Genomic DNA, 230,686 nt, shown 5'->3' with positions numbered 1-230,686 from the left:
TCGATGGGCCCGTGGTCGAATCTCGGCAAAGCCCACGAGGCGGGCATCGCCGTCGGCGCCGACGTTGACCTGATGGATCAGGCCTGGTGGTCGCCGGGACTGACCCACCCGGACGGACGTTCGGCGTTCGCGCTGTGCTTCACGGGCGGCATCTTCGTCGACCAGGACGGTGCGCGGTTCACCAACGAGTACGCACCCTACGACCGTCTGGGCCGCGACGTCATCGCCCGCATGGAGCGCGGCGAGATGACGTTGCCGTTCTGGATGATCTACGACGACCGGAACGGTGAGGTCCCACCGGTCGGGGCGACGAATGTGCCGCTCGTCGAAACCGAGAAGTACGTCGACGCGGGACTGTGGAAGACCGCCGACACCCTCGAGGAACTCGCCGAGCAGATCGGTGTGCCAGCCGAATCCCTGAAGGCGACCGTCGCGCGGTGGAACGACCTGGCCGCGAAGGGAGTCGACGAGGACTTCGGCCGCGGGGACGAGCCCTACGATCTCGCCTTCACCGGCGGTGGGTCCGCGCTGGTCCCGATCGAACAGGGCCCCTTCCACGCGGCGCAGTTCGGCGTCTCCGACCTCGGCACCAAGGGCGGTCTGCGGACCGACACCGTCGGGCGGGTGCTCGACAGCGAGGGTGCTCCGATCCCCGGCCTGTACGCGGCGGGCAACACGATGGCCGCACCGAGCGGCACCGTCTACCCTGGCGGCGGCAATCCGATCGGCGCGAGCGCACTGTTCGCGCACCTGTCCGTGATGGACGCGGCGGGACGCTGACACACAGAGGCGGGACGCCGACGCACATACGAACCGGGCCCGGAGGATACGCAGGTATCCTCCGGGCCCGGTCCGTCGTCTCAGGGTCGGGTGACGGCGAAGTCCGCTGTCATGAACGGATATCCGTCCTCCACAGTGGTCGCGACCTCGAAGCCGTGCCGGTTGGCACCGCCGATGTGGGTGCCGTCGCCGTTCGCGGCGCCCGTGCCGTAGTTGTTGGCCATGAGCGCCACGGTCGCGTCGCCGGGCATCGTGTAGTCGATCTGGATGCCGAACCCGCGCCGGTCGGCGATGCTCGCCGAGACCGTCTCGGTGGAGCGGGCCGGCACCACGGTGGCCGGCTCGTCCACCCATGTTCCGTAAGGGTTCTCGGTCGACGCGAGCACCATCGGCGCATCGGTGTCGTTGCGGATCGTCAGCGTGATGGTGGGCCCGTCGGTGGGCAGGGAATCGGCGGCCGCAGTGGCGGGTGCGGTGATCGCCGCTGCAGCGGTCAGAACTGCCGCTGCGACAGCGCGGGTGCGGTACTTCATCGTGCTCCTGGCGGTTGACGACTCGTGGTTCTCAGCCGTGCCTGGCCGGCCGCTGAAGTGTACCCGCCGGTAGCCTGACGCGTAAGCCCTCGTCGATCAGGCCGGGACCAGGTCGCTGACCTGCGCAACAAGCTCCAGCGAACGCAACCACGCGTCGCGTCCGGGAGCCGACGACACGACGATCAACTCGTCGGCCTGCGCGCGCTCGGTGAACCGGTCGAGGTAGTCGCGCACCTCCTGCGGCGTACCCACGGCGGTGTACCGAAGCATCTCGAGCACCTGCATGCCGGCGGGGGAGTCGAGCAGCATGTCGATCTCCTCCTCGCTGAACGTGCGCCCTCGTCCGACCATCTGGACGACCCGCGCCCGCTTGGTCGCCTCGAACAGCGACTGCGCCTCCTCGGCGGTATCGGCGGCGATCACACCGACACCCGCGATGACGTACGGCTCCGAGTGGTCGGGGGAGGGCTGGAACTCGCGGCGGTACAGCCGCACCGCGTCCTCGAGGGCCTGCGGCGCGAAGTGCGACGCGAAGGCGTACGGAAGACCGAGCAGAGCAGCGAGTTTCGCGCCGAACAGCGACGAGCCCAGGATGTACAGCGGCACATCGGTGCCCTTACCGGGGATCGCGTCGACTCCAGGGATCCGCGACTCACCCTTCAGGTAGGCCTGCAGTTCGAGGACGTCCTGCGGAAAACTGTCGGCCGACGTCGGGTCGCGGCGCAGCGCCCGCATGGTCTTCTGGTCGCTGCCGGGGGCGCGGCCGAGACCGAGGTCGATGCGGCCGGGATGCAGCGTGGCGAGAGTTCCGAACTGTTCGGCGATGGTCAGCGGCGAGTGGTTCGGCAGCATGATGCCGCCGGCGCCGAGACGGATCGACGAGGTGTGCGCAGCGACGTGCGCGATGAGCACGCTCGTCGCCGACGAGGCGATCGTCGGCATGTTGTGGTGTTCGGCGTACCAGATGCGCCGGTAACCCCACTGCTCGGCGAGCTGGGCCATCTTCACGCTGGCGTCGAAGCTCTCACGGGCGGTCTCGCCCTTGCCGATGTGTGCGAGGTCGAGGATGGAGAGGGGAACGGTCACCGGTAATCCTTCGCGTCGGGGCCCGGTATCGGCCGCCGGGCACACTTTCGGAGCAACCTCGACCGGTGACCGTCTATTCCCTCACCTGTCGTTCGGCGTCACCGCCGTTCGAAACCGCCGTAGGTGCCCTGGAAGAACAGGAGCGGACCGCGGGAGTGCAGCGACGTCAGCCCCGTGACCCGTGCCAGCACGATCGTGTGGTCGCCGGCCTCGTACTCGGTCTCCACGGTTGCCTCGACCCGCGCCAGGGCTCCCTCGATCGCCGGAGCGCCGTTGTCGCCCGGCTCCCAGCGCACCCCGCGGAACTTGTTTCCGCCGCTCACCGCGAACGCACCGCACAGGGTGCGCTGGCTCTCGGCCAGGACGTTGACGGCCAGGGTGCCGACCTCCCGGATCTTCGGCCAGGTCGTCGACGTGCGGGCGGGACAGAACGAGATGAGCGGCGGGTCCAGCGAGACCGACACGAACGACTGACAGGCGAATCCCAGCGGTTCGTCGCCGTCGAGCGCGGTGATCACCGTGACACCCGTGCAGAAGTTGCCCATCACGTCGCGGATCCGTCGGGGATCCAGTACCGCGTGTTCCGCTGTCATCGAAACTCCAATCGATCGGCGTTCGTTCCAGTGTCCGTCACCGACGACACAGTGTGCGAACCCTGTCCCGCCGACCGGTCAGCGAACACGCATGTCGCTGGGAGCCCAGACCGCCCGCATGCTGGTGATGCGTCCCTCGTCGTCGAACGTCATGACGTCGATGGGCTCGATCTCGTAGGTCTGCTCGCCCGCCTTCGTGACCACACGGAAGTGGAAGGCCGCGGTCGACCCGGCGATCCGGAGCGTGAGCAACTCGGTGGTGTTCTCGGTGGCCTCGACACCCTTGTAGAACTCGGCGATCGCTGCCCGGCCCACGCGAGGCTCGCTTCCGGCAGGATCCTCGAGGGTGGCGTCGTCGGCGTAGAGGGCGGCGATGTCGGCGGCCACGCCTGCGGCCACTGCATCGAGATAGGCGTGCACGGTGGTGCGGATGCGCTGAGTGCGGGCGTCGGTGTCGGAAACGGTCATGTCAGCTCCTCTGACGGCATGGCAAGGGTGGTTCGGCCGACGTTATTCGTGCCGTAGTCGATATGGGGTCCTGCTCCCGCGCAGTGGGAGATTCGAGCCGCACGTCGTTCACCGGTATTGTTACGCTTTCGCAGTGTCAGAACACGGTGCCGATTCGTACCCCGCTCTTCCTGCCACGAGTTGGGCCGTCCTCGGCATGTTGTCGTTCGGCGAGGAACTCACCGGCAACGATCTGAAGAAGTGGGCCGACTGGAGTATCGGCTTCTTCTACTGGAGTCCGTCCGTCAGTCAGGTCTATGCGGAACTGAAGAAGCTCGAGAAGCTCGGCTTCGTGCGTTCCCGCGCCGTGAGCGAGCCGGGGGCGCGAGGTCGCCGGGTCTACGCGATCACCGAGTCCGGTATCGAGGCTGTGCGGACGTGGTCGCGTGAGGCACCGGTGGAAATCCCGGTGCTCAAACACGGTGTCATGCTTCGGATGTACATGGGGCATCTCAACGATCCGGAGCAGTTGAAGGCGATCGTGCGGGATCACATCTGCAACCTCGAAGACAAGTTGCGTCGTGCCGGTGAGCATGCCGAGCATTCAGACCGGGAGCCGGGCTGGGGGTTTTCGCAGATGAGCCTGCGATGGGCCGAGAGGTACTTCAAAGCCGAGATCGAGTTGTCGAATCTACTGCTCGACGATATCGACCGAGCTGCAGAACGATTCGCGCGAAGTGAGATCGACGAGTTCGGCATGCCCCGTCCCCGGAACCCGGGCAGCTGGAGAGGTCTCTCGAACGGAGATCCGTCCGACGAAGCCGGTTCTGAACGACAGTAATCGCGGTTCCGGGGCGAGGACGCTCGGTCAGACGTACTGATGTTCTCGGATGCTGGGCGCTGCGCGCAACGTGCGTCGATTCTGCAGGGTCGGGACGACGTGGTTGCGGTCGAGTTTGCGCCAGATGGCGGTGGACGTCATGCGGACGGGCGCGGTCAGGCGATGTTCGAAACGCAGATGGGGGAGGGGGCCGCACAGGGACACCGCTGCAACTGCGGAACCCACGGGACCGATTGGAACCGCGATACATCCGAATCCTGCCAGCGACTCCTCCTTTTCGAAGGCGATACCGTGCTCGCGGATGCGATCGTATGTGTCACCAGGGGCACCCTCGTACGCCAGGAGCGCCTTGCCGAGGGCGGTGCTGCGCGCAGGGCGGCGCCCTCCGATACGGGTAGGCACAGCGGTGGCGAGACGTCCGCCGATCTTCTCGAGATAGACGAGGTCGTCGCTGTCGAGGACGGCCAGGTGGACGACGAAGCCGGTGACACGATGGAGTTCCTGCAAGTGCGGTAGGGCGGTCGCGTGCAGTCTGTCCTGATGGACGGCGAGCGCGCCGAGTTCCATCAGGCGCAGCCCGAGGGTGTAGTCGCGGCCTTCCCGGTGCAACCACCGCATCGACACCAGGCGTTCGAGCATGCGATGGGCGGACGAGCGGGGGAGGCCGGTCCGACGCACGATCTGGGCAAGAGTGAGCCGTCCCGCCCCGTCGAACGCGTCGAGCACGAGGCCGACACGATCAAGAACCGCGCTGGGTGCCGTGTGGTCGGCTTCAGCCTGAATCATCATAATTGCTCCTACAACCGCGGCGCACTGAGCGCGAGGACGTGGGTATTTCGATTAGGAATAGTGCCACATCCCGACGCGGTTGTGAAGCGGATCACGAGAGCGCGGGTCAGTCCTCGGGCGTTCGGAAGGCGTCGCCGTACAGACTCACCAGAGTCTCGAGTTGCTCGCAATAGTGGTCGGCCGACTCGGCGACCACGCCGGCCCCGATGATCGTCGCCCCCGCCGCCACCGCGCGATCGAGTTTTCTCCTCGTCCCGTCCGGGTCGCCCAGCGGGTCGAGTCCGGCAGCCGGCAACACGACCTCGAATCCGGGCTGCGGCTGTCTCCTGCTCAACATCGCCTGCACGTCGTCGAACGACAACCCGAAAGGAACCCAGCCGTCGGCCAGCTCGCACGCCCGTCGCAAGGAGCGTGGTGTGCGCCCACCGATCCACAGCGGCACCCGCGGTTGTACGGCGTGCGGCTCCACGACCATGTCGGAGAACTCGAAATATTCTCCGCGATAGGAAGGTACGCGCTCGGAGAGTGCGGCACGAAGCGAAGCCAGGGAATCGTCCGCCCGTGCGCCGCGGTCGGTGAACGGCACGTCGAGCAGATCGAATTCTTCCTGCAACGTGCCGACGCCGAGTCCCAGGATCAGGCGACCCCCGCTGACCGCGTCGAGGGTGCCGTAACGCTTGGCGATCTCCAGCGGGTGGTGATAGCCGAGAACCAGAACCTGCGTGGCGAGCCGGATTCGTTCGGTGTGTGCCGCCAGGTAGCCGAGTGTGGCCAACGGATCCCAGTACGTCCCGCCACGAACTTCCGCGACGGGCACCGGCACGGCGACATGTTCGCTGCAGGTGAGGTGATGGAATCCCAGGCGGTCCGCGGTGACCGCGATCCGTGTCAGCTCGCCGATCCCGGCGGTTGCTTCCCACTCGCTGCACGCGCCCGGAAGTCGCGTGACGATCGGGCTGGTGATTCCGATTCGCACCTTCGGGTCTCGGCTCGGCACAGGCGCCATGACACTCCTTCGCAACGTCGTCTCCCGGAAGTCTGCGCGTGGTGGGCACGTGAAGCACGAAGTGTCCCGGTCTACGGGAGACCTCCAGGGCGCATTTCTCCGCCGTCGTCGACCTCGACCTCACCCGATACGACGAGCGGCGTGGGCACCCGCGATGCGGCCGAACACGAACGCGTCGGCAATATGGAAGCCGCCGTCCTTGGCCCAGCTGAACGTCGAGCTCACCGTGCCCGCGGCATAGAGCCCCTCGATGATCGTGCCGTCTGCGGTGAGGACGCGGGCATGTTCGTCGCGACGAGGCCCTCCATTGGTCCACGCCAGCATCGGTCCGCTGCGATAGGCGTAGAAGGGCGGTTCGAGGAGTGGCGCCAGCGTGGCAGCGGAACGCCCGAAACGCTCGTCCACTCCCGCCGCGCACGCAGCGTTGTACGCCGAGATGCTTTCTGCGAGAGCATCGGCGGGCAATCCTGTCGCCGCAGCGAGCTCCTCCAGGGTGTCACCACGCTGGATCCACCCCGCATCGATCTCCGTCAAGTTGTCGGCGCTCCACCGATAACCGTTCGTCAGCACGTTCCATCCGACGGGGAGAACATCGGCCGAACCGCTGATCGGACCGGCCGACCTGGTGTTCTCGTCGAATACGACCCACATGGGGCGATGCGGATGCAGAACGTACCGTCCGTCGATCAACGCCTGTCCGTGCCCGGACGGAACGAACTCGTCCACGAATCGCCGGCCTGTCTCGTCGACCCAGATCACTCCACGTGAATGGACGAACATCGCGAAGTAGCCGTGGCGGGAGGCCGGGTCGGTGATGCCGTTGACCGCCATCATGTTGTCCATGTGCCACAGATCCGCGCCGACCTCCTGTGCCATACGGAGGCCGTCGCCGGTTGCGGCGGTGCTTCCCCACACCGGTACGTCGTCGAGTCCGAGATGGGTGCGTACCAGTTCGGGATCGCCTTCGAAGCCGCCGGTGGCGAGCACGACGCCGCGCCTGGCGGTGATTCGTCCACCGCCGGCAGTGACGACGCCGGTCACGGAACCTGTCGCGGAGTCGGTTGTCAGACGTGTCGCGGGCGTTTCGTACCGCACATCGATTCCTCGATCGCGTAACGCCTTCTCCAGGACAGCGAAGAGTCGTCCGTGTCCCAGTATTCCTTCCACACAATGCAATCCGCCGTAGCAGTCGCTTCCCGGCAGCTCCGGATATTCCGCTCCGGCCGAGTTGTAGTGACCGTGCGGTCCTACATCGACACCGAGAGAGGACACCCACGCGGACACCTGACGGGTTCCGTGCGACCACGCCTCGACGACAGGTTCGGGGAGCGCCCGGTCACCGCACAGTGCGCGCAGATATACGGCGGCGCGTTCGGGATCGTCGTGATGGAACCATCCACCGCCCGACACTCGCGTATTCCCGCCGGCCTCTTCGGCTCCGGACTTCTCCAGTACGACCACCCGGGCGCCCGCATCGTGAGCGGTCAGTGCCGCGGCGCAGCCGGCGGCACCCATGCCGACGACCACCACGTCCACCTGCTCGACATCGGTCTGCGATTCGGGCTCTCGGAACATCGTCGCCTCCTGGGGCGTCTACGAGCGAGCCGGGTTGCGCCGCTCGCGGAAAAGCTACGAGGCAGTTTTGGATTCCCGCACGTCCATCGTCTGCTCACCGGGAGATAATCGAACTCGGGCGAGCTGAGCGAAACGTGCGGAGACCAAGGCGCCGACCTCCGTCATCGCCTCCCTGGCTCGTGCAAGTGCTTGGGTCTGCATGAAGAAGCCGTGCCCGACCCCTGGATACCGGATGACGGCCGTCGACACCCCCGCTTCCTGCAGGCGGCGTCCGTAATCCTCCACACCGTCCCGGAGGGGATCGGCGTAGCCACAGATCACCACGGCCGGAGGGAGCCCTCTCAGATCGGTCGCCAGCACCGGGGTTCCGTACTCGTCGTCCTTTTCCGGATCGTCGCCCAGATACAACGATTTCATCCAGTCGATGTCTTCGGCCCTGAGGAACGGACTGTCGCCGAAGCGGCGCATCGACGGCCGGTCGCACCGCCGTTCGAGGCCGGGATAGACCAGCACCTGCTGAGCGATCCGAGGGCCGCCGTCGTTGCGGGCCCGGAGAGCTGTGGCCGCGGCCAATCCACCGCCGGCACTGTCTCCGCCGACTCCGATACGGTCCGGATCCAGGCCCAGATCGTGAGCGTTGTCGTGTGCCCATCGGAGCGCCGCGTAGGCTTCGTCGTGGGCCACTGGGTATCGGTGCTCGGGGGCGAGCCGGTAACCGACATTGATCACCACGGCCCGCGCGGATTCCGAGACCTCGCGCGCAAGACGGTCGAACGAATCGAGAGTGCCCATGACCATGCCCCCACCGTGGAACCAGACCAGTGCGGGTGCATCTCGATCGGGCGTCGAGTGGGGGCGGTAGATGCGCACGGGAACGGTGCCGTGGGGGCCGGTGAAATCCCTGGTCTGCACAGAGCGCATGTCGGGGCCGGGGGGCCGGACGATCGACTCGAGGGAGTGGCGAGCTGCTTCGATCCCGGTGTCCTGCAAGGAACCGACGCGGCGTGCGCGGATCGCCTCGACCAGCTTCCTCACGTCGGGATCGTAGACGTCGTCGTCGGGTGCGGGCTCGGTACCGTGAGCGGCAATCATGGTGTCGCTTCCTCCAGATCTCCGGTCGCCGGCGATCGGTGACCGTCGGGTGTGGACTGCTCTTCATCCTCACGGCCCGGTCCGTTCGATCGAAGCCTCCGTCCCACTGAGCGTGACGGCATTTCGGTCGACCGCTGGCCGGGAGACCGGGTTCCGAATCAGTGGTTCGCGTACCTAGCGTGGCCCCACGCACCACACCGAGGAGACCCACATGTCATTGCATCCCGAAGTCGAGTCCATGTTGAAGGCCCTGGACGCGGGCTTTCCGGATGTCACCACGGTTCCGCCTCCGGAACTCCGTGACCTGATCCGCAGTCGTCGTGCACCTCTTCGACACCTGCCCGCCATGCGGGACGTGCACGACATCACGATCGAGGGACCCGGTGGAGACCTCGCGCTCCGTGTCTATCGACCCGAGCGTCCCGAGGACGAGATTCCGGTGGTGGTCTTCGCCCACGGCGGTGGTTTCGTGTTCTGCGATCTCGACAGTCATGACGAGTTCTGTCGTTCGATGGCAGAGGGAGTCGGGGTCGTCGTCGTGTCCGTCGACTACCGACTCGCACCGGAGCATCGCGCGCCGGCAGCGCACGAGGACATGTACGCGGCGCTCGAATGGGCGGCCGCCAACGTCCCGGCGTACGGCGGAGATCCCACGCGTATCGTGCTCGCAGGTGACAGTGCCGGGGGAAATCTCGCCTCGACCGTGGCCATCGCAGCTCGCGACGGCGGCGGGCCGGCAGTGTTCGGCCAAGCACTGTTCTATCCGGTCATCGACGACGATTTCGATACGGAGTCGTACCGGAAGTACGGTTCGGGGTACTACAACACCACGAAGGCGATGAAGTGGTACTGGGAGCAGTACGCGCCCCAAGATAGGGACGACCCCCGGGTGATCCCGACACGGACCGATTCGCTTGCAGGATTGCCGCAGGCTGTCGTAATCACGGCCGAACTCGATCCGCCCTGCTCGGCCGGTGACGACTATGCGCAACGACTCGCGGAAGCCGGGGTCGACGTTCGGCACCGACGATTCGACGGTCTCTTCCACGGCTTCCTGACGTTTCCGTCGCTGTCGTTGACGGAGCCTGCACGGCAGGAGATCTGGAAGATGATGCGCTCACTGTTCGAGTGAGGTCGCTCCACTGAGGACGAGCCCTCGGACCATCATCGATGGTCCGAGGGCTCGTCGTCGTTCGGCCGTGTCCTACTCGATCGCGATGTCGTCCACAGCGCAGAAGGTGTGGCACACCCGATCACGGACAACGAATTCAGGGCATTCCGGATCGAACCAGCGATCGACGATGCTCCAGTGAACCGGATGATTCAGGTACTGCCCCATGAGAGCGTCGTGATCGGTGAACTCCTGCTCCCACACGTGCGTCCATTCGGTGCGGCCCACCGAATCGGCTACCCGGCTCAGCCGCCATGCGACGATCGAGGGGATATATCCCGGCATCTTCAACAGGTCGCCTTCGAATTCCTCGACGGCTTCGGTGGGGCTGCCGGGATCGACCCGCACCAGTAACACCCGGTAGACCGTGCGAGGCTCGTCCGGGCGTGTGCGTGCCGGAGAAGCGGGATAGCCGACTCCGTCCACATATGCCGCGATCGGCGCACGGAGGGTGGCGTCGAAACGGCCGATGTCCCGAGCGGCGGTCTCGGCGGAGGGAAAGCGAAGGTGGACCAGGACATCGCCGCCGTTGATCACGCCGGGCAGGGTGGGAGCGACGAAGTGTCCGACGGTGTCGAGTTCCTTGGCGGCGATTCGAACGGTGTCGACGTATGCGGCGCGTTCCGACGTGCTTGCGGACTCGTCGAAATGCACGACTCTGACCACGTTATACATCGGCGAGTCCTTCGATGTCGGCGGCCTGGGCGGCCATCGTCCGCGAGCGCTCGGTGATGTACTCGTTCATATCCGACCACCACCGTCCGAGTTCGGGGTCTCGTCGTCCCTGTCGAGTCATGTTCCACCACGACGTCACGCCGTCGACCGACCACGTGATGGTGACTATGTTGGCTTCGTCGTCGGACCAGAGTGGAGGGCTGACGAGAATCCGGTCGAGCGTCATTCCTCGTCCACGTCCCCCCGGTACGTATTCGGCGACGTATCGGTCGACGAACGTACGTGCACATCCCGGCTTCGTGACCACACGGTCGACCACGAAGATCTTCTCGTCTGCCATACCGGAAACCCTACGGACGACCGGGCTTCTCGGCAGGGGTGCATCCCGCTTCGCGGGAGGGTTTTCCTGATAGAAACAAGCAGGCCCACACGTTTATCGTGTGGGCCTGCCATCAACTTCACAGGTTCGCGTCGACCTGGTCCGCGCTCGCTCGGGCGATGTTCTCCTCGACCTCTCGCTTCCAGCTCGACACAGCTCGATCCGTGTCGATCTCGAACTCGAAACGCCTGGTCATGTCTTCGGTGACGTCGTCGACATCGACGTAGAACTGCTTGTACCAGCGGCGGAGCTGATACACCGGGCCGTCCTCCTCCGACAACAGCGGATTGTCGATCGGCGCCTTGTTCTTCCAGATCTCGACGTCCTGCTCGAACCCGACCTCTACGCCCGCCGCGAACTGCGCAGCCATCTCATCTGCTTCGGCATCGCTCAGACCCGGCAGCTTCTTCACCATCGCGCCGTATTGCAGGACGAAGGAGTTGTTCGACACCGGGTAGTGGCAATTGATGAGAACGGTTTCGATCTTCTGGCCGCTCGATTCGTTCTCGAGCCAGTCGATCATGTACGAGGGTCCGAAATACGAGGCGTACGACTTGTTGGGGATATCCGGGTTTCCGTAGTTGGTCCCGAGTTCCATGTCCTGGCGGCCCTTCGAGTGCATGATCTGGGTCGCGACGTGGCCCTCGAAAATGTTCTTGAAGAACACGGGGAAGGCGTAATGGACGTAGAAGAAATGCGCCATGTCGACGACGTTGTCGACGATCTCACGACAATGGGATCCCTCGATGAGGATGGAATTCCATGTCCAGTCCGACCATTCGGACGAGCCGACACCCTGGATCTCGGGAATCGTCACGTCGGGCGGAGGAGGATTGCCCTGCGGATCGTGCCAGACGAACAGTTGGCCGTTGCGTTCGAGCGTGAGCCACGCCCGCGTCCTTGCCAGCGGCGGCACGCGGCGGGCGTAGGGAATGTCCGTACAACGGCCGTTGCTGCCCCATCGCCAGTCGTGGAACGGGCATGCGATGGAGTCACCCTTGACCGTTCCTTGGGCGAGATTACCGCCCATGTGCCGGCAGTAGGCATCGAGCACCGCGAGTTCTCCCTTGCCGGTCTCGAAAACGACCAGACTGGTGCCGAAGGCGTCCACTTGATGCGGCTTACCGTCCCGGAAGGTTCGTGCGAGTCCGAGGCAGTGCCACCCCCTGGCGAACCGAGCAGGCGGGGCCGCCGCCTCGATCTCGCGGATCTCGTCGTTTCTGTTCTCTGCTGTGCTGTGTGACATGTGTCCTCCGGACGGATCGAAATGTGGGACGGGCGCAGAGGTTGTCACCGTCTGCGTGGTGAACACGGTTCGCTTTCAGACTGTGGCGCCGGACATGTCGACACCGTCCTGGTCGCTGCTCACGGGCGAGTCGACAGCGTGCGCCTGCTGCGGCCGGCCGATGAACAAGCAGATCGCCGCCACGACCAGCGAGCACAGCACGAACCAGCCGACTGCCAGATCGAGCGACGCCGACGTCGGCATGGTCGTCCCCGGCACCGTCCACAGCGAGAGCATGACCGACACGATGGCAACGCTGATGGCGGAGAACGCCTGACGCGCGGTGGCCAGCACCCCGGTCGTGACGCTGGTGACGTCCTCCGGTACGGATTCGATGACGATCTTCGGGTAGCCGGTATAAGCGAATGCTGTTGCGACAGCAGCAACGACGAACACAGCGATCATGACCGGCAGCGACTTGTGGCCGACGAGAATCAAGAGGTTGGCCACGGCGAAGAGGACGGCTCCGATGAAGAACGCGGTCCGGCCGCCCCAGCGCCCCGCGACCAGTCCCGCTATCGGGGACGCTGCGAATCCGATGATCGCGCCGATGCCACCGATGAGACCCGCCACGGTTGCCGACATACCGAGTCCGACGGGCAGGGAGGCCGGAGCCTGGAGGATCATCGGAGTGACGATCTGGACGGCTCCGACAGGACCGAGAGCCAGAACTGCTACGCCGATCAGATTGAGGGTCATCTGCTTGTTCGCGAGTGCGCGGAGGTTGACGAGAGGTTCTGCCAGACGCAATTCCCATACGGTCCACACACTCAGGACGGCAAGACCTCCGATGATGAGGACAAGCACACCCACGCTGGTCCAACCCCATGTCGGCCCCTGCGTGATGCCGTAGAGCAGGGCTACCAGGCCCGGGGTCAGCAGGGCAGCACCCAGATAGTCGAACCGGGGGAGCTCCGTGCGTGTGTGACTGCCGGGCAGGGCGAACGCTGCGATCACGGACGCGACGACGGCGAGCACGGCGGCGAAGACGAAGATCATGTGCCAGTCGGCCACATCGAGAAGTACTCCCGCGACGAAATAGCCGCCCGACCCGGCCAGCAGGGCCGCGCCGCTGATGTATCCCACGGCGAGCGATACCTTGCCTGGCGGAAGTGTCTCTCGTGCGAGCCCGTAGCAGAGCGGCAGGATGGCGCCGGCGACGCCCTGCACGCCTCGACCGAGGATGATCGCACCCATCGAGTCGCCGAAGACGCTGATGACAGAGCCGAGTGTCGACGCCATCATCGCGATGATCAAGACCTTCTTGCGGCCGTACAGATCTCCGAGGCGCCCGCCGACCAGCGCGGTCGTCGCGGCGACGAGCATGAAGGCGGTCACCGCCCACCCGGTGGTCGAGGCCGGTGCATCGAAGATCTCGCCGAACCGGGGCAGGGCGATGAAGATCATCCCGGCCTCGAAGGCGCTCACACATTCCGCCAGGACCAGGGCAGCGATGATGAAGGTCGTGGATCTGGTCACCGCTGCACGATCGAGACGACCACCGGGCGGCGGGGTTGAGGGATCGGACATCCGTTGTCCTCCTGAGACGAGGCGAGGGTGGTTTCACCGCCCGCTGCGGCGAAACCTTCGTTCTCCGTCGGCTCACACCGATCGAACCGATTCGGGACGAGTGTCGGCGGTCACCATCGTGAGTGCCTCGCTCACGGACCACTGAGCGGGACAATCCATCCCTTTCCGGGTGGGAAGAGTGGGACGGTGCGGCCGATCCACCTTGTCGCTACCCCCGAGGAGGACGCGATGTCCGACGATTCCGTCCGTCCCGTATCCGAGTCCGAGATCTCGGCGTGGGATCTTTCCGCCGACGTCGTCGTCGCCGGCTACGGGATTGCCGGTGTCACTGCTGCTGTCGAAGCTGCGCGTGCCGGCGCCGACGTCCTCGTCCTCGAACGATCCGGTGGATGGGGCGGCGCAGCGTCCATGGCAGGTGGATTCATCTACCTCGGCGGCGGAACCCCGTTGCAGAAGGCGTGTGGCTTCGACGACACGGTCGAGAACATGAAGACCTTCATGAAAGCTGCACTCGGCCCCGCTGTGGACGACGCGAAGATCGACGCGTATTGCGAGGGTAGCGTCGACCACTACAACTGGCTGGTCGAAGCCGGGGTGCCGTTCAAGGAGGAGTTCTGGGGTGAGCCCGGTTGGGAGCCGGCGCACGACGAAGGGCTGATGTACTCCGGGGGAGAGAATGCCGCACCGTTCGCGGGTGTGATTCCTCCTGCGCCGCGGGGACATCTGCCGAAGATGGGCAATAAGAAGACCGGCGAACGCGGGGGCGGGTACATGCTGATGAAGCCCCTCGTCGAAACAGCCGAAAAGCTGGGTGTGAAAGCAGAATACGACATCCGGGTGCTGACCGTGGTCGTGAACGACGATGGCCGGGTCGTGGGCGTGGTCGCGCGCAGGTACGGCAGGACGATCGCCATCCGCGCCCACCGCGGTGTCGTGCTCGCGATGGGAAGTTTCGCATTCGACGAGGAGATGGTGCGCGACTACGTGCCGGCCCTCCTCGGACGTCCCGGATCGGCTGTCGACGCGCACGACGGCCGGGCGATCCGGATCGGCCAAGCACTCGGTGCTGCGACGGCCCATATGGACGCTGCGGAGGTCGCCGTCCACACTTCACCCCAGCTCATGATTCGTGGAATCCTCGTCAACGCGCACGGGCAGCGGTTCATCGCGGAAGACACCTATCCGGGCCGGATCGGGCAAGCGATCCTCTTCCATCAGAACAACGAAGCCTTCCTGATCCTCGATCACGACGCGTACGACGAAGCATTGCAATCGGGTTTTCCTCTCCCGCAGCCTGATTGGGTGTGCGAAAGCGCCGGCGAACTGGAACAGGAGATGGGACTGCCCACCGGCACGCTGACCTCGACCGTGGACGTCTACAACATGCACGCCGAGGGCGGATCGGACCCGTTGTTCTTCAAGAACGAGAAATGGGTGCGGCCGTTCGGAACGCCGATCGCAGGGTTCGACCTGCGCGGTATGACGAGCGGGTTTCCCCTGGGCGGCCTGAAGACCGACACGGACTCGCGCGTGCTGCATGTTTCGGGCGAGCCGATCGCGGGGCTCTTCGCAGCCGGTCGGTGCACGGCCGGGGTCTGCGCGGGTGGCTACGCCAGTGGTGCCAGCCTCGGAGACGGCAGTTTCTTCGGCCGGCGGGCAGGTGTCGGCGCCGCACGCGGATAGTCCGATCCTGCTGCGGATGGCCCTCGTCCTCGAAACAGCCCGCCGAGCGGGGACACATCCTTCCCCGCTCGATTGTGCCCTGGCTATCGTCAGGTCGAACTGCTGATTCGACCGCTGCAGCTGCTTGGGCATCGCGGCGGCGACCGTGGGCAGGTGAGCACGCTTCGGCTTCGACAATCAAACCCGGATGGCCTGGGCACTTTGTGCAGCGTGGTGGTTCCATTACGCCGAATGGGACGCCGAGGCGTTCGGAGGCATCGTGCTACGGGCCGTCGTACATGATCGACTACTTGTGGAACGACTCGCCGGCCGGCGAACTCGAAACGGTGTTGATCAACTGCGGCGCTGGTATGAGCAGTTCTATGTCGACGTCGAGGATGTTACGCCGGACTGACGGTGTTCCGCGAGGGCCGGCTCGGGCGATGATCCGGGCCGGCCCTCGGGCGATCGGTACGCCGTCAATCGAGTTGCGCGCGCACCCGATCGACACGTTCCTGCCAACGATCCAGCCACTCGGGTGATGGGAAGATGTGAGTCTTCTTGGCTGCCATGGCAGTAACGACGAGGTCGGCGACGTATTCGGTCGAAACCCCTTTCTCGATCGTGCTGTTCACCTGATTGCGTAGCTCTTCCAGCTCCGGATCGGCCTGTGATCTCGGGATGTGGCCGGCCGGAGCATTGCGCTCGTCGTTGCGGATGGAGGTTGCGGTGAATGCCGGGCAGAGGACCGCCACGCCCACGTGAGGGAACTCCGTCGCGAACTCGTGCGCCATACTTTCCGACATTGCGACCACAGCCGCCTTCGACGCCATGTACGGATGTAGCGGTGCAGTGGTCGTGAAGCCCGCCATCGACGCGGTGTTCACGATGTAAGCCTCGTCCTGAGCGGCCAGTAGTGGCAGGAAGATGTTGCAGCCGTTGATGACTCCCCAAAGATTGACACCGATCGTCCACTCCCAGGTAGCCAGGCTGGTGGCCGCGAATCGCTGCATCCCGCCGACTCCAGCGTTGTTGCAGAGAACGTGGACCGCGCCGAACCGCTCCACGGTGGCATCGGCGAGCGCACGGACCGAATAGGCATCGGCGACGTCGGTTCGCATGGGCAGGACTTCCCCGAGTGTGCCGAGCTCTGTGGCCGTCTTGGCGAGATCGGTTTCGTCGAGATCGGCGATGACGACCTTCATGCCTTCCTCGAGGAACCGGGTTGCGAGCCCGCGCCCGATTCCGTTTGCCCCGCCGGTTACGACGGCGACACGTCCTGCTAGTTCCTTCACAGTCCCTCTCATTCAGTGAAAAACGCGATTCGCGTCACCCGTCAACGACCGAAGTACGAACCACCGTTCAGGTGGACGGTCTGCCCGGTGACGAAGTCGCCGGCCGGCGAGCAGAGCCATAGGCATGCGGTTCCCACGTCCTCACCCGTGCCGAGGTGTTGCATGACGTTCCCGTCCCAGATGGCATCGATGACAGGCGAAGAACCCGATTCGATCGCTTCGCGCAGTTTCTCCATCAGGCCGAGCGCAAGAGTGTTGACGGTGACTCCGTGTGGCCCCACTTCCATGGCTATGTGGCGTACGGCGCCTTCGATTCCTGCCTTTCCGGCCCCGTACATCGAACCGCCGAGACCCCGGCTGGGCACCGAGCCGGAGCCGGAGGAGATCTGGACGACACGACCCCAACCTCGCTCGACCATCCCAGGAAGAACGGCGTGCATCATATTGAGTGAGCCGAAGATATTGATATCGATGTACGGACGCCATGTGTCCGGAGTCGAATCGAGGAACGGAAGCATCTGCCCACCGATCGGCAGGCCGGCGTTGTTGACAAGGATGTCGACGGGACCCACTTCCTTCTCGGCTGCCTGCACGCTCGTCGTGACCCGGTCGTAGTCGGTGATATCGAACGGCACTGCGAGCGCCGACCCGCCCGCATCCCGGATGTGGGCCGCACCGGCTTCGGCGCGGTCGGCCACTACGTCGTTGACGACAACTGTGGCACCGTACTCCGCGAGTATGCGTCCGATTCCCAGACCCGTGTTCTGTCCACCTCCGGTGACGAGCGCGACCTTGCCGTTCAGATCGAAGTGGGTGTTCATGCAGTACCTCCACGTTGATAGGTTCGAAAGTGTTTCGGCTACGCAGAGTTCAGCGGAAAGTGACACGCGGCGTAGTGAGATGGGCGAACCTCCCGCATCCGAGGTTCCTCCTCTGCGCAGAGGGCTTCCGCGCGAGGGCATCGGGTGCGGAACCGGCACCCGCTCGGCGGATCGATGGGCGAGGGCAGGTCACCGGACAGGGTGAGCTGTGTCGGCACGACTTCGGGATCGGGTTCGGGGATCGCCGACAGCAATGCCTCGGTGTACGGATGCAGCGGAGCTGCATAGAGCACGTCCGGTGACGCGACCTCGCAGATCTTGCCCAGGTACATCACCATCACCCGGTCGCTGACGTTCTTGACGACAGCGAGATCGTGAGCGATGAACAACAGCGTCAGCCCGTACCGTTCCTTCATGTCCTCGAGCAGATTGAGGATCTGGGCTTGGACCGATACGTCGAGAGCGGAGACGGGTTCATCGCAGATCACCAGCTCGGGCTCGACCACCACAGCGCGGGCTATCGAGATGCGTTGGCACTGCCCCCCCGAGAACTCGTGAGGTCGGCGGTCTCCCGCGACGGTCGGGTCGAGGCCGACCACCGAGAGAATGTCGTCGACCATGGCCTGCTTCTCCGCGCGACTGCGTCCGCCGGCGACGTCCAATCCTTCGGAGACGATGTGTCGAACCTTGCGCAAAGGATTGAGCGACGAGATGGGATCCTGGAAGATCATCTGGAAGGTCCTTCGCGCCGAGCGTAACTCGCGCGGGGACATTCCAGACAGATCGGCACCCTTGAACTTCACCTCGCCCGAGGTGGGCCGCGGCAATTGCATGACGGCCTTGGCGACTGTCGATTTTCCGCAGCCCGATTCACCTACCACACCGAGTGTTTCGCCGCGTGCGATATCGAAGCTGACGTCCGAGACCGCCTGCACCTTCCCGGCTCGTCCGGTGTCGTATTCGACGACCAGATTGCGGACGGTGAGCAACAGATCGTGACTGTCCGCTTCCCGCAGGTGGGCAGTTCCCGTACCGGCCATCTACAGCACGCTCCTCGAGTCCACAGGAAGACCGGCGGCGGTCCGTCCTTCATCCAGATTGGTGGTCCACGCGTCGTCCCCGGCAGGTGTACCGACGGGGAAGAAGCAGGCATGACGGTGGCGATCGCCGGTCGTTCCGTCTGTCGTCAGTACCGGTGTCTCGGCAAGACATCGCGGCCGTGCATGCGGGCAACGCGCAGCGAACGCACATCCCGGCGGTGGATCGACGACGGTGGGCGGTCGACCCGGAATCGCGCGCAGCCGGGTATGGCTGGGGTCGGAGATCCGTGGAATCGATCCCACCAGCGCACGGGTGTAGGGATGCCGCATTTCCTGGAACAGGACCTTGGTCGGTGCCTGCTCGACGACTCGCCCCGCGTACATGACTGCGATCTCGTCGGACCTTCCGGCAACGACGCCGAGGTCGTGCGTGATGAGAACCATCGCCATGCCCTGCTCGCGCTGCAGCCGCTCGAGCAGCGTGAGGATCTGGTGTTGCACCGTCACGTCCAGTGCCGTCGTCGGTTCGTCCGCAATCAGTAGTCGCGGTGAACATGCCAGCGCCAAGGCGATCACGACGCGCTGGCGCATGCCTCCGGACAGGTTGTGCGGGTACTGCTTCAAACGTTTGCGCGGTTCGGGGATGCCAACCCATTCGAGCAGTTCCTCGGCCCGGTCGAGAGCTTCGGACCTGCTCATCGGAAGGTGCCGGCGCAGGGTCTCGGTAAGCTGTGCGCCGATCGTGAGGACCGGAGTCAGCGAGGTCATCGGGTCCTGGAACACCATCGCCATCCGGGCACCCCACAGTTTGCGGGCTTCGTCCCGGCCGAGGGTGGCCGTGTCGCGACCTTCGAACTCGATCCTCGAACCACTGCGCATCACGGCGCTCGGTGCGAGGATGTTCATCACAGCTCTCGACAGCACGGACTTGCCGGATCCGGACTCGCCGACGATGCCGAGGGTTCGTCCCGGCGCGACGTCGAGTGTTACACCGTCGACCGCCCGGACCATGCCGCGGGGGGTATCGAACCAGACACGCAGATCCGTCACCGTGAGCGTAGGTGTCCGGGTGTCCTGCTGCAGAACGTCAGTCACAGCGTCGATGTCCTTTCCATTGACGGTCACAGCGACGACTCCCGGCCCACGCGTCCCCGTGCCCAGTCGCCGACCCGATTGAGTGAGAACACCGTGAGGAAGAAGAACACGCCCGGGACAAGCACCAACGACGGGTTTTCGTAAAGGCTCTCGCGTCCGGCGGCGATCATTCCGCCCCAACTCGGTGTCGGCGGCGGAACGCCCAGACCAAGGAAACTCAGAGAGCCCTCCGCGACGACGAGTGTGGCCGCGACGACGGTGGCGAACGACACCACCGGCAACAGCACGTTGGGAAGGATCTCGCGACGGAGTATGCGGATACTGTTCGAGCCCATCGACTTCGCCGCGACGACGAATTCGCGATCTGCGTAGGCGATGGTGTTGGCGCGGGCGATGCGCGCGAACGTCGGTGCTCCGACGACACCGAGTCCGATCGCAAGAGTCACCGCACTCGGTTCCCGCAGCGCGACCAACGCGATCAGGAGAATGAGCGGCGGGAACGCGAGGATCGTATTGGTCGACAAGTCGAAGACGACGTCGAACGCGCGACGGAAATAGCCCGCGACGAGACCGGTGGCGGTACCGATCACCATCGCGACCAGGGTGGCGCCGATTGCGACCGCCAAGGAGATTCGTGCACCGTGCAATGCCCGGCTGAGCTGGTCGCGGCCGAGTTGATCGGTGCCGAGGACGTGCTGGGTGTTCTGGAACGGGGGCAACGAATACAGGTCTCCCACAGCGTCCGGGGCCGGCAATGGCAGTAGGTCGACGAACACCGCGGCGAGGACGATCGCCACCAGCCAGCACCCGCCGAGAAATGCTCCGACGTCCCGTCGACGGCGACGGCGCCCGGTGGGTCTCACTTCGGCAGACGGTGAAGTCAGTTCGTCGACGGGAACGCTGCCGTCCTGCGGATCGAGGACAGGGAGCGGCTCCTCGGAGACGACCGACGTGGGTTTGTCGAGGCTGTGACTCACGAAGTCCTCACTCTCGGATCCAGAAGGGGATAGGTCAGATCGACGAGGGCGTTGAGCAAGACGTACGCGACTGCCACCACGAGGACGATGCCTTGCACCAGGAGGAAGTCCCTGCCGGTGATCGCGGTGATCACCAGCGTGCCCAAGCCGGGGAGTGAGAACAGCGTCTCGACGATCACGGTCCCTCCGATCAGTCGGCCGAGCGACACGCCCATCACCGTGAGTAGTGAAAACGCGGAGGGACGCAGTGCGTGGACCAGCAGGATCCGCGGTGTGGACAGTCCTCGGGCCCGGGCAGATAGGACGAAGTCCTGTTGCAGCGTCGCCACCATGTCGTTTCGGAGAAGGCGGATGAAACCCACAGTTTCGACTGCAGCGAGTGTCACGACCGGGAGAACAAGGCTACGTATGTGGGGTACGAGTCCTTCGGACAGTGGTGTCCATCCGGTGACCGGCAGGGCCGACAGCGTCACCGCGAAAACGAAGACGAGCAGCACGCCGAGCAGGAAGCTCGGGATCGAGAGGGTGATCGAGCACAGGAACGTCGCAATGCGGTCCACGAGGCCGCCTGGCCGATAGCCCGAATAGACACCGACAGGAATGGCGATGAGCAGTGCGAGGAGAATCGACAGAGTCGCGAGTTCGAGCGTGACCGGCAGACGCTCGAGAATCGAATCGGTTACAGGGACCTGTGACTGCATCGAGCGTCCGAGATCGCCTTGGAGTGCGCTACCGAGCCACGAAAGGAAGCGTTCGGGTAGTGATCCGTTCAGACCGAATCTCTCTTCGGCAGCGGCGCGCATCTCCGGAGTTGCACCCTCGGGCAGAACTGAGGCGAGACGATCACCCGGGATCGTTTCCAGAAGAAGGAAAGTCGTTACGCTCACCAGGGCGAGAACCGAGACGAGCTTTGCGGCATGCCGTGCTACGGCTCGGTACATCATTGCTGAATCCACACCAGGTCGGGACGGAACCAGAACTGGTACGCAACTTCGACTCCGTGCACGTTCGCCGGACTGATCAGGTCGGTGCGGGCGTGACGCCAGAAGCGATAGGCGTTGGTGGCCACCAACTCGTTGATCGCCGTCTTGTATGCGCTCTCCACCACTGCCGGGTCGTTCGATGTGTGAGTGAGATCGAGAGCCTCGTCCACGGTCGGGTTGGAATAGCCCGAGTTGTTGGACGACCCTCCTGTGCGGAAGACCTTGTAGAGATTGTCGGGGTGGGCGCCTCCGAGACCACTGACGATCAGATCGTAGTCGCCGGACGTCATTGCAGCCGCGAATGCCGCGCCTTCGAGTGGGACGATACGCACTCGGAGACCGTCGACTCGCTGCAGCTGGGATTGGATCAACTCGGCGGTTTGGCTCAATACCGGACTTCCGGCAGTGAGAACGTAGGCCAGTTCGATGTCACCACTACCGGTGCGAGACCGGTAGTCGTCGAGAAGCTGCTGCGCCCCTTGAACGTCCGGTTCGGGCCACGCCGACCCCGGATCGTAGAGCGGGCTGTCCTCGGGAGTGAAACCGGATGCGACGGGTTCGCCGGCATAGACGGCGTTCATGATCTGCTCGTTGTCGATGAGCTTCGCGATCGCGGTGCGCACATCGGGATCGGCGAGCGGGCCGCGATGGCTCAGCCGGAAGCCCGTGCCTCCGAGCATAGGCGCAGAGGTGACGTTCATACCTGCGCTTTCCGCTCGATCGGCGTACTTCCGCACGGTGACTGCCATGACGTCGACTTCGCCGGCTTGGAGGGCGTTGAAGCGCTGGTCGTCGGCAGGGATCGTCTTCAACACGAGTCGGTCGACATACGGGCGGGGCTGGTCCCAATAGGTCGGATTGCGGTCGAGGACCATCTCTGTGCCGCGTGCCCAGGAGGTGAGGGTGAACGGTCCGGCGCCCACGGGATTGTTACCGAAATCCGCGCCCAGCGCTTCGATCGCGGTGGGTGAAGCGATGTATGCGAGTGCCTCGGTGAGACCGAAATCGAGTTGGTAGTTGACTTCCTTCGATGTAACCGACAGGGTCGTCGGATCGACGACCTCCCAGTCGATGGTCTCGGCAACGGAAGCGCTCGGCGATAGAAGTGCCGGATCGAGTATGCGGCCCCAGTTGAACGCCACGGCAGCCGCGTCGAAGGGAGTGCCGTCGGAAAAGGTCAGACCAGGCCGCAGTTTCAGTGTCCAGGCCCTGCCATCCTCGGTGGTGAAGGACTCCGCCATGCCCGGATCGATCTCACCGGTCTCGAGATCGTAGTTGAGCAGCGCACCGTACACCGCTTGGCACGGACCGACGCCGATGCCGATAGCGCAGGTCGCAGGATCTACGGACTGCGCCTCAGTGTTGTACGAATACACCAGCGTTCCACCACGCACAGGGTCGCCTGCGGGTGACAGGGAGGAAGCTTCTCCGCTTCCGCACGCGGACCCGAGCAAGGCGACAACGGCCCCGATACAGGCGACCGCCGTCGAACGTGGACGAATTCTCACAGCACTTCTCCTCGACGAAGTCGGATCGGCAGGTACGGATAGAACCGAAACCAAAACGCAGTAGATGCATTAGGTCACAGGTCACAAGAGCAGCCGAACCGGTTGTTCCACTGAGTGGGTAATCGGATGGATCGGTTGTCGCACGAATAGCTTTGTGGATAAAGGTAATTGCCAAGTCCTGTTCGTAATCCGCGACTCAGCTCAGGTCGAGGGAGCAGAGAACGATGAAGGAGTGTGTGGTCGTGTCGCGGTCGTCACCGGTGGTGTACGGGGGATCGGGTCCGGGCCGGCGACCGGATTTCTCCAGAAGGGATGAAGGTTGTCGTCGTCGACCCCGGGTTGATCGACAGACGAGAAACCGTCTACAGCACACTCGAGCGGGAAGGTATTTCACCAGAGGACCTCACCGCCCTGGTCGTCGATGCCATCGCGGAGCGCAAGATACACATCTTCTCTCACCCCGAGTGGTTCGACGTCAGGCAGCAGCGGGTCGACAAGGTCCGCACTCGACTCTGATCGTTCTGCGCCCGGATCCGACCGGACTGTGCCCCCGGCTCCTCGAGGAGCCGGGGGCACAGCCCGTGTTCTACCGGAGGCAGCGCAGAGTTACCGGAACCAGGCCAGTTCCGGGCGGAACCAATACTGGTAGGCGGACCGCACGCCCTGGACATCGTCGGGGCTCAACAGGCTGACCGTCGCATGCCGCCAGAAGCGGTAGGTGGACGCCGACACTATCTGCTCGATCGCTGTCTTGTACGCACTTTCGACGACAGCCGGATCGCCGGAGGCGCGCGTGATGTCCAGTGCCTCGTCGACGGCCGGCTCCGACAGCCCCGCACCGTTGGAAGCGCCTTCCGTGTGGAAGACCTTGTAGAGATTCTCGGGATGGGCGCCACCGACGGAGGCGATGATGAGGTCGTAATTCCCGGAGTTCAGCGCCGCGGCATAAGCGCTTCCGTCGAGGGGCTCGATGTTCAGCTTCAGGCCGTCGACCTGTTGCAGTTGAGCCTGGAGCAGCTCGCCGACCTGGGTCAGGACCGGACTGCCGGCAGAGATGTTCAACGACAGTTCCACCTCCGCTCCGCCGTTCCGTGCGCGATATCCGTCGACGAGCACCTGAGCACCTTCGACGTCGCGGGCAGGCCACGCGGATCCCGGGCTGTGTAGAGGACTGTCCTCGGGGGTGAACCCGGTGGCGGTGGGCTCGCCCGGATAGACGGCGTTCATGATCTGCTCGTTGTCGACCAACTTGTCTATCGCCGTGCGCAGGTCGCGATCCGACAGCACACCGCGGCTGCTCATCCGGAAACCGGTCCCACCGAGCATGCTCGTCCGGACGGTCCGCATCCCCGCGCTCTCGGCGCGGTCCGCGTACTTGTCGAGGGTGACGGTCATGACGTCCACCTCCCCGGCCTGCAATGCATTGAATCGCTGATCGTCAGCGGGGATCGTCTTGATCACGAGCCGATCGACATAGGGACGGGGTTGATCCCAATAGCCGGGATTGCGGTCGAGGACCATCTCGGTCCCCCGCGCCCAGGAGGTGAGGGTGAACGGTCCTGCACCGACAGGAGCGCTGCCGTAGTCGGCGCCCTTCTGCTCGATGGCGGTAGGGGACCCGACGAATGCGAGGTCTTCAGTCAGGGCAAGAGGGAGCTGGTAGTTCACGTCCTCCGATACCACTCGAAGTGTCAGCGGGTCGACGACCTCCCATTGGAGGGCCCGTGCCACAGTGGCAGCGCGGGAGAGCTGGGCAGGATCGAGGATGCGATCCCAGTTGAACGCGACGGCTGTGGCGTCGAGGGCGGTACCGTCGGTGAAAGTCAGGTTCGGCCGAAGCGTCAGCGTCCATGTCCTTCCGTCGTCGGTGGTGAAGGATTCGGCCAGCCCCGGCTCGAACTCGCGACTTTCGGGGTCGTAGTACATCAACGCGCCGTAGATCGCCTGACACGGATGCATGCCCACCCCGATCGCGCACGTCGCCGGATCCACGGATTGCGCCTCTGTGTTGAAGGCATAGGTCAGGGTGCCCCCACGCTGGGGTTCCGCGGATGATGCGCCGGCGGGAGAAGAGGAGCCGGAACATCCGGTGGACAACACGGCCATGGCTACGGCCGTCCCGATCGCAGCAGCGACTCGTGGACGCATCTTCACATTCTTCTCCTCGGATACAGGTTGTCGATCGGCACTGTGCACCGGAATGCTCGTTTCTCCGACGATCAGGCCACAGAGGTACCGGTGCGACGAACCCGACGTTCCACCCACCGGGCGGATGCGACGAACACAGGGTGATGTCGACGGCAACTTCCCGCTCCGTGGAATCCGATCTGAACCGATGCGATCGGAAGTGCCTACTGTGACACGGATTGTCGTTCCGCCGGGCCGATGCCGCGGCAGAGAGGAGATCCCATGACTACCCTCCAGCGCCATCCGATGATTCCTGTGGCACCCCCTTCCCTGATCGAGAACTTCTATACACCGGAAGAGGTCGCGACGATCTTTTCCGTGATCCGGGAGAACGGACCGTGGCGCCTGATTCTTGCTCATCATTTCTCCTCGACCGAGGAGTATCTCGCGATCTCGGGTGGGAAAGACCGCAAAGCCGACGCGAAATTGTCGGACTTCGTCGCTCCGGTGTTCCGAGGGTTTCTCGGAAACGACGGTGTGGTCTTCTACCCCGAACTACACGACATTTACTTCGGGCGTAAGCTTCTCGACACAGCACGGTCGCTCCACGGAGCGAAGTACGGCATGGTGCACGACCTGCTCTTCAACCTGTGCGGGCCCTCGCACAGCTTCGATCCCGGCCATTTCGACACCGCGGTCTTCCGCGGCATGGGACTGTTCAACACGCCTATCTGGTTGTTGGCGATCATGTCGAAATCCGGGCTCTTCGATGCCTGGGAGGTCAAGACGGCCCAGGTTCTCACCTACTTCAACAGGTCCGACATCGACGGTGGTTTCACGTACTGGCCGGACGGACCGGACGAGGATCCCGCCCGGATCGCGGCTCCGTTCTGGAATACCGCTTTTCTCACGGACAATTCCCGGATGTATCACCGTCGGGAATCCAACGGAGCCAGGGACGAGCGGGACTATCCCGACTTGGACATGACGTCCCAACTGTATGCCGCAGCCGACGGTGAGTGGTCCGTTCGCAACGGCGACAAAGAGATTCGTCGATTCGGTGAGGCCGACATGCGGTTGCTCGTGCACTACACTGCCCTGTTGTTCGACGATGCCGACGATGTCCGGCGCTATCACAACCATACCGACGACCTGACTCCCGACAAAGTGTTCGAAATGTTGATCGACGACATGCGAGCGAAGGGGCATGCGATCGACGAACCGAGCGACCCGATGAACGACATGGGGTTCGTGGCGCGATTGACGGAGTTCTACAAGATGGCGCCCAGTCGCTATCCGGCGGAAGCCCCGCTCGAAGTGCGATGAGCGATCGCTCTTCCGTGCCCGGCTCGCGCCGGACACGGAAGAGCGGGTGCCGAAGGTATGTGCTGCGCGGGCAGGTCACCGTGCCGGCAGAGTCGGGCGCATCCGTATCCCGCCGTCGACTCGGATCGTCTCCGCGTTGAGATAGGAATTGTCGAGGCATGTCGTCGCCAGTGCCGCGACCTCGTCCGCCCGGCCCATGCGCCGGGGGAACAGGACGTCCTCGGCCAGTCGTGCCTTGTACGCGGTGGACGCATCGGACGCGCCGTAGATCGGAGTATCGACGAGCCCTGGCGCGATCGTGTTGACGCGTATGCCGTATTCCGCGAGATCGCGTGCCAAAGGCAAGGTCATACCGGCCAGCGCGGCTTTCGCTGCCGAATAGGCGACCTGGCCCGCCTGGCCGTCGAATGCCTCTACGCTCGAGACCATGAGAACGGATCCACGCTCACCGGTGTCGTCCGGTTTCTGAAGAGCCATCGCCGAGGCCGCACGCCGTATCACGGCGAACGTTCCCATAAGGTTGATCCGCAGTACGCGTTCGAATGCGGCGAGATCGTGCAGGAGTACGTCGCTGTCGTTCACCGCCACGACTCGTTCGGTGTGTCCGATGCCGGCGGACGTCACGACACGGCGCAGCGGTGCCAGGCCGATCGCGGTATCGACAAGTTCCGCGATTGCTTCGGGGTCACTCACGTCGCATCGTACGAACGTCCCCCCGACCTCCGATGCGACGCCCTCGCCTGCTTCGACGCAGATGTCGCCGACGACGACGTGGGCTCCGGATTCCGCCAGTTCACGTGCCACCGCGGCGCCGATACCCGACGCACCTCCGGTGACAACTGCGGTCGTTCCTGTCAGTGTGCGCATGTATCGCCCTTTCCTGTCTACAGATTCTGGGTGATCTCGATGAGATGTCCTTCGGGGTCCTTGACGAAAGCCACCGCGAACCCGATGCCGGGCATCTCCTCGATCGGTGTATCGACAGTCCCGCCTGCCTCTTCGACTGCACGCACGGTGGCGGCGATGTCGGTCACGTTGAATCCGAGCACCGATTCTCCTGCCGGGGGAGTGGGGCGCTCGACGTATCGCCACACGATCAGTGAGGAGTCGTCCCCCCGGCCACTGGTGAGGATGATCTCCTCCACGGCGTCGTTCCCTCGACCCACGGTGAGCCTGTTCTTCTCCTTCATGCCGAAAGCCGCGGCGTAGAAGTCGGCTTCGGCTTCGATGTCGTCGACGAATATTTTCGTGAAAGCGAAACGTGTACCCGTGTCCATGGATCTCCCTGCCGGATCGTCGTGTGATTCGAGGATGTTCGTGTGTATTTCGCCGGGGGGTGACTCCACGCGGCAAGTCGAAGTTCCACTGAGTGGTTCGTCGAGTATGCGACTCAGCATGTTTCGAGAATTCTCGTGGTCGGTAGGCCGACTGAAAGAGGAGACATGTCCGAGACGATGAGATTCGATGGTCGCGTTGCCGTTGTCACGGGAGCCGGTAACGGCCTGGGGCGCGCGTACGCTCTGTTGCTCGCCGAGCGTGGAGCCACAGTGCTCGTGAACGATCTCGGGGGCAGTATCCACGGCACGGGATCGGACCGGGGGCCGGCGTTGCGGACGGTCGCGGAGATCGTCGACGCAGGGGGCGTCGCCGAAGCCAACTTCGACTCCGTGGCAACCGGACCAGGTGGTGCCGCCATCGTTTCTCAGGCCCTCGAGACGTGGGGGCGAGTGGATATCGTCGTGAACAATGCCGGCTCGGTCATCTCTCGTGGACCGATCGACGAGAATACCGACGAGCAGTACCAGGCAGACCTGATGGTCGCGGCGGGCGGGACGTTCTTCGTCACCCGTGCGGTGTGGCGGCACATGTGGGATCGCGGTTACGGCCGCATCGTCAACGTCTCGTCGTCGGCGTTCCTCGGAATGCGGAGTTCGGCCGGATATCCCGCAGCAAAGGGCGCGACGTGGGGTCTGACGAGAAACCTGGCGTATCGTGCCGCAGCCGACCACAAGGACATCAAGGTCAACTGCGTGATGCCCACAGCGGCCGCGAGAATGACAGGGCTCATGGGGGACACCATCTCTGCGGGCATGGCGAAGTACTACCCGCCCGAATCGGCGGCACCCGCAGTCGCGTATCTGGCGCATGAGGACGTGGCCGTGTCGGGAGAGATGTTCGCCGTCGGCGGAGACCACATGCGCAGAGTATTCGTCGGAGTGACGCCAGGATTCCAGGCAGAGCCGGGAGAACTGTCTCTCGAGGCGATTCGCGACAATCTCGACGTGGTCATGAGCACCGAAAACCATATCGTCGCGCGGAATGCGCTGGACAAAGTCATGCTCGATCCGCGGGTCCCGTGGCAGGACGGAGTCGGTTCGGTGTTCTAGTGTCATGCGTCAGAAATGTCACAGATTGGTTGTTGATCTGTTGTAGAGGTGCTCGGGTTGATCTTGGCCAGGTGATCGGCGAGAGACTCGAGGATCTCGTCGGCGGTCTTGGTCCAGCAGAAGGGGCGCGGATTGTCGTTCCACTCGTCGATCCACGCGGTGATGTCCTTTTCGAGGGCTTGAACCGAGGTGTGGACACCGCGGCGGATGAATTCGTCGGTGAGCAGGCCGAACCAGCGTTCGACTTGATTCATTCAACTCGACCCGGTCGGGGTGAAGTGGCCGTGGAAGCGGGGATGCCGGGCCAGCGATGCCTTGACCTCGGGGGTGTTGTGGGTGGCGTAGTTGTCACACACCAGGTGCACCTCGAGTTCGCGGGGTACGGCCTTGTCGATGGTGGTCAGGAACTTGCGGAACTCGATGGCGCGATAGCGGCGGTGCAGCGCGCTGATGACCGTGCCATCGGCGATGTCGAAGGCCGCGTTCCGATCCGAACGCCTTCCCGCTCTGTGGGAGATTCAGGTCACACAGATGTCTTGAATTGACAAGCTGGATAGATGGCGACGACGCCCCCTGCCGCGTTTCGTCGGACCAGGAGGAAACAGTGGATTCCACGGAGACCGAACAGGTTCGTGCCTCGGACGTCATCAAGGCGCTGATGCTCCTGGTCTCTGGCGACGCTCGCTACATCACGGGAGTCACGTTGCCTGTCGATGCCCTCTCCGCGATTCGGTGACGCTGCCAATCGCGTCTCCATTGGAGATCTCGACCATTCGACTCAGGAAAGAAGAATGAACAGAGTCATCTATGCCCGCAGTGTGCACGGCGAGCGTGAGATCGAGGCCCGAGGTCCTGCACAGCGGACCGAGCGGGGCCTCTTGCGCACCTAGTACGCCGGGCGCACCCTTCGCGACCACATCGACGAGTCCTGACCGAGCCGCGCCTCGCGGCCACAATTGACGGCAAGGAGCCTTCTATGGCGGAGATCGACCGGTTGGAGCCGGTAGTCGGCTCGCACACCCCGCCACTTACAGAGCGTGTCGGGCAAATACGCCGCGTGGCGTTCTCCAGCTTGCTCGGCACCGTGATCGAGTACTACGACTTCCTCTTGTACAGCACGATGGCCGCCCTGGTCTTCGGTGAGTTGTTCTTCCCGAATTCCAACGGCGCAGTGTCGACGATCGCCGCATTCGGCACGCTCGCCGCGGGTTATCTCGCGCGACCGCTCGGCGGCGTTCTCTTCGGTCATTTCGGTGACCGGCTAGGCCGTAAATCGATGCTGATCCTGTCGATGTCGCTGATGGGCGGCGCCAGCTTCCTCATCGGAGTTCTCCCGACCTACCACACGATCGGCCTCGCCGCGCCGATCCTGTTGGTCGCACTTCGCGTGATGCAAGGCATCGCAGTAGGCGGAGAGTGGGGCGGCGCTGCGCTCATGGTCATCGAGCACGCCGAATCCGACAAGCGCGGCCGGTGGGCCGGCATCATGCAGATGGGCTCGCCGATCGGATCGCTTCTGTCCACCCTGGCGGTGATGGGAGTGACCCTCCTCCCGGACAGTAGCTTGATGTCGTGGGGGTGGCGTGTTCCGTTCCTGATCAGCGCACTGCTGCTTGCGATCGGGCTGTACGTGCGCCTCAGCGTTGTCGAAAGTCCCGTCTTCCAAAAGGCTGTCGACACCGCATCTGTGCAGAAGCGCGATCGAATCCCGGCACTGGAGATCCTGCGCCGCCCGCGGGCGTTGCTGCTGGCAACCGCAGTCGGTATCGGCCCATTCGTCCTCACCGCACTGATCAATTCCCACATCCTCGCGTATGCGCCGTCGATCGGATACGAGAAGGCCGACGTAGTTCGGACCCTGCTGTTCATGTCCTGCATTTCCTTGGTGTGCATTCCGCTGTTCTCGGCGCTGTCCGATCGCATCGGCAGACGGGTGGTGAGCCTGGGTGGTGCAGTAGGAGCGATCGTGTTCGCGTTCCCGCTGTACGCGATGGTCAACACCGGTTCGGTAGCCGTCATGACGATCGCGTTGATGGTCGCAATGGTCGCGCAGAACGCGCTCTACGCACCTCTGGCGCCCATGCTCTCGGAGATGTTCGGCACCGGCGTCCGCTATACCGGCATTTCGATGGGCTACCAGTTGGCGAGTCTCATCGGTGCCGGCTTCACCCCGATGGTCGCCGCATCATTGGTCGCGGCAGACAACAACTCGAGCCGGTCCTTGAGCCTTCTCATGATCGGTGGCGCAGCCATCACTGTCATCGGACTCGCGCGACTGACCGAGTCCAGAGGGCGCGACCTCACCGCGGATATCACCTCCTCGTCTGTGTAGCACCGTCACCACCGGGACCGAGAACCTTCCAGGCTGTCACAGCATGTCGATGTGTTTCCGGCCCAGTCGTCTCTCTCCGATCAAGAATGACCCCTATGCGTAACGATTTGCACCCTGACGAAGCGATCACGATCGGCGCGGTCCCACGCACCACGCTCGACACGGCATCGGCCGGATTCCGTGAAGACCCGTACACCTGCCTGGCCGAACTCCGTGCCTACGACGCCGTTCAATACGATGAGTCCGGCGTGTACATGGTATTCGGATACGACGACGTCAAGCAGGTGCTCGCGGACCGCGCGCTCAGCTCGTCAGAGGCCCCCGTCCTCGACGCGCCACGCAACCAGCGGATCAAGCTGGCCGGTGGAGACGACGACTACCTGCTCCGACCATCGATCAGCAAACTCGACCCTCCCGGCCACACTGCGTTGCGAAAGACACTGGCCGCCCCGTTCGCACCTCGGGCGTTGCGGCGGTACGAGTCCGACGCCGCCGAGATCACCGCGTCGTTGTTCGCAGGCTACGGACCGGGTGACCGGATCGAGATGATAGATGCTGTCGGACACCGCCTCCCGTATCAGCTGGTATGCCGGATCTTCGGCATCCCTGCCGAAGACGACTACTCACACGTGCTCGACTGGGCACGGCAGGGACTGGATCTGCTCAGTCCGTTCCGGACAGTCGAGGAGACCCGGACCGCGATGGCCTCGCAGGTCGAATTCGCGGAGTATCTGACTGAGATCGTGCGATGGAAACGAGACCACCTCGGCAACGACATCCTCTCCGCCTTCATCACCAACGATCGCATCGACTCGGCCGTCCCTCAGGACCGCATCGCCGCCACGATCCACACGCTCTTCCTCGCAGGCTTCCACACCACCGTCAACCAAATCGGCCTGAGCGTCCTCGCGCTGCTCCGCCACCCCGACCAATGGCAATGGCTGGTGCGGAATCCCGATTCGGTGGATCAGTCGGTGGAAGAGCTCTTGAGGTACGAGCCGACAGCTCAGTTCATGATCCGAGCGACCGTCGACGACTACCGGGTCGGCGGCGCCGTGATTCCGGCGGGTAGCCAGATCATCCCCTGGATCGCGTCGGCCAACCGAGACGAGGACATGTTCGGTCCGACCGCGGGAACCCTCGACCTTGAACGATCGGACGCCCGGAAGCATGTCGCGTTCGGCTACGGCATCCACAGCTGCCTCGGGGCGTCACTGGCGAGAATCGAGCTGGCCGCGGTACTCCGGGAGCTGGTCCGGTTGGCGCCCGATCTGGAGCCAGCCCATGGGGACCTCGAGTGGGTCAGCCCATTCATCCGAGGCGTTCGCGCGCTCGAGGTGACGCTGTGAGCGCCGACCGCAACACCGTCGTACGGGTACGCGCCGTCCCGGTCGGGATTCCGACCGAGGCCGACTTCGAGATCGCGGAAGAGCCGATGCCAGTGCTCGACTCCGACGGCACCGTCTTGTTCCGCGCCACCCACATGTCGCTCGATCCCGTAATGCGCCGCTACCTTCCGGCAACCGATACCGGCGCCGGACCGATCGGCGGAACCGCAGCCGTAGGCGACATCGCGATGGCCGCACCGCCTCCGCCGTATCACCCCATGGTCGGAGCTTTCGTCGGCGAGGTCCTCGAATCGCGGGACTCCCGTTTCCTGCCCGGCGACCGCATCCGCGGCGGGCACCTGTGGCAAACGCATCACGTGGTCCCGGGCGACTGCGTCCAGCCGGTCGAGCACGACAATCCTCTCGAAGAACTTGGCCTACTAGGCATGCCGGGAATGGTCGCCTGGTGCGGGATCCGGGTCGCCGATCTCCGGCCCGACGAGACCTTCGTGGTCTCCGCCGCCGGTGGTGCCATCGGCATGCTCGCCGGGCAGCTCGCGAAGGCCGCCGGCGCACGGGTGATCGGAATCGCCAGCGGCGAGAAGGCATCGTACGTCGTCGACTCGCTCGGGTTCGACGCTGCGATCGACCGCCGCGCCACCGACGTCGGCAGCGAATTGGACCGTCTGTGCCCGGACGGCATCGACGTCTACTTCGAGAACGTCGGCGGCGATGTCGGACGAGCAGTATTCGACCGACTGCGCGATCATGGCCGCTACATCGTCTGTGGAATGGCCGGAGAGTACAACGGACCCGAGCCGCAGGCCGGCCCACCGATGCGGCCCGTGCTGCGGAAGCGACTGCGCATCGAGGGCTTCGTGGTGTACGACCACTTCGACGATCTGCCCGAGTTCCGCTCACAGATTCGCGAGGTGCACCACTCCGGCGAGATCCACTACCGCTACGAAACTGTGAGCGGACTGGCCGCCGCACCATCCGCGCTGGGGCGTCTGCTTCGCGGCGAGAACCGCGGAAAGATCGTCGTCGAACTCGACTGAACTCGCTCATCATTCGACTGCGCGGCGTCCCGAACAGATCGGGCGCGCATCCCTATCGAGGCTGTGATGCTCGATTTCGCGGAGTTCCCCGCGGCGATGATGCCCACGATGTTCACCTGTGGACGCACCGCCGGCTGGGTGCGCAGGTCCCCGTCTGTTCCGTGAGGCGTTACGTCGCGGTCTCGGCCGCCCGTCGGCAGGAACGTCACCGAGGGCCTGCGGTAGCAGTTGTATGACTTGCGCCACGAACCCCTGTGGTCGCACAGAAGTGTCCGCTCAGTGGGCAGCCGGCGTGTCGGGCGGGTCTCGAACCGTCAGACTGACGAACTGGATGGAGGTTTGGAATGACAATGTCTGATCCGGTCGAGGTGGACTACACGAGAACCGAGTTGTTCATCGGCGGCACATGGAGGTCGCCCCGATCGACGGACCGGCATCCCGTGGTGGAGGCATCCTCCGGACGAACGCTCGGAACGGTCCCCCTCGCCGGCATCGAGGACGTGGACGCCGCGGTGGTGGCCGCCAGACATGCCTTCGATGTCGGACCGTGGGGATCAAGCACTCCTTCGGAACGTGCCACGTTCCTGCGTCGATTCGCGCAGGAACTGAGCGAGCGAGGTGACGGCACAGCCGAGTTGATCAGCCGGGAGAACGGGTCGCCGTTGGCGACGTCTTACGGTGCGAACGTCGGAGTGCCGGTGCAACTCCTGCACCAGTATGCCGATCTCGTCGAGACCGAAAGGCTGGAAGAGATCCGTCCGAGTGTACGTGGGGCATCCATCGTTCGCCGGATGCCGGTTGGCGTTGTCGCAGCGATTGTTCCGTGGAACTTTCCACATCTGATCGCGATGGCCAAGATTGCGCCCGCGCTGGCAGCGGGTTGCACCGTGGTCGTGAAGCCCTCACCAGAGACGGCGCTGGATGCGTACGTGCTGGCCGACGTCGCCGAAGCCGTCGGGTTGCCGCCGGGGGTGCTCAACGTGGTCCCCGCCGATCGGGACGTGAGCGCCGCCCTCGTGGCACACCCCGGAGTGGACAAGGTGTCGTTTACCGGCAGCACCGCAGCAGGACGTTCCATCGGCGAGATCTGTGGACGGCTGGTGCGCCCGGTCACATTGGAGTTGGGCGGCAAGTCGGCGTCGATCGTGCTCGACGACGCCGACCTCGACGTGTTCGAGTCGAATCTGCACGCGACGTCGTTCGTGAACAACGGGCAGGCGTGTGTGCTGCTCTCGCGGATTCTGGCGCCGTGGTCCCGCTACGAGGAGGTCGTCGACGCGGTGGTGCGGGTGGCGCGTGGATTGGTGGTCGGCGACCCGCTCGACCCGACCGTGACGTGCGGTCCCATGGCAAGTCGTGTGCACCGAGACAGAGTGCTCGGACATATCGAGACTGCGCGAAGGTCCGGAGCTCGTCTGGTTACTGGGGGCGGCGTGCCAGACGGGCTCACGAACGGTTGGTTCGTTGAACCCACGGTGTTCGCAGATGTCGACAACAGCAGCGCTCTCGCGCGCGAGGAGGTCTTCGGCCCCGTGATTGCCGTCATCGGCTATGGATCGGAGGACGAGGCGGTGGCTCTCGCGAACGACAGCGAGTACGGACTGGCGGGTGCGGTCTGGACGCGTGACGAGCAGCGGGGCGCCGACGTGGCCCGGCGAATTCGTACCGGCACCGTGGGCGTGAACTATTACCAGATGGACCTCGGTGCCCCGTTCGGTGGCACCAAGGCCAGTGGGCTCGGCAGAGAGTTCGGACCGGAGGGCCTCGATGGGTTCACCGAGTATCAAAGCATTTTCGTCAGCGCGGACTGGATGTCGGACGTGGACCGAGACGGCAACCAGACGGTGCCTGAGAAGGAGTTGAGTCAAGGATGAAGACACGCGCAGCGGTGCTGTGGGGGCCCGGCGAACCATGGTCGGTGGAAACGATCGAGCTCGACGACCCGCGCCAGGGGGAAGTCCTGGTTCGGCTCGTCGCTACGGGCCTGTGCCATTCGGACGAGCACATGCGCGACGGAACGAACATGATGCAGTATCCGTTCATCGGGGGTCACGAGGGTTCCGGCATCGTCGAGCGAGTGGGTCCCGGCGTGGATGATCTGGAACCTGGCGATCACGTGGTCTTCAGCTTCATTCCCTCCTGTGGGCGCTGCCGTTCCTGCTCCAGGGGAATGTCGAGCGTCTGCGATATGGGCGCACATATAGGCATCGGACTGCAAATCAGCGACGGTACCGCCCGGCACCGCGCCCGTGACAAGGATGCCCGTCTGATGTGTGTGACGGGAACTTTCGCCGAACACACCGTGGTGAACCGTGCCTCGTGCATCAAGATCACACCGGACGTCCCCTTGGACAAGGCGGCCCTCGTCGGGTGCGGCGTCACTACCGGGTGGGGTTCCTCGGTGTACGTGGGCGAAGTGACCGCTGGTGATTCGGTGGTGATCCTGGGCATGGGAGGTGTCGGTTGTGGCGCCGTCCAGGGAGCCGCGCAGGCTGGTGCCCGACACGTCGTGGTGGTCGATCCGTCAGAGTTCAAACGCTCGGAGGCCACCCGTTTCGGCGCCACCCATACTGCTGAAACCGCCTCCGAAGCACAGGAACTGCTGCGTCAACTGACATGGGGCGCCATGGCCGATGTCGTCGTCATCACCGTCGACAAGATGACGCGTCAGCACTTGGCGCCGGCAATGGCGCTCCTCGGCAAGGGTGGAATCTGCGTCCAGGTCGCGATCAGCGACCCCAAGGAGGCCAGCGCTGACATCAGCCTCATCGACCTCACCTCGATGCGAAAGTCGGTGCGTGGCTCGTGGTACGGCAACGCGAACCCGCATTCGGATGTCCCACTCCTCCTCCGGATGTACATGGAGGGGAAGATCCTTCTCGACGAGATGATCACCAAGACGTACACACTGGACGAGATCAACAACGGTTTCGAGGATATGCGGCGTGCGGAGATCATCCGCGGAATGGTCGTCTTCTGACCAGAATGAGGCGCGCTTCCGCACCGTCGCGCAGTTCGAACACCGCCGGATGCCCGCGCAACCGCCGATAGAGACGGGTGGCTTCGCTGGTGTTCGGAGGCGGGATCGGGTCCGTCGTGGCCAGTGCTGTTCATGCAAGTGTGTTCCGACCGCCACTCCGTCCGGTGCCAGGCGGTGTCGGGTGATGGTGATCGGGGAGGCGGCGACGATGTCGATGACCTCTGATCCGAGCACCGGGCGACGGTGGTCTGCGCCGGCACCAACTCCGGTGGCGACGAGTAGCGTTGGACGCGACAGGTTTTCCTTAGAAACGTAAGCGCGCCAGTCCTCCACCGAACCAGTACAGGTGCGGACCGCGACCTCGGTTCAGCGGAGAGCGATCCGGATGGTCGGGGACTTGGAGGAGAAACAAGCATCCGCTGAGCGGGAGGTCCGGGTCCGACTCGGGACCGCGGACGTCATCCTTGAGGCTAGGCGCTGAGCGTGGCGTCAAAGCGGTACTTCGAGAATGGGGTTCATTCGAATGGCGCATCTTCAGCGTTACGACGGTCGGCGCGTCCTGATCACCGGCGGAGGCTCTGGTATCGGTCAGGCAAGCGTGTTGCGCATCCTCGGTGAGGGTGGAACCGTCGTTGCAGCCGATATCAGCGAAGAGGGCTTGCGGGACACTACGGCTAAGGCTTCCGATTTCGGACGTCGGCTGAGTACCATCGTGCTGGATGTCGGAGATGAGGAATCGGTCCGTAGCGGTGTCGCTGAAGCGATAGAGCGCCTCGGTGGCCTCGACACCCTGGTCAACGCAGCCGGTGTGCTGCGTTCGTCTCATTTCGAGCAGACGACACTTGCCGAGTTCGAGCAGATTCTTCGGATCAATCTCGCGGGAACCTTCCTGGTCACACGGGAGTCGATCGCAGCGTTGAAGAAGGGGACAGGTCCAGCCGTGGTCAACTTCAGCTCGACGTCTGCGATGTTCGCCCATCCGTACATGTCTGCCTATGCCGCGTCCAAGGGTGGCATCCAGGCGATGACCCACGCTCTGGCTATGGAATTCAGCAAACAGGGCATTCGCTTCAATGCGGTACAGCCGGGTTCGATCTCGTCGGGTATGACCGATGGCAGCGGTGAAGCCGGGCAGAGTGCAGGGCCCGGGCTGCCTGCAGACGCGGACTTCAATCTCTTCACCAAAATTTCACCGGCTGTGCCGTTAGCGGACGGCGCAATCTTCGCCGGCCCGGATTCGGTGGCCTCTGTCGTGGCGATGCTCGGCTCTCCCGACGCGTATTTCATTACCGGAACCGAAGTCCGCATCGACGGCGGATCACATATGTGAGCACGAATGAGGCACGGGTGGTTCCCCATGTGCATACTCGAGAGTGTTGCCGTGACAGCTCTCGGACTTCGAGTGTCCCCATAATTCAACCGGGTTCGTCAGTTTTCCTGACGGATAGGGGATCACCGGCGTTGTGATCTGGCGGCATTCTCGAATCTGAACGACATTACAGGACGTGTTCCTGTGCCGACCGATGATGTCGGGTCACTGCGTCCGCCTGTGTCGGTGCGTGGGGGCGGTGAGTTCTGTCCGTATGTGGCTGCTGATTCTGTGCCCGGATCGGTTTTCTGTCAGGAGGTGTCATGGTTCGTTCCACTCGACGTAAATCAGTCGGTTCGCCGGCTGAGGAGGTGACCGCGCGTGATCTTGCGATGGTGGTTCTAGCGTTGACCGGAATCACGGCCGACGTCGACGATGTCGATGCGGTCGAGCCGGCAGCGCGGTCCCGGCGTGGAGACGCGCGACTTGATCGTCTCGGACAGGCTGACACCTTGGACGAGAGACGTCGCCGCGCACACCGCTGAAGATCTGGTCGGCCAGGCACGGTCGAGAGTACTGCACGATCGGGTGACAGATTGACCTGCCCTACTACTCGGTATCCACTGTGGGTGATGAGTCTCAGGCAGGGATGAGGTTCTTCTCGGAGGATGGCATGAGTCCGGCAGCACGGATCTCGTCGCCGAAAGCCTATGAGGTGAACTGAACTCCATGATCGGCATGCACGATTCCGCCTGGCTCCGGATGTCGGTTCCGGATAGCCATGTCGAGCGCGGATGACGACGACACCCGCCTCCCTCGGCATCCGATTCTGATCGAATCCGTGCAGCGGCAGGTTCGACAGGCCGGTGTCCTGCGCGACCCGGATGCGGTCTTCACACCGGGCCCGGCGACGATGCCGCAGTTCGAGATCCTGAACCTGACCCCGAATGCTGTTGGTGACAAACGCCGTCAACCGGAGACCGTCGGTGTCGGTGAGACCGAATCCGATGGAGTACGACACCCGTTGCGTGTGCAGGTAGTTCAAAGATTCGCGGCTTGCCCCGGCGCCGTCGGTACGAATCAACAGTCTTGTGCCGGGTCTGTATCCGGTGGCGAACAGTAACTGTGCCAATGTTTTACCGGTGATCTCGATGTGACCCGATGCGGTATTCGATCCGGCATTGCCGGGGCAGAGCAACGCTGCGACGGGCTCACCGGTTCCGTCGCGTCCGTTGTCGACGAACGCCACCAACGGATGGAATCCGAATCGTCGCTTGTATGTGGCGGCTGAGTCTCGATCTCTTCTGTTCACCTGTGTCCGATGGGAATGCTCTACCGAAGGGTCTCCGACTCGTCGAGATGTCGTGCCCATCCGTCGGGCAGGTGCAGTCGACGGGGACGTTCCGTCATCCGCGTGGGAGTATCGTGTTCCACTTCGACGAGAAGTTCCGGAGGGAAATACACGGACGCAGTGATACCGGCGTTCGAATCGAAATCGAAGGTGGGCCGTAGTCGCACGCTCATACCGTTGCGTGCAGCGAGGCGCCCCACGACGTACAGGCCCATTCGACGAGGAGCGGACACGTCGGCATCGCCACCAGCAGTGAGGCGAGCGTTGATCTCGCTGAGTGCGTCCGGCGGTATCCCGACACCGGAATCCGCGATCTCGAGCAGAAGGCCCCCACCGACGGCGGCCGAGAACTCGAAGTTCACCGATGACGGGGCTTCCGATGCGCGTAGTGCGTTGTCGACGAGTTCGGTGAGCAGATGAACCACGTCGGTGACCGCGGCACCGACGAGATAGCCGCTCGGTGTCCTGCCGATGCGGACACGCTGGTAGTCCTCGACCTGGGAGACGGCGCCGCGAAGGATGTCGCCGAGGGGAGTGGGTGCCGCACGAGTCTGCGGGCGCGAGTCGGAAAGTACGAGCAGGGAGTCACCGGTCCGGCGAATTCGTGCCGCGAGATGGTCGAGCGAGAACAGGCTCTGCAACCTCGCGGGGTCCTTTTCCTGGTATTCCAAGGACTCGATCAATGACAGTTGCTGGTCTACAAGTGTTCTGTTCCTTCGAGCCAATGTCTCGAACATGATCGCCACCTGACGCCGAAGATGTGCTTGCTCGCCGGCCAGGCGTAGCGCTTCGGAGTTCATCGAATCGACGGCCCGAGCAACCTCGCCGATTTCCTCGCTCGTATGCACGTCGATCGGATGGAGCCGCACGGTGTCGACGTCGGCGCCGTTCTTGACCGCTTCGATGGCAGCGGGGAGTTCGTGGTGTGCGGACGCGAGAGTGCCGTCGCGCAATCGTCTGAGTGGCACGGACAGGGCACGGGCCACGGCAAGAGCGACGACGAGCGCGATCGTGAGGATGGCGGCGACGACAGCCGCGTCCCTGATGGCTACCGCGCGGGAGTTCGACGTCAGCCGGTCCAGCGTCGACGTGATCTGCTCGACTGCACGGTTGTTCATCTCCTTGTAAGGAGTGAATGCCGCCAGCATCGTCCCCTCGAGTTCCGTCTCGGGATTCCCATCGGACACCATCCCGGCGAGCTGCCTCTGCCTGAGGGACAGGTTCTCGAACAACTCGTCGATTCGTCCGTTGTCGAGAGAAGTTCCTCGAAGAAGTCCCAGGGTCGATTCCTCGACATGCATGGCGCTCTGAGCAGTGATGAGTGCGGCCTCCGGGTTGGCGGCGAGAAGCCCCAGCGCGTTCGTCTGGTCGAGGAGCGTCCGTTGAGCGGTCCATGCATTGAGCATGTCGGTTCCGGCGGTCAGCACCTCGGTGTTCTCGGCGAGGTCGAGCACCGCGCGATACACCCCTTCGCATCGGGTCAAAAAATCGACCGTGAGGCGCTCGAGTTCTTTTGTGGAGACACTGCGACCGAGTGCGGATTCGTGGAGTGCGCGTCCGTCGTCGACGAGTCGCGCGATGCTCCCGGCAATCGCAGCTCCGAGGACTTCCGGATCCGCATGGAGTTCGAGGTTCCGGGTCGACTCGACGATCTGCTCCTGATCGGCGATGGTGGGTAATCCGAGACTGATCGAGGTGGAGGCAGCGATGACGACATAGGAGAAGTCGAAGAGAGCAGGGATCGCTGCGATCTGTTCCGACAGCGCGTCGAAGCGTCGGGCTTCGTCGAGCTTCGCTCCGGCACGTAACGCGCCGAGTGCGGCAGCGGCGAGCAGGGGTATCAGGAGCAGAACAGCGAGTTTGTGTACCAGCCTCCAGTTCGAGAGTCGCGAGGGCCTCGGTAGTCGTCGTCTTCGCTGTCGATTCATCGTTTTCCTATGTCATCCGGCACGTGAACCCGCGGTGGTTCACGCCCGGGCAGAGTGCTCCTACGATTCGCAGTGGCTTGATCGCGAGGTCTCGTATACGTTCCACGGCTCCGGATCTCGGCCCGAACGGCGCCGACGTGGAGGATGACGCCCGGACTCGGAGAAATGAACCCCGAGTTCCCGCTGAGCGGACCGTCGGAACAGGTTGCCTACGCCGATGCGTTGCAGCACGACCGCAACGGTGCCGGTCGCGGTGGCCGCCCATGCGGCCCGAGGCGTGTCCGGCAAAGGTCGAGTCCGCACTTCGGCCGAGTTCACGTTCGCTCGGAGCGGCATCCCGTTGAACGGGAGGTCACCGTCCATCGGTCCCGGGCGTACACACATAATTCAGCGCCCACGTTGAGGGTGATTCAGATCACTTGGTGGGAAATATGTGTCCGGCATCTCGCCCGGTCGGACCTCACCATCGTTTGAAGGAGTCCGCGTTATGAATTCGAGCGGTCGGAATCGACAGTTCCGGACGGTTGCGGGAGTGAGCGCATTGATGCTCGCCGGAATGTTCGGCACCGCAGCATGTGCAAGTGACGAAACGCAAGATGATGCAGCGGCGGCAGTTTCGTCCACCTCCGCCTTGCCGAGCGACCCGGCGAGCGGCGAGCCGGTGAAGATCGGGTTCGTCTCGACGGAGGGCGGTGCAGCGGTATCACTGCCGGAGATGCGTGAGGGGGCCGAGGCTGCGGTCGAGTACCTGAACAACAACGGTGGCGGACTCGCGGGCCGTCCCGTCGAACTCGTCGCCTGCAAGCAACAGGAGGAACCCACCTCGGCGACAGCCTGTGCGAATCAGTTCGTCGAGCAGAAGGTGGCAGCCGTGCTGTCGCCCGGCACATCCATGGGGCCCGCGATCGTTCCGATCGTCATCGGGGCCGGCATCCCGTACGTCACGCTCAACGGGGTCGCGCCGATCGAGCTGACGTCGCCCGATGTCGCATCGCTCTCCGCCGGTCTGCCCGGAACCCTCACAGCAGCCGCGACGGCGGCGCAGCGAGAAGGCATGTCGTCGTTCACCATGTTCGCCAGTGACGGCGGCGGAATCGCGGCGATGATCGACCAGATGGGCAAGCCGATCTTCGAAGGCTTCGGAGTTCGACTCGACGTGGTTCCGGTCGCTCTGGGCATCCCGGATCCGACCCCTGTCGTCACCTCGGGGCTGGCGAACAACCCCGAAGGCGTCAGCTTCATCGGTGATGCCGCCACCTGCACTTCGGTGCTGAAAGCGGTGCAAACGACAGCGCCGACCGTGAAGAAGGTGCTGATCCCCACCTGTCTGGACGAGAACGTGGTCAAGGCCATCGGCATCGACAACGTTAAGGGCAATATCGGCATCACCGCGACCGACGCGCTGTCGGATCGGCCGGACACCGTGTTGTTCCGGTCGATTCTCGCGGAGTACGCCCCCGATCTTTCCCCCACGGGATACGGCTCGACCGGCTACCAGACGGTGATGGCTCTTGCCGGCGCAACCGACGGCATCACCGGTGAGGTCGACGCGGCATCCATCCGTGAGGCACTTCGGACCAGTGAGAACGTCGAGATGCCTGCAGGCGGTGGAATCACCTTCACCTGCAACGGAACCGCATTCCCGATGATGCCGTCGATCTGCTCGTCGCAGATGCTGATCGGTGAGATCGACGATCAGGGTGTTCCCGTCGATCTCACGGTCACGGGCTGACGGACCGGCTGAATCCTACAAGGACACGACATGACCGACCATCTCGCCTATCTCGTACTGGGTCTCGGCAACGGAGCCGTGTACGCAGCCGTCGGGCTGGCACTCGTGATGACGTTCAAGAGTTCCGGCGTCGTCAACTTCGCCACCGGTGCCGTGGCCCTCTATACCGCCTACACCTACGCGTTGTTGCGTACGGGTGAGCTGATGGTCCCGATCCCGGGGCTGCCCCGAACGGTCGACCTCGGTGGACCGCTCGGGGTCGCCCCGGCGATGGCCCTGTCGCTCGCGATTGCGGCGCTGCTCGGCCTGGTCTTCTATGCACTGATCTTCCGGCCGCTTCGTGACGCACCGGTGATCGCCAAGGCCGTGGCGTCCATCGGTCTGATGATCGTGCTGCAGGCATTGATCGCCCTGCGTGTGGGAACCGAGATCGTAGCTGTGGAACCCATCTTCGCTCTCGACAGCATCGCCATCGGCGCCCGGCAGGCGCCGACCGATCGGATCTGGTTGGCTGCCACGATCATCGCGATAGCTCTGGTGGCCACACTGGTGTTCCGGTTCAGTCGCTTCGGAATCGCGACGGAGGCGGCGGCCGAGTCGGAGAAGGGTGCCTACCTGACGGGTCTTTCACCGGATCGGATCGCGTTCAGCAACTGGGCGCTCTCGTCCGTGGTGGCCGGCCTCGGTGGCATCCTCATAGCGCCGATCGTGGCCCTGAATCCTGTTGCGTACTCGATGTTCATCGTTCCCGCCCTCGCGGCGACCCTCGTCGGGAACTTCCGGTCGATCTGGCTGACCGTGGTTGCGGGAATCGTGATCGGGGCGCTGCAAGCGGAGACCACGAACCTGCAGTCGACCTTCGATCGGTTCCCGCGAGCAGGTGCGGCGGAGGCCATCCCGCTGTTGCTGATCCTCGTCTTCCTCGTCTTCAAAGGACGGCCACTGCCCGATCGCGGCAGTATCGTCCGCCAAAGACTCGGTCACGCGCCTCGTCCCGAGCGGATCCTCGCTCCCGCGCTGGTGGCCGTCGCGATCGCCGTCGTAGCGCTGCTCGTCACCGGAGGCAGTTATCGCGCCGCGATCATCAGCAGCATCATCTTCGCCGTGATCGCACTGTCCCAGGTGGTGGTCACCGGCTATACGGGGCAGGTGTCGCTGGCGCAACTCACGCTCGCGGGAGTGGGTGCCTACTCGATCAGTGTCCTCAACACGCATCTCGGGATCCCGTTCCCGTTCGCGCCGCTGATCGGTGCGCTGTTCGCAATGGTGATCGGCATCGTGATCGGGCTGCCGGCTCTCCGAGTGCGCGGTCTGCCCCTCACGGTGGTCACGCTGGCGCTGGCGGTCTTCCTGGAAGCATTCTGGTTCCGGAACCCGCAACTCAACGGCGGTGTCGCGGGAGCCCCCGTCGACAGCCCGCGGTTGTTCGGAATCGATCTGGGGATCGGTGCGGGGGAGGGCTATCCACGACTCGCCTTCGCCCTGATGTGTCTCGCGGTGCTCGTCGCAGCGGCGCTCGGGGTGGCGTGGCTGCGACGCAGTCGCCTGGGGACCGACATGCTCGCGGTCCGAGCGAACGAGCGATCCGCCGCGGCATCCGGAATCGACGTCCCCCGAACGAAGTTGGCGGCATTCGCCATCGGCGCCTTTCTTGCCGGACTCGCCGGATCGCTCATGGCGTATCAACAGACGCTGGCGACCCCGGAACCGTTCACCGTATTCCTCGGAATCACTCTGTTCGCGATCATGTACATCGCCGGCATCACGTCGATCACGGGTGCAGTGCTGGCCGGGATCATAGCGCCGGGCGGACTGTTGTTCCTGCTCGTCGACCGATTCCTGCACATCGGTGACTACTACGCCGTGATCAGCGGAATTCTGCTCATCGTCACGATCATGGTCAATCCGGACGGTATCGCCGGGAAGCTGCCACGGATCCCCTGGCCGTCGAGACGGAAGACGTCCCTCGACGGAACAGCGGACACCCGCGAAGTCGAACGGGTGGCTGCGCAGGGGCCGACGTCGAAGACGGGTCGCCCGCTCCTGTCGGTGCAGAACCTCGATGTGAAATATGGCGCGGTGCACGCGGTGTCCGGGGTTTCCTTCGATGTCCGCGCCGGAGAGATCGTCGGGCTCATCGGCCCGAACGGTGCGGGAAAGACCACCGTCATCGACGCCGTCACCGGATTCGCTCCGGCGACCGGTGCCATCGTCCTGGACGGAGAGGACGTCAGCGACCTGCGGCCCTACCGTCTCAGCCGGAGAGGACTCGGCCGCAGTTTCCAGGATGTCGAACTGTACGACGACCTGTCGGTCGCCGAGAACGTGACCGTAGGTGCGGCGAGGGGACACGAGTCCTCCGCGGTAGCGGTCTCGGATCGGGTGCGCACGGTCCTCGACACGGTGGGTCTCGGGGACGTCGCGGATGCGGAGGTGTCGACCCTGTCCCAGGGCAGGCGCCAGTTGGTGTCGGTGGCGCGCGTGCTGGTTTCGTCGCCGAAAGTGGCATTGCTCGACGAACCGGCCGCAGGCCTCGACAGCTCCGAGAGCCGCTGGCTCGGTGACCGGCTTCGCGCCGCTCGCGACGCCGGTACGTCGATCCTGCTCGTCGATCACGATATGGAACTCGTCCTCACGATCTGCGACCGCGTCGTCGTCCTGGATCTGGGGCAGGTGATTGCGTGCGGTACACCGGAGGAAGTTCGAGCCGACGAAGCTGTGATCAGCGCGTATCTCGGCCTCACCCCGGATCCGGCGGCTCCCGGGCACGACGCGATTCCCGAGTCGGCAGCCGCACCGACCCATGATCCCCAGGAGGCGCTCTCGTGAGCGGACTGACGATTCGGAATCTCTCGACGGGTTACCTGCCGCAGCGTCCCTGTGTCCGGGACGTCGACCTGCGAGTGGAGAAGGGGACGATCACCTGCCTGCTCGGACCGAACGGGGCCGGCAAGACCACGTTGTTGCTCTCCCTCGCCGGGTTGATATCCCGGTTCAGCGGCGACGTGGTCGTGGACCGACTCGATGTGGTTCAGGGCCGGCCACGTGACGCCGTGCGTTCGGGAATGGTGCTCGTCCCCGACGACCGGGCACTCTTCCGGGAACTGAGCACGACCGACAATGTCCGGCTCGCAGTACACGATCGCCGTCGCCGTTCCGGCGCCGTCGACGAGATGCTCGAGTACTTTCCCGCGTTGAAAAAGCGGCTCCGTGTGGCCGCGGGTCGCCTGTCGGGTGGCGAGCAGCAAATGCTGGCCATCGCCCGGGCGATTCTCCAGCAACCCAAGGTTCTGTTGATCGACGAACTGAGTATGGGCCTCGCACCCGTGATCGTCGACGAGATCCTTTCGGTGCTAAGGAGGTTGGTGCAGGATCGGGAGATGTCTGTGCTTCTCGTCGAACAGCACGTGCGCCTTGCGCTCGACGTCGCCGACCGTGCCGCCGTACTGGTGCACGGGTCGGTGGTGCTGTCGGAGGCAGCAGCGACTCTCGCGGCGGATCCCGGCCGGATCGAACATGCCTACCTGGGGTCCGTGCAGCACAACGGCTCCGAGCATCCGAGGACGACTGGCCGGTAGACGAAGTAATGGGTGGTGTCGCGGGGTGCGCCACCGGACAGGGAAAGGCGTCGCATGCGGTTGGAGGGGAAGGTCGTCGTCGTCACGGGAGCCGGCAACGGTATCGGACGACAGACAGCGTTGACGTTGCTCGAGCGGGGAGCCAGGGTCGCGCTCGTCGATCTGAAAGGGGAGTGGTTGCGCGAAACGCAGGTGCTCGCCGGTGACCGGGGCGCACAGGTCTCGCTGCACGTCGTGGACGTCACGGATCGGGTGGCGGTGGATGCGTTGCCCGCAGCCGTCCTCGCCGAACACGGACGGATCGACGGACTCGTCAACATTGCCGGCGTCATCCATCGGTTCGTCCCGGTTCTCGAGCTCGAACGGAGCGAGATCGAACGTGTTCTGCAGGTCAATCTCTGGGGTGTCGTCAACATGTGCCTGGCGTTCGTGCCCGAGCTCCGGCAGCGACCGGAGGCCTCGCTGGTGAACATCGCCAGCCTGTCCGGTCTCGTCCCGTTCGCCGGACAGACGGTTTACAGCGCCTCCAAGGGGGCGGTCAAACAGTTCAGCGAGGGCCTGTACCAGGAACTCTCTGATACCGGTGTGGTGGTCACGACGGTTTTCCCGGGCAACATCAGTACGAATCTCAGCGGCAACTCGGGCGTGAAGATGGTCGACGCGGGTGGTCGTAAGGTGCGTGCGACGACGCCCGAGCGGACGGCGGAGCTGATCGTCTCCGGGATGGAGAAGGGTAGCTTCCGCGTGGTCATCGGCCAGGACGCGAACGTCCTCGATCGACTCGCCCGTCTCGTGCCTCGGTGGACGACGAATCTCGTCGCCAGGCAGATGAAGAGTGTGCTCCGGACGCACCCGGAAGGAAGCTGACCGCTCAGCGGGATGCACCCCGTACAGGCGGTTTTCCGGGACCTAGGGTCCCTCATGAACGCAGTTGTGACGTAGTTCACGGCCCTGTGGGTCGTTCTCGTCACGTTGGCAGAACCACCGTGGACACCTTGCGCCCGGTCCCTCACTGGAAGGCACGACATGACCAACGTAGTTGCCGACACCGCCGCCGCTGTCGCAGAGGCGAAGGCGCGCATCGTCGAACCCCGCAAGATCGCGAGCGGGTTCTCGTGGCCCGAGTGCCCGCGCTGGCACGACGGCGCCCTGTGGTTCACCGACATGTACACCTCGACACTGAAAACCCTCGACGCTGACGGCAACGCGACGGTCGTCGTGGACGCTTCGGGCCGTCGTGCAGGGACCGACGTGCCGATCCACCTCGGCGGTTTCGGATGGCTCCCGGACGGCCGGCTGATCGTCACCTCCATGCGTGAGAAGCTCGTCCTCGTCCACGGCGGGAAGGGACCCGACGACCTCGAGGTACTCGCCGATGTCTCCGCACTCGCGCCGGCCCCCATTAACGACATGGTCGTCGATGCGGAGGGCCGCGCGTACGTCACCCAACTCGGATTCGACCTCTTCGCCGGTGCCGAACCGGTGGCGTCCCCGATCATCGTCGTCGAACCCGACGGCACCGCACACACGGCTGATGAGGTCGGCCCCCTGTTGTGCGCCAACGGTATTACCATCAGCGCGGACGGAACGAAGGTCTTCACTGCCGAGGTGACGGCGCAGAGGCTGACGGTCATCGATCGTGCGGCCGACGGCTCACTGTCCAATCCTCGTCCGTTCGCCGCCTGCCCGTTCCTTCCCGACGGGATCGGGCTCGACGCCGAAGGCGGCGTGTGGGCGGCGATGCCCGGCAGCGGTTACGTGGCCCGCTTCACCGAGGACGGCATGACGGACGCCGTTCCGGTCCCGCTCGAGAACGGCGTCGCTTCTGCGTGCCTGCTCGGTGGTCCCGACCGCACCACGCTCTACATGACCGTCGGTGTCGAGGTTTTCGACTTCGAGAAGTCCGCACGAGAAGCACTGGGAACCATCTGGGTTGCAGACGTTTCCGTGAGCGGCGGCGAAACCCGTCCCTGACCCCGATCACTTCCCACCATATTCGAGGACAAGTCATGACATTGGATTTCAACGACCGCGTGGTCGTCATCACCGGAGCAGGTCGTGGAATCGGCCGCGCTCACGCCGAACTGCTGGCCGCGCGTGGTGCCGCCGTGGTCGTCGGTGATCTCGGTGCCACGATCGACGGCTCCGGGATCGACGGAGACGACCCGGCAGCGGAGGTCGTCGCGGCGATCACCGCGGCGGGTGGACGTGCCGTCGCGTGTGCCGCCGACGTCGCGACGGAGGAGGGCGCCCACGCCCTCGTCGACATCGCCCTGGCGGAATTCGGCCGACTCGACGCCGTCATCAACAACGCGGGCATCGTGCGCACGGCGCCGTTCGACGAGGTTCCGTACGAGGAGTACCAGCGACATCTCGACGTGCACTACTTCGGTGCGCTCCGGCTGTGCCGTGCGGCATGGCCGCACCTGCTGAAGTCACCGGCCGGCCGCGTGGTCAACACCATTTCCCAGGCAATGCTCGGTAATCCCGACATGGCGCACTACGGCGGATCGAAGGGCGCGCTGTTCGGCCTGACCCGCAACCTGGCGGTGGAAGGGCTGGCATCGGGAGTGAAGGTCAACGCCATCGCGCCCGGTGCGGGTACCCGGATGGCCGAGGCGTCTGCGGACACTCTCTCGCCCGAAGTGATGGAGTACATGCGCACGCAGTTGCGTCCCGAGCACGTCGCTCCGGTCGCTGCGTACCTGGTCCATCCGGACTGCACCGTCACCGGTGAGGTGTTCAACGTCGCCGGCGGCATCGTCAATCGTCTCGCCCTGGTCAACACGGTAGGCATCCACGACCCCGATCTGACGGTCGACACGGTCGCCGAGCGGATCGAGGACATCATGGCGATCACCGCCGACGCTGTGCCGCAGATCGTCGCCCCCCTCGAGGATCCCGTCTCGTCCTGAGCGGAATATCCCGACATCGGTTCAGCACCAGGAGAATTACAGTGAGCTCAACGGAAACCTCCACGACTCCCACCGATCAGGTGGTCGACACCTCCTACCCGTTCGCGGCCGTCCCCCCGCAGGACGCCGTCCAGCGCTACGTCGCCATCTCGGCCGAGCGGCCCATGACCAAGATGACGATGCCGATCGGCGGCGACGTCTGGGTCATCCACCGGAACGCCGCAGCCCGCGACATGCTCAGCGATCCTCGCTTCGTCCGGAAGCCCTTCCGGACCGGCGAGCGGGCCGTGCCCTACTTCGTGGAGTTCCCGGACTTCCTGAAGTCCACGATCCAGTTCGAGGATCCGCCGCACCACACCAAGCTCCGCAAGCTCGTACAGAAGTCGATCTCCCCGAAGCGTGTGCGCGCCATGCGGGAATCGGCGGTCGAGTTCGCGAACGAGCTCATCGACGCCATGGTGGCCAAGGGTAACTCGGCGAATCTGGTGAACGACTACGCCGTTGCGTTGCCGATCCAGATGCTGTCCAACCTGCTGGGCGTTCCGCCGGAGGACCGACCGAAGTTCCAGAAGTGGAGTGCCGCCACGCTCGCGGTGGCGAACATGCCCGAGGACGAGGTCGTGCAGAACATGACCGAGCTCTTCATGTATCTGACCGCGCTGATCGATGACCGGCGCAAGAATCCCCGGGAGGATCTCCTCAGCGATCTGGCCAACGCGCCGGACAAGGACGATTCGCTCACCGACGGCGAGATCCTGCCCATCGCGATGATCCTGATCGTGGCAGGATTCGACAACACGGCGAACTTCATCTGTTCCGGGGTCCTGTCGCTCCTGAAGAACCCCGACCAGTTGGCGGTTCTTCTCGAGGATGTCGACGCCGTGGCACCTACCGCAGTCGAGGAGATCCTTCGCAACGGCCGGATGGCTATCTACGACACGGTAGCGGGAGGCGGTGGGCTGGTTCCGTTCGTGGCCACCGAGGACGTGGAGATCGACGGCCAGGTCATCGCCGAGGGCGAAGCGGTGCTCGTGGATCCCGCTTCGGTCAATCACGACGCGGTGGCGGTCGCAGACCCCGGTACCTTCGACGTGCGCCGGAAGGACAATCCGCATCTCACGCTGAGTTACGGTTTGCATCACTGCCTCGGAGCGCCACTGGCACGAATGGAGATGCAGGTCGCGATCAGCGAACTGTTCAAGAGATTGCCGGATCTCAGGCTCGCGGGTGAGGCTGTGGTGGACGACGACAACCTCACACAGCCCATCACCGTTCTTCCGGTCACCTGGTAGGGATTCGACATGCCCAAAGTCTTCTATGTCCAGCCCGACGGAACTGAACGCGTGATCGACGGTGTGGCCGGCGATTCCGTGATGTCGACTGCCGTCCGTAACGGTGTGGCCGGAATCGTGGGGCAGTGCGGTGGGTCGCTCTCGTGCGCGACCTGCCATGTCTACCTCGCTGTGGAGGACCAACAGCATTTCGATGCTCCTTCGGAAGACGAGGACGACATGCTGGACTGCACCGCCAGCGATCGCGAGGACTCGTCGCGGCTGTCGTGCCAGCTGATTCTCAGCGAGGGTGTCGATCTGCACGTGACGATTCCGGATGAGCAGGCGTGAGATGACCGGACACGGGGAAGGCGCCGACGGACTGCCACGCAGTGTGGTGGTCGTCGGCGCCTCGCACGCGGCGGTGCAACTGGCCGATCGGCTCAGGCTCGGCGGTTACACCGGGCCCCTGACGTTGATCGGCGACGAGACGCACCCGCCCTACCACAGGCCGCCGCTGTCGAAGGCGTGGCTGAAGGGGGAGGTGACGCCGGACCAGCTGGTGCTGCGTGCCGCGGAACATTACTCGGACAACGAGATCGAAATGCTCCTGGGGGCGACGGTACAGCGGGTCGAGCGTGACGGCGACGGTGTCGCACTGCATCTCCAGCGATCCGATGGGTCCGTCGAGACGCGCACGTTCGATCGACTCGTGCTCGCCACCGGCGCTCGGGCGCGGCGATCGGACATTCCGGGTTCCGATCATCCGGATGTCCTGGTGCTGCGTGAACTCGACCATGCGCAGCGGCTGGCGGACCGTGTTGCCGCCGGGCCGGTGGTGGTCATCGGAGGTGGTTTCGTCGGTCTCGAGGTCGCCGCCACACTCCGGGGACTGGATGTCGCTGTCACGGTCGTGGAGGCGGGCCGGCAGTTGATGGGCCGTGCGGTCGGAGCAGGAACGGCCGAGTTCCTGCTCGCGGCGCACCGCGAGATGGGTGTGGACGTCATCCTCGATGCGAAACCCGTCGCGATCACACTCGACGGCGACCGGGTACGTGCGGTCCGTCTCGACGACGGCCGCGAGATCGCCGCAGCGACAGTGCTCGTGGGTATCGGTGCGGAGCCACGCACCGAACTCGCCGAGCAGCTCGGACTCGCCTGTGACCGTGGCATCGTGGTGGACGAACGTTGTGCGACCTCGGACGGGCACATCCTCGCCATCGGTGACTGCACCGTGCAGGAGACGGGCGGGGGAGCGCGGGTGCGTCTGGAATCCGTCGACAGCGCGGGCACGCAGGCCGACACGGCGGCCGCCACGCTGCTCGGACGGGAGGTGCCCGTCCGGCCGGTGCCGTGGTTCTGGTCCGACCAGGGATCGTGGAAGATCCAGATCGCCGGGAGGATCGATGGGCACACGGAGGTGGTGGTCCGTACCGATCCGAGCAAACCGCGTCGCCGCGTCACGCTCTACTTCGAGGACGACCAATTGCTCGCCGCCGAGTGCGTCAATGCGCCCGCCGACTTCGTCGCATTGCGGTCGGCGCTCGCGCGCGGGTACCGCCCGTCCCGAGAATTGTTCGCGGACGAGACGGTTCCGTTGAAGAAGCTGTTGGGCGCCGTCCGTTCGTCATGAGGTGACCGACGAGCCGGCCCGGTGAGCATACGCGCCGGGCCGGTTGTCATGTGTGGAAGGCGCGAGTTACGAGCCCTCGCGAGTGGTGTTCCGCAGCAGCATGTTCGTCCCCGCTTCGCCACCGCGCCGATGCTCGTTCATCAACGCGATCAGGCGCTCGTTGTCGTGATGGGCAAGCGCGTCGATCATGGCATCGTGTTCTGCTATCACGCGTCGTCGTACCTCGGCATCGAAGAGATAGGCCGCGTGATACGGCATCGCGAGGCGCCACAATCGGCGGATCTCCGACACGACCAGACGCAGCGGGGAACGGTCGAACATCGCGAAGTGGAAGTCCTGGTTCGCCAGGCGCATCTCGAGCAGATCCCCGCGTTCCGCCGCCTCCGCGACGCGCTCGCCCAGCATACGGATCTCGGCGAGCGTGTCGGCGTCGAACACGGGAAGGGACGCCAGTACCTCCCGCTCGAGCGCATGGCGCATCAGATAGATCTGGTCGAACTCGGACTGTTCGAGCCGGACGACCGTGTACCCGACGTTGCGACGGTGTTCGACGAGACCTTGCGAGGCGAGCTGGCGGAGTCCTTCCCGGATCGGGAGTCGGCTGACTCCCAGACGTTCGGCCATCAGTTCCTGCCGGACCGGCTGGCCGGGCAGCAGGTCGCCGGTGACGATCAGCCGCTCGATCTCGGTTGCGACCCATTCGGCGCCGCGAACGGCCGGGGAAGGACCGGTTCCGGCGCTGTCACCTGCCCGCGTCGATCGTCGGCTCACCTCGTTCCTTCCTGCAGTCTCGCTCCGAGTCGTTTACGGCCGGCCCGGTCGTGAACGCCCCAACGTGCCCGCGGCGCGCAGCGCGTCGACGGCCTCCATGCTGTACCCCATCGAGTGGAGCACCGCCGCGGTGTCCGTTCCGAGAGGAACTGCAGTCCGGGGTGTGCGTGTCGCGGTTCGTCCGAGCTTTATCGGCACACCCAGGCCACGATAGTCGACGGTGTCGATGAAGAGCCCACGGTGAACGGTCTGGGGAGCGGTCAGGGCCTGGTCGACGGTGTTGACCGGGCTGGCGGCGACACCGGCGCGTTCGAGTTCGGCCGCGAGGTCGTCGCGTTTCCATCCGGCGACGAGTCCACCGAGCACGTTCGCGAGTTCGTCGCGATTGTGCGAACGCACGCCGTTGGAGACGAATCGCGGATCGTCGGCGAGATCCGGCCTGCCCAGGACGGTCACCAAGGAGCGGAACTGCCGGTCGTTGGCGGCGCTGATGAAGAAGTCGCCGTCGAGGGCGGCAAAGACCTGATACGGCACGACCGTCGGGTGATAATCGCCCGTGCGCTGCGGCACCTTCCCGCTCGAAACCCAGTTCGAGGCGTGGGGGTGCAGAAGCGAGATGACCGAGTCGAGAAGGGTGATGTCCACGAGTTGCCCGTGCCCGCTGCTGTCCCGTTCCCTGAGCGCGAGCAGAATACCGCTGACCGCCATGTGGGACGCCACGATGTCGACGATCGGAACTCCGACGCGCAAGGGATTGCCGTCGGGATAACCGTTGACGCTCATCAAGCCACCGAAGGATTGCAGAACCGCGTCGTATCCGGGTAGGCCGCCCATCGGACCGTCGACTCCGAAGCCGGTCACCCTGCAGTACACCAGGCGGGGGTTCTCCTCGGCCAGCACGGTCTCGTAGTCGAATCCCCAACGAGCCATCGTGCCGGCTTTGAAGTTCTCGATCACCACGTCGGCGCCGCGCAGCAGGTGCGAGAGCACCTCACGGCCCGCATCCGTCCGGAGGTCGAGACAGATGTTGTCCTTGCTGTGATTGAGGCCGGCGTAGTATGCGCTGCTCTCGCCCGAATCGTCGAAAGGCGGTCCCCAGCCGCGGGTTTCGTCGCCCGACGGTGCTTCCACCTTGATCACCTCGGCGCCGTGGTCGGCGAGAGTCTGGGCGGTATACGGCCCGGCGAGGACCCTGCTGAGATCGAGTACGCGGAGTCCGGCGAGCGCGCCGATTCCGGTGTTCCGATCGGCCGCCCGCCACGCGGCGCGACCGTCGATCACCGAACTGCCGTCGACGGTCGTCGCTGCGGACGTGTGGCCTGGGGAAGTGGAGACGTTCATGCCGGGCTCCTGTGCGTTGTCGGTGCGGTGTCGTGCTCTGATCGTGTTCCGGTGACGACATCCCACACGTCGATGCCGTCGTCGAGGATGCGGCTCGCCAGGTCTTCTGCCCAGAACTGTTCGGAGCCGAATCGGTCGCGCCAGCTCCACAACGCGGTGGTGAAACGGCCGAGGCTGTGTTCGGAGGTCGTGCCGATGGCACCGTGGATCTGATGGCCGGCAGCAGCGACGGAGTGCGCGGACATCGCGGTCACCACCTTCGCGGCTGCTGTCGTGAGCCGGCCGATCTCCGGGTCGGCGTACGTGGCGATCGCGGAGTCGACGGCGATCTCCATCATCGTGGTCCGGGCGGCGAGCTGCGCGAGTTGCTGCTGAACGGCTTGGAATTTCGCGAGCGGACGTCCGAATTGGGTGCGCTCGGACGCGTAGCGGACGGTGTGATCCTGTACCGCGGCGGCCGCAGCCGCCGTGGAGGCCGCGTAGGCCAGAGCGCCACGGTGCAGGAATCCGGTGAGGGAAACCGGTGAACTCCCGTGGAATGCGACGGGTGCATCCCGGAAAACGATGTCGGCGTAGGACACACCGGTCAGGTCGGTTTCGGCCGAGATCTCGGCGTCGCTCCCGGACATGGCCACGACGGCGACCGAGGAACCGTCCGCGCCGGGTTCCGGGGGGAGGATCACGACGAGGGTGTCGGCGTCGGCCGCATAGGGCACCCCTGTCACGGCGCCGTCGAACAGCAGGGTGTCGCCGTGACGGTGGATCGAACAGTGCGCATCACCTTCTGCCACGGTCGCGATCTCGGAGGTCAGCACGTGTCCCGCTGTGGCAGCGAGCCAGGCTGCGAGGATGCCGTGCTCGACGAGGGGCACCAGTGCGCCGTGCCGCGCTGCAGTCGTCACGACTGCGAGTGCGTCGCCGAGTGCCGCGCCACCCCCACCGGCAGCTTCCGGTACGCCGACGGTGACGAAGCCGCCGTCCGCGAGGTGCGTCCAGAGGGCGCCGGACATGCCTTCGGCCGGCGTCTCCGGATCGACACCCACGTGCTCGATGATCGCCGCGGTGGTCTCCGCCAGCTCGGTGGTGAACTCGCTCATCGAACCCCCAGTCCGCGCGCGACGATCCCGCGCAGAATTTCGTTGGTGCCACCCCTGAGGGTGAACACAGGTGTGTGCAGAACGCTGTGGGCCAGCATGCGCGCGAGCGGGTCGGCTCCACCGCGCCGGGCGACGAGGGCGCTCGAGGCTCGCACGGCTTCGACCAGATCACCCTCGAACGTCGACCCTAGATCCTTCACCATCGCAGCGAGTACATCCGGCTTACGGCCGGCCGTCAGTTCGGCCGCGACTTGCAGGGACATGCGGCGCAGCGCCCACGCTCGTGCGGTGAGAGTGCCCAGCGTCTGCCGTTGTTCGGCAGTGGCCCCGGTCGCTGCGAGGCGGGTTGCCCATGCGCGCAGCAGAGGCATCGTGCTCAGATAGCGCTCGGGTCCGGATCGTTCGAACGCGAGTTCGCCCATGACCTGTGCCCAGCCGTTTCCGCGCCTGCCGAGCAGAGCCGACGCAGGCACCTGCGCGCCGTGGAAGACGACCTCGTTGAAATGTGCCTGTCCGTCGATACTCCGCAAGGGGCGGATCTCGATGTCGGGGTGGGGGAGGTCGACGACGAACTGGGACAGACCGCTGTGGCGGTCACCCGGTTGTCCGTCGGTGCGGGCGAGCACCACCATCGCGTGCGCGAGGTGGGCTCCGGTCGTCCAGACCTTGGTTCCGGTGATCGTCCACGAATCGCCGTTGTCCACGGCGCGGGTGCGCACCGCGGCCAGATCCGATCCTGCGTCGGGTTCGCTCATGCCGATCGCGAAGAACGAACGTCCCGAGGCGATTCCGGGGAGATATCGTCGCTTCTGCTCCTCGGAGCCGTTGGCGAGGATGCTCGGGGCCATCTGGCGGTCGGCGATCCAGTGCGCCGCGACGGGAGCGCCGTGCGCAAGCATCTCCTCGCTGACGACGAAGCGCTCGAGTGGGCTGCGTCCGTGTCCGCCGTACTCCGTGGGAATGGTCATGCCCAGCCAGCCGCGTCCGGCCACGCGAGCGCTGAAGCCGGGATCGAATCCGGTCATCCAGCTGTCGGTGTCCGGTACGAACCCGCCTGTGGCGCTCTCGTGGGACAGGAAGGCTCGTACTTCGGTACGCAGGTGCTCGAGCTCGGATTCGATCCCGTCGAGGTGCTCGGTCCCCGTGGCGGTCATGAGCGGCTCGGTCCTCGCGACGACCACGATGCCCGGCCCTTGCGGGCCATCGACCACATCTGTACGCCGCGTTCGATCTCCAGCGCCGACTCCCAGCTTACGGCGGGCGGCCCCAATTCGAGGCGTGCGCTCGTCATGATGCGTCGGGTCAGTTCGGGATCGGCGGCGGCCGTGCGGGTCAACTCCTCGACGGTACCCGGTATGTCTTCGGCGGCCACCGCGGTGTAAGCGAGTCCTCGCGCCACGGCTTCGGACCCGGTCAGGGACTGGCCGCATGCGGCGAGCGCGATCGCCGCCGACCAGCCCATCGCGCGTCCCAGCAGAGAGATATGGCCACCACCGGGATGGATGCTCCGGGCGGAGAAACCGCTGTCGAGGACGGTGTCGGGCGTGACCACCATGATGTCGGCGGCCATGGCGAGGTTCAGGCCTGCCCCGACAGCGCCGCCGACCACGACGGCGATCGTCGGTACCGGTAGCGATCCGATCCGCACGAAGGCGTTGTAGACCGCCGACGTGCGTTGCACTGCTTCGGGAGATGCCGGATCCGCAGACGAGGATGCGAGGTCGCGAGTGTCGGCACCGCTGCAGAAATAGCTGCCGCGGGCGTCGATCACCACGGCGCCGATGGCCGTGTCGGATTCGACCCGGTCGCAGAAGGCTGCGATCTCGGCGGCCATCTCCAGGGTGATCGCATTCTTGCGGCGCGGATTGTTCAGGGTCAGGCGGGCGACGCCGTCTGCGACGGAGCAGAGAATCGGTTCGGCCGGGCCTGCGCCCAAGTCCGAATCGGGTGAGATCTGGGTCATGCGGAGACTCTAACAGATACGCAGCGATTATTGGATCCAATATTTGTTGACAAAAAATAGTCGACTGTTGTGCACTGGGCCACACCACGATTCGTCGAATCTTGTCGACGGGAAGGAGTACCTGTGTTCAGTCTTGCCGGACGCATCGCGCTCGTCAGCGGTGCCGGTCAGAGTGTCGGTGAAGGAATCGCGAAGGTCCTTGCACGGCAGGGGGCGTCGGTCATCGTCAACGACCTGTTCGCAGATCGGGCCGAGAAGGTCGCCGCGTCGATCGTCGAGGAGGGGAACGCGGCGATCGCATCGGCGTTCGACGTCACCGATTACGACGCCACGCTCGAACACGTACGAGCGGCGGAGAAGGAACTCGGCGGCCACGTCGACATCGTCGTCAACAATGCGGGCGTCGCGGAAGGACGCGTGATCAAACCGTTCCGCGAGCTCTCGCCCGAGGAGTGGCGCGCTCCGATCGATCTCAACATCTACGGCGCGATGAATTGCATCAAGGTCGCCCTCGACGGAATGTGCGAGGCCGGCTGGGGTCGGGTCGTCCAGATCTCGTCGGGTTCCGCACGCACGGGTCAGAACATCAATCAAACGATGTACGCCACGGGTAAGAGCGGTATCGAAGGGTTCATCCGGCACCTGGCGGCCGAGACCGGGCAGTACGGTGTGACCGCGAACATCGTGGCGCTGGGTCATCAGAAGAACCTCGAGGACAAGATGAGTCCGGAGATGATCGAGCAGATCCTCCGGACCATCCCGATCGGCCGCCTGGGCGATCCCATCGAGGTCGGCGCATTCTGCGCCTACCTGGCCTCGAACGAGGCCGGCGGAATCACCGGTCAGACGCTGGACTTCAACGGCGGGTCCCAAACGCGATGACCGTACAGAGTCCGGATACGCAGACGTTGCTCTCACTCACTGCGCTGAGAGTCGCAGACTTGGAACGATCGACCGAATTCTACATCCGGGGATGCGGATTCGTGCACGACAAGGATCTGGACACCCCCACCTTCCGTGCGTCGATCGTCCGGGCCGGTGCCGCAGGTCTCGAGCTCGTCCTGCCGACGGGCGCCGACGCGGAAACCCCGCACGATCACGGCCACATGTTCGTCAAGATCGTGTTGAACACCGACGACGTCGAGGGGAGGATGGCCGACGCATGTAGTCAAGGTGGCGTCGAGGAGACACCGGCGACGAAACTCGAGGCGTACGGAATGGTGATCGGCACGGTCCGCGACCCGGACGGCTATCTCGTGGAGTTCGTGCAGCGCGGCTGATCCGAACTCGTCGACGCGACGGCCGGCGCGGGGCACACGTGTCCCGCGCCGGCCGTCGTCCGCTAGTGCCTCGAAAGATCTGTCGCGACGCAGCGCTGCCAGATCTCGCCGGCCAGAACACGCACGGGCCCGATCATCTTCTGATGATCCAGCACGCTCACGGGGGCACACACGGACAGCGCTGCGAGATTCCCGTACATGTGATCGGGCGGACCGATGGACACCCCGACACAGGCCGTGCCGGGGAACGCCTCCCCACGGTCGAACGCGGCGCCACGGTCACGCACCTGAGCCATCTCGTCCTCGAAGCGGCTCCGTCCCGAAGGTGCTGTCGCGGGGCCGGTCCGGGCACCGTCGGGAGAGTGCTGGGACGAGACCGCCGAGTACGCCATGATGACCTTGCCCAAGGCGGTCGAGTGGGCCGGCACCCGCTGGCCGACGGCCGTCGGTGTCGACCCCGAGGTGCGTCCGTTCACCTTCGCCAGGTAGACGGTGTCCCCGCGGTCCACGACTCCCAGCTGCACCGTGAACCCGGTGCGATGAGCGAAGGCATGCATGAGAGGGCGCGCATGATGCAGGAGCCGGTTCTGATTGAGTGCTGCCTGGCCCATTTCGTACGCCTTCACTCCGAGCTCGTACGTCTGCTCGGGCGATCTGGCGAGCCAGCCCGCATTGGCCAGCTGTTCCAGCAGGCGGTGTGCCGACGATCGGGGGAGCCCGGTGCGCGCTGTGACCTTGGCCAACGTCATCGGGCCCGTGCTCAGTGCCTCCAGGACCAGGGAGATCCGGTCTACGACGGACACGGGCAGCCCATCGGTGCGTGACGTACTCACTTCTCCTCCTGACACCCCTAAGTGTGATGTGCGTCACGGTACCTTCGGTGCGTCGAGCGCGGCAACTTCGGGCCGACCGTGCCAGGCGGCCCCTCGTTCGTCGAAACTACCCTCCCGTTCTGCGGGAGACGGACATCACAGCGGCGTCCCGGTTCTTGATTCTGGTCACTGTGCGACGGGTGAGTTGTCGCGATCAGCCGACCAGGAGGCACCGTGGGTTCCATAGATATCGAAGATCAGGTCCGCACCATCGATGCCGGCACGCCGCCGGAGCGCTATGCGCGGGGATGGCACTGCCTGGGACTCGTGCGCGACTTCGCGGATGGCAAGCCTCATCAGGTCGACGCGTTCGGGACAGCCCTCGTGGTGTTCGCCGGAGAGGACGGCAAGATCAACGTCCTCGACGCCTATTGCAGGCACATGGGCGGAAACCTGGCACAGGGATCCGTGAAGGGCAACACCATCGCCTGTCCGTTCCACGACTGGCGCTGGCGTGGTGACGGTAAGTGCGCCGAGATTCCCTATGCGCGTCGCGTCCCGCCGCTTGCCCGCACCCGGGCATGGCCGGTAGCGGAAGTGAGCGGTCAGCTCTTCGTGTGGCACGACCCGCAGGGTGGCATGCCGCCTGCGGAGCTGGCCATTCCCGAGATTCCCACCTTCGGCGACCCCGGCTGGACCGACTGGGTGTGGAACTCGATCGAGGTGACCGGATCCCACTGTCGCGAGATCGTGGACAACCTCGTCGACATGGCGCACTTCTTCTACGTCCACTACGGGATGCCGACCTACTTCCGAAACGTGTTCGAAGGCCATACGGCTACCCAGGTGATGCGGTCCCGGCCTCGGGAAGATGCCGTCGGCGTCAGCCAGAGCACCAACTACAGTGAAGAAAACCAATCCGACGCAACCTATTACGGTCCCTCGTACATGATCGACAAGCTGTGGAGCGGCGGCCGTGATCCCGAGTCGACGCCGAACATCTACCTGATCAACTGCCATTACCCCATCTCCCCGACCGCCTTCCGCCTGCAGTACGGCGTGATCGTCGAAAGGCCCGCGGGAATGCCTCCGGAGCAGGCGGAGCAGATCGCCCAGGCCGTCGCCCAGGGCATCGCGATCGGATTCGAGCAGGACGTCGAGATCTGGAAGAGCAAGTCGCGGATCGACAATCCCCTCCTGTGTGAGGAGGACGGTCCCGTCTATCAACTACGGCGGTGGTACGAACAGTTCTACGTCGACGTCGAGGACATCCGACCCGAAATGGTCAACCGCTTCGAGTACGAGATCGACACCACGCGCGCACTGACGAGCTGGCAGGCCGAAGTCGACGAGAACGTCGCTGCCGGACGTAGTGCCTTCGCCCCGAACCTCACCCGGGCTCGTGAGACGGCCTCCGCCGAATCGGGATCCTGACCCCCAGTTCCGCATCACTACATACCCTCCTGGAGAAACCATGAGTTACGAAGTGCTCGACAACATCGTCGCGATTGCCGACGAGATCCGAGCGGGGGCCGACGACTCCGACCAACTCGGTCGGCTGACGAACGACATGGCCGCCGGTCTCCGGCAGTCCGGCATCATCCGGCTGCTGCAGCGGAAGAAGTACAACGGGTACGAAGCACACCCTCGTGAGTTCGCCGAGACGGTGATGAAGACCGCCAGCATCTACGGTTCTGCAGGATGGGTCGGCGGGATCGTCGGTGTCCACCCGTGGCAGCTCGCCTTCGCCGACCCCAAGGTGCAGGACGAAGTGCTCGGCACCGACGCCGACACCTGGCAGGCGTCTCCCTACATGCCCGGGGGTATCGCAGTTCCCGTCGACGGTGGATACCGGATGTCGGGACGGTGGCAGTTCTCGTCCGGAACCGATCACTGCGACTGGATCTTCCTCGGCGCGATGACCGGCGGTGAGGACGGCGCCCCCATCATGCCGCCCGTCAGTCTGCACGTGATCCTCCCGCGTTCCGATTACGAGATCGTCGACGACTCGTGGGATGTCGTCGGGCTTCGTGGCACGGGCAGCAAGGACATCGTGGTGAAGGACGCGTTCATTCCCGAGTACCGGGTGATGGACGGCGGGGCTGTGATCGACGGGACAGCGGCCAAGGAGTACGGAGTCACCGAGACCCTGTACCGGATGCCGTGGTCGACGATGTTCCCGCTCGGCATCACCTCCGCCACCATCGGGATCTGTGAAGGCGTGCTCGCGGCCGGTCTCGACTATCAGCGCGGCCGTGTGGGTGCGGCGGGAACGGCGATCAAGGACGATCCGTACGTCCTGCATGCACTCGGTGAAGCGGCCGCAGAGATCGACGCGGCCCGCCAGCAACTCTTGGCGAACGTCGATCACATCTGGGATCTCGTCGACTCCGGCAAGGAGGTCGACTTCGAAACCCGTGCCATGTCGCGGCGCAATCAGGTGCGCTCCGCCTGGCGGGCCGTCCGTGCTGCGGACGAAATCTTCGATCGCTCGGGCGGGAATGCGCTCCGCGTCGACAATCCGTTGCAGCGGTTCTGGCGGGACGCGCACGCAGGCCTGCACCACGCCATCCACGTCACCAGCACCACCTATCACGCGTCGGCCATGGCCTCCCTCGGAATCGACGTTCCGGACGGGCCCCTCCGCGTGATGATCTGACACTTCTTGCGTACTCGAAAGGAATTCTGTGACTGAGATCAAAAGCCTCGGCTACGTCCGCGTCCAGGCCACCGACATGGCGCGCTGGCGCGAACTCGGTTTCGACGTACTCGGTTTCGCGCCGGGCACCGGTCCGGAGGAGGACGCACTGCACTTCCGAATGGATGAACGCCCGGCCCGGATCACCGTCGAACCAGGCGACACCGACCGCGTGACCGCAGTCGGCTGGGAGGTCCGGGACGGTACCGGTCTGCGGTCCCTCGCGGACCGCCTGACGACTGCGGGGTACGACTTCGAGGCCATGCCGTTCGAGACATGCGAGCGACGGCGAGTCGAAGGTGGACTGGTCATGAAGGATCCGGGCGGTACACCGCTCGAATTCTTCTTCGGGCCGGCTCTCGATCACAGTCCCGTCATCACGCGCTACGGCCAGAAGTTCGTGACCGGGGCACAAGGCCTCGGGCACGTGGTCATGCCTACCACCGCGTTCGACGAGTCGTTCCATTTCTACACCGACGTGCTCGAATTCCTTCCGCGCGGGGCGTTCCGGTTGCCGACGCCTCCCGGTATGGATCCGATGCGGATCCGGTTCCTCGGTGTCAACCAACGCCATCACAGTCTGGCGCTCATGCCCAGCCCTGAGGATCGAGACCCGGGACTCGTTCACGTGATGGTGGAGGTCGACTCGCTCGACGCAGTCGGTCGTGCCCTCGATCAGGTGACCGCCCGGGACTTTCCGGTGTCGTCCACGCTGGGGCGCCACACCAACGACAAGATGGTCTCATTCTACGTTCAGGTCCCCGGCGGATGGGACATCGAATACGGCACCGAAGGCATGCTCGTCGACGAGACCTACTACACGGCCGAAGAAATCACCGCGGACAGCTACTGGGGCCACGAATGGTTGTGGGCCAAGCAGATGAAGGAAGCGTCCGTATGATTCCCGCAACGCCTTCGAGCGATGTCGATGCCGTCGTGATCGGTGCCGGCATCTCCGGGCTCTATGCTGTCTACAAGCTCCGCAATCGCGGGATGACCGTCCACGGCTTCGAATCCGCTGCGGGAGTCGGAGGAACCTGGTTCCACAACCGCTATCCGGGTGCCCGCTGCGACGTCGAGAGCATCGACTACTCGTACTCCTTCGACGAGGAACTGCAGCAGGAATGGACATGGTCCGAGAGGTTCGCCACGCAGGAAGAAATCCTCGCGTATCTCGAACACGTCGCCGACCGGCACAACCTGCGTAGCGCTTTCGAGTTCCTCACCCGGGTGGTGTCGACCGTGTACGACGAGGAGTCGGCACGGTGGACCGTCACCACCGATACCGGACGATCGGTTACGGCGCGATTCTGCGTCATGGCCACAGGGGTGTTGTCGGCGACGAACCGACCCGACATTCCCGGTCGCGACACCTTCGCCGGCGAGTCCTACCACACCGGTGAATGGCCCCACGAGCCGGTCGAATTCGCAGGCAAGCGCGTCGGCGTGATCGGAACCGGTTCGTCGGGCATCCAATCGATTCCTGTGATCGCAAAGGACGCGGACCACGTGTTCGTCTTCCAGCGGAGCCCGAACTATTCGATCCCGGCCGGCAACCGACCGCTGACCGCCGAGCAGATCGCCGAAGTCAAGGCGACGTATTCGGAGCGCCGACGACTGGCACGGATGAGCGGTGGCGGCACACCGTTCACCCCGTACCCGAAAGGCGCGATGGAGGTCGACGAAGCCGAGCGTCGCAGGGTGTACGACGAGTGGTGGCAACGCGGGGGATATCTCTTCGCGAAAGCGTTCCCGGACCAGACGACCAACCTTCGGGCGAACGACACGGCGCGGGAGTACGTCGAATCGAAGATTCGGGAGATGGTGAAAGACCCGGAGATCGCCAACCAGTTGATCCCGAACGACCATCCCATCGGAACGAAGCGCATCGTCACCGACGACGGGTACTTCGAGACGTTCAACCGTGACAATGTGACGTTGGTGAATCTGCGCACCACTCCGATCGTCGAGATCACCGAAGACGGTGTGCGCACGAGCGGACAGCACTATGCGCTGGACATGATCGTCTTTGCGACCGGGTTCGACGCAATGACGGGTGCGCTGGCCAAGATCGATATCCGCGGTCGCGGCGGGCGTACCCTCCGTGAGGAATGGTCCGCAGGACCGCGAACCTATCTGGGGCTCGCGTCCCACGGATTCCCCAACATGTTCTTCATGGTGGGTGCGGGAAGCCCGAGTGTGCTGGCGAACATGGTGCTCATGGCAGAGCAGCAGGTGGACTGGATCTCCGACTGCCTGGACCATCTCGACGAGCACGATGCCGCCTCGATCGAACCGACCGAGCGGGCCGTCGAGGAATGGGTCGCCGAGTGCAACGAGAAGGCCGCCGGCACCCTGTTCCCCTCGGCGAACTCGTGGTACATGGGCGCCAACATTCCCGGCAAACCACGGGTGTTCATGCCGTACATCGGTGGATTCGCGAACTACGGCACCATCTGTGCCGAGATCGCGGCAGCCGGTTACAAGGGATTCGAGATCGCGCAGCGAGGGGCAATCGAGACACCCACCGAACTCTCGTCGAAGAAGGGTTGATGATGACCGAGACGATCTCCCTCGGCTCGAGTGCCGAGGACCTGGAGGACCGCGAAAGCCGGCTGCATGCCGCCATCGACGTATGCGATCCGGCACCGCTTCTCATGTCCCTGGTCCACGCCACCGGCGACACCACGCTGCTCGATGAGTTCGCCCCACGCCTGACGATCAGCGAGCCTGGCAACCACTATCGCACCGGGACGCGTCCGACGACGCCGCCGGGACAGTACCCGGACGACGTGGTCGCCGATATCCGGGCGCGCGCCCACGAGCTGCTCACGCCGGACGCCGACGACCGGCTGGGTGTTCCCGACCCGGAGCTGTTCCTCCGCATGGCGACGGTCGCGACCTCGGAGCGCGTCGACGAGGAGTTCGTTCCGATTCTCCGCGAGCAAGCAGGGTTCGTCCTTTCCGAACGCTGCGTCCCGGTCACACGGAAACCGACCCCGGAATTCTCCGTGATCGTGATAGGTGCCGGGATCGTCGGCATCAATGCCGCGATCAAGCTCGGCGAAGCCGGCTTCACCTATCGCGTGTTCGAAGCCCGTGACGAGATCGGCGGAACCTGGTCGCGCAACACCTATCCCGGTGCTGCCGTCGATACACCCAGCCACTACTACTCGTATTCGTTCGAGCTGAATCCAGGATGGTCCAAGTACTACCCGACGGGTACCGAATACCAGAAGTACCTGAAGGGTGTCGTGGACACCTACGGAATCGCGGAGAACATCTCCTTCCGTACGCGGGTGCAGTCCGCGCGGTGGCTCGACGATCAGCACGTATGGGAGGTCACCGTCGAGTCCGCAGACGGGACTCGCGAGGTTCATCGCGCCAAGGCCGTCGTGACCGCCCTGGGGATGCTCAACTCTCCGAACATCCCGGATGTCGAAGGTATGGATACCTTCGGCGGCACCATCGTGCACACGGCCGAATGGGACGAGAGCCTCGACCTCACCGGTAAACGGGTCGTCGTCCTCGGGACCGGATGCACGTCCGTTCAGGTGGTCGCGAGCATCGTCGACCGGGTGAAAACGCTCGACGTCGTGGTCAGGTCACCGCACTGGATCGTGCCGGAAAAGGCTGTCGTGAACGAAGTGCCGGAGGGCGAGAAGTGGGCGCTGGCACACCTTCCGCGGTACCACGAGTGGTTCCGGCTGCGCTCGTACTGGTTCGCGTCCGACAACCTCTACGTGATGCCGCGCATCGATCCGGAGTGGGCGCAGGCGCACTTCTCCGCTTCGCCGGCGAACGAGATGGTGCTTCAGACAGCGTTGAACCATCTGCAGGCCAACTTCCCCGACCGGCCGGATCTCATCGAGAAGCTGACGCCCGACTTCCGTCCCTACAGCAAGCGGATCGTCAAGGACCCCGGCTTCTTCGCGGCGCTCACCCGTGACCACGTGACCCTGCATCGCGCGTCGTTCCGGGAAGTGACACCGGAAGGTGTGGTCACGACGGAGGGCACCTTCGTGCCCGCGGACGTCATCGTTCTCGCGACGGGTTTCAAGCTGGAGTTCACGACCTCGATCGACATCGTGGGGACAGAAGGACGTACCCTCGCCGAGCAGTGGAAGGGGGGCGACGACCCTCGGGCGTATCTGGGCATCCAGGTGTCCGGTTTCCCCAACCTCTTCGTCACCGCGGGGCCGAACTCGGCGCCCAATCACGGTGCCGGCCACAACATCCTCAGTGAGGAACACGTCCACTACATCGTCGAGTGTCTGCAGTACCTCGTGGAGAACGGGCATGACGCGATGGATGTGCGGCAGGAGGTGCTCGACGAGTACAACCGCAAGGTCGACGAGGCGCTGGACAAGACCGTGTGGGTACACCCGGGTGCGCAGACCACCGGCTACTACCGAAACAGCGAGGGACGCGCTGTCGTGCCGTGCCCGTGGCGACTGGTCGACTACTGGACACTACTGCGCGAGCCGCATCCCGAGCACTTCGAGTTCTCGGATCCGGCGCCGGCGGACGGTCGGGAAGGTCCGTCATGACAATGCAGGAGTTGGCCTGTAACCGATGTGGACTCGGGGTGCTGGTCGAGAAGTTCAGCCCTGCGCATACGTCGATCCAGTGGGCATCCGATACGTCCGAGTGCCCGGTAATCTCCCAGGGCAACCCCGCTATCGGAGTCCACCGGCGGGAGTGCAACGCTCTTCGGGACAGTATCGATCGCGCGGTCGCGCGGAGTGTACTCACCGAAACGCACCTCGACCTGCCTGCCGGACCGGATCTACCTCGCCTGCATTGAGAGCAGGGAAACGGCCCCGCCGCGAAACATCGCGACGGGGCCGTTTCGGCGTGTTCTCAGGCCGGGGAATCGATTACCAACGGGCACCGCGTGCCCGTGAAGATGCTGGCCGCGCACCGGTTGCAGTGGATGCACAACGACCGTGTGTCGCGATCCCGCTGAATCTGTGCGATCAGATCCGGTTCGCGCAGCAGTGCTCGGGCCATCGCGACGAACTCGAAGCCTTCGCGCATCGCGACCTGCATTCCGTCGAGATCGGTGATGCCGCCGAGGAGTACGAGCGGGAGGTCGAGCTCGTCGCGGAACTGGCGGGCGTACTCGAGGAAGTACAGCGGTTCGTACGGATAGTGCTGGAAGACGAAATTGCCGAACATCTTCATCCCGAGTTGCAGGATCGGAATCTGTGTCTCGGCCATCTCGCGTAGCGGTACGTCTCCGCGGAACAGGTACATCGGGTTGAGCAGCGACGACCCACCGGTCAGTTCGAGTGCATCGAGATGCCCGTCGGACTCGAGCATCTTCGCGAACGGCAGGGATTCGTCCAGCCAGAGCCCGCCCGGCACCCCGTCGGCCATGTTCATCTTGGCAAGGACCGCTATCTTGCCGTCTGCCGCTTCGGCGACGGCGGCAAGAATGCGGCGCGCGAATTCGGCACGGTTGGACAGGGATCCGCCCCAGCGGTCCTTGCGGCGGTTCACCTTCGGGCTCAGGAACGAACTGGCGAGGTAGTTGTGCCCCAGGTGGACTTCGACCGCGTCGAATCCGACCTCACGGGCGTATCGTGTCGCATCGCCGTGGGCGGCGATGATCCGTCGGATGTCGTCCTCGCTCGCCTTCCTGTCGATACTCATCGACAGGGGATTGGGGCGCGCGGAGGGCGCCAGCGAGGGGAGTCCGTTCGATCGGGAGTTGGCCACGGGACCGGCGTGGCCGATTTGTGCGGACACCTTCGCGCCGGTGGCGTGCACGGCGTCGGTGAGACGCAGGAGCCCGTCGAGGGCCTCCGGGCGCCAGTAGATCTGATCCTTCTCGGTGCGCCCTTCGGGTGCCACCGCCAGGTAGGCGACGGTGGTCATGCCGACGCCCCCTTCACCGACCCTGACATGGAAGTCGACGAGGCGGTCGCTGACCAGGGCGTCGGGGCTGGCGCCCTCGAAGGTTGCGGACTTGATGATTCTGTTGCGCAGTGTGATCGGTCCGAGGCGCGCAGGCGCCAGCGGATCGACCGTGGGCGCGGACGCTGGTTCGGGGTCGACTGTCGTCATGGTGATCTCCGGATTCTCGGGCTGTGAGAGGACTTTCGGCCGTCCGGTGCTGATTCAGACGGACCGTGCCGACGAGCGGGGAACGATGTCCATCCAGCGCAGCATCGCGTCGACGGCGTCGGCGGGATCCCCGTGTGCGCCCTCTTCGGCCCACTCCGTCAGGGCTGCGAACGACGCGGCCTGGTATGCGGTTGCCAACGCGCGCGCGATCGCTGCCGGGACTTCGGGGACGCGTCGGCCGATGTAATCGGCCAGTTCGGTGATCCATGGCCGGTATGCTTCCGACGACATCGCGGCGAGTTCGGGTGTGCCCGCGATGAGGCGGAGCCAATCGCGTCCGACGCGCTGGATGTGCGGACGATGCGAGATCGATTCGACGATCGCCGTGCGTACGGCGTCGGTCAGTGGGGCGGTCTCGGGTGCGACGGAGAGAGATGCGCGCAGACGTTCGGTCGCGGGGGCCACACCGATCCAAGCGATCGCGGACTTGACGGAGAAGTGCCTGATGAGGGTGCGGGCACTGACCCCGGTCGCTTCGGCGAGGTCGTTCCAGCTGGTGTCGGCGTATCCCTGTCGGGACCAGAGGTGGAAAGCCGCCTCGGCGATCGCTTCGGTATCGATGACGGACGGCCGGCCACGCCTGCGTCCGCCCGCCGATTCGGTGGATGTCGTTGGCGGATCGGAGGATTCCTGGCGCACATTTCGAGGACACCATTTTTGTCCTACTATGTCAAATATCGATCGCCGTAGATCCGGTACGCAACAACGAAGGAGACGACGTGGGCGTCTATGTGGTGACAGGATCTGCATCGGGCATGGGGCGCGCCGTCGCAGAACAACTTCGCGCCGCCGGGCACACCGTCATCGGTGTCGATATCGGGGAGGCGGAGGTCGTCGCGGACCTGTCGACTCCTCAGGGCAGGAAGGACGCCATCGCGAACGTGCTCGAGACCGCCGAAGGCCGGCTGGACGGTGCCGTGCTCGCTGCGGGTCTCGGGCCGGCGCCCGGACCTGAACGTCCCCGGCTGATCGCGGAGGTCAACTACTTCGGGGTCGTCGACCTTCTGGTGGGCTGGCGTGCGGCCCTCGATGCAGCGGGCAACGCCAGGGTGGTCGTGTTCTCGAGCAATTCGACGACCACCACACCCGCTGTCCCGGGTCGGACGATCAAGGCTTTCCTGAACGGTGATGCGGACAAGGCGGTGCGATCGGTCCGGCTGTTCGGCAAGGTTGCGCCGTCGATCATCTACGCAGCTTCGAAGATCGCCGTCAGCAGATGGGTTCGCCGCACCGCCGTGCGGCCGGAGTGGGCGGGCGCCGGTATCCGGCTCAACGCTCTGGCGCCGGGAGCGATCATGACACCGCTGCTGGAGAAGCAATTGTCCACGCCGTCCGAAGCGAAGGCGATCCGCTCGTTTCCCGTGCCGGTCGGTGGCTTCGGTGATGCCGGACAACTTGCCGCGTGGGCGGTCTTCATGCTGTCGGATGCCGCGGATTTCCTGTGTGGCAGCGTAGTGTTCGTCGACGGCGGTTCCGACGCGTACTTCCGTGCCGACGACTGGCCCCGGTCGGTTCCGGTTCGTCGGCTCCTGTCCTATCTGGTTCGGTTCCGTCGATCGGTGAGGTAGCCGACGTGACCTCCCGCACAACGGGAGGGAACGGTCCGTTCGTGCGAGGTGCGTCATAGCTTCGGAGTGGTTCGACGAGAAGTCCGAGCACACAGACGAACAGGCAGCAGGAACCGATATGACACAACGACTGACCGGACGTACGGCTCTCGTGACAGGGAGCAGCCGGGGTATCGGCCGGGCGATCGCTCAGCGTCTCGCATCCGAAGGTGCCACCGTAGTGGTCACCGCTCGTTCCATGTCCCCCTCCCGATCGGTTCGGGACGGACAGGAGCATGTGCTCGAAGGCACCCTGGAAGAGACGGTGAAACTGATCGAACAGGCCGGCGGTCGCGCTGTTCCGATCGCGGCCGATCTCGAGGACCGCGACCAGCGCGCGGGACTGATCGACGCAGCGGCGGACGCCGTCGGCGGCCTCGATATCCTGGTCAACAATGCGGGGTTCGCCGATTACTCCTCGATCGAGAAGATGAGCGAAGAGACGTTCGACAGGACTCTGGAGCACTACCTGAAGGTTCCCTTCCTCCTCTCGCAGGCCGCCATCCCTCACATGCGCAAGTCCGGTTCCGGGTGGATCGTCAACATCGGCTCGTCCACCGGCATGAGCCCGATCCGCCCGTTCCGCGAGTACAACAAGACCTCTGGTGACGTGATCTATGCATCGGCGAAAGCTGCCCTGCACCGATTCACGCAAGGCCTCGCCGCGGAACTCGTCGACGACAACATCGCCGTCAATGCTGTCGGGCCGTCCACGGCAATCATGACCCCGGGTGCCGCCACGCTCCTGCCCGAAGGCTACGAAACCGAGCCGCCGGAGTACCTGGCGCAGACAGTTCTCGAGATGTGCACCCTTCCTGCGGCCGAACGTACCGGTCTGGTGAGCTTCAGTCTGCACTTCCCGTGGTCCCAGGGGATTGCGGTGAAAAGTCTCGACGGCAAGGACGAATTGCCTCGCCGCGAGCCGCCTGCCTGGTGCAATCCCAACATCGCCGAGGACGGACTGAGGGCATGACAATGCAGTCGAGCAGTGCGCGGGAACGTTTCTCCCGAGGCGTTGCGGTGGTGACCGGTGCGGCCGCCGGTATCGGTGAAGGTCTGGCACGGCATCTCTCGTCACTGGGAATGACAGTCGTCGTCTCGGACATCGACGGCGATCGAGCGGCGAAGGTCGCCGACGAGATCGTCGCTGCAGGGGGCACGGCGGAAGCCTGTGCCGTCGACGTCGCCGACCCCGACGCCGTCGACGCGATGGCGAGTGAGATCTTCGGTCGCCACGGCAGCGTCGAGCTCCTGGTGAACAATGCCGGCATCGAGTCGGCCGGCCTGTTGTGGGAGATCGACCGCGAGCGGTGGCGGCGCCTGATGCAGATCAACGTCGACGGGGTCTTCTACTGTCTTCGATCCTTCGTCCCGCGGATGATCGCAGCGGGGAGTCCCTCGTGCATCGCCAACCTGTCATCGGTGGGTGGACTGAATGCCGTTGCGGTGCAATCCCCGTACATCGTGAGCAAGCACGCAGTACTGGCGATGACGGAGTGTCTGCACCAAGACCTGGCCATCGTCGGTGCCCCGATCCAGGTGAGTGCCGTTATCCCGCATTCCATCCGGAGCGAGATTTTCCTGGCGGCCCAGCGAGAGGCGCCCACGGGCAATCCGACGGCGAATGCGGTGTTCGCTGCCATGCAACGCGACAACGTCGAGAAGGGGCTCGATCCGCTCCTCGCCGCTGAGCACATGATCGAACAGATCGCGCGCGGCGACTTCTGGATTCACTCCGACGACGACCTGTGCATCGCTGCGATGCATCGACGCGGACAGCAGCTTCTCGATCTTGCGGCACCAGCCGATCCTCACGCCATGCTCACACGCATGGGTATCACCGTCGAGCACGGTGCATGACGGGAGCTTCGTGTCCGATTCCCACGTGATGGGACGTTTCGTAGGGCGGTGGGCATTCCGGGCCGTAGGGTGAGACATGAGCGAAAACAGCTGGAGCAGAGAAGAACTCGAGAACGCATATCAGAACTGGCACGCCACGGTGAATCGTGCGGGTTCGGGGGAGGGAAGCTGGCGGGATTTCCTCGAACTGTTCACCGAGGATGTCGTCTACCACGAGCAGATGGCGGGCGTACTCGAAGGGAGAGACGGTATCTGGAAATGGGCCGAGCCGAGTCTCGCCCAATTTCCCGGCTCGCACACCGTTTCCTTCCCCGAGCACTTCCATGTGATCGACGAAACCAACGGCACGATCGTGGCCAAGCTCGACAACGTGATGAGCGATCCCGGTGATGGCTCGGTGTGGGGAGCGCCCCATGTCAGCATCTTGACCTACGCCGGATACGGCAGGTTCTCCAGGCAAGAGGACATCTACGACGTGACGAGTTTCCTCGACCTGATAAAGGCCTGGGGGCGACGTGCAATGGAACTGGGCACGTTCGACGCCACCCAGCGCGCCTGGTTCGCGCAGGTCTACCCCGAGACCGTCCCCTCCTCGGCGGCCGACCGATGAGTGGCGGAGGCGCGAGCACGACCGAATCGGTACGAGAAATCACCCTCGACCCGGCGGAGCGCGCGCTTGCGATCCGGGAGATCGAGAATGTCTTCGCCGCGCGGTTGCGCATCATGGACACCAAACAGTGGGACCTGTACGGCAGTGTGCATACCGAAGATGTCGTGAGTGAGACCTTCGGTGCTGCGGTCGGCGACGAGTCGGCGCGGCGGCCGGCCGTGGTCGGACGGGATGCATTGAGGCGCGCGATCGAAGGTGTTCTCGACGGACCCGTCCCGGTGACCAGCGTGCACCACGGGCATACACCGGAGATCACATTGACCTCGGATACGACGGCGACCGGTGTCTGGGCGATGGAAGACAAGTTGTGGTGGCGCAACGGTTCGACTGAGGAACACCTGCACGGATACGGCCATTATCACGAGACATACCGCAGGGTCGACGGTGTGTGGCTGATCGCGTACAGGACCCTGACGCGTCTGCGCGTCGATCACACCCCCGGATTCTTCGACTATCGGTCTCGATCACCGCAGGAGAAAATCATGAACGAATCGACCCTCGCTCCGGGAACCGTCAGCGCCCTCGTCGCAGCCTGGTGGTTCCACTACGATGAATGGAATCCCGTCGAGTTGCGGGCCTTGATGGCCGACGACATCGCCTTCACCTGCGCGAGTGACACAGGTACCACCGACTACGAGGATTTCATCCGCGTCGACGTGCGCGGAGCCGGCGACGTGATGGCGTGGAAGGACGACCACCGGCGCAACAGCCCTTATCCGCTGCGCCACAACGGCACCAATGTGTTCGTCACCGGTGTCGCGGACGGAGAGGTCGAGTTCTCGTCCTATATCTTCGTCACCAAGATCGTCGACGGTAGGCCGTTCAATGTATCGAGTGGCATCATGCGCGGCAGCATCCGCGCCACAGAAGCGGGACCGGTATTCAGTGCCGTCCACGTCGTCCTCGACACCCGGGAGTCGGTGAGATTCGCCGATCACTTCGCAGAGATTTCCACGCGAGTTCTCTGATCGGAACGTCTGCCGCCGCGCTCGGAATCGTCCAGCCCGTACGAGACGTCGACGAAACGAGAACACATGCCGCTCTCTCCGGAAGCACAGCGAGTGGTGGATGCATCTGCAGCACGCATGGTGAAACCCATGAACGAGACGCCTGTGGAAGATCTGCGTGCAGCTCTCGCTGCCCACGCGATTCCGGCAACGACACCAATTCATCATCGACAGGACATCGTCGTGCCCTCGGCCGGTGGTGGCGTCCCGGTGCGCATCTATCGACCGTCGGACGCTCCCGGGTTGCCGGTGGTGCAATGGATGCACAGTGGGGGCTTCGCCGTCGGGAATCTCGATCAGAACGAGGAGTATCTGCGAACGCTGAGCATCGCATCGCAGGCCGTCATCGTCTCGGTGGACTATCGCCTCGCCCCGGAGCATCCGTGCCCTGCCGCACTCGACGATTGCCGGGCGGTATGGGAATGGATCGCGTCTGCACCCGATGAACTTCGATCCGTCGACGCGACACGAGTGGTCATCGCAGGCGAGAGCGCCGGTGGCGCGCTGACCTTCGCGTTGTCTCATCAACTCCGGGACGAGGGGCTTCCGCTTCCCGTCGCGCAGATCTCGCTCTACGGCACAGCGGTGATGGAAGTGACCAATCCGGAGCACGCCACGGCGCTTCTGTCTCCCGAGGACTGTTACTGGTTCTGGGGCATGTACGTGCCGGACCCCGCCGACCGGACTTCTCGGCAGGCGTCTCCGGGCCTCGCTCCGGACCTCGGTGGTCTGCCGCCGGCCCTCGTGGTCACCACCGAGATCGATCCCACCCGCGACGGCACCGAAGAGTACGCGCGACGTATGCAGGAGGCCGGTGTGCCGGTCGACCTGCGACGGTACGAGGGCATGATGCACGGTTTCGCGACCATGACGACCGTGCTCCCCGCCGCGAAGGAACTGTTCGGTCAGATCGTCGACTACCTCGCCGAGGTCTTCGCGCGGCGGAGATGATCCGGACATTTCCGGAAAACCGATCACCTGACCTCGAGTTCTCCCGGTGATCGGGATCACGCACGATACGACCCCGGGAACTGCCTTACCGTCCCCGCAGACAACGATGTGAAGGAGACAGCCGATGGCCAAGACCCCTGTACCGGCCGTGACCACAGCTCGCGACACCACAGTGGACCTGCTCGTGATCGGGTCCGGTACCGGCATGGCCGCCGCTCTCACCGCGCACGAGGCGGGACTGTCCGCCCTCCTCGTGGAGAAGTCGACCTACGTCGGCGGATCGACCGCCCGTTCCGGCGGTGCGTTCTGGGTGCCGGCCAATCCGGTACTCACCGCGGCGGGAAGCGGCGACACCGTCGAGCGCGGCCACACCTACGTGCGGACGGTCGTCGACGGCACGGCGCAGGTCGAGCGGGGCGAGGCCTTCGTCGACAACGGTGTCGCAACCGTCGAGATGCTCCAGCGCACCACCCCCATGAAGCTGTTCTGGGCTGAGGGCTACTCCGACTATCACCCCGAACTGGCGGGTGGTTCGGCGGTCGGCCGCAGCTGCGAGTGCCTGCCCATGGACCTGTCGGTCCTCGGTGAGGAGCGGGGTCGACTGCGTCCCGGCCTCATGGAGGCGAGCCTGCCGATGCCCACCACCGGTGCCGACTACAAGTGGATGAACCTCATGTTGCGCGTGCCGCACAAGGGTTTTCCGCGTATCTTCAAGCGGCTCGCACAGGGGGTCGCCGGTCTCGCCGTCAAGCGTGAATACGTCGCCGGTGGGCAAGCGATCGCCGCCGGCCTGTTCGCAGGTGTGCTGAAGGCCGGTGTGCCGGTGTGGACCGAGACGTCGCTGGTGCGTCTGCTCACCGACGGGGATCGTGTCACCGGTGCCGTCGTAGCGCAGAACGGACGTGAGGTGACGGTGACCGCTCGTCGCGGGGTGGTGCTTGCCGCGGGTGGGTTCGACCACGACATGGAGATGCGGCGCAAGTTCCAGTCCGAGCGTCTGCTCGACCACGAGAGCCTCGGGGCGGAGACCAACACCGGCGACGCGATCAAGGCGGCCCAGGAGGTCGGTGCCGATCTCGCCCTCATGGATCAGGCATGGTGGTTCCCCGCCGTCGCGCCGACCCGTCCGGGCAAGCCTCCGATGGTCATGCTCGCCGAGCGTTCGCTGCCCGGCTCGTTCATCGTCGACCAGACGGGACGCCGGTTCACGAACGAGTCGTCCGACTACATGTCGTTCGGACAGCTGGTGCTCGAACGCGAGCGTGCCGGCGATCCGATCGAGTCGATGTGGATCGTCTTCGACCAGAAGTACCGCAACAGCTACGTGTTCGCGGCCGGGGTGTTCCCGCGCCGGCCGCTCCCGGAGGCCTGGTACGAGGCGGGCATCGCCCACCGCGGCACCACCGCTGCGGAACTCGCGGCGTCGATGGGCGTGCCGGTGGACACCTTCGCCGCGACGTTCGGAAGGTTCAACGAGGACGCCGCGGCGGGAACGGATTCCGAGTTCGGACGTGGCGGCAGTGCCTACGACCGCTACTACGGTGACCCGACCGTCCAGCCGAACCCGAACCTGCGACCCCTCACGCACGGCCCGCTCTACGCGGTGAAGATGACGCTGAGCGATCTCGGCACGTGCGGTGGCGTGCGCGCCGACGAGCGGGCGCGGGTCCTCCGCGAGGACGGCAGCCCCATCGCCGGTCTCTACGCCATCGGCAACACCGCGGCCAACGCGTTCGGCCACCGCTATCCCGGTGCCGGTGCCACCATCGGGCAGGGCCTGGTCTTCGGGTACATCGCGGCACGCGACGCAGCATCGTCGGACGCACCGGTCGCCTGAGTGGACGATCCGAAAGGTAGGGAGGGCATGTGACGATCACGAACGGGGACGTCCGTTCCCTCCCGACCGTGCTGTCCCTCTGGGGAGCCGGGCCCCGCCTCGAAGACGGCCCGGTGGACGAAGTGGACATCGTGTTCTTCGCGCCACCCACCACCGACGCGCTGGCCTGCCGGTCCCGCGACAACCGCGACGAGGCGTCCGGTCGGCTCGACCGGACACTCGGATACGTCGATGAGATCGGGCGGTTGGTCGCCGAGGTCTACGTGTCCGGATCGGCGCGTCCGGTCGGTGAGCACGGTGCGCCCGTCCCGCTCGCCGACGAACTGCTGCATTCGGTTGTCGAACGGTTCGACCTCGCCGATGTGCGGCGGCTCCGGATGCGGTTCTACGGACATTCCGCGGGTCCCGGATCACAGACCTGGTCGGTGACCGTGTTGCAGCGTTACCGCACCGATCACGAGGATGTCGAGGACGTCGCGCTCATCGGCACGGATCCTTCCGGATCCGTCGTCGCTCGTGCCTGGGTGACCGTCGCAGCCGATCGCTAGAGAGCCGGCCGGACGTCGGGCGCACTCAGTACGGGTCGTAGCGGATGTTCTCGACCGGGGTGCCGGTCTCGATCAGCCGCTGAGCGGTGGTGCGCACCATGGCCGCCGGGCCACACACGAGCACCTGGTGGTCGCCGAACGCACCGTAGGACGTGACGACCTCGTCGACGCTGCCCTCGAGCAGTTCGTCGGGGTCGGGTCCGAACTCGTCGATGCGCGGGGCGATGCGATCGAACCAGGGGTCGGGGATGTCGGGGATCTCGAGGGTCTCCACGACCGGCACCACCGTCAGCCACGGCAGCGCCTCGGACAGGAGCATGAGCATGTCGGCGGCGTACAGGTCGCGCGGGTTGCGGGCGCCCGTGAACAGGAAGGTGCGGGGCGGATCCGGGTGACGCGCCGTGTCGAGGATCAGCGACCGCAGCGGCGCGAGGCCCGTGCCGCCGGCCACCATGATGACGATGCGGCCGGTGTCGTCGATGTGGAGGTCGCCGCCGCGGGCGGCGCCGATCTGCCACACGTCGCCCGGTTGAGTGTCGGCGACGATCACGCCGCTCACCCAGCCACCCGGGACCGTGCGCACGTGGAACTCGAGCTTGCCGTCCAGCGACGGTGGCAGCGCGGGGGAGAGGCGACGCGGCAGCGTGGGACGCTGCGGCACGGCCACGTCGACGTACTGCCCGGGGCGGAAATCGACGATCGCGTCGTCGCATTCGAGACGCACGACGGCGAGGTCGTGCCGGAGCCGATGATGTTCGACGACGGTTGCGGTGACTGCCGTTTCGGTCTCGCTCGGTGACGGCGTGGCCGACTGCATGCGTGATCCCCCGGTGGTGTGCTGTGACGTGCCCAAGACTCTAGGCGAGAAGTCGCCGAAAAGGCAGAGTGGAACGTGTTTCAGTTTTCGGTCTCGGGCGGTTATCGTGACGAACGGCAGGTGATGGTCACCACAGCGGAGAACGCCAACCGGTGACGTCACACAACGGACCGTCACAGCACACCGGAAGGACGACCATGCCCGAGGAGTACGCCGACCTCTACCGCCCCGCATTCACGCCCGATCTCCTCATCACCGCGCTCGACCGTAGCGCCGACCGGCCCGCCCTGCACCTCGGTGACGTCGTCCTCACCGGAGCCGAGATGCGCGCCGCCATCAGCCGGTTCCAGCAGGCGCTCGCGTCCGTCGGGGTCGGCCAGGGATCGGCGGTCGCGATGCTGTCCAAGAACCGGCCCGAGGTGCTCCTCTCGATGGGCTCCACGATGGTCGCCGGCTGCCGCACCACGGCCCTGAACCCGATGGGCTCGCTCTCCGACCACCTGTACATCTCGACCGACGCCGAGATCGAGACCCTGATCTTCGATCCCCGCCACTTCGAGGAACGCGCCGCGGAGCTGCGCGAGCAGGTGCCGACCCTGAAGAACCTGTTCTCCCTCGGTCCGTCCTCGGTGGGCACCGACATTCTCGCCCTGTCCGAGGAGTTCACCGAGCAGCGCCTCGTGTCCGCGCCCGTCGACATCGAGGACACCTCCTCCATCGTCTACACCGGCGGCACCACCGGGAAGCCGAAGGGCGTGATGGGCTCGTTCCGTTCGGGCGCGGCCCTGAACCAGATCCAGATGGCCGAGTGGCAGTGGCCCGAGCAGCCGCGCTTCCTCGTGTGCACCCCGCTCTCGCACGCCGGTGCGGCGTTCTTCGTCCCCACGCTCCTGCGCGGCGGATGCCTCTACGTGCTGCCGCACTTCGATCCTGCGCTCGTGCTCGAAGCGATCGAGAAGCATCGCATCAACGCGACCATGCTCGTGCCGACGATGATCTACATGCTGCTCGACCATCCCGATTTCGACAGCCGCGACCTGTCGAGCCTCGAGACCCTGTTCTACGGTGCGTCGGCGATGTCGCCGTCCCGCCTGCGCGAAGGGATCGAGCGGCTCGGCCCGGTCTTCTTCCAGTTCTACGGCCAGTCCGAATGTGGCATGACCATCTCGGTGCTGCGCAAGGAAGAACACCTCCCCGACGATCCGAGCCGCCTCGCGTCGTGCGGCCGCCCCGTGCCGTGGCTCGACGTCCGCCTGCTCGACGACGACCTGAACGAGGTGCCGCAGGGCGAACTCGGCGAGATCTGTGTGCGCGGCCCGCTCGTGATGAAGGGCTATCTGAACAAGCCGGAGGAGACCGCCGAGGCGCTGCGCGGCGGATGGCTGCACACCGGCGACGTCGCGCGCGCCGACAAGAACGGCTTCATGACGATCGTCGACCGCAAGAAGGACATGATCGTCACCGGCGGCTTCAACGTCTTCCCCCGCGAGATCGAGGACGTCATCTCGTCGCACCCGGCGGTCGCGTCCGTGGCCGTCGTCGGTGTGCCGGATACCAAGTGGGGCGAGGCCGTCAAGGCGTGTGTCGTGCTGCGCGACGGTCAGTCGGTGCCGGTCGAGGAACTGATCGAGAAAGTGCGTGCCGCAAAGGGTTCGGTGCACGCCCCCAAATCGGTCGACTTCCTCGACGCTCTGCCGTTGACGCCGCTGGGCAAGCTCGACAAGAAGACCCTGCGGGCGTCCTATCGCTGACCTCGTTCGCGTGGCGGTCGGTCCCGGCAACCGGTCGTGGTTGCCGGGGCCGGCTGTTTGTCACCAGGACTCGTGGATTCGGAATGCCGCTGTCCTGCCTCACCACTGGTGCGCGACGTCCAGCACCACCCGTGAACCGCTACCGGGACCGTCGAGGGTGAACACCCGGAACGGCAGCCGGGCCCGTACCCCGACACCGAGGGTGGTCTGGCCTTCGAAACTGTTGGCCCACGCCACCTGTCGCAGGGTGCGGTATCCGCTCACGTCGACGACCTCGCGCCGGTTCGCCGGTACGTAGTAGGCGGGCGCGAGGACGACCACCTGGAGGTAGGCGCCTCCGCGCAGCGGGACCTCGAACCCCGATCCGTCCTCGTGGACGGCGGGGACGTAGCCGACACGGTAACCCGCGGCCGGCCCGGCGAGATCGACGACGATCCGGTCGAAGCACTCGTGCCGTCCTGCCCGCACGGCGGTGAACGGTGAGGCGACCATCGTCGGGTTCACCTTGTCCAGCGAACCCCAGTGGATGCCGCAATAGGGCGTTGCGGCCGACGCGGTCGGGCCCGTCAGCCCGATCCCCGCGATGACGACGATCATCGCGAGCCACACGTGAATCCTGCTCATGTCCGTTCCTCTGTGTGTGGCTGATGATGGATCATCGCGAGGAGTGTGATCCGCGTTACATGTGAGGGTCGGGACGCTCCTCGACGAGGTCCTCGAAGGTCGTCTCCTTCAGCGACTCGAAGACCGGGGCGACCAGACGGTCGAGCATCGACGAGAACACTTCTGTACCGGCGAGTTCCCGCACCCCCAGCTCACCCGACGTCACCTGCTCGACGAGCTTCGCGAAGGCCGGGTCGCCCGTGGCATCGGCGATCGACCGCAATGACGTGACGATCTCGCGGGACAGGGTGGTATCGCCGCGCGCGACGTCGACGACGATCTCGGGTTCGTCCATGTCTTCTCGATTCCTGTGCGGCACCGTGGTGCCTAGACTGCGGGGAGGCCGGGGATCTCGATGTTCTCGATCTTCGCGAGATTTCCGGTGAGCACACCGATGAGGCCCTGGATGGACGTCCACACTGTGGTGTGGACGTCGATCGCCTTCCTCCACTGGTCGCTGATGATCACCAGGTCCACTACGGAGGACACTGCAATGGCCGCCGAGCCCAGAACTCCGACACCGGTTGCGGCGGCGATACTCGTCGCCGCGATCCTGATCAGAACCCTGATGGCTGCATCGGTTATGACCGAGAGGATTTCGGCGAATGCTTGGTTCAGTTCGTACATCGACACGGCGATCTTCTCCAATTGCTCAGAGATCCCGTGAACGGCCCGGGCCTGTTCGTCGAGGGCGTTCTGCAGATCGGTGAGATAACGACCGGCGGCCCCGCCCGCCGATCCGTCCCACGGGGCAACCGTGCCGTGGACGTCGTCTACGGCCGTCGCGTACGCACGGTGGAAGGTGGCCAGCCTGTTCACGCCATCGCTCGTGCGCAGCACCGACTCCCAGTCGCCACCGCAGTGCTGGGCCGCGTACACCCACGGATCCGTGCCCACCACGAACTTGCAGAGTTCGGCGACGTAGAAGCTCGGGGAGAGGTAGTACATCCCCAGGGTGCGTTCGAGCAGGTCCGGTATGGGATCGGACGCGGTGGGTTCGACGAGCGCATCGTCCGGACGAGCGCTCACCAGCCGATGTCCGGACCGGTGCGCTCGAACTGTGCCGAAGTGCCCAGTTCGGTGTCCTCGTATGTCCGTGCGGATTCGGTCATCGCCGTCGCCGCTCGGTCGATCGCCACACCCAGCTCGTCGTAGAGAGCCGTCAGCCGGGCACGGGCCGTGTGCACCCGTTCGACGACATCGAAGTAGATCAGTCCCCCGGTCTCAGGAGGCGTCAGCCACCGATCGGCGTAACGGCGTGCACCATCCGCCTGGTCGGCCAGATCGCGCAGATCATGTGTTGCAGCGCGCAGGTCGTCCGGGTCCACATACAGATTCGATCGTGTCAAGACATCCCCCCAGTCGTGATCGGACGAGAGTGTAGGCCATCGCAACGGCGTTTGCGACGCCCGCTACAGTGCACGACGTGACAACCGGGGGGAACACGAAAAATGGTCTAGCGCATGTGCGTTTCGAGACACAGGACCGTGACGATGCGATACCGACACGACTGGGGGGCCGACCCGTCCAGCTGACGGTGAAGGATGAGCTTCCACCCGTGTGTCCTGTGCACGGGGTGCCGGAGGTCGAGCGCGTGCACACCTGGGTCACCACCTATCGCAAGATCCGGCACAGTCGCGCGCAGATCCGCATCATCGGTACCGAAGCTGCGGCGAAGGCCAGTACGTGGCGTGCACGTGCGCAGCACAAGCCACACGTGATCGCGTTCGATGTACCGATGTGTGCGCGGTGCATCCGGATCGATCGGCTGACACGGTGGGCGATGTGGCTGTGCATGCTGGGCGGACTGGTCTGCCTGCTCGTCGCGGTGCAGATGGCGGCCCTCGGCTGGGCCCGCGAGCACATGGCCCTGTGGTCGCTGCTCGTGTTCGGAACCTTCCTCGTTCCGACCCCGGCGATCTTCGTCAGACAGATGCGTCAGGGCTGGTGGGGTTTCGAGGCTCCGATCGACGGGTCGGCGCTCGTTGTCGCGTACGCCCACCCGAACTTCGTGGCCGAGACGGAGAGGCGACGCGGCCGATAGATCCTCGGCTTTCACCGGGGAGGGCGGCCTGACATACTCCCTCGCATGGTGAACGGGGACGTCCAGCGGGTCGAGGTGCGGTTGGCAGTCGAATATCCGGGCTCGGGAGCGACGAGCACGCTCGGAGACGGTTCGATGCGACCGATCGATCCCATCCCCCCGATCTGCCCGCGCCACGGAGAGCCCGAGACCGGACGTGTCCGGGTGACGGTCGCGGCCGACGCATCGGAGCCCCGCCAGGGATCGAACCGGTTCGGTTCGGCGCTCGAGGCCGCCTACACGGTGCAGGTCGCCGCGGTGGACTGGCCCGTGTGTGCTCGCTGCGTCGCCGTCCGCACGCGCTGGCAGATCGCCGCCGCCGCGACCTGCACGGTCCTCGGCGTCATCTTCCTCGCGCTGGTGTTCGCGCTCGTGCAGGGCGCTCCCGAGATCTACGGTCTGGCGCTGCTCGGTGTCTTCGGTCTGTCGTTCCTCCCGATCTACGTCGCCTTGCGGGTGCTCGAGCCGAAGCGGGCCTCTCTGGGAATGTCCGTGGCCGAGGACGGTTCGGAACTCGTCATCTCGCAGGCGCATCCGGAGTTCGCGCGGGCGGTCGCGGCGCAGCGGATGTAACCACCGTTCCCTTCTCCTGCGGCGTTGACTTCTGGACCGGCCGGTTCATACTCGAACCGGGGGTCGATCGTCTCGTTTCACAGGCAGGAGAAGTGCCGTGAAGATCGAACATTCCACTCCGGCGTCCACCCCGGAACTCGGATCCGAGGAGAAGAAATCTCTCGCCGTGCGGGCTCTGATGATGATGGCCGACGGTGATCGCAGCGTTTTCGGCGAGGTGCTGTCCGCGGACGCGGTCAATCGCGAAGCAAAGAGTGAACCGCCTCCCACCAGAGTCCACGGACCCGACGGTTTCTTCGCGACTGCACTGTGGTTGCGTGACGCCTTCGCAGATCTGAAGTTCGAGGTGAAGAACGTCGTGGAACAGGACGATCTCGTCGTCCTCGACACCGTCATGTCGGCGCGACACGAAGGACCCTTCGCCACCTACGACGAGCAGGGCCGCGTCGATCAGGTGTTCGCGCCGACGGGAAAGAGTTTCGCGGTGCGTCAGGCCCATTGGATGCGGGTGGCCGACGGCAAGATCGTCGAGCATTGGGCCGTGCGCGACGACCTCGGAATGGCAAAGCAGGCGGGATGGGTGCCACCGAACCCGATCTCGCTGACGCGGAACGTTCTCGCAGCACGGAAGCTGCGCAAGCAGATCAGAGCGGGTCGAAGCTGATGTTCTGACGCGGGGTGCCTGCCGCCGACAGCGCGTACAGCGTCGTGCGGATCATCGACGGCGACCCGGCGATCTGGATCTGACGGTCGGCCCACGTGCCGAACTGCCCGGCGACCTTACCGAGCTTGCCGTACATCGGCCGGTTGAGACCGGTGGGCGGTTCCTTCGCGGGAACCGGGTGCCACCAAGGGTTCTCCTTCTCCTCGAGCACCGGCACGATGGTCAGCCACGGGTTGGTCGTGGCGATCTGCCACAGGGTCTCGAGGTCGTACAGATCGCACGGATACTTGCCCCCGTAGAACAGGTGGACGCGCGGGTTGTCGCCGCGCATCGCCATCTCCATGATCTGGGCGCGCATGGGTGCGAGACCGGTGCCGGACGCGATCATCAGCACGTCCCGGCCGCTCTCGCGGTCGACGTGCAGGCCACCGAGCGGTGGGCCGATCGTCCACCGGTCGCCGACCGCGGTCTCGCCGACGAGCGCGGGGCTCACCCATCCGGTGGAGACCCGTCGAACGTGGAATTCGATCTGCCCGTACGGATTCGGCGGGATCGCTGCCGACAGGTACCGCCACATGTGCGGGCGCTGCGGGATCTGCACGCTCATGTACTGGCCCGCGTAGTAGGGGATCGAGCTGTCGGCCTCGAGCCGGATGATGGCCAGATCGGGGAGCACGCGTTCGTGGCCGACGACGGTGGCCCCCCACGAGGCAGGCAGGTCGTCGGTGGCCGCGGCGGTCGCCATCGTCTCGACGACTCCGTCGACGACCTCGGCCCAGGTGCGTTCGAGCGCGGCCGTCCACAGGATCAGGGGAGTGCATTCGCGGACCGCGGCGAGCAGTGCGTTGCCCGCGACGCGGTAGTGCAGCGGCTCGACCCCGTACTTACGGTGGTCGCGCGCGAGCTGGGCGAGGAACCTGTCGACGGTGCCCGGTTCGTGGAGGCGGGCGACGACCCAGCCGACCGCGGTCGCGAACCGCTGTCGCATCGACTCCATGCCGGCGGGGAACAGTGAGCGGATGCCGGTGGACTCGCTCCACATGGCGTTGTAGAACGCCGTCGCGAACCGTTCGGCTCCGGTGGGGGTGGCGATGATCGACGCGAAGCTGAGCTGAACCCGGGCGATGGCGAAAGCCTCCACGCCACCCTCCCTGTATCCGTGCTGCGCGAACGCCGCCACTGTAGTCGGTTGCAGGGCGCCCGGCCACTGACCGCCGGGTCCGTCACAACCTGCGAGCGGTTTGTGAGCAGAATCACTACACTCAGGAAAGTTGAGTGGAACAAACTCAACTTATGATCCGTTGAAGAATTCGACATCACCGAGACCTGCCCGAGGCAGGGAATCGGCTGCAGAATCGACATGGGGCACTCGCCTGCGCGTGGGGTGCACCGAGAAAGAAAGGGGCGCGCAGTGGACTCGTTCAATCCGACGACCAAGACCCAGGCCGCACTCACCGCTGCACTTCAGTCGGCGTCCGCTGCGGGCAACCCGGAGATCCGTCCGGCACACCTGCTCGTGGCACTGCTCGACCAGACCGACGGCGTCGCCGGCCCGCTGCTCGAAGCGGTGGGCGTCGACCCGGCCGCGGTGCGCAGGGAAGCCGAGGACCTCGTCCGTCGTCTTCCGCAGACCAGCGGGGCGACCACCACACCGCAGCTCGGGCGTGAGGCGATCGCGGCTATGACCGCGGCACAGAAACTCGCCACCGAACTCACCGACGAATTCGTCTCCACCGAGCACGTCCTCGTCGGCCTCGCCGGTGGTGACTCCGATGTCGCGAAGCTCCTCGCCGGGCACGGCGCAACGCCGGCCGCCCTGCGCGACGCCTTCACGACCGTCCGCGGCAACCGCCGCGTGACCTCCGCCGATCCCGAGGCCAGCTATCAGGCCCTGGAGAAGTACTCCACCGATCTGACGGCGCGGGCGCGTGAAGGCAAGCTCGACCCGGTCATCGGTCGCGACAACGAGATCCGCCGTGTCGTCCAGGTGCTCTCCCGCAGGACCAAGAACAACCCGGTCCTCATCGGTGAGCCAGGCGTCGGTAAGACCGCCATCGTCGAGGGCCTCGCCCAGCGCATCGTCGCCGGGGACGTGCCCGAGTCGCTGCGCGGCAAGACCGTCATCTCGCTCGACCTCGGCTCGATGGTCGCGGGCGCGAAGTACCGCGGCGAGTTCGAGGAACGCCTCAAGGCCGTGCTCGACGAGATCAAGGAATCGGCCGGGCAGATCATCACCTTCATCGACGAGCTCCACACCATCGTCGGCGCCGGCGCGACCGGCGAGTCGGCGATGGACGCCGGCAACATGATCAAGCCGATGCTCGCCCGCGGTGAGCTGCGGCTGGTCGGTGCCACGACCCTCGACGAGTACCGCAAGTACATCGAGAAGGACGCGGCCCTCGAACGTCGTTTCCAGCAGGTCCTGGTGGGGGAGCCGAGTGTCGAGGACACCGTCGGCATCCTGCGCGGCCTCAAGGAGCGCTACGAGGTGCACCACGGCGTGCGCATCACCGACTCCGCGCTCGTCGCGGCGGCGACGCTGTCCGACCGGTACATCACCTCGCGCTTCCTACCCGACAAGGCGATCGACCTCGTCGACGAGGCAGCCTCGCGCCTGCGGATGGAGATCGACTCGCGTCCCGAGGAGATCGACACCGTCGAACGCGTCGTCCGTCGCCTCGAGATCGAGGAGATGGCGTTGCAGAAGGAGAGCGACGAGGCCTCGAAGGAACGCCTCGAGAAGCTGCGCGCCGAACTCGCCGACGAGCGGGAGAAGCTCAACCAGCTCACCACGCGCTGGCAGAACGAGAAGACCGCGATCGACTCCGTGCGGGAGATCAAGGAACAGCTCGAATCCCTGCGCGGTGAGGAAGAACGCGCCGAACGCGACGGCGACCTCGGCAAGGCCGCCGAGCTGCGCTACGGCCGCATCCCCGAGCTGGAGAAGAAGCTCGAGGCGGCCGCCGCCGCGTCGGGTACCACCGCCGGTGGCGACCTGATGCTCAAGGAGGAGGTCGGCCCGGACGACGTCGCCGACGTCGTCGCGGCATGGACCGGCATCCCCGCCGGCCGCATGCTCGAGGGCGAGACCTCCAAGCTGCTGCGGATGGAGGACGAACTGCGCAAGCGGGTCGTCGGCCAGGACGTCGCGGTGCAGGCCGTCTCCGACGCGGTGCGTCGTGCACGTGCCGGTGTCGCCGACCCGAACCGTCCGACGGGGTCCTTCCTGTTCCTCGGCCCGACCGGTGTCGGCAAGACGGAGCTGGCGAAGGCGCTCGCCGACTTCCTGTTCGACGACGAACGCGCCATGGTGCGGATCGACATGTCCGAGTACAGCGAGAAGCACTCGGTGGCACGCCTCGTCGGTGCGCCTCCGGGCTACGTCGGCTATGAGGCCGGCGGTCAGCTGACCGAGGCCGTGCGGCGTCGCCCCTACACGGTGGTGCTGTTCGACGAGGTCGAGAAGGCACACCCGGACGTCTTCGACACGCTGCTGCAGGTGCTCGACGACGGTCGTCTCACCGACGGCCAGGGCCGCACGGTCGACTTCCGCAACACCATCCTGATCCTCACATCGAACCTCGGTGCGGGTGGCGATCGGGAGCACATCATGGCGGCGGTGCGGGCGGCGTTCAAGCCGGAGTTCATCAACCGGCTCGACGACGTCGTGATCTTCGACCCGCTCTCGGAGGAGCAGCTCGAGAAGATCGTCGACATCCAGCTCGACCAGTTCGCCGACCGCATGTCGGCGCGGCGACTGACACTGGACGTCTCGAACACCGCGCGGTTCTGGCTGGCGGTGCGCGGCTACGACCCGCAGTACGGTGCACGTCCGTTGCGCCGCCTGATACAGCAGGCGGTCGGCGACCAGCTCGCCAAGAAGCTGCTCGCCGGTGAGATCAAGGACGGAGACACCGTCCACGTGGGCGTCAGCGAGGACGGCGACCACCTCGTGATCAGCGCCTGACGGCGCCCGTGCGCGGCCTCGGTGGCAGGAGCCGCCGGGGCCGCGCGCGCCTACTCTGGAAGGCGCTATGAAGAATCCCCAGGATCCGCGCACCCCGCAGGAACGGGCCTACGCACTCGACGAGTCGTCGAACGGGACGGACCCCGACGCGACCCGCGTGCTGCACACCGACGACGCGACCGAGGCGTACGGGCGGCCGGTCACCAACCCGACGGTCGCGTACACCCGCTACGAGCAGTGGGGCGCGCAGGGGAGCGAGTACCAGCCCACCCAGGCCTATCCCTCCCCGCAGGGTCCTCCGTCGCAACAGGGTTCTCCGTCGCAACAGCCGTATCCGCCTCAGCCGGGCTACCCGCCCCCGCACGGCTATCAGCCCACACAGGTGCTCCCCGGATACGACCCCGGTAACCCGCAGACGGCGATGAACCCGGGACCAGGAACGCGGGGGCACGGAATCCCCGGGCAGCCACCCACGGGTCCGGCGCCCGGCACGGATGCCGGGAAGCCGCGCGGCCCGCGCTGGGGACTGATCACGCTCGCCGCGGTGGTCCTCATCGCGCTCGGCGGCACCATCGGGTTCCTGCTCAGCCGGCCCGACGACTCCACCTCGCGGGTCGCGTCGGATCGCGCCCCGGCCACCGTCGCGCCCCCGCCGACGGCGACTCTCCCGCCGGCACCCGAACCGACCACACCGGGACTGCCGCTCGACCGGATCCCCGGCGGACTCGGCGAGGTCATGGGCGACGCGGGCGCGGTCGTGGGCACGATCACCGCTAACGACGGCGGCAGCATCACCCTCGGCGTCATCGGTGGTTCGACGGTCACCGTCCTCCTCACCCCCGACACCGAGATCATCACCCTGACCGGCGACACCGCCGACAGCCTCGAGGTCGGAGCGACCGCCGTGGCGACCGGCAGTGCCGTCGAGCAGGGACGGATGACCGCCGAGACCGTCGTCAGCGCGTCCCTCCCATCCTTCGGTGGTTCGGGCCGCTGACCCGCTAGGCTGACTCGACGATGACTGCCATGTGGTTCTCTCTGGCCGCGGTCGCACTGCTGGGTGCGGTCGCGCTGCTCTACGTCGACCGGACGCGGCGAGAACAGTCGGGTCGTATCCGGGAGATCTGGGCCAAAGCGCAGGGCTACAAGTACACCTCCGCCGAGGACCACCTGCCGTCCACCTGGCACCGCGCGGCGCTCGCCAAGCAGGAATATCTCGGCGCGATCGACATCGTCCGTGGGGTTCGCCGCGGCGAGGAGTTCGTCCTGTTCGACATCGAGGAGACCGCGACGATCATCGCGGTCCGGCGCAAGGTCGGCTCCGACGTCGACATCGATCTGCGGCTCAAGTCGACGCCGCCGCCGAAGGACCCCGACATGAACCTGCTCGGTTCGATCGGCCCGCGCATCGTCTTCGCCACCGACCTCGAGATCGCGCGACGCGTGTGCGACCAGCGGATGGTCGCGTTCACCGAGTCCATCCCCGACCACGTACAGATGCTGTGGAGCGAAGGCGAGTGGACGCTCGGCTCGATCCCCGTCGGCAGCTCCGGACGCGAATGGGACTCGGCCATCGAGACCGTCGCGCGTTTGTCGGGCATCCTCCACGTGCTGCCGCCCGTCGTGGAACCCGAGGAACTGGACCGGGGTTCGCAGGATCCGGGTCGGCCCTCCGCCCGTCACTGAGGCGGGACGCCGAGGATTGTCACTGAGGCGGGACGCCGAGGATTGTCACTGAGGCGGAACGCCGAGAATTGTCACTGAGGTAGATCCTCGGGAGGTGGTCGCGCGCGTCGCGTGTCGTTAGTGTGGCGGCCATGACTTCCGTCCGCCCCGTCGCGCTCGTGACCGGACCCACCTCGGGAATCGGTGCGGGTTTCGCCCGCACCCTCGCGAGTCGCGGTTACGACCTCGTGCTCGTCGCCCGCACCCGTCCCGCCCTCGACGAACTCGCCGCCGAGCTGAAGCAGAAGTTCGGGGCGGCATCGGAGATCATCGTCGCCGATCTGGCGGCCGTCGACGGTCGCGATCTCGTCGTCGAACGCCTCGGTCGGGGTGTCGAGATGCTCGTCAACAACGCCGGCTTCGGCACGACCGGCGAGTTCTGGACCGCCGATCCGGGCCTGCTGCAGGCGCAGCTCGACGTCAACGTCACCTCGGTCGTCGCGTTCACCCGCGCCGCGCTCCCGTCGATGATCGAGGCGGGCAGGGGCGACATCGTCAACGTCGCGAGCGTGGCCGGTCTGCTGCCCGGTCGCGGTTCCACCTACTCCGGCAGCAAGGCCTATGTCGTGTCGTTCACCGAAGGGCTGGCCGGTGGCCTCGCCGGCACGGGCGTGCGGGTGCAGGCACTGTGCCCCGGCTTCGTGCGTACCGAGTTCCATCAGCGTGCCGGGATCGACATGTCGTCCACACCGAACCTGATGTGGCTCGACGTCGACGAGGTGGTGCGCACTTCGCTCGCCGACCTCGACAAGGGCAAGGTCCGCAGCATTCCGGGGCTGCAGTACAAGGTGCTCGCCACGGCGGGACGACTGGTGCCGCAGAACCTCGTGCGGAAGCTGACCAACACCTTCGGCAACGGTCGCGGCCGCACCTGATCGGCTGCGGCCGCGACAGCACCCGATCGCCACGGACGAACTGACGGCGGGCGTTGCCAGATCACGGTACGGATACACCGCGCAGGACACGCCGGGTGCAGTCTTCGACGCGATTCGTGCGCTCGGTACATTTCTGCGCGTGACGTCTGTGGCTGTGGTGCTCTGTGTTGCTGTCGTGGTTGCGGTGGTGCTGTGGTTGCGCGCAGGCGTGCGCCGTCTTCGGACGTTGCAGCAACGCCACCGGGAGAGTCTGCGCCTGCTCCTCCACGAACTCGACGACCGCTACGATCTCGTGCCCGCGCTCATCGCGGCGTCGGCCGGCGCCGGTGTAGAACGTGAGCGCATCCGGCCCGTCGTCGGCGCCCGCTCGCTCGCTATCGGTGTGCGCGACCAGCGCCTGGGTCTCACCGAACGCGCCGGTGCGGAGAACGCGCTGTCGGCGACGCTCCACGAGCTGATCGGTGGACTCGGAGGGGTCAACCACTGGCCGTTCATCCGGGTCGCCCGGGAACTGCAGACCCGCGAGCAGCGCATCGCCGGAGCCGTCCGCGTACACAACGACCTCGGTGGCGCACTGAACACCGCGGTCGGCGGATTCCCCACCTCGCTGTTCGCGAAGCTCGCGGCCGTCGGACCTGTCGTGCTGTTCGAGGCGCCCGCGCCCGTCGCCGCATCCGAGCCGGCCCGCAGGCACGAGACCGTCGATGCGGAGGTTGTCGAGAACGACGTCCGGTCGGAGTCCGAGGCGACCTCCGACACCGTCGCTGCCTGACCTGCGACCCGCAGCGACTAGGCTCGTTCCCCGACACGAGCGCGACCGCACCGGCGTCGCGCCGCCGAACGACGGGTGAGGACGCAATGAGTGACCGCGACGAACTGGCAGCACTGGTACGCGAGCTGGCGGTGGTACACGGCCGCGTGACCCTGTCGTCCGGTAAGGAAGCCGACTACTACGTCGACCTGCGCCGCGCGACCTTGCACCACAAGGCCGGCCCGCTCATCGGCACGCTCCTGCGCGAACTCGTCTCCGACTGGGACTTCGACGCCGTCGGAGGCCTGACCATGGGTGCCGACCCCGTCGCCCTCGCCGTCATGCACGCCCCCGGCCGGCCCATCGACGCCTTCGTCGTCCGCAAGGCCGCCAAGGCCCACGGCATGCAGCGGCAGATCGAGGGACCGGACGTCACCGGCAAGCGCGTGCTCGTCGTCGAGGACACCACCACCACCGGCAACTCGCCGCTCACCGCCGTCAAGGCGCTGCGCGATGCCGGCGCGATCGTCGTGGGTGTCGCGACCGTCGTCGACCGCGCGACCGGCGCCGACGAGGTCATCGCCGCCGAGGGCGTCGAGTACCGTTCCCTGCTCGGCCTCGCCGACCTGGGTCTGGACGACAAGTAGCCGCGTGGGGGCGCGGGTCCGGCAGACCGTCACGCATCTCGCGGACGGCCGGGAACTGATCTATTTCGACGACACCGAGCCGTTCGTCTCCGGTGCCGCGACCCGCGACCTCCACGACCGCCGCGACCTGCCGCCGGTCGCGGCGACCTCCGAGATGCGCCGCGACCCGCTGACGGGGGAGTGGGTCACCTTCGCGGCCCACCGCATGGACCGCACCTTCCTGCCGTCGGCCGTCGACTGCCCGCTGTGCCCGAGCAGGGCGGACGTGTGTACCGAGATCCCGGCCGACGACTACGACGTCGTCGTGTTCGAGAACCGTTTTCCGTCGCTCCGGGCGCCGTCGGCCGGTGAGGATCTCGTCGACGACGAAGGTCTGTGGCCGCGACGACCGGCGACCGGCCGCTGCGAGGTCGTCGCGTTCACCCCCGACCACGACGCCCGATTCGCCGACCTCTCCGTGCCGCGGGCGCGCACCGTCATCGATGCGCTCGCCGCCCGCACCGCCGCGCTGTCGAAGCAGCCGGATGTCGAGCAGGTCTTCTGCTTCGAGAATCGCGGCGTGGAAATCGGTGTGACACTGCAACATCCACACGGGCAGATCTACGCCTACCCGTTCGTCCCACCGCGCTCACGCGCCCTGCTCGACCGCGCCCGTGAGTATCGGCAGCGGACCGGCAGGTCGCTGCAGGGCGCCATCCTCGACGCCGAACGACGCGCGGGCACCCGACTGGTGGTCTCCGGCGACGCGTGGTCGGCCTATGTCCCCGCCGCGGCACGCTGGCCCGTCGAGGTGCACCTCGTCCCGCACCGCGACATCCCGGATCTCGCCGCCCTCGACGAACACGAACGCGACGAACTCGCCGCCGTCCAGCGCGACCTTCTCGGCCGCGTCGACCGGTTCTTCCCCGGCGTCGACCGCGCCCCCTACATCGCTGCCTGGCACCAGGCGCCGGTCGGTGCACCTCGCGGGGACATGCGGCTGTTCTGCCAGATCTTCTCGTTGCGGCGGGCCCCGGACAAGCTGAAATATCTCGCAGGGTCCGAATCCGCGATGGGCGCGTGGATCAGCGACACCACCCCCGAACGGATCGCCGAACGCCTGCGTGAGGTGGCGCCATGACGCTCGCAGAGACCGCCCGCGCACTGTTCGCGACCGAGTTCGGCACCGAACCCGAGGGCTGCTGGTGCGCCCCCGGGCGCGTCAATCTCATCGGCGAGCACGTCGACTACGCCGGGGGTCTGTGTCTGCCGATGGCGATCCCGCAGATCACCGTCGTCGCGGTGCGTCGGCGCTCCGATCATGTACTGCGCGTGCGCAGTTCCGGTTTCGACGGCGTCGACCTGGATCTGCGCGACCGGCACGTCGACGGCTGGGCCGCCTACGTCGCCGGCGTGATCTGGACGCTCGACCCGCCGGGATTGACCGGTGCGGACATCGCGGTCGCGTCGGACGTGCCCGTCGGAGCGGGACTCTCGTCGTCCGCGGCGCTCGAGACGTCGGTCGCGGTGGCGCTCGCCGACCTGTGCGGGCTGCCCCTCGGCGACGACGGCCGTGATCGACTCGCCGCGGCGTGCGTGCGCGCGGAGAACGATTACGCCGGTGCCCCCACCGGTGGGCTCGACCAGCGGATCGCCCTCCACGCACGTCCGGGCCACGCGCTGCTCCTCGACTTCGCCGATGGCAGCAGCGAACACATCCCGTTCGACGCGGAAGCCCGCGGACTGACCGTGCTGGTCGTCGACACCGGGACCGGACACGAGCTCGCCGACGGACAGTACGGACAGCGTCGCCGTGAGGTCGAGGACGCCACCCGGTTCCTCGGCGTGCAGAGCTTGCGCGACGCCTCGTCGGCGGACCTGATCGACGATCCCGTCCTACGTCGCCGCGCCCGGCACGTGATCGACGAGATCGCCCGCGTTCAGAAGGCTGCGGAGTTGCTGCGGGCAGGGCGGATCCGGGATCTCGGACCATTGCTCGATGCGTCGCACCGCTCGTTGCGCGACGACTTCGAGGTCAGCTGCCTCGAACTCGACACCGCAGTCGACGCGGCCGTCGCTGCCGGTGCACTCGGCGCACGGATGGTGGGCGGCGGTTTCGGCGGGTCGGCGATCGCGCTGTGCGAGGACGACCGCGTGGACTCGGTGCGGAAGGCCGTCGCCGACGCCGCTGTGCAGCGCGATCTGCCGGCGCCGACCTTCCTGCGCGCCACGGCGTCCGGCGGTGCGCGCCGCTGCTGAAGCTTGCGGGACGATCGATGCAGCCGGGTACTGTGCGCGCATGGGTTGGTTCAGTCGCAAGAGGTGGGGCGTCGAGCACGCGGTGTTCGCGGCGGCGTCGGCCGCCACCGTCGTCGGGGGAGTGTCGGGGAACGAGAAGTTGCAGCAGATCGCCAAACCGCTCATCGCACCCGCGCTCGCCGTGCGGGTGCTGCGCCGCTCCCGCGACACCGATCGCGCCGACACCGCCCTGCTTGTCGCAGGTCTCGCAGCCGCCACCCTCGGTGACATCGCCATGATCCGCTCCGATGAGGACCGCCGGATCCTGAGCGGTGCAGCCTGTTTCGGTGTCATGCAGACCGCCTACTCGAGCATCCTCGTCCGGCGCGGTGCGCGGGTGTCGAAGCCGGTCGCGGTGCAGCGTGCCGGTGCCCTGGCCGGTGCGGCCGGTCTGCTCGCCGCCCGCAACCCCTCGGTGGCCGCGCCGCTGACCGGATACGGCGCCCTGCTCGCCACCACTGCGATCCTTGCCGGAGACCCCGCCCTCGCACCCGGTGCGCGAGTGCGCGCAGGGCTGGCCGTGCCGGGTGCCGACAGGCGCAGTCGGCTCGGTCTCGGCGGCCTGATCTTCACGCTGTCCGATGGATCGATCGTGGTGCGCCGCACCCTCCTGAAGGACGAGAAGATGCGCGCGGCAGCGGAAGGGTTCGTGCTCGCCACCTACACCGTGGCCCAGCTGTTACTCGTAGAAGGGCTCCTTGCTCTCACGAGCCGGAACAGTCAGGGATAGAGGACGATCCGGTCGCGGTCGAGCGGGTCCACCCAGATGCTCACGACCTCCCCGGGCGCGTAGCGCTGCAGGTTGCGACGGTCGACCTCGTAGACGACCGTGCCGCGATAGGACTCCGAGCCGGGCACCGTGAGCTCGAGATCGAGCCGGGTCAGCTGACCGGTCGAGGTCAGATCGAGCGGTGTCGCGGAACGGATGGTCGCCCATCCCTCGTACCCTTCGCGTTCGATACGGCGCATGACCTTCGAGCGGCGACCCGCGAGCGCCATCGACAGACCGAGCACGGTGCCGTACAGGCAGACGAGGAAGACCACCTGGAAGCCCTCGGTGCCGGGTTCGGAGATCGGCAGGAACAGGTGCATCCACAACGCGAGAACGACGACATATCCCACGGTGACGAACGCGACGGTGGCAACGATACGACGATTCACAGCTCCTCCGATCCCAGCCTATCCCCGCTGTGCGCCGTCGGCTCCCGCCCGTGACTAGGGTGATGCCATGTCTGCTCCCAGCGTGGTGATCACCGGAGCCGCCGCCGGTATCGGCCGCTCCACAGCCCTGCTCTTCGCCCGTCACGGTTACCGCGTCGGCGCCTTCGACATCGACACCGCGGGGCTCGCGAGCCTCGCCGAGGAAGGCGCCTCGGTCACCGCGGGGCAGATCGCCACCGGTGCCCTCGACGTCACCGACACCTCCGCGTGGACCCGCGTACTCGAGGAGTTCTGCACCGACGGCCGGCTCGACGTCCTCGTCAACAACGCCGGGCTGCTGTCGTCCGGGCCGTTCGAGGACACCCCGGCGAGCCGGCACCGGCAGCTCGTCGACGTCAACGTCACCGGTGTCGTCCTCGGCTGCCACGCGGCCTTCCCGTATCTCCGCGACACCCCCGGCGCGCACATCGTGAACATGTGCTCGGCGTCGGCGCTCTACGGACAGCCCGAGCTCGCCACCTACAGCGCCACCAAGTTCGCGGTGCGCGGCCTGACCGAAGCACTCGAACTCGAGTGGGCCCGCCATGACATCAAGGTGCAGGCGTTGTGGCCGCTGTTCGTCGACACGAACATGGTCGACGGGATGGACATCGGCTCGCGACGCTCCCTGGGCGTGAACCTCGGCGCCGACGACGTCGCCCGCGCGGTGTTCGACGCGACTCGTCCCACGCGGCGCTCGGGACGGGTGCATCGGCCCGTGGGCCGGCAGGCGACCGTGCTCGCCACGCTCGCCCAGGTGTCGCCCGGATGGATGAATCGCCTGGTGAACCGGCGCCTGACCGGCCACTGACGCCACTCGATAGAGTGACACCCGCACGTCGTCGGGAAGGGTGTTGCGTGAGAATTCGGATGTGGCCGGTCGCAGTCGTCGCGGGTGCGGCACTGTTCGTCGCAGGATGCGGAGGCTCCGCGGACGGGCCGGAGGCCGACTCCGGAGCGACGTCGACGACGACCTCCGCGGCTGCCTCGACGACCCCCTCCACGACGGTCGCTGCGAGCACCACCGAGGAGGCGACCCCGTCGACGACCGAACCAGCTCCCGAGCCGGAGACCTCCCCGGAGGAACCGGCTCCGCTCGCGCAGGTCGAGTACCAGCGCAACGAGTCGTACTACTTCAGCAGCGCCGACGGCACCTTCGAATGCGGCATCGTCCGGCTGCCCACCCGCACCGAGGCGGGCTGCGAAGGACCGACCGATCCGATCCCGCCGCGCCCCGAGGACTGCATGGTCAACTGGGGACTCGGCATCCGCGTACAGGACTCCGGAGAAGGCGAGTTCGTGTGCTCGGGCGGACCGGTCTACCTCTCGCCCGACGGGGCGAGCCCCGTCCTGCCGCCGGGATCGTCGTTGTCGCAGCTCGGCTACACGTGCGCCACCACCGCAGCCGAGGTGACCTGCACCAACGACGCCACCGGCCACGGTTTCCGCGTCGCAGCAGGTTCGAACGAGACGTTCTGACGGTGACCGACACGCATTCCGAACCGGCCGTCGAGGACGTGGCGGGCCCCACCGAATGGGGTGAGCACCCGCACGGCGTCGGACCGTGGATCGAGGAGTTCGGCACCGAGCCGCCCACCGACCCGCGCTACGACCCCGAGCTGCTCGCCCACGGCGACCGGCGCAACGTCGTCGACGCCTACCGCTACTGGACCCGCGAGGCGATCGTCGCGGACATCGACCGTCGCCGGCACCCGCTGCACGTCGCCATCGAGAACTTCGCCCACGACGCGAACATCGGGACGGTCGTTCGCACCGCCAACGCGTTCGCCGTGGGCACCGTGCACATCGTCGGGCGACGCCGATGGAATCGGCGCGGAGCGATGGTCACCGACCGCTACCAGCACCTGCTCCACCACTCGGATGTCGACGCGCTCGTCGCGTGGGCGGCCGAACAGGACCTCGAGATCGTCGCGGTGGACAACACCCCCGGCTCGGTCCGGTTGGAGACGGCGACCCTGCCGCGCCGCTGCTTGCTGCTGTTCGGGCAGGAGGGTCCCGGCGTCACCGAAGCGGCCCGCAACGTCGCCTCGATGACGGTCTCCATCGCCCAGTTCGGCTCCACGCGGTCCATCAACGCGGGTGTCGCCGCGGGGATCGCAATGCACGCGTGGATCCGGCAGCACGCCGATTTCTCGGACGCCTGGTAACACCTGCCCCGCAATCCGGGATGAAAGTCGCGCGGACCGTCGTCGGGGCGGCCGCCGGTCGGGCAGTGTGGAGGGTGATGAACACCGCAGCAGGACAGCGTTCGGACGGAGTCGAGGCCGCCCGGTGGTCGGAGCGGGCCGACGCCGCGGAGGGTGCGATCGTGTCGCGGCACATCCGTCGTCTCTGGGCACTGCCCGGCACCGCGCTCGGGGTGGTCGGATGGCCCGCCGTCCGACGTGAGCGACTGTTCCTCTCCTGGCACTACTGGTGGCAGGCGCACCTGATCGACGCCGCCGTCGACGCCGCCGAGCGCGACGCCACCCCGCGCCGCCGGCGCCGTGTCGTGCGGCTCGCACGCACCCACCGCATCCGCAACCTCACCGGCTGGACCAACAACTACTACGACGACATGGCGTGGCTCGGCCTGTCGCTCGAACGGGCCGAACGGCATCTCTACGTCGACCACCGCGGCGCGATCGCGACCCTCGTCGACGAGCTCGTCGACGCCTGGCAACCCGAGAGCGGCGGCGGCATCCCGTGGCGCCGGCGGGACACCTTCTTCAACGCCCCCGCGAACGGTCCGGCGGCGCTGCTGCTCGCCCGCACCGGCAAGGTCTACCGCGCCGAGGAGATGGCCGACTGGATCCACGACGTGCTGCTCGACCCCGAGACGGGCCTCGTCCTGGACGGCATCCGTGATGGCGTGCACGAACGCGCGATCTACAGCTACTGCCAGGGGGTGACGCTCGGCCTCGAGACCGAGCTCGCCCTGCAACTCGACGACTCCAGGCATCGCCGCAGGGTCCACGCGCTCGTCGCCGCGGTCGACGATCAACTCACCGAGCGCAGCGTCGTCACCGGCGGGGGAGGCGGCGACGGGGGACTGTTCAACGGGATCCTGGCCCGCTACCTCGCGATGGTCGCCACGACACTGCCCGTCGTCGACCGCGACGACATCCGCGCCCGCAACGTCGCGGCACGGATCGTGCTGGCGTCGGCGGAGGCCGCCTGGGAGAACCGGCTGCAGGTCGAGGAGCTGCCGGTCTTCGGCCGCGACTGGTCGCGGCAGGCGCGGCTGCCCGGCCTGGGCACCTCGGTCGCGCGGTTCGCGGGCGGCACCGTCCGAGAGTCGGCCGTCGCCGAACGTGACATGTCGGTGCAGCTCGGCGGGTGGATGCTCATGGAAGCGGCCTACGCTGTCGCGGCCTCGCGGTCCTGAAACGGAAGAAGGTGGATTCCGACCCGTTCGTGCGACGGGCGGAATCCACCTTCTGTGGTGCCAGGTTCGTTCCTACGTGCTCTCGATGCGGTTGATCGGCATCGTCGCGGCCTCGGCGGCCGGCGCCTCACCGCTCTTGGCCGCACGACGCGAGTTGAGCACGCGCTTGCCGACCTCCGTGATGATCGGGATCACCGAGACGAACACGATGCCCAGGAAGATGATGTCGATGTTGTCGGCGATGAAGCTGATCTGTCCCAGCAGGTAGCCGAGCAGCGTCACGCCGGCGCCCCACACGATGCCGCCGATGATGTTGTAGGTGATGAACACGCGGTAGGGCATCTTCGCGGCGCCCGCGACGAGCGGGGCGTAGGTGCGCACGATCGGCACGAAACGTGCCAGGAAGATCATCGCGGGTCCGTGGCGCAGGAAGAAGCGGTGCGCTTCGTCGATGTAGGCCTGCTTGAAGAGCTTCGAGTCCGGCTTGAACAGCCTGGTTCCGCCCTTCGCGCCGATGAGATAGCCGACCTGGTCGCCGAGGACCGCCGCGATGGGGATCGTCACCATCAGCACCCACAACGGGGCGAACGGTTCGACCTCCGCCGACTTGGCCGCCGCGATCAGGCCCGCGGTGAACAGCAGCGAGTCGCCGGGCAGCAGCGGGAACAGCAGACCGGATTCGATGAACACCACGAGCAGCAACCCGATGAGCATCCAGGTACCGAACGAATTGAGTAGATTGACAGGATCCAGAAACCCCGGTAGCAGGGCCAGATTGGTCACGGACTCCGAGGCTTCGAACACAGTCACGCGATCCAGGGTACCGGCGGCGTCCACCTCCCCCCGAATCCCGACACCCACCCCGGACGGCCCGAGTATCGAACGGACGTGTCACTTGACATACTGCAAGGACAACCGGGCACCCACCACATCCCGGTGGGGTGCCGATCGACTCTCATCTGGAGGACAGCCGCTGTGCCTATCGCGACTCCCGAGGTCTACGCCGAGATGATCGCCCGCGCGAAGGAGCACTCCTTCGCGTTCCCGGCGATCAACTGCACGTCGTCCGAAACGATCAACGCCGCCATCAAGGGCTTTGCGGACGCCGGCAGCGACGGCATCATCCAGTTCTCGACCGGTGGCGCCGAGTTCGGCTCGGGCCTGGGTGTGAAGGACATGGTCACCGGCGCCGTGGCACTCGCCGAGTTCGCCCACGTCGTCGCCGAGAAGTACGACGTGACGATCGCTCTGCACACCGACCACTGCCCGAAGGACAAGCTCGACGACTTCGTCCGCCCGCTCATCGCGATCTCGCAGGAGCGCGTGAACAACGGACAGAACCCGCTGTTCCAGTCGCACATGTGGGACGGCTCGGCCATCCCGATCGACGAGAACCTCGAGATCGCGCAGGAACTCCTCGCTGCCGCCAAGGCCGCGAAGATCATCCTCGAGATCGAGATCGGCGTCGTCGGCGGTGAAGAGGACGGCGTCGAGAACGCCATCAACGACAAGCTCTACACCACGGTCGAGGACTTCGAGAAGACCGTCGACGCGCTCGGCGCCGACAAGGGCCAGTACCTGCTCGCCGCTACCTTCGGCAACGTCCACGGCGTCTACAAGCCGGGCAACGTCAAGCTCAAGCCGTCCGTCCTCGCCGAGGGCCAGGCCGCCGCGTCGAAGAAGCTGGGTCTGCCCGAGGGGTCGAAGCCGTTCGACCTCGTCTTCCACGGCGGTTCGGGCTCGCTGAAGTCGGAGATCGACGAGGCGCTGAGCTACGGCGTCGTGAAGATGAACGTCGACACCGACACGCAGTACGCGTTCACCCGCCCGATCGCGGGACACATGTTCACCAACTACGACGGTGTGCTCAAGATCGACGGCGAGGTCGGCAACAAGAAGGCCTACGACCCGCGCAGCTACCTCAAGAAGGCCGAGGCGTCCATGACGCAGCGTGTCATCGAGGCCTGCAACGACCTCAAGTCGGCGGGACGCTCGGTCTCGGCCAAGTAAGGCCCCACCGCGATACCAGAAGGGCGCCGACGTTCTCGTCGGCGCCCTTCGTCGTCCCTACGGTGTGCAGAAATCCTCGCGACACGCCGAGGGCGAACGACGACTTCTGCACACTCGTGGTCGCTGTCGTCCCGTTATTCGCTGCAGACCTTCCACTGCTCACCGTCGAGCGTGAGGTCGAAGGTGCGATCGGTGACATCGTCGGGATCGTTCACCGTGTGCGCGGTGACCTGCGCGATGGCGGTGCCCTCGGTGATCTGGATGCGATCGACGCTCGTCACCACCGGGATCTCGCCCTGTTCGACGGCGAGCCGGTGGATGTCGCGGAAGTTCTCCGGATCGACCGTCTCGTAGAAGTCGGAGAGCGCTCCGCAGGTCGACTCCCGCAGAGTCCCCAGGTCGCCCGATTCGAGTGCTCCGACGAAGGTGTCGATGCTCGCGCGGATCCGGCTCTCGGGGGAGTTGTCGGCGCGGTCCTTCAGGAACACGATCACCCCGGCCGCGACGATCGCCACGACCACCAGCACGGCCGCTGCTCCGGCAGCGATCAGCCGACGACCGCGGCTCTTGTCGCGGGCCGGCGGGATGCGCGTGGGCGTGGGCTGGACGGCGACGCGGACGGGCTCGGGCTGAACCGTCGGTTCCTCACGGCGCGGAGCGATGCGCTGCGGCGGCGCCTTCGGCACGTGGCTGCGGACCGGGATCTGCACCGTGGGCGCATCGGCGGAGGTGACATCGGGCGCGGGCTCGGATTCGGGGGTCGGGCGGGACTCGACGGTCTCGGGTTCGACGACGGGAAGCGCCACGGTCTCGTCCGTGGTGACGCTCTCGTCTGCAGCCTGTTCCGGCTCATCGCTGCTCGCGTCCTCACCCGAGGACGCCGCATCGGTGGTCGGCTCCTCAGGTTTCTCGGAGACCTGCTCCGCCGGCTCGTCGGCCTTCTCGGTTCCCGCGCCCACTGCATCCTCGGGCACTGCATCCTCGGGCACTGCATCCTGGGACGCTGCATCCTGGGGCACTGCCTCCTCGGATACTGCTTCTTCTGCGGCTGCTTCGTCGGTCGCCGCCGGCTCGACAGGGGGTTCGTTTTCCGCACTCTCGTCCGGTGTCTCGACAGAAGGGGTCGTCGAAGTCTGCTCGGGTGACTCTTCGTTCTTCGGGTCCGACAACGTGCTGCACCTCGCTCGACGGCCTGCGGTTACCCGGGGACTCTATCGAGCCTTCGCCACGGAAGGGCACAATGACCCCATGACGTCTTTCGGTGATCTTCTCGGACCGCAGCCCACCCTTCTCCCCGGCGACGACGACGCGGAGTCGGCCCTGCTGAACAACGAGGACCCGGCGAAGGTCGCAGCCGACCATCCCACCGCCTCGATCGCATGGGCGTACCTCGCCGAGGCCGCACTCGACAGTGGCGAGACGATCCAGGCATACGCCTACGCACGTACCGGATATCACCGCGGTCTCGACCAGCTGCGCCGCAACGGCTGGAAGGGTTTCGGTCCCGTGCCCTACAGCCACGAACCCAACCGCGGTTTCCTGCGTTGCGTCGCCGTCCTGGCCCGGGCAGCCCGAACCATCGGTGAGTCGGACGAGCACGCCCGCTGCCTGGACCTGCTCGAGGACTGCGACCCGCGGGCAGCGGAAGAACTCGGCGTCGAATAGACGCCCGTACATGTCTGTGTTGAACAGACTGTCCGCGGCGACCCGGCGTCGACCCACCCGTCAGGGAGCTCGTAAACGCCTGACCGACTCGTTCGAACGGCTGCGCACATCGGCGCTGCCGATCGTGCAGTGCGCGCTGGCGGCGGGCCTGGCGTGGTGGGTCGCGAAGGATCTGGTCGGGCACCAACAGCCCTTCTTCGCCCCCATCGCGGCAGTCGTCTCCCTCGGGCTCGGTCTCGGCGCCCGGTTGCGGCGTTCCGTCGAACTCGTCTGCGGTGTGACCGTCGGGATCGGCGTGGGCGACCTGATCGTCTCTCTCATCGGTAGTGGACCGTGGCAGATCGCACTGGTCGTGATGATGGCGATGGGTACCGCTGTGGCGCTCGACAGCGGCCCGATCTTCTCGATGCAGGCGGGTAATTCCGCGGTGCTTGTCGCCACCCTTCTGCCGCCCGGTGGCACCGGGGGTGTCGACCGTATGGTCGACGCTCTCATCGGGGGGCTCACGGGGATTGCAGTGGTCGCGCTCATTCCCACGCATCCGGTGCGGCGGGCGCGCCGCAATGCGGCCGAGATCCTCGCCACCGCGAGCGAGGTACTGCGCAAGGTGGAGTCCGGCCTCGTCGAGAACAATCCGAAGCCGATCGAGGAAGCGCTGCGGCAGGCCCGCGCCACTCAGCCCGCGATCGACGCGATGCGATCCAACCTCAAGGGCGGCAAGGAGATCAGCCGGATCTCGCCGCTGTACTGGAACAGCCGTAAGCGTCTCGCGGTCCTGACGGCTGCCGCCGACCCGATCGATCACGCGATGCGCAACATTCGCGTGCTCGCGCGCCGGTCGTTGACCCTCGTCCGCGACGACGAGATCCTCGATCCGCGGCTCGTGCAGCGGTTCGCCGAGGTGGCCGATGCGGTGGACGTGCTCCGCGAGATGGTTCTGGCGGAGCCGGGGGAGCAGCCCGACCAGGCCGAGGCTGCACGTGTGCTGCGCAGCATCGCCAAGAAGATGGATCCCGAACTCATCGCCGGGGCAGGAGTGTCGGCGACGGTGGTGTTCGCGCAGATGAGGTCGCTGATCGTCGACCTGCTGCAGACCGCCGGACTCAAGCGGATCACCGCGATCGCGACCCTTCCTCCCACCGTCGAACATCCGGCCTACGACCCGGACGAGTAAGCCCTCCGAGCCCGCCGGGCACGTAGCCGTTGAAACATATGCGCATTCGTGCATACGATGGCCCGAGTTTCGGAGAGGGAGTTCGATGGGTTCGGGTCACGGACACTCACACGGCGTCGGCCACGGTCACGGTCAGGGCGCCGGTCCCACGCGCGCCGTCATCCGGCGCATGGCCTTCGCGCTGGGCATCCTCGGAGCGTTCTTCGTACTGGAGGCGTTCGTCGGTCTCCTGATCGGTTCTCTCGCCCTGCTCGCCGACGCGGGCCACATGCTCACCGACGTCGTCGGGGTGTCCATGGGCATGGTCGCCCTCATCCTCGCCCGACGCGGGAGCAGCGCGGCCTCGCGCACCTTCGGCTGGCATCGCGCCGAAGTCCTCACCGCGATGGTCAACGCGGTGCTGCTGCTCGGCGTCGCCGGCTGGGTGTTCTACGAGGCGATCGACCGCATCGGCGACGCCCCCGAACTTCCCGGCCTGCCCATGATCGTCACCGCCCTCGCGGGACTGGCCGCCAACATCGTCGTGATGCTCATGCTGCGGGCCGACGCGAAGGACAGCATCGCGGTGCGCGGCGCCTACATGGAGGTGCTCGCCGACGCCGTCGGATCCGTCGGCGTCCTCATCGCGGGCGCACTCGTCATGATCTTCGGCTGGAGCCTGGCCGACGTCGTCGTCGGTGTGCTCATCTCCCTGTGGGTCGTGCCGCGCGCCCTGAGACTGGCCGCCGAGTCGCTGCGCATCCTCACCCAGACCTCGCCGGCGCATCTCGACGTCGACCTGCTGCGCACCGACCTGCTCGCGCTGCCCGGCGTGTGCGGCGTGCACGACCTGCACGTGTGGACGCTGACCACCGGCATGGACGTCGCGACCGTGCATCTCGTCAGCGACCACGACCCGCAGTGGATCCTCGACTCGGCGCGCACCGCGCTGTCGTCGCACGGGCTCGAGCACGCCACCGTCCAGGTGGAGTCGACAGTCGACGGCAAGCAGTGCGAGAAGGACGTCACCTGGTAGCTCACCGCGCGAATCGGTTCGGCCGCAAAGTCCACCTACCCGGCCCGCCGTAGAGCCGGACGACGTCCAGCGGTCCCACGTCGACCCTCCGGAACGACGCCGCCGGAGCGTCGAGAGCGCACACCGTCGCCGCTCGCACGACCGCCGGGTGTGTCACCACCCCGACCCGTTCGTAGCCGTCATCCTGTGCCGCCAGCCAGGTGCCGACCCGGCGGATGAGGTCCTCGACGGACTCGCCGCCGTGCGGTGCGGCCGCCGGCTCGGTCAGCCACATCGCCAGCTCGCCCTCGGGCACATCGCCCATCGCCGCCCCGCACCACCTGCCGTAGTCGAGCTCGCGCAGCGCGGAGTCGATCTCGGCGGGGGCACCGAAGGCGTGGACCGTGTCGACCGCGCGTCGCTCGGGTGCACATACCCACCGGTCGACGACCGGCACCGCGAAGCGTCCGAGTTCGCGGCGGCCCCGATCGGAGATCGGTTCGTCGCACGGAAATCGGGCCTGTTCCGTCGCATGCGTGGAAGCGTGTGCGACGACGAACAATCGGGTCACGGCAGGTACGTCCTCTCCGCTTGACATCGCACAACGCGCGGTGCGAAGGTGCGTCGGTAAAGATGTGCCGAGGTGTAGGCAATCCGGTGGAAAGCCGGAGCGGTCGCGCCACTGTAACCGGAGATGTCGACATCTCCGGAAGCCAGAAAACTCCCGCGGCACATGACGGAATCGAATGGGGCGCGAAATCCCAGGAGGATTGTCATGGCTGTTGTCCATACCCCCGACGAGTCGCTCGGCTCCGCCGCACTCGCAGTCGCTCTCGCCGCAGTGATCGTCGCGGCATTTCTCGTTCTCTACCTGGTCGGATTCGATCAGGGCGCGATCTCGCGCACCGGCATGTTCATGCACGAACTGATGCACGACGGCCGGCATCTCCTCGGTCTTCCGTGCCATTGAGAACGGGGACCACGATGCCCGGAACCTACCTCCACCTGCTGCTGCGGGGTCTGCTCGCCGGACTCGTCGCGGGTCTGCTCGCCGGCGGTGTCGCCTTCGTCGTCGGCGAACCCCACATCGAATCCGCGATCGCGCTCGAAGAAGCTGCCGGCGAAGCGCATTCGCATGACCACGACCACGCTGCGACCACCGGGGAATCCCACGGTCACAGTCACGGCGAGGATGCGCTCGTCGACCGTACCGGGCAGAAGGCCGGACTGTTCCTCGCGACGACTCTCGCCGGTCTCGCGTTCGGCGCCCTCTACGCGTCGGTGCTGCACTTCGCGCGTCGCCTCACCGACATGCCGGGCTGGAAGCTCGGATTGTTCGGGGCGGCCGGAGCGTGGCTCGCCGTCGAGGCCGTCCCGTTCGTGAAGTATCCGGCGAATCCGCCGGCCGTCGGTGATCCCGACACGATCGATCAACGCACCCTGCTGTGGCTCGCCTCGGTCGTTCTCGGACTCGTCGCGATCGCCGTGGCCGTCGCGGTGGCGAAGGCGCTAGCCGCCCAGGATCTGCACACCGTCCGCATCGCAGGCCCGGCGGTCGCCTTCCTCGTCGTGGTGGGTCTCGGATATCTCGCCTTGCCGAAAATCGACGAGGTGGGGGAGGGCTTCCCCGCGACGCTGCTGTGGGAGTTCCGGGTCGCGTCGTTCACCGTGCAGCTCACCCTGTGGGCGGTGCTCGGTGTGGTCTTCGCGTACCTCACCGAACGCGCGTCCCGTCGCGTGACGATCCCGGCCTGACGGCATGGGTTCGGGTCTGCTCGTCGCCGGAACGACCTCGGATGCAGGAAAATCCGTGGTCGTCACCGGGATCTGCCGATCCTTGGCGCGGCGCGGCCTGAAGGTCGCGCCGTTCAAGGCGCAGAACATGTCGAACAACTCGATGGTGACGAGCGAGGGCGCGGAGATCGGGCGCGCCCAGTGGATCCAGGCAGTGGCTGCCCGTGCGATCCCCGAGGCCGCGATGAACCCGGTGCTGCTCAAGCCCGGCGACGACCGGCGCAGCCACGTCGTGGTTCTCGGGCGACCGGCCGGAGCGCTGGAGGCGGGTGAGTTCGCCGGTGGACGAAAGCATCTCGCCGACGCGGCATTCGGTGCCTTCGACGACCTCCGGCGTAGATTCGACGTGGTGGTGTGCGAAGGTGCCGGGAGCGCGGCCGAGATCAATCTGCGCGACCACGACTATGTGAACATGGGTCTGGCGCAACATGGTTCGATGCCGACCGTCGTGGTCGGCGACATCGACCGCGGTGGTGTGTTCGCCTCGATGTACGGGACGCTGGCCCTGCTCGACGCCGCGGATCAGCAGTTGATCCGCGGCTTCGTGATCAACAAGTTCCGCGGCGACGTCTCGCTCCTGAAGCCCGGACTCGACTCGCTCGAACGGCTCACCGGCCGCCCGGTGCTCGGCGTGCTGCCATGGCAACGCGACCTGTGGCTCGACTCGGAGGATTCACTCGCCCTCACCTCCCGTCCCGCACACGATGGTGACGGCGCACTGAGCATTGCCGTCGTGATGCTGCCGCGGGTCAGCAACTTCACCGATGTCGACGCGTTGTGCCTCGAACCGGACGTGCGGGTCCGCTTCGTCGACGACCCGCGAGCGCTCGCCGGCGCCGACGTCGTGATCGTGCCCGGAACACGCGCGACCCTCGCGGATCTCGCGTGGCTGCGCTCGCGAGGACTCGACACCGCGATCGTCGACCACGCCCGACGAGGTGGACCGGTCCTCGGTATCTGCGGCGGCTTCCAGATGCTCGGCACGCGCATCGACGACCCGCACGGCGTCGAGGGTGTTCCCGGCGCAAGCGCGGCGGGTCTCGGGTTGCTCCCGGCCCGAACCGAGTTCGGACACGAGAAGGCCCTCCGATTGCCGAGGGGGTCAGCGTTGGATGCGGCTGCCTCCGGATACGAGATCCATCACGGACGCGTCACCGTCGACGGTGGCACCGAATTCCTCGGTGGCACCCGAGAGGGTTCGGTGTTCGGCACCATGTGGCACGGCGCCCTCGAAGGGGACGCGTTGCGCTGGGCGTGGTTACGCGAGGTCGCTGCGGTGGTGGGCCGCGAGATCCGCACCGGGGAAGTGAGTTTCCCGGCCGCACGCGAGGTCCGCATCGAGGCGCTCGCGGACCTCGTCGACGAACATCTCGACATGGACGCTCTGCTCGCCATGCTCTCCGACGAGCGAACCCTGCCCGTGCTGAGGGGAACCCTGCGGTGACGGTCCTCATCCTCGGTGGGACGGGGGAAGCCCGTTCCCTCGCCGCGGCATTGGACGACGCGGACATCGCGTTCGAATCCTCCCTGGCAGGCCGGGTCCGCAATCCACGCCTGCCCGTCGGTCCGGTGCGCATCGGAGGGTTCGGCGGAGCGGACGGTCTCGTCCGGTACCTGACCGAGCGCGGTATCCGAGCCGTCGTCGACGCCACCCATCCGTTCGCCGCGGGCATCAGCGCGAACGCCGCCGCGGCATGCGCCGCCGCGAACGTGCCACTGGTGCGCCTGCAACGACCGGGCTGGCACGACGCGCACGGCCGGTGGACGTGGGTCGACGACCACGACGGCGCCGCGCACGTCGCCGCGACCGGCCGGAGGATCTTCCTCAGCACCGGACGGCAGACACTCGACCGCTTCGTCGGACCGCTCGCCGCGCACGACGTGCTCGTCCGCGTCGTCGATCCACTGACGACCGAACTGCCACCGAGCTGGTCGGTGCTGCTCGGACGCGGCCCCTACACGGCGAGTGACGAACGGAAGCTGCTGCTCGACAACGGGATCGATACCCTCGTCACGAAGGATTCGGGTGGTTCGCTCACCCGCGGCAAACTCGACGCCGCCGATGAACTGGGCGTGCGCGTGATCGTCATACGCCGCCCGCCCACACCCCGCGGTGTCGCCACGGTGGAGACCGTGACGGTAGCGCGGGAATGGGTCCTCCGGGTGGCGGAGGTCAGACCTGCGGACCTTCGGAACGCAGATCGTCGACCTTCTTCATCGCTTCGCGCAGTTCCCGGAGCCACTGCTCCGAGTGCTGCCCCACGAGCCTGACGGTCCACTTCAGTGCGTCCGAACGGGACCGCGCGACACCGGCGTCGACGAGGGTGTCGAGCACCTTCCGTTCGGGTTGGCGCAGTCGCGTCATGACCGGGACGGCGAGGTGGGTGAACAGGTCGGTCCGGTCGCCGACCGTCACGCCCCAGGCCACCTTGCGGCCGTAGCGGGCCTCGGCCTCGTCGGCGATGCGCATCCGGTCGGCGCGCGTGGTCTCGCGGAATCGAGCGATGCGTCCGTCGATCTCGGTGTCGCTCGTGCCGTCGGGTACCCCGAGGGGGCCGACGACGAAGATCTCTTCTCTGTCGATCTCGATGTCGGGCGGTCCGGTGAACCAGTCGTCGGGGAGCCTGCCGGCGAACCACTCGGCGGCATCGCTCGCGTCGGGGACGTCTGCCTGTTGCCAGCCGCCCGGTCGTCCGAATCCATGGATGTGTGAATGTCGCATGATGTCCTCCTCGGGACGCGACCCGGTGCGTGTCGCACCGATCAACCTGTGCGCGTTGCACTGATTACAGTGTTGCACCGCAAGCGTGTCGTGCGCCACTGTCGAGCGGCGAACGGTGCGGTCAGCGACCGGGCCGGGGAGTCAGAACTCCGGAGGTGACCGGAGGGGCGCTGCGCAGGGGAGCGGTGGAGAGCACGACGGGTAACCACACCGCGGTGGATGCCATCACCGCGCCCCAGCACAGATACAGGCCGACGTGCGGTGCGTGAGAGGTGTGGGCGACCATCCCGGCCTGTGACCAGACGGCGAACAGTCCCACCATCGACGCCGCCCCCGAACCGAGCATCGCGAGCGTTGCGGCACCCCACCGGCGGCGGAGCAATGCGACGAGCGGTACGAGGATGCCGAACACCACCACGAAGACGTCGAAGACACGGAGGGGAAGGGTTGCGGCCTCGGAGTCCCAGCGCAGAAGGGTCGTCAGGGACGTCACCGAAGTGGCCTGGGGAAGCAGCAGACCCATGACCAGCAGCGCGACGCACCCGGCCAGGATCCGGACCCGCGAGCGGCCGACGACCACCTCACCGGCGACGCGGTGTTCGATGCGATCGAGATCGTGACGGAATTCCGCCAGGTCGTCCATGGTGCACCCCCGGAGCGTGGCGACGCTTCGGTCCCAGTATGCGACGCGGGTCACATCGGCGTGCGGGTTCGGGAAAGCAGTTTCGGGCAGGCGCGATCGGGCATGCTCCAAGGCGTGAGCCGATACGACGCGTACATCTTCGACGTGCAGGGCACGCTGATGGACTTCTACACCCCGGTCACCCGGGCGGTGGCCCATGCGCTCGGACCCGATGCCGATCCGGCGACCGTGGGCGACCTGGTGCGGGCCTGGAGGAGCGACTACTACGAACGCATCCTCCGTCTCGACCAGTCGGTGGAGAAGTGGTATCGCGTGCAGGACTCCTACGTCGACGGACTCGGCGACGTGTGCGAGCAGTTCGGGATCGACCTTCCCAAGGACGTGCGCGTCGAGACGGCGCGGGCCTGGCAACGCCTCGAGGCATGGCCGGACGTGCGGCCCGGGCTGAACGAACTCCGTTCGCAGGCAGTGGTGGCGACACTGTCCAATACGGACATGGCCACGATGATCGCGCTCTTCCGCGACCAGCAGCTCGAGGCCGATGCCATCCTCACGGCCGAACTGTTCGGCGCCTTCAAACCCGAACGTTTCCTGTACGAGCGCACCTGCCGGTATCTGGGCGTCGATCCCTTCCGGGCCGCGATGGTCGCGTCGCATCCCTACGATCTGCGGGCCGCTCGCGAAGTCGGACTGAACACCGTCTTCGTGTACCGGCCGCTCGAGAACGGCCGCGTCGAGGACTCGGTCGACGACACCGAGGGGGAGTTCGACCATCGCATCGAGGACCTGCGGGACATTCCGTGACAGGTTGTCGGCCGTGGACGCCGACGTGTTGTCGGAGTTGACGCGACCGACTCGGCGTGGCGCAGTGCGCCATGTTCGTCGCGTCCAGCAACCGGAGTTACGTTTCGGGCAGAACGAACACGGATTCACCCCGGAATTTCACCCTCGGCCGGAATTCCCGTCGTGGCTGGGAAATATCGGGGAGGCTATCGACGGACGAGGGCGACCGCGATGGCGGTCGCCACGGCTCCGAGTCCGACCTTGGAGGCGAGTCGCGCGGTACGGCCGATATCTTCCGGGGCCGGCGCGGGTCCGTCGCCGAGCGTGCCGCGATCCTCGACCACACCGTGATAGACGTTCGAGCCGCCGAGCCGGATCCCGAGAGCACCGGCGAACGCCGCTTCGACCGGACCGGCATTCGGACTCGGATGCTGACGGGCGTCCCGGCGCCACGCCCGGACCGCGCCCCGGCCGTCGTCACCGAGTGCGACAGCCAGCAGGGCTGTGAGGCGAGCGGGGACGAGATTGAGCAGGTCGTCGAACCGGGCCGAGGCCCAGCCGAACCGTTCGAGCCGCGGCGTGCGGTGACCGACGCGCGCGTCCAGGGTGTTCGCGGCGCGGTACCCGAGCAGGCCGGCCGGACCGAGGACCGCACCCCACCACAGCGGGGCGACGACGGCGTCGGAGGTGTTCTCGGCGACCGACTCGATCGTGGCGCGCGCGATCCCGTTCTCGTCGAGCCGAGACGGGTCGCGGCCCACCAGGTGGGTCACCTGTTGCCGCGCCGCGGCGAGATCGCCGTCGCGGAGTTGGGCGTCGATCGTCCGGGCCTCGAATCCGAGGGAGCGGCCGCCGAGCACGGTCCAGGTGGTCAGCGCCGTGACCGCCACCGCAGGCACCGGACGACCGCGGGTCGCGTGGTCGGCGACGTATCCCAGCGCTCCGGCAGAGCCGACCAGCAGCGAGGTGAACACCACCCCGGCAACGCGGTGGTCGGCATACAGCCGGCCCTCGGCGGCGCGCGCCAACTTCCCGAAGCCGCTCACGGGATGCCACCGCTGCGGGTCGCCGACGAGTTGGTCGGCGGCGTAGCCGAGCGCCAGTCCGAGTGCCCTGTGCTTCACAGGATCGTTCTCCACGCCTCGACGAGCGTTGCCGTGGTCGCCGCGTCGCGCACCGCGATCCGTACCCAGTCGTCACCGAGGCCGGGGAAGGTGTCGCCGCGACGCAGCGCGAAGCCCTTCTCCCGCAATCTCTCCCGCGTTCCCTCTGGCGTTTCCGCCAGCACGAACGGGGCTGTCGCGGGGGAGACCACGTGGATTCCGAGTCCGGTGAGGGCGTCGACGAGAACCTTCCTGTCGCCGGCGATCTCCTGTGCGATCACCTCGGTCTCGCGTACTGCGTCACCGGATGCGCACGCGATCATCGCGGCCCCTGCGGGAGTGGACACCGACCAGGGTGGTTGCTGCGCGGCGAAATCCGCGAGCACTGCGGCGTCGCCGACCACGTATCCGGCGCGCAGACCCGGGATCGCCCACGTCTTGGTGAGCGACCGCAGCACCACGAGTCCCGGAACGAGCTGTCCCGTCAACGATTCGGTTTCGCCGGGAACGGCGTCCATGAACGCCTCGTCGACCACGACCACCCGTCCCGGTCGGGTCAGTGCCAGGAGCGTGTCGGCCGGGTGCAGGACCGAGGTGGGATTCGTCGGATTGCCGACGATGACCAGGTCGGCATCCTCCGGGACCGCACCCGGATCGAGGACGAACCCGTCATCGCAGCGCAACACGACCCGCGTGACACGATGTCCGGCGGCCAACAGTGCGGCCTCCGGTTCGGTGAACTGCGGATGCACCACCACCGGTTTCCGCCACGCCCGTGCCCGAGCGATCAATGTGAACGCCTCGGCACCTCCGGCGGTCGGGAGGACCTCGTCGACGCTGCGGCCGTGACGATCGGCGAGGGCGGAGCGTGCATCGCTCGGGTCGGGATACCGGGCGAGATCGTCCAGCGATGCACGCAGGGCGTCGTCGAGCCATGCCGGTCGCGGTCGGCGCGAGACGTTGACGGCGAGGTCGACCAGCCCCTCGGTCGCGTCGCGGTCGCCGTGATGGTGCAGGTCGGGTTCGGGTGTTCGACGACGCGCAGGTGCCGAGGTGGGTTCGGGGGCGGGATCCGCCGACCGTGCGGCGTCTGCGAAACGTCGCGCGAGATCGGGATGTCCGGCCCAGTGCGTGTGCAGGTACGACGCGTGCACGTTCGCGGTGGCGATGCCGTCCGGCCGGCCGTCGAGCAGCCACGCGGGAGACGAGCCGGAATCGATCACGGTGCGGTGGAACTCGTGACCGGTGACGCGGGTGCCGGCGGGGGCGAGCAGGGTGTCCTGCGGTGCGATCGCGTTGCGGTAACCGAGGGTCAGGCGCGGGGTCATCCGTGCCACAGTGTCGAAGGCGCCGACCATCTCGTGCCCGTCGACCTCGCGCCCCAGATAGAGCAGACCGGCGCACTCGGCGACGGTCGGAACTCCCGCCGCGATCGCCGCACGCAGATGCGCGCGCAGGGGGAGGTTCGCGGCGAGGTCGGCGGCATGTACCTCGGGGAACCCGCCGCCGAGGTAGATGCCCGCGGTGCCGGTGGGCAGTCGTTCGTCGCGCAGGGGATCGAAGGTCACCGATCGGCATCCGTGTGCGCGCAGCAGTTCCTCGGTCTCGGTGTAGCGGAAGGTGAAAGCGCGGCCTCCGGCGACGGCGATCACCGGTCCGTCCTCGGTGGGCGTGCCGGGTGACCACGGTGTTGCCGGCAGGTCGGGTGCTGCCGAGGCGATACCGAGGATCTCGGTGAGATCGATGCGCTCGGCGATCCGCGCGGCGAGCCGATCCACCTGCGCAATTGCTTCGTCGCGTTCCTGGGCGGGCACCAGGCCGAGATGGCGCGACGGAACGGTGACGCCGTCGTCGCGACCGAGCACGCCGATCACCGGGATGCCGGTCGGTTCGAGGGCGCGGATCACCTCGTCCGAATGTCGCTGAGATCCGGCCTTGTTCAGGATCACACCGGCGATCCGCGTGCCGCGGTCGTAGGACGCCATGCCGTGCACGATCGCCGCGATCGACCGGGAGGCGTGCGAGACGTCGACGACGAGGATCACCGGTGCGGACAGCAGGGCCGCGGTGTGGGCGGTGGACGCGTACCCGTCGGTGCCGATCATCCCGTCGTACAACCCCATGACTCCTTCGATCACGGCGATGTCCGCACCGGCGGCGCCGTGCAGGAAGAGAGGAGCGACGAGGTCCTCGCCGACGAGGTGCGGGTCGAGGTTGCGGCCCGGTCGGCCGGTGGCGAGCGAGTGGTAGCCGGGATCGATGTAGTCGGGACCGATCTTGTGCCCCGACACGATGTGGCCGGCGCGACGCAGTGCCGCCATGAGGCCCGTGGCGACGGTGGTCTTCCCGTGCCCGGATGCCGGTGCGGCGACGACGACGCGTGGAACTCTCACCACTCGATTCCTCGCTGGCCCTTCTGTCCCGCATCCATCGGATGTTTGACCTTCGTCATGTCCGTCACCAGGTCGGCGACCTCGACGAGTTTCGGGTGCGCACGCCGCCCCGTGATCATGACGTGCTGGTGTCCCGGCCGTGAGGTCAGCGTATCGACGACCTCGTCGATGTCGACCCAGCCCCAGGCGATCGGATAGGTGAACTCGTCCAGTACGTACAGGCCGTGCTGCTCCGCGGTGAGACGTCGCTGGATCTCACGCCACCCGGCGAGCGCATCGGCGGCATGGTCCTCCTCGGTGCCTTCCTTGCGCGACCACGACCAGCCGGAACCCATCTTGTGCCACTCGATCGGCCCCCCGGTGCCGCGCTCGGCGTGCAGATCGGCGAGGCTTTCGAAGGCGGTCTGCTCGCCGAGTCGCCACTTGGCGGACTTGACGAACTGGAAGACGGCGACCGACCAGCCCTGGTTCCAGCCACGCAGTGCGAGGCCGAATGCGGCTGTGGACTTTCCTTTTCCGTCGCCGGTGTTGATCATCAACAGCGGCCGGTTGCGGCGCTGCCGGGTGGTGAGACCGTCGGCGGGGACGACGGTGGGTTGTCCCTTCGGCATCAGGCGGCCCTCTCCCGGACGATTCCGGTCAAAGCGTCGGCATCGACCTCACCGACGGGCACATACTCGGCGCCGAGACGTTCGGCGAGACGGGCCGCGAGACCCATCCGGAATCGGCCCGTCTCGGAATCGACCACCACGGAGGAGATTCCCTGTGCAGCGATGACGTCCGCGGCGTCGAGCGAGCGCTGCACAGCGTCCGGTCCGGCGGTGGCGCGACCGTCGGTGACCACGACGAGCAGGGCGCGTCGACGCGGATCTCGCAGGGAATGACGCCGAAGGGTGGTGGCCGCTTCGATCAACCCCTCCGCCAGCGGGGTCCGCCCACCGGCGGGAAGTTCTCGCAGCCGTGCGGCAGCCACGTCCACCGAATTCGTCGGCGGGAGTGCGACGGTCGCGCCGGTGCCGCGGAAGGTCACGAGTCCGACGGTGTCGCGACGGCGGTAGGCGTCGAGCAGCAGCGACAGGACGGCGGTCTTGACCTGGACCATCCGGTTGCGTGCTGCCATCGACCCGGATGCGTCGACGCAGAGCAGGACGAGATTGGTCTCGCGGCCTTCGATGATCTTGCGGCGCACCTGCAGACCCCGATCGGTGAAGGCGGACGCGCGGATCGTGGCGGGCAGATGAACCGGGCCGGTGTCGCCGCGGCGACTGCCCACGGTACGGCCGATCGTGGTGACCGCCCGCGACCGGCGACCGGCCGCCCCGCGCCCGACCCGATCGACGGAGAACACCCTGGCGCGAAAAGGATCCGTCGCCGACGCCAGGCTGGTGGACGACCGATCACCCGAACCGGAGGACGTCTCCGCCGCCGAGTCGTCGGGTGCGCTCTCGCCACCACCGGGATCGTCGTCGGGGCCAGGATCCGGATCGTCTCCACCGAGAAGTTCGTCGAGCAGATCGTCGCTGCTGGTGGGGGCGTCGAAGGGGTTGCGGCGCCGACGGTGTGGCAGGGCGAGTCGGGCCGCTGCCGCGATGTCCTCGCGTGTCACCTCGATCCGGTCGTGCCAGGCCGCGTGTGCGATCGCCGTGCGGGCGGTGACCAGGTCGGCGCGCATGCCGTCCACGTCGAACGCCGCGCACACCTCGGCGATCGAGACCAGTGCGTCGTCGCTCAGTGCGACCTGCGGGACGAGTTCGCGGGCGGAGGCGACTCGCCGCGACCACTCTGCGTCCCGATCCGCCCATCGCGCGGTGAACCCGGCCGGGTCGGCGTCGAAGGCCATCCGCCGCCGCACGATCTCGGCGCGCATGTGCGGGTCGCGGGGCGCGGTCACGTCCACGGCGAGTCCGAAGCGGTCGAGCAACTGCGGGCGAAGCTCACCCTCCTCGGGATTCATCGTTCCGACCAGTACGAATCGGGAGGCGTGCTCGACGGAGACCCCGTCGCGTTCGACGGTCGAGCGGCCCATCGCCGCGGCGTCGAGCAGCAGGTCGACCAGGTGGTCGTGCAGGAGGTTGACCTCGTCGACGTACAGCACGCCGCGGTGGGCCAGTGCCAGAAGACCGGGTTCGTATTCGGCCGTGCGGTCGGCCAGTGCCTTGCCGAGATGCAACGCTCCGGTGACGCGATCCTCCGCCGCGCCGACGGGTAGTTCCACCAGCCGTACCGGCCGGACATGCGAGGCCGCACCGGGCGGATGGGGGCCGTCCGGGCAGGACGGATCGGGGGCGTCCGGATCGCACGAGAACCGGCACCCGTCCACGACGGTGACCGGGGGCAACAGTGCGGCGTGGGCACGCACCGTCGTCGATTTCGCGGTGCCCTTCTCTCCACGCACCAGCACACCGCCGATCGTCGGCGACACCGCACACAGGGTCAGGGCCAGCGCGAGGTCGTCGGAACCGACCACCGCACCGAACGGATACACATGCACTTCGACCTCCACAGGCTCCCGCTGGGATGTTTTTCGCGGCAAGCTGTTCGAAGGCCGGTATTCGGACTTCCCGGTCGGACGCCGTGCGATCGCCTTCCCGGACCGGACGGTCCAGTGGCTGCGCGGATGCGCATGATCGACGACTCCCGGGTCACCGCAGCGGGCCTGTGCCGGATTCTCACCGGCTTCCCGATTATCCCCGTGAGGGGCACCTTCGATTGCCTTGCCACGGCCGAGTCTAGGCCATGGCGCGTGGGCTATGGTTCACCGCCATGGGACCGATACGACAGACGACAGGCATCACCGTTGTCGGAATCGGGGCGGACGGATGGTCCGGTGTGCCGTCCACCGTCCGGGAGCGGATTCTCGCGGCCGAGGTCCTGCTCGGCGGCCGGCGCCACCTCGATCTGGTTCCCGCCGGCACAGCAGTGCGCGAGGAGTGGCCGTCGCCGCTCCTGTCCGGGCTCGACGACCTCCTCGACCGGCACGCCGGCAAGGACGTCGTCGCGCTCGCATCCGGTGATCCGCTGGTCTCCGGGATCGGCACCACGCTGATCCGACGCCTCGGAGGCGACGCCGTGGAGGTGATCCCGGCGATCTCGTCGGTGGCACTTGCCCGTGCACGCATGGGCTGGTCCGCGGAGGAGTGCGAGACGATCACCGTCGTGGGTCGCGAGATCGATGCTCTGCGCAGAGTTCTGACGCGCGGACGCAAACTCGTCGTCCTCGTCGACGGTGCACGTGTCGCGGATGTTGCGACGCTCCTGGAGGCCGCCGGATTCGGGAACTCACGGGTCGCGGTGTTGTCGCATCTCGGTGCTGCGGACGAGTCCCGGATCGATGCGAAGGCGGCCCATCTGACCGATACGGGCGTCCGGTCTCTGAGTCTGATGTGCGTCGAGGTCGACGGCCCCGCCGGGTTGTCGGTGCTGCCCGGTCTCGACGACTCCCTGTTCGAGCACGACGGGCAGCTCAGCAAGCGGACCGTACGCCTCGCGGCGGTGTGCGCACTCGCACCGCGACCGGGCGAGTTGCTGTGGGACGTCGGTGCGGGAGCTGGGTCCGTCGGAATCGAATGGGCGCGAACCGATCCGCGCTGTCGTACTCTCGCGATCGAGAAGGACGAACGGCGCGCCGGCGCGATCGAACGCAATGCCGCCGCGTTGGGTGTGCCGTCGATCGTGCGCATCGTCCGAGGTGCTGCACCTGCCGCGCTCGTCGGACTCCCGGTGCCCGACGCGATCTTCGTCGGCGGAGGAGGAAGTCGCGAGGGTGTGCTCGACACGTGTTGGGACACATTGCCTCCCGGCGGTCGGCTCGTCGCGCACGCGGTGACGCTGGAGACCGAGGCCGTCCTGGTGCAGTGGTGGAAGACGCACGGCGGTGAACTCACCCGTCTGTCCGTCGAACACGCAGATCCCATAGGAACATTCACCGGCTGGCGTGCGCAGCGACCGGTCGTGCAATGGAGCGCAGTGAAAGGCGAACGATGACCGTCCATTTCGTAGGATCCGGACCCGGAGCGGCCGACCTGCTCACGCTGCGAGCGGTGAATCTGCTGCGCGAGGTCCCGGTCGTGCTGTACGCCGGTACCTATCTCGATGCTGACACCCTCTCGCACTGCCGTGACGACGCCGAACTGGTCGACACGCAACACCTGGACCTCGACGAGATCACCGCGCATCTCGCCGACGCGCACCGGCGCGGGCTCGACGCCGTGCGGCTGTGCTCCGGCGACCCGTCGCTGTACTCGGCGCTCACCGAGCAGACGCGACGGCTCGACGCCGCGGGCGTGCCGTGGGACGTCACACCCGGTGTGCCCGCCTACGCCGCGGCCGCGGCGGCACTCGGTACCGAGCTGACGGTCCCCGAACTCGTGCAGACGGTCGTGCTGACCCGCACGCAGGCCCGATCGACGGCGATGCCCGACAGCGAGGCTCTGGCGCGGGTCGCAGGAATCCGGGCGAGTCTCGTCCTGCACCTGGCGATCACCCGCATCCGCGTCCTTGCCGAAGAACTCACTGCCGAATACGGCGCCGATTGCCCCGTCGCGGTGGTCGCGTTCGCGTCGCGACCGAACCAGGTCGTGCTGCGCGGCACCCTCGCCGACATCGCCGACGGTGTCGAGGCGGCGGGACTGAAGCACACCGCGGTGATCGTCGTCGGACACGCTCTCGGCGTGCGTGAACGGCCGGATGTGGCCTGTTCACACCTCTACGACCCTTCCCGCGAGCGCGCCGGTCTCGGATAGCTCCATCCTCGCGCGCCGAACCGGGGTTCGCCCCGGTTTCAACAGTGGCGAACCCCGGTTCACCGCGCGAACCTGTTGACAACCCGCGGGTGAACACCGCAGTCAAACGGTTGTCGAGGATCCCGAATGGCGACCGTCGACCGACCGTTTCGTCCACACCGCACCCGAAGGCATCACGAAGGTGCCCGCAGCGCCGACGATGAGCAGGCACTTCATGTCGATGCTCGCCGGATCGAGCTTCTCGAGCGTCGTGACCTCGAGCGACTCGCCGGACCGTCCCACATCGCGCCCGATCACGACGACGGTGTCGGCCGGACGATGCTTCAGCAGTACCGTTTTCGCGTCCGCGACCTGCGTCGTCCGAGACCGCGAGGCCGGATTGTAGATGCCCAGGACGAGATCGGCCTCGGATACCGCAGCCAACCGCTTCTCGATCACGTCCCACGGCTTGAGTCGATCCGACAGGCTCATCACCGCGAAGTCGCCGCCGATCGGGGCGCCGGCACGCGCCGCGACCGCCTGCACTGCGGAGACCCCCGGCAGGACGCGGATCGGCACCGACGCGTATGTCTCGTCCTGCGCGGCCTCGAACACCGCCGACGCCATGCCGAACACCCCGGCATCACCGCCGGAGACAACGGCGACCTTCTCACCCGCCAGGGCGAGGTCGAGAGCGAATCGCGCGCGGTCCACCTCGACGGTGTTGCCGCTGGAATGACGGTGCAGGCCGGGACGTACCGGGACGCGATCGACATACGGTCCGTATCCGACGACGTGATCGACCTGTGCGAGTGCGTCGGCGGCCTCGGGGGTCAGCCACTTCTCGTCCGCCGGGCCCAACCCGACGACGAGCAGTTCGTTCGCGTCCGGATGTGTCGCCTCGACCGCGACGGACGGCCGCGATCGGTCGGCGACCGACCGATTCGTCGGAGAGCGGTCACCGGCGGTGAGGATCACCGAGAAGTACGGCACCGCGTCGGCGTCGACCTCGGCGACCGGAAGGATGCGTTGCCGATCCATCGACGCGCGTTCGACATAGACGGCACCGTCGAGGCGCCCGGACTGGGCGAGAGCCTCCCGGACGGAGGGAAACGTCCTGCCCAGCTTCATGATCGCCGCACCGTCGGTGTCGGCGAGTCGCCGTGCGAGCTCCGGGGCGGGCAGTGTGCCGGGCAGGATGGTGAGGACGTCGGTGCGCCGCACCATCGGTTCGGCGGCTGCAGCAGAGGCGGCGGACACCGAGGTCACCCCTGGCACCACCTCCGTCGGATATCGCGGAGCGAGGCGGTCGTGCAGGTACATGTACGAGCCGTAGAACAGAGGGTCGCCCTCGCAGAGCACGACGACAGTGCGTCCCGCGTCGAGGTGGACGGCCAACCGGGCGGCGGACTCGTCGTAGAAATCGGCGATCGCACCGTCGTAGCCGCCCGGGTGATCGATGGTGCCCGTCGTCACCGGGTACACCAGCAGTTCCTCGATCACGCCGTCAGGGATCAGATCGGCGGCGATCGATCGGGCGATGGAGCGGCCGTGCGTACCGGAGTAGTACGCGAGGACGTCCGCTTCGGCGATCAGCCGCGCAGCCTTGCGTGTGATGAGTTCGGGATCGCCGGGGCCAAGACCCACGCCGTAGAACCTGCCTGACACCATCTCGCTCATTCCTTCTCCTGCGCAAGTGCATTGATCGCGGACGACGCCATCGCCGACCCGCCGCGGCGTCCCCGGACCACCAGATGGGGGATCTGCAGCCGATGGTCGAGCAGCGCCTCCTTCGACTCCGCGGCGCCGATGAAGCCGACGGGAACACCGACGATCGCCGCCGGTCGCGGGGCGCCGTCGTCGAGCATCTCGAGCAGGTGGAACAGGGCGGTCGGGGCATTGCCGATCGCAACGACAGCCCCCTCGAGGCGGTCGGCCCACAGTGACACCGCCGCCGCGGAGCGGGTCGTGCCCCAACGTTCGGCGAGTTCGGGGACACGCGGGTCGGCGAGCAGACACATCACGTCGTTGTCGGCAGGCAGGCGCGTACGGGTGACCCCGGAGGCCACCATGTTCGCATCCGTGAGGATCGGAGCACCTGAGTTCAGTGCAGTGCGCGCGGCCGGAACAAGATCGGGATGGATGACGAGGTCCCGTGCCAGATCGGTCTGTCCGCTTGCATGGATCATCCGGACCGCGACCTTCTCCGCACTCGCAGGAATCGCGGACAGATCCGATTCGCTGCGGATCGTCGCGAACGACCGGACGTAGATGTCGGCGCCGTCGGTGACGTAGTCGTACCGACGCGGGGGAGGTCGAAGGGTCACGGGGTGCTCCTGGCAAGAACGATGCGGTGAGGCGAGTGCGGTGCGCCGCAGACGCGTTCGCATCCGGCGACGTGAATTCGGGAATCGGTGGTATTTCCGGCGACGATCCGGCGAGCCAGCGCTCGGGTGTCACCTTCGGCGAGGCTACACCCGGGCGCTCCCGTGCACGCTGTCACCCGCTGCCACGCCGAATCCGGGGCCGTCTCGAAGCCGGTCTCGCGAAGCGCGACGAGATCCGACCCGGACGGGAGTATCAGGCCGCGCCAGGGCGTGACGACCACACCTCGATCGGGCAGCGCAGCAACCATGGCGGGGGTGAGGATTCCCAGGGGGACCAGCACCGACACCGCATCGCCGAGCACGCCGTACGGCACCGTGAAGGCCGGTGGCCGCGGAGCGGGATCGGTGCCACCGAGTTCCGCTCCCGCACGCGGGAGTTGACGCACGTGCCACACCGACTCGCGAATCTCGACGAACCGGCGGGCCTGCCGCAGGAGCATCTCGGGAACCTGGGTGAGCCGCACCGTCGGCCCGTCGAGTCCACCCACGACGATCCGTGCCGTCCCGCCGCCGAGCGCGACCGCGGTGAGATCGCACCGCAGCGTCACCACGTCGCCGCGGCCGTCGTCGAGGCCGAACAGGAACCGGCCGGGCAGATCGGCGAGGACCGGATCGGCGCACAGTCCGGCGTCGAGATCGCGGACGAGAGGCCGGACGTCGGTGAGTCCACCCACGAGTCCCGACAGCGGCGACGCGACGATGTTCCGCACCCGTTCGTGGCTCGCCGAGGGCAGCAGCCCGGCCGCCGTGACGGCGTCGGCCAGTCCCGGGGGGACGGCACCGCACTCGTCGAGGTCGATACCTCTGAGCTGCAGGTTCCCTCGCGACGTCAGGTGGACGTCGCCGTCGGCGTAGGCGATCGACGTGTCCGCCAGTGCTCGGAGCGCCCCGTCGGGCACCTGCCCTCCGGGCACGCGCAGCCGCACCAGTGCGCCGTCCGCCGCGACATGTGGGCGAAGGATTCCGGGGCACCGATCGGGAGGGAAAGAGGGTGGCAGAGCATCCACAGACGCACATGGTTGCACACCTTTCCGGCCGGGTGCGCTACTCTCGGCTTGCCGTGGTGCTCGGGAAGCCGGTGGGAAACCGGCGCGGCCCTCGCCACTGTGAGCGGATAGTTGCTCGCCCTCGTCCGTACTGGTCCGCCGGTGTGGAGGCCACTGGATCTCATCCGGGAAGGTCGGCGCAGCAGCGGTGACCCGTCAGCCAGGAGACCGGCCACGGCACGTGAGGTCCACGAGGGTTTTGGAGACTGAACATGGCTGTACGCCTGTGTTTTCGGGTTGCGTCGTGACGCGCCTGACTTTGTTGTCGACGTCCGACACCGACCTGCTGTCGGCTCGGTCGAGCGATGTCGAGTGGGCGCTGGGTAACCCGTCCCGCCTCGACGTGTCCACCGAACTGCCCGGTCTGCTCAGCGGATCGGACCTGGTCGTCGTGCGGATCCTGGGGTCCGCGCGCAGTTGGCGCGACGGGCTCGACACCGTGCTCGCGACCGGCGTCCCGGTCGTCGTTCTCGGTGGTGAACAGACCCCGGACGCCGAGCTCATGGGGCATTCGACGGTGCCGATCGGCATCGCCGCCGAGGCGCACCGCTATCTCGCGTACGGCGGTCCCGCCAACCTCGCGCAGCTCCATGCCTTCCTCACCGACACCGTGCTGCTCGGCGGTGAAGGCTTCGATCCGCCCGTCGAATTGCCCGAGTGGGGTGTGCTCGACCGGCCCGAGGGGCCGGCCGACGACCGGCTGCCACTCGTCGGTGTGCTGTTCTACCGGGCCCACCACACCAGCGGAAACGTGCAGTTCGCGCACGATCTCGCCGACGCGATCCACGCGACCGGCAGGGCCCGCGGCGTCGTGATCCACTGCGCCTCGTTGCGGGGAGCGTCCGAGGATCTGCTCGCCGAACTCGGCACCCTGGATGCGCTCGTCGTGACGGTGCTCGCGGCCGGCGGAACCAAGCCCGCCACCGTGAGCGCGGGAGGTGAGGACGAGTCGTGGGACGTCGGGGCGCTCGCTGCGCTCGACATCCCGATCCTGCAGGCGCTCTGCCTGACCTGGAGCCGCGATGCCTGGGCGGAGTCCGACGACGGTGTTTCACCGTTGGATTCGGCCACCCAGATCGCAGTGCCCGAATTCGACGGGCGCATCATCACGGTGCCGTTCTCGTTCAAGGAACTCGGCGCCGACGGTCTGCCCCGTTACGTCACCGACCCGGAACGATGCCGCCGTGTGGCCGGTATCGCGGTCGCGCACGCGCGGCTTCGGCACGTGCCGGCGGCGCAGCGCCGGATCGCGATCATGCTGTCCGCGTACCCCACCAAGCATTCTCGCGTCGGCAATGCCGTCGGTCTCGACACACCGGTGTCGGCGATCCGCATGCTGCGCGCCCTGCGCGAGGCCGGATACGACCTCGGCGACGGCTTCCCCGGCATGGACGTCGAGGACGACACCGAAGCCGGTAACACCCTCATCCACGCCCTGATCGATGCGGGCGGTCAGGACGAGGAGTGGCTCACCGCCGATCAGGTCGCCGGAAACCCGGTGCGGGTGAGCACATCCGACTATCTGGCATGGACGAAGGACCTGCCTGCCGAGCTCACCGACGCGATGAGCGAGGCGTGGGGCCCGGCGCCCGGGTCGCTGTTCGTCGACGGCAGCGGTGGCGACAAGGCGATCGTGCTGGCGACCCTGCAGGCCGGCAACGTGGTGCTGATGATCCAGCCGCCCAGGGGATTCGGCGAGAATCCGGTGGCAATCTACCACGATCCCGACATGGCGCCGTCGCACCATTACCTCGCCGCGTACAAGTGGATCGAACACGGCTTCGGTGCCGATGCCGTGGTTCACCTGGGCAAACACGGTTCGATGGAATGGCTGCCCGGAAAGAACGCGGGCCTGTCCGCGGCGTGCGCGACCGACGCGGCCATCGGCAATCTGCCGCTGATCTATCCGTTCCTCGTCAACGATCCGGGTGAAGGTGCGCAGGCCAAGCGCCGTGCCCATGCGATCATCGTCGATCACCTGATCCCGCCGATGGCGCGCGCCGAATCGTACGGCGACATCGCTCGTTTGGAGCAACTGCTCGACGAGTACTCCAACATCGCCGCGATGGACCCGGCGAAACTGCCCGCGATCCGCGCGCAGATCTGGACGTTGATCCAGGCGGCGAAACTCGATCACGATCTCGGGCTCGACGACCGCCCGCACGACGCCGAGTTCGACGACTTCCTGCTGCACGTCGATGGATGGTTGTGTGAGGTCAAGGACGCGCAGATCCGCGACGGCCTGCACGTCCTGGGCGCCGCACCGGTCGGGGAGGCACGGGTGAATCTGGTGCTGTCGATCCTGCGTGCCGCCCAGATATGGGGTGGCAAGAGTAACGCCGTCCCTGGATTGCGCACCGCGCTGGGACTGAAGCCCGACGCCCCGCTGACCGAGGTCGACGGAATCGAGAACATCGCACGGGCGCTCGTGCAGGCCATGGAGGACGACGACTGGAACACTGGGTCGGCCGCGCGCGTTGTCGAATCCGTTCTCGGCCATACCGATTCCGAGGTTGCGCGGGTGCTCACCTTCGCTGCCGACGAAGTGGTTCCCCGGCTCGCGGGCACGACTGCCGAGCTCGACGCAGTGCTCCACGCGCTCGACGGCGGGTACGTCCCGGCCGGCCCGTCCGGTTCACCCTTGCGTGGACTGGTCAACGTGCTGCCGACCGGGCGCAACTTCTACACCGTCGACCCGAAGGCCGTCCCGAGCCGCCTCGCATACGACACCGGTGTCGCGTTGGCGGACAACCTGATCGAGCGATATCTCGCCGACACGGGCGAGTACCCGCAGTCGGTCGGTCTGTCGGTGTGGGGGACCTCGGCGATGCGCACCGCCGGCGACGACATCGCCGAGGTGCTCGCGCTCATCGGTGTGCGTCCGGAATGGGACGCCGAGTCGCGTCGGGTTCGCGAACTGACCGTGCTCCCGCTCGAGGAACTCGGCCGGCCCCGCATCGACGTCACGGTCCGCATCTCGGGTTTCTTCCGCGATGCGTTCCCGCACGTCATCGGGATGCTCGACGACGCGATCCGCATGGTCGCCGCCCTCGACGAACCTGACGAGCAGAACTTCGTGCGAGCCCATGCTCGGCGGGACGAAGCCGAACACGGCGACGCCGACCGTGCGGTGCGGCGCATCTTCGGATCGAAGCCCGGCTCGTACGGTGCCGGCATCCTGCAGCTCATCGACTCCGGGAACTGGCGCACCGACGCCGATCTCGCCGAGGTCTACACCGCGTGGGGTGGCTTCGCCTACGGGCGTGGGTTGCACGGTGTTCCGGCCGCCGACGACATGCGTGCGAACTACCGGCGGATCGCGGTGGCGGCGAAGAACACCGACACCCGCGAACACGACATCGCCGATTCGGACGACTACTTCCAGTATCACGGCGGCATGGTCGCAACGGTGCGAGCGCTGACGGGCACCGACCCGAAGGCGTACATCGGCGACTCCACCACCCCCGATGCGGTGCGCACCCGATCACTGGCGGAGGAGACTGCACGGGTGTTCCGCGCCCGGGTCGTCAACCCGCGGTGGATCGGTGCGATGCGGCGGCACGGCTACAAGGGCGCCTTCGAACTCGCCGCCACCGTCGACTACCTGTTCGGCTACGACGCCACCGCAGGTGTCGTCGAGGACTGGATGTACGAGTCGCTTGCCCAGAACTACGCGCTCGACCCCGCGAACCAGCAGTTCCTCCGCGAAGCGAATCCGTGGGCGTTGCGCGGCATCGTCGAACGACTCACAGAGGCGGCCGATCGCGGACTGTGGTCCGAGCCCGATCCGGAGACGATGAACAGGCTGCAGCAGGCCTATCTCGACGTCGAGGGCGATCTCGAGGACCGGGGGTGAGAGTTCGGCTCATCGGGATCGGCCCCGGCGGACCGGACGATCTCACGGTCGCGGCGGTGCACGCCCTCGAGAGCGTCGACGTCTTCCTCGTACCCGACAAGAAGCGGGGCGTGGACGATCTCGTGGCGGTCCGCGAGGAGGTCCTGCGCCGCCACACCTCCGGTGCGCATCGGGTGATCGTGGTGCCCGACCCGCCCCGGGACCGTAACCCGGCGCACTACGGCGACGAGGTACGCGACTGGCACGCCGCCCGCGCCGAGGCCTACGAGACCGTTCTGCTCGACCGGATCGGAGACAACGAGACCGTCGGCTTCCTGGTCTGGGGCGATCCGAGCCTGTACGACAGCACGATCCGTGTCGTCGAACGCATCCTCGAACGCGGGAGGGTGCGCTTCGACTACGACATCGTCCCCGGGGTCAGCAGCGTGCAACTGCTCGCGGCCCGACATCGTCTCGTGCTCAACACCATCGGCGGGCCGATCACCGTCACGACCGGTCGCAGGCTGGTGCAGGACGTCGCAGCGGGTGCGTCGAACATCGTGGTGATGCTCGACGGCGGCCTCGCCTGCGCGGACCTCGACGGGGCCTGGAACATCTGGTGGGGTGCGAATCTGGGGACCGACGACGAAGAACTCGTCGCCGGCCCGCTCGCCGAGGTGCTCCCGGCGATCCGGGAGGCTCGGGCCCGGGCCAAGGGGGCCCGAGGCTGGGTGATGGACACCTATCTACTGCGACGAGGATGAGTTCGGGTCGCCCGGAACCGTTCCCCGCGCGTACCAGGCGCGGGCGTCGAGCGAGAACGGTCCCGACGGAAGAGCATCACGACAGGCGTCACGTACTGCAGCGCGGTGCCTTTCGGGCATCGACACCAGGTGCCGCCCGGCCGGTCCTACGCCGAACGTGAAGGGCTCCCAGAAGTCGGAGAAATCGGCGTAGTCCGCGCGTGCGGACAGGGCACCACCGATCACGTCGTCCAGACCGGCACGGCGGAACCGCTCGGCGATGTCGCCCTCGGTGGTACCGGCCAGCCTCGTCTCACCCGGAGACCCGGGCTCGACCGTTCCCACCGCGGCCCAGAAGATGCGGAGCGTCGTCATCCCGCCGGCCGTGGTGTCCCACATGCATGCGGCGACGGTGCCGCCCGGGCGGGTCACCCGCACCATCTCGCGCACGCCCAGTTCGGGATCGTTCATGAATCCGAGGACCAGCGACGCCAGGGTGACGTCGAACGTTCCGTCCGGCCACGGCAGATTCTCGGCCACCCCGACGCGAACGTCGATCTCCGGTGCTATCTGCCGGCACGCCGCTGCGAACTGGGGAGCCGGGTCGATCGCCGCGACGTTCGCTGCGCCGACCCGGCCGACCAGTTCACGGGTCAGCCCACCCGGCCCGCAGCCCACGTCGCAGACCCGATGCCCGGCCCTCACCTCGCTCGCGTCCGCCAAGGCGGGCGCGAGCGTCGCTGCGTAACGGCCCATGAAACGGTTGTACTGTTCGGCCGGTCCGGCGAACTGCATATGCCCAACATATCGGCCCGATCGGTGGCCTCGTGGCGGTTCACATCGTCCTGATCGAGATCACTTCTCGTCGTCGTCCGAGCGCTCGACCACCTCGGGAGCGTTCTCCCGCGTTGCCATGCCGCCGTTGCGACCGTGATCGACCGGCCCCGGTGGGTCCTTGCGCACCTCGTCGTCCTTCTTCGACGTCGTCACTTCTACCTCCGTACGCTGGGCTGACTCGTGTCCGGACGGATACCCGCAGACGTGCACGCGCACACTTCGGGGTGGCGTCGGTGCTCCGGACCGGATTGACTGGACCCAACGACACAAGGAGGCAGCATGCAGATCCGTGACAGGGTTTTCGTCGTCACCGGTGGAGGCAACGGGATCGGACGCGATGTCGTCCTCGAACTCCTCGTGCGTGGCGCGCGGGTCGCGGCGATCGACCTCCGCACCGAGGCTCTCGACGGCACCCGTGCTCTGGCGGACGCCTATGTCGACCGTCTCACCACTCACACGGTCGACGTCTCCGATCGCGCCGCCGTCGAAGCCCTGGTGACGGGGGTGACCGCTGCACACGGGCGGGTTGACGGCGTCGCCAACGTCGCAGGCATCATCCAGAAGTTCGTCCCATTCGCGGACCTGCCGTACGACGAGATGAACAAGGTGCTCGACGTCAACTACTGGGGTGTCGTGCACATGTGCAAGGCGTTCCTCCCCGAGCTGCTGAGCCGTCCCGAGGCGAGCCTGCTCAACGTGTCGAGCATGGGTGCCTTCGTGCCGGTGCCGGGCCAGTCCGTCTACGGCGCGAGCAAGGCGGCGGTCAAACTGCTCACCGAAGGTCTGTACGCCGAACTGCGCATGACGAACGTCGCGGTGACGCTGGTGTTCCCAGGCGCCGTCCGCACCGGCATCGCCGAGAACTCCGGTGCCGCCATCCCGGGACGCAGCACTGACGCCTCCGTCAAGATCACCTCGTCCGCCGAGGCAGCCCGCAGGATCGTCGACGCGATCGAGAAGGGCACCTTCCGGGTGTGCATCGGCGAGGACGCGACGATGCTCGACCTGCTCGCCAGGCTGATGCCGCGTCGCAGCATCAAGTTCCTGGCGAAGAAGATGGGCTCGCTCGTCGAGCGCTGACCTACCGGCGACCGGTCCGCAGCGGATGCGGCCGGGGCGGGACGTCCGTCGGCGACCGGCTCAGCACGATCGGCAACCACTGCGAGGTCATCACGATCATCACCAGCCATTCGGCGACCAACGCCACGGTCGGGTGATGCGGAGCGTTCGTGATCATTCCCGCCTGCGACCAGTACGCCAACAGCCCGAAGAACGACGACAGCCCCGAGCCGAGCATCGCGAGCGACGCCAGCTTCCATCGTCGCAGCCACAATGCCAGCGTCGAGATCACCACCCCGAACACGAGGGCCAGGGCCGCGAAGATCCGCAGCGGCACCGCCACGGGTGCGGTGTCGCCGAACCAACTACCGAAGACCGTCCACGACCACGCCGACGACGTCTGCGGAAGCACCATGCACACCGTCAGGACGACGACGCAGATCGCCAGGACCCGTCCGCGGCGACCGGCGTCGAACTCCCCGGCGACCTTCTTCTCGATCCGGGCGAAGTCGTTCCGATAGGCCGACAGGTCCGCGCTCGTACCGTCCGCGCTCATGCCTCGACCTCTCCGTTCCGACACATGGGTGGCCATTATGCGCCGCACACCGATGTGACCTCGCTCATGTCGTCCACCTGCGATTATGCTCCGACACATGCGTCCGGAGCGCTGCCGGTGTGGCGCCGTGGTGCACCGGGTATCGCCCCTTACGAACCCGATCGAGGGAGGGCGAGAATGCCGGACCAGGACCAGTACCGCATGCAGCACCCGGGAGAGCAGCACCCCGTTCCGCCGCTCGAGGAGCAACCGGAGATCGCCTACCCCGGCCAGCCCGCCGAACTCGCCCCGGCCTACGTCTTCCTCGCCTCCCAGGAGTCGAGCTACATCACCGGGGAGACCATCGCCGTCACCGGCGGAGTCCGGTTCACCTGAGAATCAGAGCGCGAAATGGTCATCGAAGCGCGTAACAGCGCGCATCGATGACCATTTCGCGCCCCGGAGTTCACGAGGCCTGCATGTCGAGCAATTCCGACACCGTCACGAACCGGTAGCCCTCGGCGCGCAGGCCGTCGACGATCCCGGGAATCGCCTCCAGCGACGCTGTCCGGGAGGGGTACATGACGTGCAGCAGGATGATCGAGCCGGGACGGGTCTCGTCGAGTGCGGTCTGCACGATCGTCTCGGTGTCGGACGCATCGGAATCCGGTTCGACGTCCCACATCACCGTGGTCCGGTCGTGCTGGTCGAGATAGCGGGGGAGCGCGACGAGCTTCTTGCCGTAGGGCGGGCGGAAGGTGATCTCCCCGTCGAACCCGGTCTCGCGAATCGCGGCGTCGGTGCGCTCGATCTCCTCGGCCACCGTGCCGCTGCCGACGAGCATCATCCTGCGGTGCGTCGCGGTGTGATTACCGAGTTCGTGCCCGGCCTCGACGATGGCCCGGCCCAGCTCCGGTCGTTGTTCGAGTTCCGAGCCGGTAACGTAGAAGGTGGCGGGGACGTCGGCGTCCTCGAGGGTCTGCAGGACCTGCGGGGTGAGGACGCTCGGGCCGTCGTCGAGGGTCAGCGCGACCACCTTCTCGGGTGTCTCCACCCTATGGACGAGTGCCCCGAACAGCTGGAAGGTGCGGGAGTTCGAAAGCTGGAAGATCGCGACGGCGACGACGACCAGCACCACGAGCACGGCGGATACGACGACGAGGGTTCTTCGGCGGGATGCCATTCGGACATGGTGCCTCATCCGGTGTCGGTGGGTGGAGGGCGCCCGGTTGCGCGGTTCCGGGACCGACGCCGGGTCTTGCACTGTTCGTAGCGACGTAGGGAACAACGGTGCGAATCCGTGGCTGTCCCGCAACTGTCACCGAGGAGTGATCCCCCAATAGCATGGTCACGGCCCACAGGGGTTGAAAGGCCGGGGCGAGCGTCGATCCGGGAGCCAGGACACCTGCGTCGCCGAAGCAGGACCCACGAGGATGGACATGAACAATTCGATATCGACCGCCCGCAAGGGCGGAATTCGGCGCTGCGCGCAGCCGGCGCACTGCTAGCGGCGGCGTTGGCCGTCTCCGGTTGCTCGTCGAGTGACGACACATCCGGGACAGTCGAACAGGACACCGCGGCATCGGTCTACCCGCTCACCATCGAGAACTGCGGCAGGACGCGCACCATCGACGCGCCACCACAGCGGGCGGTGTCCCTGAATCAGGGATCCACCGAGATCCTGCGGTCGCTCGGTCTCGCCGACTGCGTGGTCGGCACCGCGACCTGGACCGATCCCGTTCGGGAGAATCTCGCCGACGAGAACGCGAAGGTTCCGCGTCTGTCCGACAACAAGCCGTCCTTCGAGGTTGTGCTCGACACGGAACCGGATAGTGGGTGCAGATGTACGACATCCTCGAGAAGACCATGGCCGAGGCCACCGGCATCGAGCCGAATCCGGACTTCCCCACCGGGCCGGCCTACCACCTGATGGGCTTCGACATCGAGGTGTTCACCCCGATCTTCGTCATGAGCCGTATCACCGGGTGGACTGCACACATCATCGAGCAAGGTGAGTCCAACGCCCTCATCCGTCCGCTGAGCGAATACACGGGGGTGCCGCAGAGGTCGATGGTGGCCTGACACCCGCTCGAACTGCATCCCGGGATATTTCCGTCACCGTCTCCCGACCCCGGGATGCTTCCGATCGGGCCCGCAGCGTTCAACGCTGCGGGCCCAATCGTTTGCGGTCATGTCATGCGATGCGCTTCGTCGCCAACTCCGCGCCTCGGACCAGGGATTCGAGCTTGGCCCATGCGATCTGAGGATGAATGCGTCCGCCGAGTCCGCAGTCGGTGGAGGCGACCACATTCTCGGCACCGACGAGATTCGCGAAACGTTCGATGCGGTCGGCGACGAGTTCGGGATGTTCGACGACGTTCGTCGCGTGGCTGATGACGCCGGGCACGATCTGCTTCCCGTCGGGAAGCTCCACGTCCTCCCACACCCGCCACTCGTGTTCGTGACGGACGTTGGCGGCCTCGAACGAGTACGACCCGGCGTCGATATCGAGCATGGTTTCGACGAGGTACTTGAACTCGAGATCGGTGGTGTGCGGGCCGTGCCAACTGCCCCAGCACAGATGGAAGCGGATCCGGTCCTGGGGCAGACCCCGCAGGGCGTAGTTCAGCGCTTCCACCCGGATGCGGGTGAAAGCCAGGTAGTCCTCGACCGTCGGCTCGGGGTTGATCTGGTCCCAGTTCTCGGCGATGGACGGGTCGTCGATCTGCAGGATCAGACCGGCGTCGATGATCGCTTTGTACTCCTCGCGCATGGCATCCGCGCATGCCCAGATGAATTCTTCCTCGGTTGCGTAGTGCTCGTTGCCGATCCGCGAGGCGCTACCCGGTGACAAGGAAGTCATGAAACCGTTCTCGACCCCTGCGGCCGCCAGCGCGGACTTCAGATTCGCGATGTCCGACGTGATGGCGTCGTGGCCGATATAGGTGACCGGTCCGGTCGCAGTAGGGAAGAGGGGTGCCTCCTTCCCGATCGACACCCCGCTGTCGGGATCGCCGTAGGCCTCAGCGAACAGCGTCCAGTCGCGCCGGTCGGGGAAGGTGGTCAGACGCACGTTGCCGGGTGTCGACCGGATCGGTGTACTGCCGAACGGTCCTCCGTCGGTCAACTGGAGACCGGACAGGCGCTGGAACGAGTACGACCACCAGGCACCGTAATCGACGGTCGAGGACATGGCCTTGCCGTACTCGCCGTCGCCGGGAATGCAGATGCCGAGGTCGACCTGGCGCCGAACCAGCGCGGTCACCTCGTTGCCGAGCAACTGTGCGAACTCCTCGGAGGTATCGAGGCGAAAGCCGTCTGCCGCTTCTCGTCGTGCTCGGTTGGCTTCGACGAGGGCAGTGGTGCGCGGGAGACTTCCCGCATGGGTGGTGCGAATGCGAGGGGTGGACATTGTCGACGACCTTCTTCGTAGTGCGGTAGTTATCGGTTCAGTTCGGCGCGCACGGTGGCGGCAGCGGTGACGAGATTCGCCAGTGAGGCCGTGACCTCCGTCGTGCCGCGGGTCTTGAGCCCGCAGTCCGGGTTGACCCACAGTCGCTCGGCGGGCACCGCCTGCAGAGCCTTGCGCAACAGTGCTGTGATCTCGTCCTCACTCGGGACCCGCGGCGAATGGATGTCGTACACGCCGGGGCCCACGCCGAGGTCGAATCCCGCGGCGTCGAGATCGTCGAGGACCTCCATGCGCGAGCGGGCCGCTTCGATGGACGTGACGTCGGCGTCGAGTTCGGCGATCGCCTCGATCACCTCTCCGAACTCCGAATAGCACAGGTGGGTGTGGATCTGCGTGGAGTCGGCGACACCGGATGTCGCCAACCGGAACGCACCGACCGCCCACTTCAGGTAGTCGGGTTGTTCCGACGCGCGCAGCGGCAGGAGTTCACGAAGCGCAGGCTCGTCGACCTGGATGATGCGCACCCCGGCGGCCTGCAGGTCCACCGTCTCGTCGCGGATCGCGAGCGCGATCTGGTCGGCGGTCTCGGCGAGCGGCTGATCGTCGCGGACGAACGACCACGCCAGGATCGTGACAGGGCCCGTGAGCATGCCTTTGACCGGCTTGTCCGTGAGAGACTGGGCGTGGACGATCCACTCGACGGTCATCGGTGCGCGGCGTGCGACGTCACCGTAGAGGATCGGCGGCCGCACACACCGCGTGCCGTAGGACTGCACCCAACCGTTGGTGGTGGCGAAGAACCCGTCGAGCTGCTCGGCGAAGTACTGCACCATGTCGTTGCGTTCGGGCTCGCCGTGCACCAGCACATCGAGTCCCAGCTTCTCCTGCAGCGCAACCACGTCGGCGATCTCGTCGCGCATCCGACGCACGTACTCGCCGTGGTCGATCTCGCCCGTGCGCAACGCTGCACGGGCCACGCGGATGCGGGCCGTCTGTGGGTACGAGCCGATCGTGGTCGTCGGCAACAGTGGCAGATCGAGATGGCGGCGCTGGATCTCGCGCCGTCGATCGGCAGGGGTGCGGGTGCGGTCGGTGCAGATCGAGGCAAGGACACCTCGCACCCGATCGTTGCGTAGACGCGGATCCGAGGCCCGCATCTGCGCGGCGGTACGGGCAGCGGCGAGTTCGTCGGTGACGGCGTCGCATCCCGTACGCAGAGCGGTGGCGAGAGTGACGATCTCCGAGACCTTCTCGCTGCCGAAGGCCAACCACGTGCGCAGCGATGCGTCGAGATCCGGTTCGGCATCGATCGTGTACGGCACGTGCAACAGTGAGCACGACGACGACACCGCAACGGCGGCGGCGGAACCGAGCAGGGTGGCCAGCGTCGACAAGGCCTGTTCGAGGTCGGTGCGCCAGACGTTGCGGCCGTCGACGACGCCGGCGACGATGAGCTTGTCGGCGAGCTCGGGCAGGCCTGCGATTCCGGTGGTGCTACCGGCTACCAGGTCGACGGCGAGACCTTCGACTCCGGTGCGTGCGAGCCGCTCGAGCGCCGGCCCGAGGCTGCCGAAGTACGACGCCACGAGAATCGACGGCCGCTTCGGTGCCTGCACCAGGGCGTTGTACACCCGTCCGATCGCATCGAGGGCAGGTGAGTCGAGGTCGCGGACCAACGCCGGTTCGTCGAGCTGTACCCAGTCGACCCCGGTGTCGGCGAGCTGCGCCAACAGGTCCAGATAGAGGGGAACGAGCTCGTCGACGCGGCCGAGCAGCGGTCCTTGCCCGTCGACGGGCTTCGACAGCAGCAGGAAGGTCAGTGGACCCAGGACGACGGGGCGAGCGGGCACACCGAGCTCGCGTGCCTCCACGATCTCACCCAGAATCTTTGTGGCATCGAGTTCGAAGACGGTGTCGGGTCCGATCTCGGGGACGAGGTAGTGGTAGTTGGTGTCGAACCACTTGGTCATCTCGAGTGGGGCGATATCGTCGGTGCCGCGTGCTGCGGCGAAATAGCGGTCGAGGTCGTCGGCGATATCCGCGACCCGGGCAGGCAACGCCCCGAGCATGACTGCTGTGTCGAGGATGTGGTCGTAGAACGAGAACGTTCCGACCGGGATCGAGTCCAGCCCGGCTGTGTGTTGACGTGACCACGTGTCGGCGCGCAGTTGTGCGGCAACCGATTCCAGGCCACTGCGGTCGAGGCGCCCGGCCCAGTAGGCTTCGGTGGCCTTCTTCAGTTCGCGGTTCGGTCCGATGCGTGCGGAGCCGAGCACGGTGGCGGTGAATGAGGATGCTGTCGGAGCAGACATCAGGTTTTCTCCGGTGTTCGTCGCTGGGTGGTCTACCGCCCGATGAACGCGCATCCCGATACGAGCCCCGTGTTCTCGACCTGTGGTCGAGGTGTTGCCGATCGGCGCGCGCCCATTCCACGAGGCGGCATACCGTCGGGCACGGCGTGCCCGACACGATCGGCAGGTCTTCGGACTCGCAGGCACCCATTCCCGATTCCGTCGAGATGGACCTAGTGGCCGTCGCTTCCCGGACCTGGTGGTCCAGTGCTTGGTGACGGCGGTCGTTCCTGCATACCGCTGCGGGACAGTCCCGGATTCCCACCGGGTTCCCTCTCACACCCGATACCTGTCGGCATCGGGTGCTTCGGCGCGCACACGAGGTCTTCGGGGCTCCTCACGACGACATGCGGCGAACCGATCGCAGCGCCGACTATACAAGGATCGCCTTCTTCCTCGGCGTGCGTGGGCTCGACGACGCTCTACCAAGTCCGGAATGCGTTCCTCTGTATACGAACTCGGGAGTGTGAGGATTGCCCGGTCGGCTCGGATCCGGTGGCAGGATCCGAGCCGCCGGGCCGGAGACAGCGAGACTCAGCCGGTCGCGGAGGTCCCCTCGGGGGAGTGCTCGGGCGAACGCCGGCGCCGCAGCAGACCGACCGCGACGTCGACGAGCAGGAATGCGAGCAGGCTCAGTCCCAGCAGCGGAGCGAACCACCCGACGGTCACCGCAGCAGCGACCACCGCGACGACGGTGACCGGGTGCAGGCGTCGCCACGTCCCACGCAGCGGTGGGCGCGCCACCCGGCGCGATCCGCGGGTGGGGCGACGCTGCCACCACAGCTGGTAGCCGCGCACGATGACCGTGCCCAACGCGACCGCGAGAGCGAGCAATACCAGCTGGTTGAGCAGCCCGAACAAGATGCCCATGTGCAGGGCGATGCCCCAGGTGGTGAGCTGGGCGGCCAACGGCCAGTCCGCGAACGTGTTGGTGGCGGTCACCGCCCCGGTGGCCGGGTCGATCGCGACCGCGTCGGTGACGAACTGCCAGGGCTGGCGGGTTTCGGTGACGGTGACGGCAGTGTGACCGTCGGCCGGGATGCTCATCTCGACGTGTTCGGTCACCCGATGCTCGGCAGCGGCGGCAAGGACGCGGTCCAGAGCGCCGACGTTGCGATCGAGTGCGCCCGTATCGGTAACAGCGGCAGTATGGCCGTCGTGGCCGTCGTGTCCACCGTCTGCAGGCGCGGTGTCCGAGACGCCGAGGGTGGTATCGAGCGTCGGGGTGGTCCAGCTCAACGCGGTACGCAACTCGCCCACATTCGCCCCGGCATATGTGGACCAGGTCAACCCGGTGGCCGACAGGAAGATCAAGCCGACCGCGATCCACAGGCCGGTGGTGCCGTGCCAGCCGAGGGTGCGGTTGCGGCCCCGCGCGCCGCGGTCGAAGGTCAGCAGTCGCGCCGACTGCCGGGTGCGGGTGCGCTGGGTGCGGTAGCGCTGCACCCACAGGTACACCCCGCCCAGAGCGATGACCCACAACCAGGAGGCGGCCAGTTCGCTGTAGATCCGGCCGGGCTCACCCAGATGCAGGTGCCGGTGCAGCTGGGAAATCCAGGTGCGTACCGGCAGCGCGCTGCTACTGCCGTAGACCACCGACTGACCGGTCGACGAGGCGGTCGCGGGATCGATGAACACGGCAGTGCGCTCGGATTCACCGAGGGACGGATCGGTGAACAGCACCCGGGTGGTCTCACTGACCTCGGATGCGGGGCGTACCGCTGAGACGGTCAGGTCCGGGCGTAGCTGCTGGGCGGCGCGGACCTGCTCGGCGACCGGCAGTGCCGGACCGGTGGAATCGACGTGCAGCAGGTCGCGGTAGAGCACCTGTTCGAGGGTCGGGGCGATCGCGTAGAGGCCCCCGCTGATCGTCGCGATCAGCAGGAACGGGGCCACCAGGATCCCGGCGTAGAAGTGCAGCCGCATGATCAGCGGCCGCATGCTGCGCGGCGGTGAAGAATCCTGCGCCGCAGACCGGGCGGGCTCGGCGGCGGAACTGTCCGCGGCGATGGTGCCGCGGTCGAGTTCGGGAACGGACATGAGTGTGTCTCGATTCGGCTGTCGTGAGGTGCTCACCGTGTGCGCGTTTCTCGGCGGTGTCCGTGCAGGAGCACGGGCACCGCTGGAGATGCGGTCGGTGAGGCGACCGTCAGGAAAGGCGGGCATCGAGGGGACTTGGCAGATCGAATCCGGTCGATGCCGCTGAGGGCACGCACGCCATACACTCGGCACCCCAGCACGGGGCGAAGGCAGGACGGCGGAAGAAGAATGTCGGACCCACCCGTCGGCGATCGCGTGCTCTCCCGCGCCGGGGACGGCGCAGCAGGCGGATCGGGTAGGAAGGCCGACTACGCCGCGGTCGGCGGTCCGCGGGTACCGGCGGCGGCGCCGGCCAGCAACCACAACGACAGCGTCGCCCGATAGAGCGGGGTCGCCGACCAGACCACGGTCTGCGCAGGCGGGACAGAAACGAGCACCAGCATCACGCGGGTGAACGCCCCCAACACGTGCAGGCACGCACCTTCGACGGCGCGCACCGCAGCGGCGGAGACCGCAACAGCGGCAAGGTGGGCGGCGATCATCGCGGGCGACAGTTCCAGCCCGTGCGCGTGGTCGTCGACCACCGAGAGGGTGGTGTGCCCGACCACCTGTCCGGCAGTCAGTGCCGCGAGGAGAAACACCCAGTTCCGATCGCGCACGGTGACGGCGGCGACCGCGGCACCGACGCCGGCGCACGCCGCCAGCAGCAACACCACCGCCGACTGGCTCGGCGGCATCCCGCCACCGGCCACACCATGGGCGGCGATACTCACCGCCCCCGACACCGACCCCACGGCAGCACCGCGCACCTGCGCAAGCACCGGCATCCGTGAGTCCACGCCGCGAGGATAGCGTTGATTCCCCTCGGGTCTCTTCTCCGGTGCCGGGACAGGGCCGGGCGATGACGTCGGTCTCCCGCACAGCGGTGGTACCGGCGTCGAACAGGACACAACCGCTACGCCGTTCGAGTGGCGTTGCGCCACCACCGACCTGCACCGCCCCCGGCTCCTACTTCGGCCGAGCCGGGAATTCGGGCATGGTCGGCTCCTGCTAGCCTCAGTTCGTCCATCACGATGGGATCCGAGGAAGCCGGTGTGAATCCGGCGCGGTACCGCCACTGTGAGCGGCGCTTCGACAAGCGTCTGCGAGCCAGATACTCACCCCATTCGTACCTTTCAGCATCGGGGCGGCCTACCCCGAGAAAGGCTGCGCGAAGCCGTGCACCCATCTCTCTCCCATTCTGTCTCCGCTGTACCTCCTCGGCGTCCGGATCCTGTCGAAGGGCGCGCCATCGCGATCGCCCACGCACCGGGAATCAGTGATCAGGTCGCTGCGACCCGCACCTTCCATGCCTTGATCCGGCCCGAGTGCCGATTCCCCCAGCGCATCGAAAGGACGGCCGTCGCATGACTCCGCTGAACCGTCGGACGCTGACCGTCGCCGCCGCATGTCTGACGCTGATCAGCGCGAGCGCATGTGGCGCAGACGAGGAGAACGCCGCGTCGGCCGACTCCATGACCGTCGAGAACTGCGGGATCGACGTCACCGTGGAAGCGCCACCGGAACGCGTGTATGCCGCCTACCAGCCGGCCATCGAGATTGCGCATGCGCTGGGCATCAGCGACCGCCTGATCGAGACCGCCTTCCTCGATGCTCAGGTGTTGCCCGAGTACGCAGATGCCCAGGAGCAGGTGCCGTACGTCGAGAAGCTCCCCAGTCGTGAGGCGCTTCTGGCCACCGGGCCCGACTTCATCCTGTCGGGGTACAACAATGTGTTCACCGAGGACGGCGCCGGCGACGAGAGCTTCGGCACGCGGGCGAGTCTGACCCGCCTCGGCATACAGAGCTGGATCCTCAGCCCGCTGTGCCCCAGCGCGGACGGACTGTCGGACGAGGCGATCGACCCCGCCACCGTGAGCGTCGAGACGATCTATGACGACCTGCGCGACCTCGGGGCCCTGTTCGACGTCGAGGAGCGCGCCGAGGAGGTCATTGCCGATCAACAGCAGCGCATCGCGGCGGTCGACCAGGTGCTGGCCGGGGCGGACCGCCCGAGCGTCGCGATCGTCCTACTCGATGAGGGCGGTGGCATCCGCGTCGCCGGTGGCATCGACTTCGGTACCCGGATCATCGCGCAGGCCGGGGGCGTGAACGCCTTCGCCGACCTCGTCGAGCGACGCCACGTCGCGATCGACCTCGAAGAGCTGATCCGTCGCGACCCCGATGTCATCTTGACCAGCACCTGCTGCGACGCCTCCTATACCCGTCAGGACGGCGCCGAGGAGGCGCAGACGATCGTGCAGAACCCGGCGCTCGCGGGCCTGTCGGCGGTGCAGAACGGTGCCGTGCATCCCTTCCTGTTCGCTGACCGCGCCGCCGGAGTCCGCATCGCCCATGCAATCGAGCTGCTGGCTTCGCTGCTGCACCCCGACCTGGCCATCCAGGACGAGACCGGACAAGACGGGGGCGAGTGAGGTAGGCGGTGACGACGGCGGCAACGACCCCGGAGCGGTCTGCGGACGGTCCGGCCCCGGCTGCCGGCGCGCCTGTCGTGCGTTCCGGCCTGCTGAGCGGCAACCGTACTCGCCTACTCGGGCTCGCGGTGGCCACGGCTGTTCTGGTGGCCGTGACCCTCGGCTCGGTCCTGCTCGGCACCCTGCCGGTCGGCCTCTCCGACGTGGTCGGGGCCGTTACAGGTTCGGCGGACAGTGACGTCGAGCGTGCGGTGCGATATATCCGCATCCCGCGGACCGTGACCGGATTGCTGGCCGGGATGGCGCTCGGCCTCGCCGGCGTGGTGATGCAAGGTCTGACCCGCAACCCCTTGGCGGGACCCGGACTGTTGGGCATCAACGCCGGCGCGGCGCTGGCGGTGGTTTCGGCGATGGTCGGTCTCGGCATCACGAGCGCTGCCGGTTACGTGTGGTTCGCCTTCGCGGGAGCTGCGGTGGCCGCCGTCTTCGTCTACATGCTCGGCTCGCTCGGTCCGGGTGGTGCCACGCCGGTGAAGCTCGCTCTGGCCGGGTCGGCGTTGACCGCGCTCCTGGGCGCGGTCACCACGATGATCACCCTCCAGGACGCCTCCACGATGGAGGACTTCCGCTATTGGGTCGTGGGATCGTTGACCCGTTCGGACAGTGACGCTTTGGCCGCGGTAGCGCCGTTCATCGCCGTCGGTGTCGTCCTGGCTGTTGGCCTGACCCGCGCGTTGAATGCTCTGGCTCTGGGTGAGGATCTCGCCCGCAGCCTCGGTGCCCGTGTGTGGGTCGACCGCATCGCGGGGGCTCTCGCTGTGGTTCTGCTTGCGGGTGGCGCCACCGCTATCGCAGGTCCGGTCGGGTTCATCGGGCTCGTGGTACCCCACATCGCGCGGATGATCACGGGCTCGGACTACCGCTGGGTGCTCGCCTGGACCATCGTGCTCGCGCCCATGCTGCTGCTGATCGCCGACATCCTCGGACGACTCCTGGTCCAACCCGAACAGCTGCAGGTCGGGATCATCACCGGCCTGGTCGGCGCCCCGTTCTTCCTCTACCTGGTCCGCAACCGCAAGGTGGTCGGCACATGAGTTCGCCGGTGCGCCGCGGTCCAACCCGCGACACGCTCCTGGTGGCCCCGCGAGGTACCCCGGTCTCCTTTCGGATCAGCCGCTCCTCGGTGCTGCTCACCGTCCTCGCCGGCGTGGCCGCCGTTGCGGTCGCCACGGCTTCCTTGGTCCTCGGGGTGTACCCGATCTCGGTTTCCGACGCCGTCACCATCGTGGGAGGCGGAGGCACCCTCATCGAGCGCGAGGTCGTGCTGGGCGACCGCCTGCCCCGGGCACTGACCGGGCTCGGTGTCGGCGCGGCTTTTGCGCTCTCGGGGGCCATATTGCAGCGCATCGCCGCCAATCCGCTCGTCAGCCCCGACATCATCGGCATCAATTCCGGGGCGGCGATGGGCGCATTGACCGTGCTGCTTGTCGTGGGGGGCAGCGGTCTGCAGCTCGTGTTCGGTGCGCTGGCCGGCGCGGTCCTCGCTGCGCTGATGATCGTGCTCATCGCTTACCGGCGCGGTCTGCACGGCTTCCGGCTGGTGCTGGTCGGGATCGGTGTCGCGGCGATGCTTTCCTCCGCTATCTCCTATCTGCTCACCCGTTCCGACATCCACCGAGCCATGAGTGCCGCTGCCTGGCTGACCGGCAGCCTGGCCAATCGGAGCGGGCTGCACGTGACCATCATTGTCATCGCGCTGGCGGCGACGGTCCCGGTCCTGATCGTGGAGTCGCGGCACCTGCGGCTGCTCGAGCTCGGCGACGATCTCACCCGCACCCTGACCGGAGCCGGTCAAGGCCGCAAGGTGTTGTTGCTGCTGATTGCAGTGGTCCTCGCCGCGATGGCGACCGCAGCTGCCGGACCCATCGGTTTCGTCGCGCTGGTGGCGCCGCAGATCACTCGCCGCATCCTCGCCGAGCGGCAGATCGGCCTTGCGCCCTCTGCCGCCGTCGGCGCCCTTCTGGTGGTCGGCGCCGATCTGGCGGGCCGTTCGATTTTCGCGCCGTCGGAGATGCCCGTCGGAGTCCTCACGGCGATCCTCGGAGCGCCGGTCCTGCTCTATCTCCTCGCCCGCGCCCACCGCATCGGAGCCGCCGGATGACACCACAGCCAGCACACGCGATCCGGTCGGTCTCGTTGACGACCGAGCAGCTCAGCCTGGGCTACGGATCCTCGCTGATCGTCGACCAGGTGAGCACGAGCCTGCCTGCCGGCCGTATCACGGCGATCGTCGGACCCAACGGGTGCGGCAAGTCGACGCTGTTGCGGGGCCTGGCCCGCCTGTTGTCGCCGCAGCACGGCCGAGTCCTTCTGGACGGTACCGAGCTCACCGAGATGCCGGCGCGCACGCTGGCCCGCGCCCTCGGTCTGCTGCCGCAGCAGCCCCTTGCCCCGGACGGCATCACCGTCGCCGATCTCGTCGGCCGGGGCCGTCATCCCCATCAACGGTGGTTCCGACAGTGGAGTGCCGAAGACGAGCGGGCGGTGGCTGCCGCACTGGCGGCGACCGGCGTCGACCAGCTGGCCGAGAGCCCGATCGAAGAACTGTCCGGTGGCCAACGCCAACGCGTGTGGATCGCGCTGGCGTTGGCCCAGGATCCCGAGATCATGCTGCTCGACGAGCCCACGACCTTCCTCGACCTGGCCCATCAGATCGAGGTGCTCGATCTGCTCGCTTCCCTCAACCACCGGCTCGGACGCACCATCGTGCTGGTGTTGCACGATCTCAACATGGCCAGTCGCTATGCCCATCACCTTGTGGCGATGCGAGCGGGGACGCTGGTGACCGCCGGACCGCCCAGCGAAGTCATCACTTCCGAGATGGTGCGCGACGTCTTCGGTGTGGAGGCCACCGTGATCACCGATCCCGTCGCAGGCACACCGCTGGTCCTGCCCCACCGGTCGGTCGACATCGAGGCCGCCCGGTGACCGGGCGCGTTCTGCCTTCGCGGACGGACCGCTCCGCGCCGGACCTCGGTCGGCGCCCGGCTTCACACTCATGTGTGTCGGAAGCCCCTACCTGTGCGATCGCGTGGATCGGGTTCCAGCCCCAGAAATTCCGCGGATGCGGTCCCACGCCTCGAGGTGTTCCCAGACCGGTTCATCGGTCAACTGTTCGGTGTTGGTGAGTAACGGGGTGGGAGCATGATCGTGAGCATCTGCTCGTCCCGGCTGTTGAACATGCGCAGCCCCCATGAGGTGACGGTGTCGTCCCTGCCGATCCTGCGGTACAACTCGGCGCGACCGCAGCGGCGGATCCGACCGAGTTCCGGCCCACTCGCGGTGTGTTCGCCGATGCAGAGAGGGAAGTGCCACCGATCGAAGTCGACGGTGACGTACCCGTCGTACATCCCGATCTTCTTCGGTGCGTTCGGGGCCGCGACCTCCAGTGCCGAGCCTTCGATGAGCAGACCGAACCACATGTCGTTCCAATAGTTCTCGGGATCGAACACGACTGTCACGGCATCTCCTTCGAGCGGTCGTCCGGCGGGGTGGGGAAGACGCAGTCGCCGCAGACCCCGCCGGTGGGTGTGCGGTAGTAAAGACAGCAACTACGGCGACGGCCGGTCGCCGGGTCCACAGTGTCCGCCAGACGCGGATCGGACAGAAGGTCATCGACGAGAGGCTGTGCATCGGAACCGATCACCCGACCGGCACCGATCAGAGCGGATGCCGCGTTGCCCCACAACAGGCCGGCCGCGACCACGTCGCGCCACGCATGGACGAGAGGTTCGATCTGCCGGTCGAGGACTTCCGTCACGATGTCGTCGCCGAATCCGGGTTCGGTGATGTGCAGGTGCAGTCCGGCGTCGTTGCGCCACAGGAGTTGCTCGGGATCGAGCCGGATGCATCGTCCGGAGTCGACGACGGAACCGATCGCCACCGACCACACGCGTGCGACGTATCCGAAGAAGAGGGTCGATGCCGCCACGCGCGGTTCGTCGGTGTCCATCCGCGCGGCAGTATCGGCCACCAGAGCGTCGCGGGTCGCGGGGTCGGCCAGATCTGCGGTGGGACGCCATCTGTCGTCGGCAGGTCCGGTACTCACGCGGAAGTACGGGCTCCATACGGCGATTCGCTCGAGAACCCCGATCGCATCAGACACGGCTGTCCTCCGCTTCCAGGTCGAACACCATCCTACGAGGACCGAACCGCATGCGTCCGCGATCGAACGCCGCTCCGATACGGCCGGATTCGGCGAGAGCAGCGGGAGTGTCGCATGTCAGTGTGCGATCTGCTTCGAGCAGCCACATCCGGTCGGACACCCGTAGTGCGAGTTCGAGTTCGTGGGTGGACATGACGACCGCCAGATTCTGCTCGCGCGCCAGGCGTCCGAGCACGTCGACGAGTTCACCCCGTCGAGCAACGTTCACCTTCGAAGCGATCTCCGTGACCGTCCTGCCACGGAAGGCACGACGACGGGCGTGGCCGATGGTCAGATCGCGTAGTTCCACGCCGGTGGAGGTCACAGTGCCGCTCCCAGTGTTCCACGCCGTGAACGAATCAGGACGGCGATGACCACGGGCGCCCCCACGATGGCCGTGACGGCATTGAGGGGGAACACGGTGGCCCCGAGCGCCGCGGCGATCACCACACCGGCGCGGCCGAGTCCGGCCAGCCCCGCGGTGAACCCGCCGACGCCGCCACCTACGAGCCAGGTCGGGGCGTCGGCCGCCTGCGCGACCACGGCTTCGAAATAGAGGGGAAGGGAACCGGTGGTCGTCACGTCAATCGATGCGCCCGATCACGGCGGCGTCGGAGACGTACGAACCGTTCGAGACGCCGGTGAGCGCATCGAGCTCGTCGAGTTCGGTCACCAGTGGTAGATGGGTGGTCGAGCCGGAGTACAGGCTCGTGATCGGCACCTGGATCTGCGGGGCCGCGGCCAGATCGCCCGACAGCTCCGGGGCAGGTGCACCGCACTTGACCAGCACGTACGACTCCGGCTGTGCACCCGTGAACGGCTCGTCGACGGTAAGCACCTGGTAGCTCTTCTCGTAGGTGATCGAGAAGTTCTCGGCGTCGACGATCTCGGACTTGTCGGGAAAGTAGTCGACCGAAGCATCGAAGTCGGTGATGCACTCGTCCGAGGCGGCGTTCTCGGTGTCGGAACCCGCCGTCGAACATCCGGCGAGCAGAAGGCTCGCGGAGGTCAACGCGACAAGGAGCTTCGGGAAGGCTGCGCGTACACGCATGGCGATGACACCCTCTCTCGGGGAAGTCCGCCCCGGGCAAGGAGGTACGGCGACGTGAGTATCTGGCTCCCGGAGATCGCTCTACCGGTCACAGTGGCGGGACCGCGCCGGAATCACACCGACTTCCTCGTGCGTCGTCGCAATGACGGTGCCGAAATTAGCACACGGAACGAAAAGTCTTCACGGGCCGGTCGTCCGCACCTTCGTCCACCGCTGCGTGTCGGGGTCGAAGGAGACGAGTCCCGTCCGCTCGAACTCGTCGAGCCACCCCCGCATCGGCCACCACCCCCAACGCTGGTGGAACAGCGCGGCATTGGTGAGGATGTCGTCGAGATGCCCGACCGGCGGGCTCGACACCGGGTGGTACTGGTGGAAGGCGTGGGCGCCGCCGACCCAGGCCATCGGGACTCCGGCACGGGCGGCCTTCTGTCCGAAATCGGTGTCCTCGCCGCCGTATCCGCTGTATGCGGTGCAGAACCCGCCGATGCGGTCCCACACGAGCGACCGGGACGCGAACGACAGCGACCAGAACAATTCGTGTCTATCGTCCAGCACGATCTCACCCGAGGAGGGGAACGGACGGGCCGGATGCGGATCGATCGCGTCGCCCAGCCGGTCGAGGTCGTAGCCGTCGGCGCCCGGTTCGGACAGATAGGTGACCGGACCGTTGAGCAGCGCAGCCGGGTGCCGGCCGGCCGCCTCGGCGTACCGTTCGATCAGGTCGGGAGCCGGAATGCAGTCGACGTCGAGGAAGACGAGCAGATCCGACGACGCCGTCCGCGCGCCCAGATTCCGTGCCTCTCCGACCGGCAGTTTTGCGGAGTCGACGTCCATCTCCACTACTCGCGCCGACGAGCCGGCTGTGGCGACGACCTCCGTGACCTCCGGGTCACCCATCGCGACAACGATGTGCTCGTCGGGTGTCCGGGTGCTGCGTGCGAGGCCGTCGAGTTGGCGTCGCAGATGCGTGCCGCGACCTGCGGCGACCGTGACGACCGAGACGGTCACGATCGCTCCGCCAGGTCGTCCAGGATCGCCGCCGCGCGCGCCGCGGCACCGTCGACCTGCCAGCGTTTCCATTCGACGGGGTCGAGGCCGCGTGCTCGCTCGATCAGTTCGGGCCAGCGGTTCGGGTCGGGCCACCCGTCGAGACCCACCGCCAGTTCGGCCTTCTCCAAAGCAGTTGCGGTGGAACGCTGTTCGTCGAACGGACGGGGTTCGGCGATCACGACCGCAGGTCGCGCGGCGGCCGCGATGTCGGCGACGGTGTTCTGGCCCGCATGCCCGATCACGACGTCGGCGCCGGTGAGGACGGGCCACGGATCGTCGACCCACGGGCCGCCCGCGACACCGAGACCCTCCCACACGTACTGGGGGTAGCGCGACGAGAACCGGTGCAGATCGTCGACGGTGATCGACGATCCGCCGCTGCCGCTCATGACGAGGACCCTCGGCTTCTCACCGGCTGTGCGGGTGGGAGACGGGCGTCCGTCGAAACGGCTGATCCCGCCGACGTACGAGGTGGCGTACGAGCGCAGCCAGTGCGGATCGTAGACGTCCTGCGACCACGGTGCGATGAGATGGTCGGCGACGCGATAGGCCAGCGTGTGGGCGGTATCGGTGCGCTCGCCCGGCATCGCGAGCACCACGACGGGGATCCCGTACAAGCGGGCGAGGAGCGTCACCTCCACCGACACATCCACTACCAGCAGGCTCGGGCGGGTCGCGGCGATCCACGACCCCAGCGCGTGCATGCGTTCGCGGAGACCGTCGTCGTGGGTGGGAACCCAGTGGAGGACGTCGTGGGCCGTCGTGTCCTGCGCGGTGTCGACGGCGAGGTCGTCGCGGGGGAGCAGCACGACGTCGTCGAAGGCGTCGGCGGCAGTGCCGAGCGGCGCCGACGACAATGCCGTCACCGGCGTCCGCAGATCCGCGCAGATGCTGCTCGCGCGGGTCCGGTGTCCGTGCCCGTGATGATGGATGTAGTAGCCGATCATGCCGCTCCCGCGAGTTCCCGATACAGCGAGACGTAGGCATCGACCATCGTGCGTTCCGAACAACGCTCCTCCGCGCGGGCTCGGGCGGAGGCACGGGACAGACCGACAGCGCGGGGTACCGCCTCGGCCAGGCCGTTGATGTCGTCCGGCGCGACCAGGCATCCGCTGCTCTCGTCGACGACCTCCGGGATGCCGCCGCGCGCGAAGGCCACCACGGGTGTCCCGCATGCGAGGGACTCGGCGACGACGAGCCCGTACGGTTCGTCCCATTGCGGGGTGATGAGTGCTGCTGCCGAACGTCCCACCGTGGCAGCGAGATCCGGCTGGGAAAGATGACCGAGATAGATCACGTCGGGACCGAGGAACGGTTCGACGTGTTCCGCGAAGTACCCCCGGTTGCTGATCGGGCCCGCGATCCGCAGCCGGTAACCGACCCGGCGCGCGGCCTCGATCGCGAGATGCGCGCCCTTCTCCGGCACGAGGCGGCCGAACCAGATCAGATCCTCACCTCCCGAACCGACCGGCCACGCTCCGAGATCGACACCGTTGGGCACGACCGCCACCGGACCGGGCGTGACGTGTTCCCAGGCCGTCGCGGTGTGCCGGCTGACCGCGACGAACGTGCCCGGGCACCCACCCGGAGTCGCCATCGCCGACTCGAGCCACGGCGTCGGCGGCGTGTGCAGCGTGCAGAGCAGCGGGGTGTGCAACATGCGGGCCATCGCTATCGGCAGGTAGTGCAGGCTGTGGTTGTGCACGACGTCGAAGGCATCGGCGGACGGTCCGGCGAGATCGAGCATCAGCGACAGGTAGGCGTGGTGGTCGCCGAGGAAGCCGTTCGCCGGGGGCATCGACACGTCGCTGCGTGCGAGTTCGCTGACCTCGAAGGACGGCACCTCGAGGAACGAGGCCGGAAGTTCCGGATCGGATCCCGGTGCGGCGAAGAGCGTCACCTCGTGGCCGTCCTTGCCGAGCGCGTGGGCGAGATGCCATACGTGCGCTTCGAGTCCGCCGGCGAAGGGCTGGCGGATCGGATATCTGTTCGACGCGATTAGTGCGATGCGCAACGGCGTCATGATCCGCTTCGGCTGCTCATCGCGCGCAGGTAGATATCGCGATGGGCGCGGGCCAGCGCGCGACGTTCGTCCATACGTTGCGACCAGTCGGCTCGCGGAAGATCCCTGCTCTCGTACAGTTCTCGCACGCAACGATCGAGCGAGTCGGCGTCGAAGATGTCCTCGTCGTAGGTGTACACCCCGCACCGACGCTGCTCGCCGTAGAAGCCGCAACTCGGCGCGATCACAGCGGTGCCGAGGTCGAAACACGCCTCGAGCCAACCCGAATGGGTTCCGAAACGGTAGGGCAGCACCGACACCGACAGATCCGCGAGGTACTGCCACAGTTCGTCGTCGGAGAAGTACGGATGCACCCGCACGTCCACCTGGGGTTGCTCGCCGTACTGCCGGATGCGGGAACCGGCTTCCGGGTTGTACCAGTACGCATTGTCGGGATCGAAGATCTCGTCGTGCACGTTGATCTGCAACACCGCATCGGGTAGCGAGCGCACGGTCTCGGCCAGCGTGTCGAGCACCGGGAACAGATCCATGTTCGCGCGCAGGCTCTTCGCGTGGACTCCCACGACGAACGGACTTTCGTCGCGACGCGGTCGCTCGAGCCAGTGCTGTTCGACGACGTGCGGATGCGGCAGGACCGTCGCCTCCCGGCTCCAGCGCAGACGGATCCGCTCGGCGGCGCCCGGCGTGAGGGTGATCAGTTCGTCCGCGGCCGGAATCAGCACGTCGAGTTGCTTGTGGTGCTCACCGGGGGTGGGGTGGTGCGGGTTCCGCAGGTCGTGCACCGTGTACACGAGAGGCTTGTCGTGCTCGGCGAGTTCGGCGACGACGTCCTGCAGCTGCTCCGCGCCGATCGCGTCGAATCCGAAATGGATGTGGAAGACGTCGAATTCCTCGTGGTGGTCGCTCACCCAGCCCGGTTCGAGCATCAACGGCGGCCACCAGCCCCCGGGAACCTTGCGGCCATCGGCGGGAACCGGATCCGTCAACCGGATCACGTCGTCGCCCTCCGGGCAGGCGAGGTGCCGGACGTAGACGTGCGACGCAGGCACCGACGCGACTCGAATCACCACAACCGACCCTCTTCTCCCTCGCGCGACATTCGCCGTACACACCGAAAGGCCGGGAACGCCGTCCCCGGCCATCGTCCGGTGCCCTGCGGCTACCCCCGCGGGACGGCCATCACACGTCCCTGCCCGACTCGTCCGGTCTTCACTAGGGTGGCGGTAGGCAACGATCATCGAGCGAGAGGATTCGGTATGGGTGTGAGCTTGGCCAAGGGCGGCAACGTTTCGCTGTCGAAGGAGGCTCCGAACCTGACGGCGGTGACGGTGGGTCTCGGCTGGGACGTGCGCGCGACGACCGGCGCGGACTTCGATCTCGACGCCAGTGCACTGCTGACGAGCGAGAACGGCAAGGTCCTGTCCGACCAGCATTTCGTCTTCTACAACAACCTGCGTTCGCCGGACGGCTCCGTCGAGCACACCGGCGACAACCTCACCGGTGAGGGCGAGGGCGACGACGAGAGCGTGAACGTCGACCTCGTCGCTGTTCCCGCGGAGGTCAAGTCGATCGTCTTCCCGGTGTCGATCCACGACGCCGACGCGCGGGGCCAGTCGTTCGGTCAGGTGCGCAACGCGTTCATCCGCGTCGTCGACCGCGCCGACGGCCGGGAACTCGCCCGCTACGACCTCACCGAGGATGCGTCCACCGAGACCGCGATGGTCTTCGGTGAGCTGTACCGCCACGGTGGCGAGTGGAAGTTCCGCGCCATCGGCCAGGGCTACGCCTCCGGTCTGGCGGGCATCGCACGGGACTACGGCGTCAACGTCGGCTGAGCCCGACAGGGGTCAACGTCGGCTGAGCCCGACAGGGGTCAACGTCGGCTGAGCCGACAGGGGTCAACGTCGGCTGAAGATAGGTTTCAGCGGACGAGCTTCCACTTCTTGTCGTGCCGGTAGAAGGTCGACCGCTTGAGAGCCCGGGGGTTCGCGACCCCGTCGCGGGTGACGACTGCGGCGGGGGAACCCAACTGCATGGCCCGGCCCGTCAGCCACTTGTAGCCGCCGAACCAGCGCGGCCGGTCGATCGCGGCCCGCAGACCGGGCATCGCGGGTGTGGGTTCGACGCGGATGCCGGGCACCGTGCCGGAGAACAGGCGGGTGTCATCGACGTAGGCCTCCCCGACGAGCGCATCGCCGTTCTCACCGCACAGCAGCGCACGGCCGACGAGGGCGATACCGGCGTCGTCGCGGATGAGCGGCAACGGCTTCGCGACCCCCTGCAGGGCGACGGTGGCGGCCTTCGACCCCGTCCGCAACCCGTACGCCTCCGTGGCCGGGGTTCGTGTCTCCGGGACGTACGCGACCTCCAGGTCGAGGCGTTCGGTGCGCATCAGCCGGGTGACGGTCGCGGCGAACGCCGCGTCGTTGCCTACGAGGATCAGACGAGGGTCCTCCACCGACTCGAGATGCGCGAAGACGTCCTCGAAGTCGTCCTTCTCGGGGAGGGCAGGCGCAGACAGTGCGGTCACGGGGGTCAGCGCCAACGGCAATGGCACGTCACCGCATCTGAGCACTACCGGGGTCAACGGGTCTCCTCGAGGGGTCGGGTTCGTCGGGCTCTCGGCTGCGTCCACTGTAATGGGAAGGCGGTGGGGGAGGGCGGCGGCGACCCGCCACCGCGCGCCGCAGCTCCGGCGCTTCTGCAGTCCCGTCATTCGCGCTCGTCGGAGGGTGGACTACACTGTGGTCCCGGCTGCTGCCCGGTTGGGCAGGACCCTGCAGGCGAGACCGCCCGCACGTAGACACCTGCCTGAGGAGAGCGCGACATGCCGGCAATCGTCCTGATCGGAGCCCAGTGGGGCGACGAGGGCAAGGGCAAAGCTACCGATCTACTCGGCGGACGTCTGCAGTGGGTCGTGCGCTACCAGGGCGGCAACAACGCCGGTCACACGGTCGTGCTGCCCAACGGCGACAAGTTCGCCCTGCACCTGATCCCGTCGGGCATCCTGACGCCCGGCGTCAACAACGTCATCGGCAACGGTGTCGTGGTGGATCCGGGTGTGCTGCTCACCGAGCTCGAAGGCCTCGAGAAGCGCGACGTCGACACGTCCCGTCTGCTGCTCTCGGCCGATGCGCACCTGATCATGCCGTACCACGTGGCCATCGACAAGGTCACCGAACGCTTCCTCGGCAAGAAGAAGATCGGCACCACCGGACGCGGTATCGGCCCCTGCTACCAGGACAAGATCGCCCGCGTGGGCGTGCGGGTCGCCGACGTGCTCGACGAGAAGATCTTCACCCAGAAGGTCGAGGCCGCACTGGAATTCAAGAACCAGGTGCTCGTCAAGATCTACAACCGCAAGGCGCTCGACCCGCAGCAGGTGGTCGACGAGGTCCTCACCCAGGCCGAGGGTTTCAAGCACCGCATCACCGATACGCGCCTCGAACTGAACAAGGCGCTCGAGCGCGGCGACACGATCCTCCTCGAGGGTTCGCAGGGAACGCTGCTCGATGTCGACCACGGCACCTATCCGTACGTGACGTCGTCCAACCCCACCGCCGGCGGCGCCGCTGTCGGTTCGGGTATCGGCCCGGCGAAGATCTCGACGGTGCTGGGCATCCTCAAGGCCTACACCACCCGCGTCGGCTCGGGTCCGTTCCCGACCGAGCTGTTCGACGACCACGGCGCCTACCTCGCCAAGCAGGGTGGAGAGGTCGGTGTCACCACCGGTCGCGCCCGCCGCACGGGATGGTTCGACGCCGTCATCGCCCGCTACGCGACCCGCGTCAACGGCATCACCGACTACTTCCTCACCAAGCTCGACGTGCTGTCGGGTCTCGACACCGTGCCGATCTGCGTCGGCTACGAGGTCGACGGTGTGCGTATCGACGAGATGCCGATGACGCAGACCGACGTGCACCACGCCAAGCCGATCTACGAGGAGATGCCGGGCTGGTGGGAGGACATCACCCACGCCCGCACCTTCGAGGAGCTGCCGAAGAACGCGCAGAACTACGTGCTGCGTCTCGAGGAGCTCTCCGGCGCCTACATCTCCTGCATCGGTGTGGGGCCGGGCCGCGACGAGACGATCGTCCGACGCGACGTCATCCGCTGACGGGGTAGTTCCCGGCCCGCGCCGATTCGTCGTCGGACGGGCGCCGATCCCTCACTGCATGTTCACCGACGGTTCGCACGGACTGTGCACGCTCGTCCCGCACAGTCCGTCGGACCCCGGGGAGAACCATGTACGTGTCCCGTCGAACCCTGCTGCGCACCGTCGCGCTCGGAGCCCTCGCGGCTCCGGCGGTGGCGTGCTCGTCGGGAAGTTCCGTTGCAACGCCGAGCCTCGTCCGTGAGCGGCCGATCCTCACCCACGGTGTGGCCACCGGCGATGTGCGGGCCGACGGGGCGCTCGTGTGGGCGCGCTCGGATCGACCGGCGCGGCTCGTCGTGGAGACGGCGGCCACCGAATCCTTCACCGATCCCGTCCGGCACGTGGGTGGTCTGCTGACGCCCGAGACGGACGGAACCGGCCGACTGCGGCTGACGGGACTGCCGGCCGGCGAGCAGGTGCACTATCGTGTCGTCCTCGAAGGCGAGGACGGCGCCACGTCCGAGCCGGTGACGGGTCTGTTCCGCACCGCCCCGACCGCACCCGGCGACATCAGGCTGCAGTGGTCCGGCGACACCGCCGGTCAGGGCTTCGGTATCAATCCCGACATCGGTGGGATGACGATCTTCGACACGATGGCCCGTCGCGACCCGCACCTGTTCGTGCATTCCGGCGACGTCGTGTACGCCGACAACCCGCTGAAGGAGACCGTCGAGCTGCCGGACGGCCGGATCTGGCGCAACATCGTCACCGAGGCCAAGAGTGCTGTGGCGCAGACCCTCGACGAGTACCGCGGCCAGTACGCCTACAACCTCATGGACGAGAACTATCGGCGGTTCAACTCCTCCGTCGCGCAGATCGTGCAGTGGGACGACCACGAGACCGTCAACAACTGGTACGCGGGTGAGATCCTGGATCTCGAGCAGTACACCGAGAAGAACGTGGACGTCCTGGCGGAACGGGCTTTCCGTGCCTTCCACGAGTGGCTCCCGCTCGATCCGGCGGAGGCCGTCGACGGACGCATCCACCGGGTCGTGCGGTACGGACCGCTGCTCGACGTCTTCGTACTCGACATGCGGACCTACAAGGACGCCAACGGCACCAACGTCGGCGCGGCGGGGCAGGTGCTCGGCAGCGCGCAGACGCAGTGGCTCATCGACGAACTCACCCGTTCGACCGCCACCTGGAAGATCATCGCCGCCGACCTGCCGATCGGCCTGGTCGTACCCGACGGCGATACGGCCTTCGAAGGAATCGCGAACGGGGACAACGGCGCTCCCTCGGGCCGGGAATCGGAGATCGCGCGGGTCCTGTCGGCGGTCGAGGCGCGCAGGATCACCGGCACCGTGTGGTTGACCGCCGACGTGCACTACACGGCCGCGCATCACTATTCGCCGGACCGCGCCTCGTTCACCGACTTCGACGAGTTCTGGGAGTTCGTCTCGGGACCGCTCAACGCCGGTGCTTTCGGACCCAACGAGCTGGACGGGACGTTCGGTCCCGAGGCCATCTTCGTGCACGCGCCCCCGGCGGCGAACACCTCGCCGATGGACGGATATCAGCACTTCGGTGAGGTGTTCATCGACGGCGCGACGAAGCAGATGCGGGTGGAGTTGCTCGACTCGCGAGGGACGGTCCTGTTCCGTCAGGTGCTCGATCCACCGGCCTGATCCCGCCCGCGCGATGCGGGGCATACTGGATCGGTGATCACTCGAGCGATCGGAGCCGTGTCGCTCGTCCGCGACCTCGGGAACTGGCAGGATTCGGGGCAGTCGCATCCCCGTCGCTCCGCTCGCCCCGATCCCAGACCCGCCTACCGGGCGCTCGCGGACAGCATCCGCCTGCTCGTGCACGACGGCCGCGTCCCGCTCGGGGTCGCCCTGCCCAGCGAGCGCGAACTCGCCGCGGCGCTGTCGGTGAGCCGCACCACCGTCGCGTCCGCCTATGCGGCGCTGCGGGAAGAAGGCTATCTGCGCAGTCGGCAGGGTGCCCGCAGCACGGTCGCCGTGCCCGCTCGCCGGGGCGCGGAGAACACCGGGTCCCGGATGCCGATCGGCCCGGCGATCGATCTGAGCAACGCCTCGCTGCCCGCGCCGGCAGCGGAGATCGAAGCGGCGTATGCCGCGGCGCTGCGGTCGATGTCGACCTATCTGGACTCGCACGGCATGGAACCGATAGGGGTGTCGGTGCTGCGCGAGGTCATCGCGCGCCGCTACCGCGAGCGTGGACTGCCCACCTCGCCCGACCAGATCATGGTCACCTCCGGGGCGCAGCACGCGATGCGCCTGCTGCTCGGTGTGCTCGACGACCCCGGCGACCGGGTGGTCGTCGACCACCCCACCTATCCCAATGCGCTCGAAGCGATCCGCCGCTACGGCGCGCGCCCGGTGCCGGTTCCGGTGCGCCCGGAGAACGGCCCGCACGGCGGCTGGGATCTCGACGGTGTCGCCAGTGCCGTCCGGCAGACCGCGGCGCGCACCGCCTTCCTCGTCCCCGACTTCCACAACCCCACTGGCCTGTGCCTCGACGAGGACGGCCGCGCCGAACTGGCCCGCATCATGCGCGATACGCGGACCACGCTCGTCGTCGACGAGTCGATGGTCGATCTCTGGCTCGACGCCCCGCCGCCGCCTCCCGTCGCAGCCATGCCTGCCGGCGCGTCGGTGGTGACGGTGGGTTCGACGGCGAAGTCGCTGTGGGGTGGCCTGCGGGTGGGATGGATCCGCGCCGACCGCGACACGATCGTCCGGCTGGCCGGGGCACGGACCGCGGTCGACCTGGGCACGCCTGTCATGGAACAGCTCGCGGCCGCGCATCTGCTCTCCGAAGTCGACGAACTGCTCGAACGTCGCCGCGCCGCGTTGAGGGAACGACGCCGTGCGCTGTGCGCAGCCTTGGACCGGCGATTGCCCGACTGGGAGTACACGCCGGGCCAGGGCGGGATGTCGTTGTGGGCACGGATGCCCGAGCCGGTGTCGACCTCGCTGGCTGCCGCCGCGCCGTCCCACGGTGTGCTGCTCTCCGCCGGTCCGCGCTTCGGTGTGCAGGGCGCGTTCGAACATTTCGTGCGCCTGCCGTACACGCAGGATGTCGAGGTCCTCGACGACGCCGTCGAGGCGATGGCCGCCGCCTACGAGCAGGTCGCCTCCGGGCGCACACCCGACGAGGCGCGGCTCGTCGTCTGATCCTGTGCGCCAGGACGATCGTCGGAGCGTCGGCGGGCTCGGGCTGCCGGATCAGACCCAGAGGGTGTCGATGTCGGTGGCCTCGGCCGCCGGACCGACCGGCTCGCCGGCGGGGGTGCGGGAGAAGCGCGGCGCCGGTGCGTGCTGCACGACGCCGTCGATCTCGATCAGCGACCCGCGTGCGACGAGATGCTCGTTCTTCTCCGCCTCGGCCCAGGTGAGGACCGGGGAGACGCAGGCATCGGTACCGAGGAAGATCTCGGTCCACTCGTCGCGGGTCTTCGACAGGAATTTGTCGGTGAAGATCTTCTTCATCTCCGCCCAGCGGGAAGTGTCGAGCTGGTGCGGCAGGTCGGCCGGATCGAGCTCGAGGCCCTGCAGCAGCAGCGCGTAGAACTGCGGCTCGATGGAACCGACGGCCATGTACTTGCCGTCCTTGGTCTCGTAGACCTCGTAGAACGGGGCGCCGGTGTCGAGCATGTTGACGCCGCGCTCGTCCGACCACGCGCCGCGACCGCGGAACGCCCACATCATGTGCGAGAGAGCGAGGGCGCCGTCGACCATCGCCGCGTCCACGACCTGGCCCTTGCCGGAGGTCTGACGCTCGACGAGGGCGGACAGGATGCCGAAGACGAGGAACATCGAACCGCCACCGAAGTCGCCGACCATGTTCAGCGGCGGCACCGGACGCTCGCCCTGGCGGCCGATGGCGTGCAGGACGCCGGTGAGGGAGATGTAGTTGATGTCGTGGCCGGCGGCGTTGGCGAGCGGGCCCTCCTGGCCCCAGCCGGTCATGCGGCCGTAGACGATGCGCGGGTTGCGCTCGAGGACCACGTCCGGTCCGAGGCCGAGTCGTTCGGTGACGCCGGGACGGAAGCCCTCGATGAGGACGTCGGCGCGCTCGAGCAGGGTCAGGACCTTCTCGATGTCGGCGGGATCCTTGAGGTTGGCCTCGACGATGCGACGGTTGCGCTGAATCGGATCGCGCTGTCCCTCCGGCGGGATCTCGCCGGGGCGCTGCACGATGACGACATCGGCGCCGAGATCGGCGAGCAGGGTCGCGGCGTGCGGGCCGGGACCGAGACCCTTGAACTCGACGACGCGGACACCCGCGAGCGGACCCTTCTTCTCAACAGCTTCAGCGGACACTCGACGAACCTCGCTCCGATGTGTAGGGACTGTCGCAACGGAGAGTACCTTAGCGAGCGTTCAGAATATGGCTCCGGTTGCTGGGGTTCCGGTCGTCGGGAGTGGATCACTCCTCGTAGAGGTCGGCCTCGCTCAGTCCGGTCGCCTCGAAGGCCTCGCCGAGATCGGCGTGGCGGACGACGGTGACCACCTGGTCGTCGACCACCCGGAAGGCGATCGCCTCGTCGCGAGGACCCGGATCGGACGCCCAGGTCACCGTCTCCTCGACCACCACGATTCCGTGGTGGACGAACAGGCGGCCCGGCTGCAGCGTGACCCCTGCCGTCGTCGCCCACTCGCGCAGTTCGTCGAGTCCTTGGTCGGGATCGTCGTCGGGGGTGGGGAGCACGATGTCGTCGCTCGACAACTGCACGAGCGTGTCGATGTCGTTGCTGTTCACAGCGTCGTGCCAGGCCAGGACCGTAGCGATCTCCGAAGTACTCATGATCGAGAGCCTAGTCGCCGGATCGCCGAGGTGGGGGCGTGAATCCGCCGAATCCGCTGTCGCACTCGGGCGCTCCGGAGCACAGTGGACGTATGACGATCACCGGCCAACTCGTGAGCTTCGTCCCGAGCACCGACCTCGACGTCTCGGAGATGTTCTACGTCGACACCCTGCGCTTCCGGAAGCTCTCCCGCGACCCCTTCGCGCTCGTCCTCGACGGAGGCGGCGGCGCACCGGTCCGGGTGACCCTCGTGCAGTCGCGCGAGGAGACCGGCTACACCGTGCTGGGCTGGCGGGTATCCGATCTGGACGGCACCGTCGAACGACTGCGCGAGCACGGCGTGGAGTTCATCCGGTACAACGGCATGGATCAGGACGACCACGACGCGTGGACGGCACCCGACGGTATGCGAGTCGCATGGTTCCGCGACCCGCACGGCAACGTCCTGTCGTTGCTCGAACACCGCACCTGACGCGGCCTCAGCTTGCGAAGGCACCCCACAGGAAGCCGGCGAACAGTACCGCGAAGCCACCCATCTCACCGACGATCAGCGCGGCCATCGCCGGACCCGTCCCGCGCACCGGATGCGCGAACTGATTCGTGGTGTCGCGCAGCGCACCGTGCACGACATAGCTCGCGATCGCGCCGACGAAGAACACCACGATCACCGCGGCCGCGGCGAGGTTCACTGCGGTGGGCCACGCGCTGAGCTCGACGAACACCGCGACCAGCAGCGTCGCGAAGGAATACATCAGGGCCGATCGGTGGGCGATGTCGACGTACGGGTGCGCGAGGTGGTCGTCGGACGTCGCCATCTGCCGGTACTTCCACACGCCGAGAGCGAGCGCAAGGAGGAAGACCGCACCCGCGGCCGTCAGTGTCAGTTCGGTGTCGACTCCCAGGACCATCCCGCCAGTATGGACGCATCACCTCAACTGCAGCCGCTGGTGTTCCCACAGGACGGGCAGGCGTGGCACGACCCGGCCCGTTGCATCTTCACTCCGCACTGCATGCAGTACGGCGCGTCCGGATTCGACGGTGACGGAGCAGCGAGACCACCCGGGAAGGACGTGCTCGCGCTGCTCGTGCTGTGCGTGCCCCGCGGCGCGGTCGCCGGCGGATCGGGCTCACGCACCGGCGGCGTGCTCGTGTACGGAGTGAGCGTGGGGGTGTCGGGCACCGAACGCTCGGCGCCGGTGAGGATGCCCAGTTCGGCGCGCTCGTCGGGTTCGAGATAGTCGATCGCCAGTCGCCGGAAGATGTAGTCGAGGATCGACGTGGCGATCCGCAGATCCGGATCGTCGGTGATCCCGGCCGGCTCGAAACGCGTACTCGTGAAGGCCCGGACGAAGGTGCGCAACGGGACCCCGTACTGCAGACCGTAACTGACCGACATCGAGAAGGCGTCCATGATGCCGGCGAGCGTCGAGCCCTGTTTGGACACGCGCAGGAACATCTCGCCGGGACGCCCGTCGTCGTACTCACCGATCGTGACGAAGCCCTTGCAGTCCGCCACCCGGAACTCGAACGTCCGAGAAGTGCGGGTGCGCGGGAGCCGCTCGCGGCGAGGCGCCGTGGACGGAGCCGCTTCTGCGACAGCAGGGCGCGACGCCGTCGACAACGGTTGTCCCAGTTTGCAGTTGTCACGGTAGATCGCAAGGGCCTTCACGCCCAGGCGCCACGCGTCGACATACATGTCGGCGATGTCGTCGACGGTCGCGGACTCGGGCAGGTTCACCGTCTTGGAGATCGCACCCGACAGGAAGGGCTGCACCGCGGCCATCATCGCGACGTGGCCGCGCGGCGAGATGACGTTGTCGCCCATGGACGTCGCGAACACCGGTGCGTGCTCGTCGCGCACGTGCGGCGCACCGGCGAGATCGTGATGCAGATCGAGGTGCGCCACGATATCGGCGACCTCCGACGGGCTGTAACCCAGACGCGACAGTGCGCGCGGCACACTGCGATTGACGATCGTGAGGCTGCCGCCGCCGACGAGCTTCTTGGTCTTCACCAACGCCAGATCCGGTTCGATCCCGGTGGTGTCGCAATCCATCGCGAGCCCGATCGTGCCGGTCGGTGCGAGCACGCTGACCTGGCTGTTGCGCACACCGTGGGCAGAGCCGTCGGCCACGGCGCGGTCCCACGCCTGTCGTGCCGCATCGAGCACGTCGGCCGGTGCGAGATCGGCGTCGATGTCATCGAGTGCGCCACGATGCTTACCCAGCACGTCGAGCATCGGCGCGCGGTTCTCGTCGAAACCGTCGAACGGTCCGAGGCGCCTCGCCATGTCCGCCGACACGGCGTAGGCGTGACCGGTCATCAGGGCGGTGATCGCCGCAGCCGTCGCGCGTCCGGCCTCGCTGTCGTAGGGCAGGCCCGAAGCCATGAGCAGCGCACCGAGGTTGGCGTAACCGAGCCCGAGCTGCCGGAACCGCCGCGACGTCTCACCGATCCGCTCGGTGGGGTAGTCGGCGCGGCCGACGAGGATTTCCTGCGCGGTGAGCATCACCGCCACGGAGTGACGGAAACCGTCGACGTCGAAGGTGCCGTCCTCGCGCAGGAAGGTCAGCAGATTCAGGCTCGCGAGGTTGCAGGCCGAATCGTCGAGATGCATGTACTCCGAGCAGGGATTCGACGCGTTGATCCGGCCGGTCGCGGAGGCGGTGTGCCAGGCATTGATCGTCGTGTCGTACTGGATGCCCGGGTCGGCGCACTCCCAGGTGGCGGCGGCGGTGCGCTGCAACAACTCTCGCGCGCGGACAGTCCGGACCGTCTCGCCGGTCGTCACGGTACGCAGCGGCCACTCGGCGTCGGCCACCACCGCGTGCATGAACTCGTCGGTCACGCGCACCGAGTTGTTCGCGTTCTGGTACTGCACCGAATGGATGTCGGTGCCGTCGAGACCCATGTCGAAACCGGCCTCGGCGAGCACCCGCGCCTTGCGTTCCTCGATCGCCTTGCAGTCGACGAACTCCTCGATGTCGGGATGGTCGACGTCGAGGATCACCATCTTCGCGGCCCGCCGGGTCTTGCCGCCGGACTTGATGGTGCCGGCGGAGGCGTCGGCGCCGCGCATGAAGCTGACCGGCCCCGATGCGCTTCCGCCACCGGTCAGCGGTTCGGCCGACGAGCGGATCCGGGAGAGGTTCACCCCGGCGCCCGACCCGCCCTTGAAGATCACCGCTTCCTGCCGGTACCACTCGAGGATCGAGTCGATGCTGTCGTCGACCGACAGAATGAAACACGCGCTGGCCTGCTGCGGAGTGTTCGGCACCCCGATGTTGAACCAGACGGGACTGTTGAACGAGGCCCGCTGGTGGATCAGCAGATAGGTCAGCTCGGCGGCGAACGCCTCCGGATCGTCGAGATGACCGTCGGTGTGCCCCCACGCCGTGATCGTGTCGACGATGCGCGCGATCACGTCGCGCAACGAGTGCTCACGATCCGGGTGTCCGAGCTGCCCGCGGAAGTACTTCTGCGTGACGATGTCGGTGGCGTTCTGCGACCAGAAGGCAGGAAACTCCACATCGGTTTGCTCGAAGACGACACGACCGGTGCCGTGGTGGACGATCCGCGCGTCGCGGCGCTGCCACTCCACCGCCTCGGCGGGATCGACACCGGGCGTCGTGAAGTACCGGACGTCGCCGCGCACCGCGGCGGCTGCGGCGTCCGATGCACTCTTCGGGCTGCTGTGAGGCCTGGTACTGCTCATCGCGTCCTCCCGGGGGCGTGGACCGGTGGCACATATAGTCCCACCATGCTGCCACCGCGTCCCGGTACTCCGCTGTCTTCCGCCCGCTCGACCCGCTCGGTGGCGCCGTGAGTGCCGGCGGCGAACTGCTCGTCGGGCTGGCGATCCTCGTCGGCCTGCTCGGGATCGTGCTGCCGGTCCTGCCCGGCGTCCTGCTGATCTTCGGCGCGATCGCCGTATGGGCGTTCCTCACGGGAGGCACCACCGCATGGATCGTGCTGGGCGTCGCGGCGGTGGCGCTGCTGGTCACCGGCATCGTGAAGTACACCTGGCCCGGCAAGCGACTGCAGCAGGCCGGGGTGCCGAACCGCTCGTTGATCCTCGCCGGTCTGCTCGGCATCGTCGGGTTCTTCGTCGTCCCCGTCGTCGGGCTGTTCCTGGGCTTCCTGCTCGGCATGTACCTGTCGGAGGTGCAGCGGCATCGCACCCACCGCGACGCGTGGGTCTCGACGGTCGCGGCGACCAAGGCGGTCGCGTTGTCGATCCTCGTCGAACTGTTCGGCGGACTCGTCGCGGCGTCGGTGTGGCTGGGCGCCGTCCTGTTCACCTGAGCGCACCCGGAAAGCCGAGCAGACCCGAAAGCGAGGAGGGACCCATCCGCGCGGATGGGTCCCTCGTCGTTCGTGCAGTTCAGGCTGCTGTCACGCCTTGTGCGGCTCGCTCGCGCGGAACATGTCCTCGCGCTCGACGACCTTCACGCGCTCGCGGCCCTCGGCCTCACCGAGGCTGCGCTCGTGCGCATCGAGGCGGTACCAGCCCTGCCAGGTGGTGTACGGCAGCTGCTTGTCCTCGAGGAACTTCACGATCGCGTCCTCGGACGGATCCTCGGGGGTGTTCAGACGGCCGGCGGCCCGGTCCTCGAGCAGGTTCGCGACGGTCTCGTTCGCGTCGCCCTTGGTGTGGCCGATCAGGCCGACGGGGCCGCGCTTGATCCAGCCGGTGACGTAGGTGTGCGGCATGAACCGGTCGGGACCCTCGGCGCTTTCGTCGGCGAGCACACGTCCGGCCTCGTTCGGCACGGTGCCGGCCTGCTCGTCGAAGGGCAGCTTGGCGATGTTCTGCGACAGGTAGCCGACCGCGCGGTAGACGGCCTGGACCTCCCAGTCGTTGAACTTGCCGGTGCCGCGCACGTTGCCGGTGCCGTCGAGCTCGGTGCGCTCGGTGCGCAGACCGACGACCTTGCCGTCCTCGCCGAGGATCTCGTGCGGGGACTCGAAGAAGTGCAGGAACAGCTTGTGCGGGCGGTTGCCCACATCGCGGATCGCCCAGTCCTGCAGGGTGTTGGCGACCATGTCGACCTGCTTGGAGTTGCGACGTGCCTGCTCGGAGCCTTCGTCGTAGTCGATGTCCTCGGGGTCGACGATGACCTCGATGGTCGGGGAGTGGTCGAGTTCGCGCAGCTCGAGCGGCGTGAACTTGGCCTGCGCCGGACCACGGCGACCGAAGACGTGCACCTCGACGGCCTTGTTGTTCTTCAGACCCTCGTAGACGTTCGGCGGAATCTCCGTCGGCAGCAGCTCGTCGCCGGTCTTGGCGAGCACGCGGGCGACGTCGAGCGCGACGTTGCCGACACCGAGGACGGCGACCTTCTCCGCCTCGAGCGGCCAGGTGCGCGGCACGTCGGGGTGACCGTCGTACCAGGACACGAAGTCGGCGGCGCCGTAGCTGCCGTCGAGATCGATGCCGGGGATGTTCAGCGCGCGGTCCGCGTTCGCGCCGGTCGAGAAGATCACCGCATCGTAGAAACGCTGCAGGTCGTCGAGGTTGAAGTCGCTGCCGTAGTCGAGATTGCCGAGCAGGCGGATCTGCGGCTTGTCGAGCACCTTGTGCAGGGCGGTGATGATGCCCTTGATACGCGGGTGGTCGGGCGCGACACCGTAGCGGATCAGACCGAACGGCGCCGGCATGCGCTCGAACAGGTCGATGCTGACCCCGGGATCCTGCGCAGTGTCGGACTTCATGAGTGCGTCGGCGGCGTAGATACCGGCAGGGCCGGCACCCACGATCGCGACGCGAAGGGGACGAGTCTGATCGGTCATCAGGGGATCAACTACCTCTTCGGTGTGCGGACGGACATATCCAGCTTAAATTAAGGCTGCCCTCAGTGGGCTCGGCGCAGGTCGCGCGGGGATGACGGCGAAGGAGGATGAATCGAGCCGTCGAGCGAATCGCTTCAGCGACAACACATGTGGGCACCCATACGACACAGGTCGACGGCGAGGCGTCGAACGAGCTGCGTGGTGGCCATGCGACAATTCCTACCTCGAGAGGGTTTTTAGGGCAAATGCGGTCGTGACGGGCTGCGACCTCGCGCCCACTAGGATCGGGCGCATGGCCAAGCGCGGAGCCCCCGAACCCGAACCCGATCCCGGCCCGGATCCCGACGGTCCCACCAGTAGCAGCATAGGGCCTTTCCTCGGAGCCCTCGCGGTCCTGGTGGTGCTCGTCCTCGTCGTCTTCGGCGCCCAGCTCTTCTCCCCGGCGGGCGACGACCTCACCGAGGACGAGATGGTGCGCCGCGCCGTCACCGACTACGTCTCCGCGCACAACGAGAACGACGGACCGATCCTCGACCGGCTGCGGTGCAGCGATCTGCCCGCCGAGGAAGCACCGCTCGCGGACGTCGAGGGACGCGTGGAGCTGCAGGCCACGCAGAACATCGCCGTGGACGGCGATCGGGCCACCGTCGACGTCCGGACCGGCCTCGACGGGGAGACGCAGACCGAGACGTGGCAGGTCGTCCGCATCGACGACGTGTGGCGGATCTGCCGGTTCTGACGTGTCGCCGTGCGTATACGAAGCGGTGCCCGCGTGTACGTCACAGTCCGACCTGTGAAAATATGTCCCGGTGAGCTACGCAGGTGATATGACGCCGCAGCAGGCATGGGACCTGCTGCAAGGTGATCCGGATGCCGTGCTCGTCGATGTGCGTACCGAAGCCGAGTGGAAATACGTCGGGGTCCCCGAGACCTCGTCGCTCGGTCGCCGGACCGTGTTCGTCGAGTGGGTTCGTTACCCCGACGGCGCCCCCAACCCGAACTTCGTCGAGGATCTGAGGGCAGCGGGTATCGGCAGCGGACCGGTGATCTTCCTGTGTCGCTCGGGGCAGCGCTCCATCGGAGCGGCCACGGCCGCCACCGCTGCGGGCCTGACCCCCGCCTACAACGTTCTCGAAGGATTCGAAGGCGCTCTCGACGGCGAAAGCCATCGCGGTGCCGAGGGCTGGCGGGCCGCGGGCCTGCCGTGGAGGCAGTCGTGAGTTCCATCCCCCAGGGCGGCGCGTTCGACAAGGCGCTGCCCGCCACCGTTCGCCCCGCCACGCTCGGCGTGCGCGGCGGCACCCTCCGATCCGGTTTCGAGGAGACCTCCGAGGCCCTTTACCTCAACTCCGGGTTCGTCTACGAGTCGGCCGAGGCCGCCGAGGCCGCTTTCACCGGCGACGTCGACCATTTCGTCTACTCCCGCTACGGCAACCCCACGGTGAAGATGTTCGAGGAGCGCCTGCGCCTGCTCGACGGTGCCGAGGGGGCGTACGCCACCGCGTCCGGCATGTCCGCGGTGTTCACCGCGCTCGCCGCGTTGCTCGGCAAGGGCGACCGTCTCGTCGCGGCACGCAGCCTCTTCGGTTCGTGCTTCGTCGTGTGCAACGAGATTCTGCCCCGCTGGGGCGTGGAGACGGTGTTCGTCGACGGCGAGGATCTCGACCAGTGGGAGAAGGCACTGTCGGTGCCCACCACCGCGGTCTTCTTCGAGACCCCCTCGAACCCCATGCAGACCCTCGTCGACGTGCGTCGCGTCTCCGAGATGGCGCATGCGGCGGGCGCGAAGGTGGTGCTGGACAACGTCTTCGCCACCCCGCTGCTGCAGCGCAGCCTCGATCTCGGTGCCGACATCGTCGTCTACTCCGGCACCAAACACATCGACGGTCAGGGCCGCGTGCTCGGCGGAGCGATCCTCGGACCCGCCGACTACATCGACGGGCCGGTGCAGAAGCTCATCCGCCACACCGGGCCGTCGCTGAGCCCGTTCAACGCGTGGACGCTGCTCAAGGGTCTCGAGACCATGCCGGTGCGGTTGCGCGCCTCGGTCGATTCGGCGCTGCGCATCGCGCAGTTCCTCGAATCGCAGGATGCGGTGCGCTGGGTCAAGTACCCGTATCTCGAGTCGCACCCGCAGTACGAACTCGCGAAGTCGCAGATGAGTGGCGGTGGCACGATCATCACGTTGGAGCTCGACGCCCCCGAGGGCGAGGGCAAGAAGCGTGCCTTCGAGCTGCTGAACAAGCTGCGCATCGTCGACATCTCGAACAATCTCGGCGACTCCAAGTCGCTCATCACCCACCCGGCGACCACCACCCACCGGGCGATGGGACCGGAGGGCCGGGCCGCGATCGGTTTGTCCGACGGCGTGGTGCGACTGTCCGTGGGCCTCGAGGATCCCGAGGATCTGCTCGAGGATCTCCAGCAGGCGCTGTCCTGACCTGGGACGCCGTGAGCTACGCTGCGGGTGTCCTGCCGATCCGGTAGGGCACCCGCTGCGTTTTCGGTGAAGCCGGTGAGATTCCGGCGCTGTCCCGCAACTGTAAGTCCCGGTACAGGGTGAGCCAGGTCGGCCGGCGCGGAGGGTCCGTACGTACTGGTCCTCGGACGAAGGACGGTGGCGTGCCGCAACCGCCTGTTGCAGCCGTGCTGTTTTCGTCCTCCGAACAACGGAGGATGGCTGTGCCACTCGACAACCACCGACGGCTGCTCGCCGCGGGACTGACCGCTTTCGCGCTCCTCGCCGTAGGGTGCTCGAGCAGCGACGATTCGTCACCGTCCGGTGACACCGACACCACCTCCGCGGACGTCCCGCAGGCCATCGTGTCGCTGAGCCCCACCAGCACGGAGATGCTCTACGCCGTCGGTGCCGGCGACCAGGTGGTCGCGGTCGACGACCGATCCGATTATCCGGCCGACGCGCCCGTCACCGATCTGTCGGGGTACACCCCCAACGTCGAGGCGATCCTCGGCTACGAACCCGACCTGGTCGTCGCCAACGCCGATACCGCCGATCTCGTCGCCGGGCTCGAGCAGGCCGGTGTCGAGACGCTGGTCCTTCCCGCGGCCGAGAACCTGGACGACACCTACGCCCAGATCGAGCAGCTGGGAGCCGTCACCGGACACGTCGGCGACGCCGCCGAACTCGTGGCGCAGATGAAGACGGACATCGACGAGATTCTCGTGGGCCTCCCGGAGCGTGAGACCCCGCTGACCTACTACCACGAGCTCGACAACACCTTCTACACCGTCACCGACGACACCTACATCGGCGAGATCTACTCGATGCTGGGGCTGACCTCGATCGCGACCGGCGGCGACGGCTACCCGCAGCTGTCCGCCGAGTACGTCCTCGAACAGAACCCCGACGTGATCTTCCTGGCCGACGGCCAGTGCTGCGGCGTCACGCCCGAGGTCGTCGCGGAACGTGCCGGATGGGGCGAGCTCACCGCTGTCCGGGACGGCCAGGTCTACGTCCTCGACGAGGACATCGCCAGTCGCTGGGGGCCGCGCGTCGTGGACCTGATGCGTGAGGTCGCCCGGATCGTCGGCACCATCCCCGCGGTCCAGCCCACGCCTTGATCTCCGTGTCGCGAGGCAACACCCGCGCACTGCCACCCGGTGGTGCGCGGGTACTGCCGCGCAACGTGCTCGTGCTGACCGGCGCCGTGCTCGCCCTGTTCGCCGCGATGCTGGTCGGGATCCTCGTCGGGCCCGCCGGTCTCACCACGGGCGGGGTGCTGCTCGACATCGCCGACCGCCTGCCGCTCGTCGACGCCGACTCCGGGTTGAGCACGCGTCAGCAGGCGATCCTGTGGAACATCCGGATGCCGCGCGTCGTGCTCGGGGTGCTGGTCGGTGCGATGCTGGCCATCGCCGGTGCGGCCTACCAAGGGGTCTTCCGCAATCCGCTCGCCGATCCCTATCTGCTCGGGGTCTCCAGCGGCGCCGGTCTCGGTGCCACCCTCGCCATCGTCGTGGGCGGCGCGGCCGGGTTCGCCGGTGTCCCGATCGCGGCCTTCGCCGGGGGCCTGCTCGCCGTCGGCGCGACGTATTCGCTCGGCCGCACCGTCGGCGGCAGCCGCTCGGAAGTCGTCATCATCCTCGCCGGTGTCGCCGTCGCGGCCTTCGCCAACGCGATCCAGACGTTCTTCATGCAGCTGCACGACGACACCCTGCGGCAGGTGTACTCGTGGATGCTCGGCCGCCTGTCCACCGACGGTTGGTCCGACGTCGTCGTGGTCCTGCCGTACGTCGTGGTCACCGTCGCGATCATCGCGCTGCATCGGCGCACACTCGATGTCATGGCGGTCGGCGACGTCGAAGCCGCGAGCCTCGGGATCAACCCGGCGCGCGTGCGGCTGCTGCTCGTCTGCGTCGCGACCCTCGGAACCGCGGCCGTCGTCTCGGCGAGCGGTCTCATCGGGTTCGTCGGCATCGTCGTCCCCCACGCGGTCCGGCTGCTCGCCGGACCCGGCCACCGTCTCCTGCTGCCGCTGTCGCTGCTGGTGGGTGCGTCCTTCCTCGTCCTCGCGGACGTCCTGGCCCGCACCGTCATGTCGCCCGCCGAACTGCCGATCGGTGTCGTCACCGCGGCGATCGGGGCGCCCTTCTTCCTCGTCGTGCTCAGACGGAGCCGAGGTGTCCGATGAAGAGCGATGTTCTCACCACCCCGACCATGACGGTGTCGTGCCGGCAGCTCAGCGCCGAACGCGGTGGCGTCGAGGTGCTGCACGGGATCGACCTGAACGTCACCGCCGGCTCCTGGCTATCGCTGGTCGGGCCCAACGGGTCGGGCAAGACCACCCTGCTGCACGTCCTCGCCGGTCTCGTGCCGGCCACCGGTCACCTGCAGGTCGCCGACATCGTGCCGGGGCGCGCCGGACGTCGGGACATGGCACGCGCGGTCGCGCTGATGCCGCAACGCCCCGTGGTGCCGGAAGGTGTCACCGTCAGGGAACTGATCCATCTCGGCCGCACCCCGCACATCCCGCGCTTCGGATCCGAGACCGCGCACGACCGCGAGGTGGTGGACCGGATCGTAGAACGGCTCGAGCTCGAAGCGTTCGCACCGCGACTCGCGACCGAACTGTCCGGCGGTGAGCTGCAGCGCGTCGTGCTCGCACGCGCTCTCGCCCAGCAACCCCGGGTGCTGCTCCTCGACGAACCCACCAGCGCACTCGACATCGGACACCAGCAGCAGGTACTCGAACTCGTCGATTCGATGCGCACCGAAGGCGACCTCACCGTCATCGCCGCGATGCACGACCTGACCTCCGCCGCCCAATACGGGGAACGGCTCGTACTGCTCGATCGCGGGCACGTCGTCGCCGACGGAGCGCCCGACGACGTCCTCACCGCCGAACGCATCGCGCAGGTCTACGGCGCCCGCGTCGAGATCCTCGACCGCCCGGCGGGTCGCGCCGTCCTCCCGCTCCGCGACAGCACGAAGGACCACTGATGGAGGTCGTGCTCCTGGGAACCGGCGCGGCGGACGGGTGGCCGAACCCGTTCTGCACGTGTGCATCCTGCGCGGATGCCGCCCGTCGCGGCGAGATCCGCGGGCAGACCGCGGCACTCGTCGACGATGTGCTGATGCTCGACTGCGGTCCGGAGGCGCCCCGCGCGGCCGTGCGGCACGGCAGGTCGCTGGCGCAGGTGCGGCATATCCTCCTGACCCACGCCCATGCAGACCATCTGGGCCCGCAGGCATTGTTGTTCCGGTCGTGGGTGGCCGCCGGCGTCGAACTCGATGTGATAGGTCCCGCCGACGCGCTCGACACCTGTAGACCCTGGGTGGCTCCCGACGCGCCGGTGCGTTTCGTGCCGGTCGAGCCGGGGGACTCGCTCACCGTCGGCGACTACTCGGTGCGCGTTCTTCCCGCACGGCACAAGGTCTTCCGCGACGGCGACGCGGTGCTGTACGACCTGTCGGGCCCCGGCGGGTCGCGGTTGCTGTGGGCGTGCGACACCGGGATGTGGCTCGCCGAGTGGTTCGAGGCCGTGCGCGACGCCCGGTTCGACGCGGTATTCCTCGAGGAAACCTTCGGCGACCGTTCCGAATTGTCCGAGGGTCACCTCGGCCTGCCCGAGTTCGGCGCGATGGTGGATGGTCTGCGCGGTGTCGGTGCCGTCACCGAGAACACCGAGGTGGTCGCAGTGCATCTGGGTCACCACAATCCGCCCATCGACGAACTGCGGAATCGTCTGCAGCAGGTGGATGCTCGTCCCGGTCGTGACGGTGAGGTGGTCCACGTGGGTGAAGGGACTCCGGTCGTGCCGCATCGGACGCTGGTTCTCGGGGGAGTGCGGTCGGGCAAGTCGCGGCACGCCGAGGAACTACTCGCGTCCTGCCCGTCCGTCACCTACGTCGCCACCGGCGGGACACGAGAGGGTGACGCGGAGTGGGCGGAACGTGTTGCACTGCATCGGGAGAGACGACCGAAATCGTGGTCGACGATCGAGACCCCGGACGTGGCGAAGGTACTGCGGGACGCGGACGAACCCCTGCTCGTCGACTGTCTCGGAACCTGGCTCACGGCACGACTCGACCTCCACGACGTGTGGAACACAGAGAATTCCGCTGCCGTCGACGCCGACATCGACGATCTCCTCGATGCGTGGCGGCAGGCCCGGGTCCCCGTGGTCGCGGTCAGCAACGAGGTGGGCAGTGGTGTGGTGCCGGCGAGTGCGTCGGGGCGGTTGTTCCGCGACATGCTGGGTCGGCTCAATGCGCGGGTCGCCGAGGCCAGTGAGTCGGCAACTCTCGTGGTGGCGGGGATTCCCATTTCTCTGAAATCGAATTGATACCTGTTCTTCTCGTAACGCTGCGGACAACCCCGGCAGAGGCGAATTCCGGAAAGTGGTGCGTCAGGCGAGCAGTCGGTAAAGCCCGATCAGCCCCACCACGACGATCACCGCCCGCAGCGCGACCGGCGACAGGCGCCGGCCGTAGTGGGAACCGAGATAGCCACCGATCAAAGAACCCACCGCGATCAGTGCGGCCACGGTCCAGTCGATCCGGTCGAACGCCACCAGGATGTACGCGCACGCGGCCACGACGTTCACCACCAGCGACAGCAGATTCTTCACCGCGTTCTGTCGCTGGATGTGGTCGTGCAGCAACGCTCCGAACAAACCCATGAGCAGAATGCCCTGCGCCGCCGTGAAATAGCCGCCGTAGATGCCGACGGCGAAAGTGCCGACGACGAGCAGTGTCATCCGCACCGGTCCGAGGTGGCCGTCGGCGTCGTCGCCGGTTCTGCGGGCCACCCACGCCTGGATCTTCGGCTGGAACACGACGAGGGTAAGGGCCAGGAGGAGCAGGATGGGTACGACCGTCTCGAAGACGGTCTCAGGCAGGTGGAGCAGGAGCCACGCTCCTACCAGTGCCCCGCAGAACGACGCCGGGATCTGCCATCGCAGCCGCTCCCATTGCCCGCGCAGCTCGCGCCGATACCCCCAGGTGCCTGACACACCTCCAGCGACCAGGCCGATCGCGTTGGACATCGTCGCGGTCACCGGGGGCACACCGAACGCGACGAGCGTCGGGAAGGTGATGAGAGTGCCGGATCCGACGAGGGAGTTGATCGCTCCGGCGCCCAGTCCGGCCAATGCGACGAGGAAGAGTTCGAGCGGGGTCACCGAGGCGAGTCTACGGCGTACCGAAACCGGCCTTGTCGTCGATGCCGGGGCACCGCGTCGACATCGACATCGGTCTCGACGAGGAACGGATTTCCGTCACAGTGAGAGAAAGCCTTTCCGCGGCGTGCCGCACTCCGTAGCTTGAGGCGCGACCATCCAGAGCGACCGAGAGACCTGGCTCTACGACGTCGCAGCAACCCCCCGTACGCGGGTGCGGGTGCTACCGCCGGGATCGATGGAGGAACGAGCATGACCCGCTGGACCGAGCGCGCCTCGTGGTGCCGCCTGCACATCGACCTGTGCCGCGGTACTTCGCAGCGGTGTCACGGCGGTACTCCGCAGCGGTGTCACGGCGGTACTCCGCAGCGGTGTCACGGCGGTACTCCGCAGCGGTGTCACGGCGGTACTCCGCACCGGTGTCATAGCGGTACTTCGCACCGGTGTCATAGCGGTACTTCGCACCGGTGTCGTCGCTGAGCCGAACCGCTCGCCGAACCTCCCGTCGTTCTTCGCCGCGTGAGTCCCGGCCCGTCCGCAGGGGGACGGGCCGGGACCCACGTCTGCACCCTCGCTTTCCCACACCCGGCATTCCCGAAAGGCCCATTCCGATGGCTCCCGCCCACAGGACGTCGCCGTGAGCACGTCCACCCGGGCACGACAGTCGAAGCGGTCGAGGCGTACCGGTCGGCGTTCCGTCCGTCGCCGATCCTGAGGAAGCCCTACGTGGTGGTCTCGGCCGACGCGGTGGTCGCCGACGACGACGCCACCGCACGCGAGTTGGCGTCGACCTACGGGCATTGGACGCACAGCATCCGCTCGGGCCACGGCGCGATCCCGTACCCGGACCCGGAGACCACCCCGCCGCTGACCGACGAGGAGCGAGCCCTCGTCGACGACCGCATCGTCACCCAGTTCGTGGGGGCGCCGAGCTCGGTGGCGGAGCGTCTCGACACCCTCCGCCGAGTAACGGACGCCGACGAACTCGTCGTCACCTCGGTCACCCACGGCCACGAGGACGTTCGTCGAGACCGGTGTTGTTGTCGATAACTCGCGAGAAATCGACAACAACACCGGTCTCGATTCGGCGCGTCTGGGGATAACGTCGAAAGTTCTCCACAGACGGCGGATTCGGGGTACCGGGAACGCAGGAGACCGGGCACGCTCGCGCTCATGGTCGACTTCCACGAACCGTTCGCCGGCACCGATGCACTGGCGGCCGGATCGGTGACGCGGTATCAACTTCGGCACTACTTCGTGAAGCTTCATCGCAATGTGTACGTCGCTCCGGGAGTCGAAGCGACCGCGCTGCTACGCGCGAAGGCCGCCTGGTTGTGGACCGGAGGCGCCGGGGTACTGGCCGGACCGTCCGCAGCCGCCGTGCACGGGACCCGTTGGCTCGACGCGTCGTTGCCCGCGGAGATCGTGCGGCCCGGAAAACTGCACTCGACGCCGGGCATCATCGTTCGCAGCGTCGACGACATCGAATCCTGCGTCGTCGACGGAATGACGGTGACGATACCGGCCCGAACGGCCTTCGACCTCGCGCGCGGTGCGGACCTCGATCGGTGCGTCGAAATGGTGGACGCGCTCTGCAATGCGACCGGAACGAAGGTCCACGAGATCGAAGCGGTGGCCGCTCGGAACAAGGGCGCTCGGCACCTCGCGTCCGTACGGAAGGTTCTCGAACTCGTCGACGGAGGTGCCGCGTCACCACCGGAGACGCACACGCGGCTGCTGATCGTCCGGTCCGGTCTGCCCGTGCCGGAGACGCAGATCGAGATCTACGACGGTGGGCGGTTCGTGGCACGTGCGGACATGGGCTGGAAGCAGTGGAGGGTCCTCGTCGAGTACGACGGTGCGCAGCACTGGACCGACCGAGTACAGCGGACCATCGACATCGACCGCTATGCGTTGCTGTCGGAGCTCGGTTGGACCGTGGTGCGTGTCGGCGCCGACCTGCTGTATCGGCGACCTCGAGTCCTCGTCGAAAGGGTGCGACGCGCGTTGCACCGCGCCGGTGCCCTCGGGTGACCTGTCGAGACCGGTGTTGTGTGCGATTCTTCGGTGAATTTCGAACACAACGTCGGTCTCGACCGACGACGAGCGTCCGGTGGGCATACTCGGGGACATCGGAACGCGAACGGTCGGAGGAATCTGTGGCTCAGGGTTTGAAGTTGGGATACAAGGCGTCGGCGGAGCAGTTCGGCCCGCGCGAGCTGGTGGAGTTGGGTGTGTTGGCCGAGGCGCACGGGATGGATTCGGCGACGGTGTCGGATCATTTCCAGCCGTGGCGGCACAACGGTGGGCATGCGCCGTTCTCGTTGGCGTGGATGACCGCTGTGGGGGAGCGCACCGAAAGGTTGCAGCTGGGCACGAGTGTGCTCACGCCGACGTTCCGGTACAACCCGGCGGTGATCGCGCAGGCCTTCGCGACGATGGGGTGTCTGTATCCGGGACGGATCTTCCTCGGGGTCGGCACCGGTGAAGCACTCAACGAGATCGCCACCGGCTACGCCGGCCAGTGGCCGGAGTTCAAGGAACGTTTCGCCCGGCTGCGCGAATCGGTGCGGTTGATGCGCGAGTTGTGGCGCGGAGACCGGGTCGATTTCGAGGGCGAGTACTACACCACCAAGGGGGCGTCGATCTACGACGTGCCCGAGGGTGGCATCCCGGTCTACGTCGCCGCCGGTGGCCCGGTCGTGGCCCGCTATGCCGGACGCGCGGGGGGCGGGTTCATCTGCACCTCCGGCAAGGGCATGGAGCTCTACACCGACAAACTGTTGCCGGCCGTGGCGGAGGGGGCGGAGAAGGCGGAGCGGGATGTCGCGCAGATCGACAAGATGATCGAGATCAAGATCTCGTACGACACCGATCCGGACAAGGCGTTGGAGAACACCCGGTTCTGGGCACCGCTGTCGCTCACGCCGGAGCAGAAGCATTCCATCGACGATCCGATGGAGATGGAGGCGGCGGCGGATGCGTTGCCGATCGAGCAGGTCGCCAAGCGGTGGATCGTGGCGTCGGATCCGGACGAGGCGGTCGAGCAGGTCAGGGCGTATGTCGATGCGGGGTTGAATCATCTGGTGTTCCATGCGCCGGGTCATGATCAGAAGCGGTTCCTGGAGTTGTTCGAGCGCGACCTCGCCCCGCGCCTGCGCGCACTCACCTGACGTCCGACCCGCAAGGTGCCGCTTCTCCGCTGAGTAGGAGCGGCACCGAGCAGCCCGACACCCCGCGCGTGCTGCAGACCCAGTCCTGACATCCCGCGACTCCCATGCCCGGCCGGACACCTCCGGCCGGGCGTGCGCGCGGGTACGCGGGACGGAGCAAAGTTTGCAGTTAGGGTGGAATCCATGAGTGCTGCTGCAGGGTCCGTCTCGAGCATCTACATCGCAGCTCCGGAAGGGGACACCGGGAAGTCGACGGTCGCCCTGGGCGTGCTGCAGACGCTGTGCGCGTCCACCGCCCGCGTCGGTGTCTTCCGTCCCATCGCGCGCTCCGACAGCGACATCGACTACATCCTCGAACTGTTGCTCGAACACACCACCGTCGACCTCGCCTACGAGGACTGCATCGGCGTCACCTACGACGACGTCCACGACGACCCGGACGCCGCGCTCAGCGACATCGTCGGCAAGTACCACGCGGTGGCGGACCGCTGCGACGCCGTCGTCATCGTCGGCAGCGACTACACCGAGATCGCCAACCCCAGCGAACTGTCGTACAACGCCCGCATCGCGGCGAACCTCGACGCCCCGGTACTGCTCGTCCTGCGCGGTTCCCGCCGCACGCCCTCGGAGATCGCCCAGCTCGCCGGTGTGTGTGCGAACGAGCTCGCGGGACAGCATGCGCATCTCGGCGCGGTGGTGGTGAACCGCTGCGACCCCCATGCACTCGACGAGATCGCCCGGGCTCTCGGCGACCGCACCGAACCGGTGTGGACGCTCCCGGAGGTGCCCGCACTGGTCGCGCCGACGATGGCCGAGCTGCAGACCGCGATCGGAGGCGAGCTCTACAGCGGTGACCCCGACCTGCTGCAGCGGGAAGCGCTGCGGATCATGGTCGGTGGCATGACCGCCGAACGGATTCTCGAGCGGCTCACCGACGGCGTCGTCGTCATCGCTCCCGCCGACCGCTCCGACGTCATCCTCGCGCTGGTCAATGCCAATGCCGCCGAAGGATTCCCGACGCTCGCCGGCATCATCATGAACGGGGGCCTGCTGCCGCACCCGATGATCGCGCAGCTTGTCACGGCCTTGAAGCCGTCGCTGCCGATACTCACCACCGAACTCGGCACCTTCGACACCGCCTCGGCTGCCGACCGCACCCGAGGCCGCATGGCCCTCGGCGCACAGCGCAAGATCGACACGGCACTCGCGCTCATGGAACGACACGTCGATTCCCGTTCTCTGCTCGACCGGTTGCGACTGCCGCGACCGTCCGTGACCACCCCGCAGATGTTCGAATACCAGCTCATCGACCGCGCGCGGGCCCAGCAGCGGCACATCGTGTTGCCCGAGGGCGAGGACGACCGCATCCTTCGAGCCGCCGGACGCGTGCTCCAGCGTGGCATCGCGAAGCTGACGATCCTCGGCGACGAGGCAGCCGTCCGCCAGCGGGCGTCGGAACTCGGGGTGGACCTGTCGCAGGCGCAGATCCTCGACCCGCGCACTTCCGAGCACGCCGACCGGTTCGCGGAGGAGTACGCGCGGCTGCGTGCCCACAAAGGCATGACCGTCGAACGTGCACGCGAGATCATGCGCGACATCTCATATTTCGGCACGATGATGGTGCACCTGGGACTGGCCGACGGCATGGTTTCGGGCGCGGCCCACACCACCGCCCACACGATCCGCCCCGCCCTCGAGATCATCAAGACCGAACCGGGCGTCTCCACGGTGTCGAGCATCTTCCTGATGTGCCTCGCCGACCGTGTCCTCGCGTACGGCGACTGCGCCGTCGTCCCCGACCCGACCGCCGACCAGCTCGCCGACATCGCGATTTCGTCCGCCGCGACCGCCGCCCGGTTCGGCATCGACCCGAGGGTCGCGATGCTGTCGTACTCCACCGGCGAATCCGGTTCGGGTGCCGACGTCGACAAGGTCCGCTCGGCCACGACGTTGGTGCGGGAGCGGCGACCCGACCTGCTGGTGGAAGGTCCGATCCAGTACGACGCGGCGATCGAACCGACGGTCGCGAGCGCGAAGCTGCCCGACTCCGACGTCGCCGGACGCGCCACGGTGTTCATCTTCCCGGACCTGAACACCGGCAACAACACCTACAAGGCCGTGCAGCGCAGCGCCGGTGCCGTCGCCGTCGGACCCGTCCTGCAAGGCCTGAACAAGCCGGTCAACGACCTCTCGCGGGGCGCCCTGATCCAGGACATCGTCAACACCATCGCCATCACCGCGATCCAGGCGCAGGAGGAAGACGCGTGAGCAGCCCGAACCCGGTCACCGCAGGCACCGTCCTGGTCCTCAACTCCGGATCGTCGTCGATCAAGTTCCAGCTGATCGAACCGGAGAGCGGAAAGTCGCTGGCGCACGGACTGATCGAGCGGATCGGGGAACCGGAGGGCCGGATCGTCTTCCACCACACGGCGGGGGCGGACGAACGCAACGACGCCATCGCCGACCACCGGACCGGACTGCGTGCGGTACTGGAGATGCTCGAAGGGCTGGGCCGTCCGCTGCACGAGGTGGGCATCGTCGCCGTCGGACACCGACTCGTGCACGGCGGCAAGGTCTTCTACGAACCGACCCTGATCGACGACGACGTGGTCCGCGCCGTCGACGAATTGTCGATCCTTGCGCCCCTCCACAATCCGGCGAACGTCGTGGGAATGGAGGTCGCGCGGGAGGAACTGCCCGACATCCCCCATGTGGGTGTCTTCGACACCGCCTTCTTCCACGGTCTTCCGCCGCACGCGGCGACCTATGCGATCGACCGCGACATCGCCCACAAGCACGACATCCGGCGGTACGGATTCCACGGTACTTCACACGAATACGTGTCGGGGCGTGCCGCGGAGTTCCTCGGACGCGACATCGCGGACCTGAATCTGGTTGTGCTCCATCTGGGTAACGGTGCGTCGGCGTCGGCGGTCGCAGGTGGGAGCCCGATCGACACCTCGATGGGACTGACCCCGCTCGAGGGTCTCGTCATGGGCACGCGCAGCGGCGACATCGATCCGGGTGTCGTCATGCACCTCAACCGGGCGGCCGGGTTGAAGGTCGACGCCATCGACGACCTGCTCAACCGGCATTCGGGCCTGAAGGGGCTGTCGGGTGTCAACGACTTCCGGGCTCTGCTGAAGCTCGTCGGCGAGGGCGACGAGGACGCGCGACTCGCGTACGAAGTCTACGTGCATCGCATCCGGAAGTACGTGGGCGCCTACACCTTCGAGCTCGGCGGCGTCGACGCGATCGTGTTCACCGGTGGGGTGGGGGAGAACAACGTCGACGTCCGGCGCGACAGCCTCTCCGGCCTCGACCGGCTCGGCATCGTCGTCGACGATGCGCGCAACACTGCCGACGACGACGGGGAACGCCGGATCTCGGCCGACTCGTCGCAGGTGGAGGTGCTCGTGATCCCCACGAACGAGGAACTCGCCATCGCCCGCGCGGCCGTGCAGTTCGCCCGGCGCTGACTTCTGATCAGGTCAAACTGCGCGGCCGGATCGCGTTCGCGAGGTCGACGAGGGTGTAGCGGTGTGTGCGGGAAGGGGCGTTGCGCGCCAATTGCCGCAGCGCCGCCTCGGTGCCCAGGCGGAGTCCCTTCTCGGTGAACGGTACGTCGAGGATGCGGTCGTACTCGCGACTCGATGCCCGTCCACTGCGCACCCATTCGAGCGCTGTCCCGAGGACCAGTGCGCGCATCTGCAGGGCGCGACCCTCGTCGGGAGGCAGCGACGCGATCCGGTGCGCGGCCTCGCGCAGATCCGCCTCGGAGATCTCCTCGACGCGACCGCCTCGTAACAGGATCAGCGCGGCGGTCATGGTCGCGGCACTGTGGTGCCGGGAGGTCGTGGGGACCTCGTCGAGCACGTCCACGGCGGCGCGGATCTCGTCGCGGGCGGTGAGCTGGCGTGCCAACCCGAAGGCCGCGCTGACGACGGCGTGATCGGTGCGCCACACGACCCGGTAGGACTGCTCGCAGAAGCGTCGCCACGCGTCGGGGTCGTCGCTCTCCCAATGCTGCAGCGTCAGTTCGGCGGTGGCCCCGAGTGCGATCTTCGGGGCGATCTCACCCGGAAGCGCGTGCAGCACCTTGTCGAACCGGGTGAACGCTGCCTCGTAGTCGTCCTGCAGCAGTTCGGCGATGCCGGCGTACCAGTCCATGCGCCAGTCGTCGCCGGACTCGCGCTCGAGGCGGGTGAGGATCTCCACCGCGCTGTCGACCTGCCCGAGATCGAGATGGGCGCGGACCTCGGCGAGGGTGATCTCCTTGGAGAACGACACGTCGGATGCTCCGACGACCCGCCCGACCCCGTTCTCGCGCGCGTGCCGGAGCGAGTCGAGGGTCTGCTGCGGTTCGCTGTGCACCGCGGCGGCGAGGAGCGCGGCACTCGGATCGTTGGGGTCGAGCAGGGGGACGGGCAGTGCCGCCGCGACATCCTGGCCCCGCAGTTTGGGGTCGCGCTCGATCCCATCGGCGTACACGTCGGTGGGGACGAGTGCCTCGTCGGTGCCGAAGGTCGTGCGGGGCGGGCTGAACAGCCGGGACAGTCCGGGGTGTTCGGTGCCGAGTTTCTTCGACAGGATCTCGCGCAGCACACCGGTGAGCTGTCCGTGCAATTCGTCGGCGGACGAGAAGCGCTGCTGCGGATCGGGGTTCGTGGCCCGCAGGAGCAGGCGGTGGAAGGAGTCGAACTCGTCGAGCAGGGGAGCCTGCTCGGGGGTGGGCAGACCGTCGCGGTAACGGCCTTTGTCCGAGGGCATGTCGAGGGTGAGCACCGCGAGTGTGCGTCCGACCGTGTAGATGTCGCTCGCGACCGTCGGCCCGGTCCGGACGATCTCGGGTGCTTGGTATCCCGGCGTCCCGTACAGATAGCCGTATCCCTCGATCGCGGAGACGGCGCCGAGGTCGATGAGTTCGATCTGCTCGTCGGTGACCATGATGTTCTCGGGCTTGAGGTCGTTGTAGACCAGTCCGATGTCGTGCAGATACTGCAGTGCCGGTAGCACTTCGAGCATGTATGCGATGGCCTGCTCGACGGGGATGCGGTTCGGTGGGGGATAGTTGTCGAGCACGGTACGCAGGGTGTGACCACCCAGGTACTCCATGACGATGTATCCCATCGGGGTGCCGTCGGGTGAGGGGTGCTCGACGAAGTTGTAGATCTGCACGATGCTCGGATGGCTGACCTCGGCCAGGAACTGGCGTTCGGCCACCGCGACCGCCTGGGCCTCGGCGTCGCCACCCTGCAGCAGGCCCTTCAGCACTACCCAGCGGTCGCTCACGTTGCGGTCGATCGCGAGGTAGATCCATCCCAGTCCGCCGTGGGCGAGACAACCCTGCACCTCGTACTGCCCGGCGACGAGGTCCCCGCGGTGCAGGGCCGGAGTGAACTGGAAATGTGTTCCGCACTGGGGGCAATCACCTTCTGTGGGACCCGGCCCCGACGGGGTGCTGCGTCCCACCGGTTGTCCGCACTTCGCGCAGAACCTCTTGCCTTCGGAGACGTGAGGATCGCGGAGGACGGCGTCGACCGGATCCTTCGTGGTGGGGACCGGCACGTCGACGAGGCCGGCGATGCGGCGACGCTGGGTTCCGCGCGGCCGGATGCGGCGGTTCGACGAACGTTGGGAGGACGAACGCTGGGAGGACGAGCCGGACCAGATCGACGAGCGCTGGGTGGAGTCGGGCCGCGTGGCGGGGACGGGGCCGCGTTCGGTGGCAGGTCCGGCATCCCCGGCCGCCCGCGCGGTGGCCGGTCCCGAGTCGCTGGTCGACGGCTCGGTCGCGGGTCCGGAATCCGCTGCGCGCCTAGTGGCGGGCCCGGAGTTCACTGCCCGTTCGGTGGCGGGGCCGGAATCGGCCGACGGGGTATCGGCCGGTTCGGGTTCGTCGGACATGGCCGTCACTTCCGGTAGTTCGGTGTCGGGGGTGACGGAGTGGGACCGAGCACCCGCAGGTACTTGTCGTACAGCGCCGTCCACGTCCCGTCGGAGCGGATCCGTTCGAGGGTGGCGTTGACGAAGCGTACGAGCTCGTCGCTGCCCAGCCGGATTCCGATTCCGTACGGCTCCGATCCCAGGGAGGGGCCGACGAGTTCGAGATATGGGTCCTGTGAGGCGAGTCCGGCGAGGATCGTGTCGTCGGTGCTCACGGCGTCGACCTGCTGTTGCTGGAGGACGACGAGGCAGTCGGCCCACGACGGCACGGTGAGGATCGACGCCGACGGCTGCACTTCTCGCATCCGGAGCAGCGAGGTGGTGCCCTCGACGATGCACACGCGCCGGCCGGCGAGATCGGCGGCGGAGCGGATGTCGGATCCCCGGACGACGAGCACGCGCTGCTGGGCTCGGAAGTACTCGGTGGAGAAGTCGACCTTCTCGCGTCGGGCGCACGTGATGCTCATGGTCTTCGCGACGATGTCGACGGTGGAGTCCTGCAGCGCCTTCTCGCGCTCGGCCGACGACAGGATGCGGTAGTCGACGAGGTCGGGATCGCCCAGGAGGTCGCGGGCGATCTCACGTGCGATGTCGACGTCGAAACCGGTGATGCGCCCGGTCGCGGTGTCGCGGTAGCTCATGAGGTTGCTGCCGGTGTCGAGGCCGACGATCAGCCGGCCGCGCGTGCGGATCCGATCGATCGCAGGTCCGGTGGCGTTCGGATCCGGGGGAAGCGAGGCGGTGGGATCGCCGCAGTCGGGGGCGGGCGGTGTGGCCACCGACGACTCGAGCATCCGCGCGTTCTCGGGAAGCGGGAGAGAGGTCGTCGTCCCTTGGAGGCCGGGGGCGCGCGGTGGGGGGTCGGTCGCGCACCCGCCGGCGAGTGCGGCGACGACGCACAGGCCCGCGACGAGAACGCGCTCTCTCACTGGTACTCCTTCAACCGGGGCCGGAGACCGACCCACACGCCGACCAGCGCCACCGTCAGCAGCACCACCGACATCGGTGCGAGGCCGGCGAGGGTGCGGGAGGCGCGGAACTCGTTGTCGCGCAGTTCGGTGCGGGTGTCGTCGATTCCTTCCGTCAGGGCCGCATCGAGAGCGACGAACCGGGCGGTGGACTCGCCGGGACCTGCACCGACCGCGAGGACCGAGGCCGCTGCGTAGTCGCCGCGGACGAGGGCGTCGACCATGCGTGCATGCGAGTTGATCCATGCGTCGTGCGCCGACCGGGCGGTCTCCACTGCCTCGGCGCCCGCCTCGAGGGCGGAATCGCGACCGTACTCGTCGAGGATGTTGCCGAGCCGCGCCATGTTGGTCTCGAAGGTGTCGTCGTACGCGCCGGTCGTGTCGCGCCGGGCGATCAGCAGGGTCTCGGCGGTACGCGACTGCTGGGCGAGGATCCGGCCCTCGGTGAGATCGGCGAGCGGTGCCGCACCGCGCTCGATGGCGCGTTCGGTGGCACTCGACGAGGCCAGGCCCGCGACGAGCAACCAGCACAGCAGCGCGCCGGTCGCGCCGATCGCGACGAGGATTCCGGGATTGAGGGTGCGACGACTGCGGCGGCTCACGACGGCGTGCGCCACGCACAGGGCAGCGACCGTGACGAGGAGCAATCCGATCGCGAGCCAGGGCGGTCGCACCGCGTCGCGCTGGGTGTCCTCGACCGCGGCGACGCCGCGCGTGTGCAGTTCCTGCGCGGCGGGGAGCAGTTCGGTCTGCATCAGGTGCGAGGCCTCGCCGAGATATGCGGCGCCGACCGGATGCCCGGTGCGGTTGTTGGTGCGAGCCGTCTCGATGAGACCCGTGTAGACGGGCAGCAGCCGCCCGATCTCCGTCAGGTTGTGCGCGGTCTCGCGGTCGGCATCGGTCAGGCCGGTCGCCGCGATGACGAGATATTCCGCGGCCTCATTGGTCGCCCGGATGTAGCGACTGCGCACCGCCTCCGGTTCGAGTCCGCCCGAGATGAAGCCCGTCACGGCGGCGGCGTCGGCCACCGACAGCGCGCTGTAGAGATTCTGGGCCGCGCTGGCGAGCGGCTCGATGGACGCGAGGAGACGATCGTGGGTGGCCTGCCTGCCGGACACCATCGTTGCGGAGACCGCTGCCGAGGCGACGAGCAGCACGGTGAGCACCACCCCGAGGACCACCAACCGGACCGGCGTGGACCGGAGCAGGGCACGAGCGTCGTCGAACCGGGCGTCCGGAGTGTCCGTATCGGCGTCGTCGCGGATGTGGCTCTCGACAGGAGCGAAGGGAGGGGTGATCCGTACGTCCACCGGGCACTCCCTTCCTCGTGTCGAGCGGTCTGAGGGGAGCATATAAGCAGCCCGGCGGTATTGTTGCCGTCCACGGACGGCGGGGATCCGGTACCGGGTACAGGTCCGGGCGAGGGCGGGTCGGAGAGACGGACGCAATGCGTGGAGACGGTGACGGCTGGGCGGTCGGACCGGACGGCGAGAAGCGCTGGGGACGGCACGGCGCCGCAGGTCTGCTGCTGCGCGCTCCGCTCGCGGACGGTCGCCCCGCGGTTCTCCTGCAGCATCGGGCGGCATGGTCGCACCAGGGCGGGACGTGGGCACTTCCCGGTGGAGCGCGCGACTCGCACGAGAGCACCGTCGACGCCGCCGTGCGGGAGGCCCACGAGGAGGCCGGCATCGATCTCGCGGCCGTGACGGTACGCGCCGAACGCGTCACGTCCGGTCTCGCAGGCGGATGGACCTACACCACCGTCGTCGCCGACGCCACCGAAACTCTCGTGACCAGTCTCAACCAGGAGAGCACCGAACTGCGCTGGGTGCCCGAACCGGAGGTCGAGGCGATGCCGCTGCACAGCGGCTTCGCCGAGGCGTGGCCGTCGCTGCGCACCTCACCGGTACGCATGCTGCTCGACACCGCGAACGTGCTCGGAGCGAGCGGCCCCACCGGATGGTGGCGCGACCGCCCCGGCGCGACGAGCGCCCTGCTCGCCGACCTCGCCGCGGTCCTGCCCCGCACCGTCGAAATTCCCGACGGGACGTTCGGCTGGGTCCCCCGCGTCGAAGCGGTCCTCGAAGGGCATGCCCGCGACGCGACGATCGACGACGTCCGGATCCCGGTGCACAGCGCGGACGGCAGCGGCGACGACGAGCTGGCACGGCTCGCCTCCACCACGGCCGTGGTCGACCCCGGGGTGACGGTCGTGGTCACCGCGGATCGCGGCCTGCGCGCGCGGTTGCCCAGGGGCACGATCTCGATGTCGCCCTCGGCCGTGCTGGGCTGGCTGTAACGCCTCAGGTCGGGAGTGCGGCCTTCAGCGCCGCCGCGGCTGCCCGCGGATCGGATGCCTTCGTGATCGCCCGGACCACCGCGACCCGCGTGGCACCGGCGTCGAGCACCTCGGGGAGCCGCTCGAGATCGATGCCGCCGATCGCGAACCACGGCCGTGCCGGCTGCGACTGCGCGACCTCGCGCGTCACCTCCAGCCCCGCTGCGGTCCGTCCCGGCTTGGTCGGTGTGTCCCACACCGGCCCGGATGCGAAGTAGTCGACGCCCGCCTCGATGTCGGCGAGCGCAGCCTGCGCGCGGCTCGACGTCGAGCGGCCGATGACGATCTCGTCGCCGAGGATCTGCCGCGCGTGCCGCACCGGCAGGTCGCCCTGACCGAGATGCAGGATGTCGGCGCCCGACGCGAGCGCGATGTCGGCGCGGTCGTTCACGGCCAGGAGCGCACCGTGGCGTGCACACGCCTCGCCGATGATCTCGAGGGCGGCGAGTTCCTCGCGTGCCTCGAGGCGTCCGAACTTCTTCTCGCCGGCCGAGTCCTTGTCGCGCAACTGGACGATGTCGACCCCACCGGCGAGGGCCTCCTCGACGAACCGTGCGAGGTCGCCGGTGTCCCGGCGAGCGTCGGTGCACAGATACAACCGGGCGGTCGCGAGGCGGCCGCGCGGGTCGGGATGGTTGCCGCGATAGGTGGTCACGACCAAGACGGTAGCCTCTAAGCAGAAAGTGACGACACGGGAGTCCCGAGGTTCGCGGGGCTGAGAGGGGGCCTGCCGGCCCCGACCGTTATGACCTGACCCGGATCATGCCGGCGCAGGGAGTGAGGTGGACCAATGGCAACTGTGGCCGTCGTGGGTGGCGGAGTGATCGGGCTGTCGATCGCATGGCGCGCGGCCCGCTCGGGGCACATCGTGACCGTGCACGACCCGAATCCCGGCAGTGGCGCCTCGTGGGTGGCCGGCGGGATGCTGGCCCCGCTGTCCGAGGGCTGGCCCGGTGAGGACCACGTGCTGTCCCTGGGTGCGGCCTCGCTCGACCGCTGGCCCGGATTCGCGGATGCACTGCGCGCGGAGACCGGCGTCGACGTGTTCACCGCCGAGGAGTCGCTGACTGTCGCGCTCGACGCGGCGGACGCGGCCGACTTGCGGACCGTCGCCGAATGGGTCGGGGAGCGGGGGCACGAGATGCGTCTGCTCTCCCGTGCGGAGATCCGGGAGTTCGAACCGTCGCTCGGCCCGAAGGTGCGTCTCGGACTGCTCGCGCCCACCGAGTCGTCGGTCGACAACCGTACGCTCGTCGACGCCCTGCGCGTCGCGGCCACCGCGGCCGGGGTGCGTTTCTCCGACGCCGCCGTCCACGATCTCGCCGACCTTCCCGACGATCAGGTGGTGCTCGCCGCCGGCTCGGCGTCGGCGCGACTGTGGCCGGGCCTTCCGGTCCGTCCGGTCAAGGGCGAGATCCTGCGCCTGCGGGTGCGGCCGGGCGCGACTCCGCCGCCGCAGCGCACCGTGCGCGCGAGTGTCCACGGACGCCCCGCCTATCTGGTGCCCCGCCACGACGGCCTCGTCGTGGGCGCCACACAGTACGAGGCGTCCGACACACAGGTCACGGTGGCCGGGGTGCGCGATCTGATCGCCGACGCCGAGAAGATCTTTCCTGCGCTCGGCGAGTACGAACTGTTCGAGGCGAGTGCGGGCCTGCGCCCGATGACCCCCGACAACCTGCCGCTGATCGGCCGGCTCTCCGATCGTGTCGTCGCCGCGACCGGCCACGGCCGCAACGGTGTGCTGCTCACGCCGCTCACCGTCGACGCGGTGCTCGCCGAACTCGGTGGGCGGTCGCTGGCCGACGCGCAGTACGCCTGTCCTGGACGAATTACGGAAGCGAGTGTGGGATGACGAACGTATCCGTGGGCATCACCGTCAACGGTGAGGACAAGTACTACGACGCGGCCCCGACCGTGTCACAACTGCTGAACGAGCTCGGTCTGCCCGAGAAGGGCATCGCGGTCGCCGTCGACGGTGTCGTGTGCCCGCGTGGCCGCTGGTCGGAGCCGGTCACGCGCGGAGCGAGCATCGAGATCCTCACGGCGGTCCAGGGTGGCTGACACACACGATCCCGGCGCCGACCTGCCGCAGCTCACCATCGCCGGCCGCACCTTCGGATCGCGGCTGATCACCGGCACCGGTGGCGCGGCGAACCTGGCCGTGCTCGAGGAGGCACTCGTCGCGTCGGGCACCGAACTGACCACCGTCGCGATGCGCCGTGTCGACGCGGCCTCCGGAACCGGTGTCCTCGACCTGCTGCGCCGCCTCGGCATCGAACCGCTGCCGAACACTGCCGGGTGCCGCGGCGCGAAGGAAGCCGTGCTGACCGCGCAGCTCGGGCGGGAGGCGCTGGAGACCGACTGGGTGAAACTCGAGGTCATCGCCGACGAACGGACGCTGCTGCCCGACGCCATCGAACTCGTCTCCGCGGCCGAACAACTCGTCGACGACGGCTTCGTCGTCCTGCCGTACACGACCGACGATCCCGTCCTCGCGCGGCGCCTCGAGGACGTCGGTTGTGCCGCGGTGATGCCGCTCGGCTCGCCGATCGGGACCGGCCTCGGTATCTCGAACCCGCACCACATCGAGATGATCGTCGAGGCTGCGGGTGTGCCGGTGATCCTCGACGCGGGAATCGGAACCGCCTCCGACGCGGCGCTCGCGATGGAACTCGGTTGCGACGCCGTGCTGCTCGCGACCGCCGTCACCCGCGCGAAGGATCCGGCGCTGATGGCGTCGGCGATGCGTCACGCCGTCGAAGCGGGATTCCGTGCCCGGCACGCCGGCCGGATCCCGAAACGCTTCTGGGCCCAGGCATCTTCGCCGATGGAGCCGTGACCGGTACGGGAAGCCCCTGAGCACCTTGGTGTTCAGGGGTTTCCGATTGTCGCGCGACGGGTTACCGATCGGTCTGTACGATCCCCGGGCATGACAGTTGCACACAGAATTCTCGCTGCCGCCGCTGCCGGGCTCATGGGCACTGTCGTCGCCGTCGCGGCGCCGGGTGTCGCGGGCGCCCAGGAACCGTGTCAGATGGGCTGGTCGAACACCGGACCGAGGTCGTGCGCGACGACGGAGTTGTCCACGCCACCCGTGCTGACATTGGGCGACGGCATCTGCGCCGGCATCGTGCGCGCCGGTGGAACCGCCTTCGACGGCCCGCTCTACGAGTACTCCTCGGCGCCGGGTGCCACCCACGGGATCGAACTGCGGATCACGCAGGGCTACTCGCTTCTCGGCGAGTGGACGCCGAGCATCCTGAACTGCGACGTCACCGTCGCTTTCGACTGGCACAACCTCGACACCGGTGCCCGCGGTACGGAGACCCGCTTCGTGCCGGCCTTCCACACGAGCACCCGGCCGTTGGTCATGCACGTGTTCCCCGGGCCCGGCCGCGTTGCCCTGACGATGCGTACCGAGCGACCGAGCATCCCGGTCACCACCGAGGTCTTCGTCCCCTGACGCACCGCGTGCGGCTCCGGGGAGTGTGATCGGATGCGCTCGCCGGAGCCGCACGTAGGGTGGTGCGCATGATCGAAGTGACCGGCTTGACCAAGACCTTCGGGTCCACGACCGCGGTCGACGACCTGACGTTCACGGTCCGTCCCGGCATCGTCACCGGCTTCCTCGGCCCCAACGGCGCGGGGAAGTCCACCACGATGCGCATGATCCTGGGGCTGGACCGGCCGACCTCGGGAACCGCACTGATCGAAGGGAAGCCGTACAGCGAGCTGACACGGCCGCTCACCACCGTCGGGGCGTTGCTCGACGCGAAGTGGGTGCATCCCAACCGGTCGGCGCGGTCGCATCTCGCCTGGCTGGCCGCGTCGAACGGTCTGCCTGCCTCGCGTGTCGACGAGGTTCTGCGCCAGGTGGGACTGACGGAGGTCGCGGGCAAGCGCGCCGGCGGCTTCTCGCTCGGCATGTCGCAGCGACTCGGTCTCGCCGCCGCACTGCTCGGCAACCCGCGCGTGCTGCTGTTCGACGAACCGGTCAACGGCCTCGACCCCGAGGGCATCGTGTGGATCCGGAGGTTCATGCAGGCGCTCGCCGCGGAAGGCCGCACGGTGCTCGTGTCCAGCCACCTGCTCTCGGAGATGGCACAGACCGCCGAACATCTCATCGTCATCGGCCGTGGACGGCTCATCGCCGACACCTCGGTGAAGGCGTTCGTCGACCGCGCGTCCGACTCGTTCGTCGTCGTGCGCAGCCCGCAACTCGACGAGCTGCGCACCGCGCTCACCGAACGCGGGCACACTGTGCGGGAGGACGACGGTGCCCTGCACGTCTCGGGCGCTCCGGCGGCGGAGATCGGCGAACTCGCTGCGACCCGGTCGATCGTGCTGCACGAACTCGCGGGACGCAACGCGTCGCTCGAGGAAGCGTTCATGAAACTCACCGGTGGCGAGGTCGAATACCACGGATCCGGAGTCGACGACGTCATGAAGGGTGGACTGTGATGAGTACGGCGCTCGACACACTGCGGGCCGAACGGATCAAGCTCACGTCGGTGCAGTCACCGCTGTGGTGCACCCTCGTCATCGTCGCCCTCGGCCTGGGTCTGGCCGCGATCCTCGGGTCGGTCTCCCGCGCGTCGGCCGGGATGGACGACGAACTGGGACGGTTCTATCCGACCGTGGACGTCGCGGTCAGCGGCGTCACCGGCTTCGGTGTGCTGGTGCTCATGATCCTCGCGGCACTGTCGGTCACCAGCGAATACCGTTTCGGGGTCATCCGCACGACCTTCCAGGCCACCCCGAACCGCACCATGCTCCTGACGATGAAGGCCCTGCTCATCGGTGTGCTGGGCGCGGTGCTGACACTCGCGGTCTCGTTCGGTGCCTTCTACCTCGCGAAGGCACTGGCCGGGCCCGACGCAGGTCGCGAACTCGTCCTCAGCGGCGACACGGCGTGGCGCGCGGTCTACGGCACCGCGATCTACGCGTTCCTGTGCGTCTTCCTCGCGGTCGGTGTGGGCACGCTGTTGCGGCAGTCGGCCGGCACGATCGCGCTGCTGATGCTGTGGCCGCTGCTGCTCGAGTCGTTGTTCGCGCTGTTCGGTTCGGTGGGCCGCGAGATCCAGCCGTTCCTGCCGTTCGCGAACGCGAACAACTTCCTGGGTATCGGGCAGGGAATCGAATTCCACTGGGGTCCATGGGGATCGCTCCTGTACTTCGCGGCCTTCTCGTTCCTTGTGTTCGCGGCCTCACTCGTGGTGGTCAACCGCCGCGACGCCTGAGGTACTACCTCGACACGCCGCAGGTTCTGCCTCCGCACACTGCGCCGCACGGTTTCCCCGTGCGGCGCAGTGCTTTTGTGTACGCTCGGTCGATGGCGCGGGCGCAGACGAGATACGGCATGCGGGGAGCGGCCCTGATCGCCGCCGGTGTACTGCTGACGGCGGGATGCTCGGAGGCGGAGGTGGAGGCGCCGCCCGTCGAGCCGACGGCGCTCGCCGACGCCGTGCAACTCGATGCCGTCATGACGCACCTGACGGAACTCGAACGGATCGCCGGCGAGAACGACGGAAACCGTTCGCTCGGGACCCCCGGCTACGACGCGAGCGTCGACTACGTCGCCGGAGCCCTGCGCGACGCCGGATTCGACGTGCAGACACCGGAGTTCGACACGACCCTGTTCGCCGTCGAGAACGAGCAGCTCACCGTCGACGGGGAGCCGATGGGCGTGAGCGCACTCGGCATGTCGCCGTCGACGGGACCGGAGGGGCTCACCGCGCGCGTCGTGCGCATCGCCCCCGACGACACCCCCGGCTGCGAGGCCACCGACTACGACGGCATCGACGCGACCGGCGCGGTGGTGATCGTCGATCGCGGCGTGTGCACCTTCGCCGTCAAGGAGCAGGTCGCCGCCGAACGGGGAGCGGCCGCGCTGCTCGTCGCCAACAACGAGGACGACCCGCTCGCCGCCGCCGGTCTCGGGGCGGAATCGAACCCCCGCATCCCGGTCGGAGGCGTGGCCGGGGCCGACGCCGAGCGCCTGTCCGCCGCGACCACCGTGACGGTGACACTCCAGACCCGCACCGAGGACCGGAAGTCGCGCAACGTGATCGCGCAGACGCGCACCGGCTCGACCGACGACGTGGTCGTCGTCGGCGCGCACCTCGACAGCGTCCCCGAAGGACCGGGGATCAACGACAACGGAACCGGCGTCGCCGCCGTCCTCGAGACCGCGCTGCAACTCGGCAGCGAGCCGGGCGTGACCAACGCCGTGCGGTTCGCGTTCTGGGGCGCCGAGGAGGTCGGACTGGTCGGCTCCACGAGGTACGTCGAGTCGCTGTCCGACGAGGAACGACTCGACATCGCCCTGTACCTGAACTTCGACATGCTCGGCTCGCCCAACGCCGGATATCTGGTGTTCGACGGCGACGACTCCGACGCCGTCGGTGAAGGACCCGGACCGGAGGGCTCGGCGGGTATCGAACGGACCTTCGCGCAGTTCTTCGACGAACGCGGAATCGAGGTCGGCGGAACGGATTTCGACGGCCGTTCCGATTACGGTCCGTTCGTCGCCTTCGGCATCCCCGCGGGCGGGGTGTTCACCGGCGCCGACGACGTCAAGACCCCCGAACAGGCCGACCTGTGGGGTGGCACCGCCGACCAGCCCTTCGACCCGAACTACCACACCCCCGAGGACACCCTGGCCGGCATCGACCGCGACGCGTTCGCCGCGGCGGCCGCCGCCGTCGCCTACGGCACGGCTGTCTACGCGAATTCGATCGACGGACCCGACGGGGTGCCCGCAGGTGACCAGCGGGCCGAGGTGCGCGCCGAGTTCACCGAGTGAAGACGGGCGCGATCAGCGCTCGTGCAGTCGCCACAACGGGTTGACCGGGCCGTGGCCGTGACCGAGGTCGTAGGACCACTCGAGGCACTTCGTGATCCATTCCTTCGCGAACTCGACTGCCTCGGGCACCGACCGGCCATGCGCGAGGGCGGACGCGATCGCGGCTGCGAGCGTGTCGCCGCCGCCGTGGTCGTTGCCGGTCTCGATGCGCGGCGTGCTGAACTCGAGGAAACGGTCGCCGTCGAACAGCAGGTCGGTGCTCTTCTCCGAGCTGCGCAGATGACCGCCCTTGACGATCACCCACTGGGCGCCGAGCGCATGGAGCGCTTCGGCGGCGCGCCGGGCCGACGCGTCGTCGACGACCTCGATGCTCGTGATCAGCCGTACCTCGTCGAGATTCGGGGTGACGACGGTGGCGAGGGGGATGAGCACCCCGCGGATCGCGTCGAGCGCGTCCGAGTGCAGCAGCGGGTCGCCGTGCATCGATGCGCAGACCGGGTCGACGACGAGCGGTACCTCCATGTCGCGGCCGATGCCCACCTCGGAGCACACCTGTGCGACGGCCTCGATGATCTGCGTGGAGGCGAGCATGCCCGTCTTCGCTGCGGACACCCCGATGTCCTCGACCACGCACCGCACCTGGTCGGCCACGGTCTCGGCGGGGATCTCGTGGAACCCGCGGACGCCGACGGAGTTCTGGACGGTCACGGCGGCCACCGCGACGCATGCGTGCACACCGCACATCGCCATCGTGCGGGAATCGGCCTGGATGCCGGCTCCGCCTCCGGAGTCGGTGCCGGCGATGGTGAGGGCTCGAACCGGGGTCTCGCCTCGAGGCGACAGGGGCAGAAGGTCCACGCGGACACCCTACCGAGGGTGTGTTCGAACACGGCCGGGAGGCGCTGAGGCGGGTGCACTTTGCGAAACACGACAGCGTTGCTGCCGGTGGTCGCCTCGTTGCTCTATAGTGGCATAGGTCACAGTTAGATCACGCAACACCCCTATTGGAGGCGCTCATGAACACGAGTTCGCCGGACCTCGCCGTGTCGGACAACGCCGACCAGAACCGGTTCGAACTGCGCCTCAACGGCGATCTCGTCGGCATCCTGGCGTACTACGACTTCGAACGCGTTCCGGCGCCGAACCCGCCGGTCGTCGACTTCATGCACACCGTGATCGTCGAGGATTTCGGTCATCGGGGTCTCGCGGCCGTCCTCGTCGGTGGTTCGCTCGATCTCGCTCGCAGCCGAGGCTGGCGGGTGCGGCCGGTGTGCACCTATGTGCAGCGATTCGTGTCGTCGCACGAAAACTACCGCGACGTCGTCGTGGCTCTCGAGCTGCCGCGCACGGACCCCCACCGCAAAGAGACCCGGCGCAAGCAGCCGCAGCGCAAGGTGCCTGCCCGCAAGGCCTGATGCCTGTGCGGGCGGTCCACCCGACGCGGGACCTGCTCAGAGGTCGAGGTCGACGACGACCGGTGCGTGGTCGCTCGCGCCCTTGCCCTTGCGTTCGTTGCGGTCGATCTCGGCGCCCGTCACCCGTGCCGCGAAGGCCGGTGATCCGAGGACGAAGTCGATCCGCATGCCCTGCTTCTTGGGGAAGCGCAGCTGGGTGTAGTCCCAGTAGGTGTAGACCCCGGGGCCGGGCGCGTACGGACGGACGACGTCGGTGTAGCCGACGTCGGCGAACGCGTGGAAGGCGTCGCGCTCGGGCTGCGAAGTGTGCGTCTTGCCCTCGAAGAAGGCCGGATCCCACACGTCGTCGTCGGTGGGGGCGACGTTCCAGTCGCCGACCAGCGCGATGGGCTGCCCGGGCGCTGCGGTGGCCCAGGCGTGCGCGTCGGCGCGCAGCTTGGCGAGCCAGTCGAGCTTGTAGGTGTAATGCGGGTCGTTGAGGTCGCGGCCGTTGGGGACGTACAGGCTCCACACGCGCACACCCGCGCACGTCGCCCCGATCGCCCGCGCCTCGAGCGCCGGATCGACCTCCGGGTCCTTGGAGAAACCGGGCTGGTCCTCGAAGCCGATCTGCACGTCGTCGAGGCCCACGCGCGACGCGATGGCCACACCGTTCCACTGGCTCAGTCCGACGTGCGCGACGCGGTAGCCGAGTTCCTCGAAGCGTTCGTACGGGAACTGCTCGTCCTTGCACTTGGTTTCCTGCATCGCGAGCACATCCGTGTCGGTTCGCTGCAACCAGTCGAGGATGCGGTCGGTACGGGCACGGACGGAGTTCACATTCCAGGTAGCAAGGCGCACACGCCCACTGTAGGCGACCTATCCGACGGGTTCGGAGGCGTATCGGTAGCGGTGGTGGTCGACGAAGCCGAGTTCGCGATACAGGGCGCGCGCCGCGGTGTTCGACTCCTCGACCTGCAGATATGCGTGGGTCGTGCCGTGCTCGCGTGCCCAGCGCAGCAGGGCACCGCACACGAGTGTGCCGAGTCCGCGACGCCGGTGTTCGGGAGCGACCTCGACGGTCGACAGACCCACCCAGCGGCGTCCGTCCGGCGCATCGGTGATCGCCGCGCGGCAGATCGCCAGGGGCGGCTGCCCGGGTGCACCGATGCGGCCGAACCCGAGGATCCCCGCGGCCACCGAGCCGAGCACGTCCTGCGTGAGCAGCGGGTCGGCGTCGGCGCGGTGGAGCGACATCCAGTCGGCGTCCGGCCGGTCGGTGATCGTGACCGGGGTGGGCTCCGGCGGCAAGGGGATGTTCGCGAGGTCGGCGCCCATCACGAGCACCGGCTCCGAGGTCGGCCACCCCTCGGGGATCCGGGCGAGTCGATCGGGCACCAGCAGCCGCAGCGGCAATCCGCGTGCCGCGAACCATTCACGGAGCCGGGCGCGCACCGCCGGATCGGCGGGGTCCGCCACGGTGCCGCGTTCACCCAGCGGCGTTGCCGAATTGGCGCGCCGGGTGAAACCGTGTCCGGCGCGCACGAGCCAGCCGTCCACCCAGGCCGATTCGAGACCGGGCCACCCCGCGGCGGCGGCGTGCTCGAGCGCGCGGATCTCCGAGACGCGGATCGGCCGCGCCGCGATCGGCTTGAGCGCGACGACCGAGGTGGGGGACACCTGGACGACACGACCGTCGGCGGTGCGCACCGCGACCACCGGTTCGACGGAGACGAGTTCACCGATGACATCGGTCATCGGGTGGCTGTAGCCGGCGGGCAGGCGGTACCGCAGCACCACCCGGGTACCGAGGGGTACGGACGGGGCCGGACGGTCGGTCGTCATCGACGGTTCGCCGGTCGCCTCGTCAGTCGTCCTCGTCGTGGCCGAACGGGTCCTCCACCGAACCCGGGAGCCAGGTCAGGCCCGGGACGCCCCATCCGGCGCGCTTGATGGTCTTCTTCGCGGCGCGGGCGTTGCGCCCGATCAGAACGTCGACGTACAGGAAGCCGTCGAGGTGCCCGACCTCGTGCTGCAGCATGCGAGCGAAGAATCCGTGGCCCTCGATCTCGACCGGCTCACCGTTCTCGTCGGTACCGGTGACCTTCGCCCAGTCGGCGCGACCGGTGGGGAAGTTCTCGCCCGGCACGGACAGGCAGCCCTCGAGATCGTCCTCGGGGTCGGGCATCGTCTCGGGGATCTCCGAGGTCTCGAGGATCGGGTTGACGACGACGCCACGCCGGCGCGCGACCTTGCCGGACTCGTCGCGGTCGGGGCAGTCGTAGACGAACAGTCGCTTGTCCACACCGACCTGGTTGGCGGCGAGGCCGACGCCGTTGGCCGCGTCCATCGTCTCGAACATGTCGGCGATCAGCTGAGCGAGTTCGGCGGGTGACTCGGTCACCGGCCGGGTCGGGTTGTGCAGGACGGGGTCGCCGACGATGACGATGGGAAGAATGGCCATGGTGACACAGGATAATGGGATCGACTCGCGGCGTTCTCGAACCGGTATGTGTCCCCACCCCGTGATTGAATGACTTCCGCCGAGACGCAAGGACTCTTCGTCACGGTGTGATCCAGTCAGTCGAGGAGGGAAATGGACGGCGCAGCAGCGCACGGCAACGACCGGTCCGATCTCGTGTCCCAGCAGGGCGACTGCGCATCCGCGCAGGAACCCACCGGCGACGAGGCGAACGGCCTGAGCCGTCGCGATCTCGACATCCTGGCGTTCGAACGGCAGTGGTGGAAGTACGCCGGTGCCAAGGAGGACGCCATCAAGGAACTCTTCGGTCTCTCCGCCACCCGCTACTACCAGGTGCTCAATGCTCTGGTGGATCGTCCCGAGGCGCTCGCCGCCGATCCGATGCTGGTCAAGCGGCTGCGGCGGTTGCGTGCGAGCCGTCAGAAGGCCCGCGCGGCCCGCCGGCTCGGTTTCGACACCCGTTAGACGGGCGGCCGTCGGGCCGGATAATGCGATATCGACACGCGCGGCCGGTCGGCAGCGCTGCGTGTGCTCGGGCAACTATGGTCGAGGTCGTGAGCAGAACCCCCGAGATCCCCAGCCGCGCGCCCGCACCCTCGGGACCGCCTCTGCGTGCGTTCGCGATGGTCCTGATCTCCTTGGGCATCCTGTTCGCCGGTCTCGGTTTCGCCTCGCTCGGTGATTCCGACGACGAACCCGCTCCCGCGGCGGCACCCACGACGACGACCGCTGCCGCGCCGGCCGCACCGTCCACGCGCTCGGCCGCGGTGCCCACCGCGCCCGCGCCCGCTGCCGCGAACGGGGGCACGTCCGACGCCGGGGACGGTGCGACCACCACCACGGCCGTGTCTTCGGCTCCTTCCATGCCCGTGGGGAGCGGAACCGCGTTCGCGTCCGACACCTCGGCCTCCGCGACGGCACCGGTGCGCGTGTTCAACAACTCGGAGGTCGCGGGCCTCGCCGCGCAGACCGCGGCTTACCTCGAGGACGAGGGGTACACCATCAGTGAAACGGGCAACTACAGCGAGGGCTTGCTCCAGCAGACCTCGGTGTTCTACGGGTCGTCTCCCGGAGAGCAGCAGACCGCGACAGCCGTCGCCGAGTCGCTCGGTGTCACCGCGCAACCGCGCTTCGAGGGCATCCGCGACGCCGCCCCCGGAGTGATCGTCATCGTCACTTCGCGTTAGCGCCGGAACCGTGTCGGTCCGCCACCGGGTGGTCGCCGGAGACGCCCGGTTATGATCGGGTGACTTTTCGGCACTTCGAAGGAGCGGTTTGATGGTCTCCAGTTCCACCCGTCGCATGTCCTGGCGTGCTCTGGCCCCGATCGTCGCGATCGCCGCGGTGGGCCTGACTGCGTGCTCGAACAGCGAGGAGGCGAGCACCGAGCCGGGGACGACTCCGCCGGTGTGGACGGGATCCGCCGCGCCCGCTTCCGAGGCCCACGGCGACGACCACGGCACCGAGGGTGGGAGCGAGTCGCACGCCGGTGGCTCCGCCTCCGCTGCTGCGCTCACCGCGGAGCTCACCACGGTCGACGGCGAGTCGGCCGGCACCGTGTCGTTCGCCGAGAACGGCGGCGACGTCGAGGTGACCATCGAGGTCGAGGGTCTCGAGCCCGGCTACCACGGTGTCCACATCCACGAGTTCGGCCGTTGCGAGCCCCAGTCCACCGCGCCGAACGGCGGCGAGCCCGGCGCCTTCCTGTCGGCCGGTGCCCACCTGCAGGCCGGTGGCAACACCTCCGTCCCGGAGAGCGGCGACCTGGTCTCGCTCGTCGTCCACGAGGACGGCACCGCCACCGCCACCGTCACCACCTCGGCCTTCGGCCTCGAGGACCTCGAAGGTGAGGACGGCGCCTCTGTGGTCGTGCACCAGGACAACCTCGGCGCCCGCCTCGCCTGCGGCGTCATCGGGTGAGCAGGGTTCGAATCCCCTGAAGCTCGGTACCCGGGTAATTCCTGACACAGGGCCCCGCGACGGACATCCGTCGGCGGGGCCCTGTGGTTGGATCGAGACGTGGCAGTCGCGTTTCCGGGATCACCTCGTCCCACGATCGGCGTGGAATGGGAGATCGCTCTGGTGGACAAGACCACCCGCGATCTCTCGAACAGCGCGGCGGTCGTCTTCGACAGGGTGGAGGAGATCGCCGGGGAGACCCCGCGGCTGACCAAGGAGTTCCTGCGCAACACCGTCGAACTCGTCACCGGTGTACACGACACCGTCGCCGAGGCCGTCGACGATCTGTCCGAGTCGCTGTCGTTGCTGCGCCGCGCCGCCGATCCGCTCGGAGTGGACCTGATGTGTGCCGGCACCCATCCGTTCGCGCAGTGGACCGACCAGACCGTCACACCCTCCCCGGACTACGAGGAGATGATCAACCGCACCCGCTGGTGGGGACGGCAGATGCTCATCTGGGGAGTGCACGTCCACGTGGGAGTCTCCTCCGCGGAGAAGATCATCCCGATCCTCAACGCCGTGCTCGTGAAATATCCCCACATGCTCGCGTTGTCGGCCTCGTCGCCGATCTGGGCGGGCTACGACACCGGCTACGCGAGCAACCGTGCGCTGATGTTCCAGCAGCTACCGACTGCCGGCCTGCCCTATCACTTCGCCGACTGGCCGCAGTACGCGAAATTCATCGCCGACCAGCTCGAGTCCGGTGTCATCAGCCATCCCGGAGGCATGCACTGGGACATCAGGCCCGCGCCGAAATGGGGCACCCTCGAGGTCCGGGTCTTCGACGGCATCACCAACCGCGCCGAACTGGCCGCCCTCGTCGCGTTCGTGCATTCACTCGTCGTCTACTTCGACGAACGTCTCGAGCGCGGTGAGGAACTTCCTGTGCTGCAACCGTGGCACGTCAAGGAGAACAAGTGGCGTGCGGCGCGGTACGGACTCGATGCCGAGGTCATCCTCGACCCGGTGTGCACCGAACGGCTCGTCACCGACGACCTGAACGATCTGCTCGAGCAGATCATGCCCACCGCGGTACGGCTCGGATGCGCCGACGAACTCGCGCGAGTTGCGGACATCCCGGTGCGGGGAGCGTCCTATCAGCGTCAGCGCAGGCTCGCGGAACGGACGGACGGCGATCTCGTCGCGGTGGTGGACTCGCTCGTGCAGGAACTGAAGGAGTGATCGTCCGAGGACGTCCCGGCCGTCAGCTCCTCGTCACCTGTCACGCACCGCCGGGAGCGTCCTCGTCGAGCAGGCCGTCGCGACCGAGCTGCTCCCGGTAGGCGACGCGACCGACGCGGTGCGCGATCACCGGTGCCGTGAGGACCATGAACATGCCCGCCAGCGCCATCATCCAGATGTCGACGGAACTGCGCAGGATGATCATCGCGCCACCCAGCACGAACAACAGACCCACCACCTGCGGCTTGGTGGCCGGATGCATGCGCGACAGGGTGTCGCGGAAACGCACCACGCCGATCGCAGCGGTCAACGAGATGATCGCCCCGATGAGGATCAGGAGGTGGGCGAAGGTGTCGATGATCGTCGTCATCCTTCGTCACGCACCCGGAATCGAGCCACGGACACCGACCCGATGAAGCCGACCAGGGCGAGGGCCACGGTGGCGGGCAGCACCGACGTGTCGCGTGTGTACACCGCCCAGATCGCGATGCCGCAGATGCCGAGCGCGAGCAGGGCGTCGACGCCGACGAGCCGGTCGAGGGAGTTGGGGCCCGCGATCACGCGGTAGGTGATCAGGATTGCGGAGACGAACAGCAGTGCCCCCGCGATCGCCAGTGTCACGGTCACGTCAGTTCCTCCGTTCCGCTGCGCCAGGGGCTGGCCTGCCATTCCGACTCGCGTTCGAACGTCCGGATGAGAAGACGCTCGATGAGGCGGGCGGAACGGTAGAAGTCGGCCACGGCCTTGTCGGTACCCACGTCGAGGACGTGCACGTACATGATCCGCCGCACCTGGTCGATCTCGAGCACCATGGTGCCCGGGATGTTGTTCATGATGTCCGTCCACAGTGTCAGCACCAGGTCGGACTTGATGGTGAGCCGGCAGCGCAGCACGCCGGTGACCGGCGGCGGGGACGGCCGGATCGCGAGCCATGCCACGTTGATCGTCGAGCGGATGGTCTCGCCGAAGATCACCACGCCGAGCCGCATCGCGGACCAGACGTGCACGCGACCCTCGACGGGTACACGCGGCAGCGGCAGCACGAACATGACGACGAGCGAGACGACCACACCGCCGAGGATGTTGGCGATGCTGAAGGTGCCCCACAGCAGGACCCAGACCAGCGTCGTCCATCCCACGACGAACATGCGCAGGACGTTGGCGCGTTTCATCATTCCTGCTCACCCCCCAGCACGGCCTCGATGTACACCGTGCGGTCGCGCAGGTTCTCCGCGGCACGGTTGCTGATGTCGAGCAGCGGACCGGCGAAGACCGTCAACGACACACCGATCGCGACGAGCCAGACCGTGGGGACGAGCATCGCGGCCGGCATCCGGCCGACGTCCGGGCGTTCCTCGAAGGAGATGTCGGTGGCGGATTCGTCGATCAGCGCCGAGGGGCCGATGTCCGCGAGCTCGCCCTCGGGAGCGTCGGCGCGTGCCCGCCAGAACGCCTTCGTCCAGATACGCGCGACGACGTACAGCGTCAGGAGGCTGGTCACGACACCACCGGCGACGAGGACCCAGGCCAGGACCGAACCGTCCTCCGCGCCGGCCTGCAGCAGGGCGACCTTGCCGATGAACCCGGAGAACGGCGGGATACCGCCCAGGTTGAGCGCCGGGATGAGGAACAGGACCGCCAGCAGCGGAGACATGAGCGCGAGGCTGCCGAGGCGTCGCAGCGACGCCGACCCGGCCTGGCGTTCGATGAGACCCACCACGAGGAACAGGGTGGTCTGCACGAGGATGTGGTGGCCGACGTAGTAGACGGCGCCCGCGAGACCGGTCTGCGACGACAGAGCGACACCGAAAATCATGTAGCCGATATGGCTGACGAGCGTGAACGACAGCAGACGCTTGATGTCGTTCTGCGCGATCGCGCCGAGGATGCCGACGATCATCGTGAGCAGACCCGCGACGAGCAGGACGTCGTCGAGTTCGCCGCCCGGAAACAGCAGGGTGTGCGCCCGGATGATCGCGTACACACCGACCTTGGTCAGCAGGCCGGCGAAGACGGCCGTGACCGGTGCGGGCGCGGTGGGGTAGGAGTCGGGCAGCCACGACGACAGCGGGAAGACCGCGGCCTTGATACCGAAAGCCACGAGCAATACACCGAAGATCGCGGCCCGGGTGCCCGGTGAGATCTCGTCCATCCGCAGTGCCATCTGGGCGAGGTTCAAAGTGCCCGTGGCTGCGTAGGCGAAGGCGATGCCCACGAGGAAGACCAGTGAGGACACCATCGAGACCATGACGTACGAGACGCCCGCGCGGACGCGGTCGGCGCTCGCACCCAGGGTCAGCAGGACGAACGAGGCGGCGAGGAGCACCTCGAAGCCGACGAAGAGGTTGAACAGGTCGCCCGCGAGGAAGGCGATGTTGACACCCGCGGTGAGCGCGAGATAGGTCGGCAGGAAGATCGAGACGGGCTGCTGCTCGTTGCCGTCGTGGATACCCTGGCCGACTGCGTACAGCATCACCGACAGCAGCACGATCGCCGAGACGACCAGCATCAACGCCGACAATCGGTCGACGACCAGCGAGATGCCGATCGGCGCCTCCCACCCACCGATCTGCAGTACCGCGATGCCGTCGGCGTCGGCGTAGTACAGCAACGCCACGCACACGACGAGCGAGGCGACCAGCGCGAAGACGGTGATCCACCGTTGGACGCGCGGACGGCGGCCGACGATCAGGGTTGCGGCTGCGGCGAGCAAGGGGATGAGGACGGGGAGGGGAACGAGGTTCGCGACGCTCGGGTTCATCGGCGATCCTCCTTCCCGTTCTTCTCGTCGTCTCCGGTCCGCTCGCCCTCGGCAGGGTCGGGGGCCTCGGGGTCGGGATCGTCCGCGCGGACGTCCTCGTCGGCGTCCTCGGCATCCTCGATAGAGCCGGCCCCGCCCGAATCTTCGGCAGAGCCGGACTCGTCCGTCCCCCCCTGGTTCTGCGTGTAGGCCGAGTCGGTGGGGTCGTCGAAGTCGCCGTCGTGCAGATCCTCGTACGCCTCGATGTCCTCGATGTTCTTGAGCTGATCGAGCGGGATCGGGTTGCCCGCGGCGTCGAAGGCGTCGCCGCTCTTGCTCGGGATACCGGTGAGCGGGTCGTCGGAGCGGTCTCGCGACGGTAGATCGGCGAGACTGCGCCGCTGCGACACGAGGGTGTCCTCGGGGTCGTTCTCGATCTCGTCCCGTGCGCGGTAGGTGTAGGAGCGGTAGGTCAGTGCCAGCACGAACGCCGCCACACCCATCGTGATCACGATCGCGGTGAGGATTATCGCCTGCGCGAGGGGATCGGCCATGTCCGGCTCGACGTCGCTCTCCACACCGACGATGGGTGCATGACCTGCGGGGCCGCCGAGGGTGAGCAGCAGCAGGTTGATTCCGTTGCCGGCCAGCAGCAGGCCCAGCAGCATCTTGATGATGCTGCGTTCGAGCAGCAGGTACACACCGGCCGCGACGAGCACACCGACGACGGCGAGGAGCGTGATGTTCGCGGTCATCGGCGCTCACCCACGGTCTCGGCGTCGAGGCGAGCACCGAGGCTGCGCAGCACGTCCAGGACCAGTCCGACGACGATGAGGTACACACCGAGGTCGAAGAACAGTGCGGTCACGAGCTTGATGTCGCCGAGCAGAGGCAGCGTGAGCTCGAGGGTCGCCGACGACAGCGCCGGGGCGCCGAGGAACATCGACACCAGTGCGGTGCCCGCGGCGAAGGTGAGTCCGATGCCGAGGATCTTGCCGGCGTCGATGGGAACCGCCTCTCCGAGCTCGTAGCGTCCGCCGGCCAGGTACCTCAACACCAGCGCGAGACCGGCGACGAGACCGCCCGCGAAACCGCCACCGGGCGCGTTGTGCCCGGAGAAGAAGAAGTACACCGACAGGATCATCATGGTGGGGAAGACCAGTCGCGTGGTGACCTCGAGGACCAGCGATCGGTAGCGCGGATCGATGAGATCGCCGCCGAGCAGCCAGGTCGTCTCGTTGCTGGCGGAGACCGCGTCGAGCTGCGCCGCGGGTGCGTCCGCCACACGCGGGGCGGTGCCGAAGCGGCGGGTGCGGAAGACCAGGCTGGCCACGCCGGTCGCGGCGACCAGCAGCACCGAGATCTCGCCCAGCGTGTCCCAGGCGCGGATGTCGACGAGCAGGACGTTGACGATGTTCTTGCCGTCACCGCCGTAGTAGGCGGCGTCGGGCAGCAGCAGCGAGATCGGATCGGTAGTGCGTGCCGCGACGGCGTAGGCGCCGATCCCGGCGACCACCGCGCCCACGGCGATGCCGAGCATCGCGCGGGCGAACTTGCTGCCCATCACCGCGGCCGGGTCGGTCTCGGCGGGCAGCTTGCGCAGGACCAGCACGAACATCACGAGGGTGACGGTCTCGACGAGGAACTGGGTGAGCGCGAGGTCGGGAGCTCCCTGGAGGGCGAACAGCACCCCGAGCCCGTAACCGGTCACGCCCACGACCAACACTGCGCCGAGACGGTTGCGCAGGGCCGTCGCGGTGATCGCGGCGGCCATCATGATCAACCCCACCCCGAGCTGCCAGATCGAGTCCCACGCGCGCGTCGACGGCATCGTGCTCAGCCCGAAGAAGAACATCAGCACCGTCGGGAGCGCCACCAGGGTGATGAGGATGGTCGCCTGGGTCAGGGGGAGCGAACCGCGCTGCAGGAAGGCGGTCAGGCGCAGGGACAGGGTGTCCATGCCCTGGAGGGTCGCGTCGTACATCCGGTCGGCATTTCCGAGCGGCGGGTGCTCGAAGCGCAGACGCGCGATGGTGCGGTGCGCGAGGAACAGGACCGTGCCGCCCACGATCACCACGCCGGTCAGACCCAGCGGCAAGGAGAATCCGTGCCACAACGCCAGGTGGTAGGGCTTGTCGAGTTCGGTGGGCAGCTCGTCGGCGTAGGGGGTGATCAGATGGTCGATCCACGAGCTCGCGAAGCCCGCGGCGAGACCGGCGAACGCGAGGACGCTCGGGGCGGTGAGCAGCAGCGGGCCGGGCGCGTGCAGGTTCTGCACCGCGGGGCTCGGACGTTTGAGCTGCTTACGACCGAAGGCCCCCCAGATGAACCGGATGCTGTAGGCGAGGGTGAGGATCGAGCCCACCACGATGCCCGCAGTCATGGCGATCCGCGCCCATTCGGGGAGCACCTCGGCCACCAGCGACGACTCGAGCGCGGCTTCCTTCGCGACGAAACCGATGAACGGCGGCAGACCGGCCATGCTCGCCGCCGCAAGTATCGCGATCACCATCAGGTAGGGGGCGGCAGAGCCGAGATGCGCGAGTTTGCGGATGTCGCGGGTGCCGGTGGAGTGGTCGATGATGCCGACCACCATGAACAGGCATGCCTTGAACAGGGCGTGGGCGATCACCATCGCCAGGCCCGCCAGGGCCGCTTCCCGGCTGCCCGTACCCACCAGCGCAGCGAGAAAGCCGAGCTGGCTGACGGTGCCGAAGGCCAGGATGAGCTTGAGGTCGAAGGCGCGGAACGCTCGCCAGCCGGCGAGGATCATCGACGCGAGACCGAGACCGATGACGATCGGCCGCCACGCGGCGCTGTCCGCGAAGCCGGGTGCGAGCCGGGCCACGAGGTAGATGCCGGCTTTGACCATCGCCGCGGCGTGAAGATATCCGGACACCGGGGTGGGGGCGGCCATCGCGCCGGGCAGCCAGAAGTGCAGCGGGACCACGGCGGACTTCGACAGTGCGCCGACGAGCACGAGCACCACGGCGACGCCGGCGAGCCATCCGTGAGGTGCCGCCGCGACGACGTCGGACAGGTTGTAGCTGCCGACCATCTCGCCGAGGATGATGATGCCGACCAGCATCGCCAGACCACCGGCCGTGGTGACGAGCAGGGCCTGGGTGGCGGCACGGCGACTCGAGGCGCGTTCGGCGTAATGCCCGACGAGCAGGAACGACAGGACGGTCGTCAGTTCCCAGAAGGTGTAGAGCAGCAACATGTTGTCGCTGACCACCAGACCGAACATGGCGCCGGCGAAGGCGACCATCTCGGCGGCGAACAAGCCCAGGCGGGGCTCGTCGTCCTCGAAATAGCGCGAGCAGTAGAGCAGGATCAACGAGCCGATGCCCAAAACGAGCACGCACATGATCGCCGCGAGCGTGTCGAAGCGCAGATCGAAATTCATCGACAGCGTCGAGGCCCACGCGATCTGCAGTTTCTGATCGGTTCCCCAGTTGGTGACGACCCAGCCGAGACTCGCGAGGGGCACCACCGCGAGCGGCAGGAATGCATTTCTCCCCATGACTCGGACCAGAAGCGGCGCCAGAAGGGCAGCGACCGCATGGGCAACGAGTATGGCGATCAAAAGGCACTCCGTCGGGGTCGGGCCTGTCGGCGGGGTGAAACTGACTGCGGGCCGTGGGACTCGCTGTCGTCACAGCGGACGGCACACCGCCGAAACGGGGATCGCCCCGACATGCACGCCGCTCGCCGTCATCGGGCAAAACGGATTGTGCACATCCTAACGGTTGTCTTCGCACGCTTGCGAATCGGGGAGGTGAGAGGGCTAGCGCACCTGCCACGCACAGATCACGGCCGCGGCAAACAGTGCGAGCGCCGACCACTGCGCATCCGCCGGAAGCATCCACACCGCCCCGACGACGGCCGTCGCCGGCACCGGCAGTGCCAGGCCGAGAGCCGCGACGGACGCCGAGCCCGGCAACGATGCCCCGAGTGCGAGACCGGTGCCCAGCGCGACGAGCGCCACTCGCACCGCAAGAGGGATTCCCTCGCCGATCTCCGACGGCCACCACACCGTCGCCGCCGAGATCGACGCGGCGAGCATCAGCCCGGGAAGCGCGTACGGCATGGAGGGGGAGAGCCGCACCCCGGCGACCACGGCGGCCACCGCGACGAGCAGCACCCACCACGGCACGGTCGCCGACTGCATACCCGACCACAACTCGACGAGGACGGGGTACGCCGCGGCCACGGCCCCGGTGACCGCGAGGACGAACCGGTCGTCTCCGGGCGGGACGAGGCGCGCGACGATCTCGGCACCGACGACCGCCACCGCGAGCGCCCCACCGGCGACCAGCCACAGGAGCACACCCGTGTCGCTCGCGCGGGAACCCACGAATTCACCCAGCAGTCGGTAGCCCACCGAGAGCACCACCGCGGCGGTCACCATGATCGCGAGCAACCGCGGATCGGCCCGCTGCACGCGCATCCCGGCAGGCACCGTCAGCGCGGCGGCGACCGTTGCCACGAGTGCGAAGGCCAGCGCCCACTGGGGAACCGTCCAGCGCATGGCCTCCACGGGGACCTCGGAACCGACGGCTGCGGCGGTGAGGAAGGCCGCCCACCCACCGGCGATCAGGGCCCACTGACCGGTCGCCGAACCCCACGAGCCCGCGGTCGCCGCCCCGAGCAGCACACCGGTGATCGCGGCGATCACCCATCCGACGACCGTCAGGCTGTCGGCCGAGATGCCGGCGGGAACGAGATAGCGGATCGACCCGAGGACCACGATCGAGGCGGCGGCCAGCATCCAGGCGGTACGTCGGGAGCCGGTCCGCTGCAGCCCGGCCGCCGAGAGAACGGCGAGCGCGGCGGTGACCACGGGTGCCCATTCGCTGCGCGCACCCTCAGGGAGGACCGATTCGCCCGCGGCCGGGACGAGGATCGCGACCCCGGCGGCGAGGAAGGCCGCGAGGACGGCTGCCGGTCCGGCGACGCGGACCGCGGTGGTCACGGCCATCTCAACGGCCCTCCGCGTAGGCCTGCAGATGAGCGACCTGCACGGGATCGAGCGAGGGGCGCACCTTCTCCCGGGCCACCGCGACGTCCTCGGCGGTGACCACGGCGGCGTCGACGTTGCGCCGCATCGCCGCGAGCGCGGCCTCGCGCAGCAGAGCCGAGCAGTCCGCGGCCGAGTAGCCGTCGAGTCCGGCGGCCAGGTCGTCGAGGTCGACGTCGTCGTCGAGCGGTACCGATCGGCCCGCGGTCTTCAGGATCGCGGCCCGGGCCTCGGCGTCCGGCGGCGGCACGAACACGAGACGTTCGAGCCGGCCGGGACGCAGCAGAGCCGGATCGATGAGGTCGGGCCGGTTGGTCGCTCCCACCACCACGACGTCGCGCAGCGGCTCGACACCGTCGAGTTCGGTGAGCAGCGACGCGACGACCCGGTCGGACACCCCGGAATCGGAGCTCTGCCCGCGGCGCGGTGCGAGAGCATCGATCTCGTCGAGGAACACCAACGCCGGTGCCGAATTGCGGGCACGCTCGAACAACTCGCGCACCGCCTTCTCCGACGCACCGACCCACTTGTCCATCAGTTCGGCGCCCTTGACGGCGTGGACGCTCAGACGTCCCGTGCCGGCGAGAGCGCGGACGAGATAGGTCTTGCCGCAACCGGGCGGGCCGTACAGCAGCACACCGCGCGGCGGATCCACACCGAGACGCTCGAACGAATCGGGATGCTGCAGCGGCCACAGGACGGCTTCGGTCAGGGCCTGCTTCGTCTCGACCATGTCGCCGACGTCGTCGAGGCTCACGCTGCCGATCGCCAGCTCCTCGGAACCCGATCGCGACAGCGGACGGATCACCTCGAGCGCGCCGAGCAGGTCGTCCTGGACGAGCGAGGGTTCGTCGTCGTCGCGGTTCGCCCGCGACGCCGCGCGCAGTGCCGCCTCGCGACACAACGCCGCGAGGTCGGCGACGACGAAACCGGGGGTGCGACCCGCGACGGCGGCGAGGTCGAGACCGGTGGACGGCACCGAGCGCAGCAGCACGTCGAGCAGGGCGCGGCGGGTCGCGCCGTCGGGCAGCGGCAAGGACAGTTCGCGGTCGCAGATCTCCGGGGCACGCAGCCGGGAGTCGACGTCGTCGGGATGCGCGGTGGTCGCGATCAGCACCGCGCCCTCGGTGTCGACCACCCGCCGCAGCTCGTCGAGGATCAACGTCGCGACGGGTTCGGTGTCGGCGGGGAGCACGGCATCGACGTCGGTGAGCAGCAGGACGCCCCCACCGCGCACCGCTTCGGCCGCCGCGGAGATCCGGCGCAGCCGCTCGTCGGCGGCGAGTGCACCCACACCCGGCCCGTCGACCTCGACCAGACGCCGGTCGGCGACCACCGAGCGCACGAAGGTCGCCTTACCGACCCCGGCGGGACCGGTGACGAGCACCCCGAGATGCGGCGACGCGCCGAGGGTGCGCAGCAGTTCGGGTTCGTCGAGCGAGAGGGTGAGCCACTCGGAGAGCTTCGCGACCTGGGCCTGCACACCCACGAGATCCTCGACCGGCGGTGGCGGAGGCGTGGCGGGGGCCGATTCGGGACGGTCGGTCGCGGGGGAGGAGGCGACGAACCCCGACGAGACGAATCCGGAAGCGGACGGCACGGAGGACGGCAGGGCACCCGGGCCACCGCCCCACACGACGGCGGTGTTCGGCTGCACGCTCACCGGTCCGGCCGGATCGACCGAGGAGACGGTGAGCAGTTCGGTGGTCCACGCGATCGCGAACGTCCGCGACAGTGCCCGCGTCGTCTCGGCGTTGCTCGTGCCCGGTCCGAGATCGCGGGGGAGCAGCGACACCGCGTCGCCGACGGTGAGGACCTTCCCGAGCAGCGCCTGACGCAGGGTGGTCTCCGGGATCGACTGCCGCGCGAGGGTGGAACCGGTGACCGTCACCGTGCGCGCGCCGTAGACCGTCACGGGCGCGACGACGACCGTCGCGTCCTCCTTCAGGCCTGTGTTCGACAGCACCACGTCATCGAGCAAGATCGTGCCGGTCGGGGTGCCGGCCGGGGCGAGACCCGCCACGACCGCCGTGCGACGCGCTCCCACCAGCGCGATCGCGTCCCATTCCCGCAGGCCCAGCGCGGCCAGCGCCTCGGGGTGCAGACGCACGACACCGCGCCGCGAGTCGGCGGCGGAGGTGTTGAGCCGGACGGTGAGTGAGAGTTGTGGGGTCGTCACCCCGCCGAGCCTAGAACGTGACTAGCGTCCTCGCGGGTCGTGCATGTCATCGTCCTCGCGGGTCGTGCATGTCATCGTCCTCGCGGGTCGTGCATGTCATCGTCCTCGCGGGTCGTGCATGTCATCGTCCTCGCGGACGGCGCAGCCCGAGTCGCGCCTGAGATCTCGCCGACGTGGCGACACGCCGGGCGGCGACACGACGCGGACGCTGCGCGCGGTTGCGGGCACGCAGTGCGCGTCGCTCCGAGGGTTTGATGTCCCAGGTCTCGGGCCGGGCCGCGACCCAGCGCCGCGATCGCACCGCGAAGGGGATGTGCGCGAGGTAGACCGCGACCAGCACGAGCATGAGGATGAACGGATAGGTGACCAGCGCGGCCGCCGCCATCGCGACCAGCACGAGCAGCACCACGGCGAGTCGCGCGGGCACGGACGCCGACTTCATCGCGAAGGTCGGGATGCGGCTGATCGCGAGCCCGGCCGTCCCGAGGATCCACACCGCGACCAGCCCGTAGGCGGTCCACCAGCCGTCGCCCCACTGGATGTGGGCGGCGACGGGTGCGAGCGCGATGAGGGCGGCCGCCGGTGCGGGCACGCCGACGAAGTACTCGCGTGCGTAGGCGGGGACGCTGTCGTCCTCGAGCAGGGTGTTGAAGCGCGCGAGTCGCAGCACGAGGCTCACTGCGTAGAGCAGGGCGACGATCCAGCCGAAGGGGCTGCCGTCGAGCAACGTCACGTAGAGCACGAGCGCCGGGGCGACACCGAACGCGACGGCGTCCGACAGCGAGTCGAGTTCGGCGCCGATCTTGCTGGTCGCGTCGAGCATGCGGGCGATGCGACCGTCGAGCGAGTCGAGGACGGCCGCGGCGCCGATCATGCCGAGCGCGGTGCCGAGTTGTCCGTCGAGCGCGAACTTCACCGCCGACAGTCCGGCGGAGAACGCCAGGACCGTGATGACGCTCGGCAGCAGGCGGACGACGTTGGGCCGATTGCGGGACCGCCCGGTCGCGACCGCACGCGAACCCTGCGTGTGCGGACTCACGACACCGTGGGCAGCTGAGCGAGGACGGTCTCGGCACCGATGGTGCGCTGACCGCGTTCGACCAGCAGGGTGCTCCCGACCGGCAGGTAGGTGTCGACCCGGGATCCGAAGCGGATCAGGCCGTAGGTGTCGCCGATCGGCAGGGTGTCGCCGATCTGCGCGTCGTTGACGATGCGCCGTGCCAGCAGCCCGGCGATCTGGACGACGGCGACCTCGGCGCCGTCGCGCGTCTCGATCAGCATGCTGGTGCGCTCGTTGACCTCGCTGGCGTCGGCGAGATCGGCGGAGAGGAACTTGCCCGGGGTGTGGACCACCGAGCGGACGGTGCCGCCGACGGGGCTGCGTTGCACGTGCACGTCGAGGACGGACAGGAAGATGCTGACCCGGGGGCGCTCCTCGCTGCCGAGCCCGAGTTCGGCGGGCGGCACGGCATGGTCGACGAGAGCGATCTCACCGTCGGCGGGAGCGACGACCACTCCGGCGCGGTTCGGCGGCACGCGGTGCGGGTGCCGGAAGAAGGTGGCGCACGCCAGTGCCGATGCGAGACCGGCGCGGCGCAGCCAGGGCTTGCGGCGGCCGAGGGTCGCCACGGCCAGCGGAGCTGCGACGAAGGGGATACCGCCCGGATGCATGGGCGGTACGACATGCCTGACCAGGTCGACCATGTGGGCTACCCCGCTGGTGGGGGGTGTTCCGGCGGGCGTCGGCTTACGTGCCACGGGCTCCTCTTATCGCTGGCGATCGGTGGTCCGGGACCGCAGGGGACCCGCCCGTCTCGCGGGCGGGTCCTGTCGGTCCACAGGCACTCCAGCGTACGTGAGCCGAGGAGGGAAGGTCAGACCCGCGCGGCCGCCTCGATCTCGTTCTTGAGACGGGCGAGAGTCGCGTTCATCCCCATCGTCAGTTCGTCGTCGAACGCCTCGGTGCCGCCGAGAACATACTTGACCAGGGTCTGCGAGACCTTACTGGTCCCGGTGGGCGCCTCGCGCCGCTGGGTGACCCGCGTGCCGGTGGCGGTGGGTTCGAGGGTGAACGACCAGATGGAGCGGTTCTCGTTGATCCGGAAGCTCAGGCGCCGGCCGGGTTCGAAGTCGATCACCTTCGACGTCGTGGGCCACACCAGCAGCCCCTTCTTGTTGATGTTGATCGTGGTGGTGCCGGCCGACACCGGCCCACCGCGCACGATCATCCGACGGCACTGCGGGCTCCACTCGCCCATCCGCTTCAGATCGGACACCACGCGCCACACCTGCTCGGGGGAGGCGGTGATCTCGATCGTGGCCTCGAGGGTCTTCGACACGTGTACTCCTGTGCTCGGGGGACCGGGTCTTCTCGGGGAACCGGGTCCCGTGTATCTGCTACCGGAGGTAACAGGATCGTCGTCGATCCTAACGGACGATGTGAGTGCGGTCACGCCCCGGTCGGGTCGGCTCCGGTCAGCCGCATGAACGCCCCGAGTTCGATCAGGCCGTCCGGTGTCGACGGGAGGTGATCGGTCAGGGCGCCGGACCGGACGATCACCGCCGACCACTTGCCGCGTGAGAGGGCCACGTTCGACCGGTTGCGGGACAACAGGAACGACATGCCCCGCGGCACGTCCTCGACGGCGGAGGCCGTCATCGACACGAACACCATCGCCGCCTGGCGGCCCTGGAACTTGTCGACGGTGCCCACCTGGACCCGGTGCAGACCCGCGGCGGCGAGATCCTGCCGTAGGCGGGTGACCTGAGCGTTGTACGGTGCGACCACCAGGACGTCCTCCTCGCCGAGAGGTCGCGGCGGGGAGCCGGCGTCGTCCGTCCACGCCGAGCCGAGCACGGCCGCGATGGCGCGCACGATCTCGGCGCTCTCCTCGGGCGAGCAGGTCGCATTGCCCTCGTGCGCGACCTCCACGAGCCGCACGCCGGGCGGGACGCCGTCGAGCGCGCGGCGCGTGGTGATCTCGGACTTCGACTGCAGTCGTCCCTCGTAGGACAGCTCGGACACCCGCGCGCACAGATCCGGGTGCATCCGCCAGGTCACCGGAAGGAAGTAGCCGCGATCGGCGGGCAACGCACCGTGCCCTTCGGCGAGCCATCCGAGGGCGGACTCGTCGACCGGCTCGGGGTGGGTGCCCTGCGAGACCTGCGGCAGTTGGCGGGGATCGCCGAGCAGCAGCAGATTCGACGCCGCCGTGGCCACGGCGATGGTGTTGGCGAGACAGAACTGACCGGCCTCGTCGACCACCAGCAGGTCGAGGCTGCCGGGCTCGATGCAGTTCGGATTCGTGAAGTCCCAGGCCGTTCCGCCCACCACATAGCCGGTGGCGGATGTACCGATATGCGCCGCAAGGGAATTCGCGTCAGGGAAGGCGGTCCACGTCGGATCGGGGCTCTGGCATTTCGCCTTGGCGACCCGTTCCGGCGACACTCCCGCGGCGACGATGCCGGCCAGCATGTTCTCGACCACCGAATGCGACTGCGCGACCACGCCGACGCGCCGGCCGTGCTCGTTCACGAGCGCCGCCACCACCCGGGCCCCGGTGTACGTCTTGCCGGTGCCGGGTGGGCCCTGCACCGCCAGGTACGAATTCTCCAGGTTGAGAACGGTCGTGACGATCGTGCCGGCCGCGTCGTCGCCGAGCGGCGGCAGCGCGGCACCGGAGCGCAGGCGGGGAGGGATGCGGCGCAGTACGTCCACCGCCGCGGTCGACGGCAGAGCCGGCAACTCGCTGCACATCGCCTCGGCGGCGGAGGCGATCGCCGCTTCGATGTTCTTCGACGAGATCGGCGCGCCGGGTGTGACGGCCACCGGTAGCACGGAGTACTCCTCGTCCGTCCGTAGCGACTCGTCCACGACGAGCACGTCGGGATGGTCCGTCCCCGTGGTGCGTTCGACGACCACGCCGCGCGACCACGCGCGCGTCCCGGTGCCGCCGTCGGGCAGTCCGTCCGGTCCCGGAGCGTCGTACAACAGGAAGACGTCCTGCCCGGCGCGCAATGTGCTGCCCGGCTCGAACTCGCCCGCGAGACGCAGCCGGCGCCGGAGCAGTCGCCGGCGGGGCGTGGCCTTGTGCCAGTCGGTCTCGAGTGTGCACGTCGCCGCGACCAGCGTGTCGCGGGCGTCCGCCCACTCGTCGGGAGCCGTCGCCAGACGATCGAAGTGTCCCCACCAGAATGGTTTCCGCTCGCGCCGGTGGTAGCCCATGGCCGCGGCGACGAGTGCGGCCGCCTGCTGTTCCGGGGTGCGGTCGCCCGCCAGTGCACCGCCGACGTATTCGAGGAGTTTCGTCTCGACGGGGTGCGCCTGCGCGTCGGGAGCGGCCTCGTCGTGGGTCGTCTCGGTGGGGGAGATGCCGTGGTCGCGGGCGTGGGTGAGCAGCCAGTCGCGCAGACGCAGGGTGGAGATGCAGTCGGCCTCGTTGTAGGAGGCGATCGACGCGAGTTCGCGTTCCGCCTCCTCGAGGTGCCCGGCGTCGCGCAGTGCGCAGTAGTCGGCGTACGCGACGATCGAGGCGCCCGCGTCGGCGACATCGCCGTCGCGTGCCTCGCTCTCCTCGGTGTAGAGCGGTTCGAGTTTCTTCAGTCCGTACGTCCGGGCACCCACCCGGATCGAGTTGCGCACCACGGGGTACAGGTCGACGAGCACACCTTCGCGCAGCAGGTCGTCGACGATCTCCTCGCCGACGCCGTAGCGCCCGGCCAGCCGCAGCAACGCCGTCTTCTCGTACGGGGCGTAGTGGTAGACGTGCATCCTCGGGTGGCGACGCCGGCGGTCGGTGACGTAGTCGAGGAAGTCCAGCAGTGCCTGCCGCTCCTGCTCACGGTCGTGTGCCCAGAAGGGCCGGAAGATCGGTGCGTCGGCCGGTCCCTCCACGACGCCGAACAGGTACTCGAGTCCCCACTCGGAACTGCCGCCCTCGGACCACAGTGGGTCGCCTTCGAAGTCGAAGAAGATGTCGCCCTCGTCGGGCGCGGGCAGGATGCCGAGCGGGGTGGCGTCGTAGACCTCCGCATAGGGACTGTCCCGCCTCTCCTCCTCGAGCTGCGCCCGTGCCTGGGCGCGCAGGGCGTCGAAGGTGCGGCGCGCCATCCCGTCGACGGGTGCCGCGCATGCGGCGAGGTCGTCGATGGTCGACACGCCCGCCTCGATCAGCCGCAGCCGCTGGGTACTGCGCATCCCCGCGACCAGCAGCAGGTCGCGGTGACGTTCGAGTTCCGGAGTGCAGTCGTCGCAGCGACCGCAGGCGGTGTGCCCACCCGCTCCCCACCGCACCGGCCCGGGGGCAGCGCGGTGCGACGTGAGAAGGGTTTCGAGGCAGGCGCGTCGGTGCCGATAGACCGGCACGATCTCCGCGAGCGGGTAGGAGGCGATCGAGCCGTCGCCGAGGACGAGATGCGCGTGCGAGGACACCGGCGTCCCGGTGCGCGCGAGTGCGTCCGCGTAAGCGGCGAGCTGGAGCAGGGCCTCGACCTTCGCGTGCCGGGAGAGTTTGCTGTCGTAGACGGCGTAGCCGTCGTCCTCGAGGACGAGGAAGTCGGAGAAGCCGATCATGCCGAGCGGATCGGGGGCAGTGTCGGAGAAGCCGGTGTCGAAGAAAGCGCCCTGATAGACGACGGGCGCGCCGGCCCGGACGGCGTCGACGGTGGCCTGCGCCGCCTCGGTGAGCGCCTGCGCGGTGTACTCGGGCCGGGCGATCTCGACGACCTTCTCCGCACCCACCTGCGCGCGGAAGCGGTCGAGGACGCGCTGCTCGTGGCGGCCGCCGAGTGCGGCGACACGGTCGAGCATTGCGTCGGGTTCGGTGTCGGGGCGCGGGAGCCGACCGAGCGTCGAGTCGAGGTTGCGGAGCACTGCGAACTCGCACGAGGCGGCGCGGGTGAGATCTCCGGCGCCGAAGACCAGCCTGTCGTCGAGAAGAAACATCGGCAGCTCCGTCTCCGGCGTGCGGGATGCCCGGGATGGGCACGGCTGGTCCCGACTATCGCAGACAGGTCGGACCCGCCGGACCATTGTTCTCGCGCCCACCGGGCACACTGCGGCGGCCGGGCCCGCCCTCGACCCCGAGCGCGGTGCGCACCGCCAGCACGATGCCCCACGGAACGACGACCCAGATCGGCCAGAAGTAGATCGACGAGGCCGTTCCGAGCGAGACCAGTGCCCACACCACGAGATTGATCGATCCCACGGTGGCCCATGCTCCCCATTCGATGCGCTGGTGGAGCGGCAGGCGCAGACGTGGGAACGGTTTGCCGGCCGGCGGGGACGGGGTGGGAACGAGTGTCGACGGCAGGTCGGCGAGAACGGCGCCGGCGTCGTCCTGCGTCACGGCGCGGTAGACCCGGGCCACACGCTCGTCGAACTCGCCGATCGTCAACCGTCCGGCGGTGAGATGGCGCCCGAGCTCCTCCACGATCGTTTCGCGCTCGGCATCGGAGACGCGCAGCGGCGATGTCGCGATACCGGGGCCGGTGGTGTCCACCGCACAGGCGCGCATCGGCAAGTTCTGGTCGCTGACGACGAGCCAGGTCTACCGGGAACTGGCCGCGATGGAACGGCAGGGACTGATCGAGGCAGGGGAGAAGGGCCCGCGCGACCGCAAGCCCTACCTGCTGACCGAGGCCGGACGCACGGCCTTCGCCGAATGGATCGACCGCGAACCGGGCGATGAGAACATCCGCCATCCGCTGCTGCTGACCGTCGCCTTCGGCGATCACCTCTCGCCCGAGCGCCTCGCCTCGATGCTCGCCGAGCATCGCCGCAGACACGAGGAGCAGCTCGCCGCCTACGAACAGCAGGCGGCGGCCGACATCCTCCCGCCGCACGCCGCGGCGACCCTCGACTTCGGCATCCTCTACGAACGGGCCGTCCTCGAATGGTTCGACCGCGTGCGCGACCGTCTCGAACCCGGACCGGTCAGCGCAGCGGATCGAACGACCTGAGCAACGGATCCGGCTCGCCGGTCATCGACCCGGCGAGCAGCCGTCCGGTGAGGGGACCGAGCGCCACACCCCACATCCCGTGCCCGCCGGCGACGTACACCCGATCCGAACGGGTGCGGCCGATCAACGGGAGCCCGTCCGCCGTGCACGGCCGTGAGCCCACCCACTCCTCGCTGCGCCCGTCCCAGTCGACCTCACGCAACAGCGGACGGGTCGCGTCGACGATCGCCCGGATGCGTCGCGGGTCGAGCGGGGCGTCGGGACTGCGGAACTCCATCATTCCCGCGACCCGGAAACGGTCCTGGAGGGGTGTGCACGCCACCCGCTGGGCCGGGAAGTAGACCGGGTTCTTCGGCAGGCTCGGCGGCCGCACGCTGAAGCTGTAGCCGCGACCGGCCTGGACCTGCGTGCGCACGCCGAACGGCCGGGCGAGCGACCCGAGCCACGCTCCGTTCGCGAGTACCACCGCATCCGCCGACCGCGAGTGCCCACCGGCCACGACGACATCCACCCCGCGACCGGTGTCGCGCACCTCCTCGACGTCGACGTCGGTGACGATCTCCGCACCCCGGGCGCGGACCGCGTGCGCCAGCGAGGCGACGAACCGCGGCGGATCGATGAACCGCTGCCCCCGGATCCGGAGACCCACCCGCACCGAGTCCCCGAGCAGCGGTTCGAGCGAATGCAGCGTGTCGGTGTCGAGCAGGTCGAAGTCGATCTCGCTGCCGGCGGCACGCGCGTGCTCGAACTCCTCGACCAGCAGCCGACGGTCGTCGTCCGAGGTGAACGCCGCGAGGAACGGATCGGCGACCCGCGTCGGTTCGGTGACGATCGTGTCGCCCGACCCGTGGGCGAGATCGTCGTAGGCATCGAGGGCGAGGCGGTTGGCGCGCGCGAAGACCTTCATCGACGACGTCCACTGCCGTCTCGTGCAGTGCCGGGCGAAGTCGGCGAGGAAGCGCAGCAACCGCACATCCGTCGTGGGCGGCACGTAGACGGGCGACGACGGCCGGAACATCGAGCGCAAGCCGTAACGCAGCACCCCCGGCTCGGGTAGCGGCAGGGTCAGTGCCGGCGCGAGCCACCCGGCGTTGCCCCACGAGGCGTCACCCGCCACGCCGACCCGATCGAGCACCGTGACCTCGATGCCTCGATCCTGCAGAAACCACGCGGTGGACAGACCCACGATGCCCGCACCGACGACCACTGTCCGACGAACCGTCATCGCAACCTCCTGTGATGGACGAAGCCTGCACCTCCATCATGGACCCGGAAGCGCGAACGGGCCGGACTCGCGGACGGCTTACTATTTCCGGGGAAGTTCTGCTTGTGGAAAGGGAACCCGGAATGAGTACGAACGTCGAACAGCGTGAATTCCAGGCCGAGACGCGGCAGTTGCTGGATCTGATGATCCACTCGATCTACTCGAACAAGGACACCTTCCTGCGCGAGTTGATCTCCAACGCGTCGGACGCCCTGGACAAGCTCCGGCTGGAGTCTTTCCGAAACAAGGATCTCGACGTCGACACCTCCGACCTGCACGTCGAGCTCGAGGTGGACAAGGATGCGCGCACCCTGACCGTGCGCGACAACGGCATCGGCATGAACCGCGACGAGGTCGTCGATCTCATCGGCACCCTCGCGAAGTCCGGCACGGGCGAACTCCGGCAGAAGCTGCGCGAGGCCAAGGACGCCGCCGCTTCCGAGGAGTTGATCGGCCAGTTCGGTATCGGCTTCTACTCGTCGTTCATGGTCGCCGACAAGGTCACGCTCGTCACCCGCAAGGCCGGGGAGAAGACCGGTACGCGCTGGGAGTCCAGCGGCGAATCCACCTACACGATCGCCGAGGTCGACGACGCGCCCCAGGGCACCTCGGTGGTCCTGCATCTCAAGCCCGAGGATGCCGAGGACCACCTGTTCGACTACACCTCGCAGTGGAAGCTCGAGGAGATCGTCAAGAAGTACTCGGATTTCATCGCGTGGCCGATCCGCATGGAGGTCTCGCGCACCACGAAGTCGGAGGACGGCACCGACGAGGTGACCTTCGAGACCAAGACCCTCAACTCGCAGAAGGCGTTGTGGGCGCGCTCGAAGGACGAGGTCTCCGAGGAGGAGTACACGGACTTCTACAAGCACATCGCCCATGCCTGGGACGAGCCGCTCGAGGTCATCCCGCTCAAGGCCGAGGGCACCTTCGAGTACCAGGCGCTGCTGTTCATCCCGGAGCACGCGCCCTTCGACCTGTTCGCCCGCGAACGGCGCACCGGCGTGCAGCTGTACGTCAAGCGCGTGTTCATCATGGACGACTGCGAGGATCTCGTCCCCGAGTACCTGCGTTTCGTCAAGGGTGTGGTCGACGCGCAGGACCTGTCGCTCAACGTCTCTCGTGAGATCCTGCAGCAGGACCGGCAGATCCGGGCCATCCGCCGCCGCCTGACGAAGAAGGTCCTCGCGACCGTCAAGGACATGGCCGCGAAGGAACCCGAGAAGTACACGAAGTTCTGGCGCGAGTTCGGCCGGGTCGTCAAGGAAGGTTTGATCTCCGACACCGACAACCGCGACACGCTGCTGGCGATCTCGTCGTTCGACTCGACGGCGAGCGAGGAGGAGCAGACCACGCTCGCCGGCTACGTCGAGCGCATGAAGGACGGCCAGGACGCGATCTACTACCTCACCGGCGAGTCGCGGCAGCTGCTCGAGAGCTCCCCGCACATGGAGGCGTTCCGCGACAAGGGCATCGAGGTGCTGCTCCTGACCGACCCCGTCGACGAGATGTGGGTGACCTCCGTTCCGGAATTCGAGGGCAAGCGCTTCCAGTCGATCGCCAAGGGCGACGTCGACCTCGGTACCGAGGACGAGAAGAAGGCCGCCGAAGCCGAACGCGAGGAGAAGGAGAAGGAGTTCGGCGACCTGCTGTCGTGGATGAAGGAGACCCTCGAGGAGCAGGTCAAGGACGTGCGGCTCTCGTCGCGCCTGACGTCCTCCCCGGCGTGCATCGTCGGCGACACCTTCAGCATGTCGCCCGCCCTCGAGCGGATGTACAAGGCGTCCGGTCAGCCGGTGCCGCGGGTCAAGCGGATCCTGGAACTCAACCCCGATCACCCGCTCGTGTCGGGTCTGCGCACGGCCCGGGAACAGCGTCCGGACGACGCCTCGCTCGCCGACGTCGCCGAGCTGCTCCACGGCATGGCGCTGATCGCCGAGGGTGGCGAGGTGGAGGATCCGGCGCGGTTCACCCGCCTGCTCGCCGAGCGTCTCGCCGGAAGCGTGTGAGCCGAGCCTGTCGCCGTAGGCACGCACGCGGATAGGCTCGATGCATGACGCGTGTAGACGGGGTGTTGTTCGATATCGAGGGCGTGCTCGTCACCGAGTGGCAGCCCGTCCCGGGCGCGGCGGATGTCCTGGCACGACTGCGTGCCGACGGCGTCCGCCGCGCCTTCCTCACCAACACCACCTCCCGGACGTGCGCCGAGATCGCGCAGCGGCTCACCGATCTCGGGATGGAGGTGTCGCCGGACGAGATCGTCACCGCGGTGTCCCTCACCGTCGACCACGTCCGGCAGACCTATCCGGGTCTGCGCTGCTGGGTCCTCAACGAGGGCGACATCGCCGCGGATCTCGACGGTCTCGTGCTGGACGAGGACGATCCGGAAGTGGTGATCCTCGGTGGCGCGGGAGATGCCTTCACGCACCGGGCGATGAGTCGCGTCGCCGAACTGATGCTCGAGGACGTTCCGGTGGTCGCGATGCACCGGGCGCTCGCGTGGCAGGCCGCCGACGAGTTGCGCATCGACACCGGGGTCTACCTGGCCGGACTCGAGGAGCTCACCGGCCGGTCGGTAGTGGCGGTGGGCAAGCCGTCGCTGCGCGGCTTCCTCGTCGCGTCGGAGCGGATGGGTGTCGAACCGGATCGGATGGTGGTCGTCGGCGACGACATCGCGGGCGAGGTCGTCCCGGGGCAACGCCTCGGTATGACGGGAATCCTGGTGCGTACCGGAAAGTTTCGGCAATCCGTCCTGGACCTGGCGGTCGATCGTCCCGACCACGTCATCGACTCCGTCGCCGCTCTCCCGGGGCTCCTCGAGAGTCTGTGACAGGCGGTCTCGCGTGAGACGCATGTGATCGGTACCCTACCGCCGGGGCGCCGGCCCCCCGTTCGCGCGGGGCGCTCGTTCCCCAGTTCGCGCAGACGCAGCCTTTCGCGAAGAGGCACTCCAGTGCAGAGGAGCCCGTTCTTGTCCATTCGTTCCTTCCGATCCGTTCTCACCGCGCGCCGTTCGTTCCGGGCCGGTGTACTCGTCGCCGTCGGTGTGGCCTCGGCTGCGCTGTTCGGTGGGGGTACCGCCGCAGCGGCGCCGGTGACCTGTGTGTCGCCTCCTTCTGCCAACGACATCCTGGTGTCCGATACCGCCAGCTGCGGCGCCACCGCCGAGGACGCCTTCGCTCGCGCGTATGCCGCCGACAGCGGCACCGCGGTGTCGGTCGCCGAGTCGGCCGGTGCCGCCGAAGCCCACGCGACGGGCTTCGGCACGGCGCTCAGTGCAGCCCGTGACGGCGGCCGGTCGTTCGCCTACGCGCTCGGCGGCGGACTGAGCCACTCGTGGGCTCAGGGTCCGGCGACGACCCTGTCGGTGGCCGGCTACGGGTCGGGCGCCACGGCCGACACCACCGGCGTCACGTGCGTCGGAGCCCAGTCGTTCGCGGTCAACACCGCGACGGGACAGTGGTGCGCCGTGGGGGTCGGTTCGACGCCGCGCTGAGCGAGCGCGGCACCGATGATCCGGACGACCGTGTAGTCGGTCTTTCGCGGATTTCGTGACGGGGGTGGCAGGTGCCGGTAGTCTTGCACTCGCCACCCCCGAGTGCTAAAAATGCACTTAGCACTCGCAACACGTGAGTGCCAGGTCGGTAGGGTGAGACCGGGTTTTCGACACCCCTGGTCGTCCGTCGCGGGCACTGCTTCCGGCCGAAGGCGTACATGGAGCGATCCGACGAGCGATCGCTCCGGTGTCACCCCCATACCCGGAGGATCACTTCGCAATGGCCAAGATCATCGCGTTCGACGAAGAGGCCCGTCGCGGCCTCGAGCGGGGCCTCAACAGCCTCGCCGACGCAGTCAAGGTGACGTTGGGCCCCAAGGGTCGCAACGTCGTTCTCGAGAAGAAGTGGGGCGCCCCCACGATCACCAACGATGGTGTGTCCATCGCCAAGGAGATCGAGCTCGAGGATCCGTACGAGAAGATCGGCGCCGAGCTGGTCAAGGAAGTTGCCAAGAAGACCGACGACGTCGCGGGTGACGGCACCACCACCGCTACCGTGCTCGCCCAGGCGCTCGTCCGCGAGGGTCTGCGCAACGTTGCTGCGGGCGCCAACCCCCTCGGCCTGAAGCGCGGCATCGAGAAGGCCGTCGAGGCCGTCACCGCCAAGCTGCTCGACACCGCCAAGGAGGTCGAGACCAAGGAGCAGATCGCCGCCACCGCAGGCATCTCCGCCGGCGACCCCGCGATCGGTGAGCTCATCGCCGAGGCCATCGACAAGGTGGGCAAGGAAGGCGTCATCACCGTCGAGGAGTCCAACACCTTCGGCCTCCAGCTCGAGCTGACCGAGGGCATGCGCTTCGACAAGGGCTACATCTCCCTCTACTTCGCCACCGACGCAGAGCGTCAGGAGGCCGTGCTCGAGGATCCCTACATCCTGCTCGTCAGCTCCAAGATCTCCACGGTCAAGGACCTGCTGCCGCTGCTCGAGAAGGTCATCCAGTCGGGCAAGCCGCTGCTGATCATCGCCGAGGACGTCGAGGGCGAGGCTCTGTCCACCCTGGTCCTCAACAAGATCCGCGGCACCTTCAAGTCGGTCGCCGTCAAGGCTCCGGGCTTCGGTGACCGTCGCAAGGCCCAGCTCGCCGACATCGCCATCCTCACCGGTGGCGAGGTCGTCAGCGAAGAGGTCGGCCTCTCCCTCGAGACCGCCGGCATCGAGGTGCTCGGCCAGGCCCGCAAGGTCGTCGTCACCAAGGACGAGACCACCATCGTCGAGGGCGCGGGCGATCCCGACGCCATCGCCGGTCGCGTCAACCAGATCCGCGCCGAGATCGAGGCGTCGGATTCGGACTACGACCGTGAGAAGCTGCAGGAGCGCCTCGCGAAGCTGGCCGGCGGCGTCGCCGTCATCAAAGCCGGTGCCGCGACCGAGGTCGAGCTCAAGGAGCGCAAGCACCGCATCGAGGACGCCGTCCGCAACGCGAAGGCTGCCGTCGAAGAGGGCATCGTCGCCGGTGGTGGCGTGGCCCTGCTGCAGGCCGCTCCGGTTCTCGACGACCTCAAGCTTGAGGGCGACGAGGCTACGGGTGCCAACATCGTCAAGGTCGCTCTTGAGGCGCCGCTGAAGCAGATCGCCTTCAACGCCGGCCTCGAGCCCGGCGTCGTCGCCGAGAAGGTCCGCAACCTCGAGGCCGGCCACGGCCTCAACGCTGCGACCGGCGACTACGAGGACCTGCTCGAAGCGGGCATCAACGACCCGGTCAAGGTCACCCGCTCGGCGCTGCAGAACGCTGCGTCGATCGCGGCTCTGTTCCTGACGACCGAGGCCGTCGTCGCCGACAAGCCGGAGAAGGCCGCCGCTCCCGTGGGCGACCCGACCGGCGGCATGGGCGGCATGGACTTCTGATCCGCCCCTGAGCCACACGAGGCCCGATCCCACTCCGGTGGGGTCGGGCCTCGTTCTCGTGCCTCGAACGGACAGGACTATCGCGGGTGTTGTCACGGCCGGTATCGACCGGTTTGCGTGGCTTGCGTGCATACAGAGTGTATCGGTACGTTGTTCCTGGTGCAGGTGGGTTCGCCATTCGGTGGTCCACCGCGGGTGACATGGTTCGGAAGGTATTTCAGTGGGTTTGGAGTGGTTTCCACGAGTGCTCGGCGCGGTAGCCGTAGGAACGCTCGTTGCCGTAGCCGCGCCGGCACCCGGCTCAGCCGAGCCGGTCTCGGCTCTGTCGTCGATCGAAGCAGGAACCGATCGGAACTCGATCGTCCGTGTCTATTCGGCTTCGATGGACCGAATCGTCTCGGTGAGGGTCCGTACTGCTGCCGACGACTCGGAGCCACGCCCGACGCTGTACCTGCTCAACGGATCGACCGGAGGGGAAGAGGGCGCCGCGACCTGGCATTCGGAGACCGACGTCGACGACTTCTTCGATGACAAGAACATCAACCTGGTCACGCCGCTGGACGGCGCGTTCAGCTACTACACCGATTGGTTGCACGACGATCCGGTGCTCGGACGCAACAAGTGGACCACCTTCCTCACCCGCGAACTGCCCCCCATCATCGACGAGACCTTTGGTACCAGCGGCGTGAATGCGATCGCGGGACTCTCGATGGGTGGCACATCCGTTCTGAGCCTGGCCGTTGCCGAACCGAAGTTGTACCGAGCGGTGGCCGCCTACAGTGGTTGTGCCGAAACAAGTACGAATCTGGGTCGCTTTTACGTACGTACGGTGGTGGAAGCCAAGGGCGGTGCGGACGTCGAAAACATGTGGGGATCCTCCAGCAACCCGGCCTGGAGTATGAACGACGCTTACGTGCACGCCGAGCGTCTACGTGGCATCGCATTGTACATATCGTCTGCTACGGGATTACCCGGTAAATACGACAACCTCGAATCACCGACGGTTGACGGCGACCCCGAAGCACTGATGAATCAGGTGGTCGTCGGAGGCGTCATCGAAGCAGCCGTGCATCAGTGCACTCTGCGATTGGCGAAAAGGCTCGAAGAACTCGATATTCCTGCCCATATCGAGTCTCGTCCGACCGGCACGCACTCCTGGGGTTATTGGCAGGAGGATCTACATAATTCATGGCCCATGATTGCCGAGGCCGTCGGATTGTAATTCGTAACCTGCAATTCGGACAGAGTTCGGCCGCAGCGCGGTACGCTGCGGCCGAACTCGACAGCAATTCGATGGGGAAACCCTCCGATTCCCCTATCGAAGGAGCATTACACTCCGGCGCCGCCCACGGAACCGCCGACCTCGACGCTTCCGGTTCCGAGGATTCCGAGAACGTCACGGATGCCCTCGAAGCCGACCTGTACGAGCTGAAGCAGAAGATCCAGCATGTTGTCTCCCTTCGGTTCTTCGGCAGCGCTGCCGCCACTCTTTTCCCTTTGCGCCCCAACATCAGGCGCAATACGAGTGTTACACAGTCATGGCGAACTCGCACGACGAGATAACGAAATCCGCTCTATTCGCACTCGTTCGACGGCTGGAATCGTATATGTGTAACGGAAGTATCAGGAGCATTGACGCCGTCGAAGCGCGCGGTTCGTATTGGGGGTCATTCCCCTACCATTTGCGCGCTCCGGTCGCGTGGAATTCGAAAGAATCCGAATCTCACGCGTCGGGGATCAGCATCCACAGGGCGAGGTAGAGCAACACGGCGGTGCCGCCCGTGACGAAGGCTGCGAGGACTGCGCCTGCACGCACGAGGTTGAGGTCGACGTTGAAGTACTCGGCCAGTCCGGCGCACACACCACCGAGCATGCGCTGGGACGAGGAGCGGGTGAAGGGACGGGGAGCCTGGTTCTCGAAGTTCATGTATTCATCCTGTCGCCGTAACGGTCTCGGCACATCCGGGAACGGCCCGGATCTTCACCCTGATCTTCGTCTCGGGGTCGGTCGGACGAGCCGGCCCGAACAACGCAGAAATCACGCTGAGGGCAATGCTCGGCGACCGGGGCGCGAGGAGGCAGACTCGACCGTCGGTACTGCCGATCAGAAGGAGATCTCCCGTCATGACCGACGTCGTCCTGGACGAACAGCTCGCCGCACTGCGCCGCAGGTACGGCACCCGGGCCGCCGAGCAGGTGGCCGGACGCGGTGGCTCCGGCGCGTGGAACGACGTCATCGCTCTCCAGCTGGCGCATCGCTCCGTGCGAAAGTTCCTTCCCGAAGCGGTATCCGAGGACGATCTGCGCGCGATCGTGGCCGCGGCTTCGTCCGCCGCGAGCTCGAGCAACCTGCAGTTGTGGAGCGTCGTGGCCGTCACCGACCGCGACCGGCTCGCCCGGATCGCGACTCTCGCCGGCAACCAGCCGGCGGTGCGTGACGCTCCACTGCTGCTCGTGTGGGTGGCCGACCTCGCCCGGGCGGCGCGGGTCGCCGAGCAGCACGACAAGGATCTCGTCAACGTCGACTACGTGGAGTCCGCGCTGCTCGGGGTGGTCGATGCCGCGCTCGCCGCACAGAATGCGGTGCTCGCCGCGGAATCGCTCGGCCTCGGCACCGTCTACATCGGGGCCATCCGCAACCATCCGCGTGACGTGGCCGCAGAACTGGCTCTGCCCGACCACAGTTTCGCTGTGGTCGGGCTGGTGGTGGGCCGTCCCGATCCCGAGGTGGAGTCGGAGGTCAAGCCGCGGTTGGGTCAGGACGTGGTGCTGCATCGCGAGCAGTACTCGACCGAGGAACGGGATGCCGGCCTCGCCGCCTATGAGGAGGAGATCGCCGGCTTCTACCGCGATCAGGGTCTGGCGGAGAGCTGGGTCGAACGTGTACTCGGGCGCTTCGCGTCGCCCGGCGCGCTCGGGAGCAGGGAACAGATGCGGGAAGCTCTGCGGGAGCGCGGTTTCGGTCTGGACTGACCGCAGGGAGGCGTCAGCGGCACACGACCGTCAGGCCGACCCCGCGCCACACCTGACGTTCGACACGATCGAACTCGTTGTCGTCACTGTCGTATTCGTACTCGACCTCGGTCCGGTATCCCCGGTCGCGCTGAGCGGTCACGGTGCAGTCGCCGCCGGCGGAACCGGACCGGTTGACGATCGAGTACGGCACACCCTCCGCGGCGAGCACGGCGACCGCGGCCTGCTCGCTCAAGCCGACTACGCCGGGCGCGGGTTGTGCTGTGGCAGTTCCTGTTCCGAGCAGTACTGCGGCGGTGCCGAGCGACAGGACGGCGGCGGTCGCGAGGCGGGAGCGGGTGGCAAGAGTACGCATGGGTTCCTCCGAAAGGGTGCTGGACCGGACATTTCGATCGTCCGCCGCGACCCGGCCCGAGCACATCCGGGCACGACCCCCATCCCGACCCTGAATTCCGGACTCGGGGTGGCAGGGACACTGGGGAAACCGGCACCCGCCGCGTCCGGATCGGCCTAGTCTGGGCCGGTGGAGACCGTACCGATCCAGCTTCCCGGGGGCACCACGGCCCCGGTGCGCCTCTTCGCGGGACCCGACCACGAGCACGAGACACGTCGCGACGCCTCCCGCGCCGTCGTGGTGATCGTGCCGGGGCTCGGCATCCCTGCCGGTTACTACGAGCCGTTCGGGCAGGCGATCACCGAGCACGGATTCGACGCGGCGATCTGTGAACTGGCCGGCCAGGGCGACAGCCGTCCGAGGCCCGGACCCGACAGCACCTACGGCTACCACGAGATCGTCGCGACGCACTTCCCCGCTGTCTTCGAGGTGGTGCGGGAGCGCTTCCCCGACTCGACGCCGTACCTTCTCGGCCACTCCATGGGCGGCCAACTCGGGGTGCTCTACGCCGCGCGCATCCGCGGCCGGCTCGGCGGACTGATCCTCGTCGCGTCGGGCACGCCCTACTACCGGCATCACGGGGGCGTCCGCGGCCCGGGACTGTGGCTCGGATCGACGGCGATGTCGCTGACCGCCGCGGTCGCCGGATTCTGGCCCGGCGACCGGATCGACGTCGCCGGGTTCGGCCGGCAGTCGCGCGTGCTGATCTCCGACTGGGCGCGACTGGCCCGCACCGGCCGGTTCGAACCGGCCGGTGCGGACATCGACTACGAGGAACGGGTCGGGCGTCTCACGCTGCCCGTCCTGTCGATCACGATCGAAGACGACGACCTCACCCCGGTCGCGTCGGCGCAGCACCTGCTCGAGAAGCTGCCCTCCACCGAGATCACCCGATGGCACAATCCGCGGGCACTGGGCCACAACGGCTGGATCCGCGACAACGACGACACCGTCGCGACGATCGTGGCGTGGTTACGTGACCGCTGAGCCCGCGCGGGCGGCCGCGGCGAGCCGGACGTGGGCGTTGGGGGAGCCGTATCCGGTGTATCCGCCGCGCCGTTCGAGGAGTTCGACCTGGAAATTGCCCTGCACCGGGAGCGTGTAGGCGTGCAGGAATTCGCCGCCGTCGTCGTTGCGGTCGTAGAGCAGGCCGTTGTCCTGCAGGACGGCGAGCAGGTCGGGGTCGAGCACGAACCGCGCGTCGAGATCCGCGTAGTAGTTCGCGGGCGGCCGGAGGAACTCCACGCCGCGCGCACGTGCGTGGCGTACCGAGTCGACGACGTCGGCCGTGGCGAAGGCCAGCTGGGTCACACCGTGCAGCTGGGGCGCAGCACCGGTCTCGGAGACGTTCAGCGCGACCCGCAGGTCACCCTTCTCCGCGCGCAGTGCGCGGATGCGCAGGCGGCCCTGCGGCTGGATGTACTCCTCGGGGTCTTCCGGCCGCAGTCCGAACAGGGTGCGGAAGAACGACAGCTCCTGGTTCAGGTCGTCCGCCGCGACCGTCACGTCGACATGGTCGAGACCGAGCCATCCCTCGTCGGCCGGGGGAGTGGCTGCCGCGTCGTCGGACACGAAGTCGTTGTGCCAGTCGTCGGTCTGCCCCGGCTCGGCACTGACGAAGACGTGCAGACCGGAGGGCGAGGTGATGCCCGGCAGGCCTGCTTCGCCCTCCCCTCGGGTGCGGTCGACCGCGGGCCACAGCAGGTTCGCGGCGCGTTCGGCCACCGCGGCGACGTCGGGGGCGACGAGACCCAGCGCGGTCGCGGCGGGACCCGGCGCGGGCTCCTCGTTCAGGACGACGTTCGCGCCGCCGTTGCGCCACCACACGACGGGCTTGCTGCGGTGCCGGCCGGCGACATGGAATCCGAGTCCGGTGAGCAGCGCCGGGTAGTCGGTGCGGTCGGGGTCGGCGAGTTCGACGAACGCCGCGTCGGTGTGCGCCGGAAGCGGCGGTGCGACCGTCACCTTCTCGCGTGCGGGCCCGGTGACCCGCGCACCGAGCCGGTCCTCGAGGAACAGCAGCGACCGCATCGCGTCGCGCGCGGTCACATGCGGATCCGCTTCGCGCACCACGTCGCTGAAGACCTCGAGCGAGAGCGGACCGTCGTAACCGGCGTCGAGCACGGCCGCGACCACCCCTGAGACGTCGAGCATGCCCTGCCCCGGGAAGCACCGGAAGTGGCGGCTCCATTCGAGGACGTTCATGTCGAGCACCGGGGCGTCGGCGACCTGCAGGAAGCCGATGCGTTCGCCGGGGATGCCGGCCAGGGCGCGTCCGTCGTCGCCGCGTGCGAGCATGTGGAAGGTGTCCACGGCCAGCGTCACGGCCGGGTGGTCGGCGCGTTCGACGAGATTCCACGCCTGCCCGACCCGGTTGACGTGACGCCCCCAGGCGAGGGCCTCGTAGGCGAAGGTGACCCCGTGCGAGGCGGCGAGATCGCCGACGGCGCGCAGCTGTTCGGCGGACAGTTCCGGATCGTCGATCGCGGTCGACAGCGCGTTCGAGCACGCCAGGAAGGTCGTCGCGCCGAGCTCGTTCATCACCTCGAGCTTGCGGCGGACGCGGTGCAGGACGTAGGGGAATCGCCGCGGGTCGACGCCCTCGATGTCGCGGATCGGCTGGAACAGGTCGATCGACAGACCGAGATCGGCGCAGCGCCGCGCTACCTCGGCGGGTGACAGCGGCGACGCGATGAGGTCGTTGTCGAAGATTTCGATCCCGTCGAATCCTGCAGCGGCGATCGCGTCGAGTTTGTCGGCGAGAACACCGGAGAGCGAGACGGTGGCGATTCCGCGGCGCATCAGCTGGTCAGCTCCTCGAAGTGTCGGACCATTCGTTCGGCGTCGGGTTCGACGCCCGTGAAGTACTCGAAGGCACCCACGGCCTGGAAGACGGCCATGCCGCCACCGGGCACCACGCGGCATCCGCGGGAGCGGGCGAGGTGGATCAGTTCGGTCTCGAGCGGGAAGTACACGACGTCGGAGACCCACAGGTCCTCGCGGACGAGCTCGGCGGGGACGGGCAGGCCGGGGTGGCCGGTCATGCCTGTGGGGGTCGCGTTGACCAGACCCTGCGCCGAGGCCAGAGCGCCGGCGAGATCGGTGGTCGCGCGGACCCGGTCGTCGCCGAAGCGTTTGGCCAGGCGGGTCGCGCAGGCCTGCGCCTTCTCGACGTCGACGTCGACGATGGACACGTGCGCGGAGCCCTGTTCGAGCAGCGCGTACCCGACGGCCGAACCGGCACCGCCGGCCCCGACCAGCACGGCGCGGTCGGAGACGGCCTCGGGCAGCCGGCGGCGGAACGCGCGCCCCCAGCCGGACCAGTCGGTATTGCGGCCGAGTGCGCGACCGTCCCGGAACACCACCGTGTTGACCGCGCCGAGATCGTGGGCGTCGTCGGACAACTCGTCGAGCAGGGGGATGACGACCTGCTTGAAGGGGTGCGTGATGTTGAGCCCGTCGAAGCCGAAACGCTGTGCCCAGTCGAGCATCTCGGCCAGGTTCTCGGCGCCGTAGCCGAGGCGCTCGGCGTCGACGAGGCGGTAGGTCAGGTTCAGTCCCGAGGCGAAGCCCTCCCGTTCCTGCATGGCCGGGGTGAGCGAACCGCCGATCCCGGCGCCGAACAGGCCCAGCAGGAAAGACGTACGTGCGGGCGCTGCGGTGGTCATCGGGAGCTTTCCTTCTTCTCGGTATCGAGTGCGAGTGCGGCCAGGTGACGGACGGCGAACTCGTATCCGTCGGGGCCGCATCCGGCGATCACGGCCTTCGCGACGGGAGCGACGAACGAACGGTGCCGGAACTCCTCGCGGGCGTGGACGTTGGTCAAATGCACTTCCACGATCGGTGCCGCGACGGTCACGAGCGCGTCGTGCAGTGCGACCGAGGTGTGCGTGTAGGCCGCGGCGTTGACGACGAAACCGGCTGCCGATTCGCGGAGTTCGTGGACGGCGTCGATGAGTGCGCCCTCGTGGTTGCTCTGCCGGAAGTCGATGTCGAAGCCCAGGTCGTCGGCGGTGCGGCGGCACGACTTCTCGATGTCCGCCAGCGTCGCGGTGCCGTAGAGATGAGGTTCGCGCGTGCCGAGCAGGTTGAGATTGGGCCCGTTGAGAACGGCGATCGTCGGACGAGCACTCACGATGCCGCTCCGGCGGGGACCGGCGCGGTGTTCCGATCGTGGGGGAGCAGGCCGATCTCACGGGTGGGGATCTTGTGGGTTCCGGACGGTCCGGTGGCCACCGCGATCAGCGAGATGGCGACGGCGCCGACGCAGAACAGGGCCACGCGGTACCAGTTGTCGGCGTTGCCGTCCATGAGCGAGCCGGCAATGGCCGGGGTGAAACCGGCGAGCGCGAAGCCGAACTGGGTGCCGATCGCCATGCCCGACAGGCGGACGCTGGTGGGAAAGTACTCGGCGTAGGTGGCGGGCCACACCGCGTTCGGCATGCTGTAGACCACGCCGGCGAGCAGGATTCCGGTGATGAGCACGAGCGGCACGTCGCCCCGCGAGATCGACCACAGGAAGGCCGTCACCATCACGGCGCTGCCGATCAGGCCGGAGACGAAGACCGGCTTGCGACCGATGCGGTCGGACAGCAGGGCCCACATGGGGATGGTGCCCACGGCGATGATGTTGGCGACGATCGCCAGCCACAGCATCGTGGTGTCGCTGATGCCGATGCCGTACTCGTCGGCTGTGGCGAAGTTGAGGGCGAACACCTGGAAGGCCGTGTTGACCATGGCGATGAAGGCCGCGAAGAAGACGCGCAGGACGCCGGTCCAGTGGTGGCGGAAGAGCACGGCCAGCGGTGCCTTGGGGGCCTCGTCGTGCGCCTTCTCGGCGTGGAACTCGGGGGTCTCGTCGAGGCTGCGCCGGATGAGGAAACCGACCAGTACGATCACGGCGCTGATCCAGAAGGGCACGCGCCAGCCCCACGACTGCAACTGCTCCTCGGACAGCAGCGCGATCACGGGCAGGAACATCAGAGGTGCGAGCACCTGGCCGCCCTGCGTGCCGCTCAGTGTCCAGCTGGTGAAGAAACCGCGTCTGTCGTCGGGGGCGTGTTCGAACGACATCGAGTTCGCGCCGGCCTGCTCACCCGCGGCGGACAGCCCCTGGAGCAGCCGCAGCACGACCAGCAGGATCGGCGCGATCATGCCGACCTGTCCGTAGGTCGGCAGGCAGCCGATGAGGAAGGTCGAGACACCCATCAGTAGCAGCGTGCCGACGAGAATCAGCTTGCGGCCGAAGCGGTCACCGATGTGGCCCATCAGGACGGAGCCGAAGGGGCGTGCGACGTAGGCGACGCCGAAGGTCGCGAGCGACGCGACGGTCGCGACCGCCTGGTTGCCCTCGGGGAAGAAGATCTTCGGGAAGACGAGCGCAGCGGCGGTACCGTAGATCGCCAGGTCGTAGTACTCCAGTGCGCTGCCGCTCCACGCGGCGAGGGCCGCCTTGCGGGGCGTGCGCTGCACCGTGGTGTTTTCAGTCATCGGATGCCTCGGGGGGTGGGTCTTCAGTATCGGATACACGGACGTTATGGGTGTGGCGCAGCCCACGACAATCGTTTGCCATTTTTTTTGCCATACTGTCCGTATGTCGGCCTCTCCGCGTTCACGGAAACGCGCCACCATCACCGATGTGGCCCGCGAGGCAGGGGTCGCGGCGTCGACGGTCTCGCGCACGTTCACCAAGCCCGGTCGCGTCAACGCCGCCACTCGCGACCACATCCTCGAGGTCGCCGACCGGCTCGGCTACGCACCCAACCCCGCGGCCCGCGCCCTCGAATCGGGACGCACCAACACCCTGGCGCTGCTGGTCCCCGACATCACGAACCCCTTCTTCTCGGGCGTGATCAAGGGGGCCGAACGCGCCGCCGTCGCCTCCGGCCGGACCCTCGTCCTCGCCGACACCCAGGAGAGCGCGACCACCGAAGCGCACATCATCCGGCGGCTGGGGCCGGCCGTCGACGGTTTCGTCCTGGCGGCCGCCCGTATGCCGGACGACGAGCTGCGGCGCGTCGCCGAATTCGACGCCGTGACCCTGGTGAACCGGGCGATCCGCGGAATCTCCTGCGTTGTCGCCGATTACGAGACGGGCACGCGGCAGATCGTCGACCACCTCGCGTCGCTCGGGCACCGCTCGTTGCTGTTCCTCGGCGGTCCGCCCGAGTCGTGGTCGGGAGCGCGGCGCTGGGCCGGTCTGCAGGCCGCGGCGCAGGCTCACGGCATCGCGGTGCGTCGCTTCGGCCCCTACTCGCCGACGCTCGGTGGCGGTGCCGCCGCGGCCGACGCCGCCGTGGCGGCCGGTGCCACCGCGGTGGTGTGCCACAACGACATGCTCGCCATCGGGGTGCTGCGCCGGATGCGGGAACGCGGGGTGTCCGTCCCGGAGCACGTGAGCGTGGTCGGATTCGACAACATCTTCGGCTCCGACCTGTGCCGGCCGTCGCTCACCACGCTCGCCGAACGCACCGAGGACGCCGGGGCGCGCGCCATCGAGATGCTCGCCCGGCAGGCCTACGAGCGGGTCGCGGTGGCCGACGAACTCGTGCTCCCGACGCAGCTCGTCGTCCGCGAGTCCACCGGACCGGCGAGATGAGGGAGGTTGTGTGCGTCTTTCTCGACGAGAACGCACACAGCCTCCCCGAAGTTCACCGGTTCGCGAGCTTGTCCGCCAGGAAGGTGAACGTCAGCGCCGACTTGAACGCCGCCTGGGCGTTGTCGGCAGCGCCGCCGTGGCCGCCCTCGATGTTCTCGTAGTACCGGACCTCGTGACCCTGCTCTTCGAGCCGCGCCACCATCTTCCGCGCATGGCCGGGATGCACCCGGTCGTCGCGCGTCGACGTGGTGACGAGGATCGGCGGGTAGTCGGCATCCGGGTCGGTGTTCTGGTACGGCGAGTACTTCGACAGGAACTCCCACTCCGCGGGGTTGTCGGGGTCGCCGTACTCGGCCATCCACGACGCACCGGCGAGCAGCAGGTGGTAGCGCTTCATGTCGAGCAGCGGCACCTGGCACACGATCGCCCCGAACAGTTCGGGACAGCGGGTGAGCATCACGCCCATGAGCAGACCGCCGTTGCTGCCGCCCTGGGTGCCGAGCTGCTCGGCCGTCGTGATCCCGCGCGCGACGAGATCCTTCGCGACCGCGGCGAAGTCCTCGAAGACCTTGTGCCGGTTTTCCTTCAGGGCCTGCGTGTGCCAGCTGGGTCCGTACTCGCCGCCACCGCGGATGTTCGCGATGACGTAGGTGTAGCCCTTCTCGAGCCACGCCCGCCCGACGCCGCCGCTGTAGGCCGGCACCATCGAGTTCTCGAACCCGCCGTACCCGTACAACAGTGTGGGCGACGGGGTTCCGGTGTTGCTGCCGACCACGAAGTAGGGCACCTGCGTGCCGTCGTCGGACGTCGCGAAGAACTGCTCGACCGTGATGCCCTCGGCGTCGAAGAACGACGGGGCCTGCTTGATCGCCTCCACCGGGCCGCCGACCGTCCCCGACAGCAGGGTCGCAGGGATCGTGAAACCGCTGGAGTTGAGGAAGAAGTCGTCGCTGTTGAGCGGATCGACGTCGATGATCGAAGTCGACGTGGCATCGGGGACGTCGGGCAGTTCCTCGTCCGACCAACCGTCCTCACCCGGTGTGAGCACCCGCACGCGGGTCTGCACGTCGCGCAGTGTGACGACGAGCAGGTGATTCTGCGTCCACGCGTACTG

At 67.3% G+C, this 230,686-nt stretch carries 213 protein-coding genes, 8 pseudogenes and 10 riboswitches (2 of these 231 only partly in view); of the genes and pseudogenes, 116 read left to right on the top strand and 105 right to left on the bottom strand.

The window, feature by feature from the left end; genetic code table 11:
* Positions 1 to 780, top strand: the 3' portion of a protein-coding gene (locus BO226_RS16260) for an FAD-binding protein (protein ID WP_064852471.1). It extends 756 nt beyond the left edge of the window; only the last 780 of its 1,536 coding nucleotides appear in the window; its start codon lies beyond the left edge, outside the window; it ends in the stop codon at positions 778 to 780.
* An 80-nt stretch (positions 781 to 860) separates the two neighbouring features.
* On the opposite strand, the gene BO226_RS16255 is transcribed toward BO226_RS16260, so the two are convergent.
* The 4 genes from BO226_RS16255 to BO226_RS16240 form a co-directional block, all read right to left on the bottom strand.
* Positions 861 to 1,313: a hypothetical protein gene (locus BO226_RS16255; protein WP_071935692.1), complete on the bottom strand. Its 453-nt coding sequence runs from the start codon at positions 1,311 to 1,313 to the stop codon at positions 861 to 863.
* Between the two features lie 96 nt (positions 1,314 to 1,409).
* Positions 1,410 to 2,399, bottom strand: coding sequence for an LLM class flavin-dependent oxidoreductase (locus tag BO226_RS16250; RefSeq protein WP_019291024.1), 990 nt, complete (start codon positions 2,397 to 2,399; stop codon positions 1,410 to 1,412).
* A 98-nt stretch (positions 2,400 to 2,497) separates the two neighbouring features.
* Positions 2,498 to 2,992 carry a flavin reductase family protein gene (locus BO226_RS16245; protein ID WP_024101914.1) on the bottom strand — a complete coding sequence of 165 codons (495 nt, stop codon included), beginning with the start codon at positions 2,990 to 2,992 and terminating at the stop codon, positions 2,498 to 2,500.
* 78 nt (positions 2,993 to 3,070) lie between these two features.
* Positions 3,071 to 3,460, bottom strand: a complete 390-nt coding sequence (locus BO226_RS16240; RefSeq protein ID WP_024101913.1) for a nuclear transport factor 2 family protein — start codon at positions 3,458 to 3,460, stop codon at positions 3,071 to 3,073.
* Between the two features lie 196 nt (positions 3,461 to 3,656).
* Between BO226_RS16240 and BO226_RS16235 the strand changes: the two genes are divergently transcribed.
* Positions 3,657 to 4,280: a PadR family transcriptional regulator gene (locus BO226_RS16235; protein ID WP_071935691.1), complete on the top strand. Its 624-nt coding sequence runs from the start codon at positions 3,657 to 3,659 to the stop codon at positions 4,278 to 4,280.
* Positions 4,281 to 4,307: 27 nt separating this feature from the next.
* Here the strand turns inward: BO226_RS16235 and BO226_RS16230 are convergent, their stop codons facing one another.
* The 4 genes from BO226_RS16230 to BO226_RS16215 all read right to left on the bottom strand — a co-directional run bounded on the left by BO226_RS16230 (position 4,308) and on the right by BO226_RS16215 (position 8,742).
* The gene (locus BO226_RS16230; protein WP_071935690.1) at positions 4,308 to 5,069 is read right to left on the bottom strand and encodes an IclR family transcriptional regulator; all 762 of its coding nucleotides are present in this window, start codon (positions 5,067 to 5,069) and stop codon (positions 4,308 to 4,310) included.
* Between the two features lie 106 nt (positions 5,070 to 5,175).
* On the bottom strand, positions 5,176 to 6,045 hold the full coding sequence (locus BO226_RS16225; RefSeq protein ID WP_071936482.1) for an LLM class F420-dependent oxidoreductase: 870 nt from the start codon (positions 6,043 to 6,045) through the stop codon (positions 5,176 to 5,178).
* A 150-nt stretch (positions 6,046 to 6,195) separates the two neighbouring features.
* A complete protein-coding gene (locus tag BO226_RS16220; RefSeq protein ID WP_071935689.1) occupies positions 6,196 to 7,650 on the bottom strand; it encodes an FAD-dependent oxidoreductase in 1,455 nt (484 codons plus the stop codon).
* A gap of 54 nt (positions 7,651 to 7,704) precedes the next feature.
* The gene (locus BO226_RS16215; RefSeq protein ID WP_071935688.1) at positions 7,705 to 8,742 is read right to left on the bottom strand and encodes an alpha/beta hydrolase; all 1,038 of its coding nucleotides are present in this window, start codon (positions 8,740 to 8,742) and stop codon (positions 7,705 to 7,707) included.
* 211 nt (positions 8,743 to 8,953) lie between these two features.
* Between BO226_RS16215 and BO226_RS16210 the strand changes: the two genes are divergently transcribed.
* On the top strand, positions 8,954 to 9,874 hold the full coding sequence (locus BO226_RS16210; RefSeq protein WP_071935687.1) for an alpha/beta hydrolase: 921 nt from the start codon (positions 8,954 to 8,956) through the stop codon (positions 9,872 to 9,874).
* A 72-nt stretch (positions 9,875 to 9,946) separates the two neighbouring features.
* On the opposite strand, the gene BO226_RS16205 is transcribed toward BO226_RS16210, so the two are convergent.
* From BO226_RS16205 to BO226_RS16190, 4 genes are all read right to left on the bottom strand, one after another.
* A complete protein-coding gene (locus BO226_RS16205) occupies positions 9,947 to 10,588 on the bottom strand; it encodes a Dabb family protein (RefSeq protein ID WP_071935686.1) in 642 nt (213 codons plus the stop codon).
* Positions 10,581 to 10,928, bottom strand: a complete 348-nt coding sequence (locus tag BO226_RS16200) for a hypothetical protein (RefSeq protein WP_071935685.1) — start codon at positions 10,926 to 10,928, stop codon at positions 10,581 to 10,583. The genes BO226_RS16205 and BO226_RS16200 overlap by 8 nt, the downstream gene beginning before the upstream one ends.
* Positions 10,929 to 11,046: 118 nt before the next feature.
* Positions 11,047 to 12,213, bottom strand: coding sequence for a Rieske 2Fe-2S domain-containing protein (locus BO226_RS16195; protein ID WP_071935684.1), 1,167 nt, complete (start codon positions 12,211 to 12,213; stop codon positions 11,047 to 11,049).
* Positions 12,214 to 12,288: 75 nt separating this feature from the next.
* Entirely contained in the window at positions 12,289 to 13,782 is a 1,494-nt protein-coding gene (locus BO226_RS16190) for an MFS transporter (protein ID WP_071935683.1), read from the bottom strand.
* Positions 13,783 to 14,010: 228 nt separating this feature from the next.
* Here BO226_RS16190 and BO226_RS16185 point away from each other — a divergent pair, with 228 nt between their 5' ends.
* On the top strand, positions 14,011 to 15,465 hold the full coding sequence (locus BO226_RS16185) for an FAD-dependent oxidoreductase (RefSeq protein WP_071935682.1): 1,455 nt from the start codon (positions 14,011 to 14,013) through the stop codon (positions 15,463 to 15,465).
* Positions 15,466 to 15,923: 458 nt separating this feature from the next.
* Here BO226_RS16185 and BO226_RS16180 read toward each other — a convergent pair whose 3' ends face one another.
* The 7 genes from BO226_RS16180 to BO226_RS16150 all read right to left on the bottom strand — a co-directional run bounded on the left by BO226_RS16180 (position 15,924) and on the right by BO226_RS16150 (position 23,031).
* Positions 15,924 to 16,751, bottom strand: coding sequence for an SDR family NAD(P)-dependent oxidoreductase (locus tag BO226_RS16180; protein WP_232237974.1), 828 nt, complete (start codon positions 16,749 to 16,751; stop codon positions 15,924 to 15,926).
* Between the two features lie 29 nt (positions 16,752 to 16,780).
* Positions 16,781 to 17,560, bottom strand: coding sequence for an SDR family NAD(P)-dependent oxidoreductase (locus BO226_RS16175; RefSeq protein ID WP_071935680.1), 780 nt, complete (start codon positions 17,558 to 17,560; stop codon positions 16,781 to 16,783).
* 38 nt (positions 17,561 to 17,598) lie between these two features.
* Entirely contained in the window at positions 17,599 to 18,600 is a 1,002-nt protein-coding gene (locus BO226_RS16170) for an ABC transporter ATP-binding protein (protein WP_071935679.1), read from the bottom strand.
* On the bottom strand, positions 18,601 to 19,611 hold the full coding sequence (locus BO226_RS16165; RefSeq protein WP_083543744.1) for an ABC transporter ATP-binding protein: 1,011 nt from the start codon (positions 19,609 to 19,611) through the stop codon (positions 18,601 to 18,603).
* 110 nt (positions 19,612 to 19,721) lie between these two features.
* A complete protein-coding gene (locus BO226_RS16160; protein ID WP_071935678.1) occupies positions 19,722 to 20,672 on the bottom strand; it encodes an ABC transporter permease in 951 nt (316 codons plus the stop codon).
* The gene (locus BO226_RS16155) at positions 20,669 to 21,613 is read right to left on the bottom strand and encodes an ABC transporter permease (protein ID WP_071936480.1); all 945 of its coding nucleotides are present in this window, start codon (positions 21,611 to 21,613) and stop codon (positions 20,669 to 20,671) included. The genes BO226_RS16160 and BO226_RS16155 overlap by 4 nt, the downstream gene beginning before the upstream one ends.
* Complete coding sequence (locus tag BO226_RS16150; RefSeq protein WP_232237972.1) at positions 21,613 to 23,031, bottom strand: ABC transporter substrate-binding protein; 1,419 nt, start codon at positions 23,029 to 23,031, stop codon at positions 21,613 to 21,615. The genes BO226_RS16155 and BO226_RS16150 overlap by 1 nt, the downstream gene beginning before the upstream one ends.
* A gap of 444 nt (positions 23,032 to 23,475) precedes the next feature.
* On the opposite strand from BO226_RS16150, the gene BO226_RS16145 reads away from it, so the two are divergent.
* The gene (locus BO226_RS16145) at positions 23,476 to 23,679 is read left to right on the top strand and encodes a hypothetical protein (protein WP_071935676.1); all 204 of its coding nucleotides are present in this window, start codon (positions 23,476 to 23,478) and stop codon (positions 23,677 to 23,679) included.
* A gap of 90 nt (positions 23,680 to 23,769) precedes the next feature.
* Here BO226_RS16145 and BO226_RS16140 read toward each other — a convergent pair whose 3' ends face one another.
* Positions 23,770 to 25,155: an ABC transporter substrate-binding protein gene (locus BO226_RS16140; protein WP_232237971.1), complete on the bottom strand. Its 1,386-nt coding sequence runs from the start codon at positions 25,153 to 25,155 to the stop codon at positions 23,770 to 23,772.
* Between the two features lie 759 nt (positions 25,156 to 25,914).
* Here BO226_RS16140 and BO226_RS16135 point away from each other — a divergent pair.
* On the top strand, positions 25,915 to 26,616 hold the full coding sequence (locus BO226_RS16135; RefSeq protein WP_332260655.1) for a hypothetical protein: 702 nt from the start codon (positions 25,915 to 25,917) through the stop codon (positions 26,614 to 26,616).
* Positions 26,617 to 26,691: 75 nt separating this feature from the next.
* Here BO226_RS16135 and BO226_RS16130 read toward each other — a convergent pair whose 3' ends face one another.
* Together BO226_RS16130 and BO226_RS16125 are read right to left on the bottom strand one after the other, a co-directional pair.
* Entirely contained in the window at positions 26,692 to 27,483 is a 792-nt protein-coding gene (locus tag BO226_RS16130; protein WP_071935674.1) for an SDR family NAD(P)-dependent oxidoreductase, read from the bottom strand.
* 17 nt (positions 27,484 to 27,500) lie between these two features.
* The gene (locus BO226_RS16125; RefSeq protein WP_071935673.1) at positions 27,501 to 27,893 is read right to left on the bottom strand and encodes a VOC family protein; all 393 of its coding nucleotides are present in this window, start codon (positions 27,891 to 27,893) and stop codon (positions 27,501 to 27,503) included.
* Between the two features lie 165 nt (positions 27,894 to 28,058).
* On the opposite strand from BO226_RS16125, the gene BO226_RS16120 reads away from it, so the two are divergent.
* On the top strand, positions 28,059 to 29,003 hold the full coding sequence (locus tag BO226_RS16120) for an SDR family NAD(P)-dependent oxidoreductase (protein WP_071935672.1): 945 nt from the start codon (positions 28,059 to 28,061) through the stop codon (positions 29,001 to 29,003).
* Between the two features lie 2 nt (positions 29,004 to 29,005).
* On the opposite strand, the gene BO226_RS28160 is transcribed toward BO226_RS16120, so the two are convergent.
* A complete protein-coding gene (locus BO226_RS28160; RefSeq protein ID WP_071935671.1) occupies positions 29,006 to 29,257 on the bottom strand; it encodes a transposase in 252 nt (83 codons plus the stop codon).
* 350 nt (positions 29,258 to 29,607) lie between these two features.
* Here BO226_RS28160 and BO226_RS28430 point away from each other — a divergent pair, with 350 nt between their 5' ends.
* The 7 genes from BO226_RS28430 (at position 29,608) to BO226_RS16080 (ending at position 38,031) form a co-directional block, all read left to right on the top strand.
* Complete coding sequence (locus BO226_RS28430) at positions 29,608 to 29,739, top strand: hypothetical protein (RefSeq protein ID WP_269666607.1); 132 nt, start codon at positions 29,608 to 29,610, stop codon at positions 29,737 to 29,739.
* Positions 29,740 to 29,979: 240 nt separating this feature from the next.
* A complete protein-coding gene (locus BO226_RS16105) occupies positions 29,980 to 31,335 on the top strand; it encodes an MFS transporter (RefSeq protein ID WP_083543661.1) in 1,356 nt (451 codons plus the stop codon).
* Between the two features lie 95 nt (positions 31,336 to 31,430).
* Positions 31,431 to 32,684 (top strand): cytochrome P450, encoded by a 1,254-nt coding sequence (locus BO226_RS16100; RefSeq protein ID WP_071935670.1) that lies wholly within the window; start codon positions 31,431 to 31,433, stop codon positions 32,682 to 32,684.
* Positions 32,681 to 33,721, top strand: a complete 1,041-nt coding sequence (locus tag BO226_RS16095; RefSeq protein WP_071935669.1) for an NADP-dependent oxidoreductase — start codon at positions 32,681 to 32,683, stop codon at positions 33,719 to 33,721. Before BO226_RS16100 ends, BO226_RS16095 begins: the two co-directional genes overlap by 4 nt.
* 350 nt (positions 33,722 to 34,071) lie before the next feature.
* On the top strand, positions 34,072 to 35,595 hold the full coding sequence (locus BO226_RS16090; protein WP_083543658.1) for an aldehyde dehydrogenase: 1,524 nt from the start codon (positions 34,072 to 34,074) through the stop codon (positions 35,593 to 35,595).
* Entirely contained in the window at positions 35,592 to 36,701 is a 1,110-nt protein-coding gene (locus BO226_RS16085; RefSeq protein ID WP_071935667.1) for an NDMA-dependent alcohol dehydrogenase, read from the top strand. Before BO226_RS16090 ends, BO226_RS16085 begins: the two co-directional genes overlap by 4 nt.
* Before the next feature lie 523 nt (positions 36,702 to 37,224).
* Positions 37,225 to 38,031, top strand: a complete 807-nt coding sequence (locus BO226_RS16080; RefSeq protein WP_071935666.1) for an SDR family NAD(P)-dependent oxidoreductase — start codon at positions 37,225 to 37,227, stop codon at positions 38,029 to 38,031.
* Between the two features lie 799 nt (positions 38,032 to 38,830).
* Here the strand turns inward: BO226_RS16080 and BO226_RS27100 are convergent.
* Both BO226_RS27100 and BO226_RS16070 read right to left on the bottom strand, forming a co-directional pair.
* Positions 38,831 to 39,301, bottom strand: a pseudogene (locus BO226_RS27100) (transposase); the annotation flags it as partial.
* A 41-nt stretch (positions 39,302 to 39,342) separates the two neighbouring features.
* A complete protein-coding gene (locus BO226_RS16070) occupies positions 39,343 to 41,289 on the bottom strand; it encodes a sensor histidine kinase (RefSeq protein WP_071935665.1) in 1,947 nt (648 codons plus the stop codon).
* A 487-nt stretch (positions 41,290 to 41,776) separates the two neighbouring features.
* Here BO226_RS16070 and BO226_RS16065 point away from each other — a divergent pair, with 487 nt between their 5' ends.
* The 9 genes from BO226_RS16065 to BO226_RS16025 all read left to right on the top strand — a co-directional run bounded on the left by BO226_RS16065 (position 41,777) and on the right by BO226_RS16025 (position 52,418).
* Positions 41,777 to 43,021 carry an ABC transporter substrate-binding protein gene (locus BO226_RS16065; protein WP_071935664.1) on the top strand — a complete coding sequence of 415 codons (1,245 nt, stop codon included), beginning with the start codon at positions 41,777 to 41,779 and terminating at the stop codon, positions 43,019 to 43,021.
* Positions 43,022 to 43,051: 30 nt separating this feature from the next.
* Positions 43,052 to 45,850 carry a branched-chain amino acid ABC transporter permease/ATP-binding protein gene (locus BO226_RS16060; RefSeq protein WP_071935663.1) on the top strand — a complete coding sequence of 933 codons (2,799 nt, stop codon included), beginning with the start codon at positions 43,052 to 43,054 and terminating at the stop codon, positions 45,848 to 45,850.
* Positions 45,847 to 46,599: an ABC transporter ATP-binding protein gene (locus tag BO226_RS16055; RefSeq protein WP_071935662.1), complete on the top strand. Its 753-nt coding sequence runs from the start codon at positions 45,847 to 45,849 to the stop codon at positions 46,597 to 46,599. Before BO226_RS16060 ends, BO226_RS16055 begins: the two co-directional genes overlap by 4 nt.
* 54 nt (positions 46,600 to 46,653) lie before the next feature.
* Positions 46,654 to 47,466 carry an SDR family NAD(P)-dependent oxidoreductase gene (locus BO226_RS16050; RefSeq protein ID WP_071935661.1) on the top strand — a complete coding sequence of 271 codons (813 nt, stop codon included), beginning with the start codon at positions 46,654 to 46,656 and terminating at the stop codon, positions 47,464 to 47,466.
* Between the two features lie 159 nt (positions 47,467 to 47,625).
* The gene (locus BO226_RS16045; protein ID WP_071935660.1) at positions 47,626 to 48,573 is read left to right on the top strand and encodes an SMP-30/gluconolactonase/LRE family protein; all 948 of its coding nucleotides are present in this window, start codon (positions 47,626 to 47,628) and stop codon (positions 48,571 to 48,573) included.
* 35 nt (positions 48,574 to 48,608) lie between these two features.
* Entirely contained in the window at positions 48,609 to 49,514 is a 906-nt protein-coding gene (locus tag BO226_RS16040; RefSeq protein ID WP_071935659.1) for an SDR family NAD(P)-dependent oxidoreductase, read from the top strand.
* Between the two features lie 41 nt (positions 49,515 to 49,555).
* Positions 49,556 to 50,806: a cytochrome P450 gene (locus BO226_RS16035; RefSeq protein ID WP_071935658.1), complete on the top strand. Its 1,251-nt coding sequence runs from the start codon at positions 49,556 to 49,558 to the stop codon at positions 50,804 to 50,806.
* A 9-nt stretch (positions 50,807 to 50,815) separates the two neighbouring features.
* Positions 50,816 to 51,136, top strand: a complete 321-nt coding sequence (locus BO226_RS16030) for a 2Fe-2S iron-sulfur cluster-binding protein (protein ID WP_071935657.1) — start codon at positions 50,816 to 50,818, stop codon at positions 51,134 to 51,136.
* 1 nt (position 51,137) lies between these two features.
* A complete protein-coding gene (locus BO226_RS16025) occupies positions 51,138 to 52,418 on the top strand; it encodes an NAD(P)/FAD-dependent oxidoreductase (protein WP_071935656.1) in 1,281 nt (426 codons plus the stop codon).
* Between the two features lie 66 nt (positions 52,419 to 52,484).
* On the opposite strand, the gene BO226_RS16020 is transcribed toward BO226_RS16025, so the two are convergent.
* The 5 genes from BO226_RS16020 to BO226_RS16000 are packed head-to-tail and all read right to left on the bottom strand — an operon-like array spanning position 52,485 to position 57,590.
* Positions 52,485 to 53,189, bottom strand: coding sequence for a GntR family transcriptional regulator (locus BO226_RS16020; RefSeq protein ID WP_083543656.1), 705 nt, complete (start codon positions 53,187 to 53,189; stop codon positions 52,485 to 52,487).
* Positions 53,190 to 53,222: 33 nt separating this feature from the next.
* Complete coding sequence (locus BO226_RS16015) at positions 53,223 to 54,530, bottom strand: CaiB/BaiF CoA transferase family protein (RefSeq protein ID WP_071935655.1); 1,308 nt, start codon at positions 54,528 to 54,530, stop codon at positions 53,223 to 53,225.
* Positions 54,527 to 55,627 (bottom strand): acyl-CoA dehydrogenase family protein, encoded by a 1,101-nt coding sequence (locus tag BO226_RS16010; protein ID WP_071935654.1) that lies wholly within the window; start codon positions 55,625 to 55,627, stop codon positions 54,527 to 54,529. Before BO226_RS16010 ends, BO226_RS16015 begins: the two co-directional genes overlap by 4 nt.
* A complete protein-coding gene (locus BO226_RS16005; protein ID WP_071936476.1) occupies positions 55,624 to 56,781 on the bottom strand; it encodes an acyl-CoA dehydrogenase family protein in 1,158 nt (385 codons plus the stop codon). The genes BO226_RS16010 and BO226_RS16005 overlap by 4 nt, the downstream gene beginning before the upstream one ends.
* Entirely contained in the window at positions 56,778 to 57,590 is an 813-nt protein-coding gene (locus BO226_RS16000; RefSeq protein WP_071935653.1) for an enoyl-CoA hydratase-related protein, read from the bottom strand. The genes BO226_RS16005 and BO226_RS16000 overlap by 4 nt, the downstream gene beginning before the upstream one ends.
* Before the next feature lie 69 nt (positions 57,591 to 57,659).
* Here BO226_RS16000 and BO226_RS15995 point away from each other — a divergent pair, with 69 nt between their 5' ends.
* Entirely contained in the window at positions 57,660 to 58,472 is an 813-nt protein-coding gene (locus BO226_RS15995; RefSeq protein ID WP_232237970.1) for an SDR family oxidoreductase, read from the top strand.
* A 59-nt stretch (positions 58,473 to 58,531) separates the two neighbouring features.
* Positions 58,532 to 58,870 (top strand): VOC family protein, encoded by a 339-nt coding sequence (locus tag BO226_RS15990; protein ID WP_232237969.1) that lies wholly within the window; start codon positions 58,532 to 58,534, stop codon positions 58,868 to 58,870.
* Between the two features lie 62 nt (positions 58,871 to 58,932).
* Here BO226_RS15990 and BO226_RS15985 read toward each other — a convergent pair whose 3' ends face one another.
* Positions 58,933 to 59,703: an IclR family transcriptional regulator gene (locus BO226_RS15985; RefSeq protein ID WP_071935650.1), complete on the bottom strand. Its 771-nt coding sequence runs from the start codon at positions 59,701 to 59,703 to the stop codon at positions 58,933 to 58,935.
* 213 nt (positions 59,704 to 59,916) lie between these two features.
* Here BO226_RS15985 and BO226_RS15980 point away from each other — a divergent pair, with 213 nt between their 5' ends.
* The 5 genes from BO226_RS15980 to BO226_RS15960 are packed head-to-tail and all read left to right on the top strand — an operon-like array spanning position 59,917 to position 66,930.
* Complete coding sequence (locus BO226_RS15980; protein WP_071935649.1) at positions 59,917 to 61,116, top strand: Rieske 2Fe-2S domain-containing protein; 1,200 nt, start codon at positions 59,917 to 59,919, stop codon at positions 61,114 to 61,116.
* A gap of 40 nt (positions 61,117 to 61,156) precedes the next feature.
* Complete coding sequence (locus BO226_RS15975) at positions 61,157 to 62,341, top strand: acyl-CoA dehydrogenase family protein (protein ID WP_071935648.1); 1,185 nt, start codon at positions 61,157 to 61,159, stop codon at positions 62,339 to 62,341.
* Between the two features lie 28 nt (positions 62,342 to 62,369).
* Positions 62,370 to 63,281 carry a VOC family protein gene (locus BO226_RS15970; RefSeq protein ID WP_071935647.1) on the top strand — a complete coding sequence of 304 codons (912 nt, stop codon included), beginning with the start codon at positions 62,370 to 62,372 and terminating at the stop codon, positions 63,279 to 63,281.
* Positions 63,278 to 64,933, top strand: a complete 1,656-nt coding sequence (locus tag BO226_RS15965; protein WP_071935646.1) for a flavin-containing monooxygenase — start codon at positions 63,278 to 63,280, stop codon at positions 64,931 to 64,933. Before BO226_RS15970 ends, BO226_RS15965 begins: the two co-directional genes overlap by 4 nt.
* Positions 64,933 to 66,930: a flavin-containing monooxygenase gene (locus BO226_RS15960; protein ID WP_156895221.1), complete on the top strand. Its 1,998-nt coding sequence runs from the start codon at positions 64,933 to 64,935 to the stop codon at positions 66,928 to 66,930. The genes BO226_RS15965 and BO226_RS15960 overlap by 1 nt, the downstream gene beginning before the upstream one ends.
* Positions 66,931 to 67,243: 313 nt before the next feature.
* On the opposite strand, the gene BO226_RS15950 is transcribed toward BO226_RS15960, so the two are convergent.
* Together BO226_RS15950 and BO226_RS15945 are read right to left on the bottom strand one after the other, a co-directional pair.
* Positions 67,244 to 68,452: an NADH:flavin oxidoreductase gene (locus tag BO226_RS15950; protein WP_071935644.1), complete on the bottom strand. Its 1,209-nt coding sequence runs from the start codon at positions 68,450 to 68,452 to the stop codon at positions 67,244 to 67,246.
* 54 nt (positions 68,453 to 68,506) lie between these two features.
* Positions 68,507 to 69,151 (bottom strand): TetR/AcrR family transcriptional regulator, encoded by a 645-nt coding sequence (locus tag BO226_RS15945; protein ID WP_071935643.1) that lies wholly within the window; start codon positions 69,149 to 69,151, stop codon positions 68,507 to 68,509.
* A gap of 80 nt (positions 69,152 to 69,231) precedes the next feature.
* Here BO226_RS15945 and BO226_RS15940 point away from each other — a divergent pair, with 80 nt between their 5' ends.
* The 8 genes and pseudogenes from BO226_RS15940 to BO226_RS15900 all read left to right on the top strand — a co-directional run bounded on the left by BO226_RS15940 (position 69,232) and on the right by BO226_RS15900 (position 76,992).
* Positions 69,232 to 70,080, top strand: coding sequence for an SDR family oxidoreductase (locus BO226_RS15940; protein WP_071935642.1), 849 nt, complete (start codon positions 69,232 to 69,234; stop codon positions 70,078 to 70,080).
* A 118-nt stretch (positions 70,081 to 70,198) separates the two neighbouring features.
* Entirely contained in the window at positions 70,199 to 71,092 is an 894-nt protein-coding gene (locus tag BO226_RS15935; protein ID WP_071935641.1) for an SDR family NAD(P)-dependent oxidoreductase, read from the top strand.
* Positions 71,089 to 71,979 carry an SDR family NAD(P)-dependent oxidoreductase gene (locus BO226_RS15930; RefSeq protein ID WP_071935640.1) on the top strand — a complete coding sequence of 297 codons (891 nt, stop codon included), beginning with the start codon at positions 71,089 to 71,091 and terminating at the stop codon, positions 71,977 to 71,979. Before BO226_RS15935 ends, BO226_RS15930 begins: the two co-directional genes overlap by 4 nt.
* Before the next feature lie 76 nt (positions 71,980 to 72,055).
* Positions 72,056 to 72,589 carry a nuclear transport factor 2 family protein gene (locus tag BO226_RS15925; protein ID WP_071935639.1) on the top strand — a complete coding sequence of 178 codons (534 nt, stop codon included), beginning with the start codon at positions 72,056 to 72,058 and terminating at the stop codon, positions 72,587 to 72,589.
* A pseudogene (locus tag BO226_RS27095) lies at positions 72,586 to 73,113 on the top strand (nuclear transport factor 2 family protein); the annotation flags it as partial. The gene BO226_RS15925 and the pseudogene BO226_RS27095, both read left to right, overlap by 4 nt.
* Positions 73,114 to 73,746: 633 nt before the next feature.
* Positions 73,747 to 74,607, top strand: coding sequence for an alpha/beta hydrolase (locus tag BO226_RS15910; protein ID WP_232237968.1), 861 nt, complete (start codon positions 73,747 to 73,749; stop codon positions 74,605 to 74,607).
* Between the two features lie 124 nt (positions 74,608 to 74,731).
* Positions 74,732 to 76,444: a 3-ketosteroid-delta-1-dehydrogenase gene (locus BO226_RS15905; protein WP_071935637.1), complete on the top strand. Its 1,713-nt coding sequence runs from the start codon at positions 74,732 to 74,734 to the stop codon at positions 76,442 to 76,444.
* A gap of 29 nt (positions 76,445 to 76,473) precedes the next feature.
* The gene (locus BO226_RS15900; RefSeq protein ID WP_071935636.1) at positions 76,474 to 76,992 is read left to right on the top strand and encodes a hypothetical protein; all 519 of its coding nucleotides are present in this window, start codon (positions 76,474 to 76,476) and stop codon (positions 76,990 to 76,992) included.
* A gap of 25 nt (positions 76,993 to 77,017) precedes the next feature.
* Here BO226_RS15900 and BO226_RS15895 read toward each other — a convergent pair whose 3' ends face one another.
* Positions 77,018 to 77,809: an FAD-binding oxidoreductase gene (locus tag BO226_RS15895; RefSeq protein WP_071935635.1), complete on the bottom strand. Its 792-nt coding sequence runs from the start codon at positions 77,807 to 77,809 to the stop codon at positions 77,018 to 77,020.
* A gap of 197 nt (positions 77,810 to 78,006) precedes the next feature.
* Between BO226_RS15895 and BO226_RS15890 the strand changes: the two genes are divergently transcribed.
* Positions 78,007 to 79,560: an AMP-binding protein gene (locus BO226_RS15890; RefSeq protein WP_071935634.1), complete on the top strand. Its 1,554-nt coding sequence runs from the start codon at positions 78,007 to 78,009 to the stop codon at positions 79,558 to 79,560.
* Between the two features lie 99 nt (positions 79,561 to 79,659).
* Here BO226_RS15890 and BO226_RS15885 read toward each other — a convergent pair whose 3' ends face one another.
* From BO226_RS15885 to BO226_RS15870, 4 genes are read right to left on the bottom strand one after another with little or no spacing between them, the layout of a single operon-like run.
* Positions 79,660 to 80,184: an AMIN-like domain-containing (lipo)protein gene (locus tag BO226_RS15885; RefSeq protein ID WP_026061274.1), complete on the bottom strand. Its 525-nt coding sequence runs from the start codon at positions 80,182 to 80,184 to the stop codon at positions 79,660 to 79,662.
* Positions 80,185 to 80,239: 55 nt separating this feature from the next.
* Complete coding sequence (locus BO226_RS15880; RefSeq protein WP_071935633.1) at positions 80,240 to 80,518, bottom strand: hypothetical protein; 279 nt, start codon at positions 80,516 to 80,518, stop codon at positions 80,240 to 80,242.
* 32 nt (positions 80,519 to 80,550) lie between these two features.
* Positions 80,551 to 81,252, bottom strand: a complete 702-nt coding sequence (locus BO226_RS15875) for a hypothetical protein (RefSeq protein ID WP_071935632.1) — start codon at positions 81,250 to 81,252, stop codon at positions 80,551 to 80,553.
* Positions 81,249 to 81,572 carry a hypothetical protein gene (locus BO226_RS15870; RefSeq protein WP_228044657.1) on the bottom strand — a complete coding sequence of 108 codons (324 nt, stop codon included), beginning with the start codon at positions 81,570 to 81,572 and terminating at the stop codon, positions 81,249 to 81,251. Before BO226_RS15870 ends, BO226_RS15875 begins: the two co-directional genes overlap by 4 nt.
* Before the next feature lie 245 nt (positions 81,573 to 81,817).
* Here BO226_RS15870 and BO226_RS15865 point away from each other — a divergent pair, with 245 nt between their 5' ends.
* From BO226_RS15865 to BO226_RS15855, 3 genes are all read left to right on the top strand, one after another.
* Positions 81,818 to 82,267: a hypothetical protein gene (locus BO226_RS15865; protein ID WP_232237967.1), complete on the top strand. Its 450-nt coding sequence runs from the start codon at positions 81,818 to 81,820 to the stop codon at positions 82,265 to 82,267.
* A 45-nt stretch (positions 82,268 to 82,312) separates the two neighbouring features.
* Entirely contained in the window at positions 82,313 to 82,879 is a 567-nt protein-coding gene (locus BO226_RS15860) for a hypothetical protein (protein WP_019291034.1), read from the top strand.
* Positions 82,880 to 82,976: 97 nt separating this feature from the next.
* The gene (locus BO226_RS15855; RefSeq protein ID WP_071935630.1) at positions 82,977 to 83,543 is read left to right on the top strand and encodes an ester cyclase; all 567 of its coding nucleotides are present in this window, start codon (positions 82,977 to 82,979) and stop codon (positions 83,541 to 83,543) included.
* On the opposite strand, the gene BO226_RS15850 is transcribed toward BO226_RS15855, so the two are convergent.
* Entirely contained in the window at positions 83,524 to 84,684 is a 1,161-nt protein-coding gene (locus BO226_RS15850) for an FAD-binding oxidoreductase (RefSeq protein WP_024101900.1), read from the bottom strand. The two genes, BO226_RS15855 and BO226_RS15850, sit on opposite strands and share 20 nt — an antisense overlap.
* A gap of 270 nt (positions 84,685 to 84,954) precedes the next feature.
* Between BO226_RS15850 and clpB the strand changes: the two genes are divergently transcribed.
* The 9 genes from clpB to BO226_RS15805 all read left to right on the top strand — a co-directional run bounded on the left by clpB (position 84,955) and on the right by BO226_RS15805 (position 94,515).
* The gene (gene clpB, locus BO226_RS15845) at positions 84,955 to 87,510 is read left to right on the top strand and encodes an ATP-dependent chaperone ClpB (RefSeq protein ID WP_071935629.1); all 2,556 of its coding nucleotides are present in this window, start codon (positions 84,955 to 84,957) and stop codon (positions 87,508 to 87,510) included.
* A 67-nt stretch (positions 87,511 to 87,577) separates the two neighbouring features.
* Positions 87,578 to 88,507 (top strand): hypothetical protein, encoded by a 930-nt coding sequence (locus BO226_RS15840; protein WP_071935628.1) that lies wholly within the window; start codon positions 87,578 to 87,580, stop codon positions 88,505 to 88,507.
* Positions 88,508 to 88,536: 29 nt separating this feature from the next.
* Positions 88,537 to 89,196 carry a hypothetical protein gene (locus BO226_RS15835; protein WP_006553002.1) on the top strand — a complete coding sequence of 220 codons (660 nt, stop codon included), beginning with the start codon at positions 88,537 to 88,539 and terminating at the stop codon, positions 89,194 to 89,196.
* 131 nt (positions 89,197 to 89,327) lie between these two features.
* A complete protein-coding gene (locus BO226_RS15830) occupies positions 89,328 to 90,110 on the top strand; it encodes an SDR family NAD(P)-dependent oxidoreductase (RefSeq protein WP_019291039.1) in 783 nt (260 codons plus the stop codon).
* A gap of 184 nt (positions 90,111 to 90,294) precedes the next feature.
* The gene (locus BO226_RS15825; RefSeq protein ID WP_019291040.1) at positions 90,295 to 90,882 is read left to right on the top strand and encodes a LemA family protein; all 588 of its coding nucleotides are present in this window, start codon (positions 90,295 to 90,297) and stop codon (positions 90,880 to 90,882) included.
* A gap of 86 nt (positions 90,883 to 90,968) precedes the next feature.
* Positions 90,969 to 91,508 carry an orotate phosphoribosyltransferase gene (gene pyrE, locus BO226_RS15820; RefSeq protein ID WP_006552999.1) on the top strand — a complete coding sequence of 180 codons (540 nt, stop codon included), beginning with the start codon at positions 90,969 to 90,971 and terminating at the stop codon, positions 91,506 to 91,508.
* A gap of 4 nt (positions 91,509 to 91,512) precedes the next feature.
* Positions 91,513 to 92,628: a galactose-1-phosphate uridylyltransferase gene (galT, locus tag BO226_RS15815; protein ID WP_071935626.1), complete on the top strand. Its 1,116-nt coding sequence runs from the start codon at positions 91,513 to 91,515 to the stop codon at positions 92,626 to 92,628.
* Entirely contained in the window at positions 92,625 to 93,746 is a 1,122-nt protein-coding gene (gene galK / locus BO226_RS15810; RefSeq protein ID WP_071935625.1) for a galactokinase, read from the top strand. Before galT ends, galK begins: the two co-directional genes overlap by 4 nt.
* Positions 93,747 to 93,786: 40 nt before the next feature.
* Positions 93,787 to 94,515 (top strand): lysoplasmalogenase family protein, encoded by a 729-nt coding sequence (locus BO226_RS15805; protein ID WP_071935624.1) that lies wholly within the window; start codon positions 93,787 to 93,789, stop codon positions 94,513 to 94,515.
* Here the strand turns inward: BO226_RS15805 and BO226_RS15800 are convergent.
* Positions 94,506 to 94,946, bottom strand: a complete 441-nt coding sequence (locus BO226_RS15800) for a hypothetical protein (RefSeq protein WP_019291044.1) — start codon at positions 94,944 to 94,946, stop codon at positions 94,506 to 94,508. The genes BO226_RS15805 and BO226_RS15800 overlap by 10 nt on opposite strands.
* 67 nt (positions 94,947 to 95,013) lie before the next feature.
* Here BO226_RS15800 and BO226_RS15795 point away from each other — a divergent pair, with 67 nt between their 5' ends.
* From BO226_RS15795 to BO226_RS15780, 4 genes are all read left to right on the top strand, one after another.
* Positions 95,014 to 95,796 (top strand): SDR family oxidoreductase, encoded by a 783-nt coding sequence (locus tag BO226_RS15795; protein ID WP_024101893.1) that lies wholly within the window; start codon positions 95,014 to 95,016, stop codon positions 95,794 to 95,796.
* Between the two features lie 59 nt (positions 95,797 to 95,855).
* A complete protein-coding gene (locus BO226_RS15790) occupies positions 95,856 to 96,464 on the top strand; it encodes a hypothetical protein (protein ID WP_071935623.1) in 609 nt (202 codons plus the stop codon).
* A gap of 2 nt (positions 96,465 to 96,466) precedes the next feature.
* Positions 96,467 to 97,153 (top strand): TrmH family RNA methyltransferase, encoded by a 687-nt coding sequence (locus BO226_RS15785; RefSeq protein ID WP_019291047.1) that lies wholly within the window; start codon positions 96,467 to 96,469, stop codon positions 97,151 to 97,153.
* Between the two features lie 77 nt (positions 97,154 to 97,230).
* Positions 97,231 to 98,373, top strand: coding sequence for a glycoside hydrolase family 76 protein (locus BO226_RS15780; RefSeq protein WP_071936473.1), 1,143 nt, complete (start codon positions 97,231 to 97,233; stop codon positions 98,371 to 98,373).
* Between the two features lie 72 nt (positions 98,374 to 98,445).
* Here BO226_RS15780 and BO226_RS15775 read toward each other — a convergent pair whose 3' ends face one another.
* The gene (locus tag BO226_RS15775; protein WP_232237966.1) at positions 98,446 to 99,183 is read right to left on the bottom strand and encodes a VTT domain-containing protein; all 738 of its coding nucleotides are present in this window, start codon (positions 99,181 to 99,183) and stop codon (positions 98,446 to 98,448) included.
* Positions 99,184 to 99,348: 165 nt separating this feature from the next.
* On the opposite strand from BO226_RS15775, the gene fbaA reads away from it, so the two are divergent.
* Complete coding sequence (gene fbaA, locus BO226_RS15770; protein WP_071935622.1) at positions 99,349 to 100,383, top strand: class II fructose-bisphosphate aldolase; 1,035 nt, start codon at positions 99,349 to 99,351, stop codon at positions 100,381 to 100,383.
* Between the two features lie 134 nt (positions 100,384 to 100,517).
* Here fbaA and BO226_RS15765 read toward each other — a convergent pair whose 3' ends face one another.
* On the bottom strand, positions 100,518 to 101,357 hold the full coding sequence (locus BO226_RS15765) for an Rv0361 family membrane protein (protein ID WP_232237965.1): 840 nt from the start codon (positions 101,355 to 101,357) through the stop codon (positions 100,518 to 100,520).
* A gap of 274 nt (positions 101,358 to 101,631) precedes the next feature.
* Here BO226_RS15765 and BO226_RS15760 point away from each other — a divergent pair, with 274 nt between their 5' ends.
* From BO226_RS15760 to BO226_RS15750, 3 genes are all read left to right on the top strand, one after another.
* Entirely contained in the window at positions 101,632 to 102,048 is a 417-nt protein-coding gene (locus BO226_RS15760; RefSeq protein ID WP_006552986.1) for a DUF3151 domain-containing protein, read from the top strand.
* 10 nt (positions 102,049 to 102,058) lie between these two features.
* On the top strand, positions 102,059 to 103,222 hold the full coding sequence (locus BO226_RS15755) for an FUSC family protein (protein ID WP_198040561.1): 1,164 nt from the start codon (positions 102,059 to 102,061) through the stop codon (positions 103,220 to 103,222).
* An 85-nt stretch (positions 103,223 to 103,307) separates the two neighbouring features.
* The gene (locus BO226_RS15750; RefSeq protein ID WP_006552984.1) at positions 103,308 to 104,237 is read left to right on the top strand and encodes a cation diffusion facilitator family transporter; all 930 of its coding nucleotides are present in this window, start codon (positions 103,308 to 103,310) and stop codon (positions 104,235 to 104,237) included.
* Position 104,238: 1 nt separating this feature from the next.
* Here the strand turns inward: BO226_RS15750 and BO226_RS15745 are convergent, their stop codons facing one another.
* Positions 104,239 to 104,787: a histidine phosphatase family protein gene (locus BO226_RS15745; protein ID WP_083543652.1), complete on the bottom strand. Its 549-nt coding sequence runs from the start codon at positions 104,785 to 104,787 to the stop codon at positions 104,239 to 104,241.
* Between the two features lie 53 nt (positions 104,788 to 104,840).
* Positions 104,841 to 104,959, top strand: a riboswitch (cobalamin riboswitch).
* 32 nt (positions 104,960 to 104,991) lie between these two features.
* On the opposite strand from BO226_RS15745, the gene BO226_RS15740 reads away from it, so the two are divergent.
* The 4 genes from BO226_RS15740 to BO226_RS15725 are packed head-to-tail and all read left to right on the top strand — an operon-like array spanning position 104,992 to position 108,281.
* Positions 104,992 to 105,186: a CbtB domain-containing protein gene (locus BO226_RS15740; protein WP_006552982.1), complete on the top strand. Its 195-nt coding sequence runs from the start codon at positions 104,992 to 104,994 to the stop codon at positions 105,184 to 105,186.
* A gap of 14 nt (positions 105,187 to 105,200) precedes the next feature.
* Positions 105,201 to 105,971, top strand: coding sequence for a CbtA family protein (locus BO226_RS15735; protein ID WP_019291054.1), 771 nt, complete (start codon positions 105,201 to 105,203; stop codon positions 105,969 to 105,971).
* Positions 105,972 to 105,975: 4 nt separating this feature from the next.
* Positions 105,976 to 107,454 (top strand): cobyric acid synthase, encoded by a 1,479-nt coding sequence (locus BO226_RS15730; RefSeq protein ID WP_071935619.1) that lies wholly within the window; start codon positions 105,976 to 105,978, stop codon positions 107,452 to 107,454.
* On the top strand, positions 107,451 to 108,281 hold the full coding sequence (locus BO226_RS15725) for a cobalt-precorrin-6A reductase (RefSeq protein WP_071935618.1): 831 nt from the start codon (positions 107,451 to 107,453) through the stop codon (positions 108,279 to 108,281). The genes BO226_RS15730 and BO226_RS15725 overlap by 4 nt, the downstream gene beginning before the upstream one ends.
* On the opposite strand, the gene BO226_RS15720 is transcribed toward BO226_RS15725, so the two are convergent.
* Entirely contained in the window at positions 108,184 to 108,732 is a 549-nt protein-coding gene (locus BO226_RS15720; RefSeq protein WP_024101881.1) for a hypothetical protein, read from the bottom strand. The genes BO226_RS15725 and BO226_RS15720 overlap by 98 nt on opposite strands.
* A gap of 121 nt (positions 108,733 to 108,853) precedes the next feature.
* Positions 108,854 to 109,375, bottom strand: coding sequence for an Rv2732c family membrane protein (locus BO226_RS15715; protein WP_071935617.1), 522 nt, complete (start codon positions 109,373 to 109,375; stop codon positions 108,854 to 108,856).
* A gap of 102 nt (positions 109,376 to 109,477) precedes the next feature.
* Here BO226_RS15715 and BO226_RS15710 point away from each other — a divergent pair, with 102 nt between their 5' ends.
* Positions 109,478 to 110,179 (top strand): haloacid dehalogenase type II, encoded by a 702-nt coding sequence (locus tag BO226_RS15710; RefSeq protein WP_019291058.1) that lies wholly within the window; start codon positions 109,478 to 109,480, stop codon positions 110,177 to 110,179.
* Positions 110,180 to 110,364: 185 nt separating this feature from the next.
* Here the strand turns inward: BO226_RS15710 and BO226_RS15705 are convergent, their stop codons facing one another.
* Genes BO226_RS15705 through BO226_RS15690 form a run of 4 tightly spaced genes read right to left on the bottom strand, consistent with a single transcriptional unit; the run spans position 110,365 to position 116,145 of the window.
* Positions 110,365 to 111,282: a cobalamin biosynthesis protein gene (locus BO226_RS15705; RefSeq protein ID WP_024101880.1), complete on the bottom strand. Its 918-nt coding sequence runs from the start codon at positions 111,280 to 111,282 to the stop codon at positions 110,365 to 110,367.
* The gene (locus tag BO226_RS15700) at positions 111,279 to 113,654 is read right to left on the bottom strand and encodes a cobyrinate a,c-diamide synthase (RefSeq protein ID WP_071935616.1); all 2,376 of its coding nucleotides are present in this window, start codon (positions 113,652 to 113,654) and stop codon (positions 111,279 to 111,281) included. The genes BO226_RS15705 and BO226_RS15700 overlap by 4 nt, the downstream gene beginning before the upstream one ends.
* On the bottom strand, positions 113,651 to 114,265 hold the full coding sequence (cobO, locus tag BO226_RS15695; protein ID WP_071935615.1) for a cob(I)yrinic acid a,c-diamide adenosyltransferase: 615 nt from the start codon (positions 114,263 to 114,265) through the stop codon (positions 113,651 to 113,653). The genes BO226_RS15700 and cobO overlap by 4 nt, the downstream gene beginning before the upstream one ends.
* Entirely contained in the window at positions 114,265 to 116,145 is a 1,881-nt protein-coding gene (locus BO226_RS15690; RefSeq protein WP_232237964.1) for a VWA domain-containing protein, read from the bottom strand. Before BO226_RS15690 ends, cobO begins: the two co-directional genes overlap by 1 nt.
* Before the next feature lie 35 nt (positions 116,146 to 116,180).
* A riboswitch (cobalamin riboswitch) is annotated at positions 116,181 to 116,376 on the bottom strand.
* Positions 116,377 to 116,417: 41 nt separating this feature from the next.
* On the opposite strand from BO226_RS15690, the gene cbiE reads away from it, so the two are divergent.
* Together cbiE and BO226_RS15680 are read left to right on the top strand one after the other, a co-directional pair.
* On the top strand, positions 116,418 to 117,638 hold the full coding sequence (cbiE, locus tag BO226_RS15685; RefSeq protein WP_071935613.1) for a precorrin-6y C5,15-methyltransferase (decarboxylating) subunit CbiE: 1,221 nt from the start codon (positions 116,418 to 116,420) through the stop codon (positions 117,636 to 117,638).
* Positions 117,635 to 118,396: a cobalt-precorrin-4/precorrin-4 C(11)-methyltransferase gene (locus tag BO226_RS15680; protein WP_071935612.1), complete on the top strand. Its 762-nt coding sequence runs from the start codon at positions 117,635 to 117,637 to the stop codon at positions 118,394 to 118,396. The genes cbiE and BO226_RS15680 overlap by 4 nt, the downstream gene beginning before the upstream one ends.
* A 102-nt stretch (positions 118,397 to 118,498) precedes the next feature.
* On the opposite strand, the gene BO226_RS15675 is transcribed toward BO226_RS15680, so the two are convergent.
* Genes BO226_RS15675 through BO226_RS15665 form a run of 3 tightly spaced genes read right to left on the bottom strand, consistent with a single transcriptional unit; the run spans position 118,499 to position 121,688 of the window.
* Positions 118,499 to 120,055, bottom strand: coding sequence for a precorrin-2 C(20)-methyltransferase (locus tag BO226_RS15675; protein ID WP_039958237.1), 1,557 nt, complete (start codon positions 120,053 to 120,055; stop codon positions 118,499 to 118,501).
* A complete protein-coding gene (locus BO226_RS15670) occupies positions 120,052 to 120,702 on the bottom strand; it encodes a precorrin-8X methylmutase (RefSeq protein WP_071935611.1) in 651 nt (216 codons plus the stop codon). Before BO226_RS15670 ends, BO226_RS15675 begins: the two co-directional genes overlap by 4 nt.
* On the bottom strand, positions 120,699 to 121,688 hold the full coding sequence (locus BO226_RS15665) for a cobalamin biosynthesis protein CobG (protein ID WP_198040559.1): 990 nt from the start codon (positions 121,686 to 121,688) through the stop codon (positions 120,699 to 120,701). Before BO226_RS15665 ends, BO226_RS15670 begins: the two co-directional genes overlap by 4 nt.
* A gap of 118 nt (positions 121,689 to 121,806) precedes the next feature.
* Positions 121,807 to 121,999: riboswitch (cobalamin riboswitch) on the top strand.
* Positions 122,000 to 122,052: 53 nt separating this feature from the next.
* Between BO226_RS15665 and cobN the strand changes: the two genes are divergently transcribed.
* Complete coding sequence (gene cobN / locus BO226_RS15660) at positions 122,053 to 125,664, top strand: cobaltochelatase subunit CobN (RefSeq protein WP_071936469.1); 3,612 nt, start codon at positions 122,053 to 122,055, stop codon at positions 125,662 to 125,664.
* On the top strand, positions 125,661 to 126,407 hold the full coding sequence (gene cobF / locus BO226_RS15655) for a precorrin-6A synthase (deacetylating) (protein WP_071935610.1): 747 nt from the start codon (positions 125,661 to 125,663) through the stop codon (positions 126,405 to 126,407). Before cobN ends, cobF begins: the two co-directional genes overlap by 4 nt.
* Here the strand turns inward: cobF and BO226_RS15650 are convergent.
* Both BO226_RS15650 and BO226_RS28425 read right to left on the bottom strand, forming a co-directional pair.
* The gene (locus tag BO226_RS15650) at positions 126,390 to 127,181 is read right to left on the bottom strand and encodes a class I SAM-dependent methyltransferase (RefSeq protein ID WP_071935609.1); all 792 of its coding nucleotides are present in this window, start codon (positions 127,179 to 127,181) and stop codon (positions 126,390 to 126,392) included. The two genes, cobF and BO226_RS15650, sit on opposite strands and share 18 nt — an antisense overlap.
* Positions 127,182 to 127,241: 60 nt before the next feature.
* A complete protein-coding gene (locus tag BO226_RS28425) occupies positions 127,242 to 127,376 on the bottom strand; it encodes a hypothetical protein (RefSeq protein WP_006552963.1) in 135 nt (44 codons plus the stop codon).
* A 126-nt stretch (positions 127,377 to 127,502) separates the two neighbouring features.
* On the opposite strand from BO226_RS28425, the gene BO226_RS15645 reads away from it, so the two are divergent.
* A complete protein-coding gene (locus BO226_RS15645) occupies positions 127,503 to 128,303 on the top strand; it encodes an SDR family NAD(P)-dependent oxidoreductase (RefSeq protein ID WP_071935608.1) in 801 nt (266 codons plus the stop codon).
* A 1-nt stretch (position 128,304) separates the two neighbouring features.
* Here BO226_RS15645 and BO226_RS15640 read toward each other — a convergent pair whose 3' ends face one another.
* Positions 128,305 to 128,838: an Rv2732c family membrane protein gene (locus BO226_RS15640; protein WP_006552961.1), complete on the bottom strand. Its 534-nt coding sequence runs from the start codon at positions 128,836 to 128,838 to the stop codon at positions 128,305 to 128,307.
* A 264-nt stretch (positions 128,839 to 129,102) separates the two neighbouring features.
* Here BO226_RS15640 and BO226_RS27750 point away from each other — a divergent pair.
* Positions 129,103 to 129,213: pseudogene (locus BO226_RS27750) on the top strand (SDR family oxidoreductase); the annotation flags it as partial.
* 70 nt (positions 129,214 to 129,283) lie between these two features.
* Here BO226_RS27750 and BO226_RS15630 read toward each other — a convergent pair.
* Entirely contained in the window at positions 129,284 to 130,000 is a 717-nt protein-coding gene (locus BO226_RS15630; RefSeq protein ID WP_071935607.1) for a polysaccharide deacetylase family protein, read from the bottom strand.
* A 63-nt stretch (positions 130,001 to 130,063) separates the two neighbouring features.
* Positions 130,064 to 130,244: riboswitch (cobalamin riboswitch) on the top strand.
* A gap of 56 nt (positions 130,245 to 130,300) precedes the next feature.
* Here BO226_RS15630 and BO226_RS27085 point away from each other — a divergent pair.
* Together BO226_RS27085 and BO226_RS27080 are read left to right on the top strand one after the other, a co-directional pair.
* Positions 130,301 to 130,648 (top strand): annotated as a pseudogene (locus BO226_RS27085) (ABC transporter substrate-binding protein); the annotation flags it as partial.
* Positions 130,649 to 130,650: 2 nt separating this feature from the next.
* A pseudogene (locus tag BO226_RS27080) lies at positions 130,651 to 130,899 on the top strand (citrate/2-methylcitrate synthase); the annotation flags it as partial.
* A 112-nt stretch (positions 130,900 to 131,011) separates the two neighbouring features.
* Here the strand turns inward: BO226_RS27080 and BO226_RS15615 are convergent.
* The 4 genes from BO226_RS15615 to BO226_RS15600 form a co-directional block, all read right to left on the bottom strand.
* Complete coding sequence (locus tag BO226_RS15615; RefSeq protein ID WP_071935606.1) at positions 131,012 to 132,229, bottom strand: cobalamin-independent methionine synthase II family protein; 1,218 nt, start codon at positions 132,227 to 132,229, stop codon at positions 131,012 to 131,014.
* Between the two features lie 29 nt (positions 132,230 to 132,258).
* Complete coding sequence (gene metE, locus BO226_RS15610; protein ID WP_071935605.1) at positions 132,259 to 134,541, bottom strand: 5-methyltetrahydropteroyltriglutamate--homocysteine S-methyltransferase; 2,283 nt, start codon at positions 134,539 to 134,541, stop codon at positions 132,259 to 132,261.
* A 144-nt stretch (positions 134,542 to 134,685) separates the two neighbouring features.
* Positions 134,686 to 134,889, bottom strand: a riboswitch (cobalamin riboswitch).
* A gap of 225 nt (positions 134,890 to 135,114) precedes the next feature.
* A complete protein-coding gene (locus tag BO226_RS15605) occupies positions 135,115 to 136,620 on the bottom strand; it encodes a PepSY-associated TM helix domain-containing protein (protein WP_071935604.1) in 1,506 nt (501 codons plus the stop codon).
* Positions 136,621 to 136,928: 308 nt separating this feature from the next.
* Positions 136,929 to 137,447, bottom strand: coding sequence for a hypothetical protein (locus BO226_RS15600; RefSeq protein ID WP_006552955.1), 519 nt, complete (start codon positions 137,445 to 137,447; stop codon positions 136,929 to 136,931).
* 224 nt (positions 137,448 to 137,671) lie between these two features.
* Positions 137,672 to 137,799: riboswitch (cobalamin riboswitch) on the top strand.
* 227 nt (positions 137,800 to 138,026) lie between these two features.
* Between BO226_RS15600 and BO226_RS15595 the strand changes: the two genes are divergently transcribed.
* From BO226_RS15595 to BO226_RS15580, 4 genes are read left to right on the top strand one after another with little or no spacing between them, the layout of a single operon-like run.
* Positions 138,027 to 139,094: an ABC transporter substrate-binding protein gene (locus tag BO226_RS15595; RefSeq protein WP_071935603.1), complete on the top strand. Its 1,068-nt coding sequence runs from the start codon at positions 138,027 to 138,029 to the stop codon at positions 139,092 to 139,094.
* An 8-nt stretch (positions 139,095 to 139,102) separates the two neighbouring features.
* Positions 139,103 to 140,188, top strand: coding sequence for a FecCD family ABC transporter permease (locus BO226_RS15590; RefSeq protein ID WP_197481858.1), 1,086 nt, complete (start codon positions 139,103 to 139,105; stop codon positions 140,186 to 140,188).
* Positions 140,185 to 141,255, top strand: coding sequence for a FecCD family ABC transporter permease (locus BO226_RS15585; RefSeq protein ID WP_006552952.1), 1,071 nt, complete (start codon positions 140,185 to 140,187; stop codon positions 141,253 to 141,255). Before BO226_RS15590 ends, BO226_RS15585 begins: the two co-directional genes overlap by 4 nt.
* Positions 141,252 to 142,082 (top strand): ABC transporter ATP-binding protein, encoded by an 831-nt coding sequence (locus BO226_RS15580; protein WP_071935602.1) that lies wholly within the window; start codon positions 141,252 to 141,254, stop codon positions 142,080 to 142,082. The genes BO226_RS15585 and BO226_RS15580 overlap by 4 nt, the downstream gene beginning before the upstream one ends.
* 179 nt (positions 142,083 to 142,261) lie before the next feature.
* Here BO226_RS15580 and BO226_RS15575 read toward each other — a convergent pair whose 3' ends face one another.
* From BO226_RS15575 to BO226_RS15535, 9 genes are all read right to left on the bottom strand, one after another.
* Positions 142,262 to 142,615, bottom strand: coding sequence for a DUF7676 family protein (locus tag BO226_RS15575; RefSeq protein ID WP_198040558.1), 354 nt, complete (start codon positions 142,613 to 142,615; stop codon positions 142,262 to 142,264).
* Positions 142,612 to 143,259, bottom strand: a complete 648-nt coding sequence (locus BO226_RS15570; protein ID WP_033096198.1) for a (2Fe-2S)-binding protein — start codon at positions 143,257 to 143,259, stop codon at positions 142,612 to 142,614. The genes BO226_RS15575 and BO226_RS15570 overlap by 4 nt, the downstream gene beginning before the upstream one ends.
* Positions 143,252 to 143,623, bottom strand: a complete 372-nt coding sequence (locus tag BO226_RS15565) for a hypothetical protein (RefSeq protein WP_198040557.1) — start codon at positions 143,621 to 143,623, stop codon at positions 143,252 to 143,254. Before BO226_RS15565 ends, BO226_RS15570 begins: the two co-directional genes overlap by 8 nt.
* Entirely contained in the window at positions 143,620 to 143,880 is a 261-nt protein-coding gene (locus tag BO226_RS15560) for a hypothetical protein (protein WP_071935601.1), read from the bottom strand. The genes BO226_RS15565 and BO226_RS15560 overlap by 4 nt, the downstream gene beginning before the upstream one ends.
* 1 nt (position 143,881) lies before the next feature.
* On the bottom strand, positions 143,882 to 144,349 hold the full coding sequence (locus BO226_RS15555) for a hypothetical protein (RefSeq protein ID WP_071935600.1): 468 nt from the start codon (positions 144,347 to 144,349) through the stop codon (positions 143,882 to 143,884).
* A gap of 40 nt (positions 144,350 to 144,389) precedes the next feature.
* Positions 144,390 to 144,511, bottom strand: a riboswitch (cobalamin riboswitch).
* A gap of 18 nt (positions 144,512 to 144,529) precedes the next feature.
* A complete protein-coding gene (locus BO226_RS15550) occupies positions 144,530 to 145,357 on the bottom strand; it encodes a glycosyltransferase family 2 protein (protein WP_071935599.1) in 828 nt (275 codons plus the stop codon).
* Positions 145,354 to 146,346, bottom strand: coding sequence for a glycosyltransferase (locus BO226_RS15545; RefSeq protein ID WP_071935598.1), 993 nt, complete (start codon positions 146,344 to 146,346; stop codon positions 145,354 to 145,356). Before BO226_RS15545 ends, BO226_RS15550 begins: the two co-directional genes overlap by 4 nt.
* Positions 146,343 to 147,422, bottom strand: a complete 1,080-nt coding sequence (locus tag BO226_RS15540) for a glycosyltransferase family 4 protein (RefSeq protein WP_071935597.1) — start codon at positions 147,420 to 147,422, stop codon at positions 146,343 to 146,345. Before BO226_RS15540 ends, BO226_RS15545 begins: the two co-directional genes overlap by 4 nt.
* Positions 147,419 to 148,489, bottom strand: a complete 1,071-nt coding sequence (locus tag BO226_RS15535) for a glycosyltransferase (protein WP_071936468.1) — start codon at positions 148,487 to 148,489, stop codon at positions 147,419 to 147,421. The genes BO226_RS15540 and BO226_RS15535 overlap by 4 nt, the downstream gene beginning before the upstream one ends.
* 189 nt (positions 148,490 to 148,678) lie before the next feature.
* On the opposite strand from BO226_RS15535, the gene BO226_RS15530 reads away from it, so the two are divergent.
* Entirely contained in the window at positions 148,679 to 149,257 is a 579-nt protein-coding gene (locus BO226_RS15530; RefSeq protein WP_006552942.1) for a TerD family protein, read from the top strand.
* Positions 149,258 to 149,343: 86 nt separating this feature from the next.
* On the opposite strand, the gene BO226_RS15525 is transcribed toward BO226_RS15530, so the two are convergent.
* Positions 149,344 to 149,997, bottom strand: a complete 654-nt coding sequence (locus BO226_RS15525) for a hypothetical protein (RefSeq protein ID WP_024101848.1) — start codon at positions 149,995 to 149,997, stop codon at positions 149,344 to 149,346.
* Between the two features lie 252 nt (positions 149,998 to 150,249).
* On the opposite strand from BO226_RS15525, the gene BO226_RS15520 reads away from it, so the two are divergent.
* The 3 genes from BO226_RS15520 (at position 150,250) to yczR (ending at position 154,721) form a co-directional block, all read left to right on the top strand.
* Positions 150,250 to 151,539: an adenylosuccinate synthase gene (locus tag BO226_RS15520; protein WP_071935596.1), complete on the top strand. Its 1,290-nt coding sequence runs from the start codon at positions 150,250 to 150,252 to the stop codon at positions 151,537 to 151,539.
* Positions 151,540 to 151,667: 128 nt separating this feature from the next.
* Positions 151,668 to 153,206, top strand: coding sequence for an alkaline phosphatase D family protein (locus BO226_RS15515; protein WP_071935595.1), 1,539 nt, complete (start codon positions 151,668 to 151,670; stop codon positions 153,204 to 153,206).
* Positions 153,207 to 153,239: 33 nt separating this feature from the next.
* A complete protein-coding gene (gene yczR, locus BO226_RS15510; protein ID WP_071935594.1) occupies positions 153,240 to 154,721 on the top strand; it encodes a MocR-like transcription factor YczR in 1,482 nt (493 codons plus the stop codon).
* Between the two features lie 51 nt (positions 154,722 to 154,772).
* Here the strand turns inward: yczR and BO226_RS15505 are convergent, their stop codons facing one another.
* Both BO226_RS15505 and BO226_RS15500 read right to left on the bottom strand, forming a co-directional pair.
* On the bottom strand, positions 154,773 to 155,870 hold the full coding sequence (locus tag BO226_RS15505) for a CaiB/BaiF CoA transferase family protein (RefSeq protein ID WP_019291085.1): 1,098 nt from the start codon (positions 155,868 to 155,870) through the stop codon (positions 154,773 to 154,775).
* A 106-nt stretch (positions 155,871 to 155,976) separates the two neighbouring features.
* Positions 155,977 to 156,354, bottom strand: coding sequence for a nuclear transport factor 2 family protein (locus tag BO226_RS15500; protein ID WP_037217988.1), 378 nt, complete (start codon positions 156,352 to 156,354; stop codon positions 155,977 to 155,979).
* A 92-nt stretch (positions 156,355 to 156,446) separates the two neighbouring features.
* Here BO226_RS15500 and BO226_RS15495 point away from each other — a divergent pair, with 92 nt between their 5' ends.
* Positions 156,447 to 156,827, top strand: coding sequence for a VOC family protein (locus tag BO226_RS15495; protein ID WP_006552935.1), 381 nt, complete (start codon positions 156,447 to 156,449; stop codon positions 156,825 to 156,827).
* Positions 156,828 to 156,834: 7 nt separating this feature from the next.
* On the opposite strand, the gene BO226_RS15490 is transcribed toward BO226_RS15495, so the two are convergent.
* Positions 156,835 to 157,263 (bottom strand): hypothetical protein, encoded by a 429-nt coding sequence (locus BO226_RS15490; protein ID WP_016933753.1) that lies wholly within the window; start codon positions 157,261 to 157,263, stop codon positions 156,835 to 156,837.
* 23 nt (positions 157,264 to 157,286) lie between these two features.
* A complete protein-coding gene (locus tag BO226_RS15485; RefSeq protein WP_232237963.1) occupies positions 157,287 to 160,070 on the bottom strand; it encodes a vitamin B12-dependent ribonucleotide reductase in 2,784 nt (927 codons plus the stop codon).
* A gap of 107 nt (positions 160,071 to 160,177) precedes the next feature.
* On the opposite strand from BO226_RS15485, the gene BO226_RS15480 reads away from it, so the two are divergent.
* On the top strand, positions 160,178 to 160,660 hold the full coding sequence (locus BO226_RS15480; protein WP_006552932.1) for a DUF456 domain-containing protein: 483 nt from the start codon (positions 160,178 to 160,180) through the stop codon (positions 160,658 to 160,660).
* Between the two features lie 90 nt (positions 160,661 to 160,750).
* Here the strand turns inward: BO226_RS15480 and BO226_RS15475 are convergent, their stop codons facing one another.
* Complete coding sequence (locus tag BO226_RS15475) at positions 160,751 to 162,148, bottom strand: FAD-dependent oxidoreductase (protein ID WP_006552931.1); 1,398 nt, start codon at positions 162,146 to 162,148, stop codon at positions 160,751 to 160,753.
* 292 nt (positions 162,149 to 162,440) lie between these two features.
* Between BO226_RS15475 and BO226_RS15470 the strand changes: the two genes are divergently transcribed.
* The 7 genes from BO226_RS15470 to cobU all read left to right on the top strand — a co-directional run bounded on the left by BO226_RS15470 (position 162,441) and on the right by cobU (position 168,955).
* A complete protein-coding gene (locus BO226_RS15470) occupies positions 162,441 to 162,887 on the top strand; it encodes an Rv0361 family membrane protein (RefSeq protein ID WP_006552930.1) in 447 nt (148 codons plus the stop codon).
* A 70-nt stretch (positions 162,888 to 162,957) separates the two neighbouring features.
* Complete coding sequence (locus BO226_RS15465) at positions 162,958 to 163,368, top strand: rhodanese-like domain-containing protein (RefSeq protein WP_198040556.1); 411 nt, start codon at positions 162,958 to 162,960, stop codon at positions 163,366 to 163,368.
* Positions 163,365 to 164,588, top strand: a complete 1,224-nt coding sequence (locus tag BO226_RS15460; protein ID WP_006552928.1) for an O-succinylhomoserine sulfhydrylase — start codon at positions 163,365 to 163,367, stop codon at positions 164,586 to 164,588. Before BO226_RS15465 ends, BO226_RS15460 begins: the two co-directional genes overlap by 4 nt.
* 24 nt (positions 164,589 to 164,612) lie before the next feature.
* Positions 164,613 to 164,740: riboswitch (cobalamin riboswitch) on the top strand.
* Between the two features lie 84 nt (positions 164,741 to 164,824).
* The gene (locus tag BO226_RS15455) at positions 164,825 to 165,730 is read left to right on the top strand and encodes an ABC transporter substrate-binding protein (protein WP_387396748.1); all 906 of its coding nucleotides are present in this window, start codon (positions 164,825 to 164,827) and stop codon (positions 165,728 to 165,730) included.
* A 107-nt stretch (positions 165,731 to 165,837) separates the two neighbouring features.
* A complete protein-coding gene (locus BO226_RS15450; RefSeq protein ID WP_232238135.1) occupies positions 165,838 to 166,800 on the top strand; it encodes a FecCD family ABC transporter permease in 963 nt (320 codons plus the stop codon).
* On the top strand, positions 166,797 to 167,609 hold the full coding sequence (locus BO226_RS15445) for an ABC transporter ATP-binding protein (RefSeq protein ID WP_071935591.1): 813 nt from the start codon (positions 166,797 to 166,799) through the stop codon (positions 167,607 to 167,609). The genes BO226_RS15450 and BO226_RS15445 overlap by 4 nt, the downstream gene beginning before the upstream one ends.
* The gene (gene cobU / locus BO226_RS15440) at positions 167,609 to 168,955 is read left to right on the top strand and encodes a bifunctional adenosylcobinamide kinase/adenosylcobinamide-phosphate guanylyltransferase (protein ID WP_071935590.1); all 1,347 of its coding nucleotides are present in this window, start codon (positions 167,609 to 167,611) and stop codon (positions 168,953 to 168,955) included. The genes BO226_RS15445 and cobU overlap by 1 nt, the downstream gene beginning before the upstream one ends.
* Positions 168,956 to 169,018: 63 nt before the next feature.
* Here cobU and BO226_RS15435 read toward each other — a convergent pair whose 3' ends face one another.
* Positions 169,019 to 169,792 (bottom strand): sulfite exporter TauE/SafE family protein, encoded by a 774-nt coding sequence (locus tag BO226_RS15435; RefSeq protein ID WP_071935589.1) that lies wholly within the window; start codon positions 169,790 to 169,792, stop codon positions 169,019 to 169,021.
* A gap of 149 nt (positions 169,793 to 169,941) precedes the next feature.
* A riboswitch (SAM riboswitch) is annotated at positions 169,942 to 170,034 on the top strand.
* 397 nt (positions 170,035 to 170,431) lie between these two features.
* Between BO226_RS15435 and BO226_RS15430 the strand changes: the two are divergent.
* The 5 genes and pseudogenes from BO226_RS15430 to BO226_RS15410 all read left to right on the top strand — a co-directional run.
* Positions 170,432 to 170,839: pseudogene (locus BO226_RS15430) on the top strand (LLM class flavin-dependent oxidoreductase); the annotation flags it as partial.
* A 123-nt stretch (positions 170,840 to 170,962) separates the two neighbouring features.
* Complete coding sequence (locus BO226_RS15425) at positions 170,963 to 171,823, top strand: DUF559 domain-containing protein (protein WP_071935588.1); 861 nt, start codon at positions 170,963 to 170,965, stop codon at positions 171,821 to 171,823.
* 125 nt (positions 171,824 to 171,948) lie between these two features.
* Positions 171,949 to 172,962 (top strand): glucose-6-phosphate dehydrogenase (coenzyme-F420), encoded by a 1,014-nt coding sequence (gene fgd, locus BO226_RS15420; protein WP_071935587.1) that lies wholly within the window; start codon positions 171,949 to 171,951, stop codon positions 172,960 to 172,962.
* A 183-nt stretch (positions 172,963 to 173,145) separates the two neighbouring features.
* Positions 173,146 to 175,230, top strand: coding sequence for a phosphate acetyltransferase (pta, locus tag BO226_RS15415; protein ID WP_024101824.1), 2,085 nt, complete (start codon positions 173,146 to 173,148; stop codon positions 175,228 to 175,230).
* The gene (locus BO226_RS15410; RefSeq protein WP_006553664.1) at positions 175,227 to 176,441 is read left to right on the top strand and encodes an acetate/propionate family kinase; all 1,215 of its coding nucleotides are present in this window, start codon (positions 175,227 to 175,229) and stop codon (positions 176,439 to 176,441) included. Before pta ends, BO226_RS15410 begins: the two co-directional genes overlap by 4 nt.
* Positions 176,442 to 176,448: 7 nt before the next feature.
* On the opposite strand, the gene BO226_RS15405 is transcribed toward BO226_RS15410, so the two are convergent.
* The 3 genes from BO226_RS15405 to BO226_RS15395 are packed head-to-tail and all read right to left on the bottom strand — an operon-like array spanning position 176,449 to position 181,186.
* Positions 176,449 to 178,869 carry a serine/threonine-protein kinase gene (locus tag BO226_RS15405; protein WP_071936465.1) on the bottom strand — a complete coding sequence of 807 codons (2,421 nt, stop codon included), beginning with the start codon at positions 178,867 to 178,869 and terminating at the stop codon, positions 176,449 to 176,451.
* A gap of 5 nt (positions 178,870 to 178,874) precedes the next feature.
* On the bottom strand, positions 178,875 to 179,837 hold the full coding sequence (locus tag BO226_RS15400; protein WP_024101822.1) for a glutamate ABC transporter substrate-binding protein: 963 nt from the start codon (positions 179,835 to 179,837) through the stop codon (positions 178,875 to 178,877).
* Positions 179,834 to 181,186 carry a hypothetical protein gene (locus BO226_RS15395; RefSeq protein ID WP_024101821.1) on the bottom strand — a complete coding sequence of 451 codons (1,353 nt, stop codon included), beginning with the start codon at positions 181,184 to 181,186 and terminating at the stop codon, positions 179,834 to 179,836. Before BO226_RS15395 ends, BO226_RS15400 begins: the two co-directional genes overlap by 4 nt.
* Before the next feature lie 137 nt (positions 181,187 to 181,323).
* Between BO226_RS15395 and BO226_RS15390 the strand changes: the two genes are divergently transcribed.
* A complete protein-coding gene (locus BO226_RS15390; protein WP_071935586.1) occupies positions 181,324 to 182,175 on the top strand; it encodes an NUDIX hydrolase in 852 nt (283 codons plus the stop codon).
* A 4-nt stretch (positions 182,176 to 182,179) separates the two neighbouring features.
* On the opposite strand, the gene thiE is transcribed toward BO226_RS15390, so the two are convergent.
* Positions 182,180 to 182,869 (bottom strand): thiamine phosphate synthase, encoded by a 690-nt coding sequence (gene thiE / locus BO226_RS15385; RefSeq protein WP_064255552.1) that lies wholly within the window; start codon positions 182,867 to 182,869, stop codon positions 182,180 to 182,182.
* 26 nt (positions 182,870 to 182,895) lie between these two features.
* Positions 182,896 to 183,008: riboswitch (TPP riboswitch) on the top strand.
* Here thiE and thiO point away from each other — a divergent pair.
* The 7 genes from thiO (at position 183,005) to BO226_RS15350 (ending at position 189,022) form a co-directional block, all read left to right on the top strand.
* Entirely contained in the window at positions 183,005 to 184,069 is a 1,065-nt protein-coding gene (gene thiO, locus BO226_RS15380; protein ID WP_039585483.1) for a glycine oxidase ThiO, read from the top strand. (Overlaps the previous riboswitch by 4 nt.)
* Entirely contained in the window at positions 184,066 to 184,278 is a 213-nt protein-coding gene (thiS, locus tag BO226_RS15375) for a sulfur carrier protein ThiS (protein WP_006553656.1), read from the top strand. The genes thiO and thiS overlap by 4 nt, the downstream gene beginning before the upstream one ends.
* Positions 184,271 to 185,056: a thiazole synthase gene (locus BO226_RS15370; protein ID WP_006553655.1), complete on the top strand. Its 786-nt coding sequence runs from the start codon at positions 184,271 to 184,273 to the stop codon at positions 185,054 to 185,056. The genes thiS and BO226_RS15370 overlap by 8 nt, the downstream gene beginning before the upstream one ends.
* 90 nt (positions 185,057 to 185,146) lie before the next feature.
* On the top strand, positions 185,147 to 185,680 hold the full coding sequence (locus BO226_RS15365) for a hypothetical protein (protein WP_231911920.1): 534 nt from the start codon (positions 185,147 to 185,149) through the stop codon (positions 185,678 to 185,680).
* Between the two features lie 68 nt (positions 185,681 to 185,748).
* The gene (locus tag BO226_RS15360) at positions 185,749 to 186,678 is read left to right on the top strand and encodes an ABC transporter ATP-binding protein (RefSeq protein WP_006553653.1); all 930 of its coding nucleotides are present in this window, start codon (positions 185,749 to 185,751) and stop codon (positions 186,676 to 186,678) included.
* The gene (locus BO226_RS15355; protein ID WP_071935585.1) at positions 186,678 to 187,457 is read left to right on the top strand and encodes an ABC transporter permease; all 780 of its coding nucleotides are present in this window, start codon (positions 186,678 to 186,680) and stop codon (positions 187,455 to 187,457) included. Before BO226_RS15360 ends, BO226_RS15355 begins: the two co-directional genes overlap by 1 nt.
* A 92-nt stretch (positions 187,458 to 187,549) precedes the next feature.
* Positions 187,550 to 189,022, top strand: a complete 1,473-nt coding sequence (locus BO226_RS15350) for a M20/M25/M40 family metallo-hydrolase (RefSeq protein WP_232237962.1) — start codon at positions 187,550 to 187,552, stop codon at positions 189,020 to 189,022.
* A 12-nt stretch (positions 189,023 to 189,034) separates the two neighbouring features.
* Here the strand turns inward: BO226_RS15350 and thiD are convergent, their stop codons facing one another.
* The gene (gene thiD, locus BO226_RS15345; protein ID WP_006553650.1) at positions 189,035 to 189,880 is read right to left on the bottom strand and encodes a bifunctional hydroxymethylpyrimidine kinase/phosphomethylpyrimidine kinase; all 846 of its coding nucleotides are present in this window, start codon (positions 189,878 to 189,880) and stop codon (positions 189,035 to 189,037) included.
* 158 nt (positions 189,881 to 190,038) lie between these two features.
* Between thiD and BO226_RS15340 the strand changes: the two genes are divergently transcribed.
* A complete protein-coding gene (locus tag BO226_RS15340; RefSeq protein WP_019291107.1) occupies positions 190,039 to 190,437 on the top strand; it encodes a GNAT family N-acetyltransferase in 399 nt (132 codons plus the stop codon).
* 36 nt (positions 190,438 to 190,473) lie between these two features.
* Here the strand turns inward: BO226_RS15340 and BO226_RS15335 are convergent, their stop codons facing one another.
* Genes BO226_RS15335 through BO226_RS15325 form a run of 3 tightly spaced genes read right to left on the bottom strand, consistent with a single transcriptional unit; the run spans position 190,474 to position 192,880 of the window.
* The gene (locus tag BO226_RS15335) at positions 190,474 to 191,277 is read right to left on the bottom strand and encodes an exodeoxyribonuclease III (protein WP_006553648.1); all 804 of its coding nucleotides are present in this window, start codon (positions 191,275 to 191,277) and stop codon (positions 190,474 to 190,476) included.
* Positions 191,278 to 191,295: 18 nt separating this feature from the next.
* On the bottom strand, positions 191,296 to 192,261 hold the full coding sequence (locus tag BO226_RS15330; RefSeq protein ID WP_071935584.1) for an N-acetylglutamate synthase, CG3035 family: 966 nt from the start codon (positions 192,259 to 192,261) through the stop codon (positions 191,296 to 191,298).
* A 22-nt stretch (positions 192,262 to 192,283) separates the two neighbouring features.
* Entirely contained in the window at positions 192,284 to 192,880 is a 597-nt protein-coding gene (locus BO226_RS15325) for a peptide deformylase (RefSeq protein ID WP_024101813.1), read from the bottom strand.
* Between the two features lie 132 nt (positions 192,881 to 193,012).
* On the opposite strand from BO226_RS15325, the gene BO226_RS15320 reads away from it, so the two are divergent.
* From BO226_RS15320 to BO226_RS15305, 4 genes are all read left to right on the top strand, one after another.
* Complete coding sequence (locus BO226_RS15320; protein WP_071935583.1) at positions 193,013 to 193,363, top strand: DUF3263 domain-containing protein; 351 nt, start codon at positions 193,013 to 193,015, stop codon at positions 193,361 to 193,363.
* Positions 193,364 to 193,440: 77 nt separating this feature from the next.
* Positions 193,441 to 194,085, top strand: coding sequence for a LytR C-terminal domain-containing protein (locus BO226_RS15315; protein WP_006553644.1), 645 nt, complete (start codon positions 193,441 to 193,443; stop codon positions 194,083 to 194,085).
* Positions 194,086 to 194,176: 91 nt separating this feature from the next.
* Entirely contained in the window at positions 194,177 to 194,818 is a 642-nt protein-coding gene (locus BO226_RS15310; protein WP_019291110.1) for a superoxide dismutase family protein, read from the top strand.
* A gap of 99 nt (positions 194,819 to 194,917) precedes the next feature.
* Complete coding sequence (locus tag BO226_RS15305; protein WP_071935582.1) at positions 194,918 to 196,039, top strand: glutamate--cysteine ligase; 1,122 nt, start codon at positions 194,918 to 194,920, stop codon at positions 196,037 to 196,039.
* 40 nt (positions 196,040 to 196,079) lie between these two features.
* Here BO226_RS15305 and mnhG read toward each other — a convergent pair whose 3' ends face one another.
* The 13 genes and pseudogenes from mnhG to BO226_RS15240 all read right to left on the bottom strand — a co-directional run bounded on the left by mnhG (position 196,080) and on the right by BO226_RS15240 (position 212,481).
* Complete coding sequence (mnhG, locus tag BO226_RS15300) at positions 196,080 to 196,409, bottom strand: monovalent cation/H(+) antiporter subunit G (RefSeq protein ID WP_071935581.1); 330 nt, start codon at positions 196,407 to 196,409, stop codon at positions 196,080 to 196,082.
* Positions 196,406 to 196,666: a monovalent cation/H+ antiporter complex subunit F gene (locus tag BO226_RS15295; protein ID WP_006553640.1), complete on the bottom strand. Its 261-nt coding sequence runs from the start codon at positions 196,664 to 196,666 to the stop codon at positions 196,406 to 196,408. Before BO226_RS15295 ends, mnhG begins: the two co-directional genes overlap by 4 nt.
* On the bottom strand, positions 196,663 to 197,211 hold the full coding sequence (locus BO226_RS15290) for a Na+/H+ antiporter subunit E (RefSeq protein ID WP_033096175.1): 549 nt from the start codon (positions 197,209 to 197,211) through the stop codon (positions 196,663 to 196,665). The genes BO226_RS15295 and BO226_RS15290 overlap by 4 nt, the downstream gene beginning before the upstream one ends.
* Positions 197,211 to 198,800 (bottom strand): Na+/H+ antiporter subunit D, encoded by a 1,590-nt coding sequence (locus BO226_RS15285; RefSeq protein WP_071935580.1) that lies wholly within the window; start codon positions 198,798 to 198,800, stop codon positions 197,211 to 197,213. Before BO226_RS15285 ends, BO226_RS15290 begins: the two co-directional genes overlap by 1 nt.
* Positions 198,801 to 198,991: 191 nt before the next feature.
* Positions 198,992 to 199,534, bottom strand: a pseudogene (locus BO226_RS15280) (Na(+)/H(+) antiporter subunit C); the annotation flags it as partial.
* Entirely contained in the window at positions 199,531 to 202,368 is a 2,838-nt protein-coding gene (locus BO226_RS15275) for a Na+/H+ antiporter subunit A (protein ID WP_071935578.1), read from the bottom strand. The gene BO226_RS15275 and the pseudogene BO226_RS15280, both read right to left, overlap by 4 nt.
* Positions 202,369 to 202,569: 201 nt before the next feature.
* Positions 202,570 to 203,763, bottom strand: coding sequence for a hypothetical protein (locus BO226_RS15270; protein ID WP_071935577.1), 1,194 nt, complete (start codon positions 203,761 to 203,763; stop codon positions 202,570 to 202,572).
* A gap of 1 nt (position 203,764) precedes the next feature.
* Positions 203,765 to 205,981, bottom strand: coding sequence for an AAA family ATPase (locus BO226_RS15265; RefSeq protein ID WP_033096170.1), 2,217 nt, complete (start codon positions 205,979 to 205,981; stop codon positions 203,765 to 203,767).
* Between the two features lie 121 nt (positions 205,982 to 206,102).
* The gene (locus BO226_RS15260; RefSeq protein ID WP_006553633.1) at positions 206,103 to 207,020 is read right to left on the bottom strand and encodes a CDP-alcohol phosphatidyltransferase family protein; all 918 of its coding nucleotides are present in this window, start codon (positions 207,018 to 207,020) and stop codon (positions 206,103 to 206,105) included.
* Entirely contained in the window at positions 207,017 to 207,739 is a 723-nt protein-coding gene (locus tag BO226_RS15255) for a phosphatidylserine decarboxylase (RefSeq protein WP_024101805.1), read from the bottom strand. Before BO226_RS15255 ends, BO226_RS15260 begins: the two co-directional genes overlap by 4 nt.
* Before the next feature lie 116 nt (positions 207,740 to 207,855).
* Positions 207,856 to 208,320, bottom strand: a complete 465-nt coding sequence (locus BO226_RS15250; RefSeq protein ID WP_006553630.1) for an SRPBCC family protein — start codon at positions 208,318 to 208,320, stop codon at positions 207,856 to 207,858.
* Between the two features lie 110 nt (positions 208,321 to 208,430).
* Positions 208,431 to 211,925: a TM0106 family RecB-like putative nuclease gene (locus BO226_RS15245; RefSeq protein ID WP_071935576.1), complete on the bottom strand. Its 3,495-nt coding sequence runs from the start codon at positions 211,923 to 211,925 to the stop codon at positions 208,431 to 208,433.
* A gap of 55 nt (positions 211,926 to 211,980) precedes the next feature.
* Complete coding sequence (locus tag BO226_RS15240) at positions 211,981 to 212,481, bottom strand: DUF1707 SHOCT-like domain-containing protein (RefSeq protein ID WP_232237961.1); 501 nt, start codon at positions 212,479 to 212,481, stop codon at positions 211,981 to 211,983.
* Here BO226_RS15240 and BO226_RS15235 point away from each other — a divergent pair.
* A pseudogene (locus tag BO226_RS15235) lies at positions 212,471 to 212,941 on the top strand (PadR family transcriptional regulator); the annotation flags it as partial. The gene BO226_RS15240 and the pseudogene BO226_RS15235 sit on opposite strands and share 11 nt — an antisense overlap.
* Here BO226_RS15235 and BO226_RS15230 read toward each other — a convergent pair.
* Positions 212,916 to 214,166 (bottom strand): NAD(P)/FAD-dependent oxidoreductase, encoded by a 1,251-nt coding sequence (locus BO226_RS15230; protein ID WP_071935575.1) that lies wholly within the window; start codon positions 214,164 to 214,166, stop codon positions 212,916 to 212,918. The pseudogene BO226_RS15235 and the gene BO226_RS15230 sit on opposite strands and share 26 nt — an antisense overlap.
* Before the next feature lie 122 nt (positions 214,167 to 214,288).
* On the opposite strand from BO226_RS15230, the gene htpG reads away from it, so the two are divergent.
* The 5 genes from htpG to BO226_RS15205 all read left to right on the top strand — a co-directional run bounded on the left by htpG (position 214,289) and on the right by BO226_RS15205 (position 220,829).
* A complete protein-coding gene (gene htpG, locus BO226_RS15225; RefSeq protein ID WP_006553626.1) occupies positions 214,289 to 216,214 on the top strand; it encodes a molecular chaperone HtpG in 1,926 nt (641 codons plus the stop codon).
* Positions 216,215 to 216,258: 44 nt separating this feature from the next.
* Positions 216,259 to 217,035, top strand: a complete 777-nt coding sequence (locus BO226_RS15220; protein WP_071935574.1) for an HAD-IIA family hydrolase — start codon at positions 216,259 to 216,261, stop codon at positions 217,033 to 217,035.
* A gap of 141 nt (positions 217,036 to 217,176) precedes the next feature.
* Positions 217,177 to 217,701, top strand: a complete 525-nt coding sequence (locus BO226_RS15215; RefSeq protein ID WP_016691625.1) for a DUF6764 family protein — start codon at positions 217,177 to 217,179, stop codon at positions 217,699 to 217,701.
* 280 nt (positions 217,702 to 217,981) lie between these two features.
* Complete coding sequence (groL, locus tag BO226_RS15210) at positions 217,982 to 219,607, top strand: chaperonin GroEL (RefSeq protein WP_006553623.1); 1,626 nt, start codon at positions 217,982 to 217,984, stop codon at positions 219,605 to 219,607.
* A 220-nt stretch (positions 219,608 to 219,827) separates the two neighbouring features.
* Complete coding sequence (locus BO226_RS15205) at positions 219,828 to 220,829, top strand: alpha/beta hydrolase (protein WP_039585464.1); 1,002 nt, start codon at positions 219,828 to 219,830, stop codon at positions 220,827 to 220,829.
* Positions 220,830 to 221,330: 501 nt separating this feature from the next.
* Here BO226_RS15205 and BO226_RS15200 read toward each other — a convergent pair.
* Positions 221,331 to 221,534: a PspC domain-containing protein gene (locus BO226_RS15200; RefSeq protein WP_039585463.1), complete on the bottom strand. Its 204-nt coding sequence runs from the start codon at positions 221,532 to 221,534 to the stop codon at positions 221,331 to 221,333.
* 197 nt (positions 221,535 to 221,731) lie between these two features.
* Between BO226_RS15200 and BO226_RS15195 the strand changes: the two genes are divergently transcribed.
* On the top strand, positions 221,732 to 222,580 hold the full coding sequence (locus BO226_RS15195) for an NADPH-dependent oxidoreductase (protein ID WP_071935573.1): 849 nt from the start codon (positions 221,732 to 221,734) through the stop codon (positions 222,578 to 222,580).
* A 13-nt stretch (positions 222,581 to 222,593) separates the two neighbouring features.
* On the opposite strand, the gene BO226_RS15190 is transcribed toward BO226_RS15195, so the two are convergent.
* Positions 222,594 to 222,935 carry a hypothetical protein gene (locus tag BO226_RS15190; RefSeq protein ID WP_024101798.1) on the bottom strand — a complete coding sequence of 114 codons (342 nt, stop codon included), beginning with the start codon at positions 222,933 to 222,935 and terminating at the stop codon, positions 222,594 to 222,596.
* Between the two features lie 168 nt (positions 222,936 to 223,103).
* Between BO226_RS15190 and BO226_RS15185 the strand changes: the two genes are divergently transcribed.
* Positions 223,104 to 223,961 carry an alpha/beta hydrolase family protein gene (locus BO226_RS15185; protein ID WP_071935572.1) on the top strand — a complete coding sequence of 286 codons (858 nt, stop codon included), beginning with the start codon at positions 223,104 to 223,106 and terminating at the stop codon, positions 223,959 to 223,961.
* Here BO226_RS15185 and BO226_RS15180 read toward each other — a convergent pair.
* Genes BO226_RS15180 through BO226_RS15165 form a run of 4 tightly spaced genes read right to left on the bottom strand, consistent with a single transcriptional unit; the run spans position 223,947 to position 228,464 of the window.
* Positions 223,947 to 225,776, bottom strand: coding sequence for a sugar phosphate isomerase/epimerase and 4-hydroxyphenylpyruvate domain-containing protein (locus BO226_RS15180; RefSeq protein ID WP_071935571.1), 1,830 nt, complete (start codon positions 225,774 to 225,776; stop codon positions 223,947 to 223,949). The genes BO226_RS15185 and BO226_RS15180 overlap by 15 nt on opposite strands.
* Positions 225,776 to 226,642 carry a shikimate dehydrogenase gene (locus tag BO226_RS15175; protein WP_019291127.1) on the bottom strand — a complete coding sequence of 289 codons (867 nt, stop codon included), beginning with the start codon at positions 226,640 to 226,642 and terminating at the stop codon, positions 225,776 to 225,778. Before BO226_RS15175 ends, BO226_RS15180 begins: the two co-directional genes overlap by 1 nt.
* Positions 226,639 to 227,109, bottom strand: coding sequence for a type II 3-dehydroquinate dehydratase (gene aroQ / locus BO226_RS15170; protein WP_024101795.1), 471 nt, complete (start codon positions 227,107 to 227,109; stop codon positions 226,639 to 226,641). Before aroQ ends, BO226_RS15175 begins: the two co-directional genes overlap by 4 nt.
* A complete protein-coding gene (locus tag BO226_RS15165; RefSeq protein ID WP_064852224.1) occupies positions 227,106 to 228,464 on the bottom strand; it encodes an MFS transporter in 1,359 nt (452 codons plus the stop codon). The genes aroQ and BO226_RS15165 overlap by 4 nt, the downstream gene beginning before the upstream one ends.
* Positions 228,465 to 228,567: 103 nt before the next feature.
* Between BO226_RS15165 and BO226_RS15160 the strand changes: the two genes are divergently transcribed.
* The gene (locus tag BO226_RS15160; RefSeq protein WP_019291129.1) at positions 228,568 to 229,572 is read left to right on the top strand and encodes a LacI family DNA-binding transcriptional regulator; all 1,005 of its coding nucleotides are present in this window, start codon (positions 228,568 to 228,570) and stop codon (positions 229,570 to 229,572) included.
* A gap of 52 nt (positions 229,573 to 229,624) precedes the next feature.
* On the opposite strand, the gene BO226_RS15155 is transcribed toward BO226_RS15160, so the two are convergent.
* On the bottom strand, positions 229,625 to 230,686 hold the 3' portion of the coding sequence (locus tag BO226_RS15155) for a prolyl oligopeptidase family serine peptidase (RefSeq protein ID WP_019291130.1). 957 nt of this gene lie beyond the right edge of the window; the window shows 1,062 of its 2,019 coding nt (coding positions 958-2,019); its start codon lies off the right edge, out of view — the gene reads right to left on this strand; it ends in the stop codon at positions 229,625 to 229,627.

The sequence above is a fragment of the Rhodococcus sp. 2G genome (genome assembly GCF_001886355.1).
Lineage (GTDB): Bacteria > Actinomycetota > Actinomycetes > Mycobacteriales > Mycobacteriaceae > Rhodococcus > Rhodococcus pyridinivorans.
The sequence above is the reverse complement of the archived record's forward strand: the minus strand, read 5'-3'. Positions and strand labels throughout refer to the sequence as shown.

Coding starts and splice junctions, on each gene's coding strand:
- BO226_RS16255 (WP_071935692.1), bottom strand. CDS start 1,313: ATGAAGTACCGCACCCGCGCTGTCGCAGCGGCAGTTCTGACCGCTGCA.
- BO226_RS16245 (WP_024101914.1), bottom strand. CDS start 2,992: ATGACAGCGGAACACGCGGTACTGGATCCCCGACGGATCCGCGACGTG.
- BO226_RS16240 (WP_024101913.1), bottom strand. CDS start 3,460: ATGACCGTTTCCGACACCGACGCCCGCACTCAGCGCATCCGCACCACC.
- BO226_RS16235 (WP_071935691.1), top strand. CDS start 3,657: ATGTTGTCGTTCGGCGAGGAACTCACCGGCAACGATCTGAAGAAGTGG.
- BO226_RS16230 (WP_071935690.1), bottom strand. CDS start 5,069: ATGATGATTCAGGCTGAAGCCGACCACACGGCACCCAGCGCGGTTCTT.
- BO226_RS16220 (WP_071935689.1), bottom strand. CDS start 7,650: ATGTTCCGAGAGCCCGAATCGCAGACCGATGTCGAGCAGGTGGACGTG.
- BO226_RS16215 (WP_071935688.1), bottom strand. CDS start 8,742: ATGATTGCCGCTCACGGTACCGAGCCCGCACCCGACGACGACGTCTAC.
- BO226_RS16210 (WP_071935687.1), top strand. CDS start 8,954: ATGTCATTGCATCCCGAAGTCGAGTCCATGTTGAAGGCCCTGGACGCG.
- BO226_RS16205 (WP_071935686.1), bottom strand. CDS start 10,588: ATGTATAACGTGGTCAGAGTCGTGCATTTCGACGAGTCCGCAAGCACG.
- BO226_RS16200 (WP_071935685.1), bottom strand. CDS start 10,928: ATGGCAGACGAGAAGATCTTCGTGGTCGACCGTGTGGTCACGAAGCCG.
- BO226_RS16195 (WP_071935684.1), bottom strand. CDS start 12,213: ATGTCACACAGCACAGCAGAGAACAGAAACGACGAGATCCGCGAGATC.
- BO226_RS16190 (WP_071935683.1), bottom strand. CDS start 13,782: ATGTCCGATCCCTCAACCCCGCCGCCCGGTGGTCGTCTCGATCGTGCA.
- BO226_RS16185 (WP_071935682.1), top strand. CDS start 14,011: ATGTCCGACGATTCCGTCCGTCCCGTATCCGAGTCCGAGATCTCGGCG.
- BO226_RS16180 (WP_232237974.1), bottom strand. CDS start 16,751: ATGAGAGGGACTGTGAAGGAACTAGCAGGACGTGTCGCCGTCGTAACC.
- BO226_RS16175 (WP_071935680.1), bottom strand. CDS start 17,560: ATGAACACCCACTTCGATCTGAACGGCAAGGTCGCGCTCGTCACCGGA.
- BO226_RS16170 (WP_071935679.1), bottom strand. CDS start 18,600: ATGGCCGGTACGGGAACTGCCCACCTGCGGGAAGCGGACAGTCACGAT.
- BO226_RS16165 (WP_083543744.1), bottom strand. CDS start 19,611: ATGGTCCGGGCGGTCGACGGTGTAACACTCGACGTCGCGCCGGGACGA.
- BO226_RS16155 (WP_071936480.1), bottom strand. CDS start 21,613: ATGTACCGAGCCGTAGCACGGCATGCCGCAAAGCTCGTCTCGGTTCTC.
- BO226_RS16145 (WP_071935676.1), top strand. CDS start 23,476: ATGAAGGTTGTCGTCGTCGACCCCGGGTTGATCGACAGACGAGAAACC.
- BO226_RS16135 (WP_332260655.1), top strand. CDS start 25,915: ATGGTGCACGACCTGCTCTTCAACCTGTGCGGGCCCTCGCACAGCTTC.
- BO226_RS16130 (WP_071935674.1), bottom strand. CDS start 27,483: ATGCGCACACTGACAGGAACGACCGCAGTTGTCACCGGAGGTGCGTCG.
- BO226_RS16125 (WP_071935673.1), bottom strand. CDS start 27,893: ATGGACACGGGTACACGTTTCGCTTTCACGAAAATATTCGTCGACGAC.
- BO226_RS16120 (WP_071935672.1), top strand. CDS start 28,059: ATGTCCGAGACGATGAGATTCGATGGTCGCGTTGCCGTTGTCACGGGA.
- BO226_RS28160 (WP_071935671.1), bottom strand. CDS start 29,257: ATGAATCAAGTCGAACGCTGGTTCGGCCTGCTCACCGACGAATTCATC.
- BO226_RS16105 (WP_083543661.1), top strand. CDS start 29,980: ATGGCGGAGATCGACCGGTTGGAGCCGGTAGTCGGCTCGCACACCCCG.
- BO226_RS16100 (WP_071935670.1), top strand. CDS start 31,431: ATGCGTAACGATTTGCACCCTGACGAAGCGATCACGATCGGCGCGGTC.
- BO226_RS16090 (WP_083543658.1), top strand. CDS start 34,072: ATGTCTGATCCGGTCGAGGTGGACTACACGAGAACCGAGTTGTTCATC.
- BO226_RS16085 (WP_071935667.1), top strand. CDS start 35,592: ATGAAGACACGCGCAGCGGTGCTGTGGGGGCCCGGCGAACCATGGTCG.
- BO226_RS16080 (WP_071935666.1), top strand. CDS start 37,225: ATGGCGCATCTTCAGCGTTACGACGGTCGGCGCGTCCTGATCACCGGC.
- BO226_RS16070 (WP_071935665.1), bottom strand. CDS start 41,289: ATGAATCGACAGCGAAGACGACGACTACCGAGGCCCTCGCGACTCTCG.
- BO226_RS16065 (WP_071935664.1), top strand. CDS start 41,777: ATGAATTCGAGCGGTCGGAATCGACAGTTCCGGACGGTTGCGGGAGTG.
- BO226_RS16060 (WP_071935663.1), top strand. CDS start 43,052: ATGACCGACCATCTCGCCTATCTCGTACTGGGTCTCGGCAACGGAGCC.
- BO226_RS16050 (WP_071935661.1), top strand. CDS start 46,654: ATGCGGTTGGAGGGGAAGGTCGTCGTCGTCACGGGAGCCGGCAACGGT.
- BO226_RS16045 (WP_071935660.1), top strand. CDS start 47,626: ATGACCAACGTAGTTGCCGACACCGCCGCCGCTGTCGCAGAGGCGAAG.
- BO226_RS16040 (WP_071935659.1), top strand. CDS start 48,609: ATGACATTGGATTTCAACGACCGCGTGGTCGTCATCACCGGAGCAGGT.
- BO226_RS16030 (WP_071935657.1), top strand. CDS start 50,816: ATGCCCAAAGTCTTCTATGTCCAGCCCGACGGAACTGAACGCGTGATC.
- BO226_RS16025 (WP_071935656.1), top strand. CDS start 51,138: ATGACCGGACACGGGGAAGGCGCCGACGGACTGCCACGCAGTGTGGTG.
- BO226_RS16015 (WP_071935655.1), bottom strand. CDS start 54,530: ATGAACGTCTCCACTTCCCCAGGCCACACGTCCGCAGCGACGACCGTC.
- BO226_RS16010 (WP_071935654.1), bottom strand. CDS start 55,627: ATGAGCGAGTTCACCACCGAGCTGGCGGAGACCACCGCGGCGATCATC.
- BO226_RS16005 (WP_071936476.1), bottom strand. CDS start 56,781: ATGACCGCCACGGGGACCGAGCACCTCGACGGGATCGAATCCGAGCTC.
- BO226_RS16000 (WP_071935653.1), bottom strand. CDS start 57,590: ATGACCCAGATCTCACCCGATTCGGACTTGGGCGCAGGCCCGGCCGAA.
- BO226_RS15975 (WP_071935648.1), top strand. CDS start 61,157: ATGAGTTACGAAGTGCTCGACAACATCGTCGCGATTGCCGACGAGATC.
- BO226_RS15965 (WP_071935646.1), top strand. CDS start 63,278: ATGATTCCCGCAACGCCTTCGAGCGATGTCGATGCCGTCGTGATCGGT.
- BO226_RS15960 (WP_156895221.1), top strand. CDS start 64,933: ATGATGACCGAGACGATCTCCCTCGGCTCGAGTGCCGAGGACCTGGAG.
- BO226_RS15950 (WP_071935644.1), bottom strand. CDS start 68,452: ATGACGACAGTCGACCCCGAACCAGCGTCCGCGCCCACGGTCGATCCG.
- BO226_RS15935 (WP_071935641.1), top strand. CDS start 70,199: ATGACACAACGACTGACCGGACGTACGGCTCTCGTGACAGGGAGCAGC.
- BO226_RS15930 (WP_071935640.1), top strand. CDS start 71,089: ATGACAATGCAGTCGAGCAGTGCGCGGGAACGTTTCTCCCGAGGCGTT.
- BO226_RS15925 (WP_071935639.1), top strand. CDS start 72,056: ATGAGCGAAAACAGCTGGAGCAGAGAAGAACTCGAGAACGCATATCAG.
- BO226_RS15910 (WP_232237968.1), top strand. CDS start 73,747: ATGAACGAGACGCCTGTGGAAGATCTGCGTGCAGCTCTCGCTGCCCAC.
- BO226_RS15905 (WP_071935637.1), top strand. CDS start 74,732: ATGGCCAAGACCCCTGTACCGGCCGTGACCACAGCTCGCGACACCACA.
- BO226_RS15895 (WP_071935635.1), bottom strand. CDS start 77,809: ATGCAGTCGGCCACGCCGTCACCGAGCGAGACCGAAACGGCAGTCACC.
- BO226_RS15890 (WP_071935634.1), top strand. CDS start 78,007: ATGCCCGAGGAGTACGCCGACCTCTACCGCCCCGCATTCACGCCCGAT.
- BO226_RS15885 (WP_026061274.1), bottom strand. CDS start 80,184: ATGAGCAGGATTCACGTGTGGCTCGCGATGATCGTCGTCATCGCGGGG.
- BO226_RS15880 (WP_071935633.1), bottom strand. CDS start 80,518: ATGGACGAACCCGAGATCGTCGTCGACGTCGCGCGCGGCGATACCACC.
- BO226_RS15860 (WP_019291034.1), top strand. CDS start 82,313: ATGGTGAACGGGGACGTCCAGCGGGTCGAGGTGCGGTTGGCAGTCGAA.
- BO226_RS15840 (WP_071935628.1), top strand. CDS start 87,578: ATGAAGAATCCCCAGGATCCGCGCACCCCGCAGGAACGGGCCTACGCA.
- BO226_RS15835 (WP_006553002.1), top strand. CDS start 88,537: ATGTGGTTCTCTCTGGCCGCGGTCGCACTGCTGGGTGCGGTCGCGCTG.
- BO226_RS15830 (WP_019291039.1), top strand. CDS start 89,328: ATGACTTCCGTCCGCCCCGTCGCGCTCGTGACCGGACCCACCTCGGGA.
- pyrE (WP_006552999.1), top strand. CDS start 90,969: ATGAGTGACCGCGACGAACTGGCAGCACTGGTACGCGAGCTGGCGGTG.
- galK (WP_071935625.1), top strand. CDS start 92,625: ATGACGCTCGCAGAGACCGCCCGCGCACTGTTCGCGACCGAGTTCGGC.
- BO226_RS15805 (WP_071935624.1), top strand. CDS start 93,787: ATGGGTTGGTTCAGTCGCAAGAGGTGGGGCGTCGAGCACGCGGTGTTC.
- BO226_RS15795 (WP_024101893.1), top strand. CDS start 95,014: ATGTCTGCTCCCAGCGTGGTGATCACCGGAGCCGCCGCCGGTATCGGC.
- BO226_RS15790 (WP_071935623.1), top strand. CDS start 95,856: ATGTGGCCGGTCGCAGTCGTCGCGGGTGCGGCACTGTTCGTCGCAGGA.
- BO226_RS15780 (WP_071936473.1), top strand. CDS start 97,231: ATGAACACCGCAGCAGGACAGCGTTCGGACGGAGTCGAGGCCGCCCGG.
- BO226_RS15760 (WP_006552986.1), top strand. CDS start 101,632: ATGACGTCTTTCGGTGATCTTCTCGGACCGCAGCCCACCCTTCTCCCC.
- BO226_RS15755 (WP_198040561.1), top strand. CDS start 102,059: ATGTCTGTGTTGAACAGACTGTCCGCGGCGACCCGGCGTCGACCCACC.
- BO226_RS15750 (WP_006552984.1), top strand. CDS start 103,308: ATGGGTTCGGGTCACGGACACTCACACGGCGTCGGCCACGGTCACGGT.
- BO226_RS15740 (WP_006552982.1), top strand. CDS start 104,992: ATGGCTGTTGTCCATACCCCCGACGAGTCGCTCGGCTCCGCCGCACTC.
- BO226_RS15735 (WP_019291054.1), top strand. CDS start 105,201: ATGCCCGGAACCTACCTCCACCTGCTGCTGCGGGGTCTGCTCGCCGGA.
- BO226_RS15730 (WP_071935619.1), top strand. CDS start 105,976: ATGGGTTCGGGTCTGCTCGTCGCCGGAACGACCTCGGATGCAGGAAAA.
- BO226_RS15720 (WP_024101881.1), bottom strand. CDS start 108,732: ATGCGACATTCACACATCCATGGATTCGGACGACCGGGCGGCTGGCAA.
- BO226_RS15715 (WP_071935617.1), bottom strand. CDS start 109,375: ATGGACGACCTGGCGGAATTCCGTCACGATCTCGATCGCATCGAACAC.
- BO226_RS15710 (WP_019291058.1), top strand. CDS start 109,478: ATGCTCCAAGGCGTGAGCCGATACGACGCGTACATCTTCGACGTGCAG.
- cobO (WP_071935615.1), bottom strand. CDS start 114,265: ATGCCGAAGGGACAACCCACCGTCGTCCCCGCCGACGGTCTCACCACC.
- cbiE (WP_071935613.1), top strand. CDS start 116,418: ATGGGACCGATACGACAGACGACAGGCATCACCGTTGTCGGAATCGGG.
- BO226_RS15680 (WP_071935612.1), top strand. CDS start 117,635: ATGACCGTCCATTTCGTAGGATCCGGACCCGGAGCGGCCGACCTGCTC.
- BO226_RS15675 (WP_039958237.1), bottom strand. CDS start 120,055: ATGAGCGAGATGGTGTCAGGCAGGTTCTACGGCGTGGGTCTTGGCCCC.
- BO226_RS15650 (WP_071935609.1), bottom strand. CDS start 127,181: ATGCAGTTCGCCGGACCGGCCGAACAGTACAACCGTTTCATGGGCCGT.
- BO226_RS15645 (WP_071935608.1), top strand. CDS start 127,503: ATGCAGATCCGTGACAGGGTTTTCGTCGTCACCGGTGGAGGCAACGGG.
- BO226_RS15640 (WP_006552961.1), bottom strand. CDS start 128,838: ATGAGCGCGGACGGTACGAGCGCGGACCTGTCGGCCTATCGGAACGAC.
- BO226_RS15630 (WP_071935607.1), bottom strand. CDS start 130,000: ATGGCATCCCGCCGAAGAACCCTCGTCGTCGTATCCGCCGTGCTCGTG.
- BO226_RS15615 (WP_071935606.1), bottom strand. CDS start 132,229: ATGTCCACCCCTCGCATTCGCACCACCCATGCGGGAAGTCTCCCGCGC.
- metE (WP_071935605.1), bottom strand. CDS start 134,541: ATGTCTGCTCCGACAGCATCCTCATTCACCGCCACCGTGCTCGGCTCC.
- BO226_RS15605 (WP_071935604.1), bottom strand. CDS start 136,620: ATGTCCGTTCCCGAACTCGACCGCGGCACCATCGCCGCGGACAGTTCC.
- BO226_RS15600 (WP_006552955.1), bottom strand. CDS start 137,447: ATGCCGGTGCTTGCGCAGGTGCGCGGTGCTGCCGTGGGGTCGGTGTCG.
- BO226_RS15595 (WP_071935603.1), top strand. CDS start 138,027: ATGACTCCGCTGAACCGTCGGACGCTGACCGTCGCCGCCGCATGTCTG.
- BO226_RS15585 (WP_006552952.1), top strand. CDS start 140,185: ATGAGTTCGCCGGTGCGCCGCGGTCCAACCCGCGACACGCTCCTGGTG.
- BO226_RS15580 (WP_071935602.1), top strand. CDS start 141,252: ATGACACCACAGCCAGCACACGCGATCCGGTCGGTCTCGTTGACGACC.
- BO226_RS15555 (WP_071935600.1), bottom strand. CDS start 144,349: ATGCGTGTACGCGCAGCCTTCCCGAAGCTCCTTGTCGCGTTGACCTCC.
- BO226_RS15545 (WP_071935598.1), bottom strand. CDS start 146,346: ATGATCGGCTACTACATCCATCATCACGGGCACGGACACCGGACCCGC.
- BO226_RS15540 (WP_071935597.1), bottom strand. CDS start 147,422: ATGACGCCGTTGCGCATCGCACTAATCGCGTCGAACAGATATCCGATC.
- BO226_RS15530 (WP_006552942.1), top strand. CDS start 148,679: ATGGGTGTGAGCTTGGCCAAGGGCGGCAACGTTTCGCTGTCGAAGGAG.
- BO226_RS15520 (WP_071935596.1), top strand. CDS start 150,250: ATGCCGGCAATCGTCCTGATCGGAGCCCAGTGGGGCGACGAGGGCAAG.
- BO226_RS15515 (WP_071935595.1), top strand. CDS start 151,668: ATGTACGTGTCCCGTCGAACCCTGCTGCGCACCGTCGCGCTCGGAGCC.
- BO226_RS15500 (WP_037217988.1), bottom strand. CDS start 156,354: ATGAGTACTTCGGAGATCGCTACGGTCCTGGCCTGGCACGACGCTGTG.
- BO226_RS15495 (WP_006552935.1), top strand. CDS start 156,447: ATGACGATCACCGGCCAACTCGTGAGCTTCGTCCCGAGCACCGACCTC.
- BO226_RS15490 (WP_016933753.1), bottom strand. CDS start 157,263: ATGGTCCTGGGAGTCGACACCGAACTGACACTGACGGCCGCGGGTGCG.
- BO226_RS15485 (WP_232237963.1), bottom strand. CDS start 160,070: ATGAGCAGTACCAGGCCTCACAGCAGCCCGAAGAGTGCATCGGACGCC.
- BO226_RS15475 (WP_006552931.1), bottom strand. CDS start 162,148: ATGACCGATCAGACTCGTCCCCTTCGCGTCGCGATCGTGGGTGCCGGC.
- BO226_RS15470 (WP_006552930.1), top strand. CDS start 162,441: ATGGCCAAGCGCGGAGCCCCCGAACCCGAACCCGATCCCGGCCCGGAT.
- BO226_RS15455 (WP_387396748.1), top strand. CDS start 164,825: ATGGCTGTGCCACTCGACAACCACCGACGGCTGCTCGCCGCGGGACTG.
- BO226_RS15450 (WP_232238135.1), top strand. CDS start 165,838: ATGCTGGTCGGGATCCTCGTCGGGCCCGCCGGTCTCACCACGGGCGGG.
- BO226_RS15445 (WP_071935591.1), top strand. CDS start 166,797: ATGAAGAGCGATGTTCTCACCACCCCGACCATGACGGTGTCGTGCCGG.
- cobU (WP_071935590.1), top strand. CDS start 167,609: ATGGAGGTCGTGCTCCTGGGAACCGGCGCGGCGGACGGGTGGCCGAAC.
- BO226_RS15425 (WP_071935588.1), top strand. CDS start 170,963: ATGGTCGACTTCCACGAACCGTTCGCCGGCACCGATGCACTGGCGGCC.
- pta (WP_024101824.1), top strand. CDS start 173,146: ATGAGTGCTGCTGCAGGGTCCGTCTCGAGCATCTACATCGCAGCTCCG.
- BO226_RS15405 (WP_071936465.1), bottom strand. CDS start 178,869: ATGTCCGACGAACCCGAACCGGCCGATACCCCGTCGGCCGATTCCGGC.
- BO226_RS15390 (WP_071935586.1), top strand. CDS start 181,324: ATGCGTGGAGACGGTGACGGCTGGGCGGTCGGACCGGACGGCGAGAAG.
- thiO (WP_039585483.1), top strand. CDS start 183,005: ATGGCAACTGTGGCCGTCGTGGGTGGCGGAGTGATCGGGCTGTCGATC.
- thiS (WP_006553656.1), top strand. CDS start 184,066: ATGACGAACGTATCCGTGGGCATCACCGTCAACGGTGAGGACAAGTAC.
- BO226_RS15365 (WP_231911920.1), top strand. CDS start 185,147: ATGACAGTTGCACACAGAATTCTCGCTGCCGCCGCTGCCGGGCTCATG.
- BO226_RS15360 (WP_006553653.1), top strand. CDS start 185,749: ATGATCGAAGTGACCGGCTTGACCAAGACCTTCGGGTCCACGACCGCG.
- BO226_RS15355 (WP_071935585.1), top strand. CDS start 186,678: ATGAGTACGGCGCTCGACACACTGCGGGCCGAACGGATCAAGCTCACG.
- BO226_RS15350 (WP_232237962.1), top strand. CDS start 187,550: ATGGCGCGGGCGCAGACGAGATACGGCATGCGGGGAGCGGCCCTGATC.
- BO226_RS15340 (WP_019291107.1), top strand. CDS start 190,039: ATGAACACGAGTTCGCCGGACCTCGCCGTGTCGGACAACGCCGACCAG.
- BO226_RS15330 (WP_071935584.1), bottom strand. CDS start 192,261: ATGACGACCGACCGTCCGGCCCCGTCCGTACCCCTCGGTACCCGGGTG.
- BO226_RS15325 (WP_024101813.1), bottom strand. CDS start 192,880: ATGGCCATTCTTCCCATCGTCATCGTCGGCGACCCCGTCCTGCACAAC.
- BO226_RS15320 (WP_071935583.1), top strand. CDS start 193,013: ATGGACGGCGCAGCAGCGCACGGCAACGACCGGTCCGATCTCGTGTCC.
- BO226_RS15315 (WP_006553644.1), top strand. CDS start 193,441: ATGGTCGAGGTCGTGAGCAGAACCCCCGAGATCCCCAGCCGCGCGCCC.
- BO226_RS15310 (WP_019291110.1), top strand. CDS start 194,177: ATGGTCTCCAGTTCCACCCGTCGCATGTCCTGGCGTGCTCTGGCCCCG.
- mnhG (WP_071935581.1), bottom strand. CDS start 196,409: ATGACGACGATCATCGACACCTTCGCCCACCTCCTGATCCTCATCGGG.
- BO226_RS15290 (WP_033096175.1), bottom strand. CDS start 197,211: ATGAAACGCGCCAACGTCCTGCGCATGTTCGTCGTGGGATGGACGACG.
- BO226_RS15285 (WP_071935580.1), bottom strand. CDS start 198,800: ATGAACCCGAGCGTCGCGAACCTCGTTCCCCTCCCCGTCCTCATCCCC.
- BO226_RS15270 (WP_071935577.1), bottom strand. CDS start 203,763: ATGGCCGTGACCACCGCGGTCCGCGTCGCCGGACCGGCAGCCGTCCTC.
- BO226_RS15245 (WP_071935576.1), bottom strand. CDS start 211,925: ATGTTTCTTCTCGACGACAGGCTGGTCTTCGGCGCCGGAGATCTCACC.
- BO226_RS15230 (WP_071935575.1), bottom strand. CDS start 214,166: ATGACGGTTCGTCGGACAGTGGTCGTCGGTGCGGGCATCGTGGGTCTG.
- htpG (WP_006553626.1), top strand. CDS start 214,289: ATGAGTACGAACGTCGAACAGCGTGAATTCCAGGCCGAGACGCGGCAG.
- BO226_RS15220 (WP_071935574.1), top strand. CDS start 216,259: ATGACGCGTGTAGACGGGGTGTTGTTCGATATCGAGGGCGTGCTCGTC.
- groL (WP_006553623.1), top strand. CDS start 217,982: ATGGCCAAGATCATCGCGTTCGACGAAGAGGCCCGTCGCGGCCTCGAG.
- BO226_RS15200 (WP_039585463.1), bottom strand. CDS start 221,534: ATGAACTTCGAGAACCAGGCTCCCCGTCCCTTCACCCGCTCCTCGTCC.
- BO226_RS15195 (WP_071935573.1), top strand. CDS start 221,732: ATGACCGACGTCGTCCTGGACGAACAGCTCGCCGCACTGCGCCGCAGG.
- BO226_RS15190 (WP_024101798.1), bottom strand. CDS start 222,935: ATGCGTACTCTTGCCACCCGCTCCCGCCTCGCGACCGCCGCCGTCCTG.
- BO226_RS15180 (WP_071935571.1), bottom strand. CDS start 225,776: ATGCGCCGCGGAATCGCCACCGTCTCGCTCTCCGGTGTTCTCGCCGAC.
- BO226_RS15175 (WP_019291127.1), bottom strand. CDS start 226,642: ATGACCACCGCAGCGCCCGCACGTACGTCTTTCCTGCTGGGCCTGTTC.
- BO226_RS15165 (WP_064852224.1), bottom strand. CDS start 228,464: ATGACTGAAAACACCACGGTGCAGCGCACGCCCCGCAAGGCGGCCCTC.
- BO226_RS15160 (WP_019291129.1), top strand. CDS start 228,568: ATGTCGGCCTCTCCGCGTTCACGGAAACGCGCCACCATCACCGATGTG.